Source organism: Sphingobacterium kitahiroshimense, from assembly GCF_025961315.1.
GTDB lineage: Bacteria > Bacteroidota > Bacteroidia > Sphingobacteriales > Sphingobacteriaceae > Sphingobacterium > Sphingobacterium anhuiense.
This window is the reverse complement of record NZ_JAOQNK010000001.1, coordinates 2,191,521-2,422,206: the sequence shown is the minus strand read 5'-3', so window position 1 is coordinate 2,422,206 and position 230,686 is coordinate 2,191,521. Positions and strand designations below refer to the sequence as shown.

Annotated in this window: 202 protein-coding genes, 11 tRNA genes and 1 riboswitch (2 of these 214 only partly in view); of the genes, 114 read left to right on the top strand and 99 right to left on the bottom strand. The window is 35.0% G+C overall.

Features of this window, described 5'->3' with window-relative positions; translation table 11 throughout:
* Positions 1 to 776 carry the 5' portion of an acyltransferase family protein gene (locus tag M2265_RS10955; protein WP_132772022.1) on the bottom strand. It extends 232 nt beyond the left edge of the window, so 776 of the gene's 1,008 nt are visible here — the first part of the coding sequence; the start codon lies at positions 774 to 776; its stop codon lies beyond the left edge, outside the window.
* A gap of 76 nt (positions 777 to 852) precedes the next feature.
* Positions 853 to 1,227, bottom strand: coding sequence for a hypothetical protein (locus tag M2265_RS10950; protein WP_132772021.1), 375 nt, complete (start codon positions 1,225 to 1,227; stop codon positions 853 to 855).
* Between the two features lie 439 nt (positions 1,228 to 1,666).
* Here M2265_RS10950 and M2265_RS10945 point away from each other — a divergent pair, with 439 nt between their 5' ends.
* Complete coding sequence (locus M2265_RS10945; protein ID WP_132772020.1) at positions 1,667 to 2,164, top strand: hypothetical protein; 498 nt, start codon at positions 1,667 to 1,669, stop codon at positions 2,162 to 2,164.
* Between the two features lie 168 nt (positions 2,165 to 2,332).
* Positions 2,333 to 3,001: a sterol desaturase family protein gene (locus tag M2265_RS10940; RefSeq protein ID WP_237682864.1), complete on the top strand. Its 669-nt coding sequence runs from the start codon at positions 2,333 to 2,335 to the stop codon at positions 2,999 to 3,001.
* A gap of 188 nt (positions 3,002 to 3,189) precedes the next feature.
* Here the strand turns inward: M2265_RS10940 and M2265_RS10935 are convergent.
* Together M2265_RS10935 and M2265_RS10930 are read right to left on the bottom strand one after the other, a co-directional pair.
* A tRNA-Ser gene (locus tag M2265_RS10935) sits at positions 3,190 to 3,277 on the bottom strand.
* A gap of 123 nt (positions 3,278 to 3,400) precedes the next feature.
* Positions 3,401 to 4,285 (bottom strand): bestrophin family protein, encoded by an 885-nt coding sequence (locus tag M2265_RS10930; protein WP_132772019.1) that lies wholly within the window; start codon positions 4,283 to 4,285, stop codon positions 3,401 to 3,403.
* Positions 4,286 to 4,353: 68 nt separating this feature from the next.
* On the opposite strand from M2265_RS10930, the gene M2265_RS10925 reads away from it, so the two are divergent.
* The 3 genes from M2265_RS10925 (at position 4,354) to trxA (ending at position 6,428) form a co-directional block, all read left to right on the top strand.
* Positions 4,354 to 5,208: a glycoside hydrolase family 25 protein gene (locus M2265_RS10925; protein ID WP_132772018.1), complete on the top strand. Its 855-nt coding sequence runs from the start codon at positions 4,354 to 4,356 to the stop codon at positions 5,206 to 5,208.
* Positions 5,209 to 5,388: 180 nt separating this feature from the next.
* Positions 5,389 to 6,132 (top strand): rhodanese-like domain-containing protein, encoded by a 744-nt coding sequence (locus M2265_RS10920; protein ID WP_132772017.1) that lies wholly within the window; start codon positions 5,389 to 5,391, stop codon positions 6,130 to 6,132.
* Positions 6,132 to 6,428, top strand: a complete 297-nt coding sequence (gene trxA, locus M2265_RS10915) for a thioredoxin (RefSeq protein ID WP_132772016.1) — start codon at positions 6,132 to 6,134, stop codon at positions 6,426 to 6,428. The genes M2265_RS10920 and trxA overlap by 1 nt, the downstream gene beginning before the upstream one ends.
* A gap of 12 nt (positions 6,429 to 6,440) precedes the next feature.
* On the opposite strand, the gene M2265_RS10910 is transcribed toward trxA, so the two are convergent.
* Entirely contained in the window at positions 6,441 to 7,739 is a 1,299-nt protein-coding gene (locus M2265_RS10910) for a hemolysin family protein (protein ID WP_132772015.1), read from the bottom strand.
* Positions 7,740 to 7,877: 138 nt separating this feature from the next.
* A complete protein-coding gene (locus M2265_RS10905) occupies positions 7,878 to 9,221 on the bottom strand; it encodes a Gfo/Idh/MocA family protein (RefSeq protein WP_132772014.1) in 1,344 nt (447 codons plus the stop codon).
* A 253-nt stretch (positions 9,222 to 9,474) separates the two neighbouring features.
* On the opposite strand from M2265_RS10905, the gene M2265_RS10900 reads away from it, so the two are divergent.
* Together M2265_RS10900 and M2265_RS10895 are read left to right on the top strand one after the other, a co-directional pair.
* Entirely contained in the window at positions 9,475 to 10,587 is a 1,113-nt protein-coding gene (locus M2265_RS10900; RefSeq protein WP_021189724.1) for a phosphotransferase enzyme family protein, read from the top strand.
* 67 nt (positions 10,588 to 10,654) lie between these two features.
* Entirely contained in the window at positions 10,655 to 11,308 is a 654-nt protein-coding gene (locus M2265_RS10895) for a carbohydrate-binding family 9-like protein (protein WP_165905964.1), read from the top strand.
* Between the two features lie 23 nt (positions 11,309 to 11,331).
* Here the strand turns inward: M2265_RS10895 and M2265_RS10890 are convergent, their stop codons facing one another.
* The gene (locus M2265_RS10890; RefSeq protein WP_021189726.1) at positions 11,332 to 11,670 is read right to left on the bottom strand and encodes a DUF2853 family protein; all 339 of its coding nucleotides are present in this window, start codon (positions 11,668 to 11,670) and stop codon (positions 11,332 to 11,334) included.
* A gap of 239 nt (positions 11,671 to 11,909) precedes the next feature.
* On the opposite strand from M2265_RS10890, the gene M2265_RS10885 reads away from it, so the two are divergent.
* The 6 genes from M2265_RS10885 (at position 11,910) to M2265_RS10860 (ending at position 16,862) form a co-directional block, all read left to right on the top strand.
* The gene (locus tag M2265_RS10885; protein ID WP_021189727.1) at positions 11,910 to 12,158 is read left to right on the top strand and encodes a type B 50S ribosomal protein L31; all 249 of its coding nucleotides are present in this window, start codon (positions 11,910 to 11,912) and stop codon (positions 12,156 to 12,158) included.
* Between the two features lie 79 nt (positions 12,159 to 12,237).
* The gene (locus M2265_RS10880; RefSeq protein WP_132772012.1) at positions 12,238 to 13,458 is read left to right on the top strand and encodes a putative sugar nucleotidyl transferase; all 1,221 of its coding nucleotides are present in this window, start codon (positions 12,238 to 12,240) and stop codon (positions 13,456 to 13,458) included.
* 6 nt (positions 13,459 to 13,464) lie between these two features.
* Positions 13,465 to 14,232, top strand: coding sequence for a triose-phosphate isomerase (tpiA, locus tag M2265_RS10875; protein WP_132772011.1), 768 nt, complete (start codon positions 13,465 to 13,467; stop codon positions 14,230 to 14,232).
* Positions 14,233 to 14,241: 9 nt separating this feature from the next.
* Positions 14,242 to 15,084, top strand: a complete 843-nt coding sequence (gene prmA, locus M2265_RS10870) for a 50S ribosomal protein L11 methyltransferase (RefSeq protein ID WP_132772010.1) — start codon at positions 14,242 to 14,244, stop codon at positions 15,082 to 15,084.
* Between the two features lie 4 nt (positions 15,085 to 15,088).
* Positions 15,089 to 16,459, top strand: coding sequence for a Mur ligase family protein (locus M2265_RS10865; RefSeq protein WP_132772009.1), 1,371 nt, complete (start codon positions 15,089 to 15,091; stop codon positions 16,457 to 16,459).
* Positions 16,460 to 16,532: 73 nt separating this feature from the next.
* The gene (locus tag M2265_RS10860) at positions 16,533 to 16,862 is read left to right on the top strand and encodes a helix-turn-helix domain-containing protein (protein WP_021189733.1); all 330 of its coding nucleotides are present in this window, start codon (positions 16,533 to 16,535) and stop codon (positions 16,860 to 16,862) included.
* Positions 16,863 to 16,981: 119 nt separating this feature from the next.
* On the opposite strand, the gene M2265_RS10855 is transcribed toward M2265_RS10860, so the two are convergent.
* From M2265_RS10855 to M2265_RS10845, 3 genes are all read right to left on the bottom strand, one after another.
* Complete coding sequence (locus M2265_RS10855; RefSeq protein WP_165902458.1) at positions 16,982 to 17,152, bottom strand: hypothetical protein; 171 nt, start codon at positions 17,150 to 17,152, stop codon at positions 16,982 to 16,984.
* Between the two features lie 153 nt (positions 17,153 to 17,305).
* Positions 17,306 to 17,866: an SMC-Scp complex subunit ScpB gene (gene scpB / locus M2265_RS10850; RefSeq protein ID WP_132772008.1), complete on the bottom strand. Its 561-nt coding sequence runs from the start codon at positions 17,864 to 17,866 to the stop codon at positions 17,306 to 17,308.
* 5 nt (positions 17,867 to 17,871) lie between these two features.
* A complete protein-coding gene (locus tag M2265_RS10845; RefSeq protein WP_132772007.1) occupies positions 17,872 to 18,996 on the bottom strand; it encodes a CofH family radical SAM protein in 1,125 nt (374 codons plus the stop codon).
* Positions 18,997 to 19,262: 266 nt separating this feature from the next.
* Here M2265_RS10845 and M2265_RS10840 point away from each other — a divergent pair, with 266 nt between their 5' ends.
* The 8 genes from M2265_RS10840 to M2265_RS10805 all read left to right on the top strand — a co-directional run bounded on the left by M2265_RS10840 (position 19,263) and on the right by M2265_RS10805 (position 30,718).
* Positions 19,263 to 20,579: a D-alanyl-D-alanine carboxypeptidase gene (locus M2265_RS10840; RefSeq protein ID WP_132772006.1), complete on the top strand. Its 1,317-nt coding sequence runs from the start codon at positions 19,263 to 19,265 to the stop codon at positions 20,577 to 20,579.
* A 51-nt stretch (positions 20,580 to 20,630) separates the two neighbouring features.
* Positions 20,631 to 21,929 (top strand): MFS transporter, encoded by a 1,299-nt coding sequence (locus tag M2265_RS10835; RefSeq protein ID WP_132772005.1) that lies wholly within the window; start codon positions 20,631 to 20,633, stop codon positions 21,927 to 21,929.
* Between the two features lie 24 nt (positions 21,930 to 21,953).
* On the top strand, positions 21,954 to 22,682 hold the full coding sequence (locus M2265_RS10830) for a (Fe-S)-binding protein (RefSeq protein ID WP_132772004.1): 729 nt from the start codon (positions 21,954 to 21,956) through the stop codon (positions 22,680 to 22,682).
* A 31-nt stretch (positions 22,683 to 22,713) separates the two neighbouring features.
* Positions 22,714 to 23,601 (top strand): sugar phosphate isomerase/epimerase family protein, encoded by an 888-nt coding sequence (locus M2265_RS10825; protein ID WP_132772003.1) that lies wholly within the window; start codon positions 22,714 to 22,716, stop codon positions 23,599 to 23,601.
* A gap of 345 nt (positions 23,602 to 23,946) precedes the next feature.
* Positions 23,947 to 25,530 (top strand): peptide MFS transporter, encoded by a 1,584-nt coding sequence (locus tag M2265_RS10820; RefSeq protein WP_132772002.1) that lies wholly within the window; start codon positions 23,947 to 23,949, stop codon positions 25,528 to 25,530.
* Between the two features lie 61 nt (positions 25,531 to 25,591).
* Complete coding sequence (locus tag M2265_RS10815; protein WP_132772001.1) at positions 25,592 to 27,184, top strand: peptide MFS transporter; 1,593 nt, start codon at positions 25,592 to 25,594, stop codon at positions 27,182 to 27,184.
* 182 nt (positions 27,185 to 27,366) lie between these two features.
* A complete protein-coding gene (locus tag M2265_RS10810) occupies positions 27,367 to 29,133 on the top strand; it encodes a peptide MFS transporter (protein WP_021189744.1) in 1,767 nt (588 codons plus the stop codon).
* Between the two features lie 52 nt (positions 29,134 to 29,185).
* Entirely contained in the window at positions 29,186 to 30,718 is a 1,533-nt protein-coding gene (locus tag M2265_RS10805) for a peptide MFS transporter (protein ID WP_132772000.1), read from the top strand.
* Between the two features lie 64 nt (positions 30,719 to 30,782).
* Here M2265_RS10805 and M2265_RS10800 read toward each other — a convergent pair whose 3' ends face one another.
* A complete protein-coding gene (locus tag M2265_RS10800; protein ID WP_132771999.1) occupies positions 30,783 to 31,784 on the bottom strand; it encodes an acyl-ACP desaturase in 1,002 nt (333 codons plus the stop codon).
* Between the two features lie 182 nt (positions 31,785 to 31,966).
* Here M2265_RS10800 and M2265_RS10795 point away from each other — a divergent pair, with 182 nt between their 5' ends.
* Together M2265_RS10795 and M2265_RS10790 are read left to right on the top strand one after the other, a co-directional pair.
* The gene (locus M2265_RS10795; protein ID WP_206368643.1) at positions 31,967 to 33,205 is read left to right on the top strand and encodes a cysteine desulfurase; all 1,239 of its coding nucleotides are present in this window, start codon (positions 31,967 to 31,969) and stop codon (positions 33,203 to 33,205) included.
* A gap of 16 nt (positions 33,206 to 33,221) precedes the next feature.
* Entirely contained in the window at positions 33,222 to 33,641 is a 420-nt protein-coding gene (locus tag M2265_RS10790) for a SufE family protein (RefSeq protein ID WP_132771998.1), read from the top strand.
* A gap of 107 nt (positions 33,642 to 33,748) precedes the next feature.
* Here M2265_RS10790 and odhB read toward each other — a convergent pair whose 3' ends face one another.
* From odhB to M2265_RS10775, 3 genes are all read right to left on the bottom strand, one after another.
* Positions 33,749 to 34,981 carry a 2-oxoglutarate dehydrogenase complex dihydrolipoyllysine-residue succinyltransferase gene (gene odhB, locus M2265_RS10785; protein ID WP_132771997.1) on the bottom strand — a complete coding sequence of 411 codons (1,233 nt, stop codon included), beginning with the start codon at positions 34,979 to 34,981 and terminating at the stop codon, positions 33,749 to 33,751.
* A gap of 65 nt (positions 34,982 to 35,046) precedes the next feature.
* The gene (locus M2265_RS10780) at positions 35,047 to 37,785 is read right to left on the bottom strand and encodes a 2-oxoglutarate dehydrogenase E1 component (protein ID WP_132771996.1); all 2,739 of its coding nucleotides are present in this window, start codon (positions 37,783 to 37,785) and stop codon (positions 35,047 to 35,049) included.
* A 172-nt stretch (positions 37,786 to 37,957) separates the two neighbouring features.
* Positions 37,958 to 39,217 (bottom strand): deoxyribodipyrimidine photo-lyase, encoded by a 1,260-nt coding sequence (locus M2265_RS10775; RefSeq protein WP_132771995.1) that lies wholly within the window; start codon positions 39,215 to 39,217, stop codon positions 37,958 to 37,960.
* A 204-nt stretch (positions 39,218 to 39,421) separates the two neighbouring features.
* Between M2265_RS10775 and M2265_RS10770 the strand changes: the two genes are divergently transcribed.
* From M2265_RS10770 to M2265_RS10760, 3 genes are all read left to right on the top strand, one after another.
* A complete protein-coding gene (locus tag M2265_RS10770) occupies positions 39,422 to 40,291 on the top strand; it encodes a hypothetical protein (protein WP_132771994.1) in 870 nt (289 codons plus the stop codon).
* A gap of 78 nt (positions 40,292 to 40,369) precedes the next feature.
* Complete coding sequence (locus M2265_RS10765; protein ID WP_132771993.1) at positions 40,370 to 42,208, top strand: UbiD family decarboxylase; 1,839 nt, start codon at positions 40,370 to 40,372, stop codon at positions 42,206 to 42,208.
* 796 nt (positions 42,209 to 43,004) lie between these two features.
* Positions 43,005 to 43,229: a CDGSH iron-sulfur domain-containing protein gene (locus tag M2265_RS10760; RefSeq protein WP_021189749.1), complete on the top strand. Its 225-nt coding sequence runs from the start codon at positions 43,005 to 43,007 to the stop codon at positions 43,227 to 43,229.
* A 169-nt stretch (positions 43,230 to 43,398) separates the two neighbouring features.
* Here M2265_RS10760 and M2265_RS10755 read toward each other — a convergent pair.
* Positions 43,399 to 43,483 (bottom strand) — tRNA-Ser (locus M2265_RS10755).
* A 182-nt stretch (positions 43,484 to 43,665) separates the two neighbouring features.
* Between M2265_RS10755 and M2265_RS10750 the strand changes: the two genes are divergently transcribed.
* The 14 genes from M2265_RS10750 to M2265_RS10685 all read left to right on the top strand — a co-directional run bounded on the left by M2265_RS10750 (position 43,666) and on the right by M2265_RS10685 (position 62,361).
* Positions 43,666 to 44,094 (top strand): GreA/GreB family elongation factor, encoded by a 429-nt coding sequence (locus M2265_RS10750; protein WP_037526077.1) that lies wholly within the window; start codon positions 43,666 to 43,668, stop codon positions 44,092 to 44,094.
* 95 nt (positions 44,095 to 44,189) lie between these two features.
* On the top strand, positions 44,190 to 44,684 hold the full coding sequence (locus M2265_RS10745; protein ID WP_021189751.1) for a BON domain-containing protein: 495 nt from the start codon (positions 44,190 to 44,192) through the stop codon (positions 44,682 to 44,684).
* A 21-nt stretch (positions 44,685 to 44,705) separates the two neighbouring features.
* Positions 44,706 to 45,125 carry an SH3 domain-containing protein gene (locus tag M2265_RS10740; RefSeq protein ID WP_021189752.1) on the top strand — a complete coding sequence of 140 codons (420 nt, stop codon included), beginning with the start codon at positions 44,706 to 44,708 and terminating at the stop codon, positions 45,123 to 45,125.
* Positions 45,126 to 45,291: 166 nt separating this feature from the next.
* The gene (locus M2265_RS10735) at positions 45,292 to 46,740 is read left to right on the top strand and encodes a L,D-transpeptidase family protein (RefSeq protein WP_132771992.1); all 1,449 of its coding nucleotides are present in this window, start codon (positions 45,292 to 45,294) and stop codon (positions 46,738 to 46,740) included.
* A gap of 375 nt (positions 46,741 to 47,115) precedes the next feature.
* A complete protein-coding gene (locus tag M2265_RS10730; protein ID WP_021189754.1) occupies positions 47,116 to 47,490 on the top strand; it encodes a YkvA family protein in 375 nt (124 codons plus the stop codon).
* A 268-nt stretch (positions 47,491 to 47,758) separates the two neighbouring features.
* Positions 47,759 to 49,327, top strand: coding sequence for a phosphoenolpyruvate carboxykinase (ATP) (gene pckA / locus M2265_RS10725; protein WP_132771991.1), 1,569 nt, complete (start codon positions 47,759 to 47,761; stop codon positions 49,325 to 49,327).
* A gap of 26 nt (positions 49,328 to 49,353) precedes the next feature.
* Complete coding sequence (fbp, locus tag M2265_RS10720; RefSeq protein ID WP_132771990.1) at positions 49,354 to 50,370, top strand: class 1 fructose-bisphosphatase; 1,017 nt, start codon at positions 49,354 to 49,356, stop codon at positions 50,368 to 50,370.
* 71 nt (positions 50,371 to 50,441) lie between these two features.
* The gene (locus tag M2265_RS10715) at positions 50,442 to 50,939 is read left to right on the top strand and encodes a thioredoxin family protein (RefSeq protein ID WP_132771989.1); all 498 of its coding nucleotides are present in this window, start codon (positions 50,442 to 50,444) and stop codon (positions 50,937 to 50,939) included.
* A gap of 217 nt (positions 50,940 to 51,156) precedes the next feature.
* Complete coding sequence (locus M2265_RS10710; protein ID WP_132771988.1) at positions 51,157 to 52,935, top strand: AMP-dependent synthetase/ligase; 1,779 nt, start codon at positions 51,157 to 51,159, stop codon at positions 52,933 to 52,935.
* Positions 52,936 to 53,241: 306 nt separating this feature from the next.
* Positions 53,242 to 53,318, top strand: a tRNA-His gene (locus tag M2265_RS10705).
* A 101-nt stretch (positions 53,319 to 53,419) separates the two neighbouring features.
* The gene (locus M2265_RS10700; protein ID WP_206368645.1) at positions 53,420 to 54,097 is read left to right on the top strand and encodes a M15 family metallopeptidase; all 678 of its coding nucleotides are present in this window, start codon (positions 53,420 to 53,422) and stop codon (positions 54,095 to 54,097) included.
* A 558-nt stretch (positions 54,098 to 54,655) separates the two neighbouring features.
* The gene (locus M2265_RS10695; RefSeq protein ID WP_132771987.1) at positions 54,656 to 57,049 is read left to right on the top strand and encodes a mechanosensitive ion channel family protein; all 2,394 of its coding nucleotides are present in this window, start codon (positions 54,656 to 54,658) and stop codon (positions 57,047 to 57,049) included.
* Between the two features lie 299 nt (positions 57,050 to 57,348).
* The gene (locus M2265_RS10690; RefSeq protein WP_132771986.1) at positions 57,349 to 61,197 is read left to right on the top strand and encodes a TIM-barrel domain-containing protein; all 3,849 of its coding nucleotides are present in this window, start codon (positions 57,349 to 57,351) and stop codon (positions 61,195 to 61,197) included.
* A 210-nt stretch (positions 61,198 to 61,407) separates the two neighbouring features.
* A complete protein-coding gene (locus M2265_RS10685; RefSeq protein WP_132771985.1) occupies positions 61,408 to 62,361 on the top strand; it encodes an arginase in 954 nt (317 codons plus the stop codon).
* Between the two features lie 139 nt (positions 62,362 to 62,500).
* Here the strand turns inward: M2265_RS10685 and M2265_RS10680 are convergent, their stop codons facing one another.
* The 4 genes from M2265_RS10680 to M2265_RS10665 all read right to left on the bottom strand — a co-directional run bounded on the left by M2265_RS10680 (position 62,501) and on the right by M2265_RS10665 (position 67,521).
* Positions 62,501 to 65,674, bottom strand: a complete 3,174-nt coding sequence (locus M2265_RS10680; RefSeq protein WP_132771984.1) for an AsmA-like C-terminal region-containing protein — start codon at positions 65,672 to 65,674, stop codon at positions 62,501 to 62,503.
* 216 nt (positions 65,675 to 65,890) lie between these two features.
* Positions 65,891 to 66,271, bottom strand: coding sequence for a VOC family protein (locus tag M2265_RS10675; RefSeq protein ID WP_132771983.1), 381 nt, complete (start codon positions 66,269 to 66,271; stop codon positions 65,891 to 65,893).
* Positions 66,271 to 66,714: a VOC family protein gene (locus M2265_RS10670; RefSeq protein WP_021189762.1), complete on the bottom strand. Its 444-nt coding sequence runs from the start codon at positions 66,712 to 66,714 to the stop codon at positions 66,271 to 66,273. Before M2265_RS10670 ends, M2265_RS10675 begins: the two co-directional genes overlap by 1 nt.
* A gap of 243 nt (positions 66,715 to 66,957) precedes the next feature.
* The gene (locus tag M2265_RS10665; RefSeq protein WP_132771982.1) at positions 66,958 to 67,521 is read right to left on the bottom strand and encodes a Crp/Fnr family transcriptional regulator; all 564 of its coding nucleotides are present in this window, start codon (positions 67,519 to 67,521) and stop codon (positions 66,958 to 66,960) included.
* A gap of 294 nt (positions 67,522 to 67,815) precedes the next feature.
* Here M2265_RS10665 and asnB point away from each other — a divergent pair, with 294 nt between their 5' ends.
* Complete coding sequence (gene asnB, locus M2265_RS10660; RefSeq protein WP_021189764.1) at positions 67,816 to 69,504, top strand: asparagine synthase B; 1,689 nt, start codon at positions 67,816 to 67,818, stop codon at positions 69,502 to 69,504.
* Between the two features lie 58 nt (positions 69,505 to 69,562).
* Here asnB and murI read toward each other — a convergent pair whose 3' ends face one another.
* A complete protein-coding gene (gene murI, locus M2265_RS10655) occupies positions 69,563 to 70,393 on the bottom strand; it encodes a glutamate racemase (RefSeq protein ID WP_132771981.1) in 831 nt (276 codons plus the stop codon).
* Between the two features lie 52 nt (positions 70,394 to 70,445).
* Positions 70,446 to 71,870, bottom strand: coding sequence for a glycoside hydrolase family 125 protein (locus tag M2265_RS10650; RefSeq protein WP_132771980.1), 1,425 nt, complete (start codon positions 71,868 to 71,870; stop codon positions 70,446 to 70,448).
* A gap of 199 nt (positions 71,871 to 72,069) precedes the next feature.
* Between M2265_RS10650 and M2265_RS10645 the strand changes: the two genes are divergently transcribed.
* Both M2265_RS10645 and aroQ read left to right on the top strand, forming a co-directional pair.
* Positions 72,070 to 73,716 (top strand): gliding motility protein RemB, encoded by a 1,647-nt coding sequence (locus M2265_RS10645; protein ID WP_132771979.1) that lies wholly within the window; start codon positions 72,070 to 72,072, stop codon positions 73,714 to 73,716.
* 56 nt (positions 73,717 to 73,772) lie between these two features.
* Positions 73,773 to 74,195, top strand: coding sequence for a type II 3-dehydroquinate dehydratase (aroQ, locus tag M2265_RS10640; protein ID WP_021189767.1), 423 nt, complete (start codon positions 73,773 to 73,775; stop codon positions 74,193 to 74,195).
* A gap of 75 nt (positions 74,196 to 74,270) precedes the next feature.
* Here the strand turns inward: aroQ and M2265_RS10635 are convergent, their stop codons facing one another.
* The gene (locus M2265_RS10635; RefSeq protein ID WP_132771978.1) at positions 74,271 to 76,445 is read right to left on the bottom strand and encodes a S9 family peptidase; all 2,175 of its coding nucleotides are present in this window, start codon (positions 76,443 to 76,445) and stop codon (positions 74,271 to 74,273) included.
* Between the two features lie 268 nt (positions 76,446 to 76,713).
* Here M2265_RS10635 and M2265_RS10630 point away from each other — a divergent pair, with 268 nt between their 5' ends.
* The gene (locus tag M2265_RS10630; RefSeq protein ID WP_132771977.1) at positions 76,714 to 78,912 is read left to right on the top strand and encodes an FUSC family membrane protein; all 2,199 of its coding nucleotides are present in this window, start codon (positions 76,714 to 76,716) and stop codon (positions 78,910 to 78,912) included.
* A 61-nt stretch (positions 78,913 to 78,973) separates the two neighbouring features.
* Here the strand turns inward: M2265_RS10630 and M2265_RS10625 are convergent, their stop codons facing one another.
* A complete protein-coding gene (locus tag M2265_RS10625; protein ID WP_021189770.1) occupies positions 78,974 to 79,528 on the bottom strand; it encodes a ferritin in 555 nt (184 codons plus the stop codon).
* A gap of 394 nt (positions 79,529 to 79,922) precedes the next feature.
* Here M2265_RS10625 and M2265_RS10620 point away from each other — a divergent pair, with 394 nt between their 5' ends.
* From M2265_RS10620 to M2265_RS10585, 8 genes are all read left to right on the top strand, one after another.
* The gene (locus tag M2265_RS10620; RefSeq protein WP_132771976.1) at positions 79,923 to 82,502 is read left to right on the top strand and encodes a DUF3857 domain-containing protein; all 2,580 of its coding nucleotides are present in this window, start codon (positions 79,923 to 79,925) and stop codon (positions 82,500 to 82,502) included.
* Positions 82,503 to 82,558: 56 nt separating this feature from the next.
* Positions 82,559 to 83,371 carry an alpha/beta hydrolase gene (locus M2265_RS10615; RefSeq protein WP_243655475.1) on the top strand — a complete coding sequence of 271 codons (813 nt, stop codon included), beginning with the start codon at positions 82,559 to 82,561 and terminating at the stop codon, positions 83,369 to 83,371.
* A gap of 232 nt (positions 83,372 to 83,603) precedes the next feature.
* The gene (locus M2265_RS10610; RefSeq protein WP_132771975.1) at positions 83,604 to 84,098 is read left to right on the top strand and encodes a hypothetical protein; all 495 of its coding nucleotides are present in this window, start codon (positions 83,604 to 83,606) and stop codon (positions 84,096 to 84,098) included.
* Positions 84,099 to 84,305: 207 nt separating this feature from the next.
* Positions 84,306 to 85,028: a response regulator transcription factor gene (locus M2265_RS10605; protein WP_132771974.1), complete on the top strand. Its 723-nt coding sequence runs from the start codon at positions 84,306 to 84,308 to the stop codon at positions 85,026 to 85,028.
* A gap of 6 nt (positions 85,029 to 85,034) precedes the next feature.
* Complete coding sequence (locus tag M2265_RS10600; protein ID WP_132771973.1) at positions 85,035 to 86,393, top strand: sensor histidine kinase; 1,359 nt, start codon at positions 85,035 to 85,037, stop codon at positions 86,391 to 86,393.
* Between the two features lie 130 nt (positions 86,394 to 86,523).
* Positions 86,524 to 87,036, top strand: coding sequence for a hypothetical protein (locus tag M2265_RS10595; RefSeq protein ID WP_021189777.1), 513 nt, complete (start codon positions 86,524 to 86,526; stop codon positions 87,034 to 87,036).
* Positions 87,023 to 87,523, top strand: a complete 501-nt coding sequence (locus M2265_RS10590; protein ID WP_031288155.1) for a hypothetical protein — start codon at positions 87,023 to 87,025, stop codon at positions 87,521 to 87,523. Before M2265_RS10595 ends, M2265_RS10590 begins: the two co-directional genes overlap by 14 nt.
* Positions 87,507 to 88,256 carry a YoaK family protein gene (locus M2265_RS10585; RefSeq protein WP_132771972.1) on the top strand — a complete coding sequence of 250 codons (750 nt, stop codon included), beginning with the start codon at positions 87,507 to 87,509 and terminating at the stop codon, positions 88,254 to 88,256. The genes M2265_RS10590 and M2265_RS10585 overlap by 17 nt, the downstream gene beginning before the upstream one ends.
* 4 nt (positions 88,257 to 88,260) lie before the next feature.
* Here M2265_RS10585 and M2265_RS10580 read toward each other — a convergent pair whose 3' ends face one another.
* Both M2265_RS10580 and M2265_RS10575 read right to left on the bottom strand, forming a co-directional pair.
* Positions 88,261 to 89,103, bottom strand: a complete 843-nt coding sequence (locus M2265_RS10580) for a GNAT family N-acetyltransferase (protein ID WP_021189779.1) — start codon at positions 89,101 to 89,103, stop codon at positions 88,261 to 88,263.
* A 97-nt stretch (positions 89,104 to 89,200) separates the two neighbouring features.
* A complete protein-coding gene (locus M2265_RS10575) occupies positions 89,201 to 90,130 on the bottom strand; it encodes a helix-turn-helix transcriptional regulator (protein WP_132771971.1) in 930 nt (309 codons plus the stop codon).
* A gap of 161 nt (positions 90,131 to 90,291) precedes the next feature.
* On the opposite strand from M2265_RS10575, the gene M2265_RS10570 reads away from it, so the two are divergent.
* On the top strand, positions 90,292 to 91,560 hold the full coding sequence (locus tag M2265_RS10570; protein WP_132771970.1) for an NAD(P)-binding domain-containing protein: 1,269 nt from the start codon (positions 90,292 to 90,294) through the stop codon (positions 91,558 to 91,560).
* A 117-nt stretch (positions 91,561 to 91,677) separates the two neighbouring features.
* On the opposite strand, the gene M2265_RS10565 is transcribed toward M2265_RS10570, so the two are convergent.
* From M2265_RS10565 to M2265_RS10545, 5 genes are all read right to left on the bottom strand, one after another.
* A complete protein-coding gene (locus M2265_RS10565; protein WP_021189784.1) occupies positions 91,678 to 91,956 on the bottom strand; it encodes a hypothetical protein in 279 nt (92 codons plus the stop codon).
* Entirely contained in the window at positions 91,950 to 92,723 is a 774-nt protein-coding gene (locus M2265_RS10560; RefSeq protein ID WP_132771969.1) for a hypothetical protein, read from the bottom strand. The genes M2265_RS10565 and M2265_RS10560 overlap by 7 nt, the downstream gene beginning before the upstream one ends.
* Before the next feature lie 415 nt (positions 92,724 to 93,138).
* Complete coding sequence (locus M2265_RS10555) at positions 93,139 to 94,152, bottom strand: SMP-30/gluconolactonase/LRE family protein (RefSeq protein WP_021189787.1); 1,014 nt, start codon at positions 94,150 to 94,152, stop codon at positions 93,139 to 93,141.
* A gap of 398 nt (positions 94,153 to 94,550) precedes the next feature.
* Positions 94,551 to 95,066 (bottom strand): hypothetical protein, encoded by a 516-nt coding sequence (locus M2265_RS10550; protein WP_021189788.1) that lies wholly within the window; start codon positions 95,064 to 95,066, stop codon positions 94,551 to 94,553.
* A 199-nt stretch (positions 95,067 to 95,265) separates the two neighbouring features.
* Complete coding sequence (locus tag M2265_RS10545) at positions 95,266 to 97,815, bottom strand: prolyl oligopeptidase family serine peptidase (RefSeq protein WP_132771968.1); 2,550 nt, start codon at positions 97,813 to 97,815, stop codon at positions 95,266 to 95,268.
* 304 nt (positions 97,816 to 98,119) lie between these two features.
* On the opposite strand from M2265_RS10545, the gene M2265_RS10540 reads away from it, so the two are divergent.
* On the top strand, positions 98,120 to 99,571 hold the full coding sequence (locus M2265_RS10540) for an FAD-dependent oxidoreductase (protein WP_207902480.1): 1,452 nt from the start codon (positions 98,120 to 98,122) through the stop codon (positions 99,569 to 99,571).
* 110 nt (positions 99,572 to 99,681) lie between these two features.
* Here M2265_RS10540 and M2265_RS10535 read toward each other — a convergent pair whose 3' ends face one another.
* Genes M2265_RS10535 through M2265_RS10520 form a run of 4 tightly spaced genes read right to left on the bottom strand, consistent with a single transcriptional unit; the run spans position 99,682 to position 103,740 of the window.
* Positions 99,682 to 100,974, bottom strand: coding sequence for a TolC family protein (locus tag M2265_RS10535; RefSeq protein WP_132771967.1), 1,293 nt, complete (start codon positions 100,972 to 100,974; stop codon positions 99,682 to 99,684).
* 1 nt (position 100,975) lies between these two features.
* Positions 100,976 to 102,109, bottom strand: a complete 1,134-nt coding sequence (locus M2265_RS10530; protein WP_021189792.1) for an ABC transporter permease — start codon at positions 102,107 to 102,109, stop codon at positions 100,976 to 100,978.
* Position 102,110: 1 nt separating this feature from the next.
* Positions 102,111 to 103,058 (bottom strand): efflux RND transporter periplasmic adaptor subunit, encoded by a 948-nt coding sequence (locus M2265_RS10525; RefSeq protein WP_132771966.1) that lies wholly within the window; start codon positions 103,056 to 103,058, stop codon positions 102,111 to 102,113.
* A complete protein-coding gene (locus M2265_RS10520) occupies positions 103,039 to 103,740 on the bottom strand; it encodes an ABC transporter ATP-binding protein (RefSeq protein ID WP_132771965.1) in 702 nt (233 codons plus the stop codon). The genes M2265_RS10525 and M2265_RS10520 overlap by 20 nt, the downstream gene beginning before the upstream one ends.
* Positions 103,741 to 104,314: 574 nt before the next feature.
* Here M2265_RS10520 and M2265_RS10515 point away from each other — a divergent pair.
* Positions 104,315 to 106,582, top strand: a complete 2,268-nt coding sequence (locus M2265_RS10515) for an alpha/beta hydrolase family protein (RefSeq protein ID WP_206368651.1) — start codon at positions 104,315 to 104,317, stop codon at positions 106,580 to 106,582.
* A 58-nt stretch (positions 106,583 to 106,640) separates the two neighbouring features.
* On the opposite strand, the gene M2265_RS10510 is transcribed toward M2265_RS10515, so the two are convergent.
* The 4 genes from M2265_RS10510 to M2265_RS10495 all read right to left on the bottom strand — a co-directional run bounded on the left by M2265_RS10510 (position 106,641) and on the right by M2265_RS10495 (position 110,609).
* Complete coding sequence (locus M2265_RS10510) at positions 106,641 to 107,507, bottom strand: helix-turn-helix domain-containing protein (RefSeq protein WP_132771964.1); 867 nt, start codon at positions 107,505 to 107,507, stop codon at positions 106,641 to 106,643.
* A gap of 11 nt (positions 107,508 to 107,518) precedes the next feature.
* Positions 107,519 to 108,721, bottom strand: a complete 1,203-nt coding sequence (locus tag M2265_RS10505) for a DUF418 domain-containing protein (protein WP_132771963.1) — start codon at positions 108,719 to 108,721, stop codon at positions 107,519 to 107,521.
* Positions 108,722 to 108,845: 124 nt separating this feature from the next.
* Positions 108,846 to 109,598 carry a LytR/AlgR family response regulator transcription factor gene (locus M2265_RS10500; protein ID WP_132771962.1) on the bottom strand — a complete coding sequence of 251 codons (753 nt, stop codon included), beginning with the start codon at positions 109,596 to 109,598 and terminating at the stop codon, positions 108,846 to 108,848.
* Positions 109,599 to 109,604: 6 nt separating this feature from the next.
* Complete coding sequence (locus M2265_RS10495) at positions 109,605 to 110,609, bottom strand: sensor histidine kinase (protein WP_132771961.1); 1,005 nt, start codon at positions 110,607 to 110,609, stop codon at positions 109,605 to 109,607.
* Between the two features lie 405 nt (positions 110,610 to 111,014).
* Between M2265_RS10495 and M2265_RS10490 the strand changes: the two genes are divergently transcribed.
* The 4 genes from M2265_RS10490 to M2265_RS10475 all read left to right on the top strand — a co-directional run bounded on the left by M2265_RS10490 (position 111,015) and on the right by M2265_RS10475 (position 114,828).
* Positions 111,015 to 111,998 (top strand): aldo/keto reductase, encoded by a 984-nt coding sequence (locus M2265_RS10490; RefSeq protein WP_132771960.1) that lies wholly within the window; start codon positions 111,015 to 111,017, stop codon positions 111,996 to 111,998.
* A gap of 82 nt (positions 111,999 to 112,080) precedes the next feature.
* A complete protein-coding gene (locus tag M2265_RS10485) occupies positions 112,081 to 112,731 on the top strand; it encodes a flavodoxin (protein WP_207898670.1) in 651 nt (216 codons plus the stop codon).
* A 154-nt stretch (positions 112,732 to 112,885) separates the two neighbouring features.
* Entirely contained in the window at positions 112,886 to 113,641 is a 756-nt protein-coding gene (locus tag M2265_RS10480) for a helix-turn-helix domain-containing protein (RefSeq protein ID WP_132771958.1), read from the top strand.
* Between the two features lie 29 nt (positions 113,642 to 113,670).
* Positions 113,671 to 114,828: an FAD-dependent oxidoreductase gene (locus M2265_RS10475; RefSeq protein ID WP_132771957.1), complete on the top strand. Its 1,158-nt coding sequence runs from the start codon at positions 113,671 to 113,673 to the stop codon at positions 114,826 to 114,828.
* A 37-nt stretch (positions 114,829 to 114,865) separates the two neighbouring features.
* Here M2265_RS10475 and M2265_RS10470 read toward each other — a convergent pair whose 3' ends face one another.
* Positions 114,866 to 115,702, bottom strand: coding sequence for a helix-turn-helix domain-containing protein (locus tag M2265_RS10470; protein WP_132771956.1), 837 nt, complete (start codon positions 115,700 to 115,702; stop codon positions 114,866 to 114,868).
* Positions 115,703 to 115,918: 216 nt separating this feature from the next.
* Between M2265_RS10470 and map the strand changes: the two genes are divergently transcribed.
* From map to M2265_RS10450, 4 genes are all read left to right on the top strand, one after another.
* Positions 115,919 to 116,716, top strand: coding sequence for a type I methionyl aminopeptidase (gene map, locus M2265_RS10465; RefSeq protein WP_132771955.1), 798 nt, complete (start codon positions 115,919 to 115,921; stop codon positions 116,714 to 116,716).
* A 348-nt stretch (positions 116,717 to 117,064) separates the two neighbouring features.
* Positions 117,065 to 119,512, top strand: a complete 2,448-nt coding sequence (locus tag M2265_RS10460) for a mechanosensitive ion channel family protein (RefSeq protein ID WP_132771954.1) — start codon at positions 117,065 to 117,067, stop codon at positions 119,510 to 119,512.
* 92 nt (positions 119,513 to 119,604) lie between these two features.
* Entirely contained in the window at positions 119,605 to 120,624 is a 1,020-nt protein-coding gene (locus M2265_RS10455) for a PCMD domain-containing protein (protein WP_165905961.1), read from the top strand.
* A complete protein-coding gene (locus tag M2265_RS10450) occupies positions 120,621 to 121,391 on the top strand; it encodes a porin family protein (RefSeq protein ID WP_132771952.1) in 771 nt (256 codons plus the stop codon). Before M2265_RS10455 ends, M2265_RS10450 begins: the two co-directional genes overlap by 4 nt.
* A 128-nt stretch (positions 121,392 to 121,519) precedes the next feature.
* Here M2265_RS10450 and dxs read toward each other — a convergent pair whose 3' ends face one another.
* A complete protein-coding gene (gene dxs / locus M2265_RS10445; RefSeq protein ID WP_132771951.1) occupies positions 121,520 to 123,421 on the bottom strand; it encodes a 1-deoxy-D-xylulose-5-phosphate synthase in 1,902 nt (633 codons plus the stop codon).
* A 77-nt stretch (positions 123,422 to 123,498) separates the two neighbouring features.
* Here dxs and M2265_RS10440 point away from each other — a divergent pair, with 77 nt between their 5' ends.
* From M2265_RS10440 to M2265_RS10425, 4 genes are all read left to right on the top strand, one after another.
* Positions 123,499 to 124,905 (top strand): PLP-dependent aminotransferase family protein, encoded by a 1,407-nt coding sequence (locus M2265_RS10440; protein ID WP_132771950.1) that lies wholly within the window; start codon positions 123,499 to 123,501, stop codon positions 124,903 to 124,905.
* A gap of 88 nt (positions 124,906 to 124,993) precedes the next feature.
* A complete protein-coding gene (locus M2265_RS10435) occupies positions 124,994 to 125,500 on the top strand; it encodes an N-acetyltransferase (protein ID WP_132771949.1) in 507 nt (168 codons plus the stop codon).
* A gap of 261 nt (positions 125,501 to 125,761) precedes the next feature.
* Positions 125,762 to 126,103 carry a YciI family protein gene (locus M2265_RS10430; RefSeq protein WP_132771948.1) on the top strand — a complete coding sequence of 114 codons (342 nt, stop codon included), beginning with the start codon at positions 125,762 to 125,764 and terminating at the stop codon, positions 126,101 to 126,103.
* Complete coding sequence (locus tag M2265_RS10425) at positions 126,093 to 127,331, top strand: DUF6596 domain-containing protein (RefSeq protein ID WP_132771947.1); 1,239 nt, start codon at positions 126,093 to 126,095, stop codon at positions 127,329 to 127,331. Before M2265_RS10430 ends, M2265_RS10425 begins: the two co-directional genes overlap by 11 nt.
* Before the next feature lie 77 nt (positions 127,332 to 127,408).
* On the opposite strand, the gene pncA is transcribed toward M2265_RS10425, so the two are convergent.
* On the bottom strand, positions 127,409 to 127,999 hold the full coding sequence (pncA, locus tag M2265_RS10420; protein ID WP_132771946.1) for a bifunctional nicotinamidase/pyrazinamidase: 591 nt from the start codon (positions 127,997 to 127,999) through the stop codon (positions 127,409 to 127,411).
* A 383-nt stretch (positions 128,000 to 128,382) separates the two neighbouring features.
* Between pncA and M2265_RS10415 the strand changes: the two genes are divergently transcribed.
* From M2265_RS10415 to M2265_RS10395, 5 genes are all read left to right on the top strand, one after another.
* Complete coding sequence (locus M2265_RS10415) at positions 128,383 to 128,958, top strand: Crp/Fnr family transcriptional regulator (protein WP_021189816.1); 576 nt, start codon at positions 128,383 to 128,385, stop codon at positions 128,956 to 128,958.
* A 117-nt stretch (positions 128,959 to 129,075) separates the two neighbouring features.
* The gene (locus tag M2265_RS10410) at positions 129,076 to 129,750 is read left to right on the top strand and encodes an NADPH-dependent F420 reductase (RefSeq protein ID WP_132771945.1); all 675 of its coding nucleotides are present in this window, start codon (positions 129,076 to 129,078) and stop codon (positions 129,748 to 129,750) included.
* A 6-nt stretch (positions 129,751 to 129,756) separates the two neighbouring features.
* Positions 129,757 to 130,263, top strand: a complete 507-nt coding sequence (locus tag M2265_RS10405; RefSeq protein ID WP_132771944.1) for a YybH family protein — start codon at positions 129,757 to 129,759, stop codon at positions 130,261 to 130,263.
* Positions 130,264 to 130,613: 350 nt separating this feature from the next.
* Positions 130,614 to 132,581: a sensor histidine kinase gene (locus M2265_RS10400; protein ID WP_132771943.1), complete on the top strand. Its 1,968-nt coding sequence runs from the start codon at positions 130,614 to 130,616 to the stop codon at positions 132,579 to 132,581.
* Positions 132,582 to 132,584: 3 nt separating this feature from the next.
* Positions 132,585 to 133,325, top strand: a complete 741-nt coding sequence (locus M2265_RS10395; RefSeq protein ID WP_132771942.1) for a LytR/AlgR family response regulator transcription factor — start codon at positions 132,585 to 132,587, stop codon at positions 133,323 to 133,325.
* 19 nt (positions 133,326 to 133,344) lie between these two features.
* On the opposite strand, the gene M2265_RS10390 is transcribed toward M2265_RS10395, so the two are convergent.
* The 11 genes from M2265_RS10390 to M2265_RS10340 form a co-directional block, all read right to left on the bottom strand.
* The gene (locus M2265_RS10390) at positions 133,345 to 134,622 is read right to left on the bottom strand and encodes a TolC family protein (protein ID WP_165905960.1); all 1,278 of its coding nucleotides are present in this window, start codon (positions 134,620 to 134,622) and stop codon (positions 133,345 to 133,347) included.
* A 62-nt stretch (positions 134,623 to 134,684) separates the two neighbouring features.
* Positions 134,685 to 135,992, bottom strand: coding sequence for an HlyD family efflux transporter periplasmic adaptor subunit (locus tag M2265_RS10385; protein ID WP_132771940.1), 1,308 nt, complete (start codon positions 135,990 to 135,992; stop codon positions 134,685 to 134,687).
* Positions 135,982 to 138,183, bottom strand: a complete 2,202-nt coding sequence (locus tag M2265_RS10380; protein ID WP_132771939.1) for a peptidase domain-containing ABC transporter — start codon at positions 138,181 to 138,183, stop codon at positions 135,982 to 135,984. The genes M2265_RS10385 and M2265_RS10380 overlap by 11 nt, the downstream gene beginning before the upstream one ends.
* A gap of 2 nt (positions 138,184 to 138,185) precedes the next feature.
* Entirely contained in the window at positions 138,186 to 139,274 is a 1,089-nt protein-coding gene (gene gwsS / locus M2265_RS10375; protein WP_243655474.1) for a grasp-with-spasm system SPASM domain peptide maturase, read from the bottom strand.
* On the bottom strand, positions 139,271 to 139,474 hold the full coding sequence (locus M2265_RS10370; RefSeq protein ID WP_165902457.1) for a hypothetical protein: 204 nt from the start codon (positions 139,472 to 139,474) through the stop codon (positions 139,271 to 139,273). The genes gwsS and M2265_RS10370 overlap by 4 nt, the downstream gene beginning before the upstream one ends.
* 1 nt (position 139,475) lies before the next feature.
* Positions 139,476 to 140,378 (bottom strand): grasp-with-spasm system ATP-grasp peptide maturase, encoded by a 903-nt coding sequence (gene gwsG / locus M2265_RS10365; protein ID WP_132771938.1) that lies wholly within the window; start codon positions 140,376 to 140,378, stop codon positions 139,476 to 139,478.
* Between the two features lie 118 nt (positions 140,379 to 140,496).
* Complete coding sequence (locus M2265_RS10360) at positions 140,497 to 140,718, bottom strand: TIGR04139 family peptide modification target (RefSeq protein ID WP_132771937.1); 222 nt, start codon at positions 140,716 to 140,718, stop codon at positions 140,497 to 140,499.
* 18 nt (positions 140,719 to 140,736) lie between these two features.
* Positions 140,737 to 140,943, bottom strand: a complete 207-nt coding sequence (locus M2265_RS10355) for a TIGR04139 family peptide modification target (RefSeq protein WP_132771936.1) — start codon at positions 140,941 to 140,943, stop codon at positions 140,737 to 140,739.
* A 162-nt stretch (positions 140,944 to 141,105) separates the two neighbouring features.
* Positions 141,106 to 141,330: a TIGR04139 family peptide modification target gene (locus M2265_RS10350; RefSeq protein ID WP_132771935.1), complete on the bottom strand. Its 225-nt coding sequence runs from the start codon at positions 141,328 to 141,330 to the stop codon at positions 141,106 to 141,108.
* A 337-nt stretch (positions 141,331 to 141,667) separates the two neighbouring features.
* The gene (locus M2265_RS10345) at positions 141,668 to 141,961 is read right to left on the bottom strand and encodes a barstar family protein (protein WP_132771934.1); all 294 of its coding nucleotides are present in this window, start codon (positions 141,959 to 141,961) and stop codon (positions 141,668 to 141,670) included.
* A gap of 402 nt (positions 141,962 to 142,363) precedes the next feature.
* A tRNA-Ser gene (locus M2265_RS10340) sits at positions 142,364 to 142,448 on the bottom strand.
* A gap of 105 nt (positions 142,449 to 142,553) precedes the next feature.
* Here M2265_RS10340 and M2265_RS10335 point away from each other — a divergent pair.
* The 8 genes from M2265_RS10335 (at position 142,554) to M2265_RS10300 (ending at position 151,337) form a co-directional block, all read left to right on the top strand.
* On the top strand, positions 142,554 to 143,669 hold the full coding sequence (locus M2265_RS10335) for a tyrosine-type recombinase/integrase (RefSeq protein ID WP_132771933.1): 1,116 nt from the start codon (positions 142,554 to 142,556) through the stop codon (positions 143,667 to 143,669).
* 126 nt (positions 143,670 to 143,795) lie between these two features.
* Complete coding sequence (locus M2265_RS10330) at positions 143,796 to 144,521, top strand: hypothetical protein (RefSeq protein WP_132771932.1); 726 nt, start codon at positions 143,796 to 143,798, stop codon at positions 144,519 to 144,521.
* 826 nt (positions 144,522 to 145,347) lie between these two features.
* Positions 145,348 to 145,806: a hypothetical protein gene (locus tag M2265_RS10325; protein WP_132771931.1), complete on the top strand. Its 459-nt coding sequence runs from the start codon at positions 145,348 to 145,350 to the stop codon at positions 145,804 to 145,806.
* 49 nt (positions 145,807 to 145,855) lie between these two features.
* Positions 145,856 to 146,296, top strand: a complete 441-nt coding sequence (locus M2265_RS10320) for a hypothetical protein (protein WP_132771930.1) — start codon at positions 145,856 to 145,858, stop codon at positions 146,294 to 146,296.
* Between the two features lie 38 nt (positions 146,297 to 146,334).
* The gene (locus M2265_RS10315) at positions 146,335 to 148,155 is read left to right on the top strand and encodes a DEAD/DEAH box helicase family protein (RefSeq protein ID WP_132771929.1); all 1,821 of its coding nucleotides are present in this window, start codon (positions 146,335 to 146,337) and stop codon (positions 148,153 to 148,155) included.
* A 1,009-nt stretch (positions 148,156 to 149,164) separates the two neighbouring features.
* Positions 149,165 to 149,896: a hypothetical protein gene (locus M2265_RS10310; RefSeq protein ID WP_132771928.1), complete on the top strand. Its 732-nt coding sequence runs from the start codon at positions 149,165 to 149,167 to the stop codon at positions 149,894 to 149,896.
* Between the two features lie 111 nt (positions 149,897 to 150,007).
* Positions 150,008 to 150,799 carry a DUF4595 domain-containing protein gene (locus M2265_RS10305; RefSeq protein WP_132771927.1) on the top strand — a complete coding sequence of 264 codons (792 nt, stop codon included), beginning with the start codon at positions 150,008 to 150,010 and terminating at the stop codon, positions 150,797 to 150,799.
* 85 nt (positions 150,800 to 150,884) lie between these two features.
* On the top strand, positions 150,885 to 151,337 hold the full coding sequence (locus tag M2265_RS10300) for a JAB domain-containing protein (RefSeq protein ID WP_132771926.1): 453 nt from the start codon (positions 150,885 to 150,887) through the stop codon (positions 151,335 to 151,337).
* 164 nt (positions 151,338 to 151,501) lie between these two features.
* On the opposite strand, the gene M2265_RS10295 is transcribed toward M2265_RS10300, so the two are convergent.
* From M2265_RS10295 to M2265_RS10280, 4 genes are all read right to left on the bottom strand, one after another.
* On the bottom strand, positions 151,502 to 151,975 hold the full coding sequence (locus tag M2265_RS10295) for a hypothetical protein (RefSeq protein ID WP_132771925.1): 474 nt from the start codon (positions 151,973 to 151,975) through the stop codon (positions 151,502 to 151,504).
* 12 nt (positions 151,976 to 151,987) lie between these two features.
* Entirely contained in the window at positions 151,988 to 152,722 is a 735-nt protein-coding gene (locus tag M2265_RS10290; protein ID WP_132771924.1) for a hypothetical protein, read from the bottom strand.
* The gene (locus tag M2265_RS10285) at positions 152,676 to 153,242 is read right to left on the bottom strand and encodes a hypothetical protein (protein WP_132771923.1); all 567 of its coding nucleotides are present in this window, start codon (positions 153,240 to 153,242) and stop codon (positions 152,676 to 152,678) included. The genes M2265_RS10290 and M2265_RS10285 overlap by 47 nt, the downstream gene beginning before the upstream one ends.
* A 753-nt stretch (positions 153,243 to 153,995) precedes the next feature.
* A tRNA-Ser gene (locus tag M2265_RS10280) sits at positions 153,996 to 154,080 on the bottom strand.
* Between the two features lie 121 nt (positions 154,081 to 154,201).
* On the opposite strand from M2265_RS10280, the gene M2265_RS10275 reads away from it, so the two are divergent.
* The 13 genes from M2265_RS10275 to M2265_RS10215 all read left to right on the top strand — a co-directional run bounded on the left by M2265_RS10275 (position 154,202) and on the right by M2265_RS10215 (position 168,164).
* Complete coding sequence (locus M2265_RS10275) at positions 154,202 to 156,244, top strand: M13 family metallopeptidase (RefSeq protein WP_243655472.1); 2,043 nt, start codon at positions 154,202 to 154,204, stop codon at positions 156,242 to 156,244.
* 96 nt (positions 156,245 to 156,340) lie between these two features.
* The gene (rplU, locus tag M2265_RS10270) at positions 156,341 to 156,652 is read left to right on the top strand and encodes a 50S ribosomal protein L21 (protein ID WP_021189835.1); all 312 of its coding nucleotides are present in this window, start codon (positions 156,341 to 156,343) and stop codon (positions 156,650 to 156,652) included.
* 43 nt (positions 156,653 to 156,695) lie between these two features.
* Positions 156,696 to 156,980: a 50S ribosomal protein L27 gene (rpmA, locus tag M2265_RS10265; RefSeq protein WP_021189836.1), complete on the top strand. Its 285-nt coding sequence runs from the start codon at positions 156,696 to 156,698 to the stop codon at positions 156,978 to 156,980.
* Between the two features lie 175 nt (positions 156,981 to 157,155).
* Positions 157,156 to 157,899: a hypothetical protein gene (locus tag M2265_RS10260; protein ID WP_132771921.1), complete on the top strand. Its 744-nt coding sequence runs from the start codon at positions 157,156 to 157,158 to the stop codon at positions 157,897 to 157,899.
* 3 nt (positions 157,900 to 157,902) lie between these two features.
* Entirely contained in the window at positions 157,903 to 158,499 is a 597-nt protein-coding gene (locus M2265_RS10255; RefSeq protein WP_021189837.1) for a hypothetical protein, read from the top strand.
* Positions 158,500 to 158,704: 205 nt separating this feature from the next.
* The gene (locus M2265_RS10250; RefSeq protein WP_021189838.1) at positions 158,705 to 159,667 is read left to right on the top strand and encodes a formylglycine-generating enzyme family protein; all 963 of its coding nucleotides are present in this window, start codon (positions 158,705 to 158,707) and stop codon (positions 159,665 to 159,667) included.
* A gap of 22 nt (positions 159,668 to 159,689) precedes the next feature.
* Positions 159,690 to 161,003, top strand: coding sequence for a Gfo/Idh/MocA family protein (locus tag M2265_RS10245; protein ID WP_132771920.1), 1,314 nt, complete (start codon positions 159,690 to 159,692; stop codon positions 161,001 to 161,003).
* Between the two features lie 15 nt (positions 161,004 to 161,018).
* Positions 161,019 to 162,065, top strand: a complete 1,047-nt coding sequence (locus M2265_RS10240; RefSeq protein WP_132771919.1) for an FAD:protein FMN transferase — start codon at positions 161,019 to 161,021, stop codon at positions 162,063 to 162,065.
* Positions 162,066 to 162,073: 8 nt separating this feature from the next.
* Entirely contained in the window at positions 162,074 to 162,994 is a 921-nt protein-coding gene (locus M2265_RS10235) for a hydroxypyruvate isomerase family protein (RefSeq protein ID WP_132771918.1), read from the top strand.
* A 92-nt stretch (positions 162,995 to 163,086) separates the two neighbouring features.
* The gene (locus M2265_RS10230) at positions 163,087 to 164,337 is read left to right on the top strand and encodes a nucleoside permease (protein ID WP_132771917.1); all 1,251 of its coding nucleotides are present in this window, start codon (positions 163,087 to 163,089) and stop codon (positions 164,335 to 164,337) included.
* Positions 164,338 to 164,373: 36 nt separating this feature from the next.
* The gene (locus M2265_RS10225) at positions 164,374 to 166,062 is read left to right on the top strand and encodes a GMC oxidoreductase (RefSeq protein WP_132771916.1); all 1,689 of its coding nucleotides are present in this window, start codon (positions 164,374 to 164,376) and stop codon (positions 166,060 to 166,062) included.
* 19 nt (positions 166,063 to 166,081) lie between these two features.
* Positions 166,082 to 167,512 carry a Gfo/Idh/MocA family protein gene (locus tag M2265_RS10220; RefSeq protein ID WP_132771915.1) on the top strand — a complete coding sequence of 477 codons (1,431 nt, stop codon included), beginning with the start codon at positions 166,082 to 166,084 and terminating at the stop codon, positions 167,510 to 167,512.
* Between the two features lie 19 nt (positions 167,513 to 167,531).
* Positions 167,532 to 168,164: a gluconate 2-dehydrogenase subunit 3 family protein gene (locus M2265_RS10215; RefSeq protein ID WP_021189842.1), complete on the top strand. Its 633-nt coding sequence runs from the start codon at positions 167,532 to 167,534 to the stop codon at positions 168,162 to 168,164.
* Positions 168,165 to 168,216: 52 nt separating this feature from the next.
* Here the strand turns inward: M2265_RS10215 and M2265_RS10210 are convergent, their stop codons facing one another.
* Positions 168,217 to 168,942 (bottom strand): acyl-[acyl-carrier-protein] thioesterase, encoded by a 726-nt coding sequence (locus M2265_RS10210; protein WP_021189843.1) that lies wholly within the window; start codon positions 168,940 to 168,942, stop codon positions 168,217 to 168,219.
* 205 nt (positions 168,943 to 169,147) lie between these two features.
* Here M2265_RS10210 and M2265_RS10205 point away from each other — a divergent pair, with 205 nt between their 5' ends.
* Complete coding sequence (locus M2265_RS10205; protein WP_021189844.1) at positions 169,148 to 169,414, top strand: hypothetical protein; 267 nt, start codon at positions 169,148 to 169,150, stop codon at positions 169,412 to 169,414.
* A 39-nt stretch (positions 169,415 to 169,453) separates the two neighbouring features.
* Here M2265_RS10205 and M2265_RS10200 read toward each other — a convergent pair whose 3' ends face one another.
* From M2265_RS10200 to M2265_RS10160, 9 genes are all read right to left on the bottom strand, one after another.
* Positions 169,454 to 170,503 carry an endonuclease/exonuclease/phosphatase family protein gene (locus M2265_RS10200; RefSeq protein ID WP_132771914.1) on the bottom strand — a complete coding sequence of 350 codons (1,050 nt, stop codon included), beginning with the start codon at positions 170,501 to 170,503 and terminating at the stop codon, positions 169,454 to 169,456.
* Positions 170,504 to 170,695: 192 nt separating this feature from the next.
* Entirely contained in the window at positions 170,696 to 170,914 is a 219-nt protein-coding gene (locus tag M2265_RS10195; protein WP_132771913.1) for a hypothetical protein, read from the bottom strand.
* 11 nt (positions 170,915 to 170,925) lie between these two features.
* Positions 170,926 to 173,205 (bottom strand): cation:proton antiporter, encoded by a 2,280-nt coding sequence (locus tag M2265_RS10190; RefSeq protein ID WP_132771912.1) that lies wholly within the window; start codon positions 173,203 to 173,205, stop codon positions 170,926 to 170,928.
* A 93-nt stretch (positions 173,206 to 173,298) separates the two neighbouring features.
* The gene (locus M2265_RS10185; protein WP_132771911.1) at positions 173,299 to 174,009 is read right to left on the bottom strand and encodes a LytR/AlgR family response regulator transcription factor; all 711 of its coding nucleotides are present in this window, start codon (positions 174,007 to 174,009) and stop codon (positions 173,299 to 173,301) included.
* A complete protein-coding gene (locus M2265_RS10180) occupies positions 174,002 to 174,718 on the bottom strand; it encodes a sensor histidine kinase (RefSeq protein ID WP_132771910.1) in 717 nt (238 codons plus the stop codon). The genes M2265_RS10185 and M2265_RS10180 overlap by 8 nt, the downstream gene beginning before the upstream one ends.
* 160 nt (positions 174,719 to 174,878) lie before the next feature.
* Positions 174,879 to 175,550 carry a diacylglycerol/polyprenol kinase family protein gene (locus M2265_RS10175; protein WP_132771909.1) on the bottom strand — a complete coding sequence of 224 codons (672 nt, stop codon included), beginning with the start codon at positions 175,548 to 175,550 and terminating at the stop codon, positions 174,879 to 174,881.
* Entirely contained in the window at positions 175,550 to 176,275 is a 726-nt protein-coding gene (locus M2265_RS10170; RefSeq protein ID WP_132771908.1) for a phosphatidate cytidylyltransferase, read from the bottom strand. Before M2265_RS10170 ends, M2265_RS10175 begins: the two co-directional genes overlap by 1 nt.
* 2 nt (positions 176,276 to 176,277) lie before the next feature.
* Positions 176,278 to 176,859, bottom strand: coding sequence for a CDP-alcohol phosphatidyltransferase family protein (locus M2265_RS10165; RefSeq protein WP_132771907.1), 582 nt, complete (start codon positions 176,857 to 176,859; stop codon positions 176,278 to 176,280).
* A gap of 1 nt (position 176,860) precedes the next feature.
* Positions 176,861 to 178,078 (bottom strand): hydroxymethylglutaryl-CoA reductase, encoded by a 1,218-nt coding sequence (locus M2265_RS10160; RefSeq protein ID WP_132771906.1) that lies wholly within the window; start codon positions 178,076 to 178,078, stop codon positions 176,861 to 176,863.
* A gap of 125 nt (positions 178,079 to 178,203) precedes the next feature.
* Here M2265_RS10160 and M2265_RS10155 point away from each other — a divergent pair, with 125 nt between their 5' ends.
* The gene (locus tag M2265_RS10155) at positions 178,204 to 179,157 is read left to right on the top strand and encodes a hypothetical protein (RefSeq protein WP_132771905.1); all 954 of its coding nucleotides are present in this window, start codon (positions 178,204 to 178,206) and stop codon (positions 179,155 to 179,157) included.
* A 144-nt stretch (positions 179,158 to 179,301) separates the two neighbouring features.
* Here the strand turns inward: M2265_RS10155 and M2265_RS10150 are convergent.
* The 17 genes from M2265_RS10150 to M2265_RS10070 form a co-directional block, all read right to left on the bottom strand.
* Positions 179,302 to 179,386, bottom strand: a tRNA-Leu gene (locus tag M2265_RS10150).
* Between the two features lie 14 nt (positions 179,387 to 179,400).
* Positions 179,401 to 179,476: transfer RNA gene (locus M2265_RS10145), tRNA-Gly, on the bottom strand.
* A gap of 310 nt (positions 179,477 to 179,786) precedes the next feature.
* A complete protein-coding gene (fabF, locus tag M2265_RS10140) occupies positions 179,787 to 181,031 on the bottom strand; it encodes a beta-ketoacyl-ACP synthase II (RefSeq protein WP_132772079.1) in 1,245 nt (414 codons plus the stop codon).
* A gap of 3 nt (positions 181,032 to 181,034) precedes the next feature.
* The gene (locus M2265_RS10135; protein WP_132771904.1) at positions 181,035 to 181,592 is read right to left on the bottom strand and encodes a TetR/AcrR family transcriptional regulator; all 558 of its coding nucleotides are present in this window, start codon (positions 181,590 to 181,592) and stop codon (positions 181,035 to 181,037) included.
* Positions 181,593 to 181,898: 306 nt separating this feature from the next.
* Positions 181,899 to 181,983, bottom strand: a tRNA-Leu gene (locus M2265_RS10130).
* Positions 181,984 to 181,996: 13 nt separating this feature from the next.
* Positions 181,997 to 182,072, bottom strand: a tRNA-Gly gene (locus tag M2265_RS10125).
* Between the two features lie 187 nt (positions 182,073 to 182,259).
* Positions 182,260 to 182,970, bottom strand: a complete 711-nt coding sequence (locus tag M2265_RS10120) for a HesA/MoeB/ThiF family protein (RefSeq protein WP_132771903.1) — start codon at positions 182,968 to 182,970, stop codon at positions 182,260 to 182,262.
* A 26-nt stretch (positions 182,971 to 182,996) separates the two neighbouring features.
* Positions 182,997 to 184,118: a 2-iminoacetate synthase ThiH gene (gene thiH, locus M2265_RS10115; RefSeq protein ID WP_132771902.1), complete on the bottom strand. Its 1,122-nt coding sequence runs from the start codon at positions 184,116 to 184,118 to the stop codon at positions 182,997 to 182,999.
* A 9-nt stretch (positions 184,119 to 184,127) separates the two neighbouring features.
* Positions 184,128 to 184,898 carry a thiazole synthase gene (locus M2265_RS10110; protein ID WP_132771901.1) on the bottom strand — a complete coding sequence of 257 codons (771 nt, stop codon included), beginning with the start codon at positions 184,896 to 184,898 and terminating at the stop codon, positions 184,128 to 184,130.
* Positions 184,886 to 185,536, bottom strand: coding sequence for a thiamine phosphate synthase (thiE, locus tag M2265_RS10105; protein ID WP_132771900.1), 651 nt, complete (start codon positions 185,534 to 185,536; stop codon positions 184,886 to 184,888). The genes M2265_RS10110 and thiE overlap by 13 nt, the downstream gene beginning before the upstream one ends.
* Before the next feature lie 107 nt (positions 185,537 to 185,643).
* The gene (locus M2265_RS10100; protein WP_132771899.1) at positions 185,644 to 186,240 is read right to left on the bottom strand and encodes a thiamine phosphate synthase; all 597 of its coding nucleotides are present in this window, start codon (positions 186,238 to 186,240) and stop codon (positions 185,644 to 185,646) included.
* Entirely contained in the window at positions 186,237 to 188,051 is a 1,815-nt protein-coding gene (gene thiC / locus M2265_RS10095) for a phosphomethylpyrimidine synthase ThiC (protein ID WP_132771898.1), read from the bottom strand. The genes M2265_RS10100 and thiC overlap by 4 nt, the downstream gene beginning before the upstream one ends.
* Before the next feature lie 27 nt (positions 188,052 to 188,078).
* The gene (gene thiS / locus M2265_RS10090; RefSeq protein ID WP_207902479.1) at positions 188,079 to 188,327 is read right to left on the bottom strand and encodes a sulfur carrier protein ThiS; all 249 of its coding nucleotides are present in this window, start codon (positions 188,325 to 188,327) and stop codon (positions 188,079 to 188,081) included.
* Between the two features lie 21 nt (positions 188,328 to 188,348).
* Positions 188,349 to 188,447: riboswitch (TPP riboswitch) on the bottom strand.
* 186 nt (positions 188,448 to 188,633) lie between these two features.
* A complete protein-coding gene (gene nudK / locus M2265_RS10085) occupies positions 188,634 to 189,212 on the bottom strand; it encodes a GDP-mannose pyrophosphatase NudK (protein ID WP_132771897.1) in 579 nt (192 codons plus the stop codon).
* Between the two features lie 470 nt (positions 189,213 to 189,682).
* A tRNA-Leu gene (locus tag M2265_RS10080) sits at positions 189,683 to 189,767 on the bottom strand.
* Positions 189,768 to 189,781: 14 nt separating this feature from the next.
* Positions 189,782 to 189,857: transfer RNA gene (locus M2265_RS10075), tRNA-Gly, on the bottom strand.
* 99 nt (positions 189,858 to 189,956) lie between these two features.
* Positions 189,957 to 190,460 carry a regulatory protein RecX gene (locus tag M2265_RS10070; RefSeq protein WP_319801170.1) on the bottom strand — a complete coding sequence of 168 codons (504 nt, stop codon included), beginning with the start codon at positions 190,458 to 190,460 and terminating at the stop codon, positions 189,957 to 189,959.
* 58 nt (positions 190,461 to 190,518) lie between these two features.
* On the opposite strand from M2265_RS10070, the gene M2265_RS10065 reads away from it, so the two are divergent.
* The 4 genes from M2265_RS10065 to M2265_RS10050 all read left to right on the top strand — a co-directional run bounded on the left by M2265_RS10065 (position 190,519) and on the right by M2265_RS10050 (position 194,707).
* Entirely contained in the window at positions 190,519 to 192,960 is a 2,442-nt protein-coding gene (locus M2265_RS10065; protein WP_132771895.1) for a bifunctional UDP-N-acetylmuramoyl-tripeptide:D-alanyl-D-alanine ligase/alanine racemase, read from the top strand.
* Positions 192,961 to 193,008: 48 nt separating this feature from the next.
* On the top strand, positions 193,009 to 193,605 hold the full coding sequence (locus M2265_RS10060) for a DUF502 domain-containing protein (protein ID WP_132771894.1): 597 nt from the start codon (positions 193,009 to 193,011) through the stop codon (positions 193,603 to 193,605).
* Between the two features lie 98 nt (positions 193,606 to 193,703).
* Positions 193,704 to 194,066, top strand: a complete 363-nt coding sequence (locus M2265_RS10055) for an iron chaperone (RefSeq protein WP_132771893.1) — start codon at positions 193,704 to 193,706, stop codon at positions 194,064 to 194,066.
* 29 nt (positions 194,067 to 194,095) lie between these two features.
* Entirely contained in the window at positions 194,096 to 194,707 is a 612-nt protein-coding gene (locus M2265_RS10050; RefSeq protein WP_132771892.1) for a hypothetical protein, read from the top strand.
* Here the strand turns inward: M2265_RS10050 and M2265_RS10045 are convergent.
* The 4 genes from M2265_RS10045 to M2265_RS10030 all read right to left on the bottom strand — a co-directional run bounded on the left by M2265_RS10045 (position 194,704) and on the right by M2265_RS10030 (position 199,937).
* On the bottom strand, positions 194,704 to 195,480 hold the full coding sequence (locus M2265_RS10045; protein ID WP_132771891.1) for a Cof-type HAD-IIB family hydrolase: 777 nt from the start codon (positions 195,478 to 195,480) through the stop codon (positions 194,704 to 194,706). The two genes, M2265_RS10050 and M2265_RS10045, sit on opposite strands and share 4 nt — an antisense overlap.
* Before the next feature lie 166 nt (positions 195,481 to 195,646).
* Positions 195,647 to 196,168, bottom strand: coding sequence for an alpha/beta fold hydrolase (locus M2265_RS10040; RefSeq protein ID WP_165905959.1), 522 nt, complete (start codon positions 196,166 to 196,168; stop codon positions 195,647 to 195,649).
* Complete coding sequence (locus tag M2265_RS10035) at positions 196,113 to 196,499, bottom strand: alpha/beta fold hydrolase (RefSeq protein WP_132771889.1); 387 nt, start codon at positions 196,497 to 196,499, stop codon at positions 196,113 to 196,115. Before M2265_RS10035 ends, M2265_RS10040 begins: the two co-directional genes overlap by 56 nt.
* Positions 196,500 to 196,577: 78 nt before the next feature.
* Positions 196,578 to 199,937: a DEAD/DEAH box helicase gene (locus M2265_RS10030; RefSeq protein WP_132771888.1), complete on the bottom strand. Its 3,360-nt coding sequence runs from the start codon at positions 199,935 to 199,937 to the stop codon at positions 196,578 to 196,580.
* A 251-nt stretch (positions 199,938 to 200,188) separates the two neighbouring features.
* Between M2265_RS10030 and M2265_RS10025 the strand changes: the two genes are divergently transcribed.
* Genes M2265_RS10025 through M2265_RS10015 form a run of 3 tightly spaced genes read left to right on the top strand, consistent with a single transcriptional unit; the run spans position 200,189 to position 201,433 of the window.
* Positions 200,189 to 200,536, top strand: a complete 348-nt coding sequence (locus tag M2265_RS10025; protein WP_132771887.1) for a DUF6249 domain-containing protein — start codon at positions 200,189 to 200,191, stop codon at positions 200,534 to 200,536.
* Entirely contained in the window at positions 200,536 to 201,081 is a 546-nt protein-coding gene (locus M2265_RS10020; protein ID WP_132771886.1) for an RNA polymerase sigma factor, read from the top strand. The genes M2265_RS10025 and M2265_RS10020 overlap by 1 nt, the downstream gene beginning before the upstream one ends.
* Position 201,082: 1 nt before the next feature.
* Positions 201,083 to 201,433 (top strand): hypothetical protein, encoded by a 351-nt coding sequence (locus M2265_RS10015; RefSeq protein ID WP_132771885.1) that lies wholly within the window; start codon positions 201,083 to 201,085, stop codon positions 201,431 to 201,433.
* 41 nt (positions 201,434 to 201,474) lie between these two features.
* Here the strand turns inward: M2265_RS10015 and M2265_RS10010 are convergent, their stop codons facing one another.
* The 4 genes from M2265_RS10010 to M2265_RS09995 form a co-directional block, all read right to left on the bottom strand.
* Positions 201,475 to 202,074: a hypothetical protein gene (locus M2265_RS10010; RefSeq protein WP_132771884.1), complete on the bottom strand. Its 600-nt coding sequence runs from the start codon at positions 202,072 to 202,074 to the stop codon at positions 201,475 to 201,477.
* Between the two features lie 76 nt (positions 202,075 to 202,150).
* Positions 202,151 to 202,636 carry a GNAT family N-acetyltransferase gene (locus tag M2265_RS10005; protein WP_132771883.1) on the bottom strand — a complete coding sequence of 162 codons (486 nt, stop codon included), beginning with the start codon at positions 202,634 to 202,636 and terminating at the stop codon, positions 202,151 to 202,153.
* Positions 202,637 to 204,715, bottom strand: coding sequence for a TonB-dependent receptor (locus tag M2265_RS10000; RefSeq protein ID WP_132771882.1), 2,079 nt, complete (start codon positions 204,713 to 204,715; stop codon positions 202,637 to 202,639). It abuts the gene before it with no gap.
* A gap of 65 nt (positions 204,716 to 204,780) precedes the next feature.
* Complete coding sequence (locus M2265_RS09995; RefSeq protein ID WP_132771881.1) at positions 204,781 to 206,109, bottom strand: BamA/TamA family outer membrane protein; 1,329 nt, start codon at positions 206,107 to 206,109, stop codon at positions 204,781 to 204,783.
* Between the two features lie 278 nt (positions 206,110 to 206,387).
* Between M2265_RS09995 and M2265_RS09990 the strand changes: the two genes are divergently transcribed.
* Positions 206,388 to 208,259, top strand: a complete 1,872-nt coding sequence (locus M2265_RS09990; protein WP_132771880.1) for a M1 family metallopeptidase — start codon at positions 206,388 to 206,390, stop codon at positions 208,257 to 208,259.
* A 192-nt stretch (positions 208,260 to 208,451) separates the two neighbouring features.
* On the opposite strand, the gene M2265_RS09985 is transcribed toward M2265_RS09990, so the two are convergent.
* Both M2265_RS09985 and M2265_RS09980 read right to left on the bottom strand, forming a co-directional pair.
* Positions 208,452 to 208,916 carry a hypothetical protein gene (locus M2265_RS09985; RefSeq protein WP_206368659.1) on the bottom strand — a complete coding sequence of 155 codons (465 nt, stop codon included), beginning with the start codon at positions 208,914 to 208,916 and terminating at the stop codon, positions 208,452 to 208,454.
* Positions 208,916 to 209,485 (bottom strand): hypothetical protein, encoded by a 570-nt coding sequence (locus M2265_RS09980; RefSeq protein WP_206368662.1) that lies wholly within the window; start codon positions 209,483 to 209,485, stop codon positions 208,916 to 208,918. Before M2265_RS09980 ends, M2265_RS09985 begins: the two co-directional genes overlap by 1 nt.
* A gap of 172 nt (positions 209,486 to 209,657) precedes the next feature.
* On the opposite strand from M2265_RS09980, the gene M2265_RS09975 reads away from it, so the two are divergent.
* Both M2265_RS09975 and M2265_RS09970 read left to right on the top strand, forming a co-directional pair.
* A complete protein-coding gene (locus M2265_RS09975; RefSeq protein WP_132771878.1) occupies positions 209,658 to 211,349 on the top strand; it encodes a sodium/sugar symporter in 1,692 nt (563 codons plus the stop codon).
* Positions 211,350 to 211,921: 572 nt separating this feature from the next.
* Positions 211,922 to 212,500: a hypothetical protein gene (locus M2265_RS09970; protein WP_021190910.1), complete on the top strand. Its 579-nt coding sequence runs from the start codon at positions 211,922 to 211,924 to the stop codon at positions 212,498 to 212,500.
* Positions 212,501 to 212,598: 98 nt separating this feature from the next.
* Here the strand turns inward: M2265_RS09970 and M2265_RS09965 are convergent, their stop codons facing one another.
* Both M2265_RS09965 and M2265_RS09960 read right to left on the bottom strand, forming a co-directional pair.
* The gene (locus M2265_RS09965) at positions 212,599 to 213,177 is read right to left on the bottom strand and encodes a hypothetical protein (RefSeq protein WP_021190911.1); all 579 of its coding nucleotides are present in this window, start codon (positions 213,175 to 213,177) and stop codon (positions 212,599 to 212,601) included.
* Between the two features lie 184 nt (positions 213,178 to 213,361).
* A complete protein-coding gene (locus M2265_RS09960; RefSeq protein ID WP_132771877.1) occupies positions 213,362 to 214,114 on the bottom strand; it encodes a DUF1080 domain-containing protein in 753 nt (250 codons plus the stop codon).
* 432 nt (positions 214,115 to 214,546) lie between these two features.
* On the opposite strand from M2265_RS09960, the gene prpB reads away from it, so the two are divergent.
* From prpB to M2265_RS09945, 3 genes are all read left to right on the top strand, one after another.
* Positions 214,547 to 215,443: a methylisocitrate lyase gene (gene prpB, locus M2265_RS09955; RefSeq protein WP_132771876.1), complete on the top strand. Its 897-nt coding sequence runs from the start codon at positions 214,547 to 214,549 to the stop codon at positions 215,441 to 215,443.
* Positions 215,424 to 216,578, top strand: coding sequence for a 2-methylcitrate synthase (gene prpC / locus M2265_RS09950; protein WP_021190915.1), 1,155 nt, complete (start codon positions 215,424 to 215,426; stop codon positions 216,576 to 216,578). Before prpB ends, prpC begins: the two co-directional genes overlap by 20 nt.
* A 67-nt stretch (positions 216,579 to 216,645) precedes the next feature.
* On the top strand, positions 216,646 to 218,097 hold the full coding sequence (locus M2265_RS09945; RefSeq protein ID WP_132771875.1) for a bifunctional 2-methylcitrate dehydratase/aconitate hydratase: 1,452 nt from the start codon (positions 216,646 to 216,648) through the stop codon (positions 218,095 to 218,097).
* Positions 218,098 to 218,224: 127 nt separating this feature from the next.
* On the opposite strand, the gene M2265_RS09940 is transcribed toward M2265_RS09945, so the two are convergent.
* Positions 218,225 to 220,354, bottom strand: a complete 2,130-nt coding sequence (locus tag M2265_RS09940; protein ID WP_132771874.1) for a 3-hydroxyacyl-CoA dehydrogenase NAD-binding domain-containing protein — start codon at positions 220,352 to 220,354, stop codon at positions 218,225 to 218,227.
* 49 nt (positions 220,355 to 220,403) lie between these two features.
* A complete protein-coding gene (locus M2265_RS09935) occupies positions 220,404 to 221,591 on the bottom strand; it encodes an acyl-CoA dehydrogenase family protein (protein ID WP_132771873.1) in 1,188 nt (395 codons plus the stop codon).
* 367 nt (positions 221,592 to 221,958) lie between these two features.
* On the opposite strand from M2265_RS09935, the gene M2265_RS09930 reads away from it, so the two are divergent.
* The 5 genes from M2265_RS09930 (at position 221,959) to M2265_RS09910 (ending at position 226,423) form a co-directional block, all read left to right on the top strand.
* Entirely contained in the window at positions 221,959 to 223,143 is a 1,185-nt protein-coding gene (locus M2265_RS09930) for a thiolase family protein (protein WP_132771872.1), read from the top strand.
* A 390-nt stretch (positions 223,144 to 223,533) separates the two neighbouring features.
* On the top strand, positions 223,534 to 224,385 hold the full coding sequence (locus M2265_RS09925; RefSeq protein ID WP_132771871.1) for an ATP-binding cassette domain-containing protein: 852 nt from the start codon (positions 223,534 to 223,536) through the stop codon (positions 224,383 to 224,385).
* Complete coding sequence (locus M2265_RS09920) at positions 224,369 to 225,181, top strand: hypothetical protein (RefSeq protein ID WP_132771870.1); 813 nt, start codon at positions 224,369 to 224,371, stop codon at positions 225,179 to 225,181. The genes M2265_RS09925 and M2265_RS09920 overlap by 17 nt, the downstream gene beginning before the upstream one ends.
* A gap of 1 nt (position 225,182) precedes the next feature.
* Complete coding sequence (locus tag M2265_RS09915) at positions 225,183 to 225,566, top strand: GntR family transcriptional regulator (RefSeq protein ID WP_132771869.1); 384 nt, start codon at positions 225,183 to 225,185, stop codon at positions 225,564 to 225,566.
* Positions 225,563 to 226,423 carry a hypothetical protein gene (locus tag M2265_RS09910; RefSeq protein WP_132771868.1) on the top strand — a complete coding sequence of 287 codons (861 nt, stop codon included), beginning with the start codon at positions 225,563 to 225,565 and terminating at the stop codon, positions 226,421 to 226,423. The genes M2265_RS09915 and M2265_RS09910 overlap by 4 nt, the downstream gene beginning before the upstream one ends.
* Before the next feature lie 82 nt (positions 226,424 to 226,505).
* Here the strand turns inward: M2265_RS09910 and M2265_RS09905 are convergent, their stop codons facing one another.
* Positions 226,506 to 227,012, bottom strand: coding sequence for an ecotin family protein (locus M2265_RS09905; RefSeq protein ID WP_132771867.1), 507 nt, complete (start codon positions 227,010 to 227,012; stop codon positions 226,506 to 226,508).
* Positions 227,013 to 227,224: 212 nt separating this feature from the next.
* Positions 227,225 to 227,959, bottom strand: a complete 735-nt coding sequence (locus tag M2265_RS09900) for an SIMPL domain-containing protein (RefSeq protein WP_031289417.1) — start codon at positions 227,957 to 227,959, stop codon at positions 227,225 to 227,227.
* A 140-nt stretch (positions 227,960 to 228,099) separates the two neighbouring features.
* Here M2265_RS09900 and M2265_RS09895 point away from each other — a divergent pair, with 140 nt between their 5' ends.
* Positions 228,100 to 230,686, top strand: partial view of a prolyl oligopeptidase family serine peptidase gene (locus M2265_RS09895; RefSeq protein ID WP_132771866.1) — the 5' portion only. Its footprint extends 212 nt past the window's final position; 2,587 of the gene's 2,799 nt are visible here — the first part of the coding sequence; the start codon lies at positions 228,100 to 228,102; the stop codon falls past the right edge of the window.

The window sequence follows — 230,686 nt, the reverse complement described above, 5'->3', positions numbered from 1 at the left end:
AATTTTTGAATAGTTGGTTTTATACAAAATATAAGTGAGAAAATACTTACTGCATAAAAAATATAAAACGAATGTGGTGGATATTTCAATGCTCCAATATCAAATGGTATTCCCAGGTGGAATTTAAAATATATCAAGCCTCCAATACTTATCAAAGCACTTATGATAAATAATAGTGTTTTAGTTCTTACATCATAATTTCGGTATTGTGCTCCTAGCATGAAGAAAATGAGAAAACCTAAGCTATAGGTGCCAAATTGATTGAAGTATTTTTGTACGCCTGGTTGAAATAAATCAGTTGAAAACTGAACGACCATTTCATAAATGGCATAATAAATCAGTAATTGCCATTTATTTTTAATGACTTTACTGAACAATGGCCCTAGGATGGCAATCATTAAAAAGATGCGTATAATCCAAACATAGCCAAAGCCATCTAATAGCAGATAGCTCGAAATCATAATATCTGGAAACTGTGTGTAATTGATCTTAAAGGATAAGGGGAAAAAGTACTGAATGATGTAAAATATCGATAAGAAAATCCATACGGGTACAACAAGACGGAAAAAGCGTTTCCATAGATAGGTTGTAAAATCGGTTATGGATTTAAAGGTTTGATTTTTGTTCCCAAATAAATATCCTGAGATAAATACCATTAAAGGAACATCAAAGTTTCTGATTTGAAAAATTGTAAAGGGTGGGTTTACATGTGCGAGAATAATGCACAATAAACCTACACTACGTATAATATCCAGTGAATTGTCCCTTTCTAGCATCTTTTTTTTGCGAAGATAGTGAATAGGTGAAATTTGCAAAGGACTTATACGTATAATCGAAAAAAAATATTATTTCTTACTCTGGCTTCTTCAGTAGATCTTGAATTGTTGCGGAAATTATTGCAGGATCTTCACCATCTTCTAAAAGTGAAAAAGCAATATAGGTGGCATATATTTCAATACTGAAAGTTTCGTGTTTGTCAGCAATAAACCCGTCAATTTGTTGTTCGTTACAATCAAAACCAATTTGTTGTAATTCATTAAAAAGGTTTGTTGAAATCGTTGCATGATCTTCGCCACATGCGAATGCAACTAAAACATGAAATAGAAATTTATCGATGATTTCACTATCAGTTTCTTTGAATAAAGATAAAATATGTTTGTAATCAAACCTTGTTTTTGCACTGTTAACAATGCTGTCCCAAATTTCATATTCTAAAGTTGCTTCCATACTTCAGCTGTTTTTTATTTATAATCGGTAATCTAAATATACTGAAAAACAGTTAGTAATGAAAGCTTTGTTAGAAAATTTTTATTCGTTATGAAATTCTTTTTTTTGCTTTTTACGTCAACAATTGATAAAAAGAAAAAAGAATCTCCCCAATAAAGCAACCCAGCAGTATTCCTAATATTATCGAACCAGTTACTTTAAACCAAGAGGGAGTTTGTATTAATTGTAATTTCATGATGCAAAACTCGTAATTAGATTGGTTTTCCTAATCAATTTTGGTTTCATTAGTTTTATTTGTAGTCGTTTACTGACGTTGTATTTTCAACCTATTAACCAATGAGAATTATATCTGATAATTTTTTAAGATTTAGCACTTTTTTTGAGTAATTTTAAGAGAGCAAGAATAAACTGACACATTTAATTTTAAAACCTTTTATTTATGACAATTAAGATTCTTTTATTTTTTTTAATGATCGGTTCTCATGCTTCAGCACAAGAATTGAATCTTCTTAAAATTCGTAAAGAGTATTCTTTAGCAGTGAAAGATGAAAGTATTTGTGAAAATAATCTGAATTTACTACGGGCTAAAGCGAAAGAAACGACTGATAGAGGTTATTTAGCTGTTTATGAAATGGTTTTTGCTAAACATATGGGTAATCCATTCCGGAAACTTGGTCAATTTAATAAAGGTAAAAATTTATTAGAGACCTTAATTAGGGAAGAACCTAGTAATGTTGAACTTCGTTTTATCAGGTGGAGTGTTCAAACTCATGCACCTTCTATTTTAAATTACAGCAATGATATCAAAAAAGATAAATCTTATATAATTGACCACCTATATAGTCTTCAGCATCGGGATGTAAAAGAAATTATATATAAATATATCAAAGGTGCAAACTCTTTTAGTGAAGATGAATTGAAAGAATTGATGAAATAATGATTTTTAAATTAGATTTCTTTTATAGATATTTTTATAGGTTTAACTTTTATGTTTAAAAAGTCAGTAATGTGACTTTAACTTGATGAATGGTGTTTTATATATTTTTTTATAATTATTATTTTTGCAAAAGATAATCTGTAGCAATTTTATTAATAAATTAATTGTATGGCAAAGCGTAATTTTGTTTCAAATTCCACTGAATCTTCAAGGATGTTTAAAAGTGATTTTTTAGAATCATTGACAAAAGTCCATTGGAGTGTTCCTTTAATATTTTACTTACCAATAATTGGTTACTTTTCATGGACTGCTTTAGGTCCTGGAGATATGAGTATTCTTTGTTATATCCAGTATTTTGTCTTTGGACTTGCTTTCTGGACTTTATTCGAATATGCATTACACCGTTGGGTTTTTCATTATCATCCAACAACTAAGTGGGGTAAGAGAATAGCATTTATTTTTCACGGTGTACATCATGATTATCCAAAGGATAGATTAAGATTGGTTATGCCATTATCTGCGAGTATACCTTTGGCAGCATTGGTTTATTATTTGTTTACTTTCTTTTTTAGTTCGGATATTATATTGGCGTCTTTCTTTTCGGGTTTTATGATTGGTTATTTAATTTATGACGAATGCCACTACGCAATGCATCATGCTAACTTTAAGAGTGGAATTTTTAAACGAATTAAACAACACCATATGTTGCATCATTATTCTGATCCAGAACACGGATTCGGTGTAAGTTCAGCTTTGTGGGATGAGATCATGCGCTCTGGCTTTCCAAAAGAGGATGAAAAAGTAGAAAAAACAGAACGAATCAGTATGGATAAATAATACTTAAAAAACAACAAAAGCCCAACTTTGCAGTTGGGCTTTTTTATTGGCGGAGAGCGAGGGTTTATCCCATGATTCCAAATGAGGATATACTACAATAAAACATTCGCTTTGCTCATTTCTTTGTTAAGCAAGTATATAAAGTTCTATAAATGACAAAAGCCCAAATTGCTTTGGGCTTTGTTATTTGGCGGAGAGCGAGGGATTCGAACCCCCGGACCTATGACAGTCAACAGTTTTCAAGACTGCCGCATTCGACCACTCTGCCAGCTCTCCGCCACAAAAGTAGAAAAATTCATTTAGTCGCCAAAACTTATTTTTTACTCCATTGAAAATGAGGGAGATTAATTTTTTAAGCTATATTTTAGTTAAAAAAAAGGCTTAAATTACTTTTAAAGGCTATGGAAGTAAGATTTCATAACAGTGTTTTTTGATGTTCTGTGCGATTTTGTCAATCGGTAAATCATCACTATCCGTTCCGAAAGGTTCTTCAATGGATTCTCCAATTAATTCTAATGATGCTAGTACATAAAATATAAATGGTACTGCTGCAATGACAAAATAACCAATTGAAAAGACGTATCCGATGGGGAGTGTTGCTGTATAAAGGATGATGAACTTTTTTATGAATGCGTTATAGGATAGCGGTATTGGTGTGTTTTTAATCCGTTCACATGCTCCACATACATTGGTGAAAGATTCAAGTTCATTGTTGATGATTCGAAATTGATCTCCTGTTATTTTTCCTTCTTTATAGAGGGAATTTGTTTTTTTAAAAATTAATGATGCTACCTGATTGGGACCATGTTTTTGATCATCCAGATTTTCTAATTCCGGATGTGACACTTCATCAAGCATAAATTTGGTGTAGTCCGAACGAAGAAAGGTATAGAGTGTTTCTGCATAAAGCGGAATTGCTTTCCTATAAAAGCTGCGGTTTACCTTATCATCGCTTTCCAGAAATGCATTCATTTTATAGGATAAACTTCTACTGATGTTTGTTAATGAACCCCATTGTTTTCTAGCTTCCCACCAACGGTCGTATGCAGTATTAGTTCTAAATACAAGCAAAAGGGAGAGTACGAATCCAAGTAAGCTATGAACTATTGTGATATTTTTAATCCAACTTTTTTCAGCTAGTTTTAGATATTCCAGTTCTAGGTACGCAATGCCCCAAGAATATAAAGATGCTAAGATAAGATATGGAAATAATTTACGGAAAGTATCCGTTTTATGGAGTTTGAGAGTTGAAGTAAGCCAATCTTTTGGGTTGTAAACAATCATAGACAAAAATACAAAATGTTTATTTTAATTTTGATTCTTTGTAAAAGATAGATTAAATTCATTGCCAAATGAAGAAAAAGAAAGTTCAGCGCAAGAAATCAGGCGAGATCACAGATGACAATGGTAAAAGATGGAAGTATATCGCATTTTCTGGAGCTTTTATTCTTCTTGTTCTTTTAGCGTTTGCATGGCATTATCGTGCGGGAATTAGATATTACCTCAGTACTTTGGGGAAAGCTCGAGGAACTGCTCATAAAGAGGCTAAATATGATATTCGAAATGTGGAGATTATGTCGAGCCATTCAGATAAGATTTTTGGTTTAGATATATCGCAATATCAAGGTGATATTAACTGGATAGAAGTTAATACAATCAATGATCAATTTCCAATAGATTTTATTTTTGTAAGGGCAACGATGGGTGAAAGTAAGGTGGATGATCGATTTGATGATAATTGGAAAGCAGTTGCTACTAGAGCGAATTTAAGAGGGGCTTATCACTATTTTAGACCAAATGAAAATTCCGTTAAGCAGGCTAAAAATTTTATTAGGACTGTTAAACTTGAATCAGGAGATCTACCGCCTGTATTAGATATTGAGGAATTGCCTAAACATCAATCCATGGACAGTCTGAAAGTTGGTTTAAAACGGTGGCTGGACGAAGTTGAATCACATTATAGGGTAAAGCCTATTTTGTATTCAGGAGATAAATATTATACAGATTTTCTTCAAAAAGAATTTAGTAATTATATTTTATGGATTGCCAATTATAATTTTTGGGTCGAAGATCTTAAAGATCATTGGAATTTTTGGCAGTTTTCCGAGAAGGGGACTGTTAGAGGGATTAACGGGAATGTGGATCTAAATATCTTTAATGGTACTATTGAAGAACTTGAAGAAATTACTATTCCTTTTAAAAATTGAAATTACATAATCTTGAGACAATAAATACAGAGGATGTTTAAGGGGGTATATTCCTCTTTGAAATTTATAAACATACATCATTATTTTCTGGTGGAAGCGATCAGCATCGCACATCAATTCACAAAAGAAGTTGAAAGTATCGGTTTTAATTGCTTTATCTTCTTTTAAAAATTAATACAGATGAAAAAAGAATATTTAACTTATATAGTTGGCGCGTGTGCAACAGTATTTTTTATTTTAACATTTACACAGATCGGTTTTGGAAAAGCAATATCGGAAAGTGAAAAGAGATCTCCTTCTATTTCGCTTATCCCTCCTGTTTCAGCTTTGAATTTAACGCAATTTATGTCATTGGAAGCAACAGGAGCATTGGTGTTAGATACCAGGTCGGTAAAAGATTTTGCAGCAGGTTATATTCCTAAGTCGGTGTTTATCGGTTGGAACGGCCCATTTAAAGCTTGGGTTCCAAAAATATTAGCCAACAAAGACCAACCGATTATACTCCTTTCAGATCAGGAAACAGTAGCACAGGTATGCTTAACATTGGAAGAATTAGGCTATACGCATATATTAGGGTATCTTGAGGGAGGTGTGGGTAGTTATAAAAAGCAGTACCTTTTAGATTCTATACCAGAGGTCGATGCTTCGACTTATTTAGATTTATCAAACGAAGGTCAAATAATAGATGTCCGGTCGGAAAAAGAGTTTGCCACAGGGCATATTGACAATGCTATGAATTTTCCATTAAAAGATTTAGGTAACTTTAATCTAGATTTACCAGACAATAAGAATTATTATGTCCAATGTCTTTCTGGATATCGTAGTATGATTGCTATGTCTATTTTGAAGAAGAAGGGCTTTGAGCATGTAATAAATATTAGAGGTGGATATCAGGCATTGAAACAATTAAAAGAGGAGAAATAATGGCTACATTCGATGAGATTATTAAATCAAATAATGTTGTACTGGTAGACTTCTTTGCAACTTGGTGTGGACCGTGTCAGACCATGGCACCCATATTACAAGATGTAAAAGAGTTTTATGATGAAAGTTTGTCAATTATAAAAATTGATGTGGATAAAAATCCTAAGATAGCATCCATTTATAAAGTAAGTGGAGTTCCTACTTTTGTATTATTTAAAAATGGTACTCAAGTATGGAGGCAAAGTGGAATGATTACTAAAACAGATCTACATAAGCTTATTGATGCTCACAAATAAAAAAGGAGATGATTAATCATCTCCTTTTTTTCTGAATGAAATTTTATCAATTCGATTACCATCCATATCCAAGACTTCAAATTTTATATTTTTGTACTGGACCTGTTCTCCTTCTTCAGGAACGTGGTCAAGGAGCAAAAATACAAGTCCACCTAAAGTGGTAATATTATTTATTTCATCTTCGTCTTCTTCAGAGAGACCAATTTCAAACTCTTCCATAAACTTATCCAGTTGGTATTGCCCATCTGCAATATAGGATCCGTCCTCACGTTTACGGATTCGAGGTCTGTCGATTGATTGATCTTCAGGTAAATTACCTACCAGGTCAGATAGAATATCCCGAAGGGTAATAACGCCTTGTGTAGAGCCATATTCATCAATTACGATAGCCTGGTGTATATGCGATGCTCTCAGGCTTGTTAAAATACTGTAAGCGGAGCTATGCTCGTTAACAAATTTAATAGGTTCTATCAAACTGTTTAAATCTATCGGTTTTTCTTTTAAATATTGTGAAAGTAATTTTTTTACATGTACGACTCCTTTTATGTTATCAAGATTACCTTCGCAAATTGGGTACATGGTATGCTCCGTGTTCATAATGATATGTCGATGTTCTTCGAAACTATCTTCTAGGTCTAAAAAAGCAATATTACTTCTATGGGTCATTAGATTTATTGCTTTTTTATCGCCTAAGCTTAATAATCGGTCTACAATATCGTGTTCTATCCCCTCAATAGCTCCACTATCCACTCCTTCATCGACCAATGCTTTTATTTCTTCTTCTGTTACTGAATTGTGTGTGCTTTTGATATTAAATAGTTTGACAATACAATCTGTTGAAATACTGAGTAGCCAGACAAAGGGACGAACTATTTTACTCAGTAGATTCATTGGGTAAGCGATGACCATGGCATACTTTTCTGGAATAGCCATACCGATTCTTTTTGGCACTAGTTCTCCAAGTACCAAAGAAAAAAAAGTGATGATAAAAACAACGATTACTACAGACAACTGTTCACTGTATGGTGCTAAAAATGAGATTTGAACAAATATCTGCTTCAGGTAGACTGCAATACTTCCGCCGCTAAAAAAACCTGTTAGAATCCCTATTAAAGTAATTCCTATTTGAACAGTGGATAAAAAATTGTTTGGAGATTCTTTTAAAGCTAAGGCTATTTTAGCTGCAGGGTTATTTTTGTCAGATGCTGCTTGCAGTCGGGCTTTTCTACTGGAGACGATTGCAATTTCTGATGCAGATAATACTCCATTTAGAATAATTAGAGCTAATATAATAAGGACTTCTGTGAGCATGTTTTTTTTATACTTAGGCTAAATGTAGTAAATTTTTAGAAATTTATATGTAAAAAAGATTGAGAGATCTCTTTTGTCAGGGCATTAGCCTTCGTCTATAACGTAAAAAGGCTTCTATTTAGAAGCCTTTTTGTTATTTTACAATCCGCTATCATCTAGCATGAATGTGTTTTTCTTCGTTTTCCATTTTCCGGAAGTAAAATCAGGAAATTCAACAGTTTTATTACCTTGTTTAATTGATTCTGTTGATAATGGGAATACTGCACTCATTGTAACAGAGTCGTAAACATCGAAAGGAGTTTGTTTTCCTTGTTTGGTAGCTTGGATAAAAGAGTTGAAGACAAACCAGTCCATTCCACCGTGACCTGAGCCTGTTGCTAATGTTTCATACTTTTTCCAAATTGGGTGATCGTATTTATCTACCCATTCCTTTGCAGGGTCCCAAGTATGAGGTTTTGATTTCCCTTCAATATGGATACCTTGTGCAACGTCCATCCAGATTCCCTCTGTACCTTGAACACGGAAACCGATTGAGTATGGTCTTGGCAAGTGCGTATCATGTGTTAACATGATAGTCTCTCCATTTTGACACTGAATCATTGTTTGGGTGATATCACCATTTTTATAATTCAATTTTGCATTTGGATGACCTGGAGATTGTTTTTCAACATATGCAGCCAAGCCTCTCGCTTTACTCGAATAAGACGTAAGGTGTGTAAAACGATTTCCAGCATTAATATTAACGAAAGGAAGAATTGGACCTAAACCGTGCGTCGGATATAAATCACCATCTTGTTCTACGTTATATTTTGTGCGCCATTGTGCCTCAGAAATTGCTTTAGGGCCAAATTCTACACCTTTACCGTAGTAGCTTTTTCCATCATTAAAAAGAACTTCACGTAAATCATGTTGGTACCCACCTTCTAAATGAAGTAATTCTCCAAATAATCCTTGGCGGTGCATGTTAAGAACAGCCAATACATCACGACGATATGCCACATTTTCTAAAGTCATGTAAGGTTTCCCTGTTTGTTCAGATGCTTTTACTACATCCCAGTGATCTTGTACTGTTAGTCCTGCAATAACTTCGCAACCTACATATAGGCCTGCCTTCATGGAGTCAATTGCTTGATCTTTGTGGAATTCCCAAGGAGTTGCAATGATTACAGCATCTAACTTTTCTTTACTTAACATTTTCTTGTAAGCATCGATACCGCCTGTGTATTCTTTCGGAAGTTTAATTCCTTTTTTATCAAATTGCTTACGACATTGTGATAAAGATTCTTCTTGTGTATCACAAATTGCAACAACTTCAACATCGTCGCGGTTTAATGCGATAGCAACATGGTTACGGCCTCTAAGTCCTACTCCAATAAATGCTAACCTAACTTTACCATCTTTTGCAAATAAATCTGTACTAGAAAGGATACCCAGTCCAGCAGTTGTAAGTGCTGTAGATTTTATGAAATTTCTTCTGTCCATAATTTTTGTTCTTTTATAATCAGGATATTAAATATCCCTTTTAAGTTATATTGTGAGTTTAGTGTGATATAACTTAATTCGCTATCAAACAAATATATAAAATTGGAAATACAAACTTAATGTGCAAACGTTTGTCTAAAATGAAAAAAAAGAACAAACGTTTGTGTTGATATTTTATTAGCACTTTTCACAACTATTTGGGATATTGCAGTCCAGTTAAAAACTTAATTATTTATAGTTAGTATAATTTTTAATGTCAAATTCGAATCAAATGAATGGTCTGAAAGCAGCAGCAGCGTTTTCTTTAAGTGAAGATATCATAAGTGTGGAAGCTTTTGGTTCAGGACATATCAACGATACATATCGTGTAACAACAAGAAATACCATTGGTAAAACCTTTTTATTACAAAGGATAAATCATCATATTTTTCAAAATGTTGATGGTCTCATGTTAAACATTAAACATGTCACCGATCATTTAAAAACTAAAATTGCGCATTTACCAATTGAAATTCAAGAGTCAAGGGTACTCACTATAATTCCGACTAAATCAAATGATTTATATCATCTTGATGAAGATGGAGATTATTGGCGGATGTTTATTCTTATTGATGGTACCAAAAGCTACGATGTTGTGGAGACGACAACGCAAGCTTCAGAGGGAGGGAAAGCTTTTGGTCAATTTCAATTACAGTTGGCAGATTTAGATGCTACTCAAATTGTTGAAGTATTGCCAAATTTCCATAACATCCAGTTTAGGTTGGATAATTTAAGGAAGGCAATTGCGGCTGATTCACAAGGACGTGTTGAGGGCGTAAAAGATATTTTAGAATTTATCTTCTCTAGAGAGGACCGTATGCGAACAATTCTTGATCTAGCTTCTAAAGGAGATCTTCCTTTACGCATTACTCATAATGATACAAAATTTAATAATGTATTATTGGATCAAAATGATCAGGCGCAATGTGTGATTGATTTAGATACGGTCATGCCTGGATATGTAGCATATGATTTTGGAGATGCAATTCGTACGATTATTAATCCAGTGGAGGAAGATGAGAAAGACTTGTCTAAGATTGTTTTAAATATTCCTCTTTATGCAGCATACGCAGAAGGATATTTAAATGAAGCTAAAGAGTTTTTAACTGATATTGAGGTGCACTCTTTGTTAGAAGGCGTATTTTTACTGCCATATATGCAAGGTGTACGATTTTTAACAGATTATCTTGAAGGAGATCATTATTTTAAAACAAAGTATGATGATCATAATCTCGTTAGAACCAAAACGCAATTGAAATTGGTTGAAGAGATGGAAAGACAAGAAGAGGAGTTAAAAACTGCCATTAGTTCAGTTTTGCAAGATTAGTAATCAAATAGTAGAGAGCATTGATATTTCAATGCTCTCTTTTTGCTTTAATTTAGTATTATTGTATATGACAAATTCAATCATTATATCATCAATTAATCTGGAAAATAGTGATTTAAAGGGGTATCAATCTTTAAATGAATTATTACGTTCTACATCTTGGAATCATATAAATGTCGCGAACTGGAATGAAGATTACCCATATATTCCTCAAGCTAAGTTTAGGGTAGCGTATGATCAAAAGGCGATAATTATTCAGTATGAGATCGAGGAAGAAGTTATCAAGGCACAATATCATGTACACAATGATAATATCTGGGAAGATAGCTGTGTTGAATTCTTCATTTCATTTGATAACAAAGAGCACTATTACAATTTTGAGTTTAATCCTATTGGAGCAGGGTTGATTGGGTATGGCACTAATGTGAAGACTGAGCGCTCGCGATTAACAGAAGAGCAAATTGATCAAGTTGATGTATTTAGTACTATTGAGCGTACTCAAACAGGCTCTAAATGGAGCTTGATTCAGTACATTCCATTTACAGCTTTTACACATAATCAAATTACAAATTCCTTTTTAAAGGAAAATAAGATTTTTGCTAATTTTTATAAATGTGGAGATCATTTACCTCGACCTCACTTTTTATCTTGGAATAAAATAGATCATCCAACTCCTAATTTTCATTTACCTGAATTCTTTGGTGAATTGATTTTTGTATAAGAGTTGGATGACTCTTATTCAAATTATTTGTATAAACTTTCTTTCTTGAATTTCTTAACAAGCAGTGCATATACTAATGCACGGTATTTGTTGCGGTTTGATTTGCCAATTTGAGTAAAAACTTCTTCAATAGCCGCATCTAATTTTGCATCATCTGTAAGACCTAATTTTTTGATTAAAAAATTGTTTTTTAATCTTTTAATTTCTTCAGGATCAGAAGATGCGATTGTTTCAGCATCTGCTTTGTAAATAGAAGGACCTAACCCTTTTGTAACAGATTCGATAAGAGAGTCTTCTAAGGATAGTTTTAATTTTTTTGCCTCTGCAATATATGCTGAGATTTTTTCATCTAATTTGCTCATAATGTGGTCTTGTTAAATTAAGTAGTTTCTAATTTATGTTTAAATTAAACAATATTCCTTAAATAAGGAATAAATATTATCTTTTTTTATGCTAAAATTGACTATATTTGCAGTAGGAGTAAAGGGTAAAAAATAAATACCTTATTTGGAATATTTGTTACGGAATATTCTTGCAAATAAGGTTTTAATAAATTATCTTTGCACCTCAATTATTGAATATACGTAATCATAAGATAAAAATGAAAAAAGATTTGCATCCTTCAAATTACAGATTAGTTGTGTTTAAAGATATGTCAAATGACTATTCTTTCATCACAAAATCATGTGTTGATACAAAAGAGACAATCACTTGGGAAGATGGTAATGAATATCCAGTTGTAAAATTGGAGATTTCTCATACTTCTCACCCTTTCTATACTGGTAAAATGAAATTGGTTGATACGGCTGGTCGTATTGATAAATTCCGTAGCCGTTATAACAAAAAGTAATTTTTGTTATCCTAAGGGTAGCACAATATTAAAACTCGATAATATCCATTATCGAGTTTTTTTTTGTTATTTTTATAGGGTGATAGTTATCTTATTTGATCAGTCAACAGAGTCAAGGTACTTACAATGTTTTAATGGATTAGGGGATCTATTTAACTCTGATTCTTTGTGGCCCTTTACAGAAGTTAAACCTACCGCTTCGTTACGTATTGGAATACTTCCCTTGTTTGAAAAGTGGAAACATGCTTTAGATGCTGTTGTTTTATATGATTGCTTAGACAATTCTTTATCTATCGATGAACAGATTGCATTATCATCTTATGAAGCAGAGGAACTCTACTTTGTGTCTGTAAATGTTATTCCCAATGAATCCTTTCTTGAAAAATTAATTTCGTTGTCGAAGGGCCAGTATCTTAAGTCTGGTAATGATCTACTTGCATTAAGGGCTGATTTTGACGAGCCTTCTAAAGTGAGGGTGGCCCATATACCTTTTGATGAGACCCTCATTCGTGTCCGATTTATAGAAGATCTGTATTTACATGTTGGTACGGAGATTATACGTGATTTTGAGATCTTGACAAAACATTTTTCAGGTGCACTTTATTCTGAGAGCAATACGGTGATTGGTGATCAATTGTATATCGGTAATTTCGTTGAGATGGAATGTGTGACTCTGAATACAAAGACAGGTCCAATTTATATAGAAGAGGGTGCTGTCGTTATGGAAGGGGCTAATTTAAGAGGACCATTGTATATTGGAAAGCATGCTGTTGTTAAGATGGGGACAACGATTTACGGAAATGTTTCAATTGGTGAATGCGCAGTAGTAGGAGGGGAGATCGCGAACTCAAGTATCGGGAATTTTAGTGCAAAAGGGCATTACGGATATTTGGGTTGTTCGGTGATTGGTGATTGGTGTAACCTTGGTGCGGGCACAACAAATTCAAACTTGAAGAATAATTTATCTCCTGTTGAGCTTTATGATTATTTATCGAAAGGATTGCGTGATACAGGATTGATGAAGTGTGGTTTATATATGGGAGACTTCAGTCGATCTGGAATACAGTCAGCTTTTAACACCGGAACTGTTATTGGTACAGGATGTATGTTAGCATTGACGGATTTTTATCCTAAATTTGTTCCGTCATTTACTTGGCTATACGGGGACATAAAGGAAGCTTATCAACTTCAAAAGTTTATTTCTGATTTAGAAGTTGTATTTTTATCAAAAAATAAAAGATTAGACAAGAGACTAATTGAAAGAATTATAGAAATTAATCAATCAACATTTAAAAACTAAAGTATTATGCGTAAGAAAATTGTAGCAGGAAACTGGAAAATGAATTTGGATTATCAGGATGGAGTTAGCTTGTTCTCTGAAGTTGTGAATATGGCTAAAGATGAAATTGTTGGTGACCAACAAGTCGTTGTTTGTAGCCCATTTATTCATTTACATAGTATTGCGCAATTGGCAAAGACGGCTTCTCATGTTGCTGTAGGTGCACAAAATATCCACCAGGCTGAATCTGGAGCTTATACAGGAGAAATTTCTGCAAGTCAAGTTAAATCTGTAGGTGCTGATTATGTTATATTGGGACATTCGGAGCGTAGAGCTTATTTTGGAGAAACAAATGCCTTATTAAGTGAGAAGGTTGATGCTGCGTTAAAGCATGGTTTGTTACCAATTTTCTGTATTGGTGAAACTAAAGAGGAAAGAGAGTCTGGAAAGTTTTTTGATATTATAAAAACACAATTGGCAGAAGGGGTGTTTCATCTATCCAAAGAGGAGTTTGCGAAAGTTGTGTTGGCTTATGAGCCAGTTTGGGCTATCGGTACTGGTTTAACAGCTTCTCCAGAGCAAGCTCAAGAAGTTCATGCTTTTATTCGTGCTACTGTAGCGGCTCATTATGATCAATCTGTTGCGGATGAGACTAGTATTTTATATGGAGGAAGCTGTAACCCTAAAAATGCAGGTGAATTGTTTGCACAACCTGATATTGATGGTGGATTGATCGGTGGAGCTTCTTTAAAATCAAGAGACTTCTTAGATATCGTTAAAGTTTTTAATAAGTAAAAATCTATTATGAAATATAGTGAGGTAATATTTACGCGAATAGTAGGGGAAGAGTGGCAACAGGATTTGTTTATTGCCGAGCTAGCTGATATAGGTTTTGATACTTTTGAAGATACTGAGACAGGGTTTGCAGCTTTTATTCCAACTGCAAACCTTGATCTTCAGGCATTGGAAACAGTTATTCTTCAACAAGAAGACGGTTTCGAGGTTCGTTATGAAGTGGTGGATATACAAGATCAAAATTGGAATAAGTTATGGGAAAGTAACTTTAGCCCGATTTTAATTGATAATGATTGTTATGTCAGAGCTAATTTTCATCCGGCTAAACCGGAAATTCGTTATGAAATAATAATAGATCCTAAGATGTCGTTTGGTACGGGGCATCACCAGACCACAACTATGATACTTCGTTATATCCTGGAAAATAACATTCAGGATAAAGAAGTTTTGGATATGGGTTGCGGTACAGGTATATTGGCTATTTTAGCATCACAAAAAGAAGCAAGACATGTATTTGCTGTAGATTTTGATGATGTTTGTATCGCTAGTGTTGAGGAAAATAAATTACTGAATAACGTTAGTAATATAGAATCAAAATTAGGTTCATATGAAACATTAATAGGTCGGGAATTTGACATCATTTTAGCTAATATAAACCGTAATATATTGTTAGAACAATTTCCGCAGTATAGCAAGTCTCTTCGATTAAACGGAGAGTTGTATATTAGTGGTTTTTTTGATGGGGAAGATTTATCAATTTTGAGAACGAGTGCAGAAGCTATAGGTTTTGAGTTTGTTTCCAATAAAGTAATGGACAACTGGTGCTCGGCTAAGTTCGTGAAAGTAAAATAATAATATGCGCATACATTTTATTGCGATAGGAGGAAGTATCATGCATAACCTTGCTATTTCTTTGGAAAGGCAGGGGCATCAGGTCTCTGGGTCTGATGATCAGATTGTGGAACCTTCCCGTAGTCATCTCATTGATGCAGGTTTATTGCCTGAGCAACTAGGGTGGTTTGACGAAAAAATTACCGATGATATTGATGCTGTAATTTTAGGAGCTCATGCACTTATCAATAACCCTGAGCTTATAAAAGCGCAGGAGTTAGGGTTAAAGATTTATTCATTTCCCGAATTTATTCAAGAACTTTCTCAAGATAAAACGAGGGTGATCATAGCAGGTAGTTATGGTAAGACTACGATCATGAGTATGATCATGCATGTTTTAAAAACTCTTGAAAGACCTTTTGATTATTTAGTTGGAGCGCAACTTGAAGGTTTTGATAATTTGATCGAAATTACAAAAACAAACAAAATTATATTAATCGAGGGTGATGAAAATGTAGCTTCTAGCTTGAGTAATAAGTCAAAGTTTATGTTTTATAAACCAAATATTGCCTTGATTAGCGGTATAAATTGGAACGAATATAGCACGACAATAACTTTCGATAACTATTTAAAACAGTTTGAAGACTTTATTAATACGATAGAGTCTAAGGGAACTCTGATTTATAACAAAGAAGATAAATATCTGCAAAAGATTATAACAGATACTAAATCTTGTAAAATTAATCGGCATGGATATCAGATTCCTGAATATGCTATTAATAAAGGTACCACATATATTAAGTCCGTAAAAGGTGATATTCCTTTGCAGGTATTTGGGAAGCATAACCTTTCAAACATTGCTGGGGCATATACGGTTTGTGAGTGGCTTGGTATTAAGAAGGAGGATTTCTTTGACGCCATAAAAACTTTTAAGAGTTCAATTCGTTATCTGGAATTTGTAGCAAGTTTCGAGGGATCTGTTGTTTATCAGGATTTTGCTCATACTCCTAAGAAACTGAAAGCAAGTATTCATGCTATTAAAGAGCAATTTCCAAGTCAAAAGTTGGTTGCAATAATTGAATTAAACGCTTATGACAGTTTGGATGAGAAATTTGTCAGTCAATATAAAGATACGATGAATGAAGCGGATCTTCCGGTTGTTTTTATAAATATGGAATCAATTAAGGAGGTAAATAAGTGTACTACACATCTATTGGAAGACATCCGAAACGCGTTCAATCGATCAGACGTGGACATTGTGACGAATTTAGGTGATCTCTACGATTTCCTTGAGAATTTTAAATCAAAAGGCAATAATTTATTGCTGATGAGTTCTGGCAATTACAGTGGGGTTAATTTGACCGAGCTGGCGGATCATTTTTTTAAGAATTATTAATAAAATTGCCTTAACACTTTGAATAAAAGATTTTTTATTTTATATTTGTTTTGTAAATAAAAAAATCTACCAAATGAATGCACTAGGAAAAAAAATTAGACTACTGAGACACCAAAAAGGGTGGAGCCAAGAGGATGTTGCAAAGAGATTAGATATCTCAATTCCAGCTTTTTCAAAAATTGAAACAGGAATTACAGATGTTAACCTTTCACGCTTAAATCAAATTTCGAAATTATTTAATTTGTCAGTAGTTCAGCTTTTATCAACTTCCGATATGGAAGAGGATAAAGAAGCTATCAATGAATTGGCAGAATTAACTAAAAAATTGCAATCCCGTGAAACTGAAGTTATCGAGTTGCAAAAGAAAGTTATTGATCTTTACGAGCAATTGCATAAGAAATAGGTTTTATTCAATTTTGGGAATGAATAAAATAAAGGCTTGCAGATATTAATCTGCAAGCCTTCTTACTTTTTGACTGACAACGTAAGTTGTTTTCTATAGATCTTTGTGATTGATTTGGATTAAAATTCGTCTTCGTCTCCGAAATCGTCAAATTCTCCAATAGAGTCAATGTCTTCTAAATTAAAGTCATCTTCTAAGATATCATCAGAATCATCATCAGGTCCATTAAATGAACCAAATTTATCATCTTCTACATTCATAGATTCACTTTTCATCATTGCCGTGTTCATAAAATTATATTTTTTTTTGCTTATTTAATAATGTAAAATTATATAACAAAATTCGAACTTTAAACTTTTTTTGAAAAAAAATAATCAATCTAAAGGGCTGATTATTAGTGTTATTCGTTGATTTGTAAATGCGGAGCAAAATTACTAATGTCGTTATTCGACGACCTCACCAATTTCATTGTCTACAGAAACGATATCTTTAAGTTGTGGTAGGTCTCTTACACCATTAATGCCGAAGTGGTTCATAAATTGAGCACTTGTGCTGTACAGCAGAGGTTTTCCTATTGAATCTGACTTCCCAGCAATCTGAATTAGTTTTTTTTCTAAAAGTCGTTGAACGGAGTAGTCACAGCTCACACCTCTTATCTGTTCGATTTCTAGCTTTGTAATAGGTTGTCTATATGCAATGATTGCTAAAGTTTCCAATGCCGCCTGACTTAACTTTTTCTTGTCCCGATGCAACTGTAATTGATTGATCGTTTCATGGTAAGTTGATTTTGTCAAAAATTGGTAGCTGTTATTAATCACTTTTAATTCCAACACTTCATCTTCGCTTTGATGCTTAATGATGATCTTATCTATTAAATTTTGCAATTCATCTTTTGAAATTTCGATCGCTAAAGCTTCTTGCAATACATGTTTGATATCTTGCGACGTAATGCCGTCTTCCGAAGCATATATAATTGCTTCTATGTTACGAATAATATCCTTCACTGATTTTAGTAATTGATGACTTGTTCTACCATATGTTCAGGAAGCTCGCGGAACTCATAACGCTGCGTTCTCAGTTGGGGTTCAAATCCAGCTTCTTTGATCGCTTGTTGAATAGATTTTGCTGTAAATCTATGCGGAGCTCCAGCAGCAGATACTACATTTTCCTCGATCATGATGGAACCAAAATCATTAGCACCGGCATGTAGGCATAATTGAGCTGTTCGTTTACCTACGGTCAACCAAGAAGCTTGAATGTTTTTAATATTTGGAAGCATGATTCTGCTTAAAGCAATCATACGGATATATTCTTCCCCAGTTACGTCATTTGTAATGCCTCTGAGCCTTTTTAGTAAAGTACCATCATCTTGAAATGGCCAAGGAATAAATGCTACAAAACCGAAGTGGTTTTCAGGCTTTTCAGTTTGCACTTCTCTAATCCAGACCAGATGCTCGAAACGTTCTTCAATTGTTTCGATATGACCAAACATCATTGTTGCTGAGGTTGGGAGATCAATTTGATGTGCTGCACGCATTACATCTAACCATTCTTTTCCGCCACATTTCCCTTTTGATATAAGGCGTCGTACACGATCATTTAAGATTTCTGCACCAGCTCCTGGTAATGAATCTAATCCGGATTCCTTTAGGGCTTTTAATACTTCAATATGAGATAGATTCTCTAGTTTAGCAACATGGGCAATTTCTGGAGGACCTAAAGCATGGAGTTTCAATGTTGGATAGAGCTCCTTTAATTGTTTAAAAATAGTCGCATAAAATTCTAAACCAAGATCCGGGTGATGTCCCCCCTGTAACAATAATTGATCTCCTCCGTACATAAAGGTTTCCTCAATCTTCTGTTTGTATGTTTCAAGATCTGTGATGTAACTATCTTCATGGCCAGGTCTGCGAAAGAAATTACAGAATTTGCAGTTTGCAATACAAACATTTGTGGTATTTACATTACGATCGATTTGCCAAGTTACCTTTCCATGAGGTACTTGTATTTTACGTAATTCATTTGCAACATAGCTTAGATCAGCTGTGGCTGCATTATGATATAAATATATGCCTTCTTCTTTGGTTAAGAACTCAAATTTTAAGGCTTTTTCTAATAAATTGCTTACATTCATTAAGAACAAATATAAGGACCTTTTACTTTATATTTATTGATTGTCTGTAAGTTTTCATTAATACTCATACGAAATGTTTGAAGTAGCTGATCATTAATTAAGCAATGTTTTTTAGTGTAATAGCTTTCTGCTTGTTTTTATATTGAAAGCGAATGTTTACTTAGGTTAAATAATAATTGTTTGGCTGTTTCCCTCATGCTCATTTATGGCCATGAGGGAAACAAGTTAAATCCGTATTATGTCTCAATTTTCGTAGTTTTACAGGGATGGAATTTTTTAAGAGAATATTTATTGTTTTAATTTTAGTTATTAATATTTATAATGTTAATGCCCAGGTGTTTAGTGAAGTTTACGCTAAATTGCAGCAATCTCAAATACTTAATGATCATTTTTTTGGATTTTCCTTATACGATTTAGACAGTAATCGTTATGTAGTTGATATTAATGGTCACAAGCATTTTACACCGGCTTCTAATACTAAGGTTTTTACGCTTTATACAGCTCTAGAAATGCTTGGTGATTCAATTCCTGGGTTACAGTATGTTGAAAAAGGTGATTCGCTCTTATTTTGGGGAACAGGTGATCCGACTTTTTTACACAGTAAAATGGATTCACATGTTGTCTACAACTTTTTAAAGAAGACAGAAAAAAAGCTGTTCTTTATTCCAACTCCTATGCAGAATCGTTTTTTTGCTGCAGGTTGGACAATGGATGATTTTGATTCTTATTATCAACCCGAAATTGCAACATTTCCAATTTATGGAAATGTCGTTACTTTTAGAGAGAATTCGAACAATGGTCTGAAGCTTGTTCCAGACTTCTTCCAAGATAAGTTAACGATTGATCATTCTTTAGATAAAGGTAAGTTTACATTAAGTAGATCATTTATTGGAAATCAATTCTTACAATCTCGGGAAAAGGTACCTTCCAACTATGTTAACGAAATTCCTTTTAAATATTCGGATACTTTAGCCATTAGATTATTATCAGACACTTTAAATAAATCTATTCAGATCATTGAATATAGTAAACCAACTGAGGTAAAAACTCTTTACTCTAATGCTACCCGTTATGTTTTACGTGAAATGATGTTACCTAGTGATAATTACCTCGCTGAGCAAATTCTCATGATGATATCACTACAGAAATTTAAGATGTTTGATACTTATTTAGTCCGCAACTGGATGAAGGAGCATTATTTTAAATATTACTCGGATGAAATTGTATTACATGATGGATCTGGGCTCTCTTCTTATAATAAGATAACGCCACAAAACATGATTGATGTTTTAGTGGCTATAAAAAATAAGCTTCCAGATGAATCTCAACGATTTAAACTTTTTTCTACAGGTGGCGTTGATGGTACATTAAGACGTTCATACAGTACTGACCGTGGTGTTCCATTTGTGTTTGCTAAAACAGGAACCATTACATCAGTTTACTGTCAAAGTGGATACTTAATAACCCGATCTGGAAAAAAACTTGCTTTTTCTTTTTTAAATAATAATTTTATTGATGAAAGAAGCGCGATTATTAGAAAGGAAATGGTTAATATCATGACTTATATCAGGCAGAATTATTAATATTTCAGTTTATACTGCTTAATTATTATTTTTATCGACTAAACCTTCAGTATGTCTGTTATTAAAAAAGATAATAAAAAATTAATTCGTTCTTGGGCCATGTTTGATTGGGCTAATTCGGCCTACAATCTGGTTATTACATCAACGATTTTTCCTGTTTACTATACAACAATCACCAATACAAAAGAACATGGTGATGTGGTTAAGTTCTTTGGGTTTGAATTTGTTAATACGGCATTATCAAATTTTGCTTTAGCATTTGCTTATTTGGTCATGGCATTGACTTTACCTTTTATTTCTTCGTACGCAGATGCAAATGGCAAGAAGAAACAAATTATGAAGTTTTTTACTACTGCTGGAGCAGTCGCATGTATGGGACTCTTTTTCTTTAAGCTGGAAACTTTGGAAGTTGGTATTATCTGTTTTGTGATTGCCGCGATGGGGTATATAGGCGGTGTTCTATTTAACAATTCTTATCTTCCTCTTATCGCTTCTGTGGAACAGCAAGATAAGGTGAGTGCACAAGGTTTTTCCTATGGTTATGTGGGCTGTGTTACCTTACAGATTTTATGTTTTATCATTGTATTGAAACCTGATTGGTTTGGTATTACTGATCCTTCTTTACCGGCAAGGGTTTCCTTTTTAATGGTTGGAATTTGGTGGTTGGGATTTTCTCTTATTCCTTTCAAATATCTTCCTAACATTCCGGCTACCCGAAAAGGTGAGGGTTCGTCATTAATTAACAAGGTAAAAGCAGAAATTTCTTCAGTTTGGGGGCATATTCAGCAGATAGAGGAGATCAAAAAATTTCTTCCCGCATTTTTCTTTTACAGTATAGGGGTACAGACATTAATGATTGTCGCATCGGCATTTGGAGAGAAGGTATTGCATTTGGGCGCGACTAAATTAATTGGTACTATTTTATTGATTCAACTTGTTGCAATTGCAGGTGCATTTATTATGTCGGCTATTTCAGCTCGTATTGGAAATGTTCGAGTGTTGATGTTAGTTGTGGTTATTTGGATCAGTATCTGCATTTCTGCTTATTTTTTAACAACCGAAATTCAATTTTATATATTGGCAGCTTTGGTTGGACTGGTAATGGGAGGAATTCAATCGCTTTCAAGATCGACATTCTCTAAATTAGTTCCTGAAGGTATACAGGATACAACGGCTTTTTTCTCTTTTTATGATGTTACAGAGAAATTAGCAATTGTGGTGGGTTTGTTTTCGTTTGCGCTGATTGAACAAATGACACATAATATTAGATATTCGGCATTATCCTTATCTTTATTTTTTGTAATTGGATTGTTACTGCTCGCTCGTCTGTTGCGGTTCAATAAATCCTAAATTTAAATTTTAGAATATTAACATATGAAAGTTGAACTTTTTGTTCCTTGCTTTATAGATCAGTTGTATCCGGAAACGGCTTTTAATACTATTCGACTGTTAGAGAAAGCAGGATGTGAAGTTACTTATAACGCAGAACAAACATGTTGTGGTCAACCTGCTTATAATGCCGGTTTTTGGGATGAGGCAACAGTTGTTGGGCAAAAATTTTTAAAAGATTTTAGTGCAGATCATTATATAGTTTCGCCATCTGCATCATGTACCGGAATGGTGAAGCATAGTTACAATGATTTATTCACGGGCTCTATTGAGCAGTCACACTGTCGTTCGATACAGAAAAATATATTTGAAATTTCTGATTTTTTAGTAAATGTCGTTAAGAAGGATTATTTTGGTGCTGAGTTAGAGGGGATTGCTGTTTATCATGATGCATGTTCAGCATTACGAGAGTGTAAAATCAAAGATGAACCGCGGCATTTATTAAGTAAAGTCCTTGGTCTAGAAATGGTGGAAGTAAAGGATAGTGAAGTTTGCTGTGGTTTTGGTGGGACATTTTCAGTAAAATTTGAAGGAATCTCTTCTGCTATGGCAGAGCAAAAAGTAAAAAATGCCATGGATATGCATGCTGATTACATTATTTCGACAGATGCCTCATGCTTACTTCAGTTACAAGCATATATCGATCAATATCGATTGCCAATAAAAACTATTCACCTGGTTGATGTTTTAACAGCTGGTTGGGGTAATATTTAAAAATAAAGAACTTAAACTAAATACTATAATTATGAATTCAAGAAGAGATTTTCTCAAAAATTTGGGTTTAACGGCTGCCGGAGTAGCCTTAATGCCGAGCTTAGATTTGCTGGCAGCACCTAAAAACTGGTTCGATATTTCATTAGCTGAGTGGTCATTGCACAAAACATTATTTAAGGGAGATCTTAAAAATATCGATTTTCCTGAATTAGCGGCAAAAAAATTCGGAATTTATGGAGTTGAATACGTGAATGCTTTTTTTAAGGATAAAGCACAAGATATGACGTATTTGAAAGATCTTAATAATCGCGCTAAAGACAATGGTGTTCGTAACGTTTTAATTATGATCGATGGCGAGGGTAATTTAGGTGATGAAGATGCTACTAAACGTAAACAAGCTGTTGAAAATCACTATAAATGGATTGATGCGGCAAACTTTTTGGGATGTCACGCAGTACGAGTAAATGCCGCTGGTAAAGGTACTCCAGAAGAAGTTAAAAAAGCTGTAGTAGAAAGTTTATCTACTTTGGCTGATTATGGTAAAAAATCGAAAATAAGTGTTATCGTTGAAAATCATGGTGGTATTTCATCACATGGCGATTGGTTAGCAGATACTTTAAAAACTGTAGGTAAAAAGAATTGTGGAAGTTTACCTGATTTGGGTAATTTTTATGAGTATGATCGTTATCAAGGTGTTCAGGATCTAATGCCGTATGCCAAAGGAGTGAGTGCTAAAACACATGATTTTGATGCAAATGGTAATGAAACTCAAATTGATTACGCACGCATGCTTAAAATAGTAAAAGATGCTAAATTTAAAGGTTATATCGGTATCGAATACGAAGGAAGCAATATCAGTGAAGAAGCAGGTATTTTTGCTTCAAAAAAATTATTGGAGCGTTTACGTCCAACAATTTAATAGTTAAGTATAATAGCGTACAAAACTTTTAGATAGCTGAAACCCTTTATTTATGCATTTGCATAAATAAAGGGTTTTTTTTGTTGAATTTAAATCTCTATTAGACTTATCTGTGGGATTGATTATTTTTCTAAGCTGTGAAGAAACTGCGTGTCATTGTATTACTTTAAGACCATTTAGTACCTGTCTCATGTCGCTAGCGTGTTGAAGTATGACTTTTAAATGCTTAAGATAAGGCAAAAACAGTTTTATGAAAAATTCGATTGTTCATACGGCAACTGAATTAAATTAGTATTTTGCAACTCCTTATTTAAAGAAAAACAAATATTAAAACAAACCAAAAATATGAATCAGGTAAAAGATGATGCTCTTGCCAAGCATTTGCATCAGCTGCAAGTAGAAAACATTTTAGTAAAAGGTCATCCAGCGGGTTTATTTGTTTTATTTTTTACTGAAATGTGGGAACGTTTCAGTTATTACGGTATGCGCGCTTTGCTGACAATTTTCTTAATTAGTGAAATTTCAAGTGGGGGATGGGGATGGACGAATGCTGAAGCGATGAAGCTGTATGGTCTTTATACTGGTTTTGTGTTTTTAACTCCGCTCATCGGAGGAGTAATTGCTGATCGCCTGCTTGGATATAAAAATGCAATTTTAATTGGTGCCTTAACGATGACCATAGGTCACGCTTCCATGGCGTTGGAAGGAATAAATTCTAATTTTTTCTTTCTAGGATTAGTACTTATGATTTTAGGTAATGGAATGTTTAAACCCAATATTGCTTCGATGGTTGGAAAATTATATCCCGATTCTAGTAGTAAGAAAGATGCCGGTTACACTATTTTTTATATGGGTATCAACGGTGGTGCATTTTTGGGTATGATGTTATGCGGTTATATCGGGGAGAAAGTTGGTTGGCACTTTGGTTTTGGCTTAGCAGGTGTTTTCATGTTCTTGGGTATGTTGCAATTTTATTTTGCTCAAAAGATATTTGGAATTATAGGCGATTCGCCCCAATTGCAACAAGTTGATCAGGTAAAAGAAATAGATGATCCTAATGAGTTAAAAACACCTGCACATGTAACCCGTGACCGATTAATTGTTATCGGTATTTTTATGTTTGCGAGTATTATTTTTCATTTAGCTTTCGAGCAAGCTGGAGGATCAATGACAATTTTTGCAAAGAATTACACTCAACGTGTTCTCGAGGGAAATACTGCGATTATTTTTAAATGGGTCGATGCGGCTTTGACGGTATTTCCAATACTCGTCGTTTCCGCCGTTTTATTTGCTTTAGCAAAAAAGATCTGGTCCAAGTATCCACTTATTGTCATATGTTCGGCACTTTCATTTTTAATTATCTGGATACTTTGCGGTTGGAAATTATTTAGGGAATTCAATTCGTTGAGTTCTGAAGTTACTGTCTCTTGGTTTCCAATGCTAAACTCGTTTTTTATCATTACTTTAGCGACCTCTTTTAGTCGTATCTGGGAAAGAGTTTGGAATCCTTCGGGGCCTATAAAGCTTGCTTTAGGTTTAGCAATTGTTGGTTTAAGTTTTGCAGCGTTGGCCTATGGCAGTTTAGCTATCCCTCAAGGGGCTAAAACAGCTTCAGTGAGTATGATCTGGTTGGTATTGGCTTATTTTCTTCAGACAGTTGGAGAGCTCTGTTTATCACCAGTTGGTCTTTCTTATGTAAGTAAATTATCGCCTCAGAAAGTCATTGGTCTTCTATTTGGTATCTGGTATTGCGGAAATGCGATTGCCAATTTTATAGGAGGTTTTATAGGTTCTTACATAGATGATATTACGGCAACACACTCTATGTCTTATTTCTTTGGTATGTTTACCGTTGTTTCTTTTATATTTGCCTTAATATTGGTTTTGTGTAGTTCGGGGATTAAGAAAATGATGCACGGTATTCATTAATCCATAACTTTTTGTTAATTTGCTAAAATTTTAAACTTAGATAACCCTATTAATATATTATATGTATCAAGAAAGAGATGAAGCTCTTGTTATCCATTTGAAAAAACAAGGTGTGGACGATAAGATGGTAATTGGACATCCTGCGGGATTATTTGTCCTATTTTTTACCGAAATGTGGGAACGTTTTAGTTATTATGGCATGCGTGCTTTACTGACATTATTCTTAATCAGTTCTCTTGCTGATGAAGGATGGGGATGGAGTAATGAGGAAGCCATGAAGCTTTATGGACTTTATACTGGTTTGGTTTATTTGACACCATTAATTGGTGGAATGATAGCTGATAAGTTGACTGGATTTAAAAAAGCAATTTTAATTGGTGCATTGATTATGACCATGGGCCATTTATCTATGGCTTTTGAAGGGATAAACCAAAATTTCTTTTACGTTGGCCTTGGTTTAATGATTCTTGGTAATGGTATGTTCAAACCAAATATTTCCTCCATGGTTGGAAATCTTTATCCAGATGCTAGTGCTAAGAAAGATGCGGGATACACGATATTCTATATGGGTATTAATGCGGGATCTTTTCTTGGTATGTTACTTTGTGGTTATATTGGAGAGAAGGTTGGCTGGCACTACGGATTTGGTTTAGCTGGTGTTTTTATGTTTTTTGGAATGTTGCAATTCTACTTTGCCCAGAAGATTTTTGGTGTCATTGGTGAGTCTCCAAAAGCTACCAAAGCTTTTCATGATGAAAAGATAAAAAATCACGAAGAAGAACCTGAGGAAGTGATTCCTCCAAATGTGGTAAGGGACCGTTTGATTGTGATTGCGGTATTAATGATTGCAAGTATCGTTTTCTTCTTAGCATTTGAGCAGGCAGGAGGATCAATGTCTATTTTTGCTAAAGATTATACACAACGTGTTCTTTCGGGAAACACAGCTACTACTTTTAAATGGATAGATACCATTTTAACCATTGCACCAATGGTTATTGTTAGTGTTGTCTTGTTTGCATTAGCAAAACGTATCTATAAGCAATACCCATTAACTATTATATTTACAGGAATTTCATTTGCAGTTATCTGGTGTTTAGGTTTATGGAAAGTTTTTAGAGAATTTGGCGCTACAGAAACAGAAGTAGCTGCTTCATGGTTCCAAATCTTAAATGCTTTTTTTATCATTTCATTAGCAAATTCATTTAGTAAGTTTTGGGAAAAGGTCTGGAATCCATCAGGTCCAGTGAAATTTGCTTTAGGACTTGCTTTGGTAGGTGTCGGTTTTGCCGCTTTAGCTTACGGCGCAAGTGAAATACCTCAAGGAGCTAAGACTGCAACTGTGAGTATGATCTGGTTGATTATTGCTTATTTCTTTCACTCTACAGGAGAATTATGCTTATCGCCAGTTGGTCTATCTTATGTAAGTAAGTTATCTCCTAAGAAATTATTAGGTCTATTGTTTGGATTTTGGTTCTGTGCATCTGCAATCGCTAATTTTATAGGTGGTTACTTAGGATCATATATTGATAAAATTACTGCTGAACATTCTATGTCATACTTCTTTATGATTTTTGCCATTGTTCCAGCAGCTACAGCTTTAATTTTATTAATTCTAAACCCAGTGTTAAAGAAAATGATGCACGGTATCAATTAATCTGTGCTCATTATATAATATTTAGAAGAGGCGTTTCGGTAGAGACGTCTCTTTTTGTTTTTAAATGATGCCTTATAATAGAGATAATACAATTATTCAGTAAAAAATGCGATTGTTTTTTGTTTCTTTGTAGACTGTTAATACATTTTTTTAATACGCATAAATAGATTTAAATTATTGATATGAGTCAAGCATCTAAGGCTTCATTTTCAGGAGGGACGACTTCTGATTTTTATAAATCAAATGTTTTAGGACAACGATCGGGATTATTTGTCCTATTCTTTACCGAAATGTGGGAACGATTTTCGTTCTACGGTATGCGGGTATTGTTGATCCAGTTTTTGACTGCTGCAGTTCTAAAAGGAGGCTGGGCATGGAGTGCAGAACAAGCCGGAGCATTATACGGTACATATGCGATGATGCTGTATTTAACTCCAATTTTGGGTGGTATTATTGCCGACAAATATATTGGATCACGTAAAGCTGTAATTATTGGATCTATCATCATGACAATCGGTCATGCTTCAATGGCATTTGATACACAGATGATGTTTTTTATTGGTTTAGCATGTTTAGTGATCGGTACAGGTTTCTTTAAGCCTAATATGCCATCTATATTAGGTGAAATGTATAAAGATCTACCTGAAAAGAAAGATGGCGCTTACACGATCTTTTATATGGGGGTCAATGCAGGGGCATTTTTTGGTATGATGCTTTGTGGTTATATTGCTGAAACACAAGGATGGCACTGGGGATTTGGTTTAGCCGGAATTTTTATGCTTTTAGGGACATTACAATTTGTGTTTGCTAAACCTTTAATGGGTAATCTAGGGATATTAGGTAAAGCGAAAGACTTAAGTGCTGAAGATAAATTGTTAGAAGATGCTGACAAAAGAAATCCTTTTACTTCTCTTGATTACATCTTAATAGCTATTATCTCGATCATAGGATTTTTATATGCTTTTAATGATCCATTGTCTAAAAATGGTATTATAGATATGTTTAGTGCATTGGACTTACCATTCCTGAGAGGTCAATACCTGATGATCTTTATTGCTTTAGTTCTTTTCATCTATTTAATTGCATCTCGTATAGGACGATATGATAAAGTTGTAAGGGATAGAATGATAGCTGTGGTATTTCTAGCATTCTTTTTAATATTCTTCTTTATGAGTTTTGAGCAGGGAGCTACTTCATTGGTTATAGTTGCTCGGGATTATATCGATAGAAGTTTAACTGGTGCTGCTTTGACTACTTTTAATATTGTAAATGCGTTATTAACGATTGTTCCTTTGGGACTTATATCTTGGGTATTAATCAAGTTAGCAAAAGCGACATGGAATAAAATTGCTTTATCTAATATCATTTTGATTATTTGTTTTGTACTTATTTGGGGTGCAGCAATCTGGATGTTGAAAAATGAGTTTTCTAAAGAAGCTTCGGAGATTACTGTTTCTTGGTTCTCAACATTAAATTCCTTTTTTATTATTGCTTTAGCTTCAACGGTTTCTAAACTATGGGAGTCTAAGTATAATCCTTCTGCCGCGATGAAATATGGTTACGGTTTAATTTTAGTAGCGATTGGATTTTTGGTCATTGGTTTAGGCTCATGGGGAATTGGTGAGGGTGTTAAAATTTCCATGATTTTTCTAATTCTTACTTATTTATTCCACACTTTGGGTGAGTTATTTATCTCTCCGGTAGGTCTTTCTTATGTTTCGAAACTTGTACCAGGCCGTATGCTGGCTTTTATGTTTGGTATCTGGTATTTAGCTATTGCGATTGCGCAAAAAGTTGCCGCCGTATTAGGTGGACAAGTTGAGACTATTCAGCAGGAATACTCCTTAAGTCACTTCTTCTTTTTGTTTACTGCTATTCCAGCAGCAGCAGGTTTGTTAGTAATGGTATTTAATCCTATTATTAAAAAATTGATGCACGGCGTTAAATAATGAAATCTGATAGAGCTTCCTAAAAAGGAAGCTCTTTTTAATAATAATCGAAATGTCAAAACAAGGACAACAAACATTAGAACAGGTTCAACATTTTGAAGGAAAATATCCAAAGCAGATTTGGAGTTTATTTTTCTCGGAAATGTGGGAACGCTTTTGCTTTTACGGTATGCGGGGTATGCTGGTTTTCTTTATGATCACGCAGCTTAATTTTGCAGAAAAGGAAGCAAATTTGCAATACGGAGCGACTCAGGCTTTTGTATATGCTTTTACTTTTATCGGTGGTTTATTTGCTGATAAAATATTAGGATTTAGAAAATCCCTTTTTTGGGGTGGTACTTTGATGATTGTAGGTAGTGCATTATTAGCAACAGATCCACATCAATTTTTCTTCTTCGGATTAGCATTTATCATTATCGGGACGGGTTTTTTTAAGCCAAATATTTCAACAATGGTGGGTGAATTATATCGCTCGGATGATAATCGAAGAGATGCGGGATTTTCATTATTCTATGCTGGGATTAACTTAGGTGCATTCCTAGGTGGGTACATTTGTGTTGCAATTGGAAAGGGGTATATGCTAGCTTCAGTAATTGATGAAGCACATCGGTGGAATGTTGCTTTTGGTCTAGCTGCTATCGGTATGCTGATCAGTCTCATTAATTTTCATTTTACCAAGTTTCACTTAGGACCTATCGGTTTAAAGCCAGGACATCCAGATGCTATTGTTAAAGTTAAGGCATTACCTAAGTGGGCAGAATATGCTGTTTATCTAGCGACTTTATTATTAATACCGTTAGTGCAGGTGATGGTTTCTAAAACGGAGTATACGGATATTTTTATGTACCTAATCGGTCCATTGACATTGATATACTTGTTCTATGAAATGACAAAACTGAATAAGGTCGAAAGAAATAAATTGATTGCTGCTTTGGTCTTTATTTTATTTTCTATCATTTTTTGGGGAATTTACGAACAGAGTGGTGGTTCATTGAGCATTTTTGCAGCGAAGAATTTGAATGACTCCATGTTAGGTGGATTATTTCATTTAGATCCTAATGGCGTTAATAATTCGGGAGGAGCATTTTTCATTATTATTTTGGCTCCAATTTTTGGACTATTATGGATTTGGCTGTCAAAAAGAAAGATGGAACCGAATACCATTATTAAATTTGGTTTAGGATTTATTTTTCTAGGTTTAGGTTATTACGTATTATTTGGAACTAAATTTTTTGCGCAGGATGGAATCGCATCTTTAGATATCTTTACTTTAGCGCTTTTAGTGATCACTGTTGGTGAATTATGTTTATCGCCTATTGGTTTGTCTATTATGACTAAACTGTCGCCAGGGAAGCTGCAGGGCATTATGATGGGGATGTGGTTTTTAGCAAGTGCTTATGGTCAATATGTAGCGGGTTTAATAGGAGCTAGTATGGCTGAAGCTCGAGAAGGTGATTCTTTGGCGGATAAATTAATCACTTATACGGATAGTTATAAGCAACTGGGTGTTTATTCTTTAATAGCCGGGGTGGTTTTAATTGCTTTATCACCATTGGTGAAGAAATTAATGGGGGGAGTGAAATAATCCACTTCTCCATAATTTTGTGAAATAATAAAAAAGCTCGATAATTAATTATCGAGCTTTTTTATTATTTCTGATCGTAGATCCATTTAAACTTATATTCCGTTTCTGGAACCTTCATTCTGTCTGCTAATCTAAGTAAGCGATCTGGTAGTCTCATTAGATAATCTCTCGCTTTTTCTCCTTTTTCATTTAAACCGGTCACTTGATCGATTTTCCAATCAGCATTTAATTCTTTTAATATATCAACATAATCAATTGCTGTATAGATATTGAGACGTTGTGCTGCATCAGAAAAGTGCGCAAATGCTTCCCCTTGTGGTTCTCCAGACTCTCTTAAGAATTGAGCAGGCATAACAATTTTCTTACGCATCATATCTTCAAAAGCAATCATTACTTCACTAGGGTCAACGACTAATGCATGTGATATAAATGACATATATGCTTTTGCATGACGTGCTTCATCTGAAGCAATAACACCGCACATTTTTGCTAATAATTTATCACCGCTCTTTTTGGAGAGACCTGCGACGCGGCGGTGAGAAACATTGGTTGCTAATTCTTGGAAAGATGTGTAAATAAAGTTACGGTAAGGGTCTGCCCCGGTACCAATATCAAAACCATCTTTTATTAAATATTGTGTTGAGATCTCGAATTGACGCATATCAATTCTTCCTGATAAATATAGATACTTGTTCAGAAGGTCACCATGACGATTTTCTTCAGCAGTCCAAGCACGTACCCATCTCATCCAGCCACCTTGTTCATTTTTCTCTACATCCTCAACCATGGTTAACCACGATTCGTATGTAGGTAACGCTTCTTCTGTAATCGTATCACCAACTAATACAGCAACTAAATCATATGGAAGTTCTCTTGCACTCTCTTGTAAATCTCTAATTTCTTCAAAAAATGTATCTCTAGAAGCATCTGGTAGAAAATCTGCAGGTTGCCACATTTCGTCTACAGGCTTTAAATAATCGCTCATCTCGTTAAGCATGAACGGTTCCAAATAGCTCATAACTTCTTTTCGTGAGCCTTCGGGTAAATTTAGAGGTAATTCTTGCATATCAATACAAAGATAATTAAATAGGTTCAATATTGATTGTATTAGAAAAAAGATTATACGTTTATGTGATAAAAATCAAGTATAGAGGTGGATTAAAAAATTGGGACAAATGTATCGCTATATTTAAAAAGTAGATAGCGAAGACATTTTTTCGCTAAAATACTGTTAACTTTGCTCATATCATGGAGCAAAACAAATTGAAAGATTTCGATGTAAGTAAGATAAGAGCAGACTTTCCAATACTTAAAAGGGAAGTCAATGGAAAGCCTTTAGTTTATTTAGATAATGGAGCGACGACTCAAAAGCCGCAGTCTGTTATTGATGCAATAACTCATTATTATTCAGATATGAATAGTAATGTTCACCGAGGAGTTCATTATTTAAGTCAAATTTCCACGGACGCTTTTGAAGTGACTAGAAGGAATATTCAGTCTTTTATAAATGCTAAGCATGAGCATGAAATCATTATCACTACAGGTACTACCCATAGTATTAATATAATTGCGACTTGTTTTGGTAAAGCGAATATTGGTTCTGGTGATGAGATCATTATTTCTGCAATGGAGCATCATTCGAACATAGTTCCTTGGCAGATGATCTGTGAAGAGAAAGGTGCTATTTTAAAAGTTATTCCTATGAATGAGCAGGGGGAACTGGATATCGAAGCTTATAAAGGGTTGTTCTCTGAAAAAACTAAGATTGCTTCTTTTACTTATGTTTCAAATTCATTAGGTACGATCAATCCTATTAAAGAGATGATTGCTATAGCACATGAACATCATGTTCCTGTTTTATTAGATGCAGCTCAAGCTATTCAACATATAAAAATTGATGTACAAGATCTAGATGTCGATTTTCTTGCTTTTTCTGGACATAAAATGTATGGCCCTACGGGTATTGGAGTTTTATATGGAAAAGAGGATGCTTTGAATGCTATCCCTCCTTACCAGGGTGGGGGAGATATGATTAAAGAAGTGACTTTTGAGAAGACAACGTATAATGAATTACCATTTAAGTTTGAGGCGGGGACACCAAATATTGAAGCAGGTATTTGTTTAAATGCTGCTATCGAGTACATTAATGCTATCGGTATTGATGAGATTGCTTCTTATGAGGAAGAATTATTGACTTACGCACAAGAGCAATTGGAAACTGTACCAGGAATCCGTTTTATTGGTACAGCGGCTCACAAGAGTTCGGTAATCTCTTTTCTGATTGATGGTACTCACCCTTATGATGTTGGGGTTATTTTAGATAAGTTAGGAATTGCAGTTCGTACAGGGCATCATTGTGCACAGCCGGTTATGGACAAATTCGGTATTCCAGGTACAATAAGGGCTTCATTTGCCTTGTACAATACGAAACAAGAGGTGGATACTTTAGTTGCAGGTCTAAAGAGGGCTGCAAATATGTTAGTTTAAAAAAATATAAATAGTAATGACTATTAACGAAATACAAGATGAGTTAATTGAGGATTTTTCTTTTTTTACAGATTGGATGGAAAAATATGAATATATCATTCAATTAGGAAAGGAAGTTCCATTAATAAGTGAAGAACATAAAAAAGATGATTACATCATTAAAGGATGCCAATCGAAAGTTTGGTTATTTCCTGAAGTGAAAGATGGAAAAGTGTATTTCACTGCTGATAGTGATGCAATCATTACAAAAGGCTTGGTGAGTTTGATGGTAAAGGTTTTGTCTGGTCATACAGCAAAAGAAATTGTGGATGCTGATTTATATTTTATTAATCAGATCGGTCTTCATGAACATCTTTCGCCGACTCGTGCCAATGGATTGCTATCCATGGTGAAACAAATGAAATTGTACGCCTTGGCTTTGCGGGCGAGAGCATAAATAAATTAGAACACTATTAAGTTAAGGGTTTAAGTTTTATTAAATAAAAAAATCCCGAGGAGAATAATTCTCATCGGGATTTTCTATTTAATAGCTTTTATTTGTTATTAAACTTCTAATAACAAACGAGCAGGATCTTCTAATAACTGTTTTACACGTACTAAGAAGCTTACAGACTCACGACCATCAATCACGCGGTGATCATATGAAAGTGCGATATACATCATTGGACGGATAACGACTTGACCATTCTCTGCAACTGGACGTTGGATGATGTTGTGCATACCTAGGATAGCAGATTGTGGAGCATTGATAATCGGAGTTGACATCATTGAACCAAATACACCACCGTTCGTAATTGTAAATGTACCACCAGTCATTTCGTCGATCGTTAATTTGTTGTCACGTGCTTTTACAGCTAATGCGCCAATTCCTTTTTCGATTTCATGTAATGACATTGACTCTGCGTTTCTAAGAACAGGAACTACTAATCCTTTCGGAGCAGAAACTGCGATTGAAATATCTGCAAAATCGGAATATACTAATTCATTTTCTTCAATTCTAGCGTTTACTGCAGGCCATTCTTTTAATGCTGTTGTAACAGCCTTAGTGAAGAATGACATGAAGCCTAGACCTACACCATGCTTTTCTTTGAAGGTATCTTTGTATTTAGCACGTAGATCCATGATCGGTTGCATGTTAACTTCATTGAAAGTTGTTAACATTGCTGTTTCATTTTTAACAGAAACTAAGCGTTTCGCAATTGTTTTACGCAATGAAGTCATTTTCTCACGACGTTCGTTACGTGAACCAGCTACAGCAACTGGAGCAGTAGCCTTTGGTGCTTCTTTAGCAGGAGCAGCTGCTTTAGGAGCTACTTGTGCTTTTTCAGCATCTTCTTTTGTAATACGGCCTTCTTTACCTGTACCCTTAATAGTAGCAGGATCAATTCCTTTTTCTCTTAAAATTTTAGCGGCAGCAGGAGAAGCAGTTCCAGCAGCATAAGAATCAGGATTCTCATCAGCAACATTAGCTGTTGCAGCAGGAGTGCTAGCTTTTTCTTCAGAAACAGCAGCTGCAGGTTTTGCATCACCAGCAGGAGAACCACCTTCTTCGATAGTACATACTACAGCACCAATTTCTAAAGTATCACCTTCTTGAGCAATGATTCTTAAAATACCTGCTTTTTCTGCTGGTAATTCAAAAGTTGCTTTATCAGATTCCAATTCAGCGATGTTTTCGTCCATTTCGACGTAATCGCCATCTTGTTTCAACCATTGTGACAAGGTTACCTCAGTAATGGATTCACCTACGGTTGGTACTTTAATTTCTAAGCTCATATATAATGTTCTTTACAGACAATTGCGTCTTTTTGATAAAAGACGCAATTGGATAAAAATTGTTTTTATTCGAATGATTTATTTAAAATGCTAGCTTGTTGTGCTACGTGCTGTTTCATATAACCAGTAGCAGTACTACCGCTTTCCTTACGTGCTACAAATCCAGTGAATGCAATTTCAGTATTCATTAGTTTACGACAGTAGTAAGACCAAGCTCCCATGTTTTCGTTTTCTTCTTGAACCCAAATAAATTCTTTTGCTTTGTTGTATTTTTTACGGATAGCTTTCAATTGTTCCTCAGGAATAGGGAATAATTGTTCTAACCTCACAATTGCAATATCTTTACGTTTATCAGCTTCTTGTTTTTCTAATAAATCGAAGTATACTTTACCAGAGCAGAACAACACACGTTTTACATCTTTTGCATTTACATTTGCATCGTCAATTACCTCTTGGAAAGTGCTGGTCGTGAAATCTTTCAATGAAGAAACAACTTTGGGATGGCGCAACAACGATTTTGGAGTAAACGCTACTAATGGTTTGCGGAATTCACGAACTTGTTGACGGCGTAATAAATGGAAGTAGTTTGCAGGTGTTGTACAGTTTGCTAAGATCAAGTTTTCGTCCGCACAAAGCTCTAAGAATCTTTCGATACGAGCCGAAGAGTGCTCAGGACCTTGCCCTTCCATACCGTGAGGTAATAACATTACTAAACCATTAGAACGTTTCCATTTCGTTTCTGCAGATGATAAATACTGATCCACAATAATCTGTGCACCATTGTAGAAATCTCCAAATTGTGCTTCCCAAATTGTTAATGCATGTGGGTTTGCTGAAGCATAACCATATTCGAAACCTAATACTGCATACTCAGAAAGTAGGGAGTTGTAAATTGAGAATTTATCTCCACCATTGATATTTGCTAATGGTGTGTAAGTTTCTTCTGAATTTTCTAATGTTAATACAGCATGTCTGTGAGAGAATGTACCACGCTGTACATCTTGACCAGAAATACGTACGCGGCTTCCTTCATTTAATAATGTAGCATAAGCCATTAATTCGCCCATTGCCCAATCGTAAGAATCTTTTTCAATCATCTTTGCACGATCTTCGAATAAGCGAGAGATTTTACGGAAGAAGCTTTTATCTTTAGGAAGTGTTGTAATTTCTTTTGCTAACTGTAAGAATGTTTTATCCGATACATTGGTTTTTACAGGTTTGAAAGATTCACCTTTTTTAGCAGGACGAAGACCTTTCCAAGCGCCTGAGAACATTGGAGTTTCTTCTGTTAAGTTAACAACTTCTTTTGATTCTTCTAATTTCTCTTGTAGAATTGCTTTGAAGTCTTTTTCTATTTTTTTAGAATAAGCTTCATCTATACTACCTTCTTCGATTAATTTTTTAGCATAAACTTCCTTTGGATTCGGATGTTTTTCGATCAATTTGTACAGTAATGGTTGCGTAAACTTAGGTTCATCAGCCTCATTATGACCAAATCTTCTGTAACATAATAAATCAATGAAAACGTCAGTTTTATATTTTTGACGGTATTCCACTGCCAATTTAATGGCATATACTAAAGCTTCAGCATCATCACCATTCACGTGGAACACAGGTGAAGAAGTAATTTTTGCAACATCTGTACAGTATGTACCAGAACGGGCGTCTTTATAATTTGTTGTGAAACCAATTTGGTTGTTAATGACAATGTGGATTGTACCACCTGTTTTATAACCATCCAATTTGGACATCTGTGTTACTTCATATACAACACCTTGACCAGCGATAGCAGCATCCCCATGAATAGCAATAGGAGCGATTTTAGATGAATCGCCTTCATATTTCATGTCAATTTTTGAACGAACTAAACCTTCAACAATTGGATCTACGGTTTCTAAGTGAGAAGGGTTTGGAGCTAAACTCAAATGGATTGTTTTACCATCATCTGTTTTAACATCTGTTGAATAGCCTAAGTGATATTTTACGTCACCACCAAAGTTAATTTCAGGGTCTTCGGCATAAGTTTTACCTTCAAATTCTGAAAAAACAGTTTTGTAAGGTTTACCCATGATATTTGTTAATACATTTAAACGGCCACGGTGAGCCATTCCGATTACAAATTCTTGGATACCTAATTCAGATCCTTTTTCGATAACAGCATCTAAAGCTGGAATTAAGCTTTCTGCACCTTCTAAAGAGAAACGTTTTTGACCTAAGAATTTTGTTCCTAAGAAACTTTCAAAAGCAACTGCATGGTTTAATTTGTCTAAGATTCTTTTTTTGATGTCTAAAGAATAGGTAGGCTTGTTACGATCAGCCTCCATACGATCTTGTAACCATTTAATTTTTTCCGGGTTACGGATGTATTTGAATTCTGCACCAATTGAGCGACAATAAGTATCTTCAATTAATTGTCTAATATCTTTTAATTTGGCAGGACCTAAGCCAACTTCTACACCAGCATTAAAGATTGTGCTCATGTCAGCTTCAGAAAGACCAAATGTCTCTAATTCTTTTCCAGGATAATATTTGCGACGTTCACGTACCGGATTTGTTTGCGTAAATAAATGACCACGGTCTCTGTAGCCATTAATCATGTTCAAGACATTAATCTCTTTTAAAACATGATCTGGTGTTGCATCTCCAGAAACACCAACACTTTCGCCAGCATTTTGACCAAAGTCAAAACCTTCAAAAAATTTTTGCCATCCAAAATCTACGGATTCTGGATCTTGTTTGTACGCTTGATATAAGCCGTCGATATAGCTCGAATCAGCGTTACTCAAATATGTAAGTTTGTCCATCTATTTGAAAAAATATGAATGTGTCAAAGTTAGGAATAAAAATAGAGTTTTAGGTACTGTGATTGATTATTTTAGTAACGAATTTCATTTTTAATCTTGTTTTTATCGTGAATAAAAATTTGACTCTATATGATGATTTGCGATTTAATTATTCAAATAAGCCATTTTGTTATTAACCCCAATAATCCTCTGGTTCTTGAATTCCTTTTGGATAATGTGTATTAATTAACTTTTGCCAATCTATTGGTGTATTATCTTTTTCACTTGTGCCGACCCCTGCTATATGCGACCAATTGCCATAGTTGGTTGCGGGACTGTAGTCGAATATATTTTGTTCAAACCAATATGCGCCTTTTAGCCAATTGATATTATATTCTTGCACAAGAAAGCTCGATACAATAATTCTCGCAAAGTAAGGGAGGTATCCTGTTTTTTGGAGTAAGATCATGCTTTGATTAACAAAATCATTTTCTGTTTCTCCAAATCTCCATTTATCAAAGAGTAATTGATCATTTTTACTCATTATTTGCTCTTTTTTAAATCCTTTCTCCTTAAAGAAAACATTTGGATATTTTTTTAACATGAATCTGAAATAGTCTCTCCAGAGTAACATATCTATAATTTTGTCAAAACGTTTATTTTTCTTACCGTTTTCCCTTTTCTTAATTTCATGATACAGGTTTATCGGCGATAATGAGCCCAGTGCTATAAAAGGAGATAGTAATGTATAGTCATGTTCTGACCCTCTAGGATCATCCAGTACAGCCTGCATCATTTCAAGTGCTAGATCTTCTCCACCTTCAATGAATTTGTTTTTAACAAGTCGTATTTCTTCTTTGCTATAACCTAACTCTTCCAAAGTAGGTAGAGCTGTTTTCTCGAGATGAGGGGCTGTTACAAAATTAGTAGGGTAATCTGCTGATCTTCTTACAAAACTTTCCCGCTCTATTTTCTTTTTGAATGTTGCAAATGAATTTGGAATATCACGGATTGGAAAAGGTAAATCTTCTTTATGGTAGAGGGTGTGACCGATGATATGCTTTAAATTAATTTTACTTTTCCAGAGTTCTTCTTCTACTTTTTCGGATATTGTAGTTTCTCTGTTAGCAACTTCACGATGATGATATACTTCATCGACCTCATATTTTTGTGCAATGCGAGGAATAATATCTTCAGGATAGCCGACAAAAGTAATCAGATCACTTCCTAAGGATTGTAATTTTTCTTTCAGGGCTTTAACTGTTTCTAGTTGGAAAGCAGCTCTTATAACATTTGTATTTAAGAAGTCGTATTGGTTTTTAGCATAATATCTGGGATCAAAACAAAAGATAGGGATGATAAAGGAACTTTTTGAGGATGCTTCTAAAAACACTTCATTGTCATGAAGCCTCAAATCATTTCTAAACCAGATCAACGCGGCCCTTTTTTCCATACAGATATAATTTTTTTGTATTATTTTCCTCGAAAAAGCTTATAGGAAGTACAAATATATAAGGTTATTGTTTGTTTTATGGACATTATTTACATATTGACAATAAAAGGACAATAATTGTAAGTGTAAAAAAATGGTGGTGATTAAACCTTAGTGTTTTTTATTTGTTTAATCTCTAATTAAAGAAATTTGAATGGTTCATTCATGGAAGTATTAATTACAGGTTTAAACACGTATTTGGGTAGAAGGGCTGTCAGTCATCTAAATTCTGAGGAATTTAAAGTCACTGGATTGGTTCGTAATTTGGAACTTTTTAATAAACGATTAAATGAACCTGTAACAGCAGATTTAATTGAAATTGATTTATTTAAAACAAATACTTTGAGTAAAAATTTCTCTTTAGGAAATTTGCAGTTAGGGATTTATTTTACTCAGGTTCCGGGTTTGAATGACCAATTAAATATGCAAATGGAGCTTATTTCACTTCGAAATTTTATTCAAGTTTGCAAGGAAAACATGTGCAATAGAATTGTGTATGTTGCACAGTTGATGGATTCGTTCTATATTGATGCCATTCAGAGTTTATTTGAGGAACATCGAGTTAAGTATACGGTTGTCCTTAAATGTAGTGCAGTAGGGAAGGGCACTATTATTAGTGATATTTTCGGTCGCTTGGCCAAGAGTAAATTTATTCCTTACTGGAAACTTATCGGCGATTTAAAATTTAAGCCTATCCCACTATTGGATGTTTATCGTTGGATTAGGACAATTCCCTGGGAAGATAATTTTATTGGTGAGGTAATTTATTTGGGCGGGGAGGAGTCTTTAAACTATAAACAGCTTTTTAATCAATACATGGAAGTTTACCATCCTGATCGTGAGTATAAAACATTTTCCATCAAGAAATGGTTGGTAAAATTGGTTTACACTCGTTTTTATCGAATTCATGAAGAGAATTTTGATGAATTTAGGAGAGTGATGAAATATGAAGCTGAAGTTGATAATACCAGCTGGTCTAGAAAAGTGCACTTCACTTTTACCACAATTAATCGTTGCTTTTTGCTTGATCAATAAATCAAGGTAAGTATTTTTAAAACTTTTTCCTCCCAATTATTCTGTTAATTTTGTAATAGAACAATAGAATGGAGCTATATGGGATATAGAAGTTTAGCGGAGTGTGTTAGCGATTTAGAGCAACATGGACATTTGATCCGAATTAAGGAAGAGGTAGATCCTTATTTAGAAATGGCAGCCATTCACATGCGTGTTTTCGACGCAGAGGGACCGGCTTTGTATTTTGAAAATATAAAAGGCACAGATTTTCCAGCAGTTTCTAATTTATTTGGGACTTTAGACCGTTCTAAATTTATGTTTAGGGATACATTAGATCATATTAAAAAGCTGGTTGATGTCAAGATGGACCCTACCGCAGTTTTAAAAAATCCGTTTAAATATTTAAGCTCTTCGGCTGTCGCATTAGGAGCTCTTCCTTGGAAAAAGAAATCCAATGCCTCTATTTTGTATGGTAAAACTGAAATTAGCAAGTTGCCTCAAGTAGTAAATTGGCCTATGGACGGTGGTGCATTTGTAACCATGCCTCAAGTTTATACCGAGGATATTACTAAGCCGGGTATCATGCAGGCAAATCTAGGGATGTATCGTATACAACTCTCTGGTAATGATTATATTCAAGATAAAGAAATAGGACTTCATTATCAATTACATAGAGGTATTGGTATTCATCAACAAAAAGCAAATCAATTAGGGAAACCTTTGAAAGTTAGTATTTTTATCGGAGGGCCACCTTCACATCCTCTCTCAGCAGTAATGCCCTTACCTGAAGGGTTGTCAGAAATGATTTTTGCCGGGGCTCTAGGAAATCGTCGATTTCGTTATTTTTATGATCATGAGGGATTTTGTATTTCAGCAGATGCTGATTTTGTGATAACAGGAACTGTGTATCCTAATGAAAATAAGCCTGAAGGTCCTTTTGGTGATCATATCGGTTATTATAGTTTAACCCATCCTTTTCCTTTAATGAAAGTTCATAATGTGTATCATAAAAAAGATCCGATTTGGTCTTTTACCGTTGTTGGTCGCCCTCCACAGGAAGATACAAGTTTTGGTAATTTGATTCACGAAATTACAGGTGCCGCAATTCCTAAGGAAATTAATGGTCTGCAGGCTGTTCATGCTGTTGATGCCGCTGGTGTGCATCCTTTATTGTTTGCTATAGGAAGAGAAAGCTACACGCCGTATCAAAAAGTGGATAGACCGCAGGAGATCTTGACGATAGCCAGCCAGGCATTGGGTAAAAATCAACTGAGTTTAGCGAAGTACTTATTTATTGCAGCGATTGAAGATGATCCTGATCTTAATATTTATGATGTTGCAGGTTTTTTGCGTCATATGTTAGAAAGAATCGATCTTTCAAGAGATTTACATTTTCATACTAATACGACTATAGATACTCTCGATTATTCTGGTGATGGACTTAATGCCGGCTCTAAAGTTATTTTTGCAGCCGCAGGTTCAAAGAAAAGAATATTGAGTAATGAAATTCCTTTGGGATTATCGGTTCCTCGTCCTTTCAATCATGTTAAGATGGCGATGCCGGGTATCCTTGTTGTCGATGGTGCTGCATTTACATCTTATGAGCAAGAGGAAGTGATTTTGAAGGATTGGTGTGATGGAATGAAAGACGTTGATTTTACGGGGATACAGATGGTTGTTTTAGCTGATGACGCATCTTTTACTGCTGCAAATGAAAACAATTTTGTATGGGTAACCTTTACAAGATCGAATCCAGCATATGATATTTATGGTGTCAATAGCTTTACAAAATATAAACATTGGGGTTGTTATGGACCGGTTATTATCGATGCAAGACGTAAGCCGCACCATGCTCCTGACTTAATTAAAGATCCTGCTGTTGAAAAAAGAGTAGACGCAATGGGAGCAAAGGGGGGATCATTACACGGTATTATTTAGTGATCAAATATAACTTTTAATAGTTTTCGTCAAGGAGAGGGTTTAAATATGATTATTTATGCCCTCTTTTTTATTGCGTATATAAATAATATTCAATTACAATTTTCAGTAGTTTTACTACCACCACTTGAAACTATGTTTCAATAAACAAATAATTGTTACGATGATGATCTCAAAGTCCGTACTAGTCCGTGAAACTCCGTACTTGTCCGTGAAAGTGCAGACACCATTTGACATTGACTCGTTAAAGATAGTATATTCCTAGGGCAGTGTTTTGGAAATAATTTGTTATTTCTTCGCTGTATATTCAACTTTGTTTAGGTAGGGAGCTAAACTATAGTCAAAAGCATCTCGAGCAAATGTTGAATCATATACGTTCAAGTCCCGAAAGTTTTACGAACAATGCTCAAATAGAATTCATAGACCTATTTCCCTTTTAAAAAATCAGTTATACCGTTATTTAATTCTTTACCTACTGTTTATTGTTTTTTATGCGCTCTTTTTGTACCCTCAGTAAGCTTTGTTTACAAAGTTTACAAATTTGCTGCCAATCCATTACGAGGATCAAGATTTTTATTTGAGATTGGGAGTTTTAAGAGATTATATTTTAGGAATATTTTTTTCACCTAAAAGGGGGATGATATTCTAGTAATCTGTTTTTATTAGCTTGCTTGTATTTGTTGTTTTTTAGAGAATTCAATTTCGTTAAACGGAACGCTTCTAAATAGAAGTGAGATTGCGTAAAGTTAGTTCATTATCTCTAGTTTTGTATAGAAAACACATTAATAAAATAGATATGTCGAAGACGAAACTTACAATTAATAATAACGGATCAGTAAAAATTGAAGGCGATTTTGAAATCGTTGATAGAAATGGTGACACTTATGGTTTGCAGGGAAGAACAGTACTTTCGATTTGTCGTTGTGGATTATCCAAAAATAAACCTTTTTGCGATGGTGCTCACAATGGTCATTTTGAACATGAGGCTATTGCCTTTGATCTTCCTCCAAAGAAAGCATAGCCACTTCTGTAAGCAAATTTGATTACGAAATTAAAATAAATAATACCCATTTTGATGTCATTATGATGTCTAAATGGGTTTTTTGTTTTAATCTGAAATTGCTATTTTATGCATTTAAAATGAAAAGTCATTGCATAAAAAAACCTTCATCAAATGATGAAGGTTTTAGCGGAGAGCGAGGGATTCGAACCCCCGGACCTATGACAGTCAACAGTTTTCAAGACTGCCGCATTCGACCACTCTGCCAGCTCTCCGTCACAAAAGTACAAATTTTAAGCTCAATACCAAATTTATTTTGGCATTTAAAGCTGTTTTAATGTATTGTGAGCTGTATCATCCTGTTTTTTAGTTACTTTTATTTTGATTTTTTTCTTTAAATCTTTATCCCTAGTTTGCAATCATGGAGAAGGATTATACTTTATTACGATCGTCGTTAATGTCATCATGTAAATTACATGTTGAGGATCGCATTGCAAACTTAGAACTGGCATTGAAATCGGCTCACGAGGCAAGTACTGATGATACTAAAAGTAGTGCGGGTGATAAATATGAAACTACGCGCGAAATGATGCAACAGGATATCGCGAGATGTCAAATGCAGTTGGCAGAAGCAAAAAAGGATGAATTAATATTAACGGGGCTTCTTGAACCTAATCATTTGGATTTTGTACAGAATGGAAGTATAGTGGAAACAAATTTGGGTATTTATTTTATTGCAATTAGCATTGGTGTTGTGAAAATCGATCATGATAAGGTGTTTGTAATATCTAATCAATCGCCAATCGGAAAGTTGCTTTTACGAAAGAAAGTTGGGGAATCATTTGTCTTCAATAATGTAGAACAACGTCTACTTTCTATTAATTAGTTTGGGGATCGAAACTATTTACTCTGATAATTGTTTAGATTTAAGTGTCTATATTGGATGATTTAGGCTTTAAAAAAAAATAAAAAACTGTGATTATGGAGTTAAAAAGAGTATTCCCAATGTTAATGATGGCGGGCACTTTAGCTGTTGCAATGCCTTCCTGTAAATCTAAAGTTTCTGATGCTGATTTAAAAGCTAAAGTAGAAACGGTGATTACTAGCCATCAAGGTATAACGACATCGGTTAAGGATGGTGTCGTTACTTTGGAAGGTTTCGCATCTTCAGATGCAGAGAAGGCTCAGATTGAAACTGACGTCAAAGCTGCTGATAAGTCTATCAAGTCTGTTGTGAATAATATTATCGTGCAAGCTGTTCCTCCGGCAGAGATTTCTGTTAATACTGTGGATGAATCATTAGCTAAAGGTATTGTTGATGCTACAAAAGATTTTCCAACTGTGCAGGCTACTGTTAAAGATGGAGTTATTTCAGTAACTGGAACTATTGAAAAAGCAAAGTTAGTAACACTAAAACAAGCTTTGGATAATTTACATCCCAAAAAAGTTGATCTGAGTGCGGTTGTCACTAAATAACTAATTCAAAAAACGAATATCATGGCTTTAGAAGAAAAATATAAAGTATTATTGGATACTGCGAGATCATCTGGTATTAATGATTTAAATTATGCCGAGCAGGATGGCGTATTGCAAATTAGGGGTACTGCCCCTTCTGCAGATGTTAAGAATAAATTATGGGAAATATATGGAAATATAGACCCAAATTTTGCAACAGGAGATGTGGTTATGGATGTAGAAGTAGCTACTGAGGTTCCAGGAAGTGAGGTCAGGGTTATTACTGATAGTTCAAATCTGAACATTCGTAAAGGACCTGGTACTGATCAGCCAATCGTTGGAAAAGCTGCAAAGGATGAAATCATCACATTGATTAGTAAAGCTAATGACCAGTGGTGGTTAGTTCGGACAAAAGATAATGAAGAGGGGTATTGTTTTGCACAGTATCTACAGACAGTTTAAGTCTTTCTTAACCTTTAATAGAGCCTAAAATTATATTATTTTAGGCTCTGTTCGTTTTATAAGGTTGTAGCGGGACCTTGACAATTAGGGTAGTTGTAATAACAAATTTCAATATCATTTGAAACATTGTTATCTTTGAGCTTTTGAGCAATTTCTTAATTATATTATGCGAAATTTAGTGCTTGTATATTTTTTGTTTATACTTTCTTTTTCATCTTGTCAAACAGATCCGCCCACATTTGGTGATATTTTAGCAAAGTCATTTGATCAAGAGATATTTAAAGATTTTGATAGTACGGCATATTTCTCTGCTATTGAGAAAGAATTAAAAGGTGATAACTCTCGTTTGTTTAACCCGAAATGGATGCGTGTATTAGCAGATTCCTCTCGTGGTTTTACCTGGATACCTAATCAGTTGTTTACGGGTGGTACAGATACTTTATTGTACTATCTAGAAAGATCTGAAGAACATGGTATTGATCCCTCAATTTTTCATACTGTAGAAATTAGCCGTGCTTTGAATCGGCTAAAAAGTAAGCAAATAACGGATTTAAATGAGGCTTACCAATTGTTGGCAAAAGTGGAAGTTCTTTCTTCAGATGCTTTGGTTGCCTATTTGAACGTATTGGAAAACGGTATTGTAAATCCTAAAAAACTTTACGGAAGGTATTTTGTCGGGCATAAACGATATTCGTTAGATAAGGCAAAGCACTTGTTGGATAGTGCTTTAAATGTTTCGGAGGTTGTGAACCATGCTCAACCTACAAATTCGATTTATAGAAAATTTCAGCATCTGTTGCTTGAAGGAGATCTTAATAAGGAAGAACGTGTCAAAGTTTTGATGACCATGGAACGGTTGCGGTGGATGGGGGAAGATTTTCCTGATAAATATGTCTTCGTGAATATTCCGGAAATGAAACTTCAGATGATCACAGCAGGGGCTGTTGAACAAACGATGAATGTTTGTGTGGGAGAGACTGAAAACAAAGCTTTTGCTAAAACAGGGGAAAATCACGAAACTCCTATGATGCGCGGTGTACTGGATAGAATGCAAGTTAATCCTGTATGGAATATACCTAAAAGTATTGTGAAAAAGGAACTGTTAAATAGTGTAAGAGCTAATCCAGGTTATCTTGAGAGTCGGAATATGGTGGTTTATAATCTAAAGGGGCAAATCGTTGATCCTTATACAATAAATTGGCAGGCAGATTCGGTAGAGAATTTTAAATTTAAGCAAAACCCTGGATTTGATAATTCATTAGGGAATATAAAGTTCATCTTTGCAAATCCTTATGCTATTTATCTTCACGATACTCCTGCTAAACAGAAATTTAAGGTGAGTAACCGTGCTTTGAGTCATGGATGTGTACGTGTAGAAGATCCTACCAGTTTAGCTGCTTTTTTAGTTAATAATGAGAAAGAGGCGGAAAAAATTGCAACAGAAATCAAAGATTCAGTTAATAATTCCAGATGGGTGAAAATGAAAGAGGGCATCCCTGTTTACCTATCTTATTACACGACTTGGTTAGATGAGGATAATAAAATTCAACAATTTCCTGATATCTATGGTTATGACGAACGATTGAAGGTGGCAATGAAGAAATATCTCAATTAATTTTTAGTATCCGAATAAAATAAAATCCCCTTTACAAAAGTAAAGGGGATTTTATTTTATTCGGATTTGCTTTTACTAGCTTTCTTTGTTTTTTTCTCAGCTCTTTTTTCTTTTAGCGTCTTTTCAGCTTTCTTTTTATCATTCTTTACCGCATTTTGTTCCTTTGCCATAACAGTTATGTTTAAGTGAATAATAATTCTTACTAAAGCTACTGATAATAAATAAGATTATTTCTGTCTTAACGTATTTAATTGTTTTTGAGATATAATAGTTTATTGGAATAGATATTGAAGTAAATATACATTGCACCATTGTTGAGATTAAACTTTGATCTTATATTTTAGTCTTAACGGGTGGTTTTTATAATTTAAGGACATGAAGAAACAATTTCTAGGTAAGGCTCTGGCTCTATTTGAAAGATTTAAAACACATAAAATTACGTCGGCGGATTTAGAGGAAGCTGAACAAAAGGCGAAAAATTTGGATGTTCGAAAGGAAGATTTTCAATTGTTGATAGCAATGTGTAAGGATACATTTTCGGGAAAATACAAAATGAATAAGTGGAATTTATCCGTTATCGTTGCGACTATAATATATGTGATATCGCCATTAGATGCTATTCCAGACGTTATTCCGGTGTTGGGATGGATAGATGATGTGACTATTATTGGATATGCTATCTCAAAACTCTCCGAAGAAATATTAAAATACAAGTTGTTTAGTAAACAATCTATTGTAGTCAAATCTTAGGTCTAAAATATATTCATTTTTACAAAGCCCTTGTTATTCTAAATTTCAAGGGCTTTATTTTTGAATTGCGATTTGTTTTTTTTTAGCAAAAATATGTTTAAATCTATATCTTAATTTTAGCTGTTTAAATAATATTTAAATTAATTTGTGGTTATAATGTTCTTATTTTCAAAGCATTGTAAATGTGTAGTTTCAACAATAAGCTAAATTTTGTTTGTATCTATGTGTTATATTTAGCTAGATTTGAACAATATTTTAAAACAAAAGTATGACTTTATCAAAGATTAAACAGTTAGCTGCTTTGGGTATTCACCAGCCCAAGGAAGTATTTTGTCAATTGGATAGAAATGCTCTTATTGGACATGCTATTCAAAAAGGAGAAGCTTCATTGGCTGAAAATGGGGCTTTGAATATTTTGACCGGTAAATTTACGGGCAGATCTCCTAAGGATCGTTATCTCGTAAAGGATGAGATAACTGAAAACAGAGTTTTTTGGAATGAAGTTAACCAAGCAATTACTCCAGATGCATTTAATAAATTGTATGATTTGACTACTGAGTATCTATCGGCTAAGGAACTTTTTGTAAGAGATTGTCAGGTTGTATCGAGTGATGATTTATCGAAACATCTTTTAGTTGTCTCCACAAAAGCTACTCAGGATCTGTTTGCTTCCAATATGTTTATTGAAACAAACGGTATTGAATATACTGAGGTCAATTGGACTGTTCTTGTAGCTTCGGATCTTCAAGTTCCTAATTTTCAGGAGTTGGGTCTTAATGCTCCAAATTGTGTTGTTATTGATTTTAGTCGTTGTGTTGTCTTGGTCATTGGGACTGGTTATACTGGAGAAATTAAAAAAAGTATTTTTTCGATTTTGAATTTTATATTGCCCGTTGAGGATGGAGTTTTGTCCATGCATTGTTCTGCAAATGTTGGTAAAGATGGAGATACCGCTTTATTTTTTGGATTATCGGGTACGGGTAAAACGACACTTTCTGCGGATGTGAATCGTAATTTGGTTGGTGATGATGAACACGGCTGGTCTGACAATGGTGTGTTTAATTTTGAGGGTGGGTGCTACGCAAAGTGTTTAGGGTTAAATCCGCAACAAGAACCGGAGATCTGCGGAGCTATAAAATCGGGATCACTTTTGGAAAATATTAAATTTCACGAGGGTACAGCTGTTCCTAATTTTGAGGATGCAAGTATTACTGAGAATATGCGTGTTTCTTATCCTTTATCCTATATTTCTTCCTATAAAGATGTTAAATTGGTTGATGCACCTAATAATATATTTTTCTTGTCAGCGGATGCTTTTGGAGTTTTGCCTCCAATATCAAAGTTAACTATAGAACAGGCCATGTATTATTTTATCAATGGCTATACTGCAAAGGTTGCTGGTACTGAGATGGGTGTTTCAAAACCAACGGCTACATTTTCAGCTTGCTTCGGGCAGGCATTTATGCCATTACATCCTATGGAGTATGCTGAGTTATTAAGAGATCGATTAAAAAAGAATCCAGATACTAAGGTTTGGTTAGTCAATACTGGCTGGATCGGAGGACCTTTTGGTGTGGGTAGACGCATCAAGCTCGCTTATACGCGTAGTTTAATTCAGGCCGCATTATCAGGAGAACTGGAGGAATATCCTATGGAAGTGCATCCGATCTTTAATTTAAAGTATCCCACATTTTGTCAAGAAGTTCCAGAGCAGATTCTAGGAGCCAAGCAATTGTGGGGCAATGATGATGCCTATGATGAGCAGGCCATGGCTCTAAAATCACTTTTTGAGAATAACTTCAAAAAATATCAAGATACCTATTTTACTACCGTCTAATGTAAAGGCTAAATCATTGTGTATATATGAAAACGTTGGGTCAATTTATTATTGAAAAACAGGCTGATTTCCCTTTTGCAAAAGGAGAGTTATCCCGATTGTTAAGAGATATTGCTATCGCCGCAAAAGTGGTAAATCGTGAAGTTAATAAAGCGGGGTTAGCTGATCTTCTGGGTGCATGCGGGGATATGAATATACAGGGCGAGGTGCAACAGAAACTGGATGTCTATGCTGACGTTCAATTTACTTCCGCACTACAGCGGGGAGGAGAATGTTGTTATTTAGCTTCGGAGGAACATGAATTGGGCATTGATTTGTCGCATGATGTTGTTTCCAAGAATGCTAAGTACATGGTTTGTATTGATCCTCTAGATGGTTCTTCTAATATCGATGTGAATGTTTCAGTAGGAACAATTTTTTCAATATACAGAAGGGCGAACAATGAACCTGTTTCGATGGCTGATGAACTATTGCAACAGGGGCGGAAGCAGGTTGCGGCAGGATATATTATCTATGGTTCGTCAACTATGCTTGTATATACTACCGGAAATGGTGTGAATGGGTTTACTTTAGATCCTTCTATAGGAGAGTTCTGTTTATCTCATCCTAATATGAGAATTCCTGAAAGTGGGCAGATTTATTCTATCAATGAAGGAAATTATATTAAATTTCCACAAGCGGTCAAGAACTATATTAAATATTGCCAAATTGAAGATTCGGCTTCAAAACGTCCTTATACTTCCCGCTACATCGGGTCAATGGTTGCTGATATACATCGTAATTTGATTCGTGGAGGTGTTTTTATATACCCTGAAACATTATCTTTTCCTACAGGAAAGTTGCGTTTGATGTATGAATGTAACCCTATGGCTTTTATTGTTGAGCAGGCAGGAGGCAAAGCTACTACTGGCAGTGAACGGATTTTGGATATTCAGCCTACTGAATTACATCAGCGTGTTCCTGTAGTTATAGGAAGTAAACTCATGGTTGAACAGGTGGAGTATTTTTATAGTATGGAGCTTGAATCGTCGTTGAATGTATAAAAACTCATGAATGCAGGTTTGTTTTAAGCTTTACTTTCCTTAAATTTGATTTTACATTTGAATAGAATTGTATGCGCAAGATTATAAGAGTTTTCACGTTATGCTTTGTTTTTTTTACTTTTCAGCAGATTATTGCACAAACGAAGCCTGTAGGAGAAAAAGATACTTTATCATATCCTTATCATCCTGAAGCTAATGCACAAGAGGATTTAGATAAACTAATAGCTCAGGCTAATAAAGAGGATAAAAATATTATTATTCAAGCGGGAGGTAATTGGTGTATTTGGTGTTTGAGATTTAATGATTATATTCATAAAACTGCTGAGATTAATGATTATCTCCGTCATAACTATCTATACTACCATCTTAATTATTCCAAAGAGAATAAAAATGAGGCCATATTTAAAAAGTATGTACCTGATTCGTTAAAATTAGGATATCCTTTTTTTATTGTCATGAATAGTACAGGTGAAGTCCTTAAAATTCAGGAAAGTGGTAGTTTAGAATCTGGTAAAGGCTATGACAAAAATAAGGTCATGCAGTTTTTTAAAAGTTGGTCTAAAAAATAAATATTTATAACCTTCAAAAAGGGCTTTGGGAAATAACTCAAGGCCTTTTTTGTTTACAGAATAAATTCAATTGATCTTAAATATTTGGATTCTTTTATTGGGACTCATATTTTGAATTATTTTCTATTGACAATTGGTTAGTTTTGTAAACTTATTCTCTTAGCATTTTGTTTAAGAGATGACCTTACTCTCAAGGTGGATTTTTTTAAGGATTGAAATGGAAGAAAAATTAAGAATATTTGATTTAGCTGAACGGCAGTTAGGATTATATCCCGGTCTAGCCATGTTCTCCAGTAAAATAAATGGAGACTGGACTGATCTAAAGACTGATGAGTTTATTGGTCAGGTTAATGCGCTATCAAAAGGATTAATAGAATTGGGGGTCAAGCCTAATGAAAAAGTTGGTTTAATCGCCGAAAGTAGTGTGCAGTGGCATATTGTTGATTTTGCAATTCAACAAATTGGAGCTGTAGTTGTTGCTATTTATCCAAATATTACGGATGCTGATTATCAATATATTTTTAATGATGCCGAGATTCGGGTTGCTATAGTTAGTACAAGGAGTCTTTATCAAAGAATTGTTAATATTAAAAATTCCATCTATACGCTCAAGTATATTTTCTGTATGAGTTCGCATGATGAGGTACGGAATTGGAAAGAGATTGTTCAAATAGGAAGTCATATTGAGGATGGGCATCTTCAAAAACTGAAAAATGCAGTAAAATCTGATGATCTTGCAACTTTGATTTATACTTCAGGAACTACAGGAAAGCCTAAAGGTGTGATGTTGTCACATGATAATATCATAGCAAATGTTCGATCGGCCCGAGAGATTACCCCATGTAAGGCTTATGATCGCGGACTAACATTTTTACCTCCTTGTCATGCTTATGAAAGGATGGTTATATACACTTATTTTTATATCGGTATAACCGTTTACATTGCAGAGTCTTTTGATAAGATCGGTCAAAATCTAATAGAGGTAAAACCTAACATAATGACTGCTGTCCCTCGCATTTTGGAAAAAGTATATGAAAAGATCATTAAGAAGGGACATGACCTGCATGGTCTTAAACGTAAAATATTTGATTGGGCTGTATCGGTAGGGGAAAATTATGATCCCGATCCTCAAAAAAGAAGTTTTGCATATGATGTTAAATTAAACCTAGCTAGGAAACTGGTATTAAATAAATGGTATGAGGGACTTGGAGGTTCTTTACAGACAGTTGCTTCTGGCAGTGCTTCTTTGCAAAGTAAGTTGACACGTGTTTTTTTAGCTGCAGGTATTCCTATTTATGAGGGATATGGGATGACTGAAGCATCTCCACTTATATCTGTTAATCATTATTTAAGAGGCACTCGTGTAGGTACTGTTGGACTTGCGGTAAAGGATGTTCAGATAAAATTGGCCAGTGATGGTGAGGTTTTAGTGAAGGGGCCAAATATCATGATGGGATACTATAAAAATTCGGAAGAAACGAGTAAGACGATTATTGATGGGTGGTTGCATACAGGTGATATCGGAGTTTGGGAGGACGGTCTATTTTTAAAAATTATTGATCGAAAAAAAGAATTATTTAAGATCTCAGGAGGCAAATATGTGACTCCTCAGCCTATTGAAAAAAAATTAGTAGAGTCTAAGTTTATTGAACAGGCGATGGTGGTTGGTGATGGGATGAAATTTGCTTCTGCTTTTATAGTTCCTGATTATGGACATTTAATTGACTGGGCCAAATCTGAAAATCCTAATCTTCTAAAATTATCTAAGGCAGATTTTCTGAAGCAAGATCAGGTTATTAAAAAAATAAATCAAGAAGTGCGTATGGCTAACCAACATTTTGGTAATTGGGAGCAGATCAAAAAACCTATAATCATTGCAGATGAATTTACAATTGAAGGGGGAGAACTTACTCCTACATTAAAGCTGAAACGTAAAGTGATTTTGCAGAAGTACAAGACAGAGTACGATCATCTTTATCAAAGTGCCATTGATTGAATTTGATAAAAGTCAAATATAGGAAATGGTGATTACAAAAAATATGTTTTAGCAAAGAGTAGATATTTTTGCGTTACGTTTTTTTGTCCACACGTAATTTCTAAAGCGAATTTGTTTGTTTTTTATTTAACAAGTGCGGTTTTATATTTTGTATTTATTGCCGATATGCTTGATGAATAGGGCTGAAGTCGATATTTGTGAAAATTAAATTCTTAATTATGAACGAAGTAAAAATTTATTGTAAAAAAAGATTAAAAACAGTTTCTAAATACCAATAATTGTTCTACTTTTGTAGCAACAAACACGGTAGATGTAGCTCAGTTGGTTAGAGCATCGGTTTGTGGTACCGAGGGTCGTGGGTTCGAGCCCCATCATTTACCCCAAGCCAGTACATAAGTACTGGCTTTTTTTATTCTCTTTTATTTCGACAGGTTGTTCAAGTAGTATCCTATATTTTTATTAACTTCAAGCATACAACTTATCAATGAAAATGCATCGCTATCTTTTCTTTATCTTTATTTTTAGTCAAACCACCATTTTTGCTCAGCAAAAATTACCGAAAGGTTTTAGTTATGTTAAAGATATCATACCTGGAATAAATGTTGATCTACGTTATTATAGTTCACATAATTTTGTTGGTAAGAAAATCGACGGTTATAAATCGCCTGTCCTTATATGGAGTACTGCAGCGACAAATGCTTTGAAAAAAGTGGAGAAGGAGTTAAATGCACAGGGAATGTCATTGAAAGTTTTTGATGCTTATCGCCCACAAAAAGCGGTTCAGCATTTTAAAAGATGGGCTCTACAAATTAATGACACTTTATCAAAAAGAGAATTCTATCCGAATCTAGATAAAAGAAATTTATTTAAATTAGGTTATATCGCAAGTAAATCGGGGCATAGTCGAGGTAGTACGATCGATCTAACGATAGTCACTCTTATTGATCATAAGGAATTGGATATGGGAAGTCCTTTTGATTTTTTTGGACCAATATCCCATTTTGATACTGAGGAAATTAATGCGACGCAGAAAAAGAATAGAATAATGTTGAAAAGCATCATGATGAAACATGGTTTTAAAGGCTATGCTAAAGAATGGTGGCATTTTACTCTAATTCATGAACCTTACCAAAAAACATACTTTGATTTTGATGTTTATTAAGTTGGTGCTGTTTTTTTGAAATTCAAGAAATTGAAAAACTAACTTTGTTATGTTAATTTTTTAGATCTATCAAAGCGGTAAGAAATGCCTTATTCATTCCTGTTATATGGTTTAAGTATATCGATAGACATGCGATAATGAAAAATTAACTATTCGTTTATGGAAAGCATTCTTTAAAAGCATATACATTCTATCTACGCTGGGTTCAACAGTTAAATCTTATTTTCTGGCTTCTTTTTAGTTTTTTATGGTCGCAAGTTTTAGGAAAAGCCTGTGACCAATTTGTGTAATACACCTATTACTAGATACAATTGTCAGATCTGTTCTGGAAATGCCTTTATTTTAATTTGATAAAGTAATCTACATAACATGAATTTAGGAATTTATTTCGATTCGAGCTCTAAATAAAAATGTTGGAACTTTTATTTCAGATTAAGGATGTCTGAAGGTTCTGCTAGTTCCTTATAATCGTAGATATTTAGTTATTTTTGTTGAACTTGAATTTGATTGCACACATTCATCTTGAGTATCCTTTGTTTTTAATTTAAAGAATATTAAATGAAACCATCTAATTATATATTGATTTTGTTTTTATTGCTCTGCTTTAGTGATAAAAGTTTCGCTCAGATCGCTGTTGATACGATTAGCGCAAGGAAGAGCGAATACATTGTTAAAGCTTCTCGTAATAAGGAAAATCGTAGAGAAAATAGGATGCGACGCAATTTTGTAGATACTGTCGCTAGTTTGCAGTCGAATAGTACTGTTGATAGTCTGCGGGCTGATCTATCAAAGATCAATGTAAAATACATTGCAAATATTCGTGCATACGCATTGGAAAGTGAGGCTATACATAAGCGTGATATACGGACTGAATTTATTGAGAAGGTGAATAATTTTTCTGGAACGCTTCCTCCAGATTCTGTGACTTCATGGACGCATTATGTTCGCACTCAAATCGCTGATTTAAATGCATTTCACAGTAGTTTAGAAAGTTACAACCGTAGTCTTAATTTGACTTTAAGTCAACTAAAAGGGTTTCGATCAAAGTATAGTCAAAGTGAAACTAATGAGCGGTTAAGCACTTATTTGACTACATCAGAACAAGATGTGCAACGTAAAATTGATTCTTTACAAGTGTCTGTAAGTATTACCAATGATAATTTGAAGGCTTATTATGGTTTATCCCATCATGTGAAGGAAACTGTCTCTAAGCAAACTAATGCAGGGAAGTCGGATACCTCAGCTGTAAAAAGTTCATTATGGAAAGCTGGAGGTGCCGCAGTTACAAAAGAGAAAATTTTAAATAATTTAAAAGATAATTACAGAAAGAGTAAATCGCTAGATACTTATGTGAATAAGACTGAGTGGACGAGTCGGGTGTTATTGATTATTTTGGTATTTGCTTATCTCTATTGGATTGTTTCGACAGCTTATGTATTAAATAAGCATAACAATAGCCTATCTGCTACGAAATCATCTTTTAATTATTGGGTTCCTGTTGGAAAAGCATTTGTTCTATTTCTGACGTTATTACCTATTGTTTCCATTGTTACTCCAACTTTGGTTATTCAAGGGATGCAATTGCTAATTATGGCCATATTTGGTCTTTTGTTAAGAAAGAAATTTACTGTAAAACATGGTAAAATTGTAGGATTTTTACTTCTTTTTTATATATGCGATGTCTTTGTCAATTCTGTTGTGAGCGAAGACCTTATTATGCGGATTGTTTGTATTTTATTTAATATAGTGGCTTTAGGAATAGGGTTTTATCTAAAAAAGAATATTAACGATCCTACTGCCGCGGGCTATATTCAACTTCCAGTTTTTATCATATTTGCCGTTTTAAATATTGGTGCAATTATTCTGAATATTTTAGGCTATGTTGATCACTCTCGTAGTTTTAGTATTGCTGGTGCGGTTGGTCTTGCACAATCTTTTACCTTGACTTTTTTCACGCAGATGATAAAAGAGGATGTTAGAAATCAGTTTTCAAGAAATCGTGTGAAGAGAGGATTTTGGTTGCGATTTAATGAAGAACGTGCTTTGAAGGCTACAGGGGATGCTTTGAAATTTGTTTGTCTTCTACTAGCCATTATTGTGCTGGCGAATAACCTTCAGTTTGCTGCTTCTTTAGCATCTTCGGTGTCTAAATTTTTGAGCAGTAATCATCAGCTCGGTGGAATTAATTTTAATTTTGGTAATTTATTGTTAGCGGTAATTATATTGGCTGCTGCTAATTGGTTTCAAAAGAATTTGAATTTATTGTTGATCGGTGGTGAAAATGGAACGTTGAGTACTGATTACGATCAGAAAATGACCCTTTTTCCCTTATTTAGGTTGATTATAATTGTTATAGGTTTTTTTATAGCTATTTCTGCTTTAGGTGTTAGTCTTGATAAGTTGACGGTAATCGTTGGAGCCTTAAGTGTTGGTATAGGTTTAGGAATGCAGAATATCATTAATAATTTTGTTTCGGGTATTATTTTAGCTTTTGATAAACCTTTTCGCGTTGGAGATCGCATTGAGTTGGCTGATAAAAAGGGTAGGGTAAAAGAGATTGGTATTCGCGCGAGCATCTTAAATACTGGAGATGGGGCCGAGGTTATTATCCCAAATGGTGATTTATTATCTGGACGTGTGGTCAATTGGACTTTATCTAATGATGATGCAAAAACAAGTTTTGTTATTCAGGTGGATCGTACAGCTGAACTTGATACTTTAAAATCGTGGATTACAGAGGCTGTTGAGCATAGTACTTTTAGTAAACCTGAATTGGGTATTGGCATTAGCGTTCAAGATATAAGTGAAGAAATGATTTACCTTAGTATTAGTTGCTGGATTGATAATTCGGGTAATAGTGGTGGTTTTAAAAATGATGTCTTGATTGAATTGAATAATCGGTTCAAAAAAGAGGAACTGAAGTTTTACAGTATTGCCCCTTCAAATAAATAGTTGAACTTATATAATAATAGCAAAAGGTCAGAATTATAACTTAGTTCTGACCTTTTGTTATTTCATCTAAATGCTAATGCTATATAGCTGTTTCTGATAAGTAGAATTTGATTGAAGGAGTTACAAATTGATATGCACTTTAATTTAAATTGAAGAATAATGTATTTTAATAGATACAATCTTTTATTTTCAAATCTCTTTCCTACATTTACGGACCTATAAATACAGTTTTAAAACAAATTATTATTTAACGTCTAAACAGCTATAAATAAAATAAGAAAACACAAAATTGTAACATAATGTATAAACAACACAGAAAGGTGATGTTTGCTTTGGCATTTCCTTTAATGGTTAGTATTGCTCCTACGCAGGCCAATTTCAAGGGAGAGGTTTTGCAGAAGCAAATTAATCCAACGTTAACTATTGTGAGCGCAAAAAAAATAAATGCGACGACAATAGAGGTTTTATTTTTCGATAATCAACGATTAACATTTGATTTTTACGGAGGACATATTTTTCGTTTGTTTCAGGATAATACCGGAGGTATCATTCGTGATCCAGAAGCCAAACCTGCAGCTTCGATATTAGTTTCAAATCCCAGAAAGCCTGTTCATCTTTTAAATCTTAACGATTCAAATAATCAGATAACTATTGCTACAGATGAAATTTCTGTTGTTATTGATAAGTCAACTAATTTATTGACTGTTGTTAATCAAAAAAATAAAGACAAGTCTATTGTTTTTACAAAACCTATTCAATTTGAAAAGGGAAAGGTAACTTTAAGTCTTCAGGAAAAACCGGAGGAGTATTTTTATGGGGGAGGTGTTCAGAATGGTCGTTTTTCTCATAAAGGAAAAGTAATCTCTATTGAAAATCAAAATAGCTGGACCGACGGTGGTGTTGCTTCGCCTACTCCTTATTACTGGTCATCCGGAGGATATGGTTTTATGTGGTATACTTTCAAGCCCGGTAAGTATGATTTTGGTTCAAAAGAAAAAGGACAAGTTCAATTGACACATGACAGCGACTATCTTGATGTCTTCTTCATGGTAAATGATGGCGCAGTTCCTTTGTTGAATGATTTCTATCAATTAACAGGAAATCCTATTTTACTTCCGAAGTTTGGTTTTTATCAAGGTCATCTGAATGCTTACAACCGAGATTTTTGGAAAGAGGATGAAAAGGGCATCTTGTTTGAAGATGGGAAGCGCTATAAGGAAGGTCAAAAAGATAATGGCGGTATAAAGGAGTCTTTAAATGGAGAATTGAATAATTACCAATTCTCGGCGCGTGCTGTTATTGATAGTTATAGGAAGCATGATATGCCTTTTGGCTGGTTGTTGCCTAATGATGGTTATGGAGCGGGTTACGGACAGACAGAAACTTTAGATGGTAATATTGCTAATTTAAAAAGTCTTGGTGATTACGCACGTAAGAATGGGGTTGAAATTGGATTGTGGACACAGTCTGATTTACATCCAAAACCTGAGATCAGTGCATTATTGCAACGTGATATCGTAAAAGAAGTGAGAGATGCTGGAGTTCGTGTTCTGAAAACGGATGTTGCCTGGGTAGGTGCTGGTTATTCTTTTGGATTGAATGGTGTGGCGGATGTTGGTCATATTATTCCTTATTATGGAAATGAAGCTCGACCGTTCACTATTTCATTAGACGGATGGGCAGGTACGCAACGTTATGCCGGCATTTGGTCTGGCGATCAAACTGGTGGTGTCTGGGAATATATCAGATTCCATATTCCGACATATTTAGGTTCAGGTTTATCTGGCCAGCCTAATATTACATCCGATATGGATGGTATTTTTGGAGGTAAAAATAATGCGGTCAATATTCGTGATTTTCAATGGAAAACTTTTACTCCAATGGAGTTGAATATGGACGGGTGGGGTTCGAATGAAAAATATCCACATGCACTGGGTGAGCCTGTTACCTCAATTAATCGTAATTATCTGAAATTAAAATCAGAGCTTATTCCTTATGCTTATAGTATTGCTAAAGAAGCAGTAGATGGTTTACCGATGATCAGAGCACTGTTCTTAGAGTACCCAAATGCTTATACACAAGGAACATCTACACAGTATCAATATTTATACGGTCCTTCCTTTTTAGTAGCTCCTATTTATCAGGCTACGAAATCTGATGATAAAGGTAATGATGTGCGTAATGGCATTTATTTACCAGAGGGTACTTGGGTAGATTATTTTACAGGTGATAAATTTACTGGAAATGTTATTCTCAATAATTTTGATTCGCCGATCTGGAAATTGCCCGTATTTGTAAAAAATGGTTCCATTATTCCCATGGCAAATCCAAACAATAACGTTCATGAAATAAATAAAGGACTTCGTATTTATGAAATCTATCCAGAAGGAAAAACGTCTTTTACGGAGTATGATGATGATGGGGTTTCTGAAGCTTATAAATTAGGTAAAGGATCTTCTACCTTAATTGAATCATCTTTAGACGGAAAAAATCGGTTAGCTGTTACGGTGAATTCTACAATTGGTGATTTTGATGGTTTCGTGAAAAATAAGCAAACAGAATTTAGAATAAACGTTACTTCAAAACCTAAAAAACTGACTGGACTGATTGGAAAACGCAAGGTTAAATTGGTTGAAGTAAATTCTTTAGGAGAATTGGCTAATCAAGAAAATGTTTATTTTTATGATGCTGCGCCTAACATGAATAAGTTTGCAACTAAAGGTAGTGAATTTGAGAAGCAGATTATTACTAAAAATCCTGTTGTACATATTAAATTGGCCTCTACAGATATTACAGCAAATAATGTAAGCTTACTGTTGGAGGGATTTGAATTTAATCCACAGGATCGTTTCCGCATTTCTTCGGGTGCATTGATTGCGCCTCAAAATGCTATTGTTAGTGAAGATAATAAAGCTGCATATACATTGAAGCCGACATGGAGCAAGGTAGACCATGCTGATTATTATGAGATCGAATTTAAAGATATGCTTTATTCGACGATCAAGGAGAATGAATTGCTCTTTGATGGGTTAAGTCCAGAAACGGCGTATACTTTTAAGTTAAGAGCTGTCAATAAGAATGGTTTTTCTGATTGGGTTGAAGTTAAGTCCGTGACGAAGTCAAATCCACTGGAGTTTGCTATTCATGATATTAAAGGCGAAACAACAGCTGAGAATCAAGATGGATCAGGAGTTGATAAATTTTTTGACTTTGACGAAGGTAATATGTGGCATACTGCATGGGGTAAAAATGCATTACCATTTGATATGATTTTAGATCTAAAGTCTGTTAATCAATTGGATAAGATTCACTATTTACCTCGTACAGGTCGTGGTAACGGTATTGTGCTGAAAGGTAAAGTTTATTATAGCGCAGATAAAGATAGCTGGACAGAAGCAGGTGCATTTAACTGGGCTAATAATGATGAACTGAAGATCTTCAATTTTGCTAATCAGCCTACAGCTCGTTATGTTAAGTTAGCAATTACTGAAGGAATCGGCGGATTTGGTTCAGGTCGTGAAATGTATGTTTTTAAAGTTCCTGGTACAGAGAGTTACATTCCTGGTGATATCAACAACGATCGTTTGATAGATCGAAATGATTTGACTTCTTATACAAATTATACTGGTTTGAAAAGGGGTGATGCTGATTTTGAAGGCTATGTTAGTAACGGTGATATTAATAAAAATGATTTAATTGATGCTTATGATATTTCAGTTGTAGCTACTCAATTAGATGGTGGTATCAAAGATCCTAAAGTCGAAAAAGTTGCAGGTGAAATCAGCTTATCGATTCCGAAAGCAAGTTATAAGAAGGATGAGATCATTGAAATTATGGTTAAAGGTAAGGATCTTAAATCTGTTAATGCCATCAGTTTTGGATTACCATATCAGTCGCAAGATTACGAATTTATTTCAGTTCAGGCGTTAGCTGTTAAAGGGATGGATAACCTGACCAATGACCGACTTCATACTAGTGGTGAAAAAGTATTATACCCTACTTTTGTAAATATTGGCGATCAAAAAGCTTTAAATGGAAATGAAGATCTATTTGTTTTGAAACTTAGAGCAAAAAAAGATTTAAAATATACATTGAAAGCTGTTCAAGGGTTTTTAGTTAATAAAAATCTGAATACATTAAGATTTTAAATTCCTTTTATTTTTTATAAAAAACGGGCTTAGAGAAATATTTCTAAGCCCGTTTTGTTTTTGATTCTTATCCTAGTATTAGACGGTATTATTAATTTGAAATAATTATCTTTATATAAACAATTATAACCCAATGAGTGAATATTAAGTATTCATATTATGTTTCGTGGTTTTTATTTTTAATTGTATGCCTAGTTTTAGATTTGATGTATGAAAAGATCCATAAAAATTATCAAAAATAGATCTGATATAGGGGCTGGAACAAGAGGTTCCGATTTAGGAATTGATGCTATTGAGGTTGCTGCGATTAATAAGGGAAGCCAATACTTTCATAATTATCCTCATATTGATGTGGAAACTCGCAATGATGCAGTTTACGACCCGTCCTTCCATCCCTATGCTAAAAGAATTAAAGAAGTCTACGAGCAATGCCGTGAGGTTGCACTTGTCGTTGAAAGGACATTAAGAGAAGGTTTCTTTCCTTTAGTTTTTTCAGGGGACCATTCATCTGCTATTGGAACTATTTCTGGAATAAAATCTGTTTACCCCGATCAATCATTAGGGGTAATTTGGATTGATGCTCATGCCGATATCCATTCTCCTTACACCACTCCTTCTGGTAATTTACATGGTATGCCTTTGGCAGCTACATTAGGCGTAGATAATTTATTGTGCACAGTTAATCGGCCTGATGAGGAGACGAAAAAATATTGGCAGAAGTTAAAGGGTATTGGTGGACATTTAGGGAAATTTCAGGCTCAGGATTTGATTTATTTTGGTGTACGTGATACTGAACCTCCTGAGGATATATTAATCAATGATTTAGAAATTAAGAATTATATTGTCGACGAGGTTCGTCAGTTATCTGTAAAGGGCTGTATACGTGAGGTGATGAAGAAACTCGCCGGTTGTGATCTGATTTATGTTTCTTTTGATGTTGATAGCATGGATAGCGAGTTAATTTCTGATGGAACTGGTACGCCTGTACCTAAAGGTTTTTATGCTTCTGAAGTTATAGAATTGCTTGAAGGTATATTAAGCTCTAAGAAGGTTGTTTGCTTTGAGGTGGTAGAAGTAAATCCGTTATTGGATCACCAAGGGAATAAAATGGCTGAAGTGGCTTTTGAAATATTGGAAAAAGTAACTAAATCCATCGAAAGATAATCTATTATTCATGACTTTTAAAATTTGAATGGATTAAAAAGGCGAAGGATTATTTGATAAAAACAATCCTTCGCCTTTTTAATTTTAATATTCTTTAAGTATCTATTGTGATTTTGGATACCTTTTTTTATTTTATCGTCTATTTGTTGGATATTGTGATTGAATCTTGCATCAATGATTCTCGATATAATTTTTTATCATCATTGTCCATATCTGTATCCAGATCATCTTCTTTATATTTCCCTAATTTTATTATTGGGTTTTGTGCACTACCAGTTATTCGCATTGGAACTCCAAAAATACCAAAAGGAGGGAGCCCTAATCGGAATCCAAGATTCATCTTACCATCCAGTGTGACCTGTCCTTCAAAACGAGGTCTGAAAAATCCCATTTTCATTTTAGTACGTGCAATAGTCATTACATTATTGGCTATGGATGTATTGATCTTTACTTTTTTGACCGATCCATCAGCTAGACTTTCTTTTGAAGTTTCTTTTGAAATGTTGTTCAATAGTTTAAACCCCATGAATTGGATCTGTTCAAGGGTCAAGGAACCACTTCCTTTTATTGAAGGCATTATTGGATTCATGTTGTTATCTAGAAGTCCTGATAATTGATACTCAAGCGATACCAGTCCATGGGCATTTTTCGCAGAAGAAACCATTTCTTTAAACATAGGGATTTCATGATAAGCACGCTGGATGTCAAAACTATCAGCTTTTACGAGGTAATCAAATCGAGCTTTATTGCTGTTCAATGCTTTATATTGACCATTCATAGCCACTTTTAATCCTGAAAGTTCAAATCTTGTATTTGAGAATGAAAGGTTTCCATTTTGAATTGATACTTTGCTCGTTAGTTGATTTAATGTAAGCTGATCATATTTCATTTTATTTACGATGCCATTAACTGAGATATCTAGATTTTTTGGTAGTAAAATTACGCCTGAATTAGTACTTGTTGGGCTACTGTTTTCAGTTTCAGCAAAAAATGTAAAATCATTTACATTAATAATGGGGCTGCTTAATTGAAAATTACCTTTTAATGTCTGTGTTGTGTTTGTGAAGTATTGGATAAGATTATCTAAGTATCCTGTAATATTTAATTTGTTATGTCCATATGAAGATGCGACATCGCTAAAAACTAACTTCTCTTTGGCAAAAGTGAAATGTCCTTTTTTAATATTAAAGGGTTTAGGAAATAATTCAGATTGTACTTGTATTTGCCCGATGTCTAATGTTCCATGGTTCTTTAATTTATGGTATTGCCCACTTGTAGCATCGCTTTGTAATCCGGCGAGATCCAGATCGGTTCTAATATAACCATTGACGTTTATCCCCTCTATGGCAAATATTTTATATAGGGGTTCTAAATTAAGCTTCCCTTGAGACTTAATTGCATAGCGGATATTTTTAAAGTTTTGCAAATCTGCTTGCAAAAAGAAAGGTTCGCCAGCTAAATTGAAAGATATCGGTAAAACTTTAAATTTTAAATCTTTTAAAGAACCTTTTTCACTGGATATAAAGGTTTCAATATTTATCTCCTCAATTGGAAGGGGATAATTTAGTGTTTTTAGAAATCCGTTTTTTAAAGTAACTGTTGTATTTGTTTGTGGAAAAGTACCTTTTTTTAGATCCATTTTACCATCAGCTACCATATTGACAAAGATTTTTCCCGATATTTCAAGGCTATCGACTGGATATACTTTTTTAATATCGGCCAATTGAATATCAGCCTGCATATTTGATTTGACATCTAATTTTAGCAAATCGTTGATATGTATAAATCCTTTTATGTAATTGTTCAGTGCTTTAATGTCAATATGATCTAATGCAATTTGAGCATTGGTGATTTTTGCATCATTACATGTTGCTTTTAAATCATACTCAATTTTTTCGATAGCTGCAGGTAAATTTGCGAGTTTGAAATACCCTTTGCGTAACGTATTGTGAATATCAAAATTAGGTATAGATGCAATGGTAGTATCTATTTTATTTCTTAATCCTGAGGTTTTAATAGCCGTTGCGTAGGTTCCATTAATAAAACCAGCTAACATCCAATTTCCTCTAAAGCTTAAGGTGGGCAAAGCTAGTGCATTACTGACAGCACTTAAGTCTAGATTACTTTTAAATTCAGTATTTACATATAAAGGATTTAGTCCTTTAACTATTCCTTTGCTGTAGAAATATCCGGAAGCAACCTTAAATTCAAATTGTTTTAATTCAATTAAAAGAGAATCTGGGTTTAATTGAGGAAGGTTAATCTTAAGTTTTGTCTGTAGATCTTCTATTGGGATTTTAGCCGTCTTATTGGAAAAGTATCCATCTGTAATATTTAAACCCACGGTAAGATCTGGCATTTTATGTTCTTCCACAATGTATTCCCCTACGAGATCTATGAATAGTTCTGAGTTACCTTTTATTTTTGTTTCGGCCAACCATTTCGAGTAGGAGGTCGGAACTAAAGATAGTAATTCAGATAAAGTGCTTTTACTGGATTTTAATTTAAAATCCAGATGATAGCCATTTGTTAAGAAACCAAATTCACCTTTAAATTTAACAGGAAGTTTATTGATCCGAATGTCATTCCTTTCAAATATAAAAGCCAATGTATTGGTGTTTACTTTAGTCATGAGACTGGCATGTATCATTTTATCATCTACATATTTTTCTCCGTCGAAAGTTAGGCTTAATGATTGTATGTCTGCTTTGCTATCTAAATCAAAAAGTGAAGACATGAGATCACCATGACCTTCATAATCCATTTTTTTAGCTTCTAGGATGATTGGAACTGATAAATCCTCGTAATACACATCTACTTTTTGAAGTAAAATGCTTTTAAAGGCTAAGTCAATTGCGGTACTTGTTTCATCAGTATTTGTTATTTTATCATTCTTTTTTTTAACGATATTATAATTAGACTCACCATCTTTATTTACTTTAACATGGATTTTGCCATGATCGATATAGAATTGTTCAACGACAATTTTTGACTTTAAAAGGCTTAGAATATCGACTCCAAGACTTACTTGTTTTGCTTTTAATAGTTCAACATCTTTAAATGGAGCAGATCCTTTTAGGGAAAGGTCATGAAGGGAAGCTGTTAATGCAGGGAAGTGGTCGAAGAAAGATAAATGAATTTTACTGTAATTTAACTCGCCATCAATCTGATCATTAATAACCTCTTTAATTTTTGTATTTACTTGTTCCTGAAATAATAAAGGAATAGTAAAAATGAGTGCAATAAATAAAATACAAGCTGTAAAGATTATTTTACCAGTGAGTAAAAAGTAGGGTAGATATTTTTTTAACACAAATTCTTTTTTTGAATTTGCAAAGAACGTATAAATCTTTGTAAAACAATATTGAAAAATTACAATTTTCAATATTCCTATACAAAGTGATGGTAAAGAAATTCGGAGCCTTTATAAACTTGATCTTATGAAACGGATAGCAAATAGGGGGAAGATATTTTTATAAAATATACTAAAGGGATTAATAAATAAGTTATTAATCCCTTTAGTATACGTTTAATGAGCGTTGATGTCCACTTCAAATATCCCAAAGATATTGTTGTCCGGATCAGTAAAATATCCTTGATAACATTTTCCTATTACTGCAAACTTATGTAAGGCAATCTTTCCGCCATTATGTAAAATGTTTGCTGATGTCTGATCAAAATCGTCAACTTCCATTGAACATGTAAATGCATTAGTACCACAATTTGACGGAGGAACTTCTGCTGGACGTTTTAATAATCCACCCATTATACCTGCTGTTTCTATTCGATAGTATTCAATTGGAAGGTTTTCTTCTTTAATAAATGTCCAACCAAAAAGTTGTTGATAGAATGAAGCAAGGTTTTTAGGATCAGTTGCTTGAATCTCAAAGTATACAACTGCATTTTTCATTATTGCATTTTTTTATTCCCTTCAAAATGAATCATCCACGAAATACCATATTTATCTTGGAATGATGAATATAGCTCAGCCCAGAATTGTTCTCCTAATGGCATTTCGATATTTTGTGCTTCTGCAGTGAGTTTTGCATATAAGTCTTTTGCTTCATCAGCTGTTTTTGTATCCAACATTAAATAAGCATTTGTTCCAGAAGTTGCTTTATGGCCGAAACCTTCGATACAATCGGATCCCATTAGCATGACAGAATCATTGATTTTAATTGCTGTATGCATTATTTTATCTCCTGCATCAGCAGGTAGTGGATAATTTGGATCGGCTGGCATATCCTTGAAGCGGTATATACCTAGTGATTCTGTATTAAAAACAGATTGGTAAAATTTGAAAGCTTCTTCGCAATTACCGTTAAAGTTTAAGTAAGCATGTAAAATAGCCATAATTTTCTTTTTTATATTTAAGTTATATCAAAGTTAGTTGTTGATTTGACAACTGTATGTCAGTAAATAAATTGGTAAAAAATATTTTTATTATTTAAGTTTTGTTTCTATTCATAAACCAGAATATAAAAGAACTGTTTTAAAGTCTTGACGATCTGTTGCTTTATTTATCTTACTCAAAAGTAAAGTAAACCCTAATCAATCGACTTCGCATAGGACAAGTAATTTTACTGCTCGGATAAATTATATTTCTTTTCGGATTCGACTTAACGATGTGTCTGTTATGCCTAGGTATGAAGCTATATATTTTAAAGCTGCTTGCTTAATTATTTGGGGTTTGGTACTGATTAAATTATGATAGCGTTCGGTAGCAGAAAGTGAAACCATATCTATAAAACGTTTTTTGTTAATGTGTAAAGCATAGGTCATCCATGATCGTCCCCATTCATTAAAAGCTGGAATGGTATGATACAAAGATTGAAAGGTATTAAAATCAATTTTCCAAACGCTACAGTCAGTTAAACATTGAAGATTTTCGGGAGAAGGAAATTGAAGAAAAAGTGAAGTGACTTCGATAACTACATCATGATCACCAAAGAAATCAGTTGTAATTTCATTTCCATTATAATCATGAATAAATGACCTTATCAGGCCACTTTCCAAAATATAGTATTCATGTGCCTTTTCGTCTTTGCGGAGTAAAAAATCATTTTTAGAAAAATGAAGAAGCTCATGTCCGGTCATTATTTTATTTAGGTCACTTTGTTTAATTGCTAGATTTTCATAATGATGAAGTAAAGCTTTCATAATGGGTGATTTATATTTTTTTTCTAGTATGAATTTATGCAAAAAATGCCAAATCTGGTTAGAAAATGAAACAAGTATATTTAGTAATGCATGTTTTATTGTTGATTATTAGAGGGTTCTTTATTTTTTATTTGGTACTGATTGAGTCATTTTAATGTATAAATGGTAAAGAATTTAGTTGTTTAATGTTAAATTTTTAATAAAATTTAAAAAACATTATGAATTTAATTATTTATTGCTTTAATTTGTGTCAATAATTCAATCAAAAGAAAGAAACAATAAAAAAACAATAATATGTGTGGTATCATCGGAGCATTTGATTTAAAGGAATCTGTCACATTAATCAGACCTCAAGTTTTAGAAATGTCTAAGCGTATACGTCATCGTGGACCAGATTGGTCAGGTATTTATAGTTCAGATCTGGCTATACTTGCGCATGAGCGACTAGCTATTGTAGATCCAAAATCGGGTAGTCAACCTTTATATAGTCCAGACGGGCAAGTTGTCTTAGCTGTTAATGGCGAAATTTACAATCATCAGGAATTGCGCGATAGTCTGCCAAATTATGATTTTGCTACACAATCTGACTCTGAGGTTGTACTCGCTTTATATTTAGAGAAAGGACCTCAATTTATAGAAGATTTAAACGGAATTTTTGGTTTTGCTCTTTATGACGCTCGCAATGATTCATTTTTTGTCGCTCGTGACCATATGGGTATTATACCTTTATACTATGGTACGGATGATAAGGGACAATTTTTTGTTGCTTCGGAATTGAAGTCCTTAGAAGGATTTTGCACTACTATGGATCAATTTCCTCCGGGACATTATATTTATAGCATTGAAAGTAAAGAGCCTAAGCGTTGGTATTCAAGACAATGGGAATCATATGACGCAGTTAAGGATGCTGAAACAGATATAGCTAAATTGCGTGAAGCTTTAGAAGCTGCTGTTCACCGTCAATTGATGTCTGATGTCCCTTATGGTGTCTTATTATCCGGAGGTTTAGATTCATCAGTAATTGCTGCTGTAACAAAAAAATTTGCTTCCAAACGTATAGAATCTGGTGATGAAGAAGAGGCGTGGTATCCACAATTGCATTCTTTTGCTGTTGGATTAAAAGGTGCTCCAGATTTAATTGCTGCACAAAAAGCTGCCGACCATATTGGCACTATCCATCACGAGATTAACTTTACTATTCAGGAAGGGCTCGATGCTATCCGCGATGTTATTTACCATTTAGAAACTTATGATGTTACTACGATAAGAGCTTCTACACCGATGTATTTATTATCACGTGTGATCAAATCTATGGGGATAAAAATGGTTCTTTCAGGAGAAGGTTCTGATGAGTTATTTGGAGGATATTTGTACTTTCATAAAGCACCGAATGCTAAAGAATTTCATGAAGAGACAGTTCGTAAATTGAAGAAATTGTATTTATATGACTGTTTGCGTGCTAATAAATCTTTAGCGGCATGGGGTGTGGAGGGACGTGTTCCATTTTTAGATAAGGAATTCATGGATGTTGCCATGACGATCAACCCAAAGGATAAAATGATTAAGGATGGTAAAATGGAAAAGTGGGTGTTACGTAAAGCATTTGAAGATTATTTACCAGAAAGTATTGCCTGGAGACAAAAAGAGCAATTTTCTGATGGTGTAGGTTATAGTTGGATCGATACTTTAAAAGAACAGGCTGAAAGTAAAGTAAGTGATGCCGTATTTGCAGGTGCGGCGGAAAGATTTCCTATCAATCCTCCTAAAAATAAGGAAGAGTTTTTATACCGTACGATCTTTGAATCACATTTCCCTTCAGAAGCGGCTGCTAAAACAGTGCCCTCTGTTAAGTCTGTTGCTTGCAGTACTCCTGAAGCTTTATTATGGGATGCGTCATTTCAAAACTTAAATGATCCATCGGGCAGAGCTGTTGCTGCGGTTCATAATGATAGTTATGTTAAAAAAGAGGTATTGGCTGATTAAGATCTAAATTACATCGATAAAATGGAAAGGCCTCATCTTTTAGTAGATGAGGCCTTTTTTATGTGACTTTAATGTGTGTAGCTTTAATTTTTTGACCGAAAAATATTTCTGCTTTTGATTCAAAATCAAGTGGATCATCGGTTGTATAAAATTGCATGCTTCCATTTTTAGAACTTTTGTATTCAATATCATGGTGCAGGTCCAAATATTTTTCTAAGCTTTTAGCGACGAGTGGTCCCTGTGAAATGATATTGATATGGCTGGGTACAAATTGCTTAATTACGGGTAGTAATAAGGGATAATGTGTACAGGCCAATATGATGGTATCAATATCAGGCGATTGTTTTAAAAGTTTTTCAATATCTTTTTCAACGAAATATTTTGCTCCTTCTGTATTGATTTCATTATTTTCAACTAAAGGTACCCAAAAAGGACAATCGTGTTGAAATACTTTTATTTCGGGATAAAATTTGTTGATTTCAATTTTGTAGGATTCCGATTTCACTGTCCCTGTTGTTGCTAGTATGCCCACCTGATTTGTTTTTGTGAATTCTTTTACAATTTCAGTTGTTGGACGAATGACACCCAGTACTTTTTTTCCAGGAGGAAGGTCATTTTGTTGGATTGAACGTAATGCTTTGGCAGAGGCTGTGTTACAAGCTAGAATAACAAGATTACATCCTAAATCAAATAACTTAAATACACATTGTTTTGTAAATTCATAGACGGTTTCGAATGAACGGGTTCCATAAGGAATGCGAGCATTATCGCCTAGGTAGATGTAATCGTATTGAGGCAATTGTTTTTTGATCTCTTTAAATACGGATAAACCACCATATCCAGAATCAAATATCCCTATTGGACCAATTTGTTTTTTTTCTTGCTCCATAAAAAAGTGCTATAAGTATTACCTTATAGCACTTTTATTACTATAGGGTAAACTATATTTGTTTAAGCAAAGATGGTTTTTCTTTATAAATTTTCCATATTAATTCTCCAAATAAAGTATTTTGCCATGCAAACCATTTTCTGGTAAAGTTTTTTGGATCGTCTTTATGAAAGGATTCGTGCATAAAACCTGTATCTCCATGTGTAGCAATCAACATTTTAACACATTCGATTACCTCTTTATCATTATTTGATGTAAAGGCACGCATCATGATAGACATTGGCCAAATGAAATCGCGACCAATATGTGGTCCACCGATACCTTCTCCAGCAGTACCTTTAAAGAAAAACGGATTGTTTTCTGATAGGATATATTGACGTGTACGTTGATATACGGGGTCTTCTACTTTTACAGCATCCAAATATGGTAATGAAAGTAAACTTGGAACGTTTGCATCATCCATCATTAAGAATGAGCCGAAGCCATCAACTTCAAAAGCATATACTTTTCCAAATTGTGGGTGATCTATTATTCCATGTTTTTGAACAGCTGCTTCCACTTCATTGGCTAGTGCTTCCATTTTAGTGGCTAAAGTATTGTTATTTTTGACTTTTCTTAAGATTTCTGCAGATTGTCTAAGGCTGACTACTGCAAAAAGATTAGAAGGAATCAAGAAAGAAAAAACAGTTGAATCATCTGAAGGTCTAAAGCTGGAGCAAATCAAACCAACAGGTTTAACGGGATATCCATAACCATCAACCTGCAGGGTGTCTGATCCTCTTGGCGTGGTACGCATAAATTTATATGGACCTAGATTTTCTTTACGTTGTTGCTCAATAAATGTCTGATAGATTTTTTCCTGTGCAGCTTCCCATTCTTCATTAAAAGGGCCTGCATCATTTGTTTCTTTCCAGTAGTGATAGGCGAGTCTGATGGGGTAACATAGCGAATCGATTTCCCATTTACGTTCGTGAATCCCTGGTTTCATGTCTGTATGGTCACTGAACCATTCACCTTTTTTTGTAGGATCATTGTAGAATGCATTAGCATAAGGATCTATGTTGATGCATTTACTCTGTTTATGTATTAATCCAGAAATCAGATTTTTCAAACTTTTATCATCTTTCATAAATGCGAGGTATGGCCATACCTGAGCGCTACTATCTCTTAACCACATCGCATCAATATCACCCGTAATTACATAGGTATAATTGCGATTATTTTCAACATATGGGAATACTGTTGTGTCTAAGGTATTTGGAAGACAGTTGCCAAATAACCAAGCCAATTCTTTATTACTTGTTGCTTTACCAAATGTTACAATTGCATTTTCAATAGCTTTACTTGAAAATAGACGTTTATCTGCAGGAATACGCACTGTTGGGAATGAAGTCTGATTCGAAGCAAAAGATACTTTGCTTGCAAATAATCCAGCACCCAATACGGCTGAATTTTGAATGAATGTTCTGCGTTTCATTGTTAAATTTCAAAAAGGTTATTTATTATCATACTGGTTTTCTCTGTATTGCAAGGTAATAAAAAATCGTTAAAATGGAAAGCAAATACGTTTTAGCATGTTTTTTTTGTAAATAGTAATCTTTATAAGTTTAAAAAAGCGTTATTTTGTTTTTTAGGAATAGATTTTGCTGTCCTACTTTACTGTATAAAAAAATCTCATGAAAGAAAAAGTGTCATTAAAATTTTTAGCATTTGCTGGAGTGCTTGCACTTGGTATGCTAAATCAGAACGAATTAAGCGCACAAATTAAAAATCAACCCTATTCCTATCAACTTTCTCAAAAAATGAACGATGTACTGTATTCGCCACATACGCGTTTACATACATCATCTAAACCATTTCTATTTACCGATGAATTATTGGCGAAGTTTGATTCTATAAAAACGAATCAGCCGGTAGCTTCGGATAATTGGTTTATGCGTAAGATATTTAATGAACATCTTATTGAGGTAGAGAAAGATGATTATACTTTTTATGCTGATTTATTGCCCGATATGATAATTGGGAAGGATATGATGGGCGATAAACGCCGTACTTGGATGAACTCTAGAGGTTTTCAAGCGGGAGTCACAGTGGGAGATAAATTTACATTTTACACCAGTGCAACGGAAAATCAGGCCGTTTTTCCAGAATATTTGTCGGATTATATCGATGATAGAAAAGTTATACCAGGAGAGGGGAATACAAAACATCAGTCTAATAATAAGAAAGACTGGATGAATGCAACTGCTAGTTTAACTTATGATTTTAGTAAGCATTTTCAGGCTACTGTAGCTTATGATAAGAATTTTATCGGTGATGGATACCGTTCGCTTTTATTGTCGGATTTTTCTTCTAATTATACACATTTAAAATTTACAGGTACGATTGGTAATGTTCAGTATACTTCAGTCTGGGCGTATATGAATGATCCAACCAATAAACGTTCTAATGCCTTAGGTGAGACTGAGCGATATGGTGACGGTAAGAAGTGGGGTGTTTTTCAGTATGTGGATTACAATGCTACGAATAGATTTTCGATTGGATTTTTCCAGGCCATCACCTGGGCAAATCGTGATGCCGCAGGTACTCGAGGTTTTGACTTTACTTATATTAACCCTGTAATGTTTTTACGTCCGGTCGAATCTAATAATTCAACATCTCCGGATAAGATGTTTTTAGGTTTGAATACAAAGTATAAAGTTCTTAAGAACATAACAGCTTATGGCCAGTTCCTATTAGGTGAATTTACGGCAAAGGAGTTTTTTGCGGGTAAAGGTTATGTGCATAATAAATGGGGAGCTCAGTTTGGTGTACGGGGATATGACATATTTGATGTAAAAAACTTAAACTTTTTAGTTGAATACAACACAGCCAGACCTTATACCTATGCCCACTTTGATTCTGGTTCAAACTACAGTAATAATGCTGAGCCATTGGCGCATCCTTTGGGAGCTAATTTTAGAGAGGTTGTTGGTATTGCTAACTATGCATGGAAAAGATTTGATTTTTCTGCGCAGCTGAATTATAATGAAAAGGGGTTAGATCTTGAGGATGGTTCAAATATGGGAGGTGATATTTTTCAGTCTTACCGTACTTTTGCTAACATGTATGGTAATCATATTGGGCAAGGGATAAAAAGTCAAGTCGTTTATGCAGATGCTAAAGCTGCTTATGTTCTGAATCCTAAGTATAATCTTAGATTCGAATTAGGTTATTCGCAACGTTATCAAAAGATACAATATGAGACCCCGCTAACGCATAAATCGGGTGTATTTAGTATTGGTCTTCGTTCAAGTTTTAGATCATTATATAGTGATTTTTAGTCTGTAAATTGTTTAAAAGAAACCGAGCTTGGTTGCTCAAGAAGCTATTTATTTTAATGAAAAACATATTAATTCTCAATGGACCTAATCTTAATTTATTAGGAGTCAGAGAAAAATCAATTTATGGAGCACAAGATTTTGATAGTTATTTTTCAACTTTAAAAAATAACTATGAATCTGTTGAGTTGAGTTATTTTCAAAGTAATACTGAAGGATTTATTATAGATAAATTGCATGAGGTAGGTTTTGAATACGACGGTATTGTACTCAATGCAGGGGCTTATACGCATACTTCTGTTGCAATTGCTGATGCTATTGCGGCTATTAATACTCCGGTTGTAGAGGTCCATATTTCAAATGTTCATACACGGGAGGAATTTAGGCATCATTCGTATTTGTCAAAGAATTGTGTAGGAGTCATTTGTGGCTTTGGTTTAGATAGCTATCGATTAGGAGTTGAAGCACTTCTTGCCCGCTAGTATTGATATTATATAATAAAAAATCCCCTTGAGCGATCAAGGGGATTTTTTATTGTTTTTAATTATTCAAATCATTTATTTCTTTAAATGCAGGTCAAAGTATCTGGCAATTTTTTCATACATATGAATGCGATCTTTCCCAGAAACATTATGTTCATGAGTAGGGTATAGGAAATAATCAACCTGTTTTCCTGCTTTGATACATGCTTCTACAAACTCCATACTGTGCTGTTGTACCACTACAGGGTCTTGAGCTCCGTGAATGATTAATAAGTCGCCCTTCAGCTGATCTGCTTTATCAATTAGTGTAGTCATTTTATAGCCTTCTGGATTTTCTTGAGGCATATCCATATAACGTTCTCCGTACATGACTTCATAGTATTTCCAATCCATTACTGGACCACCTGCTACTGCTGCTTTAAAGATGTCGTTATGGTGTATCATAAATGATGTTGTCATAAATCCACCGAAACTCCAGCCGAATATACCCATCTTGTTTTGATCAACAAACGATTTGGATTTCAAAAACTCGATACCTTTCATTTGATCAGCCATCTCTGCTTGTCCTAATTGACGGTGTGTTGCTGTTGCAAATGCTCTTCCACGAGCGTCTGTTCCTCTATTGTCCATTGTGAATACAATGTAACCTTGTTGCGCCATGTACATATCAAAATAACCCGCACCGCCTAACCATTTATTGGTTACTAATTGTGAATGAGATCCTCCATAAAGGTAATACATCACGGGATATTTTTTATTTGCGTCAAAATCACTTGGATAAATGATACGGCCAGTTAAAGGTGTTGCTCCATCTGCAGATGTCAACGTGATAAATTCTATTTTAGGAGGATTGATCTTTCCTAAAAACGGATTTGTTGATTCCACTATCTTTTCTGTTTTACCGGATTTTGTAGCTTTTATCTGAACAATATTTGGAGTTGTCAGATTACTGAATTGGTCTAAAATATAAGAGCCATCACTGTTTAATTTGGCATTGTGCGTTCCTGTACCCTGTGTTAATTGTATTGTTTTACCGGTTTTAAGGTCTACTGAAAATAGCTGACGATCTAAGCCATCATTAGTGACACCTGTATAATAAATTAAATCTCCTTTTGGCGAAAAGTCGCCTAGCTGCTGTACAATAAGATTTTGATGTCCTAATTTTTTGATCAATTTACCATCAGTATTATACAGGTAAAGTTGATTGAAACCTTCTCTGTCTGATTGATATAGAAATTGTTTTGGGTTATTTGGTAAAAACAATAAATCATTTTGAGGTTCTACCCATGTCGAAGCTGTTTCTTCAAATAATGTTTTGATTAGACGACCATCTTGTGCATTATATTGGTTAAGTTTTAGATGATTTTGTTCACGATTTAATACCCCAACATAAATTGATTGTCCAGAAGGATCCCATGTTACCGCTGTTAAAAACTGTTCTTTTGGTTCTCCCGTCGCAAGGGTAATTTTTTGTTTTGTTTTCGTATCATAAATGACCAAGGTAACTTCTTCACTTTTCATACCCGCCATCGGGTAGCGAATATCTTTGACTGAAGCTACACGCGTGTCCCATTGGATAAGCGGATACTTAGTAACCATCGTCTCGTCTTTGCGGTAGTACAATAATTTGTCATTTTGCGGGTTCCACCACATACCTTTTTTGATACCAAATTCTTGTCTATGCGTATAGTCACTTCCACTAAGAATACCGTCTACTGTATCTGCAGTAACAACAGTTAATTGCCCAGTATTGTCTTTAATTTGTATATTATTACCAATTAAAAAAGCTACTTTACTGTAATCTGTTGCATATTCTTGATTTGTTGCCTCCAACTTTGTTTCCAACAGATGAACTATTTCTTTATTCTTTACGTTAACAGCGATATGATAATGAGCTTGTTTCGTATAGAGTATAAAGCTGATCGTATTTGCATCCTCCCATTTATAATCACTAGGAAAGATCTGCAAATTAATCTGCTCATTTGGAATCCTTGTTTTTAAAGCATTTTGTAAGTCATTTTTGCTCAGTATTATTTCCTCAGACCCTGTGTTCGTAGCACTTTTCTGAACTAAATTTTGATATCCCTTATCCAAATAACTAATGTTATTGCTGTTGGGTATCCAATTGCTGCTAATAAGGGCAGTCGGGGCATATGTACGAGGTCCAAAGACTGTTTCTTCTATATTCAAGTTGCGCTGACCATAAGCCATTGAACTTGCTAATAACAAAAGTAGCGTGAGTTTTTTCATGCATTTAAAGATTTTTAGTGCCTAAAATTATTGTTTTCTTTTGACTATTTCTCATTTGTGTTGCTAAAGAAGGTCTTTTTTTGAAAATAAAATATTGATTTTTGATGTAAAACAATATTTTATGAATGTTTTATGGTTATATGTGAACTTTATAGGAGATGAAAATTTCTTTTTGTAGTATTTAATTTGGTACTTTTGCAAAAGTTAAATGATTAGCATATGCATAGTCTTTTATCGACATATTTCCACATTAATAATATAACCTACATTGCGTGATCATTTAGAAATAGTATGGCAAAAGGCACGGTTCTTTATCAATAGTCAACCGTTTCATGAAGGATTAAAAATTACGGTGGCAGTGCTAATTCCGGTTGTAATATTTGCTTGTTTCGGCCATTTGCACAATGGTGTAACCTTAGGCATAGGTTGCATTATTGCAAGTACTCCAGATCTGGTTGGTCCTTACCGGGAACGCCGTCAGTCCTTGTTTATCAATGTTGCTGTTATTTTCGCAATGAGTATGCTTACGCGTATACTTCCTTTTTCAGATGTGTTCCTTGGTTTGTTTATTGCTTTTTTCTCTTTTGCAGCTTGCATGCTCACTGTTTTTGGTATCAGAGCTATGGGAATCGGAGCTTCTTGTTTATTGGCTCTATTTTTTAGTTTGACATTGACACATGAAAGCAGTCATCCTATAACAGAGGCTTTATTGATGACTGGAGGTGCATTCTGGTATATGATTTTTGTGTTAGCAGTACGCTACATGAGACCTTATCGGGTCAGTCAACAGGTTCTGGCGGAGTGTGCCTATAAGATCGGTACTTTATTGCGTATCAAAGCTTGCTTCTTTGATGTTCATACTGCGATTGCAAAGACTCATAAACGTGTTATTCAGATCAATGTAATATTGAATCAACGACAGGAAAATGTACGTGAAGTTTTATTTTCTGCGGCTACTGAGAAGCAAGTTGCAAGTTACCAATATAAACAGCTTACTTTTATTTTCGCGACCTTGATGGAACTGTTTGAAAGAATAAATGCTTCTCATCATGATTATTATCAGATTCGTGAAAAATATGGACATACAAAGGTTTATCAGGTCATACCTGAATTGTTAATTAGCTGTGCTCAAGAATTGGAGCGACTGACGACTCCAATCAGTTTATTGAAGCCACCGAAGACAGCTATTCAATTTACAGGACAGTGGGATAAAGCCTATGCTGAGGTTATCGCTTTAGAGAGCCAAGAGCAAGGAGCAACAATCGTATTGAAGAAAATCCTTGTTAATATCCGTTATGTCATGCAGAAAATAAGAGAGGTTCATCGTATTTTATCTAAATCTGAGGAAGTTCATGATCACTCTGAGTTACTTGCACACAAAGAACGTTTCTTTAAACAAAGAACCTTTTCGTGGCCAGCATTACAGGCACATTTAAATTTAAAGTCACCAATTTTTAGACATTCACTTCGTGTCGCTATTGTTATGTTGGTTGCTTTTGTTATTACTAAAACACTTCCTGTTTTTTTTCCAGAATACATTGCTTTGACAAAACATAGTTTTTGGATTTACATTACCATAATTGTTATTCTGCGTCCTGGTTTCAGTTTAAGCAAACAACGAAGTATTGATCGATTGAAAGGATCATTTCTGGGGGGCATGTTGGGATTATCAAGTATTTTCTTGATCACAAATATTTATGTACTCCTAGGTCTCATGTTAGTTTATATGCTATTGACTTTTACTTTTTTAAGAAGTAAATATGTTTATGGTTCGTTTTTTCTAACTGCCTTTTTTCTAATTGCTTATTATTTCTTTACAGGAGTAGATGATTTTGGCGTTCTTTTATTGAAGGAACGTCTATTGGATACTGTAATTGGCTGTGTGCTTTCATTTTTATCTTTTCATTTCATATTTCCTACTTGGGAAAGTGATTCAGTAAAGACGTATTTGAAAAATGTGATACAGGCGAATGTACATTTCTTATCTGTTAGTTTTCGTAAGTTATCGGGTGATAAAGTCGATATTGCGGATTATAAATTGGCTAGGAAAGAAATTTATCTCAGTTTAGCGGAATTGAATGCACTAAATGAACGTATATTGAATGAACCTATATTTCAACGCCCGTTCACAAAGGAATTAAATGACTTTTCTATTTTTACGCATCAATTGATTTCCTATGCTATGGCCTTTACAAATATGCTGGACCATAGTTCCGGTTTAGCCTTTCATGAGGAGCATGAACGGCTGATGAACAAGATTCTTTCGAAATTAAAAAAGACCTATACTTTGTTTGCCACTGATTCATTAGAAATTCTTGCCTTGAAAACAGCTGTTTCAAAAGCGCATATTAGTGATCAGAGTGACGAGCTATTAATTAGAGAGCAATTAGAATTAATGGATGGTCTTGTGGATAAATTGTATCATAATTCTTTAGATATTTCCTTACTGGCTAAGCGGTCGCTATAGGTAATTTCAGAAAAATAAAAAAGGTAGCTTTTGATTTAAGCTACCTTTTTTTATATGTATTTTATGCCAGCGGGTTTACTTGATCTGCAACTGGAAACTCTTGCCCAGTATTTCCGATTAGTTTGTTGAGTTCAAATCGGGCATTATCTGTCATATCTTCACCTCCAGCCAATTTAGCTTTGTCTAATAAGTCTAAGGCAAGTTTCTCTTCCTCACGTTGTTCATTAACAAGCCATTGAAGGAAATTCCATGTTGCCCAATCACCTTCTTGCATACTTAAATTTACTATTTTATAGATAGATTCTGTATTTTCTATTTCTTGTTGCAGTACCATTTCAAAGCATTCTAGAATGTTTTTAGGTTCTGGTTCTGGTTTCTTTATTGCATCAATTTTTACAGATCCACCTCTTTCTTGAATATATTCTATTATTTTGGCCATATGTACGCGCTCTTCTTGGGAATGCTTCATAAGAAACGAATTGACACCATCTAACATATTCTGATCAGCCCAACAAGCTAACATTAAATATACTTGAGCAGAATATGCTTCTAATGTAATTTGATCATTCAAAGCTTTACTAAGAGTCTGTGATAATCTATTGGTTGTTATTGCCATTTTTTTGAGATTTATACACCACGAATTCGTATAGGTTTATTCGGGTGTCTGTTAAAAAATTGTATACCTGTGTCACATATGTTAATGTGTACTTTATTAGAATCAACAGCCAGGAGACGAAAATGTTTGCAGATATTCTTTTTAGGGATGAGTAAAATGAGCCAATTCTTTTTATTATAAATAGTTGAAAATGGATTATTCGGTGATTTTTGTGATGTTGTTTCTATTGATCACCTTGTTTATCTTCAGATTAGAACTGTATGTATATATTATATATTAGTTGTCTATATTATATCTTATCATCTTGATCTTTATGTCTATAACAAAGCAAAATTTTGCTTGTCATATCGATAATAATTTAATTTTTATATCTTTAACATAAGATTATTAACCAATGAAATTTAATTCATATTTATTTTTTTTATTCTTTATAGCGGTTTTGTTTAATAGCCATGTTCTGGCTAATAACAAACTTAATAAAGCTCCTGTTCCAACTTGGGTTAGAGCGAATAAACTTTCACCTTCAAAAATTGATATTAAAGATATAGGACAAGGGTATTATTATGATTTGATTGAATATCAGGTTAATATAGGGGAGCAAATTAAGTTTTTTAGAGATGTTAAAGTTTTATTTGATAGTAACGGTGCTGAAAATGCAGGTCAAATTTCAATAAACTTTGATCCAAAGTATCAGCAGGTTACTCTTCATGAATTGAAAGTAATTAGGGATGGGAAAACTATTGATAAGCTTGATGTCGGTAAATTTACCTTAGTTGCTACTGAGACCGATTTATCTCGATTTATCTATAATGGAACTTATTCTGCTTATTATATATTGGATGATTTAAGAAAAGACGATAAGATCATTGTTTCATATAGTTTGAAGGGATTTAATCCTGTTTTTGAAAATAAATTTTTTGACAAATATTATCTGCAATCTTATGAACCTATCGGTTTGGCAGTAGTTAATTATATTGTTCCGAAAAATAGGAAGTTAAATTTTAAATCGCATAACAATGCTAGTAAACCGCTTATAGAAGAAGGTAGTAATCACGTTTCTTATAGCTGGGAAGAGCAGTCGTTTCCTGCCGTTGAATTTGATGAATATGCGCCTGCATGGTATACAAATCTACAATGGATAGAGTGTACAGAATTTAATTCTTGGTCAGAAGTAGGGGGCTGGATGGCGCGGACTAATCCAACTGTAGATTTTAAAGACGGTTCTCCGCTAGCACTTCTACTTGATAGATATTGGGATGATTCTCAGGGAGATTCGATGAAATTTCTGAAAAAGGTAACACACTTTGTGCAGAATGATATTCGTTATATGGGAGTTGAGCTGGGTGAATTTTCTCATCGTGCTAACACACCAGAAAAAATTTTTAATCAGCGATACGGTGATTGTAAAGATAAATCGTTGCTGATGATTTCCATGTTAAAACGGAAAGGAATAAAAGGATCTTTGGTTTTAGCGAATTCGTACCTTACATATGGTATGGAAGATTATCTACCATCGCCAGGTGCTTTTAATCATGTTGTGGCTGCTATTGAGATTGGAGACAGACAACAGTATATTGACCCTACCATCACTAATCAAGGTGGCGGGATTACAGATTTATATTTCCCTTACTACGGTAGAGTTTTAAAAATCGATGATTCGAAGCATTTGACATCTGTTGATAAAAATGTCAATGGATTAACAAAAATTTCAGAAACTTATTTGCTAGATAGTAAGGGTGGAGCAATTTTAGAGGTTAAAACGAGCTATAGCGCCTCTAGTGCAGACTTTATAAGAACTTCATTTAAAGAAAGTGCAAAAAATCAGATACAAAAGAGTTATTTGGATTACTACAAAAAAATGTATCCCAAAATTTCCATTAAAGAGTCACTAAAATTTGAAGATGAGTTTGATAAAAATATTATTCATGTAACAGAGAGGTATTATATTGAGAAAATTGGTGAAAAAGATGAGGCGTCAAATAAAAATATCTTTGGCATATATGCGAGTCAAATTAATAATAATTTACCTGAACTTAATTCATCAGAAGGTTTAGCGCCTCTTGGTTTGTATTTTCCGTATTGCTTAGAATATGATATTCGCATCGTAAATCATGGCGGGGTTGAATTTAATCCAGAAAGAGAGAGCTCTTTCATTGATCGTGATTCTTATTATTTTGGTAAAACTGTTAAAACGTCAAAAGACACGCTTATTATCAGCTACAATTTTGGATTCCACAATCCTTTCGTAGCATCGAGTGATAAAAAACAATATGTTGATGATTTTAAAAACAGAGATATTTTATTGTACAATGCATATTACATCGAGGATAATGGAATAATCGTCGGCTCTAACATTTCAGGTAAAATCAGTATGCTTACAATTTTTGGATGTGTTTGCATTATTTTAATCTGTGTTATTTTTATACTTCGCTATAATAAAACAGCATCATCTTCAATGATTCAATTATACGAGGAGCCCGAATACCATTCAGTTGGGGGATGGTTGATTTTATTAATTATTTCGATGGTAATTACTACTCTAAGAGTTGCGTATAATTTTTTTGAGTCTGGGTATCTAACTCAGGAGATCTGGGAGAGTTATAGGTATACTAGTTATTTTCCGGACTATGTTCATAAAATATTTGTTGCGAGTGAAATTTTATTAAATATCATTCTCTTAATGGGTTTTATATACTGCATCTATTTATTTAGTAAAAAAAGAGATCTTTTCCCACAAACTATGATTGTTGTGCTCGCTGTGATGTTTCTTTCAAATGTTGTTTTTACTTTTTTTAATTATTTTTATATGAGTAATATTTTAGCTCCCGATGTAATTTCTACAAATGTGAAGAATATCATCTACAGTGTGCTATGGGGGATGTATCTTTATAATTCAGAGCGTGTGAAAGGAACTTTTGTAAACGCTTATAATCAAGAATTAGCGATTGATAAAGATACTGCACTGTCGGAATAGATATGACTACTATATTTTTATTTGCCAGTTTTATGTATGCGTTTTTAAATTAGATCATGATGTTGTATAAAATTTTTGTATTCTTTTGTTTAATCTTAACTAATTTCACTTCTTCAGCGCAGGGTTATAAATTGTTGCAAGATATTTCTTATGTAGAAAAGTCTGAAAAAGATATGTATAAACAAGAGCGCTGTAAGTTAGATTTGTATTTTCCGGAGGACAAATCGAGTTTTGCTACAGTCGTATGGTTTCATGGCGGAGGATTAGAGGAAGGAGAAAAATATGTACCATTGGAGCTTAAGGAAAAGGGGATTGCTGTAATTGCTGTTAATTATAGATTGAGTCCCAAAGTAAAGGGGCCAGATTATATTGATGATGCTGCTGCTGCTGTTGCCTGGGCGTTCAATAACATCGCAAAGTATGGTGGTGATCCTACTAAAATATATGTATCTGGGCATTCGGCTGGAGGTTATCTAGCATTGATGGTCGGATTGGATGTGAGCTATCTGAAGAAATACCATATAGATGCTAACCAGATCAAAGGTTTAGCTCCTATCAGCGGACAAACAAATACCCATTACACTATCAAGAAGGAACGTAAACAGTCAATGGAAATACCCATTATTGATCAGTATGCACCTATTCATTTTGCTAGAAAGGATGCTCCTCCGACTTTGTTGATTACAGGTGATGCTAGATTAGAATTACCTGCCAGATATGAGGAGAATGCACATCTGGCCAAAGTGCTCGAAAACTTAAAACATTCTAAAACGGAGTTATTCCAATTACAGGGTTTTGATCACGGTGCTGTGTATGCCCCAGGTTGTTTGTTGTTATTAAGATGGATGGAGAAACTAGACCGAAATTAATAATGAAAATTTAGGAATAGATTAAGATACCTTGATCTTGTTGATTTTTAATCTATTCTGATTTTTACGGTTTATAATCTTCTTTCAGATTTTGAATTGAATTCATCGTCATATTATTTTTTGTGGTTTATAGTAAATGAGTGAGAATGTTGCTTAAAGTGTTAGGAAATTAGCAATTGTACGAACTATTTAGGTAATTTAATGTTATTGATTATACTAAACTATGCCAATTATGAAAAACGAAAAGATCAATATGGATGCACGTATTTTACAATATAATCTGCATTATGGTTTTATGGAAAATCCTATGATGTTCAATTTTGAATATAATCCTCACAGACTTATTGTAAGAAATTATGCGCTTAGGAATAATCACATAGAGGTATATAAAGGTTATCTGCTTAACTTTTTTCCAGATAGGGCCACTAAAGAATTGGAGCAGTTTGGTGTAGATATCTTACATTTAAAATACTTTAATAAAGACGAAGCATCAAAGTGGCTAATGACTCAAGATGTTAAAGTTTTACAATCTGATATTAATGCAGATGATCAAGATGCTGTGTTTAATATTGTTTATTTATCAGATCAAGATGATATTAACCCTTATCTGAATGAGGACAATGATGATTTCATCTTGCGTCATTCTTGTCCAAATCAAGTACTTAAATCAAGAGAAAAAATATGGTTAGATACGAGAGTTGATGGAATTGGTTTGCAATTCTTATAATTTAATTGATCCGTTTCTGACCTTCTTCTATTTTATTTATTTCTTGCTGAAAACACCAAAGTATAATAAGGTATTTTACTTTTTATTTTCTAGCATGGTCTCTGGTTTCATATTCTTTGCTCCGATATGTCTTCAAATTTGTGTGTGAGTTACCAAAAGCTTATTTTTATCTTTTGAAGGAATTAAAAGGTAATCAGATATCATGTCATGAATATAGAGCAACAAAAAATTATCTTGGTAGAGGACGAACAAGATGTAGCTGATCTGATTGTTCAGGGCTTGGAAGAGGACGGTTATCAGGTAATTCATTTAAATAAAGCAAATTTATTACAGGAGCTGCTTAGCAATCATGATATATCTCTCGTACTGTTGGATATATTGTTACCAGGTACCAATGGGCTGGAGATTTGTAGACAAATCCGGTTTTGGGGTTATACTGATTTACCTGTGATGATGCTAACTGCCTTGGGAACTCCCGAAAATGTTGTTCTGGGTTTGGACAACGGGGCTGATGACTATCTTTCTAAACCTTTTAAACTGATTGAACTTAAAGCAAGAATTCGTTCTTTGATTCGACGCAAGCATTCCATACTTCAGGCTACACAGCGGGATCAGGAACCAGTCCATGAGATATATAAATACGGTTTTTTTGAAATCGATGATTATAAAAAAATAGCTTATTGTGAAAAACAAGAATTAACGCTTACGAGTACAGAATATCGATTGCTTTTATTGTTTATCCAAAATCCCAAAAAAGTATTTGAGCGTAGCGAACTGCTTGATCGGGTATGGGGAATAAACTTTGATATTGGTTCTAATGTAGTGGATGTTTATGTTAACTATCTCCGCAAGAAAATAGAAAAAGTATCATCCAAAAAAGCTATACATACAGTGATCGGTATGGGATATGTTTTAAAAGTCGAAGATTAAGATTTTATGCATAATTATAATAAAAAGCTTATTTACCTCATTACCATCCTGGTTATCTATGTCTGTTGTTTTGTTGGTTTTATTTTTTATTCTATTTCCAATTTTGCGTTTCGCGATTTTTATAAACGGTTAGATCTGAGACGGAATATAGCAGCTGAGAAGTTTTTAAATAATGGTAGCGCAGATCAAAATAACCAATGGAGCTTAGAATTTATTGAGAATCTTGATAATCAGCACGAATTTCTTGTCGAGTTCGATGCCGCTGGGAATATTGTGAAGAGTCGCGGTTTTAATCGAAAGCTATGGAGTAAGATCGATAAAAAAGGTGTTTCTAATTTTAAATCCGATAGTCAGTTTTATTCGACCAAATTTTTTGAAAAGGATGGACGAAGGTATATAATTGGAGCTTCTGCTGAGAACTACTTTTATACGCATCATCTTGCATATCTTCGAAATCTGCTGATAATTAGTTTAATCTTGGGTATACTTTTTATTTTGGTAGTTTCCGTTTTTATGAAACGTTCTTTTTTGAAGCCTATCTTAACAATGATGAAGGAGGTGCAACAAATAGGTTCTGAAAATTTACATAAAAGATTGGATGAAGTTAAATATAAAGGGGAACTTAAGGATCTTGCCAGCACTTTTAATAATATGTTAACAAGATTAGAGACATCATTTGAAACTCAGAAAAATTTTATCAGTAATGCTTCACATGAATTGAATACTCCTTTGACTTCCATAATAGGGCAGGCAGATCTGGCGCTATCAAAAGAGCGAAGGAAAGAAGATTATCAAAAAACTCTTTTGAAAATTATTTCATCTGCTGAGCATTTAGAAAAAAAAACAAAGGCACTTTTGTTGTTGGCACGTACTGGTTTTGTCAGTAATTCATCTTCTTTTAGTCCTGTTCGTATTGATCAAATTATAATGGATGCAGAGTTGACAATCAAAGCTATTAATGATAAGTTTCGTATTGTTACTGATTTTGACTTATTGCCAGATGACAGTATGCGTCTTAAAATTAATGGAAATGCTATTTTACTTCAATTGGCTTTGTCCAATATTATTAGTAATGCCTGTAAGTACTCATCTAATAGGACTGCCTATATTGCTTTAGGTGCTTTGGATAATAAGGTGTTTATTTTGATCAAAGATGAGGGCATAGGTATCCCTTCAGAAGATTTGGAACATATTTATGATCCTTATTTTAGGGCTTCAAATACCGATGGTATTGACGGTTATGGTATTGGCTTGCCTTTGGCTCGCAATATCATTAAATTACACGAGGGGACGTTAAAAGTTAAATCTTCTGTAGGAAAAGGAACAACAGTTGAAATAGAGCTCCCTACTTATCTTAAATTTTAATCCTATTCTAATCTTTTCATTTGTTTTAATCTCATTTTAATTTCAGCTTTGAAATTCTAATAGAAAGCTAATTTCAGCTTCATTCCATTGCAATCTCTCGGTGTTAACTTTGTATCAAAAGTAATTTGATATGAAGAAACGTATATTGATTCCTAGTGATTTTACAATAGATTCCCTTTTATTTGTGATCCAAAGTCTCGAACATTCGAAGGCGAAAGAAGTGGAAGTCGTATTGGTATATGGCAACCGCAGTAGTACGTCTATCAGTGAATTGCTAGGTATTAAACTGGAGGATCAACTGTCAGATCTTCATTCGGAAGATTTTATTAAAGCTTGCCAGATGATCTGTAATCGCTATGAAGATCGGAAGTTGGTCATATATACGGATATCATCGGTACCGACAATTCAAATTACTTACATAATTATTTATTAGGCGCAAAGATTGATGAAATCAGAGTGCCATCAAATTATGCATTTGAAAAAAGAACTAAGCATTTTTTTGATGTAGGAAAGGTTTTACTGCGGTTGAACGCGCGTAAACTGGGGCAAGTCGGAATTATACAGAAACCCGGTACTGAGAAATTTGAGTGTAATGTTTTATCTGATTTATTCTTTAAAAAAAAATGGGATGTCAATTATTAAAATAAATCTGCTGGTTAAATTCAACTTTATCTTACTTGCTTTGCTTCTTTTTTTAGCAACAACTATGGTGATGTTTTATGAAAGTCCAGAGCGTATGTTGGAAGGAGAATGGGTCGAACAAGGATGGTATTTTGAAAAAGTGGATAATATGCCATCTTTTCAAAAGCAATCGACGATTCATGAAGAAATTAAAAATACTCTGATTGCACATTTACCGCCTCTTCAAGACGGTTTGTGGCACTTTGAAAGAAAAGGAAGCCGCAGTTATATTGCCCATCATCATGATAATAGATATAATTGGTTTTTAAAGGGAAGAGGTCATATTTTGGAGCTACGGAAAGACGATAAACTTGTGGAAAGTTTTGTGATACATGAACTTAGTGATACCAGATTAATACTACATCTTAATTTAGATCTACAGGCTAAGGGAATTGCACGAATTGTGTTGGAGAAAGGAGAAAAAATAAATTATGCTAAGAAAATATAGTAATCATCGCACGATACAAGACAATATTAAATTGGGATCCTTGACTGCTTTTTCAGCAGGTATGGTCAATGTCGCATCGGTCATCGTTTTTTTTTCATTTACCTCAAATGTAACGGGGTATTATGCCATTTTTGCTCAAGAGATTGCTAAGGGTAACTGGTATCAGGGGGCTGTAGTTTTATTCTGGATATTATTATTTTTAATCGGCAGTATGCTTTCGAATATGATTATTATTCATGGAAAGGGGCGTTTTAGTGCTTTTCTTACTCATTCTATACCTTTAGTTCTTGAAATATTAAGCATATTATTTGTCGGCATTTATCTGGATTTTTTTTATAAAGATTCTTTACAGGAAACAGAAATCTTGGTGGGGGCGTTGTTATTCGCTATGGGGCTACAAAATGGATTGACTGCCAGTATTTCAAACTCAGTAGTAAAAACGACTCATTTGACTGGGCTTACAACAGATCTGGCTATTCTGATTTCTATGTTTACAAAGGAATCTAACAGACATAATAAAGCACTTGTTGATAAGTTTAATTTATTGTTGAGTATAGTAATGGCTTATGTTGCGGGCGGGCTGTTAAGTGGTTTATCATTTGCTTTTTTGACCAATAAGACATTTTACGTAGTATGTTTTGTGCTATTGATCATAGGCTCTTATGATTACTATAAACTATATATTATCAAAAAACAATATGTGCAGCGACACCGCCAATCATTAGTTTCCTAGCTTTTTATATATTTTTTATCATTTCAAGTTGAGACACATTATTTTCAAGACTTAAACTTTTAAAAAATCCGGTGCTTTCTGAAGAACTATTGTCGATATTAAAGGCATACAGTTCTTTTGATCCGGTTGATTGTGTCATCGCATTTATCAATTGTGTTGCTATGCCTTTCCGTCTATGGATTGTAGGAACTGCAATTTGTTGTATTCTTTTTGTCTGAGCATTATAGATTATATATCCGGCCAATTCGTCTTCTAAATACGCGCAGAGGATAGTAATCTTATCTTTGCTTTTTTCTAAAGTTGTTATGGAATTTTGCCAAGATGGTTTAATTGACCAAAAAGATATAAAATCATCCCATTTAAAATTTTCTACTTGTTTAATAGATAAAAAACTGGATTTCTTATCTGATTCAAAAGATCCTTTAAAACAATCTAGCGTTCTATTAACCCGATAATTCATTTTCTCATAGGCGCGTATTGCACGTTGGTTACCGACAATAACTTCCAGTACCATATGATCTACATCAAGATCTCTTAGTTTTGGGATTAAGTAATTATACATTTTACCTACCAAACCTTGTCCTCGAAAATCAGGAATGACTCCAGTAGCAGCATTATAAGCGACCAATTTTTCACCATTATGATTTAAGGCATGAAGCATAAAACCAACTAATTTACCTGAATAAAAAACTCCTAAAGATAAATCAAGCCGGATGTTTTCGGTGAAAATTTTATATTCCAACTGCTGAGAAGTAAGTTGAAATGGAACGATATAATCAGAAAATGATTGGTTCAAAATTTCTGTAATGTAATCAATTCTGATATTTTCTAAAGTTGTAATTTCCATTTTTTATTACAGAATGCTTTCTTATTATTTTTGAGTAAGATGAGTGAACTATTCTATTCACTTTACTAAGGTATAACTTTCTTAAGTGCTAGAAGTTTTACTGTTTTAGTGTACCTGGAGAAATGCCAAATTTCTTTTTAAATGCTGTTATAAAATGTTGGGGATTCTGATAACCGATGTGGTCTGCCACTTCATTTACATATTTTTCCTCTTCTAACAACAGCCTTTTTGCTTCTTCCATTTTCAGATCTTTGATGTAGCTGTATACTGTCATTCCAAAAAGCTCTTTAAAGCTTAGCATAAGTTTCCGTTTGTTCATGCCAATAAGTTGAGCCAGTTGTGTGATGGTTAGGAATTGGTCCATGTGCTGCTCGATTAGTTGCTTCGCATGAAAGAGTTTATCTCTATCCATTTTTCCAAAAGAGGGAGATTTTTGGTGGGGATGATTATTGGATTTTTGTAATTGCAGTAGGAAAAGTTCTGTCATTTTTGCTTCCATATATAGCCCGCGCATCTTTTGATTGTAAGGGTTAATTTGAATCTGAGCAATTGTATTACGCATTGCTGGAGTAGTGGTCATCACAGTTCCTGAGAATAGATTTGATGTGTCAGAAACAAAATCACTTAATAATTTTTCAAAATGAGATTGGCCTATCCTAATTTCCAAAAAACTTCCTGTTTCAGTTGGAGACATCACAATATCTTGTCTATAATCTTCTAAATATGTTATAGTATTGCTTCCTTTTATAAGATTCAATGGTTGTCCGGAACGATAAGCTCCACTAGATCCATCTAATCTGAAGTGCATTTCAAGAGCTTCTTTTTCAATATTAATCTGGAGTTGCTCTTCTTTAATTAATGTGTAATTGCACTGGATAAATTGTAACGAATCAAAGGTCGTTTCGTGAAAAAAAAACGCACCACCTGATTTTGTTTTTATATTATGTTTCTTTTCCGAATAAGCAGAAAACTTTTCGCTTTTTAGACTATTGCGTTGGATAATAGTTAATTCCTGATTTTGCATCATTGCGTAGGTTTTAATCTCTATTGCGTTATCTTCTCTCGATATGTAATGATAATATTTGTACAAAGGTAAGCAAATAAGTTTTTATGTATTGTTTTGGAATGAACTCGATATACAATTTGCTTTATTCCTTCATAAGTTGAATTTTTTTAAGACAGTTTAAAATGAAAGTTGAAAAAATACAGGATGTTATTGTTGTCGGAGCTGGGCAAGCTGGACTGGCCATAGGCTATTATCTTAAAAACCATAGAATAAAACATATCGTATTGGAGCAGCATTTTATTGGTTATTCGTGGAAAGAGCATCGCTGGGATTCATTCAAAATGAATACACCGAACTGGATGACCACTCTTCCTGGTATGGATATTCCGATTAATAAAAGGGAATACTTTATGACTAAAGAAGAATTTGTAATGTATTTGAAAAAGTATGTTCGAACATTTAACCTACCTATATTAGAAAACCATAAAGTAATCGGAATTGAAAAAACTGACATAGGTTTTGCTGTTAATATAGAGAAGGAGGGTGTATTTTATACATTTTTATCAAAAGCAGTTGTAATCGCTTCGGGTATTATGAATAAGATTTCATTGCCCAAGCTATGGAAAAACGTACCTGCTCATGTAAAACAATTTCACGCTTCCGAATATAAGAATGTGAAACAAATGCCTACTGGAAATATATTGGTTGTGGGAGGTGGGCAATCAGGTTGTCAGATTGCTGAAGAACTGGCTCTGGCAAAGAGAAAAGTATATTTAGCTGGAAGTAAAGTCGCAAGAGCACCACGCCGCTATAAAGGGAAAGATATCATGGAATGGATGGATCGGATGGGGATGATGGATATGTCCAGTAAGTTGTTAAAAGAAAAATCTCATTTACTTGCTGTGCAACCTCAAGTTTCAGGTCTAGGTTTGTTAGGACATACGGTAAGTTATCAATCATTGTATAGTATAGGGGTCACAATTCTTGGTGGTTTAAAAGGCGTAGATGATGAAAATCTATATTTTGATGATAATGCTAAAAGTAATATCCATTATGCAGATGAAACCTCGGTTTTTATTAAGAGTCAAGTAGATGCTTACCTTGAAAAGCATTCTGCATTTATTTCAGAAGAAGAGGAGGATCTTTCAGATTGTCCTGATAATAACTATGTTTCAGCTTCCGATTTACGTATACTTTGTTTAAGAGACTTTGATATAGCTACAATAATTTGGGCTACAGGGTTTGGATATGACTTTAGTTATCTAAATGCATCTTTAGTTGATGATAAGGGAAGACCTGAGCATGTAGATGGTGAAATGCTAACGGAGGGTCTTTATTGCATAGGCTTTCCCTGGTTACGGAAGAAAAAATCAGGACTTGTTTTTGGAGTAAGTGATGATGCAAAAGCAATTGTAGAAAAAATTATGCAAAATTTGAATAAGAACCAATGAATTGAAGTGTAATTTTTATCCCTTTTGAGCAAGAAGCTATTGTGAATAAAATGTCTATTTCGACATAAAAGACTGCTATCTGCATAAAAAGATAGCAATCTTTAATGGTCTGATCTATTATGAGTTGTTTAGTGACTCATAAATACTATTGATTAATGTCCGTATTTGAGAAATATTTTGATTAGAAAATGAAAATTCATCTGAGAATCTATTTGCCCCTTTCAAAAATTCTCTCAATTCCTGACCGTGCTGAATGTTATCTTCGTTTATGAATCTGTCTTTGTAGTTATTGAGATAGTTTAGATATGCTTGAATAGTGGTTTCATTTGCGGCTTCTTTTTCTATTAGTTGCAATAACTTTAGATAATCATTTTTTATTTTCTCTGAACTTACCATGATAATGGAATTTGTATTACTAATTTTTTAAAAGCATCGTCTCTAACTGCTGGAGGGATGAATAACTGTAGTTCTCCTCCAGGTAGGTGTGGATTAATTACACCTGCTGCAATAGGTTGTTTTGCGGTAATTCCCTGCCAAACTTTTAAAGTCTGCTTTTGTGGAACTTCATATTCGTAGCATTTACTAAAATCGTTCCAAGCGGGCTGAACGGCAGTACCACCAATAACAGCTCCAACAGATTTTGGTTTTTCCTTTGTCCAGTATCCTCCTGCAGGATTACCTCCGGTTACCCGGTAAATTTTTGTTCCGGAAGGTAGAACCGTTGCTGTTGCATCAACAAAGTTGGCGGCCTCAATAGCTGGTAGATCTAAAGCTGGATCATTCCAATCCGGATGGTTAATACCTGCCAATAAACCATTTGATTTATAATCAGATTTTGCGATTCCTGGAATATTGTTCCAATCTTCTATATGAACTCTTTGGTGATAAATGCTGATTGCAGTTTCAAGTTTAGTCATTAAACAAGCTTTATCACTCGTTTTAGAGAAAGCTTCTTTTAGCTTCGTATTATCTAATCCTTTTTCTACCCAATTATTTAATTTGGCCTTAGTACCTGTACCAAGTGATCTCTCCAGATCATCCATCCATCCGGTTGGGTTTTCAATTTCTTCATTAATTGGATCATTGTCTGAAGAACAGTTAATAACAAGTTGACTTGTGAAAATCAACAGAATTAACATCATTTTTTGTGTAAATCTAGTCATAAGAATCTTACGGTGTTTAGGTTTTTGATAAAAATATATTTAATAAAAATTAATGAGTTTAGATCTGAATGGTATTTTTTAAAACTAATTTTGTTCTATTAGGGAATTAAATTCATTTTTTATTTTATTTATTATTTATCAATTTTAATCATAATTAATTAACCCTGCAATAGGAAAATTAAAATAACTTTAGATAATTAGGATGTGATTCTATTTTTATGGAATTTGCGGTGTAGCATTTTTATTATAAGCAGGTAAAAATTTAATTTTTACGAGCGATTCTGCTATAACAACATTTTTTTGTATTCTTTTGGTTGTCAGCTGAAACAAAAACATCATTGCTAAAGGGGGGATAGCAAGTGCTGGAAATCAAGATTTATGTGATACGTAAATCGAATGTTCTGAAATTTGGATATTATAATTTCAGAAGGGGAACGCGTAAGAGTTTATCAGAGGCAGTTATATATAGATATCCATCTCCACCGAAATTACAGTTTGCCGTTGCAATTCCGAGTTTAATTCTACCTATTACATCTCCTTTATCGTTCAGTATGATAATTCCGCTTCCAGCAGCGGCAAAAACATATCCGTCAGGATGTACTTTAATACCATCGGCAGCCATTGGTTCTGATGGAAACTTTAATTTGAAATCAACAAAAACCTCTGGTTTTCCCACTTCTAATTTATTATTTAAAGAATATTCCATAATAAATGGGTGCTTGTGATCACTAATGGAGACATACAGTTTATCTTGTTTTGTTGAAAGTGCTATACCATTAGGTCTTGTTAAATTAGAGATTATTTGGATCGCGTTTCCAAAGGAATCTAGTCGATATACACCATTACTAATGATCTCTCTATTTATAGTATCCACTTCCCGGTTAGGGAGTCCGTAAGGAGGGTCAGTGAAAAAGTAATCTCCATGATCATGTTGACAGATATCATTAGGGGAATTAAATCTGAGCTGTTTCCAGTGTGTACTTAATGGTGTAAATTTTCGTTTATTGAGATCGATCTGAACAATTTGTCTATTCCCATGATCACATGCAACGAGATATCCTTCTTTGTTGATCACGAGCCCATTAGTACCTGGTTCTTCACTGTAGATCTCAGTTCCTTGGTATCCTGCAGGTTGTATAAATTTCTCTACTCCATTTTTTGAGGACCACTTATATATGGTGTTCAGCCTTGTGTCGCTAAACAAGAGATAGTTACCTTTTTGAACCCATACCGGTCCCTCTGTCCACTGGAAACCTTCTGCTAGTAACTCAATTTTTATAAGAGGGTCAATTATTTTTTTAAAATCGGGGTGAAATACCTCTATTTTAGCTTGATCATAGAATTTTGAAGGAGTTTGTCCGAATACAGGTGATGAAAATATTATAGTCAATATAGCTACTGTCAATTTTATGTTTCTATGAATAGTCATTATTAAAATTTTGATTGTGGTTTAAATTGAGTATGGTTTTGAATAGATCAGCATTTCTATAAAGTTTTATCCTTTTATAAAACACAAAAATTTAAAAACTATTGGTACTCAGTTATTAATAAAGATAGTAATATTTATCGTTTACTAAAAATAATCAATTCTTCTTATCCAGAAACTTAACTATATGTATGTTTAGGGTTATTTCATGGTTGTATATATTAACCTTTGTTTAGGTTAGATGGCAGAGGAGAAGATCAAAATAGCAGTAGCTCCCGTTTATTATTTCAGATTGGAAGATGAATTTTTATCGGTTAGGGTAATTGAAGTTTTATGATAAAAAAACTCCTGCAAACTTTATGTTGTGCAGGAGTTCCTTTTTTTGTTAGCTATAATTTCGTTTATTTTAAAACGAATTTGAATCCCAATGAGAAACTTGATGGATCAAAGTTAACATCATGAGAAATATTCCACCAAGGTTTCCAATCAAAATGCATCGCCAATGGAGCGGAAGGAATTCTAAATTCTAAACCGAGCGCTGGTCTTATTGCAAAATCTACATGCGTATCATCACCATCTTTCCAATGATACTTTTTGTACCCTTTATCATAATCGATAAACGATACTTGCGGACCAACACCAATATACCAGGAAAGACCACGAGCTCCTGGAATTCTTTTGTTATAGGAATAGTCAACGCCTAGCACTGTGATATTATCCCCAAATAATACCTGTGCATTTACAGCGTCATTTCCGCCAAAGTTATGTTTTATTTGTGGACCAAATAAAGTTTCGCCATCACCTAAATCTATCCCTAAACCAATGGCCGTACGATAAGGTGTTTGTGCATTTGCCTTCTGATGAGCGGCAAATAATAAAGTAAAAAGAGTAAGAAAAGGTAGAATTACTTTTTTCATGATAATTATAAAAAATATTAGTTTAAGTTTTCAAAAGGAAAACTTTCGCTGTTATAACAAATAGTTTGCCAATCCCCTCTAATTTAAATGTTGAAAAAGTCATCATTTTGCTAATGAGGTAGTTATTTTGTTGTTTAATATTTTTTAAAGCTAGATCACTTTACAATTTAATTTTCTGATTCTATTTGCCTTATTTTTTTTATTTTGCTTCTATCTTCCATTCATTCGAGTAAAATCCTGCATCTATTATATTCTCTGGACCATTTTTTAACATATCTAAATTGAAGAACATATAATCTGGAAAACCACTAGCTCCTGCAAAATATTGATTTGCTCCTGTGGCCTGCATTCCTTTAAGTCCAGTTCCTGTAATCACGCCAACACCTCTGGTTTCGGTTCCTGGTTTTTTCCAGTAAAAGTAACCGCCTAAATTATTGCCTTTATAAGTTTGTTTATCTATTTTAATTTGATCAGACGTTACCGTAATTGGGCAGTCACTAAGCAGTTTGTTCCAAGCACTATTTGTTTTTGCATTACCAATTAATATAATATTGCGATCAATGTATTTTTCTGCATCAAAGTCGCGGTCAGCTATCATATCAAATGTTCCATTACCTCTGTAATACCATGCTTCAGCATCATGGAGTACTTTTTCTAAAGCCCATTTATTTTCGTCTTTAGTTCCGGTTGTACCATAAACATACACCATACTGTGGTTAAAGGCCTCTTTAAAAGAACCGTTCCGGTGAGGGCCTTTTTGATCTAGCTTTGGTCTTTCAACAACTAACCAACCTTGGGTTTCTCTTTTGAGGTACACTACAGATTGTTCAATTGTATTCCACTGATAGGTAATTGTATTGGAGCTGTCGATATCAATCGTGATGGGTTCATTTTTCTGAAAACCTTCCAAATTTAATTTCAATATCTGTACATTATCTGTTTTACCGATTAGGGTTCTTTTCTCCAGATTTCTAGTAAGTACAATTTGTGAATAATCAAGTGGCTTAATCTGTTGATAGATCGTACTCCAGTAGTATGTCGCTGAGATACCAGGATTTGATGTTTTGAAATCAATATGATCGACTTCGTTTGTTGTTTTTCTTTGATGTATTTTAAAGTAATCAAATAAAGGTTTCCAGTCGACACTTTCATTACTGTACCAATGTGATCCACCTGGATATTCGTAATAGCTAAAATCCGGATGAAAAGTTCCGAGTAATTTACGCATTTGACGTGCATATTCAACAGATACTGTTCGATCAGCATCACCATGGAGCACATATATTCCTAAAGGTTTGTAGTTGCTTGCATATGCAATTACATCACTTTGATTTCCTGACTTTAATAATATGTCTTCATACATATTTCGGCCTTTTTCTGGTATCAGCCCATCAGCAGATCCGTAGCCTTTTAAAGTTGGATATCCTGCACAAGGTGCTATTGCTGCCCACTTTTCTGGATAAGTAGCGCCTAGGAACCAGGTGCCGTGTCCGCCCATGGAATGACCAGTTAAGTAAATTTTTTGGCTGTCTGGCTTTAACGTTTGTTGGGCAAGGTCGAGTACTTCTAAAGCGTCCATTCTGCCCCAATCCTCCCAGTTGAACCCGCGGGGGCGACGATTGGTCGGTGCGACAAGTGTTCCCCAATCCTTTGCTTGATAAGCCTGTGCTTGCCCTAAGGCTTCTACACCGGCACCATGTACTGAAAAGAAAAGTGCATCTCCTGCTTTTTCTCCTCCTAAGGCTGGATTTACGGCATAATATTGTAAACTATTATCTATTTTGCTGATGAATGTGATTCGATAGGGAGTATTTCCCGATACACTTCTCAGCGGTATTTTTTTCGTCTCGATCAACTTTTCTTTATCCCAGATAGCGATATCAGTTTGTACTTCACCTAAACTATTTATTGCAGATGCATCAACAGGAACGATAATTTTCCGTGTACTATTGGCCATAAGAACAGGTGCTGTTGAAATTACTTTTCTCCCTCCAGTATTGCTCTGAATTTTTATATTATGAATATTTTTATTACTTGTATTAATCAGAACTAGGCCGATAAGGAGATTCTGATTTTGTTTACCCTGTACGATATCTGGAAGTGTCAGGTCTTCGGTTGCTATCTGTATTTTGTTTTTTGGAAAACTGAGTGTCGCAGCTATGAAAGAACCTCTTACATAAAATTCGTTTAAGCCTTTCTTCAACTGGACGGGAATATATAGCCAGCCCATACGATAGGGGTCGCCAGTATGCATTTCACCATTAATAAGAACTGCGCTATTCCCTCTGATATTGAGTAGAGCGGCCTGTTCTTTATTTGAATGGTAAGTAAGATAAAGATAGCTCGGGCGCGGCCCTCTATATGTTGATGCGGCAGATGTTGTGTTTTGACTTTGCTGTGCAATACGACCTGGTCCTGGTGGATTATTGGGTTGCTGTAGGTTGGTCGCTCTATTTTGTTGACGTCTAAAGAAGCCACTAGTATCGGCTTTTACAATAGTCCATAAAGCTTTATCATCTTTGCCATCTAAAGTTGTTCCTGCCACAGGGGTGGATAATTTATGCTGGTAAAAATACCAGAGTAGTTCGTCTGTATATATGGCTTCCCTTCCATAGGTAAAGGATGCTTCTATGCTAAGCCCTTCTGTAAAGCGATGTATGTTTTGTGCCGAAGAAGGTATGATTATTAAACTTAAAAACAAGATTATGAAAATCGATTTTATATTTAAGAGTGATTGCTGGTATTGCATGTTGAAAAAGGTTTAGTAAATCTAATATACATATCTTTATTGAGCTCCTCTTCATTCTTGATGTGAATTCAATGTTTTTGCGTCTGAGTGGATCAATGTCGTCTTATAAATAAATATTATTCGGGTTATTTTTTGCAATGGCGAAACCTATTATTTGTCGTAAATTTGTATCATTACTTTGTTGCAATCTATTGATAAAGTAATGTTTTATACTATTTATTAGTAGTATCATAGACGTAGGTCACTTAGCTTTACTGTACTCGTAAATTGCTAATTTATCTGAATATGTTAAATTAAAGTTGAAGTGAAGGGAGTAGAAAATAAAGGAACTTATTGGGTGATGTGCCGGGAATGCTTGGGACGCGGAAAAAAAAGACGTAAGCTTAGTAAGAAAGTACGGTTAAATTACCAGCTTGCATGCGATCAATTTGAAACAATGAAAGGTGAGGGCAATGTACCTGTTCGCCCTAAAGGTCATCAATATACTTGTTTGCACTGTAATGGTTCGGGCTTGATTCTGTCTAACGAACCAGTTATACCTGACGAAGAGCATTATCCACATGTTGCTATTATTGGTGCGGGTATTGGTGGTATTGCGCTAGCGGTGGCGTGTATGCACCGTGGTATTCCTTTTACGCTTTATGAACGCGATCGTGACTTTAGCACTAGGTCTCAGGGTTATGGACTTACTTTGCAACAGGCTAGTAAAGCTATTTCTTCATTAGGTATTTTAACTTTGGACGAAGGTGTGGTTTCCACAAAGCATGTGGTTCATACAACTGCAGGTGAAGTGATAGGTGAGTGGGGGATGAGGAAATGGTTGTCTTCGGATGTTGAGATGGTTGCGAAACGTTCGAATGTACATATAGCCCGTCAATCACTACGGCAGGCACTTTTACAGCAGCTTGGTGGAAATGATAGAATTAAGTGGGCACATCAATTGGTGAATTTTAAGCAAGATGAGAACGGGAGGGCTGTCTTAGATTTCCAAGTGAACGGTGAAATCATAACTTCGAAAGCCGATTTAGTAGTTGGTGCAGATGGTATTCGAAGTTCTGTCCGCAAGTTATTGCTTGGTGATGATGTGAATCCTTTACGTTATCTTGATTGTATGGTGATATTGGGTATTTGTTCTTTGAGTGCGCTCAATAATATCACAAGCACTTTATTGGACGGTGCGACGGTTTTTCAAACAGCTAATGGAAATGATCGTATTTATATCATGCCCTATACTTCAGATTCTGTTATGTGGCAACTTAGTTTTCCTGTCTCTGAAAATGAAGCAAAAGCTTTAAGTTTACAGGGACCGCAGGCCCTTAAAGAGGAGGCATGCCGCAGGACGCCATGGCACGATCCTATTCCTCAGATTCTAGCTGCTACCGAGGTTGATCTTATTTCAGGTTATCCTGTGTATGATCGAGCGTTACTTGAAGCGGGGCTTATGGATAATGGGAAGCAGGTAACATTAATCGGAGATGCGGCCCATCCTATGAGTCCCTTTAAAGGACAAGGGGCAAATCAAGCCTTACTGGACGCATTGGCATTAGCGCGGGGTATTTCAAAAGGATGTGGATCATCTCATTGGAAAAAAACTGGAATAAGGGAATCCGTGTTGATGGAGTATGAGTCAGAAATGATAACACGGAGTGCTGTCAAAGTGAAGGATTCTGCAGATGCTGCGAAATTTCTGCATTCAGAAATGGTACTTTTTGAAAGTGATGCGCCTAGAGGGAGCTGTGTAAAGAAAATTGAATAGGATTTAATTTAGTTTTCTTTAATATGAGTTTTCTGTGATTTAATGAACGTTTTCCTATCTCAACATTAGAAAAAAACAATTCTCAAGGTTATAATCAATATGCTTTTCAATCAATTTGATTGATTAACTCCTATTTTATCTAAGAGTAATTTGATCAGATCAAATTCTGCTTGCCATACATTCTGTTTGGCTTTATGATAGGAGAGAATTGATTGATTGTAATCTGATAACATGGAGCGTCCTTCTCGATATCGTGATTCTTGTTCTTTTTTTTCTTGTGCTGCCAATTGTTCAATATTATGAAAGCGGAAGAGTTTTTGTTGTGCAGTCTTAATTTTAACAATTTGCTGTTGCGTATTGATCTGGTCGATTTGCTGTTCCTGTTGTAATTGTAATTCCAATACACCTGAATTTAATATTTCTTTTTTCAAGGTTGGCTGTGCGGTAAAATAAGCGGATAAGGGTATGCGAAGCACTAGATTAATGTAACTATTTCCATACCACGAATGGCCTCTATCCAAGCGGAATTCATTACTAAAATACTGTTTCCCTAGGTAGGCGTTTGTTGATAGGGACGGCAACAGCTGTTTTTTGACACCTTGCATCTGTAATTTGTTGATCTGTTGATCTAATTCTAATGACTTAATGGTATAATTTTCCTGTTGCAAATTTTTGACGAAAGAACAGATTTCCTCGATATTTGAATTTAAGGATTGTGTTTGAGCGAGATCGGTATACTTTCTTAACTCTAAGTCAGCATCTTCTAGAACCGACCAAGCATCGTATAGTCCGATCAGATGCTGTTCATATTCTTGTTGCGCATTTAAATACTGACTAGATGGGAGACGTCCAGCTTCATAACGAGCTTTGCTAATTTTCAAAATTTCATTATAAGAAGCAGAATCCTGTACTGCGAGCTCATACTGTTGTGTTGCAAGTACAACAGAAGCATAAGCTAGTGTAGCATTTTTTTTCCACTCTTGTATATGTTGCTCTTTGTTGATATCTTCTTTTTGTATTTCAAATGATTTTTGTTTCTCATCGAGCTGTCGTTTTGGATCAAATAAATTCCATTCCATCTGTATTCCCGCTTTGGAAGACCATTTTGTGGCAAATTTTAAAGGAAGTATAGCACCTTCCAATGCATTCGGATCAAATGCAATTGCCGGGACTGGCGTGGTCGGGATAATAAGATTCCGTTGCAGGTTAGCATCTATGTAAAATACCGGAATACGAGTATTTCTTAATTCTTTTAATTCCTGTATTTTAATTCCTCTTTTTAAAAGATCTTGTTGGTATATGAGGTTTTTATCAACCTCTTTCCATAGTTGTGCAATGCTCAATTTTTGTGCTTGAACGAAGATTGGAAAAATTGTTAGTATAGTAAATAGGATCTTCTTCATGTTAAAAAACAGATGCCGGTTCTAATTTGGTTATTTTTCTAACTGCAAATAATGAACCGCCAATTGAAATAAGCAATGTAATGAATAGTAGAAACAAGGCAAAAAGTGGGGAAATATCAATTACTAATCCAGCACCGGCAACACCGAATTTAAATCCTGCCAATAAAAACATGGCAATAAGATAGCCAATGACAGCATATAAAAATGCTTGAGCAATAATAAGTTTATTTACATAGCTTTTTTTTGCTCCGATCGCTTTTAGCGTCCCATAATCTTTAATTCTATCTAAAGCAGATGAATATAAGGTAAGTCCGATAATGAAAAAGCCACTAATCATAGCGAAAAGGACAAGAGTTCCAAAGCTCATTCCCATATTGGAGGTAATCAAGATTTCTTTGATTGTTGACTGTTGCAATTTCTTGGCATCCCAAGCACGGAGCTGTGGAAATAATTGCTGAATATCGTTGCGTACCTTTTCCTTATCTGTTCCGGGCTTTAATCTTGCAATAATGATGTTGACTTTAAAAGGAGATACATTTCCCAGAAATATGGCATTTTCCATAGAGGTATACATTAAACTTGCTCCGAAAGCTTGCGCTTGCTTTGTTATTACACTAATTTTGGCACTTTGACCATTGATTTCGATGGCTTTATCGACAAATAAATTTGTATTCCATGTTTTTGAACTGAAAAACTCGGCCGACACTGTACTTGGAGTTGTTAATGAAGATAAATTTCCTTCCTTTATCCTTTCGGTCTTAGGGCCCATAACAAAGTCTGGAGCATCGGCACCAATTAGCGTTACTGAAGCCGTTTTTCCATCTAAAAAAGTTGCTCGTGCTGGTGCTAATATTACAGGATAGGTATGCTCAATATCGTTTAAGCTCCCTATTTGCTGAACCAGTCGCTTATCGATACTATTTACAGCATTTATATTGTTACTCTGTGCTTCAATAATCCATAGATCATTTTCTTGAACAGGAGCATTGCCCACTAGATTTCCCATTAGCCCCATCAGAAAAAAAAGGAGCCCGAGCTGTTGTCCGATTAGAAAGATACTGATGACAATTGCCGTAATGATTCCTACACTTTTTGCGCGATCATATTTGATGAATTTAAAAGCTAATGCTAACATGCTATTTCATCTTTATTGTACAGTCTACCTTGGCATTGATAGGTAGTTGATTATTGTTATTTACCTGTATTTTTATTTTTCGAACACGGCGGTCTTCTCCTTCATTTGCGGTTTCATATAGAATCGATTTGTTCGATAAGATGGGGCTTATGTAGAAGATCTGTCCCGTAGTAGGATTATCTTTTCTGCCTACCGGCAGGATAGTTACCGATTGACCAATTTTAACATCCTGAGCAAATAATTCATCGACTTCGGCTTCAATAATTGGGTTTGAAACATTCACTATTTTTCCAAGCTCATTTGCATTGCCGACACTTTGCCCAACTTTGGCAGTTAGATCCATAATAATTCCTGATTTACGTGCATTTATGTTGAAATCATTCTCCTGATTCTGTATTTTTTGAATCTGTAAATATTGTTCATGTTCTTTTATCTGCTGCGCTCTGCGTTTTTCTTGAAGACCTTTTAACGTTAATTCTTGTTGTCGCCAACTGGTAAGATCCGTTTCCATTACCTCTTTTGACTCTGCATTTTGGGCAAACAGACGTTTAGAAGTTTCATATTTAGCTTGCAATTCTTTTAGATTTAAGTTTGCTTTTTCAATATCCTCAACTGTAGTTCTGTTTTCGGTGACTGCCGCATTTAACTTTGTTTGCTCTTGCTCGATATCTAATGTAATATTGCCTTTATCAAGTAGTACAAGAAGCTCTCCTGCCTGAACTGTATCTCCCTCTTTAATCAGTACCTGTTTAATAATTGCAGCGGTTGTGCTAGCAATAATGGCCCAATCTTCTGAAGGAATTATCTTACCAATCGCTTTTATTTCGGTTATATCTTGTAAGATTTGTTTATTAGTATGTGATGTTTTCGGCTTCTTATCCGAAGTGCAGGCCATTGTCATCATTACAATAGCTATAGTTATCGCGATTCTATTTGTAATCTTGTTCATTATTAATCACATCTGAAACTTTTCCTTCTTCTACATATATTACTTTATCTGCATATTTGCGCAGACGTAAATCATGGGTAACAATAATGACTGCCTTGTTTTTGGAAGCTAGTGTTTTTAGTTCTTGCATAATGCTTGTGGCACTTTTAGCATCAAGCGATGCGGTTGGTTCGTCACATAGGATCATTGCAGGATTAGTCACCAAAGCACGCGCAATTGCTACCCGTTGTTTCTGTCCCCCACTTAATCTTTTTGGAAGTGTCTTCATTTTAGTTGATAATCCTACTTCATCCAAAGCTCTGCTTGCACGGACGATAGCTTCCTTTTTTGTAATGCCTTGCAAAATGAGTGGTTGGATTACATTTTCTAAAGCATTTAATGGTTCTATAAGATTAAACTGTTGAAATACAAAACCGATTTCATGTAACCGTAATTGTGCTAAATCGGATTCCTTTAAGTTGTTAACATGTGTTTCTTTATAAAAAACATCACCAGCGGTAGGATAGATCACAAAGCCTAAAATTGATAATAGTGTTGTCTTTCCACTACCCGAAGGCCCCATTATTAAAGTCAATTTATTTGTCTCAAAACTAACATTGGTAGTATCTAATGCAGTTATAACAGAATCGCCTGTCTTGTAAATTTTTTTAACGTTTTTTAGTGTGACGATTCCTTGTTGCATGTCGAATTTTTATTAAAACAAGTGGTAAGAGGCAATGTTTGCACCGACTTACACGAATATCGATAAAATTTTATAGAAAGTGATAGATAAACGATCATTTAACTGAGGTACTTCCCTAACTGTTTTTGAACGTGCGATATGGTATGTAGGTTTGCACAAATATCAAAAAGCTTAATAAGGTAATATAACTGGCTGTGCTGAATAGTAAAATGCTTTATTGGACGGCCTTATTGAGCAGGAATTATGTGATCGAAAGTGCTCAATGGATGAAAAGAGCTGCGGTAAGTAATCCGGCATTTGCATTTACTTTTTGAGAAGAAAAGAAAATGGTATTTGCATGGGTGCAGATAAATTAGGAGGGAGTAACAGTTTTAAACACTGGTCTGTTAGAAAGAGAACTTAAGATATAACAGCAGATTCGAGAAGGGCGATTGGAGAGGTACTGGCCAGAGCTCATACGTGCGGTGTATTTTTCATTAGATGATAGGATGTTTTAGTATTATTGATTCTGCCATAAAAAAAGTGTAACAAAATTGATAAAGATGCGACTAATACAAAAATAACTTTATTAATTATGAAGCAGATTCTTTATGCAATTGTATTTGTAATTTTGGGTATGTCAAATACGCAAGCACAGATCAAAGGCGATTGGACCGGTACATTGGATTACCAAGGTACTGCAATTGCCATTATTTTTCACTTAACCGAGACTGACGGTAAAGTTCAGGGTACTATGGATGTTCCACTTCAGGGGGCTGTTGGAATTCCCCTGTCTGTTGTCACTTTCGAAAACAAGCAACTTGTTTTGAGTATTGAGCAAGCAGGAATTAAGTATAGTGGTAAATTGGAAAATGGAAAAATCACAGGTACATATACACAAGGTGACGCCAAGCTACCTTTAATTTTGGAAAATAAAGTAATCACTAAGCCTGGCGATACTACATTGGTATCTACCAAAGAACAGTTAGCAACACTTATTGCATTGGACAAAGGTAATTTTAAATATCAGGTTGAAGATTATTTTGCGAAACCAAAGCTATCCGGTTTTCAGTTATCTCCAAATGGTAAATATATCTCATATCGCGAGAAGGATGATAAGAATAAACGCCATGTAATGGTAAAAGAAGTCGCTACTGGTAAAGTTATTCGGGCTATTGAAGAAAAAAATGAGCTGATCCGCGGTATGGGTTGGATTAATGATGATCGTTTAGTGTACGTCATGGATCAGGGTGGTAACGAGAATTACCATCTTTATGCAATAAATATTGATGGAACTAATAATATTGACTTGACACCTTTTGAAAATATTCAAGCATCGATTTTGAATATGTTGAAGGAACAAAAGGATTTTATTATTATCCAGATGAATAAAGATAATAAACAGGTATTCGAACCTTATAAAGTTAATATTCAAACTGGGGTAATGGAAAAACTATTTACGAATGAAGATCCTGCAAATGCAATAGTTGGTTATGAATTTGATAAGGATGGTAACCTTCGTGGATATGCAAAGATGCAGAATGGTATAAATAGTCAATTTTTTTATAAGCCTCAAGGTGCCACAAATTTTGAACTTTTCCATACGACTAAGTGGGATGAAACATTTAGTGTTGTATCGTTTAACTATGCTTCTAAGAATTCCGATGAAGCTTATGTCTTAACTAATTTGGATTCCGACAAATCTCGAATTGTTTTGTACGATCTTAAAAATAAAAAGATATTAAGAGAAATCTACGCCAATGAAGAATATGATGCGAATCTAATTTCTCTTTCCAGAAAGCGCAATTGGGAAATTGACTTTGTGGGATATGAAGGAGAAAAGGTAATTATAAAACCGGTCAGCGAGACTTTTAAGAAAATTTATAAAAATCTGGAAAGCCAATTTAAAGGTTATGAGTTCTCGATTGCTGGTAAAACAGACAATGAAGATCAATTGTTAGTTGTTGTTCAAAGCGACAAACTTTATGGTCGTTATTATCATTATGATACCAAAAGTGGTAAAGCGACTCTATTAGTGGATTTGATGCCACAATTGAAAGAAGAGGATATGGCAGTGATGCGTCCAATTACTTTTAAATCCCGTGATGGAATGACTATTCATGGATATATCACATTGCCTAAAGTAGCTCTTGATGGTAAAAAAGTTCCTTTGATCGTAAACCCACATGGTGGTCCTCAGGGAATACGCGATAGCTGGGGCTTTAATCCCGAAACACAATTGTTCGCAAGCCGAGGATATGCAACCCTTCAAGTGAATTTCCGTATATCTGGTGGATATGGAAAAGAATTTCTTCGTGCCGGTTTTAAGCAAATAGGTCGTAAAGCGATGGATGATGTTGAAGATGGTGTACAATATGCTATTGAGCAAGGTTGGGTTGATAAAAGTAATGTCGCGATCTATGGAGCTAGCCATGGTGGATACGCTGTACTAAGAGGTTTAGAAAAGACACCTGATCTGTATAAAGCGGGAGTTGATTATGTTGGTGTTTCTAATATTTTTACACTTATGAGTTCGATTCCTGAGTATTGGAAACCTTATAAAGAAATGTTATATGAAATATGGTATGATCTGGATAAAGAAGATGAAGCTGCAATCGCGAAAGAAGTATCACCAATTTTTCATATTGATGCAATCAAATCACCTTTATTTGTCGTACAAGGAGCAAATGACCCACGCGTTAAAATTGCTGAAGCTGATCAGATTGTAAAAGCTTTGCGGGATAAGGGTGTTGATGTACCCTATATGGTTAAATATGATGAAGGACATGGTTTTGGTAAAGAAGAAAATCAGATCGAGTTTTATAAAGCGATGATGGGATTCTTTAGTAAACATCTTCACTAATCAGGATCAAGATTATTTTATTAGAAAGCTGTCTTCTTTTATAAGGAAGACAGCTTTTTTATGTTAAAGCCGAGAGCCGATATTCGTTTGGACTAAGGCCTACATTCTTCTTGAAAAACCTTGAAAAATGTTGAGGATATTTAAATCCTAATTCATATGCAATTTCATTGATGGATTTACTTCGGTTGTAAATTTTATTTTTAGCTTCATCAATGATCTTATCCTTTATATATTCCTGTGCTGATTTGCCAGCTTCTTTTTTGATTAGGTCTCCAAAATAATTGGGCGATATGTTTAGTTTATCTGCAAAATACGCCACGGAAGGAATACCGTTTTCAATTAAATTATCACACTTGAAATAATGATTTAATAGCTGTTTAAAATTCTTTACCATCCCCTGATTAATATGATCTGGAACGCTGAATTGACGATCATAGAATCTTTCACAATAATTTAAAAACAACTCGACATTCGAGATTAATAGTTTTTTGCTGTGCTTGTCTATGGGTTGACTTAATTCATATTCGATTTTTGCGAAACAGTCAGATACAATCTTACATTCATTTGGAGTTAATAGCAATACTTGATGACTGTTATTTTGAAAAAAATGATAAACATTTAAATGTTCAGTAAGTGCTGTTCCTGCAATCAGATCCGGATGAAATACTAAGGCATGCCCTTTTCTAAAAACCTGATCGGCCGTATTTTCGATTCCGATCGTGTTGCCCGGAGCAATAAAAGAAAGCTTGCCTTCATGATTATCAAGTATAGATAGTGCAATACAATATAAATCCAAATGGACATTGCAATCTGGACGTAAGGTTGCTTTAGACCAGTCAACGATATTAACTAACGGATGGCGCACTTCAAAATGATTGAAAATGTTGAATGCATAAACGCTATTTAGATGAGTGATTTTTTTCATATTACTTACATTTATGATTTGATCAATTTTTGCCATTTAAGATAGGTTCCTGATCTCCATAACCATTCGATCGGACCGTAACGAAATTTCTGTAGCCACATATGACTTAACTGAATCTGGAGCATAGTATAGCCTAAACAGATCATAACGCTTAGAAATATACCAAGATCATATAGACCAAAGCCATATCCATAGAATATAAATACACCTAAGATCGACTGTACCATATAATTGGTCAGCCCCATTCGACCATAGCTTTCAAGTTTTGAAAGTTTCTTTTGCATCGTTTCTTTACTGTAAATAACTATGATGACAGCTAACCATAAATATGCTGCTAATAGGTTAATGAGATTATCTAAGGGAATTACTAGCCATTCAGCAATTGGATTACCATGTTGTGCCGGTAAGATCGGTTTTATAATATAAAGTAATATAACGGCACCTAAGGCCATCCAAGCTAAGCGATAAATCTGATTTTTGTATTTTTCAAGTTTTTCAAATAAACGTAAACGACCTGCCAATAATCCAAGAATAAAAAAGCCCATTGTCATATAGCCTCGTCCATATTCCTCAAATTGGAAGTTGAATTTAAAATGTAACTGTTCACTAAGGTTGTGCTGTATGTTTGTTAAAATCGATCCATTGAAAAATATTTCTTGCCAACGGCCTCTTCTTTCAGTCATCGTTTCAGTAATAGTTGATAGAATCTCTGGAGCAATTGATTTGTAAACAATGTTAGATAGCTGTGCACCGCCCAATAAAAAGAAAATCGAGATCGCAATCAACCATTTGTTGGATAATTTATACATAAAGATCAGCGGTACACCCAATAGCGCATAGATGATCAAGATATCATTTCGAAAAAGAGCGCTATGTATAAGACCGATGATAAATAGGATAATAAGACGCCAGAAAAATCGACCACGAAAATCAATACCTTTCTTAGCAGCATTATCCATTTGTATAAAGAAACTCAAGCCGAATAAAAAAGAAAAGATAATAAAGAATTTCCCCATGATGAAATACTGCAATATCCAGCTTAAGATCGAGTCCATTGTACCGATCCAGGGCAATGGTGGTGGGGCAGTACTAGTGAATGCACCGAAATGCTGTAAGGCATGTGTCATACAAATACCGATTAGAGTAATACCCCTAATAGCATCTATGACAGTTATTCTATTGTTTGTAATTGCTTGTTTTGCTACTGGTTCCATAAACTATCTTGTAATAGGTAGTCGCAAAAATGTGGAAATTTATTAATGCCTATATGTAGGGATGGAACAAAGCGAAATATTGATTACTGAATACGAAAAATCTGAGAAATAAACGACGATGGTTTTACATATTTACCATCCATTCTTTAAAATCTGAAGCTTTATTTTTACTGACATAAATGCGTTCAGGGGTTTCTGTATCAAGTGTAATAAGTAAGCGGTTATCAAACCAGATGGTGATGCTCTCGACTGAATTTCTTGCAATAATGAACTGTTTGTTAGCACGATAAAAGTTCTTAGGATTTAAAGTAATATAGAGTTGCTCGAGTGTTCTTGAATAAGGATATTTACTGCCATCTTTGAGATAGATATGGGTACTTTTATCTGTTGTGTAAAAAAAAGAAACAGTCTGTAGGTCAATTGGAATTAATCTGTCTTGAACAGGAATTAAGATTTTATCTTTATACTGTTTGGCAGGAGCTAATTGCGTAATCTTTGAGATATAGGCTACTAGATCTGATTGTGTAAAACGTTGAAATTTTTGCAACGCGCGGTCAAGATCATTTTTCTTTATTGGTTTTAGCAAATAATCAATACTGTTGACCTTGAAGGCTTCAATAGCATATTCATCATAAGCAGTAGTAAAGATTATAGGAATTTCGACCTCAACATGATTGAAGATAAGAAATGCCGCACCATCAGAAAGATGAATATCCATTAAAATGAGATCCGGCGGTGGATTTGTAGTTAACCAGTTAATGGTCTGGCTGACACTTTCTGTATTACCTAATACCTGAATAGTGGGATCAATTTCTTTTAATATCTCAACCAAGCTTTCATAAGCTGCAGTTTCGTCTTCAACAATTAATACCTGCATCAATAATTACTTTAAGGGTAAATAAACTGTAAATGTTTTGCCATTATCTTCAATATGTATCGGTTTTTCCAGTAATAATATAAATCTACTTTCTAGATTTTTAAGACCTGTTCCGTTACTGACGGGTGCGACCAATTTAGGGTAAATAGGATTTGAAACAACAAGTTCATTGCGGTCATTGAAGTAAATATCAATGATCATTTTATGATCGCTGTCAATGATATTATGTACAACAATGTTATCCAATAAAGGGAGGATAGATAACACTGGTAATTTATAGTCCAATACTTCATCACTTATATCAACGTTATAGGTCAATTTATTGGCAAAGCGAACTTCCATCATATATTTAAAAGCATCTACGAAAGCAAGCTCTTCTCTCAAAGTAACCAGACCTTTTTTGTCACTCTGCAGAATGTATCGGAATACATCAGATAATTTGTTAACATAAGTTAAAGTGACTTCATCATTCTTTTTTCGAATTAAAGAAGTTAGACCATTTAGGGAATTAAAAAAGAAATGTGGGTTGATCTGATTGGTAAGTGCATCATAGCGGCTCTGTAGATTTTTCATGGTTAGCTCCTCAATCTGCTGTTCTTTTTTTCTCTTATCGCGATAGAGCTGTATAATGTACCCCACGAGCGAACTCAGGATAGAAACAACAAAGAATTGAAAGAGTACAAGACTTCCAAAATGCCTTACTTTGGTAAATAGTAAAAATGAAATACCGCCATATACAACGTAGCCGCTAGCTGATATCAAAAGATTGTAAGCGATCCGTTTTTTTAAGGTTGAAGATCGAAGATAAGTCAGATTGCTTTTAATCAAAATAAAAACCAATGAGACAAAGAACAGGTAGCGAAATAAGAAAAAGATGATATGCTGCATTTTTCTTGTTTCTTCTAATCCTCTTAATTCAAAAGGTAACCAGGTGATATCCGGGTATATAATAAATGTTGCGGCAGCGATACTGATTAATAAGACCTGCCATGAACTGTATTTTGCTAACAATATTTTTTTGATTTTGTACAACAATAAATAGTACTATTTATAAAGATACAACCTTCTGTTTCGAAAATAAATACCTGACCCGACTAAAACGAAAAATAAAGGATGAAGACGAAAGTATATTTTGTAATACACCATTCCCTTAAGCATGTAAATAGAGTTATGCTGTTTATTTTTATAAATATCCATCAGTCCTTACATGATTTTTATAAACAAAATCATGTACAATGATGTCTGTTTAATAGAGAATGAATAAGCATCGGTAATAATGGTAAGTGAAACCGTAATCTGTATACACGACTATTCAATACCATAGCTGAACTTTGCATTGTAATACCTGTTTAAGATCTTAAAAGAAAAAGTAGCGATTGTAAAAAATACTTATTGTCAGTATAAAAATATTAAATCATGGAAAAAAGGAATTTAGGAAATAATAAACTTGAAGTATCAGCTTTGGGTTTGGGTTGCATGGGGTTAAGTTTTGGTTATGGACCTGCTACAGATAAGCAAGAGGCTATTAGCTTAATTCATGAAGCGTATGAAGCAGGGGTAACATTTTTTGATACCGCAGAATGTTATGGTCCCTTTATTAATGAAGAGCTACTAGGTGAAGCCTTGGTCCCTTTTCGCGACCAAGTAGTAATTGCAACCAAATTTGGGTTTCAGGAAGGTGATTCAAAAAAAGGATTGGATAGTAGTCCATCACGCATAAGAGCGGTAGCGGAAGCATCCATGAAAAGGCTTAAAACAGATTATATTGATTTATTTTATCAGCATAGAGTGGATCCGAATGTTCCGATTGAAGACGTTGCAGGAACTATTCGTGATCTGATAAATGAAGGAAAAATTAGACATTGGGGGCTTTCAGAAGCGGGTGCGGAGACGATTCGTAAAGCACATGCAGAGCAACCAGTAACTGCATTACAAAGTGAGTATTCGTTATTCTATCGGGATCCTGAAAAGGAAATTATACCTACTCTTGAAGAATTGGGTATAGGTTTTGTTCCTTTCAGCCCATTAGGAAAAGGATTTTTAACAGGTGCTATCAATGAATTAACACAGTTTGATCCCGCAGATTTCAGAAATATAGTGCCTCGGTTTTCACAAGAGAATAGAAAAGCTAATGAAGCCTTGGTTGATTTGTTGAAAGTAATCGCTATTGATAAGGAGGCTACTCCGGCACAAATAGCATTAGCTTGGTTATTGGGACAAAAGTCATGGATAGTACCTATTCCAGGGACAACAAAAATCCATCGATTACAGGAGAATATCAGCGCATCTTATATCAGATTATCGGCTGCAGATATGGAACAGATTGAACAAGCTACTTCAAAAATTACGATCCAAGGAGCGCGGTATCCAGAAGCTTTACAAAATCGAGTAGGGAAATAAGTAATAAGGGTAGTTTTTTCCGTAATCCGTATACTAAAATAAAAACTGACGGTTTGATATTTGTCTAATAAATTGATTAATAATGAAAGCATTAACAAAATACGGATTACTATTAAGTGTAGCTTTATTATTGCTATTATCCTGTTCTCAGGCTCAAGAACCGATAAAAGAGCAGTCTAGCTCTGCTCCAATAACAGACAAACCGCTTCATGATAAAAAGATATTAATCGTGTACTTATCGCGTACAAACAATACAAAGGCAGTTGCTCAGATCATCCACAAAGAAATAGGAGGTGATCTGGTGCCGATCGAATTAATGACAGCTTATCCACTGGATTATCAAAGTGCAGTAGATCAGGTTGCTCGTGAAAATCAAGGAGGCTATTTGCCTCCTTTAAAAACGCAAATTGAGAATATAAAACAATATGATGTAATTTTTGTCGGGTTTCCTACTTGGGGAATGCAACTTCCTCCTCCAATCAAAAGCTTTTTGTCCCAAAATGATTTAAGTGGGAAAACGATTGTTCCTTTTAACACGAATGGCGGGTATGGTATTGGTAGCAGTTTTGAAACTTTAAGGCAATTATGTGCTAATAGTACCGTTTTAACAGGCTATTCTACTACAGGCGGAAAGGAAAAAGAAGGACTTTTTTTGGTGATGAAAGGTGCAAAAGAAGAGCAGGTTAAAGCGGATATAAAGAAATGGCTAGCAACGATTAAGATAGATAATTAAAGATTAGGGGAGCTGGTCTAAGTATATGCTATTTATAATTATTAAATAGGAGAAGTATTTATCTGTAAGAATATAATCTGTAAATTAGTTTTGATATTTCAATAAATTATGAATTTTCAGCTGTCAGATCACAGTTAAATATGGTTGTAAGGTGATGGATAAGAGCATAGACTATGGCGTTTTTTTACCGAATAAATCCCTTTGGGATTATGTAGAAAGCTTTTGGTTTTTGCATAATCAATCTGATCAGGAAAAAGAAACAGTTGGTTTACCAGATGGACGAATTGATCTGATATTTTCTAAATCACCGGAAAATCCTTTTCAAATCATATTATTGGGACTTGGTACACAACATAAACCGGCGACTATTCCCGCACGTATAAAGATGTTTGTGGTAAGTTTTAAATTACTTGCTGTCGACTATATTTTGAAACAACCTATTTCCGATCTAGTGGATTCAGGCAAAGTGCTTACAAGTGATTTTTGGGATTTTTCTGAAGATGATCTGCAAGATTTTAATTGTTTTATGAATAAAGCAACACTGACAATGGAGTCCTTAATTCCCCATCAAATCGATAAACGGAAACAACACTTATTTGATTTAATTTATGCCTCGAAGGGATCCGTGACTGTAAAAGAATTAGCAGAAAAAGTGATATGGAGCAGCCGTCAGATCAATAGGTATTTCAATCAGCAATTTGGCCTATCCCTGAAGGTATACTGCAATGTCTTACGCTTTCGAGCATCTCTGGATCATGTTGCACAGGGGAAATTGTTTCCTGAAGAGAATTTTTTTGATCAGACCCATTTTATAAAAGATATAAAAAAATTTTCTGGCGTAGTACCGAAAGAATTATTGAAGAATAAAAACGACCGATTTATACTATTATCTTCTCTTAACTCTGAATAATTTTACCACATCGTGTTAAAAGAAAAAGAATGTTAGTAGAAAATAAGAAAATTGCTATCGTCGGAGGTGGCGTTGGCGGGTTAACTTTAGCTCGTCTTTTACAGATGCAAAATGTGGAAGTAAATGTTTACGAAAGGGATATTAATCGTGAAGTGCGCGTGCAAGGATCTACGTTGGATCTTCATGAAGGTACTGGATTAGAAGCGATGAAGCGTGCAGGTCTTCTTCAAGAGTTTTATAAACATCACCGACCCACTGCAAGTAAATTGTTGCTTGTCGATCAGGATCTTAACATTCACATGGATGATCATGATCGTGAAATTGGAAAAGGAGAAGACCGACCTGAAATAGACCGCGGACCATTGCGTGATATTCTGTTAAATTCATTAAAACCCGATACTGTCATTTGGGACAGCCAATTTGTGTCCATGGAATCACATCAAGATGGATGGTATTTAAATTTTAAAAATGGCACAACTACATATGCAGATTTGGTAATTGCTGCCGATGGAGCTAATTCAAAAATTCGTCCGCTCATTAGTACTATTAAGCCTATATATTCTGGTATCACCTTGATTGAAGGTAATATCTATGATGCCGCTATTCATGCTCCAAAACTTGTTGAATTTGCGAAAGATGGAAAGGTGATGGCTTTTGGGCAGGGGCAATTTGTGGGATACGGATCTAAAGGTGATGGTTCGATTATGTTTGTTGCGAGCTTTAAATGTCCAGAACATTGGTTCAAAGAAAATGGAATAGATTTGAAAGACAAGCAGCAAGCGGATCAATGGTTCAGACAGGTGTTTGTGGAATGGAGTACAGCATGGTCTGAATTTTTTAGAAATGAGCATGTTCAGTTAATTTTACGTCCACAATACTACTTTCCGCTTGATCAATCTTGGGAAGCAAATCATAACCTGACTATGATTGGAGATGCGGCTCATCGGATGCCACCCTTTGCTGGTGAAGGTGCCAATGTTGCGATGCAAGATGCATTTGAATTGGCATCATGTCTTACCAGTGATAAATTTAGTGATTTAAAGAGTGCTATAGCATTTTTTGAAGCAGATATGATCAAGAGAGGTGCAGAGGCTACAGCAGATACTTTAAAGAATAGTGAAATTATGCATGCCAATAATGCATTAGAGCAAATGCTTACATTTTTTAATCTTACACATGAAGATTAGTAATATTGTATTTAAATGAGCAGGAAATAGTTTCTGCTTATTTAAATTTCGTGGGTGAGACGCCTATATATAGTTTGAAATCTTTTAAAAAATGGTTGTAATCATAATAACCAGATAAGAAAGAGTTCGATATGAAATCCTTTTGATAGTTGCTCTGCCACTCGCCATATATATAAATGAAGCGTTGTAAAGAAATGTATTTTTTAGGAGAAATTCCCATGTATTTTACAAAACTTCTCTGTAGCCATTTACGATTTATTTTTCCTCCCAAACCATGGATTACATCTGCTACAGATATATTTCCTTTTTTCTGTTCAATTTTATTTAAAGCTTCTTGAAGCAGAGAAGGTAGGTTTTCTGCTGGAGTATATGTGCGCATGGTGTTTTCCAGTAATTGCATACGATCTGCAACAGTTTTATTTTGATACAGTTTATCGATTAGCAATTTTGATTTTTCACTTATGATGTCAGTTAAGCTACAGACGGGATGTGAAAGAAAGAATTCTGGTGCTACATCAAAAATTTGATAAAAGGATGAAGGATGAAAACGTAATACAATAATATATTCAAGATCTTGAGGTAGTTGCCAGTAAGTATTCTGTATTGTCCCACAACATACCCATGCCGCATTTAATTTGATTGTTTGATCAGCCTTTTTAATATGAACGATATCCGTTTTATTAGGCATAAAAATTAAAGTAGGAAGACCGTCATTGAATAGTGCCTGGTTGCCTTCTAAGTCTTTGCATGAAAATACATATGCACCTAAGATGCATTCTGATTTAAAAAATAAATTAGAATCCCTCCAGTATCTTGTTGATTCTCCTATTATGGAATCAGATGGTTTAATATCTCCAAAAAAATTAATGGGCATAGTTTTACAAAAGTACTTAAAATATATTCAGTGCTATGTCGAATTATTGTCCAATTTTTACTTTTCTAGTTGTATTATGGTCATTAAATTTGTTTCAAACTATTACTTAATCAGTAGATTAGATGGATGTGTGCTCATTTAGAATCTTGATCCTGGTGAAGTGATATTTATTGGCTAAAAGCCTGATTGTAACAGATTGTAATAAAAATAAATGATATGATTTATAAGACAGAAGAAGAAGTAGCATTAATGCAAATAAGTGCAAAATTGACAAGTCAAACATTGGCTGCTATTGCATCGATTATTAGACCAGGTATCACAACACTTGATATCGATCGTTTTGCAAATGAATTTATTCGTGATCATGGTGCAATTCCTTCGTTTCATAATTTTGGTGGATTTCCATTCCATATCTGTGCTTCAGTAAATGATGCTATCGTACATGGATTTCCAAATCATAATCCTTTGAAAGAGGGTGATTTAGTTTCCATAGATGTTGGAGCATTTAAAAACGGATTTCACGGAGATCAGGCATATACATTTATCATTGGTGAAGTTGCTCAAGAAGTAATTCAATTAGTCAAAATCACAAAGGAATCATTGATTAAAGGTATCGAGCAAGCTGTGCATGGTAATCGTATTGGCGATATAGGTTATGCAATAGCCTCTCATATTTCACCATATGGATATGGTTTAGTACGCGACTTGGTCGGTCATGGATTAGGACGTGATTTGCACGAAGGACCAGATATTCCTAACTATGGACAACGTGGTAAAGGTAAGGTCTTGAAAGAAAACTTAGTGATAGCAATTGAACCGATGATTAATTTAGGAACGGATGATAATTATACAGAGGAGGACGGTTGGACTATTCGGACTGCAGATGGTAAACCTTCAGTCCATTTTGAACAGGATGTATGTATTAAGAAAAACTTTCCTCTAATTCTGACAGATATCAAAATTATTGAAAAAGCGGAAAAAGAAAACAATAACTTAAACTCTTCTTACTACTAATTTGAGGAGTCTTACCGTGCTATTATCATGAGAAAGTGATCGATTTAAGATCATTTTCTCATGATTATTATAACAACCAAACCGCCCGTCTCCTTATTTTCAGGATCAGTGTAAATTAAGGTGTGATGCTAAGATATATAGGAGAGTACGATTATCTTCCATTTACGTGTTAATATGGTTTTTAAAATCAATTGTAGATGAGTACTCATGTTTTTAGAATTGATATTGCCTATCGATTATTTAGCTTAAAAACATAAAATACTTCAATATTAATCATTAAATTTGATGAGTGCTCTGACATATAATCTTTTGTGTAGGATAAACTTATTAACCTAATTATTAAAGAGAATGCGCTTTTTGAATATATCTATACTGCTGACCATATTTCTTTTTGTTTCTGACGCATATTCAAAAGTGTTGGCACAAGATAGTGCAAAGCAAGATTTCGTTTCACGTACCGAAATTTTTTTTAAAGAATCGGCGAAAAAAAGTCTTCAAGATATAGAGACAGATAAAGCGGCCATACGACAAAATCAAGTCATTGAAGAAATCGAAGTGCTGTCGAGGCAAGCCCGCTCTTTTTTGAAAAAAGGTTTTGATACTGTAGCCCTTATTCGTGATCTGAATCAAGTTTCCCAATGGCATAATATTTCTAAAGATGGTGTCTTTGAAAATAAGGGTACAACTCAAACCTCGCGCAACCTGACCACAACTTATCATATTCTTGATGCTCTTCATGCAGAGGTTTCTATCTATAAGAAACGGGTTGATCGTTATTTAGACCAGCTGGTTCGTTATAGATTTCAGATTGATTCGTTATGTAATGATAAATCACTATTTATATTATCTAAAGACTCAACGGAACTCAATCAATATATTCACAAACTGAAAGTTGTAGCTGTGGAAATAACTCCTGTCACAACTTTATTAAAAGATAATATTAATACTATACAGACCATACAGAATCAAGTTAATTTTGAGTTGCTTCAACTTCAAACTGGAATGGAAGAAATTGAATACGATCAACAGCAAATTTCAGATAAAACATTTCAACAAGAATTTTTAAATCTTTGGGAAGAAAGTAATTTTGATCGGCCGATCCACGAAGTGCTTTACTTTTCCGCACTAAAAGCAAAGCTGGTATTCTTTTATTACCTAAAGGGGCATTGGGGAAAGATTATTCTTTCTGTTTTATTGTTACTTCTCGTAACGACCTATCTTTATTCTTTACGATCTGGAATTAGAAATATAAATAATAAAGAAGAAGTGAAAAGTATGCTACTAAGCTCTCCATTTCTATCAGGAATAGTGATTACGCTCAGTGTAGTTCAGTTTTTATTTCCTAATCCACCATTTGTTTTTACTGCGGGAATTGTATTGGTATCTGCTTTGATGATCACTATTATATTTAGAAAAGAAATTTCTAAATATTGGTTGGGTATTTGGGTTATTTTTGTCGTTTTGTTTGCCTTTGTAGCCGTAGATAATCTTGTATTGCAGGCTTCTAGGCCAGAAAGATGGTTAATGGTTATTCTTGCCATGATAAGTTTTGTTACTGGTATCTTTATTCTTTTTAATAAAGAGCGTCATCAAGAATTGCGTGAGCGTTGGATTCTTATACCAATCTTTCTTATGACCATAATGGAACTTTTTTCGATTTTGTTTAATGTATTGGGGCGCTTCAATATTGCTAAAATTTTGATGGTTGCAGGTTTGATGAATGTCGTTGTTGCGATTGTTTTTCTTTGGGTGATTAGGCTGGTTAATGAGGGATTGACTTATGCCTCTAATCTTTATAAAAAGCAGGAAAGAAGACTTTTTTACATTAATTATAATCGAGTTGGTAAGCGGGCCCCATTCTTTTTTTACGCTATTTTAATTGTTGGCTGGTTCGTATTATTTGGACGAAATTTTTATGAGTTTAGGCTTTTGTCAGAACCATTAAAAAGTTTTTTTCAGGAAGAACATCAGTTAGGAAGTTATACCTTTTCGATATATAACTTGCTTATTTTTATGCTTATTATGATCGGAGCCACCGTACTTTCCAAAATAGTATCTTTTTTTGCATCAGACTCCCAATGGAATTCCAACGATGATAAGCAGGAGAAAAAGTTCCGTTTGGGAAGCTGGATTCTGCTCATTCGTATCAGTATTATCTCAATCGGTTTTTTCCTAGCCTTCGCTGCTGCCGGAATTCCCGTGGATCAAATCATGTTAGTGATTGGTGCTTTGGGTGTAGGAATTGGTTTTGGCTTACAATCACTAGTCAATAATCTAGTCAGTGGATTGATTATAGCTTTTGAAAAACCGGTTAACGTAGATGATCTAATCGAAATTGACGGACATGCCGGTAAGGTTAAATCTATTGGTTTTCGTAGCAGTGTAATTGCTACACTAGATGGTGCTGATCTCATTATGCCTAATGGTGATCTTTTGAATTCCAATGTATTAAATTGGACTGTCGGTGGTTTTAAAAAACGAATACATATTCAGATAGAGGTAAAATATGGGTCAGATCTGGATAAAGTAAAAATGTTAATCGTAGATGTTTTACATAAGAATGATCAGATATTCGTTACTCCTGCTGTATCCGTGCAATTTGGAAGTCTGTCAGCACAATCTATAATGATAGAAATTTACTTCTGGGTGAAAACTTTAAAAGACACGGGTCAGGTAAGAAGCGATGTGATTAAAACCATCCAATCTGTATTTCAGGAGAATGGAGTTGATCTGGCCTTACCGAAACAAGAGCTACTGTGGAAAAATGAACCTGAGTCAAATAATACGAATGACTAATCATATGAGAATGGTTTACGCAATTAATAAATACTAATCAAGGAACGATGAGAAAACGGCTTTTTGCCACGCTGTTCATATGCATAGTGCTTATGCAAGGCTGTATTAAGGATGCACCGCAAAATCCTGAGGCAGATATTGAATCTGTTACTGTTGATCCACATTTACTAACTGGTAATGTGTTTATAGATCAGATAAATCGGACAATAACATTCAACCTTACAAATGAAGCCTATGAGTCAGGAATCTCTCCGGTGTTGACCTTATCTAGGGGCGCTTCCGTAAAACCAGCAAGTGGGACACTGATCAAGTTTGACGGTGATCAAGATATTGTATATGATGTCACTTCAGAATCAGGAGAAAATACCAAACGATATACGGTTAAAGTTGTGAATATTGGTCATTGGGATTTTGCTTTTCAAAATTGGGCTAGTCATCCTACCGATAAATATGAGTATCCGGTAGAGGATGATGGATTACAGCTCTGGTCCTCCGGCAATCCGGGAGTTGCGCTATCGGGTGTTCCTGCGCGCAGTGACGCATACCCGACGCGATCCACTACAGATGGTTACCTTGGAACGAAGGCTGCAGAACTGGTTACGATTAAAGGTACACCTTTTTCAGAACTTATTGGTATTCGACTGTATGCAGGTTCTTTGTTTTTAGGAAATTTTAATGCTTCTCAGGCTATGCTTAATCCGTTGGCGGCGACAGAATTTGGAGAACCTTATAAGGGGCTTCCTAAATCTTTCACAGGTTATTATAAATATAGTGCAGGACCTGATTTTATAAATAAGGTAGGTCAGGTTCAGCCAGGAGTGAAAGACAAATGTAGTATCTATGCCGTTTTGTTTAACGGTCCGGATAGACTTAATGCGACTAATATTATGAATTCGGACCGGATAATTGCGCGTGCGGATCTTCAGTATGGCTCTGATAAAACCAATTTTACACGTTTTGATATTCCTTTTGTATATAAACAGGATGCTAGTATTGGTAAAAATTTGATGATGGCCATTGTTACCTCGTCCAGTGCTGAAGGGGATCAATATAGAGGAGCGATAGGATCGCGATTGGTGGTAGATAGTTTAAGAATCGTACCTTTATTATGAAGAAATATATAACGTTATCCCTTTATTGTTGTCTATTGGTGGGATCAGGTATCCTGTACGCACAAGATAAACAGCGAAAGTTTTTATTTGATCAGATTAAGCATTCAATTACATTAGGTTATAATATTGGTGCTACGGCTCCTTTTTCTTTTCCTAATACCATTCGTCAGATCAATAGTTATGCACCGATATTTTCACCTTCTTTTGGCTATCAGGCTACATATGATCTTTCATCAAAGTGGTTTGTAGGTACTGGATTAAGCGTAGATGTTAAAGGAATGAAAGTAACTGACAGTGTCCAGTACTTTCATACTATTATTTCTGTGGATAATGGTAATGGTGAAAAAGGCTCTTTTGAAGGAGATTTTACAGGAACAAACGCCACGACATCCCGAAATGTGTATTTAACGCTACCTGTTTTTGCAGGTTACCGTCAGGGAGAATGGGATTTTAAATTAGGGATGTATTTCGCTTGTTTATTATCGGCTGAATTCAAAGGAACTGTGTCAGATGGTTATATTAGAAAAGGTAATTCATTAGGTGAAAAAGTATTGATTGAAAGTGCTGATTTTGACTTTTCAAGAGAGGTGAGATCCTTTGATATTGGAGCTCATTTAGGAGTTTCAAGGCATTTTGGTCAACGTTGGGTGGCAGATCTGACAGGACAATTAGGCTTAAATCCGGTTTTCCCTTCATCTTTCCGTGGAGTAGGATATAATTTGCATAATATTTATCTAACACTTGGTGTAGCATACAAACTTTGGTAATATAAACTTGAATAGGTTGGCTATTTTTGATAGTTCTGATATTTAAAAACAAGCTCTATTTCAGAGCTTGTTTTATTTGCTTAAATCAAGATACAAGCGCAGCATATTTATATAACTAATTGTTTTTTTTAAGAGATGTTCTCTTTATTTGGTTCATGGTGTAGTGATCTAATCAAAGAAATTATAGCTTTCTTATCATATCCGTATAATGCATGAAGTTGATTTTGGGTTCCCTGTGTCGCAAATGTATCAGGTAACCCCAGACGTTTTAAAATGGAATGATATCCATTATCTACCATAAATTCCATTACTGCACTACCTATCCCGCCTATGATACTACCATCTTCTATAGTAATCACGACTGAAAATTGACTAAAGACATCGTGCAGTAATGTTTCATCAATAGGTTTAAAGAACCGGAGGTCGTAATGGGCTACATCAATGTGATCATCCAAAAGTTCTTGACAGGCTTCTACTGCAAATTGACCTATCGGACCGAGCGATAATATGGCTATTCTTTTTCCAGATTTGATTTTTCGTCCCTTTCCGAGAGGTATTTTGCAAAACTTACTTTTGAGCTCACCAGAGCCTACGCTTTTTGGATAGCGTATCGCGAAAGGACCATTTAACGTATCGCATTGTGCTGTGAAAAGCAGATTTTTAAAATCATCCAAATCCATGGGAGATGCACCTGTTATGTTGGGTATACATCTAAGAAAGGAAATGTCAAATGCGCCGTGATGTGTTGGCCCATCTGTGCCAACAACACCTGCACGATCTATGCAGAATACAACAGGTAACTTTTGCAAAGCGACATCATGTATGAGCTGATCGTAGGCGCGCTGTAGGAATGTTGAATATATTGCGCAAAATGGCAACAGGCCGTCAGCGGCAAGTCCAGCACAAAAAGTAACGGAATGTTGTTCGGCAATACCGACATCAAAAACTCGGTCAGGCATTTCTGATTTCATCTTCGATAACGAGCTACCCGATAACATGGCTGGACTGACTGCTATGATGCGGTCATTGGTTTTTGCTAGTGTAAGTAGCGTATTTCCAAAAACCTCCTGAAAAGTGGGACTGCGATTAACTGTACTCAACTTCGATCCCGTTGATTTATTAAAAGTTCCTGGAGCATGCCATTTTTTAGGATCGGCCAGAGCGGGAGCAAATCCCTTTCCTTTGATAGTAACACAATGAAGTAATTTTGGTCCTGGTATGTGCTTTAGTTTTTCGAACAAACCAATCATTTTTTTTAGATCATGTCCATCTACAGGACCAAAATATCGTATGTTTAATGCTTCGAAAAGATTACTATACTGCATAAATCCTCCCTTAATGATTTTATCAAATTTTCGCAGCGTATCTGAAGCCCATTTTGTGGATGAATTTTCTGATGAAAGGAGATTTTTGAGATGTAACTTTAACGTATTGTAATATTTAGCGGTAGTGAGATCTGTCAAATAATTTTGTAGTGCACCGGTATTGCTATCGATAGACATATTATTATCATTGAGTATAATAAGCATGTTTGGTTGTTCATATCCCGCATTGTTCATTGCTTCAAAGGCTTGTCCTGCTGTCATCGCCCCATCTCCAATAACAGCAATATGCTGCCGGTTGAGTTCTCCGCGATATTTGGCTGCGATAGCCATACCTAGGATGGCCGAAATGGAGGTAGAAGAATGACCAGTTCCAAATGCATCAAATTCGCTTTCGTCCCTACAGGGGAAACCGCTTATACCTCCTAGTACTCGGTTAGAGTAAAAAGATTTTCTTCTTCCTGTGAGTAATTTATGAGGATAAGCTTGATGTCCTACATCCCAGATCAGTTTGTCTATAGGCGTATTAAAAACATAATGTAAGGCCACAGTAAGTTCAACAACACCTAAACTAGAACTGAAATGACCTCCGTTTACGGCAACATGATCGATAATAAACGATCGTAAGTCTTCGCATACAACTTGTAAAGAGGAAAAGGATAAATTGCGTAGATCTACTGGACTACTTATGAAATTATTAGGGGACATAGTATTTTTTTTCTCAAAGGTAAATTACTTAGATTTGCGATATAGGTGTAGATTTTGTAAAACTTACCAGTACAGATATGAAGGCGTATAAATTCGAACTATTTACCAGTACTATAGAAAAAAATATCAAAGATGGTATTTTCAAGCCAGGTCATAAACTGCCTTCCGTTCGTGAGTTGAAAGAACAGTTTAAGATCAGTGTCAGTACAATACAAAATGGGTACGAATATCTGATGATTCATGGTTTAGTGGAAAGTATTCCTAAATCGGGTTATTATGTAAGTTATCAAACAAAAGAAAATGTAGAAGAGTTAAAAAGTGACCGTATTCCAGTCATTAGGGATGCTATATTTAAGGATCATCTTGGACTTACAACTTCTGCGGGAGCAGGAAAGACATTTTCTGAGTTTAATGTAGCTGCTCCTGGAGATTTGCTTGTGCCACAAAAGTTAGTGTTGCGGACAATGCAACAGGTGATCCGGGAGCAGGGGGCAGGTCTACTTCGGTATTATCCTTCAAATGGTTCTGTTGAGTTAAAAGAACATATTATCACACGTGCGGCAGCTTATCGTACTGTTATTCATATGGATGAGCTAATTATTACAGATGGTGCATTGCAGGCTTTATATATTGCTCTGGCTACAGTTTGTTCTTCGGGCGATGTTGTAGCAGTGGAAAGTCCCTGTGTATTTTCGGTACTTGAAGTAATAAGGGTATTGAACCTGAAAGTTATCGAGATTTCTGTAGATCCGGTTTTGGGATTTGATATTAATTTTTTCAGAGAGGCATGCCTTCACAATCCGGTTAAAGCGGCGATTGTAACTTCAAATTTTCATAACCCGACAGGGATATTAATGTCAGATGAACAAAAGCTAGCCTTAGTTACTGTAGCACAATACTATAATGTTGCGCTTATTGAAAATGATATGTATGGTGATCTGAATTTTCATGGACAGCGACCGACTACTTTGAGAAGTTTTGATGTAAGTGGTCTAGTTCTTACTTATTCGTCCTATTCGAAAACTTTGGCTCCCGGTATAAGACTAGGTTGGTTGGCGGCTGGAAAATTTATGCAACGGGCAGAGCAGATTAAATTTTCATTGGGAAGTACCGTTTCTCCTTTATATCAGGAGACGCTAAATAAACTGATGACAGGAAGTAGTTACGATCGTCATATACGTTCCTTTAGAATGCAATTGGCTAAGAATGCCTATAGTACTGTACACTTGCTTTCTGCTAATTTTCCGGACAGTACTTCTATTTTAATGCCAGCAGGAGGCTATAATATTTGGGTAAAGATGCCTGACGGGACAGACATGCTTAAATTTTATAGACAATGTGAGCAAATAGGAGTGAGATTTACTCCTGGGTATACTTTTTCATTTTCGGGGGCGTTCGCAAATTACTTTCGAGTAGTATTTGCAGACAAATTTTCTGTTAAGAAGATAGAAGCGATTATGCTTGCTGGTCAACTAATGCGATAACAACTGTACTGCTTCATGTTGCATAAGCTGTTCTCTTTATTCTTTTGAAAGACTTATACATTTGTGCACACACATTTATGATATCAGTATGAAAATAATAATCAAATTTACTATAGCTACAGAAGAAGGATTGGCAGCTCTTTTAACATTAACGCATGCGATAGCGATAGAAAAGTTTTCAAAACATCTAGAGCTTTCGTTCGTAGAGAAATATATACATGAAAATTTTAGTGATAGCAATTTGGTTGAAGAATTAAATAGCATGTCAAATCAATGGCTCATCGCATACGTCGATAATATACCGGCAGGATTCGTCCAAATTACGTCAAAGGGCGTTAGACCTTCGAGTTTAGACCGTAAACGGGCTATCCGTATTGCCAATTTTGGGATCTTAAAAAAATATTTTAATCTGGGTGTAGAAGAAGCATTACTGGAAAAAAGTTTATCCGTCTGCAGGCCATATGAAGCGGTATGGATCCACGAGTATATTCAAAATCCCTTTATCGGACTTTTTGAAAGTAAGGGATTTGTTAAACAGTCGGAGATAAATCAACTTGATGAATTGCCTTTGAATGCAGTATATTTAATTGCATAATTTATTTAAGAGAATGTTCTTGAAATCTTAAAGGCAGACGTTAAGTTTTGTCTTCTGATTTTATTGACAAGGAAAAAGTATATATCTAATCGCGATCATATACATTAATCACTATTTTTTAGTACCTTATATTACGTTAAATTGCATCTATTCATGTGATTATAAATTTCTTGAATACGATTTGAAAAAAAATGTCCCGAATTACGATCCTCATTTGTCATTAAAATAAATAGTATATTTATTAACCTTAATTAAGAAAAGATGAAAGAGTTTTTATTGTTGATTCGTGAGTCTTCGACTTATGGCAACCTATCGGTAGAAGATATGCAGGCTGATATTCAGGAACATATCAATTGGGTAGAGGAACTGGTTGCAAATGGACATTTTCTAGAAGGAAATCCACTAGAAGCTAATGGAGTTACATTAAAGAAGGATATGATTTCAGATGGTCCATACATCGAGACAAAAGAATGTGTTAGCGGTTACTACAAATTAAGTGTGAAAAGTTTGGAAGAAGCAACACAGCTTGCTAAAAGTTGTCCTGATTTAAAGAATGGTGCAACTTTAGAAATACGGGAGATTATCATTACCGATGAGCAATAAGGACATTGACAAATTAACAGATCATCTTTTCAGGGAATACCATGGAAAGATGATTTCGTTTTTGTCTGCAAAATTTGGATATCAGCAGATCGATAATATTGTTGATGCAGTTCAGGAAGCATTTGAAATTGCCCTAAGTGAATGGAGATATAAAGGAACTCCCAAAAATTGTTTCGGATGGTTAATTTATGTTTCTCAAAATAAATTAATCAATAAAATCAATCGAGATTCGGTTGGAAGCAAGATTCTTAATCGAATTTCGTACGAGGAAGAAGAATCAATTGCGTCACATGAAGCCGAAGATAGTTTACTTCAATTGTTGATCTTCTTTTCTAAAATCAATGTCTCTGACAGAAATAAGTTGATTATATCTTTGTTTTATTTATGTGGATTTGGCTATTCTGAAATATCAAGAGCCATGATGTTACCCGTTGAAACTATTAAAAAGATCATCTTACGAAGTCAGGTTTTAATAAAAAAAATTGCTATTCAATATGAGAAATGTGAATTCGAAAGCTTGCATAATGAGATGCCCCATCTGCTTCATGTATTGTATTTGATGTTTAATGAAGGCTTCAAATCTGCTCAAAAACGAGAATCAATAAAAAAGGATTTATGTTTTGAAGCGATTCGTCTAAGTGTTTTAGTCAAAAAATATCAGGAGGATCATTGTGAATTAAATGCTCTTTTAGCTTTATTTTTCTTTCATGTTTCTCGATTTCCTGCAAGGATTCAAGAAAATGGATGGATATCTATTCAATTTCAAAATCGGACGCTTTGGGATAAAAATTTGATAAGCGAGGGATATGCTTATCTTAATAAAATAGATTTAAGTAAAAATAGGCTGAATAAATATCATTTAGAGGCTTTAATTGCTTCAGTGCATTGTTCTTCACCTAATTATGAAAAAACAGATTGGAGATTGATATCTACCTTGTATTCTCAATTAGAATTTTTAGAGCCTAATGCTATAGCAGTAAAAATAAATAGGGTTATTGCTGAGAGTAATTACTTGCCAATAACTCCATTGATTAAGAAAATGTTTGATTTGGAACCTATGTTAAATGACTTTCTTAAATTTCCATTTTATAGCTCTTTAGCATTTCTTTATGAAAAGGGGGAAAAGAAGGAAATGGCCTGCCATTACTATTGGTGTTCTTTATCATATACCAACAATCAATTTGATAACGAATACATAAACCTGAAATTAAGCCTTCTACATTCGTGATCATAAAAAAAGCCCAACTTCGCTATTGGGCCTAATTTATAATTACTGTAAATATTATGTTTAGAGTTGTCAGCTGGTCATATGATTGTACCGCCCTTCGAGATAAAGTATTTTTTCACACGATCGTATCTTTCCAGATCTATTGGTTTAGATGCACCCGCTATAATACTCGATTTAAAACCTAAATCTAAAGCATCGTTTGCAGTGTAATATACGCAGTAATCAGCAGCCACTCCACAGACAGCTACTTCTGTAACACCTCTACCTTTAAGATAATCACCCATTCCTGTAGATTTTTTTCTACCATTATCAAAAAAACCACTATAGCTATCAATTTCTTTATCCATTCCTTTTCTAAAAATAGCTTCAATTGCATTTGTTGAAAGTCCAGAGACGAATTCAGCGCCTTTAGTTCCTTGTATGCAATGCTCTGGCCAAAGTACCTGATCTAATCCATTTAACATTATTTCTTCAAATGGCTCTTTGCCAGGATGCGAGGTATAAAAACTTTTATGCCCCCTTGGATGCCAATCTTGTGTGGCTACCACAAGATCATACTGTGTCTGTAGCTCGTTAATTTTGTGCACGATTTCATCACCATGATTAACAGCTAAAGCACCTCCTGGTAAAAAATCATACTGTACATCGATTATAATTAAAGCTTTCATAAAGAAAAGTTAAATGTTAGTAAGGATACCTTGATATGTACTATTTTCCCTAATATAAGAAAAATGTTAGTAATTGCTGTTGTTGCTTTATTAAAAGGAAAAAATAATTATTTCGGATTGTTTTATATGGTAAAGCATTCGTTTATGACTCTTTTTCACATCATCACTCCATGTACTCAGATCTTAAAGTTGTTAACTTTATTAGTATATTCCTTGTTTAAAAATTAGGATGAATGTTATAGCATATGTGTTTTAATTTTGAAAATATAGCGTATTTATCAAAACTATAAACGCGACATTATTTAGAAATATTAAATCCATCATTATATTCATGGCATTCTCATTTTGTATCTTTAGAAGATTGTTTAGAAAAAAGAATTGATATGGATCATATTATAAACCACTTTAACCAGTATCTGCCCCTTGATAGCGAGGAGATCGCGGTTTTAACAAACCATATTACGAAGAGAACTATAAAAAGAAGACAGTTTCTTTTACACCAAGGGGATGTATGTAAGTCTTTTACCTACATACAGAGTGGTTGTTTTAAAATGTACGGTATAGATGATAAGGGGGCTGAACATAATCTTGTCTTCGCAGCTGAAGACGATTGGATTTCGGACATAGGTAGTTTACATCGTGAAACTCCTTCGCAGTTATATATAGAAGCAATAGAACCTTCAGTAGTATTACAGATTTCCAAAGGTGATTTATGGTATTTATACACTAATTATCCAAAGTTTGACCGTAATTTCCGTGTGATTATTGAAAATAAATATATTGAACTTCAAAATCGATTATTACAAATGTTTAGTTCTACCGCTATTGATAGGTACGAAAGTTTTATTAATCAATATCCCAATTTAGCAAATAGGCTACCTAATACACAAATCGCCTCTTATTTAGGTATAACTGCAGAATTTTTGAGTAAAATAAAGAACGATAGATTTAGAAAATAACTATACTCTTAAACTAGATTAAGGGTATTTCTTATTATAGCTTATAGGTGTAGGTTGACTATTCATCGCAATTTTGTATTGTCAATAATGACAAACAAATTTTTAACATATAAAACGATGAATACAGTAGATCAACAAGTAAAAGTAGCCGTTATTGGTTTGGGTAATATTGGTAAAGCCATAGCCACTAATCTTGTAAAAGGAAATCACCCGGTTATCCTTTCCTCTAGAGCATTTGAGAAGGCAAGCAATCTGGCGGACAAATTTGGAAATCTTGCCACTGCAGAGGAGATATCCGATGCGATTCATAAAGCTGATGTAATCATTCCTGCGATTTACTTTGATAATATTAAAGAATTTTTGGTGCAGTATGCGACGGAGCTAAAAGGAAAAATTATTGTAGATGTTTCAAATCCAATTGCTCCAGATGGCAATGGAGGTTTTAGAAAAATTATTGATCAACATGATTCTGCAGGTCAGACTCTATTAGCTTTGGTACCTAAAGAAACCAGTTTTGTTAAAGCATTTGGAACTCTAGGTGTACATTCATTATCAGAAGAGGCTTTCGTTACCCCTCAAAATAAAGTGTTATTTTATGCATCGGATAATACTAATAGTAATCAATTTGTTGAAGAATTAATCAAAGCCAGTGGTTTTGAACCTCTTCATATTGGAGGTATCAATCAATCTATTCGCTTAGAAGTATTTGGCGATCTTCATGAGTTCGGAGCACTGGGAAAAACAGTGGTACTTGATGAAGCAAAGGATATTATTGGTCAACATAAAATCTAAAATCATATGATAAAGGCCATGGTGGCGGCAGTGTTTTTTTTTATGTTATTAGCCTGCCAAAATGAAACAAATCAGCGGAATGATTATGCACATATTTCTAAACTTGAAAATTCAACAGTAATGAATAAACAAACAATAAAAGCGGAAATCGAAGATGCTTTGACTATTTATTTTGAAGCCCTGAATAAATCAAATGTCGAGCAGGCCGTCGGTCAATACATGGCTGACGGTATATTTATGCCAACAGGGTTGCCCACAGCAACAGGAACACATGAACTTACAATAGCTTATCAAAATGTTTTTAAAGCAATCCTGCTTAATGTATCCTTTAAAATGGAGGAAGCAGTTATACTTGAAGATAGTGTAGTATTTGTTCGAACTCAATCAAATGGAAGTCAATTGATCCGTGCTAGTGGACAAAAATCTAACGAGTTAAATCGAGAGTTTTTTTTAATGAAAAAAGAAAATAACAAATGGAAGATCGCTCGGTACATGTTTAACCAACCAAAATAGGTACTAGATAGAAAATCGTAATTTAAAATAAAAATCAAAACCCTATAAATTTTCTGATTTATAGGGTTTTGATTTTATGTAATATGGTAAACCGGCGGATTTTTTTTAAAATAATTTTAGCATTTTTATTTGACTATTTATATAATTGAATTGAGAGCCCCTGACTAGTTCCATTTTTTAAATATATTTGAAACAAACTAATTGAAGTCGGCACTTCTGTAACCTTATTTATTTTTACATATAGTATAAGTTTCGGACAATCTTGTTCTTTAAATATCGACAAGATCGTTTCGAATATTGGTTGAACTATAGCGAATATTGAAAATGGTTTATATTAGTTGTTTTAAAAAATGATTTTTATAGGGATGAAAGAATATTGTCTAAAAATTGGTCGCTTGCTGAAATTGAATAGAATTTGGAGCATAATTTTCTGCATTTATTTTTTAACCATATTTGTAAGCTGTGACTCCAGTCAGAAGCCAACAATTTCTAAACATGCAGGTTTGACTTTGGACAGTGTTGCAAAGCATCATTTGTTAAGTTCGATTATAAATTCAACACAGGATAATAATCGGATCAGAGATAGTCTATTTGTCGAGTATGAAAAATCACCCAATTTTAAGCAGAATATTTATTATTGGGCACTCAAAGCACTTAATTTACCCTTTGGTTTCAAAGATGATTCACTGATAAATAGTGTGAATAACATATATATATTACCTAAACAGGTGGATGAGTGGGCTTTAAAGAAATATTTGCTCTTAAAAAGTAAAGCCGACCATACAGATATTAATAGCTCAGAAGTGACTAAGGAGCTTATGAATACGAGAAGTCAGGTGGAGAAATCTAAGTCTGTATTCTTATTTTTATATGACAACATGTTGGCGATGATTTTTTATACTAATCAGGACTCCGAGAATTCTTTACGGTATATTAAATTGTTCAGACAAAATCATCCCTATGCAACATCTGCACGCTTCCTTCAAATGTACTATGATATTCGTTTTATGATCTCCTTAGATCTTGATGGAACTCCTGGGGCTGAGACATATCTGGATAGCTGTCAAGCATTGGCTAGAGAATTGGATGATACATTGGCCTTAATGCGTTCGATTGACTTTGAATCACAATGGCTGAAAAAACAGGGGAAGACAAAAGAAGCTGTTGATCGACATAGGATATATTTTAACTATCTCACCAAAACGAAAGAGAATACGGCGTTAAAACAGTACAATAATTTTGCCGACCTATTCCTTGCTAACAATCAACCTGATTCGGCTATTCTATATGTAAAGAGGGGGATGGAAATCGCTCGTAAAAACAAAAAGGAAACCAAAGATATGACTTCGGTATTGGATATCTTAAGCAAATCTTATGAAAAAAAGGGTGATTATAAACAGGCTTACCTGTATGGTAGAAAACAATATGAAGCATATCTACAGGCCACTGAGGTGATGCAAAAGACAGCGATAGCTGACATTACTGCACGTTATGATGCTCAGAAGAAAGATGAAGCAATTCGATCTCTTCAGGAAAATAATGATTTAAAGAGTAAATTTATTACCCAACAGCGATGGACCTTTATAATTTTCATCATATTGACGATTTTTATTGTCTTTTTTGTTTTCAGCTCCTACAAACAAAAACTCTTCAAGGCTGAACATGATAAATTGTTATTACAACATAAACAACTTGTCTTAGAACAAAAAAATAGACAAAATCAGCTAAATCCTCATTTTATATATAATTCTATTGCCAACTTGCAGGGCTTGATCAGTACCGATAAAAAATTGGAAGCAAATAAGTATTTGGTTACACTAACAAAAGTTATCCGCGATATGTTAGAGTTAAATAGAAAAGATTTTATACCGTTAGAAAAAGAAATAGATAGTCTTAATAACTACGTCAATCTTCAACAAATGCGTTTTAATCACTCTTTTGAATATCATGTCGAAACAGGCGATTTAGACTTAGATAATACACTTATTCCTCCGATGTTAGTCCAGCCCTTTTTAGAAAATGCGATAGAACATGGTCTTATGAGCCTGGAGGATAAAGGTTGTCTACAAGTTAGGTTTTACCAAACTAAAGGTACGCTACATATTGAGATTACTGATAATGGAGTGGGAGTGGCGGAAAACTCACAGATAAATAAAAAGAAAGAATCTTTATCTCAGGTAATAACCGAGGAGCGTATTGAACTGCTATTTGGAAAGGATAAGCATGTTGCAGGTATGCGGAAACATCCGAATTTTAAACAGGACGGAACAGGTTATCAAGTTGAAATATATTTCCCATTAACTCTGAATTTTGATTAGATTATGTTAAAGATTTATGTACTCGAAGACGAGGCGAATATACTTCGTTATATCCAATCCATTTTGGATGAAATACCCTATGTGCGGATGGTTGGAAGCTCGTCTAATATCAAAAAGGCCGAGATCGAAATTCCGAGAGAATTACCGGACCTTATCTTATCAGATATACAGTTAAAAGATGGTCTCAGCTTAGCATTATTAGCCAATCTTAATTTAGATGCTAATATTATATTTATAACTGCTTTTAACCAATATGCTATTGAAGCGCTTAATCTTGGCGCTATTGGTTATCTGACAAAACCGATCGATCCAAGTTTACTCATGGAGAAGATTGAACAATGCTATAAAAAGACGACAGAATTTACGCTAAACCAATTACAGCTCAAGATTGCAGAAAGTCATCTTAAACATCCGGCTACTCCAAAAAAAATAGCACTTCGAACCTTTGAATTTACACAGATTGTTGATGTAGAGGATATTTTATACTGTTTTAGTGATAAAGGATATACTACTTTTCATTTAAAAGATGGGGTCAATTTAATGGTTTCTAAAGTAATAAAGCATTTTGAAGCGATGTTGCCTCAAGAACAGTTTATACGTTGTCACCAATCTTATCTTATTAATTCCCATTATATCCATAAGTATTTTAAAGACGGGCAACTGGAAATGAAAGATGGCAGGATGATTCCTATTTCAAATCGAAAGCGAGAAATGATTATGCAGTTTATCGAAGGATTGGGATAATTTTATTTTTTGAACAGGTTTAAAATTTAATGTCACCTGTACTTAGATAATGGATTAAAATTTGTGTAAATAGCATATTGTATTTAGTTTGAATCAGCTCACTCTCTGTCGTGAGCAGGTTCGAACGCGATGTATTTAAGTCGTATATACTGATTCTACCTGCCTCGTAACTTTTTAAACTTAAATCAAAAGCCTTTTTAGTGACTTCCAGAACATTAGTTGCTAGTTTATATTGTTTTTGATAATTATCCAGATCAAGTAATTGTTTTGTTAGCTCCTGCTTGATAGTAAGCTGTTCTAATTGTATTTGTTTTGCATTTTCAGCCTGTTGAATCTTATTCTTTTGAACAGCTGTCTTAACCGTATTTTTGTTGAATATTGGTACATTGATGGTCAGACCTATCTGTTGAGAAAAATTATTTTGAAGCTGATTAAATAAAGGAAGTCTTCCAAAACCTGTAGTTAAATTGTTGAAATAAAAACTACCCAATGTCAGACTCGCATCAATCGTGGGGTAAAGCTGGGCTTTTATAGCTTTTTGATCAAATTGAAGTGCCTCACTTAACAATGCATATTTTTTTAATCCAGGGTGTTGTTTTAAATAGGAACTGTATAAATCCGAAGATTCAGAACTTGATTGATGTAACGGTGAAAAAGCCTTAGTTTCCGTATTAATTTCAAAATTTTGATCTGGTTCAATAGCCATTATTTGTTTAAGTTCCAATATAGCTTTATCTATAGTGTAGTGCGCCTGTCTATTTTTTTCGTTCTCACGTTCATAATTAGCCTTTGCTTCGTATAATATAGTAAGCGAAGTGGCTCCGAGGTCAGTTGACTTTTGTACTTTTAAAAGTTGGCTCTCTGCAAAAAATAGAGCTGTATCTACTGATTTGCAGATCTCTTTTTGCAACAATACGTTTAGGTAAGCCTGGATAGTTTTTAGTGTTATTTCTCTTTTGAGTAAAGCTAAGTCTTGTCCGCTTGCTTCCATTTCTCTCTCTGATTTCTTAATGAAATTTTTCAGTTTGCCATTGTTTAAGATCGAATAGGAAGAAGACAAACCTAATGTACTGTTGAAGTTGTCATTTCGTGCATTGTTACCAAAAATATCTTGAGATTGTCCAAAATTGTTGTATAAATTTGTAAATCCATTTAGATTAGGTAGACGTTCATTTTTGTAATTTTTTATATCTAGATTTTTGTCTTCAAGAACTAATTTCGCTTTGTCTAAAGTGATATTCTTTTCAAGTGCAACGGCAATGCATTGGTGTAAGTCAAAAGTCTGTTGTGCGAACAAAACTTTGCCTGTAATGCATGTGATGCCAAGCGTTAGTAATATATATCGAAATAACACAATCATTAATTATCTTGATATCTAAGTAAACTCCTTAATTGACTCAATATTCTTTCAGCAAGTGTTAATTCTTCTGTAACAATATCAGCCGTTCCGCTCAATTCCTTGTCAAATACAATTGTTTTATGATAAGAAGTCTGTAATCCATTGGGCAGTGCTACTTCTATATAGTATTTACTGTCTTTATCTTGAACTAAAGCAATGGATTTGATTTTCCCTTGTACTATACCATATTCCTGGTACTTATAATTATCAAGCTTGATCAATACCTTTTGATTTATTTTTATTTTACCTTGATTCTGCGCTCCTATATGCATTTGTCCTATTGTTATCTGTCTATTGTTTGGCAGTATACTGAGCAGGGTACTGCCCGCTTTCACAAATTGTTTCTCTCCTAAAAATTGGAGATAACTTAATGTTCCATCTATAGAAGCATAGACGAGATAAGTTTTTTCCCATTGTCGTAGTGCTTTTTTGAGCTTTTCAAGTAATAAGATAGAAGCAGATGAATAGGAAGTTTTTTCTTTAACAATATTTACATCTGCACCTGATTTTATTTTTTTAAAGTTTAAAATAGTTTCTTCCAATTGCGCAATTGATATTTCTGTATTTTTGAAATTCCTTTGCGCTTCCAATAATTTTACTTTTTCATTTTCAAGTTCTAGAGCAGCTATCACACCTTCACGATGTAATGATTCGGAACGCTTGTAGTTTTTTTCGGTCAATTGTAACTTACTTGATTCTAATATATGTTGTTGCCTAAGATTTGCAACACGTTCTTTATAATCTGTAATACCTTTAAGGGCCGTTACCTCTTCTGCAGCATAAGGCTGTAGATTGGTAAATAATATCTCTTCCTCCAGCGCCTTGGCAAAGGCATTGTAATCTTCCTGTACTTCACCCAATCTAAAGCTGGAAACAAGTTGTAATGGAAATTTACTAAGTTGTTTCGTCGATAGAGAATCGAGAATCTTCTTTAATTGATATATATCTTGATCATCGGCTGACGACTCCAAAACCATCAGTAAGTCTCCTTTTTTTACTGTTTTTTGATCTTTTGCGATCAACTTTTCAATCCGTGAATCGATCCTAACCTCAATTTTCTCTGGTGGATTTTGAGATGATATAATAATAGTAGATGAAATGAATTCTGGATATTTAATAATGCATGCCAGTAAAAAAAATAAAAGTATTATACCTAACATCACTAGACTTCCCCAACGGATAAGCCAATTTGGCGGTGTTTCTAAAACCTCCTGTACCTGCTCTGAACGCAGATTGATATTGTCCAATATGTTGTCTTTAGTTGCCAAGTTCTAATTGATTTTTTACTAATCGATAATATTCTCCTTTTAAGGATACAAGCTGTTCATGGGTGCCTTCCTCGACCACTTTACCTTTATCTAGTACGATTATTTTGTTTGCATTTTTTACAGTAGATAAGCGATGTGCGATAATCACTGCCGTTCGCCCTTTTAGGAACTGATTCAAATTATCTGTTATAACTTTTTCTGTATTTGCGTCAAGGGCAGAAGTTGCTTCGTCGAAAAATACATATTGTGGAGATTTATAGACTGCACGCGCTATTAACATCCGTTGGCGTTGCCCCCCGCTGATACCTAATCCTTCATAGCCAATTTTTGTATTGTAACTTACTGGCAATGATTCAATAAAATCTTTTATATGTGCGATTTCTACCGCGTGCTTTAATTTTTGCTTATCTACACTAATATTACCCATTGCAATATTATTTGCTATACTTTCATTGAAAATGTAACCATCCTGCATAACAACGCCACAGGATGCACGCCACATACTGGGGGCGATATGGCGTATGTCGGTCTTCCCAATCTTAATTTCGCCTTCATCTGCATCGTAAAACTTTGTTAAAAGTTTCATTAAAGTCGTTTTCCCAGATCCACTGGCGCCTACAATAGCGGTCGTTTTTTCATAGGGAATCAATAGATTCAAATTTTCAAATACAGCATGAGTTGATCCTTTATAGCGAAATGTTAAGTTCGTTACTGAAATATTTTGTTCTGGAATTTCAGACGCATAGTTATTATCCAGACTTTCCTCATCGTCCTTTCCGTGGATTTCATTCAATCGCTCCAGTGCAATTTTAGCATCCTGCGTTTGTCTGATGAAGTTCATAAATTGGATTAATGGACTATTTAGCTGTCCTATGATGTATTGCACAGAAAGCATCATTCCTAATGTCAATTGACCTTCTACCACCAGGCTTGCCGCGATAAAACTGATGAATACATCTTTAAGTTGATTGATAATATTTCCACCTATAGTCTGTATCTGTTCAAGCTTAAGTGCTCTAATTTTAATTCTGAAAACTTTAATCTGAATACCTTCCCATTGCCAACGTTTATTGGTTTCGGCATTATTCATTTTGATTTCTTGCATACCATTGATCAATTCCATGACCTGGCCTTGTTCTTCTGCTAGCTGGGAGAACTGTTTGTAATCTAATTCTCTTCTCTTCTTTAAAAAAAATGCGATCCAAAAGAAATAAAGAACAGCACCTACCAGATAAATAATAAAAAGCTTATAGCTGTAAAATAGAAGAACAACACCAAAAACCAAAAAATTGATCAATGAAAAGAGTGTCTGTAGAGAGTTGTTGGTAAGTAATTGTTCGATTCGACCATGATCAGCGATTCGTTGCATGATATCGGCCGTTACCCTTGAATCAAAAAAGCTAATAGGCAAACGCATCAATTTAATGAAGAAATCAGATACAATAGATATATTGATGCGTGATGATAGGTGCAGTAAAATCCATCCTCGGATCACTTCTATGCCCATTTGTCCAATATAAAGCATAATTTGGGCAAATAACACTAAATAGATAAAATTTAAATCTTGATTCTGAATCCCTATATCAACGATACTTTGTGTCAGAAACGGAAAAACCAAGGACAGTAAACTTCCTCCTATCAACCCTAAAGCCAATTGAATAATAAAGGATTTATATTTAAAAAAATAATGTTTCAGATAGTTTTTGATAGAAAAGGATCTGTCTGAAATGTCTTCTTGTTGATCAAAACGTGCTGTTGTTTCTAGAACCAGTACAATACCTTCTTCTGTTGTATCGGTAGCACCTTTTCCTATCCAGTTCTGTAGAAATTCTTCTTCTGAATAGCTAATTAAGCCGTAACTTGGATCTGAAATATAGATTCGGTAACCCTGACGTTTTTTTTGAATTTTATAGACAACAACGTAATGTTGTTTCATCCAAAACACTACACAGGGAAGTGGTGCGTCTTCAACAAGTGTCTTGAAATCTATTTTTACAGAAAGTGTTTTAAATCCTATAGATTCGGCAGCTTTACTTAATCCCAAAAGACTTGATCCTTCGCGTGTTGTCTCGGACAAATCACGGAGCATCTGGAGGGGTAATATTTTTCCGTAATATTTACTGATAATGCGGAGACAGGTAGGTCCACAGTCTTTGGAATCCGGTTGTTTATAGAATGGAAATTTTGCCATATTTAATTTTTCGGAGCCAATTGTTCAAAACCATAGTACGTTATCGCTTGTTGTTTTAGCGGATTCATAGACCATTCCGACCATTCATTGCTATAGGGGTCATAGCCACATTTTAAGGGTTTGGAAATATCCAAACCTTTTTTATTGTATTGGGAACGTTCTGTAAAAGCCCTGCAATCGGTGCATACATTTCTAAATTCACAATCTTTACAAACCATTATTTCTTCTTTTGTCAGATGCCAATATTCCTGAACCGAATTTTGCTGTAATACTTCTTCTAAAGTCATCTCTTTTATGTTACCAAAAGATTGTGGCATTGCTGGACAGTTCTTGATATTACCATTTATATCGATTCCAATCTTTTTGTGAAGGCAAGAATTATGATTTATAGCCTCTAGAACTTTGGGCATATTTGTATTGAAATAATCTGTGTTTACTTTTCCGCAGGAATTAATAGATAGTGCATCTTCAGTAAAATCAACCATAAATCTGAAACTGGAATTCGATAGCACAGGGACTTTTTCACATTGATAAAATACAAGATGATAAATCCGCTGACTTCGATCATGAACAGCTTGAAGAAAAGCTTCGTTAAGAGCAGTAGAATAGGCTGTAAATATTTCTAAACCTTCTAAAGGTGTATTTTCAAAAGCACGGTCAAAATCGATGATCTCTTGTGAAGATGCTGAACTTCTGCAAAAAACAACCACATGTTTAATATTTAAATTGGTTATAGATTTTATTAATGTTTCTGGTACGGATAGTTTTTCAATTTCTATGAATAAATTGGAAACCAATTGATAGTCATGGTACTCGTAAGATAGTGGGGGAAAATTTCTATCCCAATCGTTTTCCGTAATAAAACCATATTCCTTTTCCAATAAATAATCGAGATATTCTTGGACAATCATTTTGGATTCTGGATCATAATTGTCAAGTACCGATTCAATGGAACTCGATTTTAATTCTTCAATAAGCTCATACAATTCTAACGGATATAATTTGGAAACATTTCTCCCTAAATCGGATATTAGTATACGATTATATCCCTTTGTTATAAAGATGTCAGTATACAAATTAAAAAATCTCATATCAGTCTTGTCAATCGTTTAAATGGTTTTGTCCGTAACAAATAATCTGTTTGATACGTTGAACATTTTAGATAAAGCGATGAACCTGAACTGGAATCTAAATTATTCGAACTTTTACCATCATACAATTCCATGTATTCAAATGTCAGAGGAAGCTTATTCTCTTCTTTTATAATCAGGTCTTTTACTTTTTCTTCCATATTATAGATATGTTGCTATTTCTCTTTCTAATCCATAGTTGCAGGCATTGGACATTCCTAAAAATTGACCAATGGCATTAATTTCTAAAAAATAAAACTTATCGCCAGATTTAATAAAATCTAAAGACCCTGAATTTAGATCTAATGCCTGCATCAATACCGTAATTTTTTGCTCTACTTCCAGAGGTAGGTTATACCGGACATTTCTATTGGGAATTTTGCTGTTGTATCTTCTATGATCAATCTTTGTTCTTTCATCATTTTGTGATATAATGGCTGTAGAATAAATTTTTCCATTTAAGTAGAAACTTCGTATCTCGAAATCTTTTTCGATCTTATCTTGAAAAAAAGAAATAAAGAAATTGGATTCTTTCTTTTGCTCGATGACCGATGTGTACATAATGCCATTCTGATTTTCATGAACCATATCTATTATCGGCGTACCAGAAATGGGTTTCACAATGGTTTGATTGATGATAACATCCTTCATATCTTCAGCCAAAAAATAAGGAGGTACATCCAATCCTACTTCTTTTGCTTTTTCTAAAACCAATAGTTTGTTAACATGACTATTACTTTCCTTATTGATGTGTTTTTTTCCTTCCAAAGATTTGATTACATAATCTGTTAACCAGTGCTGCACTTCAAACATATAGCGATTTATAGCTTGATTCTCGTACTTTAATGTATCAAATGCGATATTTCCTCGTCGATACCATACAGCAGTTATTTCATCAAGAAAAAATTGATTTCGCGTGCTTTTTAAAAGAATTCTTTTTTCTGCAGTTTTGATTTCAAATACCTCGTTTTCATGAATACGGATAAATTCCTTCTTCATAGCAATAAGCCACTTTATGACCGTTGTGGTCGTGATTTCATTGTTTTTAGAGATGATTAAAATCATAAATTTGAGTAGTGTATTATTTTTAAGTATAACAGTCTTTTTAAAAACATAAGCTGCTTTTGCAAACAAAAGCAGCTTATGTTTTAGAAATATATTTCGATTAAAACTGAAATTTAGTTTAATCTAGGTGAGGAAATCGGCCATCTTTGATCCATACTCTTGACAGGTATGTACCGCCATTTCCATCATAAACATCTACATCAGAGCAACCATGTGCATCGACGAAGTTTGAACGTATTTCATAAACACCACCAGACATGGCTAATCCGCCTACAGTATTTATATCGATTTTCTTCTTTTCCAAAGCAGAAAAATCCTTCATTCCAGTTAATTTCTTCATAACCTTAAAATTGAAATATTAACAACCTGAACAATCATAAAATCTAGCACGCCATTTACCTCCATGATAGTAATCTACATCCTGACATCCATTTTCATCTAAGAAATTAGATCTGATATACTGAGGCCCACCAGCCAAACTACCTAACACAGCTTTAGAATTATCTAAGTCTAGTTTTTTGTTTTCTAAAGAAGAGAAACTCTTCATTCCATTTAATTTTTTCATTTTTTTAAAATTTATAATTAACAAATTCAATGTACAATTGCTTGTGTTCTTTAAAATCAATCAGTAAGTCAATGGGACTCGGGCAACATACATATTCGCCAGGTAATCAATGTTCTTTTGAATAATGTTAGATGTACACGATGTGATGAATCGATTCAGTTCTTACCAAGAAACGTCACAATCTGACATATCCCATCCTCTTCCAACAAATCTACTACCGATGTACATATCATAATCTTGAGCACCGTCTGCATTTAAAAAGTTAGAAGAAACTTGGGTGAAACGTTCCTGAGATATACGACCTCCAGTAACACCTTCCACATTTTCTAAGTCTAATTTTTTGTTTTCTAAAGAAGAGAAACTCTTCATTCCATTTAATTTTTTCATTTTTTTAAATTTTATAATTAACAAAGGCCATGCACCATGTATGTATTCTTTAAAAATAATCAATTTAAAAGAGGTCTTTTTAGGCAATAAATATTCGGTTGGTATTTATGTATTTTCGAATGCTTTGGGTAAATATTCGGTTGATTAATAATTTTCTACGGTACGTTTTACATCATTAAATTTCAAAAAAAATACATGTAAAAAATGAGAAAGCCCAGCTTTGTAGCTGGGCTTTTTAGTAGTTTAGGGAGGGAGTGTTATCGTTAGTCACCTATGTAGAAGCTTTAAGCGATAGATAATCACGCCCATCATTTATTCTTTATACTACAATTATTTCTTAGTCTTTTGTCTCAAATTCAATATGATCGTGGTATGCGATTATCGCACATAAAGTATCTGTAAGTTTCTCTCCTAATTCGCTTCTGCTTTTAGAAAATTTTGTCCAAACAATTTTTACAGATGTCGCATAATCGTAAACACCAAAACCGCCACAAAGTAGGTCATTAAACGCGTCTAAATTATGCCCCGTTTGCCAATCAAGATCTTTCGTCAAGACTTGGTCGACTTCATGATAGAAACTTTCTAAATCAGAAAAATTGTCTCCGTTTATTATGATTGTCAGTTTGTCCATTTTAATCTTACATTATTATGTTCGCTCCTAATGGTTCAGCAAAACCAATCTACAAAAAAAGTAGGAATGATACCTATGCTACAGGAAGACTTTATCTAAAAATAAAACCATTCGCTATGCTTATTCACCTTGTCGTGTAAGCGTGTGTTGTTTTATTTCAAAATTCAATTTACTCTTTTGAGTATAAACTGTCAAGATATTCAACGACTGGTCACGTAATGACCTTGTTTGTTTTATATCTAAGAGTTCATTTCAGCGAGACCCTAGATAACCATCTTTTAGAGTCTCGCTAGGGTCTCGTTGAAAATGAGAAGTATTGAAAAAAACGATATGGCGTATAAAAGAAAAACCCTACAAATTGTACAATTTGTAGGGTTTTAATACATTTTCCTTGTTAGGATGCGGAGAGGGCGGGATTCGAACCCGCGGTACCGTTAAGTACACACGCTTTCCAAGCGTGCTCGATCGACCACTCTGACACCTCTCCGGAGTCTGTTGGCTTTAAACGCAGTTTTTATTTAAAAACTGGTTGCTTGTTTTCTAACAAATACTATATGCTTTAAGTCACGTTTTGCAAAACTGTGCCAAAACTGTGACGAAAAACTACACAACACCCGTAATCTTACAAGGTAAGGTTAGGAGTACAAAAGCTTTACAAGCAAATGAAAAATGGTTTATTGAGTTCTATTTCGAAGGAAAAAGACATCGTAAATCTGATGGATTAAATCGTATTAAGGATTATCAAAACAAAATTAAAGGTTTTTCAGAATTGCGTATCTATTATGAAAATCAATTGCGATCAGGTCAATTCAATACAATTGAAGCAATCAAATTAGAGATTCCTATTGTCTCAAAAGCAATTGAAACTTTTATTCAGTTCCAGATTGATAAAGGTTCAAGAATTAAAACAATACAGAGCTATTCTAGCAAACTCAAACTTTTAAATGAAACCTTTGGAGCGGTAAAAGTTGATTCATTACAATTCAGTCACATCAACAAACTTCTTGTTTCACTAGGTAAAAAATGGATGCCAAAGACATTTAATAACTGTAAAGGCATCTATTACGGATTTTTTGAATTCTGTATTTCAGAGGGCTTTATTGATGTAAACCCCGTATCAAAGATTAAGAATAGATACGTTTCTAAAACGGAGAAACATAAGGTATTCACGGACGAAGATTTTAAGACTATTATGACTGCTGTTGATAAAGACAAGATGCTATCATTGTTTGTAAAATCTATTTATTACACCTGTATTCGTCCAAAAGAATTGATGCAACTGCAACGCAAGCATTATGATTTCGAAAGAAATCTGATTTTCATTCCCTCACATATCAGTAAGAATAGAAAAGATGGTCATTCAACCATTTCTTTGAATTTTAAAAAGCTTTTAGAACCCTTTAGACATATAGATGACGAATTGTATCTATTCTGTAATGATGATTGTTTATATGGTACCATTCCATATCATCCAAATAGACCATACAAACGTTTTATTTCGATTCTTAAAAAACTCAATTTACATACTAAAGGATATACAATGTACAGCTTTAAGCATTTTAGTAATGTAAAGAAATTTCTCGCAGGATGGAGTTTAGCTGAAATTATGAAAGCTAATCGACACGCATCTATTGAAGAAACGGAAAACTATTTGAAGGATTTACTTGATTTTGTTGATATATCAGAAAAAGAAGTGCCAAGTATTTAAGCCTTTGCTATATATAATACCCCCTTAAGGGTGTGTAAATAACTGCAATCAAAAAATAAAATTAGCCCATTTCTCTTTGTGAGGATGGGCTTTTTTCTTTATAATTGGTATTTAAACAGTTATTTTATGGATTATCAGCTTAAATGTCAAGAATATGATTTCAATATTGTTTTTGATGAATTTCTTCTTAAATATTTTGACCCTTCTGAATTAAAAGTAAAAGATATGGGTGTTAAGTCACTGGTAAAAGGAAAATCAGATGAAGAACTGGCTTTAGAATTGTCAAAAATTCGACTGACCTCTAGATGGTGTCGTCATGATTTCTATACCTACAGCTACATTGATGAAACAGGAACTGAAATATTTCATCCTGATTATGATGTATCTACATATGCTAGTAAAGTTTTATTTAAGATGGAACAATCTGATTTAAATGAAGATGACTTAAAAGATGTTGAGGTCTTTGTTTTTTTGATGAAAGAACTAATCATGCTTTATACGACTGACCAATGGCATGAAGTTTACTCGAAAATGAACTCAGCAAACACTGAAACAATTGTATATTATGATGCCCAAGATATTAAAGCTCTTCGACTGTTACTTGATAAATTGGAAAATATTGAAACAGCTGAGGTTTTTTTTAGGAGAAAGGATAAATATGGGGTTGTTATAACTGCTGAAACTCAAAAGTTAAATGATAAAGAACTTAAAATGGCATTATCATTATACACTAAGCAAAAATATTACGAGTTTATATATGGATTTAATGCATTCACTCACCTTCCAACCGATGAAAGATCCGAAATTAAGTCAAATATCCTAAACATTCCTACATACATCAGAAGTCTGTAAAATGATGATGTTGCCTTTACAATTGATATACTCTCCACCATACATGGCGTTAAACCAAGCTTTACGTCTGCATACTTTAAAATATTAGAGGACCATGTAAGCTCTTTGTTAGTCAACAATAAGATTGACCCTTTATATGAGTACTTAAAACTACTTGTTCCTAGATTAAATAAGGCAATTGAGGAAAATGCTGATACTACATATCGTAAGAAAGATAAACACCTTTTATTATTCTCTTTATTGCGTTCTGCAAACTTATTACCAGACAAAGAGAACTTAGGTCTTGATGGAAATATCGATGTCAAAGAAGATTTCATAAAACAGCTCTTGCGTTAGAATACTCTAAATAGCTCAATCACCTAAAGGGGAGATAGAAAATTAATCATTTTTTATCCTCCTTTTTTTATGTCTTTATTTTGGCAATGTCAACAGCAAGGAACGGCAAAATTTATAAAGCTAGCAGTTGATGAATGTTCTTTGACTTATTGGTTATATCATAACAACGACCTGATCAATAGCTTATTAATATTGGTTCAGAGAAAAGGGGGAGACGGAAAATGAAGTAAAATTTAACCCTCTTTTTATTTTTAAAATCTTTGCATCATCAACAAGAAAGAGATTTAAAATAATCAAAAATGTTGATGAGTTCTTTGACATCATGGTAATACAAAAATTGAATACGGGATGGTAAACTCCATCCACAGTTAACTCAAAAGGGGGCGATCTAAAATCAATTATTTTAGTGCACCACAGGAATTACTGCTTATTTGCCGGCAACGAATCAGTAACTATCAAGCTCGAGATTGGTGGTTAACAAAAAATAAAAATGGAAAATTCACAAAGTGCTGATATCCCTAACCAGGTTGCGGAGTCAGAAAATAATCAAACGCAGTTAATCAATAATATTAAAATAAATAAACCTAAAAATATGGTAAAGAATAAAATAACAGCAGAGAGTTTAATAATCGAAAAGTCAACAAATGGTGTGGCCTCTAAAGAGGTGCTTAATAACTACAGTGCGTCTTTAACAGAAGCAGAAAGAGCGAATCTTACCAAATTATTAAGACATATTAAAAGTGGTTCACCAATAAATTTCAATCAACGAAAGATGCGCGATAAGGGTGGAAAAGACTATCATTTTATTCATCAATCTCTTGGCGGAGACGCTAGAACTGGATATAAGGTCATAATATTTGAAGGATTTGACCTTCTACTTGAACGGATGATGGTTGAAGATTTTGACAACACATTATTTGATGATTTAGCAACAGAATTAGCAAAATAAATTTTAAACCCGAGAGGTTGAAAGACACCTCTCACAAATTGTAAAGATAATGGCACAAATAGATTTTGAAGCTTTAAAAGCGAAATACTTTGGTTCAGCAGTTAAGGGAATCGAAAAGAAAGTCATCAATAAAGACAATGTGTTTTTAGATGATAATGAAGAAGGAATCTTTGATTCTTTACAACTTTTAGGAGACCTATCTTCATTAGGTAAAGATGTAAATGGTCTGAATGGAATTAAAGAATTCTTGCCTGCACTTACTAATAATAGAATTCTTCTCCTCAGTCCCCTTAAAACGGACAGAGCAGGAAAACCATATTATTGGGTAACTGATAGATATGGACGTGTTAAGCGAGAATTTAAACTCCCTGCCTTTGAATGGGTCGATAAATTACTTGAGGTTTCAGGTCGTGTTAAAATCGACCTAAAATTGGAAGAATTGATTCCTTTAGCTATCCAAAAAGTACAAGAAAAATCACAAAAAGTTTAAACAATGGGGGCTTTAATGCCCCCTTAATATATAAAAATATGAAAAAAAGATACTTAACCCTAAATAAAGGCGAGTTTTTAATTGATATAATGCCTAAAATTGAATCAAATACAGTCATAAAGAAGAATGTTACAAGTATTGGTGCTACGACCCTTGAAATTGAAACTTTAAGGAATTCAATTATTATTTTACCGAACCTTCCAGTTATTTTATTAAAAGAAAAAGCACATCAAAATAGGGATGTACTTGCTGTCTATGCTGAACGTACGATATTAGATATTATTGATTATATCAGTGACACAACAATACCTTTCAAAAAGATTCTCACTACACCAGAATCATTTCATAAGATTTTGGAGGCAATGAGAAATCAAAAAATTGATTATAGAAAGGATTACTTTCTCTTATTTGATGAATGTGATAAAATCTGTAAGGATATTGATTTCAGAAAATCAATCAGCTTGCCAATAGATGAGTTCTTTAAATTCGAAAATAAAGCTTTTATTTCTGCTACGGCATTAATACCAAGGGATCCAAGGTTTGACGAACAGGGTTTTGAAATGATTCATATACGACCTACATATAAAGTTGCACAGGATATTAAACTCTTTAAGACAAACAGCGCTTTAGATGCATTTGGGTATTTGATAAATCAGGATATTACCGAGAAGCATTATTTTATTTTCTGCAACTCCTTAAGCATAATAACTCACCTTATAAATTCGAATAATTTAAAGGACCAAAGTTCAGTTTTTTGTTCAGAATCAAGTGCAGAAAGGCTTAAAAGCGCTAAATTTAATCATATTGGGCATAAGTTAGATGAAACAAAATTCTCTAAGTATAATTTTTTGACTAGTCGTTTCTTTTCTGCTCTTGACATCTATTTTGATAAAGATGTGGAAATTTATATTATCTCAGATTTAGGAGTTGCAGACCACACTATAATTGACCCTGCAACAGATGCTATTCAAATCATTGGTCGATTTAGAAATAAAGACATCAAGAAAAATGTTACTATCTTTTTTACAGAAGATAAAGACTTGATTTCATTAAGTGAGTCCGTTTGTCTTGGTATTATTGATGGCTATAAATTAACCTATGATACTATAAAAAATATAGGTAAAACACTTAGTGATAAGGAAAAAGCTAGTTTGATGAAAGAGATAACTTCGTTATTGGAGTATAATCAGTTCCTGAATAGGGATGGTACCAAAGATTATTTTAAAGTTGATAATTATATCTACAAGCATTCGCTTAATAAATTATATCAGGCATATGATAACCTCATTAACGCTTATAAAGATTTAAAAATCGAAGACACAGATAAAACTTATTTTAATGTGACGTATGTTGGGCAAAGTGTGAGTGTCATTCCGAGCTCTTCCCAAAAGCTATTTAATACTGCTGGTCAAAAGTTTAAAACAACAGTTCGAGAAGTTGTGGCTTTACTTGAAGGTATGGAGGATAAGCAAATGTTTGAAATATCAAACAATGATGTTCTCAGGGCAAAATTGAAGTCATTGTACCCTGAAATTGTTGATGGATATGATTTAATTGACAGAGAAACACTAAAGTTAATTGAGAAGCCAAGAGAGTTAGAACGAGAAATTAAAAGAGCTATCAATGCAAAAATTTCTACAAGTTTTCATTTTTTAAATGATTTAAAAGTGGAGTTTTTAATTGGCGAAAAGCTTAGTACGAGTGACATTAATGCAAGATTTGCAACGTTAATTAAAAAGCATGGGTTAAAGATGAAGGCAACTACAACGCAACTTGAAAATTTCATTCTTTTAAGAAGATGCAAATTATATGATAGTACTTGGGGTCTTCGAATCGACGGATATAAAGATATTTCATAAATATAATTTGCATTGATTTTTACACCCTTAAGGGGTATTAAAACATTGCAATAATTATAAATCTGATCGATAATGTTTTCACAACCTTTTAGAGGCTAAACAATTTGAGACAGTAATTTCTCCACTTGAAACAAGGTGGAAAAGTTACTGTCTTTTTTTGCATCGTCACAACCGTACCATTAATAATATTAATGAAATCAAGTAAGCTCAAAAAATGCTACTCATTTAGTTGCAATGTATATATGCCACAAGTTGTTAAATGATATAATTCACTACTGATCAATGAATTACAGGTTTTAATTCTTGAACCAACGGTTTTAGCCTCTAAAAGTCAGGGCAATACACCAATCCCCTCGTAAATATCAACAACCATTTCCTTTCATTTTCAAGAAAAAAAAACACAAAATTTAAAAAAAATGCGTGTTTTTTGCACACCCCGGGTATACATGAAACAACCCCAACCTTTGTTCTACGGGGAAGGGAATCAGCATATTTACTTTCTACTATCCTTAAACTGAATGAATTTATTGTAAAGTAATCTAAAAATTAACATACCTTTGTATTTAAATCAAACAACGAAATATAGAAACAAAAAATATATAAAATATCAAGTTAAGCGTTAACTAAAAGTTCTTGTGATAGGAAACCTGAGAAATTTCAAAGCACAACAAGGACAGTTAGAGTAACGTTCTACGCATAAAAGCGTGGGGCGTAACCTTCCTGTTTGTGCATGGCCTTCTCAGGTGCCACTATCAGCAGTTCTAGGTTATAGTCCCACGCTTTTGTATTTACTAACCTATCGTAAAGGGATTCATCGGTACCTATTATTTTAATCATTATGCCAGCTATAGTTCTTTTTGCAATCTTATTTGCATTTTTTCGCTTGCGTTATTTGTCTGACCCAGTCAAATATAAAGGTTCAGGAGATGGTTCAACCATGTGCTTAATAGCACTTCTTTTTAGCATTTTCGCTAAAGTTGTTAGTTGATTTATTTAAAACGCTTTAATTATGACCGCTCAATCAAGTGAAGTATTTATTTATCAAGGCAGAATTTATTCTGATGCCTACAACGAACCATTAAGCAAATATCTATGCGATAACAATCTAAGTGAGGAGTTCATGGGCATTTCTTCCGCTTGTTGGCGTGGTTATACAGGTACATGGGAAATCATTAATAGTAAACTGTATTTAACAAATTTCTCGGGTTCAATGCAAATACCTAAAGTAAAAGGTTCGGACAAGACAGCACCTTGTGAATTTACTAAAACCGATCCACTAGAACCTTTTGGAATTAAGGGTGTTGGATTAGATTATTTATTTCCCGATCAAAAAGAAGTATTTGCCGAGTGGTATTCAGGTGAAATCAAATTAGGAAAGGGCTTTGTAAAATCAGATCATGACAATTTTGAAACACTTTACCGTAAAGAGACTTTTTTGAAATTTAAAGAGGGTATCCTAATTGAATTAAGAGTCGTGCGCAATGATATAAGTTTTCGTGACCGTATTCCTAACTATATAAAGCATATATATGAATCTGATGGTGATGATGATTTTCCATCTTTTCAAAATGATGATCTTTTAGTAAATAAAAAACCTCGCAAACTATTTAAAGAGAGACTTTATTCAATATTGGGAACGACTCTTTACACATTACTCATTTTTCCCTTTGCTGTTGTACAGTTAGGTGTAATTTTTTTTGAATATATCTGTGACAAAATATTTTTAAAGATTAAGAATTAACCAACTAAGATTGTAATACCTGTATGGTTTCCCGTATCGGCTGCCCATATGCCTAACGTATTTTTGAAGTGAAATTTAAGCCAATCACTTCTTGTATTTTAAACTGTTGTAATGGCTAACGACATTAAGCTTATTATTAATTTTATGAAAAAAGTATTTTTACTATTGATGACAGTGACAGCTATGCTGAGTTGTTCAAAGGATAATAGTCAAACTGTTGATGAAAAAAAAGATTGTTTAATCACAACTGTTGATATGGGGCTAAAGGATGAAGGTATTTTACATCTCAAATATGATTCACAAAATCGTGTTTCTCAAGTGAAGTTCGAGATGGACGAAACTGATTGGGGTGGCAAACATAGGATGCTCGAATATAATATTTCCTACACATCAAATAATGTAACAATTATTGGTGATGAATCTGCATTATTTACTTTGGATAGTAAAGGGCGTATCATTAAATCTGTTGAAAGTGATTCGGGAGAACACACATATATCTATAATTCTGAAGGCTTTTTAGAAAAAATTATTTCGAAAGGTAACACTGATCATGTTTTCACCTATTTGAATGGGAATCTTAAAAGTTATGTAAATGATCCATATAATATTTTTACAGAATATGATTTAAATAATCCTTATGTTCCCTATTCATATGATATTACCCAACAAAGTGGGATAATACAGTATGCTTATGGTATAGTTCTTTATGAGCAAGGATATTATGGTAAAAAATCACAAAATCGTGTTAGACAAATTTCCGGAAGTGGTATTGGTGGAGGTAAACACGATTATTCATATATACAGGATGAAAAAACTGGTAAAATGAAATCTGTTTTTATAAATCAAAAATACGATTCTTCTACTGATTTAGAGCGTATAAATTTCACTTATTCCTGTGACTAAATATTCGTAAGTTTTTAAATCTACCTCAATGTTAGCCTCTCCACATCGGAGGGGTTTTTTTATGCCTTTTAATTTACAACACAATATGAAAAATTTATCAAATGTGGCGGAAATCACCGTCCAATTTAAGCCTAATTTTAATGTTTCTGAATGTCCTCAAATTTCTGATTCATCTACAGCTCATACAATATTAAAAGAGTTCTGGGACGAAGGATTGATGCAATTTTTGGAAGAGTTTAAGGTCATCTATCTCAATAATGCAAATCATGTTCTTGGCATATCAGATATTGCAATGGGAGGGAGAGCTTCCGTAAGTGTGGATATGAAAACCATTTTTTCTATTGCTCTAAAATGCTGTGCATCAAAAATTATCTTATCCCATAATCACCCATCAGGGAAACTAATTCCTAGTTCTCACGACCATGCTATTACGAAGAAAGCTATTGAGGCTGGTAAGGTTTTAGATATACAGGTGTCTGACCATTTGATAATAGGTGTTAATGGTTACTACAGCTTTAGAGATGAAGGAGATTTTTGATACTTGGAATTTAGTTTTTTATACCCCTTAATAATTTTGTTGTCTCACCTGTAATCATCACCACTCACTTGAAACCTTTGTGGGTTTCTGTGAGGGTGATTTATCATTTTATAACCTTATTTTGTCAAATAAATAAAAATATCTGATCACGATTTGTTAAAACATTAAAACACAATAAATGTATAGGTTTCTGAACCTGTTTTTTGAAATCCCAAAAAGGAGCAAATTCTATTTCCTCTTATTAAAAGATATTGCTGGATAGTATTTTTAGGATTTAGCCTATAAATATTATTTCGATCTACTTCATTCAAATCATGAAATTTAGCTTTCTCCTTGCTATCAAATAATCTGTACGATGTCAGGTTGAAATCTTTATTTGTAATATCCTTCTTAAGTAAGGAAAAATGTTCCCCTAAATTATTTGGATCGCGTAAGCTCTCTATAGCGCCTATTGCATTATTATAACCTGCTGAGTCATTGTAAACAACATAATTTAATACTATCTCCTTTGGGCTAACATTTGAATTATATACCTTCTCATAAAATACTTGTATCAAATAATTTTGATCATTAATTTGTGCTTTACACAAAGATGAAAATATAATAATCATTAGAAATAATAAGATCTGATTTTTCATATCATTTTTTTGTTAAGGACAGCTTCCCTTTTTCGAGGGGGCATTGGACTTTTTTGTATTTTTAGTTGTATTCGGGAAATTCCCTGATTTAATGTCTTCTCCTAAATTTCCCGGAGATGTTCCATTAAAGACCATATTTGTCGCTTTAGTTGACGGAAGATTAATTCCTCCCAATTTCCCAACAGCTATTCCAAAATCGGTGCAATCATAAATATTAACATTATAAGTTTGAGGAGGATTATTGGCATATGATACTATGGAATTTAGCTGATTAGCAGTTATATTTTTTGTTATACTCACATGATGCATCTCTCCACTATTATCCCTAAGTTCTGAGTTATAATTTTTACCTACAGCAACCATGGCGCTATTTGATCCACTTTCTGGATAGAAGCCGTAATAACGTTCAATACCGCCTTGTTTTATACCAACAAAAACATGGCCAACTTCATTTGGTCCTACTAGATCTCTACTTCCTTCTTTTGCTTGTTGAACGTATATTGTTAACTCAGCGGGCTGACTAGTATTAAAACAGTTGTTTTCTTTCTTCGGATCAATTTTCGGACCTGACGCTAAAATATTAAAGGAAGTTATTGCTCCACTTCCCCCACCGCTTCCACTACCGCTTCCCCCACTTGAACAACCGTCACAGCCGATATCATCGAACGGTGGAAAGTCTGGTAAATTTGGATCGATCACTTCATCTGTACATATTTCTTTCATTACTGTTACGCAATGTCCTTCCATGCATACTGTTTGTTGTGTAAGTTTTACGGCAGGTTTTCGTATTTAGCTTTGCAAGCTTATTATTCGAAGAAGCGTAAATCTCTATCAGCTCATTTTTTGAAATATATTTATTGTCTAAATAATTTATATAAGATGATTTCGCTGTTAATAAGTCTTCAAAAATAATAAGACCACCGCTTTTAAGATCTTTAATATCATCTGGAAATACTGTTAATACTTTAAATTTCCAAACCTCATCGATTTGAGATGCTAATAACCAAGTTTTATCAGCCAATGAATACTCAGTGCCATCCAATGTTTTTGAGAATCGAGTACTTTTTGATGTTAATGGAATGTAATATCCTCCTTTTACATTTTGTTTTTTATTCCAATCCGGGACGTAATCATAATTTTTAATTTTGATCTCCCCCTTAGATTTATCATATGAAGATATCAAATTATTGTCAATCTGAGGAAGTTCATAATGTCTACACCCTAAAAAGAATAGTATAAAGGCTAAACAGATGTAAGTAAATTTCATTTTTATAAGGTTTATTTCCTTTAAAGATACTATCTTTTATTATTTAAAGCGTTAATAAGAAGAAAAGAATTTGTTAATTAATTTTAATTGGTGGAAATAAGGCATTCCGTTTTGGAATTACCGCCATGAAGATACGCCAAACCAAGTTAAAAAAGAAACAGGATTACATCCCAATTCTTTTTTAATGCTCCGCAGTTTGTCATACTTCCTGTTTTGGAAACTCCTTCACTTCATAAAAACTCCTTTGTGTTTCATAATAAGCATTACATGCCTATTAGAAACTCAACCGTTTTTCGAATTTGGCTCGCCTGCTTAGTCGCTCAGGCTACGATGTTGTCACTATTTTTGATATCCCCCTCACACAATCCCTTTTCAAAAATACCGCCAACAGTCTCCGTGTACTTCGTACATATCGTTGAATCATGCTACGCATTTTTTTTCAACGACCTTCGCTCAACTCGCAGGACGGCGAGTGTATTAACTGGATTGTGTTACTAATTGTTGCAGAAAAATAATACCCCTTAGGGGGATGAGAAATTGTGCAATTTGATACAAAGTATTTGGATTTAGACGAAGGAATTTAGCAGGGGATACATATGTAAAGAATGAAGTCCAAAATAAGTGTGCCAAAAGTGTGACAAGAAAGTATAATAAAATAGGGTTTCAGATACGTTATGATTTGCGTATATTTGATGTAAATGTGCCTTAAATGCATAAAAAAAGCCCTATCGTAAGATAGAGCTAGTATTTGAGCGGAGAGGGCGGGATTCGAACCCGCGGTACCGTTAAGTACACACGCTTTCCAAGCGTGCTCGATCGACCACTCTGACACCTCTCCGGAGTCTGTTGGCAAAAATAGAAGTATAATTCTATTTTCCAAAACAAATTTTATTAAAATGTGTTATTTCCGCATTAATAAAAAAACTACCTTTACTCAAGGTGTTTGAAATAAGAAAATTATGGTCAATAAAAAATTATGGGCAATATTACCGATTGCAGCTCTAGCATTTGGTTGCCAATCCAATAAAAGTTCGGATCAGAAACAAGCAGATCGAACTGTATTTTTAGATGTATCCGGTATGGATACGACAGTTCATCCAGGAGATAACTTCTTTATGTATGCCAATGGACAATGGTTGAAGAAAACAGTTATTCCTCCATCAGAGTCTGGCTGGGGATCATTTTATACCTTGAATGATGAGAACTTACAAAAGCTTCATGGTATTTTAGATAAGGCCGCTCAGTCCAATAGTAAAAAAGGTACGGATCAACAAAAGGTTGGCGATTTCTATTCCAGTGGAATGGATACCCTGACGATAGAAAAGCTTGGAATTTCACCTATTCAGGCTCAGCTGAAGAAAATTGATGATTTAAAATCCATCGAAGAACTGATTGCTTATAGTGCCGACGGTTTTAAAGAGGGGGAGGGAGATCTTTTCTCATTTTATATCGCTGCCGATGAACGTATGAGTAATAAAAATGCCGCTACTTTTGTACAGGGGGGACTTAATCTTCCTGAAGCAAGTTATTATTTGGATCAGGATGAAAAGGCAAAGAAAATACGTGAAGCTTATACGAATTATCTCAGTAAGCTGTTTACCCTTGCCGGTCAACAGGCTACAGCTAAAGCGGATGCCGAATCTGTCCTTAAGATTGAAACTGCAATTGCGAAATCTCATCTTAATCCAGTTGAATTACGTGATCCGATTAAAAACTATAATAAAGTTGCGGTAGCAGCTTTTCAAAAGGAGACACCTAATCTGAACTGGAATGATATCTTGGGCAGATTAGCAATTAAAACAGATACTTTATTGGTACAGCAACCGAAGTTTTATGTTGCTCTAAATAATTTGTTAAAATCTGAACCGCTACCAGTATGGAAACTAAAATTGAAGGCGGATCTGTTGAATTCATCAGCAACAGCATTGACAAAAGACTTCCGTAATGCACAGTTTGAACTGTATGGTAAAACTTTGCAGGGGCAGAAAGAGCAAAAGGAACGCTGGAAACTTATGGTCAGTACGGTCGATGATAACTTAGGAGAAGTACTTGGAAAATTGTTTACCGAAGAATACTTTAAACCTGAGGCTAAGAAAAGAATGTTGGAGTTAGTTAATAATTTAGAAATCTCATATCGTGACCGTATTGAAAAGTTAGATTGGATGACTCCTGAAACCAAGAAAAAAGCGATCGAAAAACTGCAAGCTTTTACTAAAAAGATCGGATATCCAGATAAATGGAAAGATTATTCTGATGTAGAAATCAATAAGGATACTTATTATGCCAATTTACAAGCTGCATCACGTCATGCTTATAAGGAAATGATCGAAAAAATGGGCAAACCAGTTGACAAGACTGAGTGGTTGATGACAACACCTACTGTCAATGCATACTACAACCCACCTTATAATGAAATTGTATTTCCTGCAGGAATACTACAGTTTCCATTTTTTGATGCAAATGCCGACGATGCAATCAACTATGGTGCTATAGGAGCTGTAATCGGACATGAAATGACGCATGGTTTTGATGATCAAGGTCGTCAATATGATAAAGAAGGAAATCTAAAAGATTGGTGGACTCCAGAAGATGCAACTAAGTTTACGACAAAAGCTAATCAGGTAGCCTCCTTATACGACGGTTTTACTTTACTGGATAAACAACATGTGAATGGAAAATTGACATTAGGAGAAAATTTAGCGGATATCGGAGGTCTTAATATTGCATTCGATGCTTTCAAAAAAACAAAGCAAGGACAAGATGCAACCAAAATAGATGGATTTACACCAGACCAACGTTTCTTTTTAAGTTTTGCTCAAGTTTGGCGTATTAAAAATAGTGATGAGCGAATGAGCATGCGTTTGAAAGTCGATCCGCATAGCCCTGAAGAATTCCGTGTCAATGGTCCAGTCTATAATATGGAAGCTTTTTATCAAGCATTCCAGGTTCCAAAAACTGCGAAGATGTATGTAGCACCAGAGAAACGTGTTGCTGTTTGGTAGTGGTAAATAAAAAGTGTAATATATTTTTAGAATTGAATAATAATTGCTAATTTTGCCGTTCATTAACAATAAACACATTTAATTAATTTATTAACAATGTACGCAATAGTAAATATAGCAGGACAGCAATTCAAGGTTGCAAAAGACCAATTTCTTTTTGTGCACCGCTTACAAGGAGAAGAAGGCGCTAGTATTGAATTTGACAATGTATTGTTAGCAGAAGATGGTGGTAAATTCACAATCGGTACTCCGAACGTGGCAGGTGCTAAAATTTCGGCTAAAATTTTGTCTCATTTAAAAGGTGATAAAGTTATCGTTTTCAAGAAAAAACGTCGTAAAGGCTACAAAAAGAAAAACGGTCACCGTCAACAATTCACTAAAATCCAGATCACTGGTATTACATTATAATTGAATTTTTAATCAGACATTAGTCTTAAATTGAGATAAAGAAATGGCACATAAAAAAGGTGCGGGTAGTTCTAAGAACGGCCGTGAGTCACATTCGAAACGTTTAGGTATCAAAATCTTCGGTGGTCAAGCTGCTATCGCTGGTAACATCATCGTTCGCCAACGTGGTACTAAACACAATCCTGACTTAAATGTTGGTATTGGTAAAGATCATACATTGTTTGCTTTAGTTGATGGAAAAGTACTTTTCCGCAAAAAAGCTAACAATAAATCTTATGTTTCTATTATTCCTGCAGAAGTTTCTGTAGTTCCTGTAGAGAAGGCATAAGTTTTTTTGCTACACAATATTTGTAAAAGGCGTTAAGTTTACTTAACGCCTTTTTTATGTTTTAAAGCTTAAGTAAGAGCTTCTTAATAAAATTGTATACATTTATTTCTTCAAGAATCTAAGTTTGGTACAATTTTATACAGGAATTGCAGTTTATAGATAATATTAAACGTTCATGATTTATAAAAGTCTACCTTACAGTATTCCAGCAGTTGTGTTATTGTTGTTGTCATCTTGTAGTTCGATGTATATGCCCAATGTGCCAGCCGCGCCAATGTTTAAAGATGCTGGTGAAGTATATGTTTCCGGAAATATTAATTTAAAGGGAAATATTTCTGCCAGTGGAGGAGTCGCCGTTTCAGATCATATCGGAGTGATTGCAAATGGTTCTTATGTGGACCGAAAAGATAGTCCTACAGATTTTGCTCAAAAAATGGGTGAGTTGGGTATTGGCTATTTTACGACTTTTGGTCAACGGCGCAATCGTATTCTCGAAGTATATGCAGGTTATGGGATGGGTGTTGTAAATGAACTAGATACAAGGACATCAACGGCGGGGCCGGCAGTGGTAGAAAGCCGAGATATGGATTTTAATAAAATATTTGTCCAAGTCAATTACTCTTCCACAAAACGTGAAAAAATTCGTTTGTTTGGTGGAGATCGCGCCTTGAACTATGGTACAATTTTACGATTGTCACATGTAAATATGACAGATTTTAAAATAAACCAGCTTAATGCAAATAAAGAACAGAATGTTTTGATAGAACCTGTATTCTATACCCGTATGGAAGTAGGGCGTGGCTGGCAGATACAATATATGACTGGCATGAATTTCGGTTTGATGAGCAATGATTATTTGAAAGCAGGGCATCCGATAAATAGTTTGGGAATTCTTTATAAATTTGGAGGGAAAAATTAAATTATGATAAAAGTATTGAAAAAGAACTGGCTATTGATGTTAATGAGCGTGGCATTTTTGAGTAGCTGCGGGATCAGTAGGCAAAAAGCCCAGATTGAAAATCTTGGTAAGTGTAAGTTTGATATACAGTCCGTTGATAGCATTCGTGTAGCGGGAACTTCCATTCAAAAAATAGTGAAAGCAGATGGTATTGATCTATCGGCACTACCGAGTGTAGCTTTGGGAATGTTGCGTAAAAATATTCCATTGGATGCCGTAATTCGCTTGAAAATTGAAAATCCGACTTTAAAGAAAGCTGCAATTAATCAGTTTCAATATATTATTCTGTTTGAAAAAAAGCAATTAGCAGAGGGAATTGTTAATCAGTCGATTTCTTTGGACCCTGGACAATCTACGGTGGCCTCGGTAAGATTAAATACAAATATTTATGAGTTGATCAATAATGGTGATCTCGCTGGGTTTATCGGATCTAATTCAAACACTAAAAAGGGTTTGTTTACAATAAAGATTAAACCTTCGATAAATGTCGCCGGTAAATCAATTTTTTATCCCGGATATATAACGATTGATCGTGAAGTTAGCCGTAATATTTTATTATAAAGGATACTTGTAATTTTCAAATAGGGTCTGTAAAACATTGTTTTACAGACCCTATTTTTTTTATTCAATTGTCATTTTTTATCTGTGTAATAAAAAAGTTATGATACTTATTGTTTAAATTACACAATGAAATTAATATCTTAGACAAATAATATATCTGGATTAGTGGTGGGTGATGACCAATTATTTATAGAAAAAAATAGAAATGCGTAAAAGTTTACTTGCTCTTATCTTGTCAGGAATGTCCAGCTCGTTGTTTGCACAGCAAAAGGTGGAAAGCTACGTACAAGAAATAAAAGGGACAAAATTGAAGTTTGACATGGTTGCGATTCCAGCTGGCGTATATAAACAAGGTGGGAATGTTAAAGCAGATGAAAAGCCTATTCATGAAGTGAAAATAGCTCCCTTCTGGATAGGGAAATACGAGGTAACCTGGAACTTGTTTGAACCTTTCTTGTATAAAGATTATGAGTTGACTCAAAGTATAGATGGCAAGATCACTCCCGAAGTGGATGCAGTAACACGTCCTACAAAACCATATTTAGATATGACCTTTGGTATGGGTAAAGAAGGTCACCCAGCTTTGGCCATGACCCATTATAATGCAATTCAGTTCTGCAAGTGGCTGTACGTACGTACAGGAGTTTTTTATAGATTGCCAACAGAAGCGGAATGGGAGTATGCTTGTCGCGCCGGAAGTGATAAAGCGTATAGTTTTGGAGATGATGCCGCTCTATTGGATCAATATGCTTGGCATAAAGGCAATAGTGACGGTTCAACACATCTTGTTGGAACTAAGAAGCCAAATGCTTGGGGTTTATTTGATATGCATGGAAATGTTTCAGAATGGACTTTTGACCAATATATCGAAGATTATTACCAGCAGTTTGACGGTAAAGTAGCTGATAACCCCGTTGCAATACCTACTAAATTATATCCCAATAGTGTAAGAGGCGGTGCCTTTGATAGTGAAGCTGTAGATTTAAGAAGTGCATCTCGGGTAGCTTCAGATCCATTCTGGAAACAACTAGATCCACAAATTCCTAAAAGTAACTGGTGGTTCCCTGAAGCTCCATTTGTAGGAATGCGCTTAGTAAGACCTGTGACACCTCCTTCGCATGAAGAAATAATGGCCTATTATGATAAGGCTCCAATTAAAGATTATTAATTATAACCAAAAAACCTAAAATATGGAAAATTTTGAACGTCGTGATTTTTTAAAAACGACAGCAGCTATCGCAGGCGGGACAGTTTTAAGTTCAGTGCCATTGGTAGGAGCATTTGCCGCAGGAAGCGATGTAATTAAAGTTGCATTGATCGGTTGTGGTGGACGCGGTACAGGTGCAACTTTTGACGCCCTAAGCTCAGGATTTAATATTAAAGTCGTTGCATTAGCTGATGCTTTCAAAGATAATTTGGACAGCACATATAAAACATTAAAAGATAAATGGCAGGATAAAATTGATGTTCCTGAAAAAAATAAATTCGTTGGATTTGATGCCTATAAAGAAGCTATTAAATTAGCCGATGTGGTGATCTTAACAACTCCTCCTGGATTTCGTCCGATTCATTTTGAAGAAGCTGTGCGCCAAGGTAAACATGTATTTATGGAAAAACCTGTTGCCACAGATATCCCAGGGATCCGTAAAGTTTTGGCAGCTGCTGAAATTGCTAAGAAGAAAAAACTGAATGTAGTGGTGGGTCTTCAACGTAGGTATCAAACAAACTATAGAGAAGCGATTAAAAGAATTCACGAGGGTGCAATCGGTGATGTTGTTTCTGGACAGGTATACTGGAATAGTGGTGGTGTTTGGGTAAGACCACGTAAGCCGGGACAGACAGAAATGGATTATCAGATGCGCAACTGGTATTATTTTAACTGGTTATGTGGTGATCATATCGTAGAGCAGCACGTTCACAATATTGATATTGCCAATTGGGTCAAAGGTGCATACCCGGTACGTATTCAAGGTACTGGTAGCCGCGCGCATAGAACAGGTAAAGAATATGGTGAGATCTATGACAACTTTGCATTGGAGTTAACTTATCCTGATAACTCAGTTGTATACAGTCAGTGTGCGCACTTCGAAGGGGTTACAAATCGTGTCGACGAACAGTTTCAAGCAACAAAAGGTAGAGCTTACCTGTCAGCAAATGGACAAGCAGTACTCTGGGATGCTAAAGGAAATGAAATCTATCGTCATGAACCAAAAGGAAATCCAAATCCTTATCAACAAGAACATAAAGAATTGTTTGAAGCAATTTCAAAAGGTGAATATAAATTTGATAATGCAGAATATGGTGCATATAGTACTTTAACAGGTATTATTGGTCGTATTGCATGTTATACAGGAAAAGTAATTAAATGGGATGCCGCCTTAAAGTCGGAAATCGATATTATGCCTACAAATTATGCATGGGATGCTTTACCTAAGATATTACCAAAAGAAGATGGTTCGTACCCGGTAGCTATACCAGGTCAGAATACAAATTTATACATTTAATAAGAGGATGCATTCATGTATTTTAAATCATGGATACTGCTCTCAATTAGTTTTTTTGGCTTGTGCAGCATAACAGCTGCACGAGCTGAACAAGCTTCTTATTCTTTAAAATCTCTCCGAAAAACTGTTTTATCTGGCCCTGCGCAGGGTACTTCTTATCATATTACGTATTTTGATACACAGGAGTTGGTTTCAAAAAATGATATCGATAGTGTTTTGAAAGTCATTGATTTGTCAATGTCGATTTATAACCCATCCTCTACAATAAGTCTATTTAATAAAGAGGAGAGAAGTGCTGTCAAGTTAGATCGTCATTTTCAAAAGGTTGTTGATGCATCATTCCGCTATAATCGCATCACGAAAGGTATTTTTGATATTACGGTAGCACCACTTGTCCAATTGTGGGGGTTTGGACCTAAACAGATTAAACATTTTCCAGACTCAAATGAAATCAATGCAACCCTAGCGTCTGTGGGAATGGATAAGTTAATTTGGAAAGCTCCTTATCTTAAAAAAAGCAAACCTAACGTCAGTATTGATGTCAATGGTATTGCACAGGGGTATTCAGTAGATGTCTTGGCTAAATTTCTTGAAAGTAAGCATATCAAAAATTATATTGTGGAGTTAGGTGGGGAAATGCGTGTTAAGGGAAGAAATCAGGCAGGTGAATTTTTTAAAATTGGTGTTGAAAGACCAGCCTCCAGCCACAATCAATTACTGAAAACCGAAGTTGTACATATCAAATCTGGAGCATTGACGACTGCTGGAAATTTTGAAAAGTACATGATGAATGGAAAACAGAAGATTAGTCATCATGTCAATCCTTTGACGGGATATATGTTTTCTAGTCCAGTAGTCAGTGTTACGGTATATGCAAAAACTGCAATGGAAGCAGATGCCTTGGACAATTATTTTATGGCCCTTACACCAGATGAGATACTTGATTTTGTGAAGAAGAGAAAGAATTTAGAAGTTTATATTATATTTAACAATGAAAAGGGAGAAATAGAAGAAAAGTACTCGAAAGGGTTTTCCAACTTTTTTCTAAAAAAAACAATATAAATGAAATTATGAAAAGATCTGAATTTTTAAAAAACACCTTATTGGTTGCAGGTTCCGCTGTGAGCTTGAATACTTTAGCGGGTGAACAACAACAGAAAAAAAATAAGGCAGGAGCAGTATTTAACTTAGATTATGCACCGCATCAGGGCATGTTCAGTGCAACTGCTGGTAAAAATTTTGTTGATGAAATAAAATATATGCATGAACTGGGATTCAGAAGTATCGAAGATAACGGTATGACAGGACGCAGTATCGATGAACAAAAGAAAATAGGTGAAACGTTGGCATCTCTTGGGATGCGTATGGGCGTTTTTGTTGTTCCAAAGGGCGGGAACGGTGCCAATACTTTAGCGGCAGGTAAACAAGAATACATTGATATCTTTCTGAAAGGCTGTAAAGAGTCTGTGGAAGTTGCAAAACGTGTCAATGCAAAATGGGTAACGGTTGTTCCTGGCGATTACGAACGTAATCTATCTATCGGGGTACAAACTGGTAATGTGATTGAGGCATTGAAGAGAGGGGCAGAAATTTTTGAACCACATGGCATAACGATGGTACTGGAGCCTTTAAGTGACAGTCCTGATTTATTTCTTAGATATTCAGATCAGACCTATGAAATATGCAAAGGTGTGGGAAGTCCTTCATGTAAATTATTATATGATGCGTATCATATGCAAAAAAATGAAGGTAATCTCATTCATAAAATGAATGAGTGCTGGAATGAGATCGCTTATATTCAAGTAGGAGATAATCCAGGAAGAAGGGAACCTACTACAGGTGAAGTTAACTACAAAAATGTGTTTAAATGGCTTCACGAGAAGGGATTTAAAGGCGTGGTCGGTATGGAGCATGGTATGTCCAAAAGTGGCAAGATCGGCGAAGAAACTTTGGTCAACGCTTACAGAGAAGTAGATAATTTCTTAGTGTAACTTGTACAATTGTTTTTTTTATGCTAGATTGTCATTTTAAAAACCAAATTCTTGATAGAAATCTCTTATTTTAAAATAAACTAAAACATATAATGTCCACATCTATTAGATTTAAATTATCCTTCATGATGTTCCTGGAATTCTTTATCTGGGGCGCATGGTTCGTTACATTGGGTACATACCTGAGTAAAAATTTACAAGCACAGCCGCTTGAAATTGCGAATGTTTTTTCAACCCAATCATTAGGTGCTATTATTGCTCCTTTTATTATCGGTATGATTGCCGATCGTTACTTTAACGCGGAACGTATATTAGGCGTATTGCATATCATCGGTGCGGTATTGATGTATCAAATGTATAATGCAACTGAAATTTCTTCTTTTTACCCTTATGTATTGGCTTATATGGTTTTATATATGCCGACACTATCATTGGTAAATTCGGTATCATTCAGACAGTTGACCAATCCTGAGAAACAGTTCTCTAATATCCGTATTTGGGGAACTATCGGTTGGATCATTGCTGGTCTTTCAATCAGTTATTTGTTTAAATGGGATGCTGCAGAAGCTTCATCTGCTGGAGCTTTGAAAAATACCTTTTTAATGGGGGCTATTGCTTCTTTGGTGTTAGGTTTATTCTCATTTACATTGCCTAAAACGCCACCTGTTAAAATTGAGTCAGATCAGAAACCATCATTCTCATCGATCATCGGATTGGATGCAATCAAATTATTGAAAGACCGTAATTTCTTGATTTTCTTCGTTTCATCGATTTTAATCTGTATTCCTTTAGCATTTTACTATCAAAATGCCAATCCATTTTTAGATCAAATAGGAATGGAAAATCCTACTGGAAAAATGACAATTGGTCAGATTTCAGAAGTATTATTCTTATTGGCATTACCTGTTTTCTTTTCTAAATTCGGCTTCAAGAAAACGATTTTGGTTGGTATGCTTGCTTGGGCATTAAGATATATCTTATTTGCATATGGTAATGCGGGCGATCTTTCTTTCATGTTGATATTAGGTATTGCTTTACACGGTATCTGTTACGATTTCTTCTTCGTTTCTGGACAAATTTATACCGATAGTAAAGCTGGAATCAAATATAAAAGTGCTGCACAGGGTTTGATTACATTAGCGACTTATGGGGTAGGTCAGCTTATTGGATTCTGGGTTGCGGGTTTTATCGGTGAGAAATATGCATACTTGCAACAAGCTAATGTTGCTGATTTTTGGAAACAAACATGGATTATTCCAGCAGGAATAGCATTCGTAGTCTTTGTTATCTTTTTAGTTGCTTTTAAAGATGAGAAGGTCGAGAATAAAGCGGTTGCTGAGTAAAATTAATAAAAGACTAAAACTAAACAATAAAATAAAATGGCTGAAAATAACACTTATGATGCTATTGTCATTGGTTCAGGAATCAGTGGTGGATGGGCAGCAAAAGAATTAACAGAAAAGGGTTTAAAAACCCTTATGTTAGAACGTGGTCGTAATATCGAGCACGTAAAAGATTATCCGTCGCCGAATAAGAATCCTTGGGATTTCCCACATGCCGGAGGACGTACGCAAGAGATGATCAAAGAACGTCCAGTTTTGAGCAGGGATTATCCGTTAAATGAAAAAAACTTAGATTATTGGGTAAATGAACAAGAAAGTCCCTATACCGAAACTAAACGTTTTGACTGGTATAGAGGTTATCACGTAGGTGGTCGTTCATTGATGTGGGGAAGACAATCTTACCGACTTGGCGATTTAGATTTTGAAGCAAATTTAAAAGATGGACACGGTGTAGATTGGCCGATCCGTTATAAAGATATTGCTCCTTGGTACAGCTATGCAGAGAAATTTGCTGGTATCAGCGGTAACCGTGATGGTTTGGATGTATTGCCTGATGGTGATTTTATGCCTGCTATGGCGATGAATATCGTGGAAAAGGATCTTGCAGCACGTTTGAAAAAAGAATACGGTGGTAACCGCCATTTTATTATGGGAAGAACAGCAAACATTACTGTTCCTCATCATAACCGTATCAACTGTCAATATCAAAACCAATGTTGGTTAGGTTGTAATTTTGGTGCTTATTTTAGTACACAATCGGCAACATTACCAGCAGCAGTAGCAACTGGCAATTTGACATTACGTCCATTCTCAATTGTTACGAAAATCATTTACGATAAAAATACCAAGAAAGCAAAAGGTGTTGAAATTGTAGATGCGGAAACAAATCAAACGTATGAGTTTTTCGCTAAAGTGATCTTCGTTAATGCATCTGCATTTAACTCAACTTGGGTACTGATGAACTCAGCTACAGATGTTTGGGAAGGTGGACTTGGAAGTAGCAGTGGAGAATTGGGACATAACGTAATGGATCACCATTTCCGTTGTGGAGCAGGAGGTAATGTAGAAGGATATTTAGATAGCTATGTATTTGGTCGTAGACCAACAGGATTATATGTGCCACGTTTTGTTAACGTTGCTGGAGATGACAAGAAACGTGATTATGTCCGTGGTTTTGGTTATCAAGGAGCTGCAGGCCGTGGTCGCTGGTCTGGAGAGGTCGCAGAAATGAGTGTAGGTGGAGCATGGAAAGATGCACTTACCGAAGCGGGTGATTGGAACGTAGGTTTTACTGCTTTCGGTGAGATTTTGCCATACCATGAAAACAAAATTAGCTTAGACAAAACTAAAAAAGATAAATGGGGTCTTCCTGTATTATCAATGGACGTTGAAATCAAGGATAATGAGTTGAAGATGCGTGGTGATATGCAAAACGAGATGAAAGAGATGTTGGAGAAAATTGGTGTTAAGGACACATATACTTATGATAACGTGTATGGTTTTGGTCAAGGTATCCATGAAATGGGAACTGCTCGTATGGGTAGAGATCCTAAAACATCTGTTTTAAATGGAAACAACCAGGTTTGGGATGCACTTAACGTTTTTGTAACTGATGGTGCAGCGATGACATCTGCAGGCTGTGTCAATCCTTCATTAACGTATATGGCATTAACAGCAAGAGCGGTTGATTTTGCTGTAAGTGAGTTGAAAAAAGGTAACCTTTAATCAGTTATAAATCTAAATTATGGAAAAGAATAATTCATCAAGAAGAGACTTTCTGAAAAAAGCTGCCTTATTTGGCGCTGGAGTGACTATACTGCCCCGCCATGTATTTGGTGGAGTAGGTTTTACAGCACCGAGTGATATGTTGAATGTTGCATCTGTAGGTGTCGGTGGTATGGGGGGATCAGACGTATCGCGATTTGCAACAAGTGGAAAAGCAAATATTGCTTACCTATGTGATGTAGATACGCGTCGTGCGGCAGATTCTGTGAAAAAGTTTCCGAAGGCAAAATTTTATAAGGATTTCCGTGATATGCTCGATAAAGAGCATAAACATATTGATGCAGTTTCAGTATCAACACCAGATCATCAGCATGCTATTGTAGCTTTGGCAGCAATGCAATTGGGTAAGCACGTTTATGTGCAAAAACCATTAGCTCATGATGTTTGGGAAGCACGTGTTTTGACACAAGCAGCCAAGAAATATAAAGTTGTGACGCAAATGGGTAATCAAGGAGCATCAGGTGATGGTGTGAGACAGATGCGCGAATGGGTTGACGCAGGGATGATTGGAGATCTGAAAGAGATCTTCTGTTGGACCGATCGCCCTGTATGGCCTCAAGGTATCCAATGGCCTACACAACAAGCTCCAGTTCCACAAGAATTGGATTGGGATCTTTGGTTAGGTACTGCTCCAAAAAAAGATTATGTTGAAAAATTGATTCCTTTCAACTGGAGAGGATGGTGGGATTATGGAACAGGTGCATTAGGTGATATGGGATGCCATAACATGGAAGCGCCTTTTAGTATCTATGGTCTTCAATATGTAAAAGATGTACAGGCAACTGTTGGATCTGTATATGTTGACGAATTTAAAAGAGGATATTTCCCAGAAAGCTGTCCGCCGTCAAGCTATGCCGTAATGACATTCCCGAAAACGGATAAAACAGCAGGAGATGTTAAGCTACATTGGATGGATGGTGGAATTCAACCACCAAGACCAGATGAACTAGGTCCTAATGAGGCTTTTGGCGACGGTGGAAATGGTATTTTATTTATCGGTACGAAAGGTAAAATATTGGCCGATACTTACGCTGCAAATCCGAGATTATTGCCTACAACTGTTTCTTATACGACTCCAAAACAAAAGTATGCACGTGTTAAAGGTGGTGCTGATGGTCACTGGGCGCAATGGGTTGAAGGTTGTATTGCTGGTTATGGTAATATGCAGATGTCTTCTCCTTTTGAAATTGCTGGACCATTGACAGAAGCTTTACTGATGGCAAACTTGGCTATTCGTGGATCGGATTTGAAAGTTGATAATAAATATCCAGGAAGAAACTTACGCTTATTATGGGATAATAATAATATGCGTGTGACGAATTTTGATGAAGTAAACCAGTTCGTGAAGCGTAACTACCGTCCAGGCTGGGAAGTTAATTATACAATTTAAGTATTAAAAGAGATTGATTATGAATAGAAGAGAAGCAATTCAACGTGTCGCAATGTTGATGGGAGGCGTGGTCATTGGTTCAAGCCTTTTTCTTGAAGGTTGTTCACGCTCTGCTACTAAACAGGTAGAAGTTTTATTCGAACCTAAGACAACCGATTTATTGGGAGACTTAGCCGAAGCAATATTACCGAAAACCTCTACTCCTGGAGCTAAAGAAGCAGGCGTGGGAAGCTTTATCCCAGTGATGGTAAGAGATTGTTATACCGATGAACAACAAACTGTTTTCATGGATGGAATTAACAACCTAGATAAAAAAGCACAAGAGTTAATGAAGAAAAATTTCTTAGATCTTTCTGCTGAAGAACGTACAAGTTTTGTAAACTTACTAGACAAAGAAGCTGGTGAGTTTAATAAAAAACAAGATGAGGCGACAAAAGAAGAACGTGAGAAAAATGCTGTAAAACAAAATGAATTATATAGAGAAGTGGAAAACAAACCACCTCATTGGTTTACAATGTTTAAGCAGTTAACCTTAACAGGATACTTTAATTCGGAACTGGGATTAACTAAAGCATTGCGCTATGTGAAGATTCCAGGAAAATTCGATGGAAATTACCCTTATAAAAAAGGTGATAAAGCTTTTGCAGGTTAATGTAAAAACATAAAGAATAAAAAGGGGGTACTTCAAGCGAAGTACTCCCTTTTTATTTAGTTTCGATTTCTAAGGCGAATGAAACACGTTCTTGCTTTGTGACCGTCATGAAATAGCCCTTATCTGTTGAGTTACCACTAATTTCTACACGGTCATTATAGCGGAGTTCTCGTAGGTAATTCATTTCTATGGATACAATTTGATTTGTTAGCACTAATTCCATCGGTAATCTATCCATACACCAATCTAAATATTTGACATTATTAGCATGATTGACAATATCCAGATCCGATATTTTAACCGTATAGTTTTCGATTGGTTTTACTGTCTGTGCTAGATTTAGTTTTGAAAAAGGCTTTTGCGTACTGTGACGCTCTGGAAATGTTTTAAAATCGCCAAGTGCTATTGCCAGTTCCTCAGGTCCTCTTTTTACAGTATTGATAACCGCCCAATAACTTGTAGCAGTCACATAAAGTTGGTTATTGACATACACCTCAAAATTACGGGTTGATTTAGCCCCTTCTAAGTGCTGAATCCAGGTTTTTATGGTCACTATATCCATCCATTTTGGCAAGCGGTTTATTTCAAACCGGATACGGCTTAACACCCAGGTCTGATTATTTTTGGCCATTTCCCTAAAACCAAAACCTGCAATAGTCGCATGTTCACCAGCTGTGAGTTGCAGTAAATTGGAAAGATCAGAATAACGGATTCTGGCATTTGAATAGCATTGTGTAAAATTGATTTCCCAGTTTTTTTCAAATGTTGAATTGTCCATTTTTGATAAATTTCAACAAATTTAGGCATTATTATGCTGTAGAATAAGGCATTTTGTAAAATAAATGTTAAAATCGAAATAGTATTGGTATTTTATCGAGGATTCCTTACATTTAAATAAGGTTAAGTATATGTTATAACAATTAGGAGCGTTATAAATGAAATGTCTTACTTAATCAAAGTGTCAATTATAAATTATTAGTAGTATGATCGGAGAATTGATAGAAAAAGAACAAATCTCTTCATTCAAAATAGTCGCGGCGAATGAAGATAAAAGTCAAACATTTTTAGAAACTTTAAAAGGAGCTTTGCGATTGGGGAATGAATTTAAGTCGAAGACTACAATAGCCTTTCAAACAGAAGTAGGTCCTAAAAGAATAGAAACAACGGTTTGGTCGTTAACGGATAAGTATCTCCAAATAAAAAGCGGTGTATTGATTCCTCTGAGATCAATTTTAGCAATAGAATATTAAACAAAAATAATTACTCAAAAAAAGAAAAGTGCTGTTGTATCAGCACTTTTCTTTTTTTTCCTCAGCTAATTCCCGATCTTCCTGATCTAAATCTAATGTATTGTCTTCTTGTTCTGCATCCGCGGATTTTTCGTATTGTAATACGGTCAGAATTGGGAAGTGATCTGAATCAAAATTATTCAGTCTTTTCATTTTCTTTAATTTGAAGTCTGTACTACAGAAAATATGATCTAAAGGAAAGCGCATAAAAAAATGATGTGCATGAAAAGTATTCAGAAAGAAACGGCCTCTTCTCGGATCAAGTAATTGACTTGTCTTTAAAAATAATTCAGTGGTATAGCTCCAGGCGACGTCATTCAGGTCACCGCAAACTATCACTGGTATTTTTGATGCTAAAGCTTTATCTGCAATCAGAAGGAGTTCCTTATCACGTTCTGTTGACCTTGGGTTTTCACCTGGTACAGGAGGAGTCGGATGTACCGCATATAATTGAATGACCTGCCCATTTCGTAAAATTACTTTTGTATGAATGGAAGGGATATCATCCTCCACAAGAAATTTGACTTCACTTTCCTTCAATTCCAATTTAGAGTACAGCAACATACCATAAGTGTTATCTATCGGTTTCTCTATACGATAAGGATAGGCATCTGTAGCTTCCTTAAGCTGTTCCATCCATTCATGACTGGTTTCCAGTAGTAGTACCAGGTCAGCATCAGTCTTTTTAATTTCCGCAATGCAGCCTTTGTAATTGGTATTATCTTCAAACACATTTGATATCATAATACTGATGGTTTGATCGGGTATTTCCTGTCTTACTCTTAAAATCTGCTTTTTTCCAAGAGGAGTAAAGGGAATGATCTGTTTTAATAGGTATAAAATAGTCCCTGAAAGTAAGGTTACATAAATATAGAAGGTTAACGTTCTGTTAGAGAATATTAAAAGGAGCGCCAGTGACAGGGCTGTTAATACAAGCTTTTGTAGTCTTGGATACTCAAAAATTCGGAACGTCCAATAATCATTTCTTATTAATGGAATAAAACTTATAATGATTAGGATGGAAGAAAAAATATATAGAGCTGTGTGCATATGTAATCTATTTGTGCGATAAAAATAGAAAAATAATCAAGAAAAGATGATTCGGGCACAATAAAATGAGAATTGGAAGATAGCAGAAGCAGGCTATAAGGGCATCATGTATGGGGAATCGTTAAAAATGCATACACCATTATGTAAACTTTCTGCTGGAGTTTACATAATGGTGTAACAATGGATCAGCTATTATTCTTCGTATAAGCGCTCAACGGCAAAACCATTTTGTTTCAGACGTAGTGCTATTTCAAACGCTTGAATATTTAGAGCTTCCAATTTTAATATTAATCCGTTACTGAATCTGTTAATATTAATGGTGATGATGTTGGGAATCTTCTTTAAAGTTTCCTCTAATTGATGAATTTTGTCTTCATTAATTAGCATGGTTTCAAAAATGTATTTTTCCATAACAATAAATATTAAGGTTTTAAAATCAATGTACTCGGTAATTTTTTCGTCCATTGCTCTTTCTCAAAAGAAATCTGTTTCCAAGCAATGAAACTTATCAGTATAATATCGAATGAAGAATAATCAATATCTTTAGTCTTGGGTTCCTCTATAATATTGATTTGATTAGGTGCCGCATAATCTAACGAACGAATAGCCTCTTTGAGCTCTACAGAGGTTTTAATGACCTCATCTTCGTCTAAGAAACTTATTTTTACATCGTTGTTCTGTACAAGTTTGTGCACATATATTAATAAGAAACTATCACTAAGTGTTTTGATAGGAACCAATATGTTTTTCACCTCTTCAGGAAGACCCCTATCGACTAAAATTCCACAAGGAATATGAACAGCTTTTAAAAGCGCTGTCGTTTTATCTTCAAATCCGCTATGATTAAATAAACTTTCTTTACCTGTTAATGAACCTAACAATCTTTCCGGATTAACGACTTTACTTGTAAACCCGATGATACTTCCTAAAACAGATCCTTCATAGACAGATTGACCGATACCTGTCAACAGTAAGTCGAAATCTTCTTCATTGGCCATTTTTGCAATGTCGTCGTTGATATTGTCGGTACCTCTAAAAATACCAGTGTACGGTTGCTCTATTTTTTCACTTTCATCATTTAATACTGAAAAATTATCTCTTTCGTATTCGATCGAATTATAAGTATTGAGTTCATTCCCGATCGAAAGATGTAATGCCGTTACCGTACTATTTTCTTTTGATTTTTTAATCAGCATATTGGCAATACGGAGTAAAATTTTTCCAGAATTTGGGTTGCCAAATGAAATCAGAATATTGTATTTATTTTTCTTCGAAATGAGATCGCCATTATTTTCGATTTCAGGCTTAAAAAATTTATTAATTAAATCTAATGCAGGCCCCGTCATAAATGTTGTGATCAAAGCCATAAGAACCAGTATTGCGAACATTTCATCAGTAAGGACTCCTAAATCATAACCTATGTTTAGAGCGACTAGTTCCATCAAACCTCTAGTATTCATCAAAGCTCCTATGGTAAGGCTACTGTGCCAGTTTTGCCCCACAAATCTTGCCGATAAAGCACTTCCAATAAATTTACCCACTACAGCAATTGTAACCACCCAGAAACAGGTTTGCCAATGTTCGGCCTCATTGAGTAATCCAATCTGTGTTCTTAGGCCTGTAAAGACAAAAAATAGCGGTAAAAGAAGTACTTGCGCTACATCTTCTACTTTTTCAATAAAGATACTTCGAAAACTTGTGTTGGTTGGCATGATTACACCAGCCATAAAAGCTCCAAATAGGGCGTGGATACCGATAACTTCGGTGGTCCATGAAGAAATCAGCAATGTTAGAAAAAAGATACCTACAATCGATTTGCCTAACCGTTCTTTAGTGGAGTGAAGGTCACCGATACGTTGGAGAAATGGTTTTACGAACCGGACCATCAATAAGACATAGCCGGCCGCGAAAGCGATCGTGTAAACTGCACTGACTACAGATCCTGCTTTTACAACCGCAATAACAGCTGCCAAAAGACACCAAGCAGTGATATCATCTGCCGCTGCACAGGTGATGGCAATCGAACCTAGTCGTGTTTTGCTCATACCCCTTTCCTGTACGATCCTTGCCAAAACAGGAAATGCAGTAATACTCATGGATATTCCAATAAAGAGCGCATATGATAAAAATGAAATACCTTCAGGTGCTGTTGTCTGGAAGATCACATAGGCGAGCCCCATTCCTAGAAGAAAAGGAAAGATAATGCTTACATGACTGATAACTATGGCATCTTGAGCTTTGTTTTTCAATATTTTCAAATCTAGCTCCATGCCGACGACAAACATAAATAGCACTAAACCTATTTGACTCAATACCCCCAGATTTCCCAAAGAACTGAATGGAAATAAAAATGTGGATATTTCTGGAAAGTAATTCCCTAGTAGGGAGGGCCCTAGTGCAATACCCGCTACGATTTCTCCAATAACAGAGGGTTGACCAATTTTTCTGAATAATATACCAAAGATTCGCGCTACAAATATGATTGTTATGATCTGCAACATGAGTATTGCTAGCGGGTAGGAAAGATTTTCATGCAAATGATCTAAGAAATGTGACCATGCTGAGTTGAGTGGTACATCTGCAGTTGTATGTGGTTGATTTTCAAATTGGGAGCCCTGATGGATAATAAAATAGCCTAAAGCTATCCCAATAATTAAAATGGCTAGATAAAAAAAGGTGGAGCGGTACTTACTTTTAAACATATTTCGTCGGATTGTAAAGAGCAAGTATAATAGCTAAAGTTTTTTCTACAAAACGAATTCGTGTTTTTTGTACCAGACCAGAAAAAAAATGTACTAAACATTTAAGCTGTTTACAAAATGATCTTTGTAGGGTGCCGATAAGGTAAGTTGTTTCAGGTCATGCATATCTTTTATTTTACACGCGACATACTGTGCTGTGTAAGACGAGACCACAGCTAATGCAACAACATTTCGTCTGTTGATCCTACAGAATTTTCCAGAAGGTAGGATCGCCAAAATTTCATCTAAACTGATGTTTTTCGCAAGAATATTTTGACCGTCTTTCATATAGATGTATTTATCCCGCCTATCATGATCGGCCACCTCAATATAGGCAATTTGATCTATTCTTATCCTTGTTTTTCCTTGATTACTGTTTAACTCTATAACCTCTAAACCCGTTTCCTTTGTTGAGTTAAGCCACTTCAAGGCTTTATCAAAAGCAGTCTGTAATCGATCAGCCTGATAAGGTTTTCGTATATAATCCACAGCATTGAGATCAAATGCATCAGCAGCATATTCCTTATGAGCTGTTGAAAAGATAATTGCTTTGTCAGAAAGTATCCGGGCGACCTCTAGTCCGTTCATACCTGGCATATGAATATCTAGAATACAGGTGTTAAAATCAAGTCTGTCAATCTGTGCTAAAAACTTTTGGGGATTATTGAAACTTTTCACGATTTCTACGTCCTTAAAATTTTCACATAAAGCTTGAATGTAACTTAGTGAAGGAAGTTCATCATCCAATAAAATACATTTAATCATTTTGATAAAGTTTTATTTTTACGGTTACCGTGTATATATTTTCTTTTTGCTCAGTATTCAAGCTGTATTCAGTACCGTAAATATTTTTCAACCGTTTTGAAAAAGTTTTATTGCCCAATCCACCTAGGCTTGAGTCTATTTTTTGTTTTTGCATGACCCGATTAGAAACGGTGAGGTGAAAATAATCGTCGATAACCTCAAACACCACAGAGATAAAACTGTTTTCATTTTGAACATCAGCATGTTTGAAAGCATTTTCAATTGGGTTGATGGTCATAAATGGAGCAATAAGCATTTCTCCAGCTTCGGCACTAATTTTTTTTCGTATATGTAGATCAAATAAAGGACTTATTTTAAGTTTATTGATCTCTATTAGATTTTGCGCAAAAGCGATCTCATCTTTTAACTTTACGAACGTGCCATCTGTTTCATAAAGAATATAATCTAGTACATTGGATAATTTATCAAGTGCATGATAACTTTGGTAGGCATGAGACTGAATAGCGTTTAATGCATTTTTTAGTAAGTGTGGGTCCAACTTATAATAATTCGTTTCATCAGGAAGAGAAATGCTATTTAAATCTCGATTTTGTCGAATTAATAGTTTATTTTGACGTTTTAATATACGAATCTTCAAGTAGAGGAAGACCGCTAATAAAACAAGAATAAAGAACACAAGAAATAATAAACTATAATAAAAAGTAGACATACTGACTTTGTTTTACTTCGAATATAGCAATTTTCTAAAAAGGCAATGGAATTTTAAGATTTCAATAGGAAATGGGAATCTATAGATCGACTATAATAAAATACAAAAACTGATCCCAAAGCTAAATTTTTTCTATTTCTAAAGATGATCATTTTTTTCATCAAGGAAAATATATATACAAACAGACTAATATACTTACCGGAATTGTTAAGTTATCATAGCCATCTTTGCTAAATGCCTCTGCTAATGTAGCAGTAAGAGCAATTGTGGCTATTACTATAAATTCCTCCGAATCTAAATTAGAATTATAAACGGATCTCCATGTTAAAAACATAACGATCATAGCACATATAAAGAAAACAGTAGATCCCATTAAAGTTTTTTTTACACCAAAGATCTTATATTGCGCTAAAGGCCATTTCTTGCCGGATAGTGCGGCCATAGGATCGCAAATAGCTAAGGTAACTAAAGGTAAATAATAATATATATAGCATTCATCCAAAGACGTCTGGATTAAGAAGCACAGATAAACTGCCACTGGATATACAATACTACCTACGGATTTTCTGTCAACTGCATTGATGGATTTTAATAAATTAAATTTTAAGGATAGGAGTAAAATCACAGCAAATAATCCACAAAGAAATAGGACTGACCAATGATTTTTCAATAATATTGGAAAGAGCAAACAAATTAATCCCGTACCAATATGTACAAGTTTTCTTGTCAATTCTACCTTAATCTTGTATTGATGGTATAAAAATTCAGAAAGAGCAAATAAAAGCAAGAATGTCAATGCCAGTAAAAGCAGGTTTAACAAATCGTTTTTCATTATAATATTTCTTTAAATAAATCAGCTAACCAATACATAGCTCCAGAAAATATAAAGCTGTCAAAGCGATCTAGTATCCCACCATGACCTGGAATTAGCTTACTATAATCTTTAATTTGATATTTACGTTTCAGCAATGAAGCTAATAAATCTCCAGTGAGTGCTGTAAAACAAATAGAAATTGCTGTCGCTATGGTTTGGCCAATTGAAAAATCGATGTATTGGAAAAAGAAAAAGCTGGTCGATGTTGTTAGTATTAAACCTCCAAGTAAACCTTCAAAAGTTTTATTGGGACTAATCTGAGGCAGAAGTTTTCTTTTACCAAATAATTGACCAGTAAGTTGGCTGAATCCATCAAAAGTGACCACAGTAAAGTATACAAAGCATACGTTTTCTGTTAAAGTATTGTCACTGAATTTGATAAATGCAAATAGGATCGTAAGGTAAATAAATACAGAAAAAAAGAAAAATATAATCCGTTTATTGGAAAATATATGAGCTTTTGAAATTTCAAAAAGACCTATTATTCCAATGCAAATAGCTAGAGATACTGTTAATTCAAAATAGATACACGAAAATACCATGATCAGAATTACAAAGTACAACACGAGTTTTAACCAACGTTCATTAGCTTGTCGCAGCTTACTCTGTTTATTGATATACTGTGTAACTAAACTGCCTATTCCAAAAAACAGGAACAATATAGAACCAATAATTAAGTACATGATTAATTTCTTTTTTGTTGCTGTATAAGAAATATGCTCTTTAAATTAGAGTGTAGTTTTGGTAGCGTAATAACCAAGATTAATTCCTCTAGGTACGCTAGACAACTAACAACTAACATCAAGTGAAAGTAGAATGCACTAAAGCCAAATACGAAGTAGCTGAAAATAAATATGCCCTGTAAGTAGCCAGTTATTTTATAAGACCATAAATGAAAGCTAGGGAATCTTTGAAATCTGATAAGCGCGCATAACTGTGGAATTAACCACATCGCAATTAAGATTATAAATTCTATTTTGTATGTTGCTACGAATACTTTTTCTAAACTAATCATTCCCATGAACGCCATAATATAAGTCCCGATGTCTGCAATCGAATCTAGTTTTGCACCAAACTCTGTTTGAAGATTAAACAGTCTTGCGATTAATCCGTCAAGTATATCAGTTACTAGGTTTATGGACAGCAACAATATAAAGGACTCTCTATTTGCTGTAATTATAGTATAAATGATAAAAGGTAATGCCAATAAACGGTATAGTGAAAGTGCATTTGGCACATTCCATCTGTTTTCTTTTTTAGTTTCCATATTACAGTGATTTTTTTCTACCGAACTTTTGATGAGCCTGCGTAAATTGACCTGCTGACAGCGCCGCGGCGATCGATAACTCGCCGGCAAGAACAAGAGCAGCAGCTATCTCGGCATATTTTATTGAATTTCCTTCTCCATAACAGTCCATCATATCCAGACATTCTCTTTGAGTAGGTAGATTGGTTCCTCCACCTACCGTTCCTACGATCAGATTTGGCAATGTAACACAGGCGTAGAGAGATCCATCACTATTTAATTCCATTCTTGTAATTCCTGTTGCCGCTTCTGCGACGCAGGCCACATCTTGACCGGTAGCTATAAATAATGCTGTAAGCCCATTAGCATAATGACCCTGTGCGCCTATTGCACCGCTCTGGATCACTCCCATTGTAGAAGTACGCCAATACCTATCCATGAGTGCAGATGACGTTTTAAGTACCTCTGATACAATTTTAGCGGATAATTCAATTTCCGCTGTGACTTTCTTACCCCTAACGTTATTAAAGGAATATGCTGTTGCTTTTTTGTCTCCTGAACTATTTCCTTCTATAAACCAATGGCTAGGTTTAACGGGACATTGATCAATCATAAATCGACAGATCGCATCTGTACATATCGTGACCATATTTTGTCCCGATGCATCTGCTGTAAAGTATTCAAAAGATATGGTGAGATGGTTTCCTTCAATCTGAATCTTTGTATCTGTTAGCTTAGCAAATCTGCTTGTATTTTTAACAATATCGTGGAGACTTTCTTTTTTAGCAAGAAACCAAGAGATAAAAAGGCTTAAATCATTTAAATTTTCAAATTTGAATACAGGACTTCTCTGGATACCTTCCTTTAGACATATCGAAGTAATTCCTCCAGCTAGTAAGCATGCTCTCGCTCCACGATGATATGAAGCCACCAGCGCGCCTTCACTGGTAGCTAATGGAACATAGTAAGCTCCATTTGCTGCTGTACCATGAACTTTTAGCGGGCCAATGACCCCCGTAGGAATTTGACTTATCCCAATAAAATTTTCAATATTTCCATTTAATAGCGATAAGTTGATGTTACTGTCAGTAAGTATTGGAAATTGTTTATTCGTTTTTTTGCTGAGATAATCACACAGTTTCGCTATCTCTGTTTGGCTGATTTCTGAAGAAAATGGTAAAGCGCATGCGTCTTCAGTATGAACGTCATATGCTTCTGTTTTTTTTAATAATGTTTTCATAATGAGCTTTTAATAAATGGACTGTTTGTTTCGTATTCCAAAGTTATTGTGATAATTGCATTTAAAATTGTGACAAACAATAAAAAATATTTTTAATTTTGTGATTATCGCAAATAATTAAACCAATGTATCAAGAAAAGCTAATCCAAGAAATATATGAAAAAATCGACGCTACTAAGTCTATTATAGAAGCCATTGCAAATGCGCTTGATATTAGTTATGATGCGGCACATCGAAGAATTTCGATGAAAAGTAAATTTTCGATAGAGGAGACAGTTCAGCTGGCTAATCACTTTGCAATTTCTTTAGATAAGATGTTTCAAAAGAGTGATCATGTTTTAGTAAAAAAAACGACAGAAATCCGGACACCACATGACCTTTCAACTTATCTGGAAAATTCCTTTAAGTCTTTAACAGAATTCAATCCTGATCTTGGTACGTCCCTCTACTATTCCGCTAAGGATATTCCAATTTTCTATACCATAAATACAGGATTACTGTCAAGCTTTAAAAGATACGTCTGGCTCAACTTATTGAGTTTTGAGGGGCTGGAAGTATCATTCGAATCTTTTTTATCGAAAAACCCCTTAGACAATGGCGGAAAAAAATTGAACGATTATTATTCCTCCATCAGAGTAAAAGAAATTTGGAATGATACAACTATCAATAGTACGTTACAGCAGATCATGTATTTTTCACAAACTGGTTTATTGACCGCAGCGCACGGGACGATTCTCTGCGATCAGGTCAAAGAGCTTTTGTTTTCGCTGGAGAAGAAATGTGTTCCGAATAATGACCAATACCAACTGTATTATCATGAACTGTTGATATTAAACAATAATGTTCTTGTTTCGAACAAAGATAGAAGGGCTTTATTTGTCCCCCATACCATGTTGGGATATTTTATCACACACGATACTGACACCTGTCAACACGTTTCAAATTTTTATCAGCACCAGCTTAAGAATTCCAGGTTGTTAAACACAGCAGGAACAAGGGATAAGAAAATGTTTTTTAATAAGGCTTATCAAAAAATTGATCTGTATAAGGCAAGAGTAAGCGCGATGGATGAAATTTGATTTAATGCTAATGGGTCGTTTATATAACTGCAGTTTACAGTTTCGATCAGGTGTTGCTTTTAGTATGAAAATCTAGTATTTAATAAAAATATTTTAGACGGCATAGAAAACAAGAAAAGCTCATCTTTTGGATGAGCTTTCTTGTACCTAGGGCGGGAATCGAACCCGCACTTCCTTAACGGAAACAGGATTTTAAGTCCTGCGTGTCTACCAGTTCCACCACCTAGGCAGGTGATATTAATGTGGAGCGAAAAACGAGATTCGAACTCGCGACCCCAACCTTGGCAAGGTTGTGCTCTACCAGCTGAGCTATTTTCGCATTGCTAACAGTTAACAAGTTGTTTTCTGTTTTGGTGATGCAAATATACGGCGATTTTTATAAAATCAAAATTTGAAACCATCATTTTTTTAATATTTAATGTAATGACCTCAAATATTGGCTCTTATTTTTTAGATTGAAATGAATAACAGAAAAACACATTGATCTGAAACTGGAGTATAGATGTTTTTTCAAAATTTTGCACCTATTATACGATGCACTATTTGTACATGTTTCAAGTAAAATGACAGCCTTTCTAAGCCGTCATTTTAAAATGTTCATTTATAAATTTTCTAAAAGTAGCCGAGATCTAGTGCTCTATTTTTTTGAAAATGGAACAAGCGATATGACCACCAAAACCAAAAGTATTGCTCATGGCTATATTTACTTTTTTATGCTTTGCTTTTCCGAGAGTTAAATCCAATTTATCAGCAAATTCTGGTTCTATTTCTTTAGAGTTTATCGTAGGCGGAACAATATCATCTTGAACCGCCTTAATACAAGCAATAGCTTCGATAGCTCCAGCAGCTCCCAGTAAGTGCCCTGTCATTGATTTTGTAGCGCTAATAGATACCTCGTTGTTAAAACCAAACATTCTTCCCATAGCTTTCAGTTCACTTTGATCGCCCATAGGAGTAGAAGTTGCGTGCGCATTGACATATTCTATATCTTTTGCAGCGATATTCGCATCCTCCAAAGCAAGTTTCATTCCCAGAAATGCCCCGTCTCCTTCAGGATGTGTGCCCGTAATATGATAAGCATCCGCCGCTAAACTTCCTCCAATTATTTCAGCAATAATCGGGGCATTTCTTTTAATCGCACTTTCATAGCTTTCCAATACGATAGCCCCAGCACCTTCTCCTAATACAAAACCGTTACGATGAATATCAAAAGGGCGGGAGGCACCCAAATAATCTTCATTACTTGTTGATAAGGCTTTAGATGCATTAAATCCACCGATGGAACTTTCGGTTATAGACGCTTCAGAACCTCCGGTAATAATCATATCTGCTTTGCCCCAGCGGATATAATTAAAGGCATCAACAATCGCAGTATTACTTGCAGAACAAGCAGAGGCGGTCGTATAATTTACTCCTCTAAGTCCATATTTAATGGAGATAACACCTGAAGCAATGTTTAAAATACGCTTAGAAATAAAGAACGGACTGAAGCGTGGTATTCCATTTCCTTGCTTAAACTCCGCTATTTGTTGCTCAAATGTTGAAACCCCGCCATCTCCTGAAGCCCAGATAACACCTATCCGATCTTTGTCCAGTAGATTGAAATCAATCTCAGCGTGGTGAATAGCCTCATGAACGCTAGCTAATGCATATTGCGTAAAAAGATCTAATTTTCGTAATTCTGATTTTTCCATGAATTGTAAAGGATCGAAATCTCTTACTTCACATGCGAATTTTGTTTTAAAGTTTGTCGCATCAAATTTAGTAATCATTTTTGCGCCACTTTGTCCCATAATCAGTGCATTCCAAAATTTATCTACGGTATTTCCTAAAGGCGTAATCGCTCCAATACCTGTTATAACAACTCTTTTCATCATTTAATCGTTTTTAATTAAATCTTCTTTAATAATTTTTTGTATGAGAGTGAAATCTTCATCACCGGTCAGTCTAGTAATTTGTACACTTGCAATCATCGTGGAAATAAGTAAGACGGCTTTTGTTCTAGGCTCACCTTTAAAATGAAAAGTACCCTGTTCTTGACCATATTTAAGCCATGCAATCACCCAATTTAACACCTGTTCGGAAAAAACCTTTAGATGTTCAATTATACCTATATCTAAAGTATTGTAATCAGTAGATAGCGATCCAACGATACATATTTTATTGTCATTTTTAATATTCCTGTATATAGAGAGGAACTTGTCTAGTTTTTGTAGTGGAGACTTATCTTCAAAATCCTTTTTCATTTTGTGAAAGTTTTCAATATGATAATCTATAACTGCAATTCCCAAATCTATCTTTTGTGGAAAATGATAATGAATAGAAGCTTTTTTTATTCCAACGGCATTAGATATATCAAAAAAGCTAAAGGCATTGTAACCCTTATCCCGAATCAGGCTATCAGCAACTCGTATGATTTGTTCTTTTGTTGACATCAATTATTTTTTTGTAAATATACAAACCTACCAGTTGGTAGGCAAGGGTTGCTGATATTTATTTGAGATCAGTGGTGTGGTTGGATTTTTCCGCATGATCAGGCCTACCTGATTATGCAAGAACTTTTTTGAAGGGAGCGGATGTATTATCGCTGGGGTTATTGTATTTTGAAATACATGATGATCAGGATTTAAAATCCGAAATTTAAGTTTTAAGGGATATCTTGGTCAATTACATGTAAAGGGAGGCAATTCGAAATATTTAAAATAAACAAGAAAAGCTCATCTTTTGGATGAGCTTTCTTGTACCTAGGGCGGGAATCGAACCCGCACTTCCTTAACGGAAACAGGATTTTAAGTCCTGCGTGTCTACCAGTTCCACCACCTAGGCAGGTGATTTAATGTGGAGCGAAAAACGAGATTCGAACTCGCGACCCCAACCTTGGCAAGGTTGTGCTCTACCAGCTGAGCTATTTTCGCTTTTGATACTGCAAATATAGGGAGATTATAGATACTACAAAATGTTTTTTTATAGCTTAAGCGTAATTCCCTCAAATGAAGCGAGATAATTTTTATCCCGCTTCAAAATACGATGTGTTTAAATTTGAATTCACCACCTTGCTAGATATGTAGGGGAACTAATACAAGCTTTCATAGTAGTCAAAACTTAAAATGAGAGCGTAGTGAATCTCCAGTGGTAAGTATCAACTAGCGTCAGTTTGTCGGAATCAACAGGTAGATCTGTTATAATTTTTAATACCTGCATGGCCATCATACTTCCCATGATTCCAGGCAGAGGGCCTAATACCCCATATTGATCACAGCTAGGAACATCTTTTGGATGGGGAGGCTCTGGAAATAAATCACGCAATTGTTTACTGCCCATGTAATTGAAAACAGCCATTTGACCTTCGAAAGCAAGAATACTTCCATACACCAAAACTTTGTTGGAACGTACACAAGCATCGTTGACCAGATAGCGTGTAGTAAAGTTATCAGAACCATCTACAACAATGTCATATCCCGCTAGGGTAACATCAACATTCTCCGAAGTGATTTTTGTCGCAATGCTGTCGACTTGGATGGATGAATTGAGTTCGCGGATATATACTGCCGCACTTTTTACTTTTTGTAGATGTACACTTTTTTCATTGTGTATAATTTGTCTGTTGAGATTATGAATTTCTACATGATCAAAATCAACAATCCCTAAATGACCTACTCCAGCAGCAGCGAGATATTGAAGAACAGGCGAACCTAGTCCACCTGCTCCAATTACAAGGACTTTTGCCGCCATAATTTTCTGTTGCCCTTCAACACCAATTTCATTAATAAAAACTTGGCGGGAGTATCGATCAAAAGCACTGTGCTGTTGCATAAATACGATAATTTGTGTTATAATTATTATTGCCTACCAGAGTAGCTTATGTCCCAGTCTTTCATAATGGGATCGTATCCAGCCTTTCTGATGATACCTTGGATAGTTTCCATACTGCGCTCATCACTGATCTCAAATTGTTCAAGCGACTGTGGATCGACCACATAGCCTCCTGGATTTGTCTTCGAAGCGGCGCTCATGGTCGTGACACCGATAGGAATGATATGGTCTCTAAATTTCTCGCGTTCACGAGTTGATATGGATATTTCTAGATTTTCATTCCATAAACGATAAGCGCAGATCAATTGCAGTAAATCACGATCTTCCATAATAAAATTCGGTGTGGATACACCTTCCGCAGGTCGTAATCGAGGAAATGAAACTGAATATTTTGTACGCCAATAATGCTTCTCAAGATAATCAATATGTAACGCATTGAAAAAGCTATCGACACGCCAGTCTTCTAGACCTAAAAGAACACCAAGACCAATTTTATGAATTCCGGCTTGACCTATACGGTCTGGTGTATTCAGCCGATACTCAAAATTTGACTTTTTGCCTTTTGGATGATATGTTTTATAAACCTCTTGATGATAGGTTTCCTGATAGACAAGCACAGTATTAACCCCTTCTTCCTGCAGAATACGGTATTCTTCTAAAAGCAGAGGTTGTACTTCAATGGATATCTGCGCGAAGTGGGGCTTCAGCAATGCAATCGCATTTTTAAAGTAATTGATCTCAACTGTTTTATTGGCTTCTCCGCTTACCAATAATACATGACTGATACCCATAGATTTTAGCGCCATGGCTTCTAGCAGTAATTCTGTATTTGAAAGTGTTTTGCGCTTGATCTTATTGTCCATACTAAAACCGCAATAGGTGCAGATATTCTGACATTCATTGCTTAGATATAAAGGAGCATATAACTGGATTGTCTTACCAAATCGACGTTGTGTGATCTGTTGCGTTAATTGGGCCATTTCTTCTATTTCAGTAATGGCCGCAGGAGAAAGGAAGGTTAGAAAATCAGTTAAATTTCTTTTTTCTTTACGGAGACTTCTTCTGACATCCTCAACTGTGGTATTATATATCTTTTCCTTGATTTCCTGCCAGCTGTATAGTGTAAATAGTTTCTGAAAAGTTTGCATAAAACGTTCTTAATCGATTAAAAATGAAGTTAGCGGACTAGAAGCGATAGCACGATTTTCTGATATACCTAATCCTGCCTGATAAGCTTTGCGACCTGCTATTACAGCTTCTTTAAATGCCGTCGCCATCTGTATCGGATATTTTGCGGATGCAATAGCTGTATTGACTAAAACAGCATCAGCACCGATTTCCATTGCCTTTGCAGCATCGGAAGGAGCACCAATTCCAGCATCAATAATAACAGGAACTTGGCTTTGGGCGATGATCATTTCTAAAAAGTCCAATGTTCGAAGTCCTTTATTACTTCCTATGGGTGCAGCTAAAGGCATTACTGCCGACGTTCCAGCTTCTTCTAGTCTTTTACAGAGCACTGGATCTGCATGCATATAAGGGAGCACAATAAAACCGAGTTTTGCAAGTTGCTCTGTAGCCAACAATGTTTCGATCGGATCGGGCATCAGGTAGCGTGAATCTGGATGAATTTCGAGTTTTACCCAGTTCGTTTCCAGGGCTTCACGAGCAAGTTGTGCGGCCAAGACTGCTTCTTTTGCATTACGTGCTCCAGAGGTATTGGGGAGTAAATTTACGTCAGGGATCTGTAAAGACTCGAGAAATGTGTCTGAGGAAGACTGATGGTCCAAACGCTTTAAAGCCATCGTGACCAATTCAGAACCCGATGCGACGATAGATTCCTTCATTTGTTGCAGACTTCCGAACTTTCCTGTTCCTAAGAATAGTCTCGATTGAAATATCTGATCTGCTATTTTTAATGTATCCATTGTAGTTTATTTTTAAGTTCTTGAATGTAGTGAGGGTGTACGGTGATTAAACTTGACAGTGCTATCCCATAAATGCCAATATCTTGTAGGGGAACGATATCATCAAGTGTTATACCGCCAATAGCGTAAATCGGCGGATAGTTTTGACCGTTGTTTTTTAAATGATAAACGATGTCTTGATATCCTGTTAAGCCTAATATTGGACTTAAATTGTTTTTAGTTGCGGTGAACCGTAAAGGGCCAAGACCGATGTAATCGCAGTTTTCTGTGATGCGTTGCTGTACGTCAGAAATATTATTTGCTGTACCACCAATTATTTTGTGCGGTCCTAATACATGTCGGGCCTCTTGTATGTCAGTATCTGTTAATCCCAGATGAACTCCAGCAGCATCAATGGTTTTGGCTATGTGCAGATAATCATTGATAATAAGCGTAGCACTATGTTGCAAGCAATGCTGTTTAATACGACGTGCTAATGCGAGCACTTCATCTTTAGTGCCTTGTTTCCAGCGTAGCTGAATCCAATCTGCACCCGCTTGTAGTGCATTATTAATGTTAGTCTCCTGTTCAATAGCCGTATCTCCCTGCGAGATATACTGTATCTTACTGAACGTGATATTTTTGGGGTATGCTGTCATTGCTATTTCAATTTTTTTACTATCGCATTTTTCTGCTCAGTATAATCCGGTTTGGGCATTTCCTTCTAATCATCTGTAAAGGAATGAATTACCTGTAAGAGCAATTGTTACAGGCAATACGCATGATCTTTTATAAGACAATTTTTAAAACTTTTTACAGGTTGTGCACTCTTCCATATTGTTCCTAATAAAGCTACACCATCGACGCCGGCGTCATATGCAAGGCCTAGGTTTTCGGAATGGATACCAGCAAGCCCAATTAATTGAACTTGCTGATTATTCCGAAGTTTTAGCTGATCTTTGATAGTATGCTCCTTACCATAACCTGGTTTTGAAATACTTGAAAACATCGGACTAAACAGTGCATATGACCATTGGTTATCCAGTTGATTAAAATCTATCATACTGTGTACAGATGTTGATCGGATTACGGTATGACTATACTGATTTTGTTTTTTTGATTTTCGATCATATTCATTAAAATGTAACCGGTTTAAGTTTAACTTTTCGGCTAGATGATGATGGCTATGCATGACAAGACGATTTCGATATTGCGGATCTATTCCATAAATAAATTGACACATATCATCATCCGAAAAATTATATTTTCGAATATGCAATAGTTCCAATCCTGCATCCAGTACACTGTTGATGGTCTGGAGTTCGTTATCAATATCATGCTCGGCTGTCAAGACGATGATCATAAGTATAATTCTTTACCTTGTTCGATAAACTCTTTTGACATATCGATCATGCCTTGTTCTGCAGAATCCCGGATTTCCTGTGTGATCTTCATCGAGCAGAATTTAGGGCCGCACATCGAACAGAAGTGAGCAACTTTAGCGCCGTCTGCAGGTAAAGTTTCATCATGAAATTCTCGGGCTGTGTCAGGATCTAAGGAAAGGTTAAACTGATCTTCCCAACGGAACTCAAACCTCGCTTTACTTAGAGCATTGTCTCGGTATTGTGCACCAGGATGTCCTTTAGCCAAATCTGCCGCATGTGCAGCCAGTTTGTAGGTGATCACGCCATCCTTTACATCTTTTCGGTTAGGTAAACCGAGGTGTTCTTTTGGGGTAACATAACAAAGCATGGCACAGCCGAACCAGCCAATCATTGCCGCGCCAATTGCTGAGGTGATGTGATCATAACCCGGAGCAATATCTGTTGTCAATGGGCCTAAAGTGTAAAATGGTGCTTCTTCACAAACCTCAAGCTGTTTGTCCATGTTTTCTTTGATCATGTGCATAGGTACATGACCTGGACCTTCGATCATAACCTGTACATCATGTTTCCATGCTATTTTGGTCAACTCACCCAAGGTTTCTAATTCAGCAAATTGTGCAGCATCGTTAGCATCAGCTATAGAACCTGGTCGCAGTCCATCCCCTAGTGAAAAAGCAACATCATATTCCTTCATAATCTGACAGATCTCTTCAAAATGCGTGTAGAGGAAGTTTTCTTTATGATGGAACAGACACCATTTTGCCATAATCGAGCCACCTCGGGAAACAATACCTGTTACACGTTGTGCTGTTAAATGGATATAACGTAAAAGTACTCCTGCATGGATGGTGAAATAAGAAACCCCTTGTTCGGCTTGTTCAATTAGTGTATCTCTGAATATTTCCCATGTCAGATCTTCTGCAACGCCTTTTACTTTTTCCAAAGCTTGATATATAGGAACTGTACCAATTGGCACCGGAGAATTACGGATGATCCATTCGCGTGTTTCATGAATATTTTTACCTGTTGAAAGATCCATAATTGTATCAGCACCCCATCGGCATGCCCAGACAGCTTTATCAACTTCTTCTTCAATGCTTGAGGTAACGGCACTATTACCAATATTAGCGTTGATCTTTACCAAAAAGTTGCGGCCGATGATCATCGGTTCGCTTTCTGGATGATTAATGTTGTTTGGAATAATTGCTCTTCCGGCGGCAATTTCTTCTCTTACAAATTCAGGGGTAATTAATTTCTTTGGGGTACGGGCACCAAAACTGTGACCGGTGTGCTGATGATCCATACCTTTAGTTGCTGCTTCGATTTGCTCAATACGCTGATTTTCGCGAATGGCTACATACTCCATCTCTGGAGTTATGATTCCTTTTCTTGCATAGTGCAGTTGACTTACATTTTTACCCGCTAATGCTTTTTTAGGTCTATGGCTGTATTCAAAACGGAGTTCATCCAGGTTCGAGTCTGCCAATCTTTCTTTTCCATAATCTGAACTGATTTGTGATAAAACTTGAACATCTTTTCTGTCCAATATCCAATTTTCACGAGTTCTAGGAAGACCTTTGCGTATATCAATCTGTGCTTGTTCATCCGTATACGGACCAGAAGTGTCATAAATAGTGACTGGAGGATTGATTTCTATTCCACCCTTGCTAAGTTTGGTCGGACTTAATGTAATTTCACGCATGGCAACCTGAATAGGATAGAGCTGACCTGAAATATAGACTTTTTTTGAATTTGGAAATGGGGTCTGGGTAATGTTTTGTTCTAACATGATGGTATAGTAATAGGTATAAGAGATTTATCCGCCCTGTGTTGCAGCGATAATTAGAATTGAGTCCTGATGCTGTAGTTTGGTTGTTGCCCAAGCCGTTTTGGGTATAACCTGGTTATTAATAGCGACAGCAATGCCCTTGCTTTTTGCTGGGAATTCCAAAAGCATCAAACCTTCCAAAGAGGAGGGGGGCTGTTCAAAAAAACGTAATTGGTGATTAATTGTGAGTTCCATTCCTTTTAAAATTTTTAAATAAAAAACTTTAGGAATGGCCACAGTTGTGCCGGTATATGCACAATGAAGACATCTACTTTTCCCTACGCCAGTATGATCCGGATCAGGTTCTAAGGGTAAAATCTCAGCCTGCAAATTTTGCAGACACCCCTAAAGTTTCCACTAAACTAGGTAAAAAATCTCAATAAACGAAAATAGGTAGATTTATTTTAGTCTGTCCATCTTTTTGTGACAGAACCATATACTTTAAGAAGTGAAGTGTTTTATTGATGGGGACTGCTGGTATAGCGAATAATGATTCTCCCTGGCAGAGGTGGAGTTATGGGCAGGGAGAATCAATGGCAAATACTATAAAATATGCTGGAGTTTAATATATTGAAGCAGCATAATGGTTTTGGCATCTTTGATTTCGCCATTATCAACCATTTGCATCGCTTCTTTTATAGGCAATTCCAAAACTTCAATATTTTCTTCCTCCTGTTCTAGCCCACCACCTTCACTGACTTTCATTTCTTTAGCATATTCGGCTATAAAGAAATACAGAATTTCTGTGACAGATCCAGGGGACATATAAGCTTCAAATATTTTACGTACATCTGTAATTTTATAACCCGTTTCTTCTTCAGTTTCTCTTCTGATGCAATCCTCGGCATTATCTTTATCCAACAAACCTGCACAAGCTTCAATCATCATACCGCTCTCATTTCCATTGACAAATGTAGGTAGACGAAATTGACGGGTAAGGATAACTGTTTTCTGTTCTTTGTTGTACAGTAAAATAGTGGCACCGTTTCCTCTGTCGTATGCTTCCCTGCTTTGACTCATAATGGTGCCGTCCTTTTTCAAATATTCGTAAGTGATCTTTCGCAAGACGTACCAATTGTCTGATAAGACCTTGGTTTCTGTGATTTTGATGTTATCTATCATGATTGAGGTATTTCAAATTCGCATTATTAATAATTGTCATATGCATATTTTTCAGTTCTTTTATACTTTTTTTCTAAAATACGGTGGACTTTTAAAAGTAAGTTGTCGATGGCTAAAGGTATATAAATTTATAAACTCCTAAAATTGTTTATATGGGAAAAATCGATCGTGTTGAAGGAAATTTTATTCAGTAGCGATTGCCTTATGAGCTGATATAAAATGATGAAGATCATGTAGAGGACAGGTTAAAAAGTACTTGAGATCTTAGATACATTTTATTGTGTATTTATAGAGGGTTTATAGAGATATACCTCTATGAACCCTCTATAAAACCTCTATAATATCACTATCACCTATCTAGAAATATACAAGATGGAAACAATAAAATGCAATGGTAAATCTATTGATATCAATAAAAAAATCAAAGGTCTATAAACAAGAAAAGCTCATCTTTTGGATGAGCTTTCTTGTACCTAGGGCGGGAATCGAACCCGCACTTCCTTAACGGAAACAGGATTTTAAGTCCTGCGTGTCTACCAGTTCCACCACCTAGGCAGGTGATATTAATGTGGAGCGAAAAACGAGATTCGAACTCGCGACCCCAACCTTGGCAAGGTTGTGCTCTACCAGCTGAGCTATTTTCGCATTGCTAACAGTTAACAAGTTGTTTTCTGTTTTGGTGATGCAAATATAGAGCTAATAATTAAAAAAACAAATTTTAATATAAGCTTTATTGTCTTTTTTTTATAAGCCCTTTTCTTTCAGGAGAGAAGAAATGAGATCACTTTCGAAACCTCTTGATAAAGCATATTGAAATAACTTGTTTTTTAGAATATAGACATCTTTATCTTTCAATGATAGTTGCTTTTTATCTAAAAGATCATGGAGTTTATCTTCATACTCATCTAAATCAATTTTTGAAAATGCAATTTTGATTAAAGGGTCGGATACCCTTTTGAGTTTTAAGGACTGCTTAATCTTAATCTTTCCCCAACTTTTTATTCTAAGCTTACCTAGAGTATAGGCTATAGCAAAGCGTTCTTCATTTAGAAAATTGTCCGATATCAATTGTGAAATGATTTCCTCTACATCTTCTTGATGCAAGCCCCATTCGTATAATTTATCCCGGACTTCTTGTTGTGCCCGTTCTTGATAAGCACAATAACTGGCAGCCTTAAGCAATGCTTGCTTAGGTGTGTATATTTTTTTTCTCGTTTTCTCTTCGTCAAACATCTTTACAAATTTCAAAAATATATTGAACTTATTGAAAAATTGTGGAGCTTTGATTGAATAAATATTTTAAAAAATGTATACCATATCGGATATTTCAGAGATTGTTGTTCCTAAAAGATCAATTATTGTTCATCATAAATCTATCATTCAAAATCTGATTTATGATACACGTAAGATCGTAAATGCTGAAACAGGATTATTCTTTGCCTTGATCAATCGTCGTGATGGACATGAGTTTATCATGGATGCCTATAGTAAAGGGATTAGAAATTTTGTGTTACAAAATGACTTTCAGCAAGAACTGATATTGCCAGATGCTAATGTTTTATGGGTCGCAGATACTTTTTTAGCATTACAGGCAGTAGCAGAAACTCAGCGCATGAAATTTAAATCTCCTGTATTGGGTATTACAGGGAGCAACGGTAAGACTATCGTCAAAGAATGGTTGTTTCAACTGCTATCTCCAGAATATAAAATCTATCGCAGTCCTAAAAGCTATAATTCACAGCTGGGTGTTGCTTTATCACTATGGGAACTAAATGAACAATATAATTTCGCCATCATAGAAGCTGGAATAAGTGAGGTCGGTGAAATGGAGAAACTCCAAAAAATGATTAAACCTACGCATGGTGTATTAACCAATATCGGGGTAGCCCATAAAGAAGGGTTTCAATCGAAAGAGGAAAAAATTGCGCAGAAGCTGAAACTTTTTACAGATGCTGAGGTATTGGTCTATCCTAAAAAGTATCTTGAACAGATCTATATGCCTTCTCAGATTTATAAATTTGCCTGGGGAGAGGATGAATCGTGTCAATTAGAGGTTTATTCGCTTAAGAAGGAAGGTGATCAATCTACATTGGTAAGTTTATGTTTTTCCCGCCAGTTTTTTACGGTTAAAATTCCTTTTGTTGATCAAGCATCAATTGAGAATGCGATTTCATGTATTGCAGTGATGATTACTTTTGGTTATGATTTTAATACTATAGCCGATCGTATTGCCACGTTGCAACCGATGGAGATGCGTCTTGAATTGAAAAAAGGAAAACATAATACTTCCATTATTGATGATTCATATAGTAATGATCTGGTAGCGCTACAGATTGCATTGGATTTTTTAAAGCAACAAAAGCAAAATTCTCGTAAGGTCCTAATCTTATCCGATATTCCTGGAGTACAGTTGCATGATGAGAAGAGTATCAGTAAACTAAAGCGTTTGGTCGCAGCTAGTGGATTAACTGATTTGATTTTTATCGGACCTATTTTGAGTCAGTTGGAAGCACAGTTTTCATTACCCACGGCCAGCTACTCGGATACAAAATCATTTATAGATGGTTTTAAGCATATTGATTATAGCAATTCAACGATCTTGATAAAGGGTGCACGTGATTATCATTTTGAACAGATCAGTAAACGATTGGTTGCTAAATCACATGATACGATATTAGAGATTAATTTAAATGCATTGGAACATAACCTCAATGTATATCGGGGTCTGTTGCCTGCAGGTGTTAAATTGATGGCTATGGTGAAAGCTTTTTCTTATGGAAGTGGAAGTTTTGAAATTGCTAATTTACTACAGTTTAATCATGTGGATTATTTGACGGTTGCTTTTGCTGATGAAGGTGTTGATCTGAGAAATGGAGGCATCACACTTCCAATAGTGGTAATGAGTCCTGATGAAAATGCCTTTGATGCTATTGTACATCATAAGTTGGAACCAGAGATCTATAGTTTTAGAGTTTTAAATTCATTTCTCCGCTATCTCTTACAGCAAGGACTAAAAGATTTTCCAGTCCATATTAAAGTTGATACCGGGATGCATCGTCTTGGTTTTATGCCAGAGGAAGTTGATGAACTGCTAGCGATATTGAAAAATCAGGATGCGATGAAAGTGCAGTCTGTTTTTTCACATTTAGCTTCGGCAGGAAATGCTGTTGATAATGATTTTACTGAGAGTCAGATTCATCTTTTAGATGTTTTCACTACAAAACTTAAGGAGGAATTAGGGTATTCTTTTATCAGACATATTGCTGCGACATCGGGTATTGATCTGTGGCCAAGTGCTTATTTCGATATGGTACGCTTAGGGATTGGTCTTTATGGAATTGATATGGATCGAGATGATCTGCCGGTGAGAGAAGTTAGTGTTCTGAAGACCAATGTTACCCAGATAAAAGAGCTTGCGGCTAATGAAACAGTAGGATACAATCGCGCTGGTATGTTGCAACGTGCGAGCAGAACCGCAACCATCAAGATCGGTTATGCAGACGGTTATGATCGAAGGTTCGGTAATGGAGTAGGTAAAATGTCGATCAACGGGCAACTGGTTTCTACCATTGGAAATATATGTATGGATATGTGTATGTTAGATGTGACAGATATTAATGTTAATGAAGAAGACGAAGTCATTGTTTATCCTGATATTAAGGAAGCGGCATTGGCTATAGGAACCATCCCGTATGAATTGTTGGTCAATATCTCACAACGGGTGAAAAGAGTTTATTTTTACGAGTAATTCGAGGCTTATTTCGCATCTTTGTAGGGTCTTTTAGGTACAAGTAATATGTTATCAAAATTAATTAGAGCTTTTTTAAATTATCTTATCAAAGGAACTTTGGTCGTTGTTCCTTTAGCTGGTGCGGTTTTTTTAATTGTTTGGATTGTTGCTTCAGTCGATTCGGCGCTTAACCTTACAGGGTTATTCCTAGAGGATGAGACAGGACATCCTTTATATATTCCCGGAATCGGTATTTTAACAGTCATTTTATTTTTGGTTGTAGCAGGGATTGTTTTTACCAATTTTGTGACAGATCCAATTAAACACTGGCTGAATAATCAGATTAACCGTATTCCTTTGTTGAATACGCTATATTCATCCATTAAAGATTTTACTGAAGCCTTTGTAGGTGATGCCAAAAAATTTAATGTTCCTGTCCTAGTTAAAGTGAATGAAATAGGGGTTAGTAAAATTGGTTTTCTGACACAATCAGATCTATCAAAAATTAAGCTTACAGATGAAGTGGTGGTTTATTTTCCCTATTCATATTCATTTGCAGGTCAGGTGGTCGTTGTAAAATCATCCTTGGTAACCAAATTAGATATGTCTGCTACAGACGCGATGAAGCTCGTTGTTTCAGGTGGTGTCAGTGGTTTAGAATAAGATACAAATACATACGTTTATATAAAACAAAAGGGAATCATTGGTAAAATGGTTCCCTTTTGTTTACATTTATCTTGAACTTTAAATCATAATTAGTGATGAATGTTAAATTTAAAACAGTAGAAGAGTATATTGCTTGTTTTCCAAAAGAAGTGCAGGAGATCTTGTTGCAGGTCCGTAATACAATTCTGCAGCATGCTCCTCAAGCTACTGAAGGAATAGCTTATGGCATGCCAGCTTATAAATTAAAAGGAAAACCGCTTGTTTATTTCGGTGGTTATCAAAAGCATATCGGATTTTATGCAACGCCGACCGGTCACTCAAAATTCGAAATAGAACTTGCTTCTTATAAGCAAGGTAAAGGTTCGGTGCAGTTTCCGTTACGGGAGCCGATCCCATATGACCTCATCGCAAGAATTGTTGAATTTAGGGTTTCAGAGACATTAGATAAGTTTAAATAGGTTATTAGGATTTTAAATTAAAGGTGGTGATGGATCGATTATGGAATCGTTTATGGAGCAGTAAAGTTCCTGAAAACTTACACGAACAATGGAAAGATAAGGCAAAACTTTCTTTTGTAAACAGTCAGTTTGATGTAGAACTTATACGAGGTTGCTTGGATAAAATTAAGGATGATCCAAAAAATACTTTATTTTTACAAGCTTTTCTAGCTTATCAGGATATTGCTTCGCAATTGGAAACTCAGAATAGTGCTGAAGCAGAAATTGATTTTATGGAAAGATATGTTTCTTTATTCAGTCAGATTTCTGCTGTAGACCTTTCCGTTGTGTGGACTAAAAAGATCGAATATCCCACTTTGTCTGTACCGAGGTTTATCTTGTTGCCATTGGTTCAGAATGCTTTGTGGCAAGGATATCATGCAGCAGCAAAATATCCAATGAAAATCAAGATTTCAGTATTTGAAAAAATCATTTCATTGGATATTACAAATCATGTTAATCACCATATTGTTGATCAAAAAGGTAATGACTCTGTAGAGAATTATCAGGCTCGTCTACAGTATGAATTTGGTGATCAACATACACTTATTATGAATAGCAATGCACATACATTTCGCGCAAATCTAACTTTGAGGTTTTAGATAACCTCAAAATGTGCTAGAGCATTGTATATACCGTCATTGTCTACATCATCGGTAATATAGTCTGCAATAGCTTTTACCTCAGGATTGGCATTACCCATAGCAATTCCGTAGGCCGTATGTTTCAACATGGTGATATCGTTTCCACCGTCACCAAAAGACATGGTTTCCTTGATGTCGATATTAAAGTGTTTGATGAAAATATCGATACCAATTTGTTTGCTTTGACCTAAAGGATTCACATCTGCAAATAGCGGGGTCCAACGGCTGGCCACAGAATTGGGCATTACATTGTTCATAAATTCTTCCTGTTCCTCCGGTTGAATGAAGATATTGGTTTGAAGTACAGATCCCATATCAAAGTCTGCGTACGATCTTTGAGGCGGGACAGGTAAATTCAAGAGTGCATACATGGAAGCGATCTCTGGTGTTACTTGAAAAATGCTGATTTCTTCTTCAGACATCAGCGAGAAGCTTACTTCATTTTTTGCAGCATGGTCAATCAAAGATTGAATATCAGTGGCGTGAATACCTTTTCTGAAAAGTACATCACCCTCTTTCGTGATGCAATAACCACCGTTGAATGTGATAAATCCGTCAAAGTCAAGGTATTTGATATGATCTAAACTATTGATAGACCTTCCCGTAGAAACAATTACTTTTATACCTTTTGATTTTAATTCTTGAATGGCTTTTTCGGTTGAAGCGGGTACTTTGTGGGTGTCGAAACTAAGAAGAGTACCGTCGATGTCAAAAAAAACTGCTTTAATCATGCTACTTTATAAATGTTTGTGATACAAAGGTAAACATTAGAAGATTGCTTTTTGCCCCTTTGATGTCATAATGAAGATGTATTATGGGTATTTTGCTATATTTTATCCATCAAAAAGTATTGAATTTAAAATAAGATTATTTGATTTGCAATTCATAGAACAGCTTCTATGTTAAGTAAATCTTTTCAAGAACGCAGGAGATTGCTTCCGGTGATTTTAAGATGCGTTCATGACCGACACCATTCAAGTCTATCGCCTCTGTCGGGGGATGAACTTTAAAAAATGATTGCAGATAGGTATAGGGCGCAATTTTGTCCTGGTGATCATAGAGTACAAGATGCTGCTGGCTATTATCAAAATCGTATAAACTGTTTAAATGAAAGTAAGCGGTTTTCATATTGAATTTTTCTTCAAAATTCAGAAAAAAGTGTTCTTGAACATCTTTTGGTACAGCTACGAAATCCATACTAGCTGCGAAATTTGCTTTTAAATCTATTAGTGGAGTAAGGCTAATGATCCAGTTCGGAGTATGTCTAATTTTTGCTAATGCTGCGATATTAGCCATGGCACCGAGAGAATGACCGATGACTATTGCAGGTAAACCATAGGTATTAATAATAGTTTGAACAGCTTCAATGTATAAAATTAAATAATTCTCCTTCAGCTCCTCCATTTCCAGGTGCGTCAAATGCGATTATCGTTAAATCTGGATTTTCCAATAGTTTATCAATAAGCATCGAAAAATCTGCGGCTTTTGATCCCCAACCATGCGTCAACAAAACTAAATCTTTGCCCGATCCCCAACGGTAGGCAGGAAAAGATAATAGGTGACCACTGAAAAATTCATCCTTTACTGCTAATTCATCTTTTGAAGCTAACTGTATTAGTAGCTCTTGATGATGTCGCAATGGCATTTTAGGGGAATAGCAGATATACGACCAAATATCATCTAAATTAGCCGTTATAGAAATATGTTCTAAAGATTTCAGATATTCAATGCTTTGCTTTAGTTTTTTCATCAGGATAATTATTTAAAAATGTATGTTTTAAGGGCATAGATGAGCTCTTTACATTCGCTTTGTATGTAGCAATTCCATTTATTGAAATAAGCTCAGTAGGCGTTCTTTATTCATAAAGTCTGCAATCGGATTATAAGTACTGGAAATGATGTTATCTGCTATTGCTGTTTTATTGGCTTGCAGTTTCATGATTTTATCCTCCACAGTATCCGGGCAGATTAAGCGTATCGCGGTGACATCTTTTGCTTGACCTATTCGAAAGGCGCGGTCGATAGCTTGCGCTTCAACTGCAGGATTCCACCAAGGATCAACCAAATATACTAAGCTCGCCGCTGTAAGATTTAAGCCCGTTCCACCTGCTTTTAAACTTATCAGTATGACTCGCTGTGCTTCATTTTCTTGAAATTGCGTTACAATATGTTGTCTATCTCTTGTCTGTCCTGTTAATTTTAGCACTTTGATATCGTGTTTGGCTAAAGCTGTTTCGATTAGATTTAGCATGCTCACAAATTGGGAAAAGATGATGATTTTCTGATATGGACTTTTGTCGAGTACTTGTTCGATAAGCATTTCAATCTTGCAGGCATCTTGTTCTACACTTAGATCATCTGTTTTTAGCAATTTTGTTGAATTGCAGATCTGGCGTAGTTTGGTCAATCCTTTTAAGACATGCATAGGGCTTTTACGGATTTCATCCCCATCTTTGACCGAGATAAATTCTCTAAACTCCTTTTCATAAGTCTCGTAGATATGCCTTTGCGCCGGTTTCATTTCGCAGTAAAGTACGATTTCATTTTTTGCAGGTAACTCTTTGGCAACCTCCGTTTTTGTACGTCGCAAAATAAAAGGTTTTACTTTGTGTTGCAATTCTTCCAATCTTTTTTTATTGCTGAATCCATCAATAGGCGTAGTATAGACATCTTTAAAATATTTTTTCGAACCTAATAATCCGGGATTGGCGAACGACAGTTGGGCAAACAAATCCATGGTGCTGTTCTCGATCGGTGTACCTGTAATTACAATACGATTACGAGAACTGAGTTTGGTAACAGCTTGGTAACGTTGTGATTCGGGGTTTTTAATCTGCTGTGACTCATCTAAAAAAATATAATTAAAAGTGTGTTTTTTTAAGTGATTGATGTCTGATAATAAATTGTGATAAGAAATCAATATCAGTTCATATTGTTCAAATCCTAGGGTACTTTTTTGACGATCAGCACCCTGTAAGACAAGTGTCTTAATCGATGGCGCAAATTTCTCCAATTCGTTTTTCCAATTGAAAATTAGCGTAGTTGGAAGTACCAGTAAATTGCAATTGTTTTTTACTTTTTTACGTTGATCTAAAATAAAAGCAATGACCTGAATGGTTTTTCCAAGTCCCATATCGTCCGCTAAGCAACCACCAAAATTGAATTCATCTAAAAAATTAAGCCAATTCAATCCATCATGTTGGTAACTACGGAGGCTACCGATAAAATCTTTGGATAGTACGACCGGTTTGACTTGATCGATATTCCTGATTTTACTTTTGATTTCTTCCAAACGTTCTTTTGCTATTTGGGATAACCATTGTTCCTCAAAATATTGATCAATGGCTGTATAATTTGTTTCTGCAATCTGTAAGTGGCTGTCATCAATGATTTCGCCTGCTAAAAAGAACTGTTCAAATTTATTCAACCATTCTTCGGGCAATATACCTTGCGTACCATCATCTAGTGTAATGAATTTTGATTTATTACGAATAGCTTTTTGAAGGTTTTTAAGCGAACCTTTACTTTTACCAAACTGCAGATCCACATTTACATTAAACCAATTCTGTCCACTGAGCACATGAATTGCTATTTTACCTTTAAATGAGTTTAATTTATTAGCTTTTATTTCGTTAAATCCGATGATGGAAATATGATGATTGCGCCAATCTTCAAACACATTTAAGAACCAGTCCAGTTCAAGAAAATGTTTACGATGCAGATAGAAGTGCTGAAAATCTTCATCAAGTTGCTCCTGGAAATAGGGATGTTGCTTAATGATCAAGCTGATGATCTTGAGTTCTGCTTCGAGATCCCGTTTCACTAAAAATTTTTGTCCATTTTTATCAAATCCGAAGATAGATCTTCTGCTTCGAACAGGAACTTCTACATCCGCATATCGCATGGTCGGAATGAGATTGATATAATCACCAGATTCTTCAAGATAGATAATCGATTCGGTGTCGTTATAAAACTGTTGTTCTTTGATTTGTTTACTATTTGCTTTGGGAATATGTAGATAGTTGACTTCTACAATCTCCTCCATTGCTACTAAGAAATCCTTGTTAAAACCTTCGAATTTGGACTGATGTACGATAAGGTGATCTGCTGTCGTGTTGAAAAGTTTGAACAGGGCAAGGATTTGTGCATGCTCTATAAAATAGAAATGTTGCTGTAATTGAATGAAATAATCAAAGACTACAGGAAGCTGCTGTAAAGCGTGATCTTGTCCAGCGATTTGAATTGAGCTTCTAACAGTGAAAAATCTCCCGATGCGATCGATGTCAATTCGGATTGTTTTGGGTAGTTCTCTTAATGTGATCTGCGTCAGACTATTTGCCCCGATAGTTTGCGATAAGGATTTATCATGTTGATAGATTTCCAGTCCTAGTGGATTTTTAATCAGCTTTTTAAAGGCGGTGATCTGTTGTTTGCTTTCTTCTATTGTGTTCTGCCCTAAAAAATGAAGTGCGGTAAAAAATTGACTTTCTGTAATATCTTTACTTTTCCAGATCATTTCCTCACATGAAAGTTGCTGTACTGGGTTTTTTAGCGAACCATTTTTAGCGCGGGCTGCACGATAGAGTAACACCTGAGGGTGTTTATAGTATTTATGCTCTTTAAGTACTAGAATGTTGCTTAGCTGTTCTAATTCCTTATTGTTGCGTTTTAAATCAGGATTTGTTGCGGTGTTAAGAATATCTTGAGATAAATCTAGTAAATTATCCTGTTTTTTGATGGTTTTTACAACACCGTCTATGCATTGAATTTCGAAATAATCCTCGAGTTGCTGTTCATCTTCTATCCCATATTTAACTGCTATTTTAGTTAGATAATTCTGATAAGCATGATCGGAGAAAAATAAATATACCTGATCATTTTTAAAGATTTCATTCAGAACTAGCTTTTGATGGATACAGAATTCTTCGCTTTCAGAGCAATTGCACAGTAATGAGAGTACGGGAGTGTCATAAACGACAATGATATCGTAGGGAATACCTAGGGAGAGGATAGAGAAATGGCCTTCATTTTTCTTTAGTGTCAATATGCGGATTGGAGCGTTGCTATCGGATAAGTTTGACATCCAAGAATAAAAGCTGTATCGATTTTCATTGTTAAAATGAATATCTGAGAATCGAAACTGGTGAAAATCATCTGAACCCTGTGGCAAAACGTCTTTTGTATACATGCTACTCAAACTTAGATAAATTTGTTTTATTTACAATTTTAATTCCGTCATATAAAACCAATTTTATTCTTCAATATTTATGGTCAGAGTCTTTAAAACTGTTATATCAGTATGAATATAAGCGCAACGATGTAAATTCGTTTTCCAAAAATATTTTTTGCTAAAAGACTAAAAAAGCATTTTTTAAAATTTATAGTGCTAAGTTGTAACATTTGATGATCGGTCTGCATCTAATGAGAAAAATATAAATTATGGAAAAGGAAACAATGGGTGCGATTATGTTCGTATCATTTTTTAGTACAATTTTCTTCACGCTTTATTACTATTTTCAAGCAAGAAATAAAGAGCGTATGGCCTTGATCGAAGCAGGGCTGGACTTATCTCAATTTTATAAAAAACAAGTTCGAATTTCACACTGGTTACGTTTAGGTGTATTTATAGTAGGAATTGGCATCGGGCTGTTGATAGTTGGTTTAATTTCGCAATATCAGACCGAAAATATTGTCGGTGTACTTAAAGTTTCGATTATTGTACTTTGTGGCGGTATTGCCATGATTGTTGCTAATTATGTAGATAAACCTAAGCAGGATAGGGATTGATGGATCAACAGTATATTGATAAAGTTTTAGCGGGAGATCGCGATTCCTTTCGATATTTTTTGCAAAAATATCAGGATATGGTCTTTTCTGTTGCAATGAGTATTGTGAAAAACGAATCGCTTGCAGAAGAAGTCGCGCAGGATGCTTTTGTCAAATGTTACCATAAACTCGACACGTTTAATCAGCAGTCCAAATTTAGCAGTTGGTTATATCGAATTGTCGTCAATACAGCCTTTATGCAATTGCGAAAGATTAAGATTGAAGTCTTAGATTTTCAGTCTGATTATGATAAAGAGGTGATCGATGAAAGTGACCTGACTTTATTGGAGGAAGAAGAACGGAGTCAGATGATCAATGAAGCACTTTGTCTATTACCGGCAAATGAAAGTTTGGCTTTACGGTTATTTTATCTGGAGGAAGAAAGTATCAAAGAGGTTTCGATAATAACGGGCCGGACTGATGCAAATACAAGAGTCATCTTGCACCGGGGCCGTAAACGAATGTACGCCATATTGAAGGAATTAATGAATAAAGCAAATGTGTAGCATGGAAAATAATGATGAATTAATGAAGACATTAATGCAGAGCAGTAAACTTAAAATGCCTTTTTCTGATTTTGAAAGTCGCGTAATGCAAACAATCGAACAGGATGAAAAAAAAGCGGTTGCTGTTTTAGAGGATCGTAAGAGAGGAATTTATTTTTTCTTAGCAGGAATGATATTTGGGCTTGGACTGAACTATCTACTCAGCAAGTCATGGAAAGACCTCCAATTCAATTTACCGCAGCAGGAAAATGCCTTGTTAGTTTCTCAGATCATCTATGCGATATTGATCCTGTTTTTTATAGAAAGGCTTGTTAAGCTATATCACTTGAACCGTCAGATTAAAGGTTTATAAAATAGAAAAGGAGAATACAAGATGTATTCTCCTTTTCTATTTTATCCTCTTTCGCGCTCTAGTAAGATCATCATCATAAAACAAAGAATAAGTCTTGTTTCATCCTTTGGGTTGATATCCGCGAGTTTGTCCAATGTAAATTTTCGGCCGAAAAAAGAAGGTTTTTTCTTGAGCTGTAATATTTTATTTCCTTCTTTATCATACATGGTGTATGAGGGGTTGAATACATATCCGGTGAGAATATTGAGTATCGGTATTTCTCCTAAAAAGCTGTCGCCAACTTTTACCCAGCCATTGTCTTCTTTGATGGTATAATCTTCAAGACCATCTATGTCTAAAGCATTGTAATTAGCTTTCCATATCGATCTCATTCCTTTTCGGCCTACTTTACCAATCGTTTCAGTAGTTCTGGTATCTGTAAAAGTATAATTTGCATTGAAATCTAACCAACGGTCTGCTTTTATACCATACTGCTGTTCTGATCTACTTTCGTCTGAAAAGATCATAATTTCATCTTTAAGCTTGAATAGTTTTTGACGAACATAAAAGAGTGTACGATCCTCACTATCCTTAATGGTGAAGTCATTATGAAAAGTCGAAATTTTAAACAGAAAGTTTAATGGATAATTGAAATTGCTCATGGTATCTAAATGCTCTTTTTGTAAAGCTATTATTTTTAAAGGTATGTATAATTATTTATATTGTGTTGCAGGTAGTTTAATCTGTATTCGTATTTAAACGGTATGCAAAGACAAGCATGTGCTTCATCTGCAGTCCGTTCTCTATAATAGGGTCAGCATAATTTTCCATAAAGAAGTTATGACGGATGTGATTCATTTCAAAACCATTGCGCATATAGAATCGATGCTGTTGAAAGCCTACATCCGCAGTACCAACCCAGATATGCAGTAAATTTTCTTCCTGTGCATGGGATTTTAAGAAAGACAGCATGTCGCTGCCCAGACCTTGCGCTTGGTACTGTGCTGTGATCGCAATATTTTTTAGTTCAACCGTATCTGAATTTATTTGTTTTACTGCCATGACTCCAACAATCTCGTTAGTTATTCGATGTACTAATGTAAAGATGGTACAGGTCGAAATATACTTGTCGATAGCTTCTTTCGTCTCATCTGCCAATAACAGTAAATCGTAAGGTATAGCTTCATCAGTTGAATGTTTTCTGATGATATAGTCCCGTTTCATTTAATAACTTAGTTTTAGTCCAGCGAAAAAATTTCGTGTTGGTGCGGCATTGTAATATCTATTCCCAAATGCATTAATGTCATTTCCTAAACTGTATTTTTCATTCAGTAGGTTATCCACTCCGAGGTATACATTTGCCATGAATTTAGTTGAAAATTTGAATCCCCATTGGATCTTTGCCTGAACCAGATGATAGGAATCTGCAAATGCTGTATTTGCATCATTTAGCGGAATTTTTGACGTATAATTATGTTGCACATGGAGACCAAGTTGATGGGCAAAATCTAGGTTTAAAGCATGAACAATAATCCAGTCCGGTACTGCAGTAAGTTTATTATCATCATAATTGTTATTCCCTATCTCATAATCTTTAAATCGGTAATGATTGTAGGTCACGCTCGAATTGATGTACAGCGCCTGCACCAACTTTTCTGAAGAAGGCTTTATAATGTACCCCATAATGGAACTCTCAATTCCACTTTGGTTTACCTTTCCAGCATTTTGGTAATATTCTACCGCATTTGCATTTAACTGGCGAATAATTGCATTATTCATTTTGTACTGATAGTAGGATATATCGGTAATAAAACGACGGTTCATCCATTCCCATCGTAATCCGATCTCTTTGTTGTAACCAGATTCAGGTTTCAGAGCTGTGTTGATGATATTGTCCGATGATCGGACTTCAGCAATTGTAGGAGCTGAGAATCCAGAGGAAATGGAACCTCGGATGGCTAGTTTTGGTGTAAGCAGATAGGATGCCGCAAACTTCGGCATCCACGTTGTTCCAAAAGAGATTCGTTCTTTTTGTTGCGAGGTTTGAGGATATACTTGTCTATAAGCAATTTGATTTTGGTTCAACCCAAGAGCACCCTCCACGGTCAATTTTTCTGCAAGAATAATTTTACCTCTTACAAAATAGAAATTCTGCCAATTTTCCAATTTATCTTCTGCTTGAGGATCTGTGGAAACTCCGTTTTTATTATCATAATTAGCAATATCATACCAACCTTTTTGACCTTCTGTACCAATTTGCAATTGCCAATTCAATTGATCCTGCGATTCGTAAGAAAAATAGCTTCGGTACCCTAAGTTTTGTTCATCTCGATATTCATAATTACTGATAAATGGATTTTCTATTTTTGATGATGAGCCAAAAATAGTGGTCGTATTGGATAGTTTATTACTTATGTTGATTTTATGGGATATTCCTCCGAAAAAGGTTTTATTATCAATCGCCGCTTTTTGTTGTTTAGCCGATGGTGTGGCTGGAGTAGCGGGACGTGCCATACGTGGGTTTTCCTGATATTGTTCTAGCGTAAGTCCTCCTGGTGTTTGATAATTCAAATCACTATAAAGGGCAAAGACTTTAAGACTTGCTTGTGGATGATAGTTCCATAGGTGTGCTGTTTGAATAGTTTTTTTATTTAAAGCCGAATTTTCTCGATAACCATCGGATCTTGTAAAACTTTGATCAAGGGAAAATTGATATTTTTGGTTGATCTGCTGTAGTATCGAAAGTTGTTGTTGTGCGAATCCAAAAGATCCACCAGCAAGGTTAAGTGAGGTTTTCGATAACGGACTATGTTGAAAGCCATTAGGTTTAATCATGAGTACACCTCCCGAGTTCGGTCCGAAAATAGATCCATCAGGACCTTTTAGAACTTCAATTTGCGAAATGGAAGCCGGATCAATAAGATTGAGGTAAGTATTCCCACCTGCGTCTGTTATTGGAAATTCATCGACATATATTTTCACATTACGGATACCAAAAGGAGAACGGATTAAACTACCACGAAGGGCCAAACGGTAGCTTCCTGGTGAGCGTTCTTCCATCCGTAAGCCCGGAACGGTATTCAAGCTCGGTAATAAAGTAGCTCCATTTTGACTAAGAATTGCTTTCTGCCCGACTATAGAAACAGATCCTGGTGTTGTTAATAGGGGCTGTTCTGTAAAATAGCCAGACACTTTTGCTGTTTCTAATTGATAGGATGTAATGGTATCTTTACTAACCTCCTGTGCATATAGAGAAGGTGAAAATAGTATTAATGCGTAGAAAGCAGATTTAAAAACAGACATATGATATTGGGGCTCAAAAACAATTTGCCCCTAAAATAATGAAAAACTTCAATTAAGCCTGCTTTTTAAAAGGTTTCATTTAATCCAAGGAATAGACCTCTTTGATGATACCCACCAAAAGCATAATCAATACATAAATTAGTGCGTGTGGCTTTATTAAACAGAATACGTAATCCTGCTCCTCCAGCAGCTCTCCAAGATTGAAATAATTTGCTGTCCATATCGTTATTGGTCGATTGGATATTAAAAAAGGTTGCTCCACTGATAAATTTATTACGAAGTATCGGGAACCGGTATTCTGCCTCATTATAGAAGTAAGATAAGCCTTTGAAAAACCCAAGCGTATAACCGCGCCCTGACCGTGCATAACTATCTTTGGCAGTTCCTGGTAGATCAAGATAAGGTAGTCTTCCTGCTATACGGTAAGATCCATAATTCCATAATGCAAGTACATGTTCAGGGTTTTCCTCAGAAAGACTAATGTATTTTCTAAAATCTGTGGTAAGCTGAATTGCATTCTTACTACTGCCCATCCACTCCTGGTTCATACGAATTCCAATATCCGAATAAATTCCTTTATACGCACGATTTGGATTATCACGTGTCATATACTGAACATTAAACAGAAGACCATTTGAATTGAATTTTTCAGGATCAAAACCATAACGTTTACTATAGACGTAATTTGGATTGTCATTGTTTTCGGTTGATGCTTTGATATTTCTGCGAATGTCAAATGCAAAACCAGCACCCAGAAAAAGATTATCTGAAACCCGTTTATAGAGCTTTTCATTGATGCTAAAGGATGTATACTTGTAGACAAACATGTTTTTGTCTGGGTTAGCAAGAATATCATCATCATTTTGTCCAGAAAAAGTTTTAGTCATTCCTAAGCCGGCATCTGGATTGACCATTTTTACAATAGCCCATCCTCCCTGGATATTCCATTTATTCTCTCTGGTATAGATGTTATGGCTTACGTAAAAAACCATAATACCTTTTGTTGTTACTGAAGCTGTTGATGCTGCTGTAGACATTGTGGTATTCGATTTATCTCCCAGTACAATGCCTGCAACTCCCTTTATTCCGATTTGAGCTCCAATAGTGGGATTTAAGGCCACACCAGGCATCAGGGTAATTCCAGAACGTTTTTTATTTGGGTTTCGCTCTCTTTTTGGATGAAGAATGTTGCGAAATAAATCGGATATATCATATTGATAAGAAGCGTTAGAATCAATTTTATGCTGCATATAGGTGGATTTTGATTCTAATCTAGAAGAGTCCGATACAATAGTGACCTGAGCAAGAACTGGGGTGATATGAGTTGCGAACAAAAGTAATAAGGAAACTAAAGTTATGTTAACAGCTTTAAAATGAGGTAAAGATCTTTTCATGTATCAAGTTTATATTGCAACATATGAGTATAAAATTTAACGTTTTAGTCATATAGATAGTATGCAAACTTAGATAAATTTGTTTGTATTTTTTTTATTTGGCACTCATGATTCTTATACAATTATCGATATCTCTTTGGTATCAAGAATTATTTTATTGAGGAAATACGGTTAAAAGTAAGACTTGCGATATTTTTTAGCCAGTAATTTTTAATATACGACACATCTCCTTGTTGTACGACGTTTAGGAACTGCTTATCTTTAGCAAAAAAAAGTACATGAAAATAAAGATTCTCTTCAGTCTGGTTTACATTGTCGTCTGTAACATATTCCTGCACGCTCAGGAATTATATACTCCTCGTCATATTAAGCAGGCTTATAAAAATGAAACGCGAAGTTTAACCGGTGCACCAGGTGCAAAATATTGGCAAAACAGAGCGCAATATCACATACAGGTAACGGTAAACCCAGAAACAAAAATTGTTTCTGGAAAAGAACGTATTCAATATGAGAACAATAGTCCTAATGCATTAAAAGATCTTGTTATTCATTTTGCTAATAATGTACATAAACCTACAGCCGCAAGAGCTGCGGACGTCAGTACAGATTTTCTCACTTCGGGACTGAAGTTGAAGTCGTTTAAAATAGATAATAAAGTGTATGTTATCGATAGTAAGGACTGGACTTCCGCCAATCGCATTAAGTTGAATAAACCTGTTGATCCCAAATCTTCTGTCACAGTCGAAATGGAATGGGAATATCCATTGTCATTATCCAGTGACCGTGAGGGGCAGATTGATCCTGGTACCTATTTCTGTGCGTATGCATACCCGCGTATAGCAGTTTATGATGATTATAATGGATGGGATGTCTTGGAACATAACGGCCGTCAGGAATTTTATAATGATTTCAATGATTATAAAGTTGAAATCCGCGTTCCAAAAAATTATGTAGTATGGGCTACAGGAAGTTTTCTAAACCCTGAAGAGGTACTGCAAACTGAAACATTAGACCGTTTTAAAAAATCTTTGATTTCGGACCAAGTGATTACGGTTGCAAATTTAAAAGAAATGGAGACACAAAAGGTGACAAAACAGCATGACTGGAACATCTGGAAGTTTGAAGCAGATCATATCGTTGATTTTTGTTTTGCTTTGAGTGATCATTATGTGTGGGATGCTTCTAGTGTTCAATTGAAAAGTAAAAGAGTAAGTGTTCAGGCGGCTTATCTGAATGGGACTAAGGATTTCGAGCAATATGTAGGTTGGGAGCGTTACTGTATTGACTGGTTCTCTAAAAATTGGCCAGGAGTAGAATATCCATTTCCAACGATGACTGCAATTCAAGGATTTGCGGATATGGAATACCCGATGATGGTCAATGATAGCAGTGTGCCGGATAACTTGATGGATGCTAGACAAACTGTAGACCATGAAATTGCCCATACTTATTTTCCTTTTTATATGGGAACTAATGAAACCCGTTATGCTTTTATGGATGAAGGTTGGGCTACAGCTTTGGAATTGCTTATTGGAATGGATGAAAATGGAGAGGAAGCTGCTAAGCAATTGTTTAAAGAATTTCGGGTAAAAGGATGGATTCAGGATCCTGCTACTGAACAAGATCAGCCATTGATTTCTTTGTCTTCACAATTGAGCGGTAAGGGTTATGGTAATAATGCCTATATCAAATCGGCATTATCTTATTTGGCACTGAAAGATTATCTAGGGGACGAAGCATTCAGAAAAGCTTTACATCATTATATGGATAATTGGAACGGGAAGCATCCGACTCCTTGGGATTATTTTTATTCTTTCAATACAGGATCTGGAAAAAATCTCAATTGGTTCTGGAATAACTGGTATTTTAGTAATCATTATATCGATCTGAAGGTGTCTAAGGTCAGTCAAAAAAATAAAACCATTAGTTTAGAGATTGAAAATAATGGTGGATTTGCAATTCCATTTGATGTGATATTGACTTATGTGGACGGTGAAAAAGAAAAAATTCATTTTACACCACAAGTTTGGGAGAGTAATCAGGCTGTTACTACATTAAAACTGAAAACTAAAGCAAAGGTGAAAGAAGTTGAGCTTGATAATGATATATTTATGGATTATACCAGTGAGGATAATCGAGTAACACTTTAATATTACTGTTTTGTAATCTCTGAGAAGATTTTGCATCTTACGGTTTGGGGCTGTTATTTCTCTTAAAAGCGGGAATAATAGTACTCAAACCGTTTTTTTGTGCTCTTATTTTCGATAAGGTTCTGAGATTTTTAGGGAAGAGAGCTGCTGCCTTTTATTGAAAAAGTAGACTATTTAGGTATTTGTAGATGACTAGGTATTTTTTTTCGATTTTCTTCTGGTGTTCTTAAATATCATACGGCGTAACTGAAAGAAACCCAGTGTCATTTTATGATTTGACCGAAGATAAGGTATGCTCATAATTACCAGTAATGATATGCACGCTGAAGTACCTAATGCACCGCCAAAACCATCAAAAAATTTACTGGTGTTGATATAGATTAGGCTGTATACAAGACCTGAAAGTGAAACTCCGATAAATGTAGACAATTGATTGCTCGAAACCATACCAACAAAAGAAGAACCTATAAAAATCAGTGGAATATGATTGACTAATTCTTTTGGAATATAAGAAGGAAAAAAGTGGACAAATCCAGCAACAATGCTGGTCAATAGGGATGAGGATAATACACCTCCAAGTTTCAGCTTATTATTAAAATAATAAGTGAGTAAACTTCCGAAAATTCCTGTAAATATGAGAATCGCTGTAAATATCATTATCTAGAAAATAAAAATAGAATCAAGTAGGTAATGGTAACTCCGGCAAAAGCCAATGTTCCAAGTTTTCCGCCAATTCCGTTCAACAAACTTTTTGATATGATCAGCAGAATAGCCGTACAGATACTGGCTGCGAGAATGAAATAAATATCATGAGCTACTTTGGTATTGGACATACCTACGAATGCACCGCAATAAATAGCAGGAGGTAGATGGGGCAGATAACTTGACTTTTTGTTTAGGTACGGAATTAAGGCGCCGGTGAGCCCTACTAAACTTGCTGAAAATACCGAACCTAATCCAAATGCGTGATTTAAAAAATAACAACTTATTGCACCAATTGGAACCCATACGGCAATATAAACTTTTTCAAACGCTAATTTATTATGATGAACTGGTGACTTAAAAAAGGAGAAAAGTAATAAGAATGAAATTAGAATGATGAAGAATGATAGGGCAATAGTTGAGTTATTTTCCTTAAAGATTGCTAATAAAAATAATAATTGTATTACGAAAAGTAATAATAAAGAGGTATAACGAATAACTCTATTTGATGAGATTTTTGACATTATTGTGCAAAATTACAAAGAAAATTGGGAAAAAAACATAAAAATTGAACTATTTTGAGATGAGTGAAATTGATTATATAAGTTTTCTGTCGGTTTTTTTATGTGATTGTGCAATAAATATTTCTATATTTAGCCTCACATTTTTATATCAAAATCTAATTAATCTTAACTAATGAATACTATTTTAAGTACGAAGGATTATATTGTATTTTTTGTATACTTTATAATTGTTGCTTCATATGGTTTGTGGATCTACTACAAAAAGAAGTCAGCGTCAGAAGGAGCAAAGGATTATTTCTTGGCTGAAGGATCATTGACATGGTGGGCTATTGGTGCCTCCTTGATCGCTTCAAATATTTCTGCCGAACAATTCATTGGAATGAGCGGTTCGGGCTTTAAAATGGGACTTGCAATCGCAGCATATGAATGGATGGCCTCCATAACCCTGATTGTTGTAGCCATATTCTTTATGCCGGTCTATCTTAAGAATAAGATTTTTACCATGCCTCAGTTTTTAAACCAACGCTATAATAGTACTGTAGCGATGATCATGGCTGTATTTTGGTTAATGCTTTATATCGTGGTCAACTTAATGTCGATCTTATATCTTGGAGCTGTCGCTATCAGTGGTATTTCTGGTTTAGATTTGACTTTATGTATTATGTTATTGGCTGTTTTTGCTATCATCATCACATTAGGTGGTATGAAAGTTATTGGGTATACAGACGTTATTCAGGTATTTTTCTTAGTATTAGGAGGTTTGGTAGCTACCTACTTAGCACTTAATATCATTTCAGATGGTAATGGTGTTTTAGCTGGTTTTACCACTTTGCATAATGATGCTCCTGAGCATTTCCATATGATATTCAAAACCGACAACCCTAATTATATGGACTTACCTGGTATCAGTGTTCTGATCGGGGGTATGTGGATAGCCAATTTAAGCTACTGGGGATGTAATCAGTATATTACACAGCGTGCATTGGGAGCTTCTTTGCCAACAGCAAGAAATGGTCTATTGTTTGCCGCATTTTTAAAACTCTTGATGCCAGTGATTGTTGTGATCCCAGGTATTGCTGTTTACTATATTGTAAATAAAAATTTAGGTGCTATTGATGCATCAAGCTTATTGACCTCAACTGGAGCACAGGATCCAAATAAAGCATATCCAGCGCTCTTAACTCTTTTGCCTGCAGGCTTAAAAGGTCTTTCATTTGCCGCATTGACTGCTGCAATCGTCGCTTCTTTAGCGGGGAAAGCAAACAGTATTGCGACCATTTTTACGTTAGATATTTACCAAAAAGCAATTAATAAAACTGCTTCTGAAAAGAATTTGGTTAATGTTGGAAAAATAGCTGTTATTGTTTCCATGATTTTAGGAACAGGATTGGCACTTATTTTAGGTGAATCGCTAATGGGAGAAGGAAAACAGGGATTCCAATACATTCAAGAGTATACAGGATTCGTTTCTCCGGGTATTTTTGCGATGTTTATTCTCGGGTTCTTTTGGAAAAAAACAACATCAAATGCAGCGATGTTCGCAACGATTGGAGGCTTTATTTTATCTGTACTATTCAAAAAGTTGCCAGATATGATGGACCTTTCTTTCTTATCAAGCACCGGATTCTCTGTGCTGAATCCAACAACAGGTATTTATGAAATTCCATTTATAGACAGGATGAGTTTTGTATTTATCATCTGTGTGATCTTCATGGTAATCATTAGTTTGATTGATAACAAACGTGGTATTGTCCCTAAAGGATTAGAAATTGATGCAAAAATGTTTAAATCTCACAATGGTTTTGTTATTGGATCATTATTAGTACTCATGATTGTGGTTGCCCTATATTCAATTTATTGGTAAGAACTACGTGTGCACTATAATACAAGAAAAGGCACCCAATAGGGTGCCTTTTCTTGTATGCATTATTTTTTATTAATTTATAGCAATCGAGAAATCTTAATAGTAGTGGGATTGAAGCCATGTAGACATTTGATTTGATCGCATTTTTTTACATGCACTATTTATATAAAATGCATGCTATATTAAAATTTGTTAGATAATGACATTTTAAAAAAAAATATAAGTCTAGTCGTCAACTTTCACAACATGTTGTCAACTTCATGTTGTCTGTTTTTCATATTTGTAACGGCTTATGTAAAGATGGTGAACGGCTAGTATCTTATGATTTTTCCGACCTACTTGTCTGGCAAGTAGAACTGATAGAGAAATCTTCATGACTTATTTATTCTTGATACAATAAATTTAAGTGAGTTTTTTTGCTCTATGATAGATGCATGTTCTTGTTTATTTGTGAATGTAGTAGGTCGGTTTTTTATTTTCAATTTTTTATAGGGAAGTCAAGTGATTTGGGAACATACTTAGTATAGCTAAAGCTTTTAATTACACGAAAAACTTATAAACATATAATAAGAATGAAAACATTAAGGCAAGATCGTTTTAAAACTCGTGTCATGAAGGAGTTTCAAACTCATAATCGGGAACAACCTTTAAAAAGCATTTTAAAAGTAAAACCTCCGGAACAATACTATGCACAGTTTACATCTCCTTTAAAAGGACTTGATTCTTACAGTGCTGTTGTGCGCGATGAAAAAGCCGATATACTTCGAATCTCATTAGTCAATATGGCGATTTATGAATTTTACTTGTTTGCGTTTGGTTTATCGGCAAATTTTCCTGTCTCACGTATTTTTATCTATGATGATAATCGGTGTCAGTATTTACATACTCAGGATTGTGGAGACTCCGCATTATGGAGGGAGAAGTATTTGTATTGCTATGAAATTACTTTACCTGCGGCAACTGAAAGAGAGGAGTATCAGCAGCGTATTTTAAATGATTTGGACAGTATGTTTCAGCTGGAGGTGAAAATCGAAAAAGAGCATGTTGTATCTGATATTTATTATAATGAAAAACTGGGTTGTCCAGTAGCAACAAGCTGGCATGAACAGACTGTGATGACAATAAAACCTAAGAACGTATTATGTTCATGATTCTTTAATGAAGTCTGTTTTATGATGAAAAAATTACGTGAATAAAAAAAGCACATAGATGAATATGTGCTTTTTTTATACGGTGTATAAATCTGTTTTTATCTCTGACCAGGTAAATAGATTTGGAATCCAAGTCCTACTCCTAAACCAGAAGACTTCTCACCTAAGTTAACGTTCGATTTGGTATAGTTATAACCGACAGTAGCCTCAAGTGCAACTGTTCTTGTAATAAAGTGTGCATAACCAAGATTTGCTCCTAAAGCTAAGGAAGCACCTTTTCCAACTGAACTACCTGCGATACCAATATCACCTTGTCCGAAGAAACGTCCTGACGAAGATGAACCTTCTGGGAAATAATATCTGACAAAAGGTGCAATACCATAATTCCATTCGTTATCATGATCTTTTACAGCAATAAATCCTAAGTTAGCTTGAGCTCCGATCGCGATACCATCAGAAACAAAATAACCAGCTCGAGGTTGTACGTTGATATTAAATGCTTTTCCTTCAAAACTATAACCAAGATTTGCTAAGGAACCACCAACCATCCAGTTACCTTTTTTTATTGGGGCAGTTCCAACATCTGCTGAACTTTGTGGAACAGTTTCGATTTTTTGTGCATTTGCGCCGAAAGCTATTCCCCCCATAATTGTAAGTAGTAATGCTAATTTCTTCATGATTCGTAAGTTTTCTATATAATTAACGATTGTTGTTTATTATATAACAGTAAACGAAATCAAAAGTTTTCTTTTTTTTGCTTGTAACTTACAATTAAGATCAGAAATTAATTATTTTTAATTTTTAGCTGTTAAATTTTCTGTTTTAAATTGCTTTTAAAAGAGCAGCAACGAATTTAAGTGGTTATTGTATTATTGTTTTTACGATTTGAGAAATGTGGGTAAAACTTGGAGGAAGTTCAATTAATTGAAAATTTCTAAAATGTATTTCCGAACCTTCAGATTCAAGACATAGGTACCCTTTCTTGATAGTCGAATTGCGAATACCATTGACAAATTTTCCGTTCACAGCTAGTTTAATTGTACCGTCCACGCAGATGATCGTATATTTATTCCATTCCCCTTTCCCTTTAGCCCGATTCTCTATCGCTTTACTTCTTGTACCGCGTGGATTATCTGGTATTGTTTCCACACCGCCCACACCAAATAATTCGCCATGAACGTAAGCGATTGGCGGAACAACACCGTCTTTGGTATTCTGTTTTACCCAATCCAATTCCAGCATCTGCACTTCAACTCCTCCTGGAAGTCTTCCTATGGAATCGGGCTCTGCATCCGACCATACAAAGATACCCGAGTTACCTCCTGCATAGATATGCTTCCATTCGACATGGATAATAAAGTTTTCATATAGTTTTTCAGACCGCATGACACCAATAGGAAGCCCTGTACATATTAGTGATTTTCTATTTAAACGCCAAGTATCTTTGGCTGTGTTTACATTTAGCCAGTTGATTGAATTTTTCGTGGGCTTTTTTGATAAAAGTAGATCCTCAAGTTGTACTTCTTCGCCAAAAGATAAGGTTATTTTTTGAGCGTAGTTATGCTGGCATAAAGCGAGCAAAAGAAAAAATAAACCGATAGTTTTAAGGTTCATATTGATGTAGTGAAACGGTTTGAAAAAGGTTAAATAAGGGTTATGATTAAAATACTGCGTACAAGCAAACTTAAATAAATTTGTAGTACTAAGCAATATAATTATAGCCGATTCTATTGCTCATCATCTGACCCAGTGGATATGCAGGTTGTCTCAGTATTTAGCCTTTTTAATTATTTTATCGATGTTTTTTTTATTATAAAACTTTTGATAATCAATATTTTGGAGGGTGTTGTTGAGAGTGTGTATTTTGAACATTTACATGAAAAATGATCATTAAAGATGGTGATCAAGACCATTATTTTTCTTATCTTTAGCAATAAGGGAACTTTTTTCAGTACGATAATATAGGAGAAAATTTCTTGGACATTAAACAATAAAAAGTTTAATGCATCTGCTCGGCTATCGGGCTCATTTATAATATCCAATTATATGATAAAAACTCCAGGGCTTCTTTTCAGAGAAGCGATGCAACAGGAAAAACCATTACAGGTGGTTGGAACTATCAACGCGAACCATGCTCTGCTAGCTCAGCAAGCAGGTTTTCAGGCCATTTATTTATCGGGAGGAGGAGTTGCCGCGGGTTCTTTGGGAATTCCTGATCTTGGTATTACCACGCTTGAAGATGTACTGGTTGATGTGCAGCGTATTACGAACGTTTGTCCAGTCCCTTTATTGGTCGATATCGATACCGGATTCGGACCCTCGGCATTTAATATAGCACGTACGATTCAGTCTTTGATCAAGGCTGGTGCCGCAGCTGTTCACATGGAGGACCAGGTGGGAGCAAAACGTTGTGGACATCGACCAGGAAAAGAATTGGTATCTAAGACAGAGATGGTGGACCGTATTAAAGCAGCTGTGGATGCACGTACGGATAATACATTTGTAGTCGGCGCCCGTACAGATGCTTTAGCATCCGAAGGTTTAGAGGCGGCTTTAGATCGAGCTATCGCTTATAAAGAGGCTGGAGCTGATTTTATTTTTGCAGAGGCTGTTCATGAACTGGACCAATATAGACGATTTCGTGATGCAACCCAATTGCCTGTTTTAGCAAATATTACAGAGTTTGGTCAAACGCCAATGTTTACTCGAGATGAATTACATCAAGTAGGAGTTTCAATAATTTTATATCCGCTCTCTGCTTTTCGAGCAGCTAATAAAGCGGCTGAAAATGTATATCAGCATATTCGAAAAGATGGTACGCAAGCTGGCGTTCTGGTAGGTATGCAAACCCGTGAAGAACTTTATCGTAGCATTAATTATTATGCATATGAAAATAAACTAGATCAATTGTTCAATACTAAGCATGATGACAGAAACAAATGAAATGGGTTTTAAACCCAAGAAAAGCGTCGCATTATCTGGTGTTGCCGCAGGCAATACAGCATTAAGCACCGTCGGAAAAAGTGGTAATGACTTACATTATCGAGGTTATGATATTTTGGAACTTGCAGATCAGGCTAGTTTTGAAGAAGTAGCCTATTTATTGATCTATGGAAATTTACCGACTAAATCGCAATTGACCACTTATCAGGCACAATTAATAAGTCAACGTGGATTACCGATCGCGATACAGAAAGTTTTAAAACAATTGCCGACAACTGCTCATGCAATGGATGTTCTTCGAACTTATGTTTCAGTATTTGGGAGTATTCAACCTGAAAAGGAAAGTCATCCAAGTGCTGGTGCGCGCGATATTGCCAACCGTTTAATGGCCTCTATGGCTTCTGCTTTATTGTATTGGTATCATTTTAGCCAACATGGCCGAGAAATTGATGTCGAAACTACCGATGGAACTTTGGGTGCGCATTTTTTGCACTTGTTGCATGGCACGCCGCCATCTGCATCTTGGATAAGAGCCATGCAGGTGTCTCTTAATCTGTATGCTGAACATGAGTTTAACGCATCTACTTTTGCCGCCCGTGTTATTGCAGGTACTGGATCGGATCTTTATTCTTGTATTGCAGGAGCTATTGGTGCCCTGCGGGGACCAAAACATGGTGGTGCTAATGAAGTAGCCTTTGAAATACAGAGTCGTTATGCCAATGCTGATGAAGCGGAGGCTGATATTCGTAAGCGGTTAGCGAATAAAGAGGTTATTATTGGATTTGGTCATCCTGTTTATACCATTTCAGATCCGCGTAACCAGGTTATTAAGCGTATTGCTAGGGAGCTATCGGAGGAAGCGGGCGATATGACACTATATTCCATTGCCGAGCGTTTGGAATCTGTGATGTGGGAAGAAAAGAAAATGTTTCCCAATTTAGACTGGTATTCGGCCGTTTCATATCATATAATGGGTATCCCGACAGAAATGTTTACCCCTTTATTTGTACTGTCACGGATAACAGGATGGTCGGCACATGTATTTGAACAGCGTCAGGACGGGAAGATCATTCGACCTAGTGCTCACTATATCGGACCAGAAAATAGACCTTATATTCCTATTTCTGAAAGGTAATGTGAGAAAATATACAAATGAACACAACAATTGAAATTTAATATTTACGAATAGTTTTTTAGAAAAAATGGCATCACAAATTTCGAATGAACGACCACCGGTTGATCAGGTCTTGGCTGATATTGCAGATTATGTACTTCAATATAAGATTGAAAGCAAAGTTGCATGGAGAACTGCATTTTACTGTTTTTTGGATACATTAGGATGCGGTTTTGAAGCGCTCACTTACCCTGCCTGTACAAAATTGTTAGGTCCGGTGGTATCTGGTACCATTGTGCCAAACGGTGCGAAAGTTCCTGGAACAAACTACCAATTAGATCCGATACAGGCTGCTTTTAATATCGGTACAATTGTGCGCTGGTTGGATTTTAATGATACTTGGCTTGCGGCAGAATGGGGACATCCTTCGGATAACTTAGGAGGCATTTTAGCAACGGCTGATTGGTTGAGTAGAACCCGTATTGCTATGGGTGAAAAACCTTTAAAAGCAAGGGAAGTCTTGGAAGCAATGATCATGGCACATGAGATTCAGGGTGTTCTTGCTTTGGAAAATTCTTTTAATAAAGTGGGCTTAGATCACGTCATTCTTGTTAAAGTAGCTTCCACAGCTGTGGTTGGTAAATTGTTGGGATTAAGTCGTGATGAATTGATCAATGCTGTTTCACTGGCATTTGTTGATGGGCAGGCACTGCGAACATATCGTCATGCACCCAATACAGGTAGCCGTAAATCTTGGGCAGCAGGCGATGCAACATCACGTGCTGTAAAGTTAGCATTGATAGCCAAGACAGGGGAAATGGGATATCCTTCAGTATTAACGGCTCCAGTGTGGGGATTTTATGATGTTTCGTTCAAAGGAAAGGAATTCCAATTTCAGCGAGCTTATGGTTCTTATGTGATGGAAAATGTTTTATTTAAGATTTCTTTTCCTGCTGAATTCCATTCTCAGACAGCCGTTGAGGCCGCCATGTTGCTGCATGATCAACTTAAAGCAATAGGGAAAACTGTTGAGTCTATTAAGCATATAGAAATTAGGACCCATGAAGCTGCTATTCGCATTATTGATAAAAAGGGGCCACTTCATAATCCTGCTGATCGAGATCATTGTATACAATATATGATTGCGGTACCTTTGATCTATGGCCGATTGACAGCAGAAGATTATGAAGATCGGATAGCTATGGATCCTCGAATTGATGTTTTGCGTGATAAAATGAATTGTATCGAAGATTCTAAATTAACAGAAGATTATCATGATCCTGAAAAAAGGGCAATTGCAAATGGATTGACGATTACATTAAATGATGGAACAAAGCTCTCTGAAATTTTGGTTGAATATCCAATAGGGCATCCACGCCGCCGCGATGAAGGTATTCCTAAACTGATTGAAAAATACAGGATTAATTTGGCCCGCATATTTGCAGATAAACAACAGAAACAAATCTTAAATGCAACATTGGATTACGATACTTTTATCGATATGGATGTTAATCAGTTAGTTGATTTGATGGTGAAATAAAGTTAGTTAGTTAGTTAGTTAGTTAGTTAGTTAGTTAGTTAGTTAGTTAGTTAGTTAGTTAGTTAGTTAGTTAGAGAAGGTTTTCATAAAAGTTTTTTTAAAACCTTTATGAAAACCTTTTTTGAATTTATAAATTTTGTTTTTGGATAGGCCAGTTGGATTGAAGGCCTAAATAAAAGGTGAAATTTTCTGCGGCGAGCTGATGTAATGAGGTTGGAATCATCCATTGTTCACCTAGTCGCTCAAAACGCTGACAGTCTTTTACAAATTTTTGGAGTCCAACTTGGTCTATATGACCAAAGACACCGCCAGTATGAATGGGATAGCCAATCCCTAAGGTAGCGCCGATATCGCCATCGATCGGCCTGTCGAGTATCCCTTCTATTAAGCATCGGTAACTATCCAATGCCATAACATGTAATAATCGATCCTGAATGTTGATGGTTTCGGGCAATGTAGTTAAGGTCGGTAAATTCGAATCTTGCCAAATTGTTTTTTTTCCAGATGCAATTTCATAGTCATAAAAACCTCGATTGGATTTTCGTCCATTTCGTCCACTATCCACAAGTTTTTTTAAGTAATCATAACATCGCCTCTGGCTTGGATGTAGATGGGGTAGCTGGTCGTATACATGCAGCATAAGCGATAGCGAAATTTCATCAAGAACTGCCAAAGGACCAACAGCAAAACCAGCATTTATTGCCTGTTCATCAATGAGAGATGCAGGAATACCTTCCAACAGCATCGTCACTGCCTCCAGTAGGTAGTTGAAAAAAATACGGGAAGTAAAGAATGCAGGGCCATCATGTACAACAATTGGAATCTTTCCCAGTTGACGGACTACTTGTAGAGCCTTAGACAGGGTTTGTTTACTTGTCTGATTCCCGCGTATGATTTCTACTAAAGCCATTCGATCTACAGGTGAAAAAAAATGCATTCCAATAAAGTTTTCTGGTTTCGGACTTACTAAAGCCAATTCACTGATGGGTAATGATGTGGTATTCGAAGCAAAAAAACCATTATTATTTAGGAAAGGAAGTGTTTCAGTACTGACAGCCGCCTTAAGATTTTTGTCTTCAAACACAGCTTCGATAATGAGATCAACTTCTCCAAAATCTTTTGTCTGATCTGTAGGGGAGATTCGGGAGAGGAGAGCCTGTCTTTTTTCTTCATTCATTTTTCCCAGTTCCACCCATTTTGCTGATACTTTTTCTGCATATTTTTTTCCTTGCTCTGCTTGTTGTAAAGTCACATCTTTCAAGATAATATCAATTCCTGATCGGGCAGCTTCGAATGCAATTCCAGATCCCATCATTCCAGCGCCTAATATTGCCATCCTTTGTAACTCGAAAGGGGTATGGACTAATGGATCTGTAGCTTTTGTAGCTTCATTTATACCGAAGTACTGGGTCCGGATGATACTGCAGGTAATAGGATCGCGCAGGGTCTGGATAAAATACGCTATTTCAATACGGAGTGCTTCTTGTTTTGAAAGATTGTGTTTTTGATAAATAACTGCCATACAGTTGTCTATATTTGGCTTAATTCCTAGGTTACGTTTTTTGATGGGTACGGTAAGATTATCCCATTGTGCTCCATCCCATGGTGGAGTTGGTTTCCGAGCCTGTTCATGCACATGTTCTAAGATCCATGTTTTGGCAAGAAAGATTGCATGATCTATATTTGAAGAAATGAGATCGATTAAACCTATTTCTTTAGCTTTTTGTGCTGTGATTATTTTAGCCTGTAGCACCAATGGAAGAGCATCTTGTGCATCAAGTATCTCTGTTATTTGTATCGTGGCACCAAACCCTGGAAATAATCCATAGTTGACTTCTGGAAATCCTATTTTTATCTGCTCAAGGGCAATCCGGCAGTGTGCCCATAGTTGTGTCGAAAGCTGTAAACTCATACAATCACTGTCCATTAGACCGACAATTGGTTTCTTTTGTTGGTTAAGCTCATTAAAATTTGACAGGAGTGATTTCAAACGTAGCTTAAATGAATTTTCATCTGATGCTTGTTGAAGTAAAATATCATAGTTAATAGCTTGGCCTATAAGTGGATTTTTGAATATTATTCCTTTTACTTCAGTGAGATCAATCTGATCACGGATGATGGTCACAAATTCTTCTAATCGCTCTAAATCATTTCCATGGATAGTTTCTGTAGAAATTAAGGGGCTAATCAATACGACTCCCTGTTCATCTCTTTCACTTAAGAAATAAGTAAAATATGTAGGATTAATTTTCTGCATTTTTTTAAGTGTTATATTCCCTTATGGGGAGTTGCAGTATAGAGTTTAATTAATTAGAAGAAATTGTTTTATCGGACTTGGATTGATAATTGACTTTATCAATTGTCATTTTAGCAATAATTTCCAACATGATTTCAGATGTTCCCCCGATAATGGTACCGACTCTTATATCACGGTACAGACGGGCTATTTTGAAATCTTCTGTAAAGGCATAACCACCAAAAAGTTGAAAACATTGGCTTACAATACGAACCGCAAGCTCACTCGCCTGTAGTTTCGCAATCGAACATTCTTTAACCGCATATTTTCCAAGTTGTTGCAAATCGCAACAAGCATATATAAATGCTTTTGTTGTAGCGATATCTGCAACCATTTGTGCGACGCGATGTCTTACTACTTGGAAATCTTGCAGTTTATGCTTAAATACTTCACGTTTGTTAATATATTCTAGGGTATACTGTAAGGCAGAATCTGCTGTAGCAATGCTATGGATTGCTGCGGTCAGGCGTTCCAGCTGTAGTCCGTCCATCAGGTAACTAAAACCTGCACCTTCTTCACCTATTAAATGTGAAATGGGGACTTTTACCTGATCAAAACCCAATTCTGCTGTATCAGAAGCATGCCAGCCCATTTTATTGATTTTGGTTGCAGTTACTCCTGAAGCATGACGGTCGATCAAGAGCAAACTGATACCTTTACTACCTTTGGTCGGATCGGTTTTAACAGCAGTAATAAAAAAATCGCCATAGTAACCATTGGTGATAAAGGTTTTCGAACCGTTAACAATGTAATAATCACCTTCCCGGATAGCAGTTGTTTGGATTTTTTGTACATCAGATCCAGCACCTGGTTCTGTAATAGCTACTGCACTGACCAAATCTCCAGCAATAACACCTTTTAAATATTTTTCTTTTAATTCTTCAGAGGCATACTTGAGTAAGTATGGGGCTGACATATATTGAATGACTAATGCTGTTATCGTGAATCCTCCCGAAAAGCACTGAGAGAGCTCTTCGCACAGAATCATGGAATAATAAAAATCAAGGTCGAGCCCCCCATAAACTTCAGGATAGTTGAGTCCTGTAAAGCCCATGTCACCCATTTTTTTCCAAATGGCACGATCTATTTTACCTTCTTCTTCCCATTGGTCAATATAAGGCAGGATCTCTTTACGGATAAATGCTTTTAAACTTTCGCGAAATACGTGGTGCTCAACTGTCAATTGTGTTGCTTGCATATGCTATCAAGTTTTATTGGTTATATTTTCTCTTTTGGATTTGGTGATCCAAATAAGTTGAAGCTAATTTAAATTAAAAAGCTGACGTTTCCATTTATTTGAAAGTTAATTTTTATGGTAACTTGTTTTTATGGGAGACTGTTCGCTTGTTTTAAGTGTTTTAGGCTCATTTATAAGCTTATTAAAGATTTCTGTTTAACCGATTCATTTACTGTTTACTATTTTTTGTACCTTTAAATATAACTTTATGATAACGCTCTACTGTTTGTTTTCTTCGTAGGTCAATTGGGATTCGCAGTTCGGGGGAAACCGGATCTGACTTCTAGATAAAACAAGGTAGTAGCATAGATAACCAAAATAATAAACGATGACTAAGAAAGTATTTATTGTCGCGGCGCAACGTACCGCAATAGGAAGCTTTGGAGGAGGATTATCCACTTTGAGCGCGACAGAATTGGGTGCTCAAGCTGTTAAAGCAGTTTTGAGTCAAGTTGCTGTTGATGGCAAAGAAGTGGATGAATTATTAATGGGCTGTGTCCTACAAGCTGATTTGGGACAAGCTCCCGCTCGCCAGGTTTTAAAATATGCAGGTTTACCCGATGATATTCCTGCGACTACTATTAATAAGGTTTGTGCAAGTGGAATGAAGGCGGTAGCATTAGGGGCACAGGCTATTTTATTGGGTGATGCTCATGTGGTACTTGTTGGCGGTATGGAAAGTATGAGTCGCGTACCTTATTATGCACCTACAACACGTTGGGGAGCGAAATACGGTCATCAAAGTTTAGTAGACGGAGTACAGAAAGATGGACTGAGTGACGCTTATTCGCAAGACGCAATGGGAGTTTTTGGGGAGCTGTGTGCCATTAAATATGGTATTAACCGAGAAGAGCAGGATGCCTATGCGGTATCGTCCTATACCAGAAGCCGTGATGCCTGGAAAGAGGGAAAGTTTGATAAAGAAGTGGCTCCGATAACAGTTTCTACCCGAAAAGGAGAAGTTGTTGTCAAGCAAGATGAAGAATTTACGCAGGTCAATTTTGAGAAAATTTATACTTTGAAACCAGCTTTTCAAAAAGACGGAACGATTACTGCAGCAAATGCTTCTACTTTAAGTGATGGAGCTGCGGCATTATTACTCATGTCCGGTGAGAAAATGGAAGCATTGGGTTTACAGCCTTTAGCTGAAATCATTGCATATGCTGATGCGGAACAGGAACCGGAATGGTTTACAACGACGCCTAGTCTCGCCGTGAAAAAAGTATTAGCAAAAGCAGATCTAGAATTGTCTGATATTGACTTTTTTGAATTTAATGAAGCTTTTTCTGTTGTAGTATTAGTAAATGCCCGTTTGCTGGATATTTCATTGGAAAGGATGAATGTTTATGGGGGAGCAGTATCTTTAGGTCACCCTCTAGGGTGTTCGGGCGCCAGAATTTTAGTAACCTTAACAAGTGTGCTTGAGCAGGAGAGAGGACAGTATGGGTTATCAGCAATTTGTAATGGTGGCGGTGGTGCTTCTGCAATGATTATTAAAAGATGTAATGTATAGTAGCGATCAGGTTAGATATATTATCATACATACATATGGGCTGAAGGTTATACTACTGAGTTTAGAGAATATTGTTAAGTGACAGTACTCATTTAAATGAAAGGTTCCTATCTTTAACATAAACTTCTTTATCGAAGGTAAAAGACCGTTTTTCTTATATAGAGAAACGGTCTTTTGTTTGCACCTAATTTGTTCGGCATAATTACTTCTTATAACGATCGCTAATCTTTTCAATATAATGTTAGAAATCAAAAGGGTAGGCTTCTTATTTCTAATATTATATTTAAAATTTTTTGCGTTTTCTTTTATTTCTTTAATAAAAAGTACAAAATAATTTGCATTCTTATTTTTCCTTTCTATATTAGTGTATTAATTAAATAATACAGTAGTATGATAACTATTAAAAACCTAAATTTCAGCTACAGCAAATCGCGACCATTATTTAAAAATATGGATATTCATTTACAGGAAGGGCATATTTATGGTCTATTGGGGAAAAATGGTGCAGGCAAGTCGACGTTACTGAAGAATATGGCCGGTTTGGTCTATCCTGTAAGTGGTACGATTGAAGTGTTACAGCATGATCCTTGTAAACGCGAACCTGCTCTGCTTCAGGAAATCAGTTTTATTCCTGAGGAATTTCACTTACCAGCAGTGAAATCCGCAACTTTTGTAAAAGCGAATGCCGTTTTTTATCCAAAGTTTGATCATGCATATTTTCAAGAACTGATCAGAGAGTTTGAAATTCCGATCGAACAGAAGCTTGCAGATATGAGTTATGGGCAAAAGAAGAAATATATCATATCATTTGGTTTGGCTTCCAATACCAAAATCATGATTATGGATGAACCTACTAATGGTCTAGATATTCCTTCTAAAGTGCAATTTCGCAAAATTATGGCCTCGGCTATTGCCGACGACCGCTGTGTTATTATTTCGACACATCAAGTACGTGATCTCGACAACCTGATCGATGCGGTTATTCTATTGGATGAACATCGGGTGGTATTAAATGCTAATGTTAATCGTATTACGGATCATATCAGCTTTAAAAAAGTACCTGAGTTGAACGATGATGTGCTTTATTCAGAACCTGCATTAGGTGGTTTTAATACCATACAGTTGAATGCGATGGGAGAAGACTCGAAATTAGATCTGGAACTGTTGTTTAATGCTGTTTTACAGAAAAAAGAATTGATTACAAACCTTTTAAATGTTACTGAAGATGTCGAACGTATTTAATGTTAATCGCTTGTGTGCATTGATTCGCCGGCAGTGGATTTCTGTCGGACGCATTTATTTGATGTCACTAATTATTATTGCTGGAGTTTTTATAGCTTTTTATAGTTTCTATTTTTCTAGATATTTTGAAGAGCTAAAATTTGGAAATGCTACTGGAGAATATTTGCTCAATTTTAGAGTTCCTTTATTTTTCATTTTGGGTTTATTCTTTATCACTGTTGTCTCTAGCAGTTATTTCTCTGACCTAGGCCAAAAAACAAAAGCCATCTTTGAATTAATGATGCCAGCTTCTCGTTTAGAAAAATTTCTTGCAGCTATTTTTTATACTGTTATTGTGAGTTTAGGGGCTTACTTTTTACTTTTCTATTTAATTGATCTGGCCTTTGTATCTTATTTAAGAAGTACAGGTTCTTCGATAATAACCAAAACTTATTCTACTGGTGAAACAGTGATAACAGACCATTGGCTTTATTTCTTCAAATTGGAAAAATGGAAGTACTTACATTATTTATATTTCCTACCATTCTTATTGAACGCTTTGTTTTTACTGGGTTCTATTGCCTATAAAAACTTTCAATATATTAAAACTGCTATTACCATGATTATATATATAGCGATCTGGATGATTTCATTTATTTATGTGATGAAATTAACTACTAAAGATACCATTCAAGTTGGAGGAAATGCTTTTCAAGATGAAATCCATGTATTTCAGCTCATTATGGCGATAGGAATTATTTTAACATTAGTTTTTTGGGGGGTAGCATTCTTGAGATTAAAAGAAAAGGAGGTTTAGTATGGATTTTAATGCTAATAAAGCCATTTATCTTCAGATAGCAGCTTATGTATGTGATCATATTCTGTTGGGGACGTGGAAAGTGGATGATAAACTTCCTTCGGTACGGGAGTTGGCGGTACAATTGGAAGTAAATCCAAATACAGTAATGCGGACTTATGACTTGTTACAGCAAAAGGAAATAGTAGTGAACAGACGAGGAGTTGGTTTTTTTGTAACTGATGCTTCTGTAAGTAATGTGAAGGCATATCGAAAAGCGGTGTTTTTAGAAGAAGATCTTTTTCCATTTTTTAGAAATATTTATTTACTAGAAATTAGCTTAGATGAATTAAAACAGCGTTACCACAACTTTATCGAACAAAATTTTAAAAATAACGAATTATGAAACTGAGTACTAAATTATTGATAGGCTTGGGGATAGCGCTACTTATTATTCCTACAGTCACGACCTCCTATATCGTGGGGCATAATAGTATCGATATAAACGTGTATAATAAAATACTGAACCAAGAGGGAAAAGATCCAAATACGAAAGACACGTATCTTAAAACCGTTAAAAGTAATAACTTTAAAAAGGTCAGCATTACTGGAAGTGATAGTTTAAACTATATTATCCCTATCAGATTATATGTGATCAAGAGTGATAAGCGTGCTGTGAAAATAGCAAAAGAGGATGCTGAACGGTTAACAATTAAATCGGATGAGAATGGACAGTTAAGTATTAAGTTCAATTTTTATGGCAATTACTATAATACGCCAATTTATATCTTTACACCCAATCTAGAGCAGATAGATTTAACAAATTTGATGGTCAATGAATTTTCCACTAAACAAGATGAATTAACGATCGTAGGAAACAAACTTTCAGGATTTGTTATGAATAATGGAACGCAAATCAACAAATTGAATTTTATACTGAAGTATTCGCAATTTGCTATTAATAACGGAGAGCAAGATAGCCCAGTTTCATTCAATTTAAATCACTTGAATTTCGATTTAGATAGTTCCAATGTGAATTTTGCAAAGAATAATTATGAAAGCGTTCAAATTAAAGCTAAAGATTCACAGTTGTATTTTGTAGGTGAAAATGAAGGTAGATATTTGAAAAATATGAATTTAGAAACGATTGGAGCGAGTACAATTGGTTTCAATGATTACCAGATTGGTGCATTATCTGGAAAACTTTCAGACGAAACAAAAACAGACTTTACACTTTCTACCTTGCGTAAATTTTTAAAATAATCGTTTACGTCAAAGTTGTTAATTAACAAAAACGCTCTTCAAATTTAATTGAAGAGCGTTTTTTATTTTATATTGCGTTTAACTATTTCGCTTTTTTTAGAGGAACCTCAGCGGCCTGGTAAGTTTCAGGCTCAGCTTTGTAAATTTTGAATTTTACTTCATAACCCTCTGGTGCGTAAATAACGATTGGCATTCTTCCATTGTAATCGGTTATAACAGATTTAGCCTGTACAAAGCTGTTCTTTTTTTCACCCTGGCAAAGCATTTGAGTCGAAGCTACATTTCCATTTGTTTTGAAAACATAGTAATTATATTCCCATCCCTGCAGATCTTTTTTCTCAAAATCACCGGCTAAGAAGTAACTGTTACACGCGTCGGTCTCCATATATTTGCCAGCAAAAAACTCAATCTTTTTATTATTATCACCATCGATTCCTGCATGAGGGACTTCAATGACATATTTTACCATCCCTTTTTCTGGTGCTGGAAATACATTTACGTCTTGTTTAAGTAATGTCTGTGCCATAGCGGATATCGAAATTAATAAAGTAGCAACGATCATACCTGTTTTTAACATTAACTTTTTCATATATATTATTTTTACATGTGTATTATTATCAGGTTAGAGCGATCTGTATACGATAAGTTTAATCCGTTGACGATTTTTTTTATCATGAAAAGTTTTGGAAGTCGTTTTAAATTATGCTATTTTCTTGATAGACAATTTATTGTATAGCGTTTTTCTTGTGAATTTTTCTCTTGATTTAAGACTAAATGGCTTTGAAAATATCATTTTATACTTTATAATGGTAAATAGCTCGCTTTTACAGTAATGTTTGCAGTCTTTTTTCGAGATGTTGTATTGAATGCACCACCATAAGAAAATTCTTCGTTATCATTTTGACCAGTTATCTGAAAAACGCCTAAATCAGCTTTTACCAATTGACCTAAAGTGGAGGCAGATTCGGACGCTATATTCTGTGCACGTTGGTGTGCATTTTTAGAAGCCTGAGAAATGAGTTCTAATTTTAAATCTTCCAGCTTAGAATAATAGTAGTTGGGTGTACTTGAACTTAATTCAAGCCCTTGAGAGATTAACGTTGATATTTCGCGAGATGCATTATCGACTTTGTTAAGATCTTTTGATTCCACTCCAACAGTTTGCGATAAGGTATATCCAGAAAACGTATTATAGCTACTGCCTTTACCATCTGTGTGGTATTCAAATTCTTTATTAATATTAACAGCTTCAAATCTTATCTCTTCAGCTTTTAAACCCTGTGCGATCAAAAAATTGCGAACCAGCTCACGATCCTCAGCTAATTGATCTGATGCGCCTTTTAAATCGAAATTTTTACGACTGTAGCTGGCATTCCATTTTACTAAATCAGATTCAAAATCTTTTTTAGCATTTCCATTAACGGTAATCGTTTGTGAAGATTTGAATTTGTAACGGTATGCATTGCTAAAAAGGCATGCACTTGCAATAATAACAATACCTGCAATAAGTGCTATTATAATTGGATTGTATTTCATAATCATTATTCTAATCAGGTTATTTAACGTTTTATCGACTTACTATGTAGCAATCATGATACCAAAAAAAACTGTTATTTTTGAATTTAAATAGATAATTTGCAGTTTTTGAATCAATTTGTTGATATAAGTAATAAATAATGAATAAAAAAATCATTCTTATAGGGTTGTTAGCAATGCATGGAGCCGTTTTATTCGCTCAAAAGCAACCGCTTAACCATACGGTTTATGATGGATGGCAAAGTTTGAATGCAAGTGAAATAAGTGGTAGTGGAAAATACATCACATTTCAAGTACTGCCACAGGAGGGAGATGGAGCCTTATATGTCAAGGATAATTTAAACAAATCCATACTTGCATTACCAAGGGGATATAATGCCCGTTTGACCAATAATGAAACGCATGTCATTTCATTGATAAAGCCTAAGTTTGCTGATACACGCCAAGCGAAAATTAAGAAAAAGAAACCGGAAGAAATGCCGAAAGATTCACTTGCTATTTTTACGGTAGCGACTGGAAAGCTTTTAAAGTATGCAGAAGTTAAATCTTATAAATTGGCTGAGGAAGCTAATGGTTACTTTGGATTCTTAACGGATGATAAAGGGATAGCTCCTACAGACACCGCGACGTCAAAGACTAAAAAAGCAACTAAAATCAGCACATTGCATGTATATGATCTAGCAACAGGTGATACGGTTAATTTTCAACAGGTAGATCAATACGACTTTAATAAAGCGGGAAACAAGCTGGTTTTTACCAAAAAAACTGAAGCTAAAGATTCTACATCCAATATTGCAGGTGTTTATTTATATGATTTGACCAATAAAACATTAAAAAAGATTACAAATGGTCACGGAACGTATAAAAACTTCACTTTTGACGATCTTGGCAATCAATTGGTCTATTTAGGAGATAAAACTGCTGAAAAATCTTTATTAAAAGAGTTTAATCTTTATTATTATACTGCACAGCTTGATTCAGCGCGCATTGCTGTTCAGAAAAATACTTCAGGAGTACCTGCAAATTGGGCAGTAAGTGGAGATGGAGAGTTAAAATTCAGTAAAAATGGGCAGAAATTATTTTTAGGATTGGCACCTATACCTAGAGTTAAGGATACGACATTAGTGGATTTTGAGCATGCGAAAGTAGACGTTTGGCATTGGCAGGATGATTACTTACAGCCGCAGCAATTAGTCAATCTTAAAAAAGATCTTGCTCAAAGCTATTTGAGTGTATTTTATCCGCAACAGAATAATCGTGTGATTCCTCTAGTTGATGAGAAATTTAATCCAGTACGTACAACAATTGAAGCCGACCAAGAATATGTTTTGGCAACCACTGATTATGGACGTAGAGTATCTACGCAGTGGGATTATAGGAGCAAACAGGATGTATATGTCGTCTCTACCGTTTCTGGTGCTCGTCAGTTGGTAGCTGAAAATTTATCAGGACAAGCTGTTTTATCACCAGATGGTCAGTATGTGCTGTATTTTAATCAGGATAGTGGCAATTGGTATTCGTATCAAATTGCCTCCAAAAAAGTGTCGATATTAAATGATGGTCTTCCTGTATCCTTTGTCGATGAGGATAATGATATGCCGGCAAAACCAGAAGGCTATGGTATGGCCGCTTGGGGAGCCGACAATAAAGGAGTATATGTTTATGATAAATATGATATCTGGTATTTCGCTTTAGATGGATCGGATAAATATTTAGCCACAAATGGATATGGAAGGGTATCCAGTACCGTATTGCGTTATAAGAACTTAACACATCCGCGAAATAGCAAGTGGAAATCCAACACACTTGATGAGCGTCAACGTGTTTTGCTAACTGCTTTTAATGAAAAGACCAAAGAGAATGGTTTTTATGAATTGAGAGGTAAGCGGAAAGATCCAAAAGAGATCTTGATGGCACCAAAGGTTTTTAGAAATTTACAAGCATCCGAAGATCAGAAATATCTGATTTATTCAAAAGAAGATTATGTCAATAGTCCTGATTTATATGTGAATAGCAATACGTTTAAAAAGGAAGAAAAATTGACCGAGTTGAATCTGCAGCAAGCGAATTACAATTGGGGAACCGCGGAGTTGGTACAATGGACTACACCTGCTGGTCATGCTGCAGAAGGTATTCTGTACAAACCGGAAGATTTTGATCCGAATAAGAAATATCCAATTATTGCTTATTTCTATGAAAAATTATCAGAAGGACTATATAGTTACCAAGCGCCGGCGCCCACACCGTCTCGTTTGAATATACCTTATTTTGTAAGTAATGGTTATTTGGTTTTTGCGCCTGATATTTCATATGTTACAGGTGAGCCTGGTAAATCTGCGGAAGAATATATTAATTCAGGAATGAAGCATCTGGCGCAGAATAATTGGGTAGATTCATCTAAAATGGGTATCCAAGGACAAAGCTGGGGAGGCTACCAAGTGGCGCATTTAATAACAGCTACCAATATGTATGCAGCAGCTTGGGCAGGTGCTCCAGTTGTGAATATGACTTCAGCGTATGGGGGTATTCGTTGGCAAACAGGCATGTCCCGTCAGTTTCAGTATGAAAATACACAAAGTAGAATTGGTAAGACCCTATGGGAAGGGCAAGAAGCTTATCTAGCCAATTCACCTTTATTTCATTTGAATAAAGTGACAACACCAGTCGTTATTATGGCAAATGATAATGATGGAGCAGTGCCATGGTACCAAGGCATCGAAATGTTTA

Coding starts and splice junctions, on each gene's coding strand:
- M2265_RS10930 (WP_132772019.1), bottom strand. CDS start 4,285: ATGATTGTTTACAACCCAAAAGATTGGCTTACTTCAACTCTCAAACTC.
- M2265_RS10025 (WP_132771887.1), top strand. CDS start 200,189: ATGGAAAAGGAAACAATGGGTGCGATTATGTTCGTATCATTTTTTAGT.
- M2265_RS10205 (WP_021189844.1), top strand. CDS start 169,148: ATGATCGGAGAATTGATAGAAAAAGAACAAATCTCTTCATTCAAAATA.
- asnB (WP_021189764.1), top strand. CDS start 67,816: ATGTGTGGTATCATCGGAGCATTTGATTTAAAGGAATCTGTCACATTA.
- M2265_RS10910 (WP_132772015.1), bottom strand. CDS start 7,739: ATGCTCACAGAAGTCCTTATTATATTAGCTCTAATTATTCTAAATGGA.
- M2265_RS10855 (WP_165902458.1), bottom strand. CDS start 17,152: ATGAACACGGCAATGATGAAAAGTGAATCTATGAATGTAGAAGATGAT.
- M2265_RS10350 (WP_132771935.1), bottom strand. CDS start 141,330: ATGAAAAAATTAAATGGAATGAAGAGTTTCTCTTCTTTAGAAAACAAA.
- M2265_RS10675 (WP_132771983.1), bottom strand. CDS start 66,271: ATGAAAAATGCAGTTGTATACTTTGAGATTCAAGCAACTGATCCTAAA.
- M2265_RS10030 (WP_132771888.1), bottom strand. CDS start 199,937: ATGTATACAAAAGACGTTTTGCCACAGGGTTCAGATGATTTTCACCAG.
- thiH (WP_132771902.1), bottom strand. CDS start 184,118: ATGCAAACTTTTCAGAAACTATTTACACTATACAGCTGGCAGGAAATC.
- M2265_RS10190 (WP_132771912.1), bottom strand. CDS start 173,205: ATGTTTAAAAGTAAGTACCGCTCCACCTTTTTTTATCTAGCCATTTTA.
- M2265_RS10580 (WP_021189779.1), bottom strand. CDS start 89,103: ATGGAAATTACAACTTTAGAAAATATCAGAATTGATTACATTACAGAA.
- trxA (WP_132772016.1), top strand. CDS start 6,132: ATGGCTACATTCGATGAGATTATTAAATCAAATAATGTTGTACTGGTA.
- M2265_RS10760 (WP_021189749.1), top strand. CDS start 43,005: ATGTCGAAGACGAAACTTACAATTAATAATAACGGATCAGTAAAAATT.
- M2265_RS10490 (WP_132771960.1), top strand. CDS start 111,015: ATGGAAAAAAGGAATTTAGGAAATAATAAACTTGAAGTATCAGCTTTG.
- map (WP_132771955.1), top strand. CDS start 115,919: ATGATTTATAAGACAGAAGAAGAAGTAGCATTAATGCAAATAAGTGCA.
- M2265_RS10635 (WP_132771978.1), bottom strand. CDS start 76,445: ATGAAAAAACTCACGCTACTTTTGTTATTAGCAAGTTCAATGGCTTAT.
- M2265_RS10035 (WP_132771889.1), bottom strand. CDS start 196,499: ATGAAAAAACTAAAGCAAAGCATTGAATATCTGAAATCTTTAGAACAT.
- M2265_RS10015 (WP_132771885.1), top strand. CDS start 201,083: ATGGAAAATAATGATGAATTAATGAAGACATTAATGCAGAGCAGTAAA.
- M2265_RS10455 (WP_165905961.1), top strand. CDS start 119,605: ATGCAAGGCTGTATTAAGGATGCACCGCAAAATCCTGAGGCAGATATT.
- M2265_RS10475 (WP_132771957.1), top strand. CDS start 113,671: ATGTTAGTAGAAAATAAGAAAATTGCTATCGTCGGAGGTGGCGTTGGC.
- M2265_RS10160 (WP_132771906.1), bottom strand. CDS start 178,078: ATGAAAACATTATTAAAAAAAACAGAAGCATATGACGTTCATACTGAA.
- M2265_RS10945 (WP_132772020.1), top strand. CDS start 1,667: ATGACAATTAAGATTCTTTTATTTTTTTTAATGATCGGTTCTCATGCT.
- odhB (WP_132771997.1), bottom strand. CDS start 34,981: ATGAGCTTAGAAATTAAAGTACCAACCGTAGGTGAATCCATTACTGAG.
- M2265_RS10885 (WP_021189727.1), top strand. CDS start 11,910: ATGAAAAAAGATTTGCATCCTTCAAATTACAGATTAGTTGTGTTTAAA.
- M2265_RS10410 (WP_132771945.1), top strand. CDS start 129,076: ATGAATACAGTAGATCAACAAGTAAAAGTAGCCGTTATTGGTTTGGGT.
- M2265_RS10355 (WP_132771936.1), bottom strand. CDS start 140,943: ATGAAAAAATTAAATGGAATGAAGAGTTTCTCTTCTTTAGAAAACAAA.
- murI (WP_132771981.1), bottom strand. CDS start 70,393: ATGGAGCAAGAAAAAAAACAAATTGGTCCAATAGGGATATTTGATTCT.
- M2265_RS10525 (WP_132771966.1), bottom strand. CDS start 103,058: ATGAACAAGATTACAAATAGAATCGCGATAACTATAGCTATTGTAATG.
- dxs (WP_132771951.1), bottom strand. CDS start 123,421: ATGTCCCCTAATAATTTCATAAGTAGTCCAGTAGATCTACGCAATTTA.
- M2265_RS10400 (WP_132771943.1), top strand. CDS start 130,614: ATGATTTTTATAGGGATGAAAGAATATTGTCTAAAAATTGGTCGCTTG.
- M2265_RS10575 (WP_132771971.1), bottom strand. CDS start 90,130: ATGATGCAAAATCAGGAATTAACTATTATCCAACGCAATAGTCTAAAA.
- M2265_RS10650 (WP_132771980.1), bottom strand. CDS start 71,870: ATGAAACGCAGAACATTCATTCAAAATTCAGCCGTATTGGGTGCTGGA.
- M2265_RS10200 (WP_132771914.1), bottom strand. CDS start 170,503: ATGCACACAGCTCTATATATTTTTTCTTCCATCCTAATCATTATAAGT.
- M2265_RS10165 (WP_132771907.1), bottom strand. CDS start 176,859: ATGGAAACTAAAAAAGAAAACAGATGGAATGTGCCAAATGCACTTTCA.
- M2265_RS10440 (WP_132771950.1), top strand. CDS start 123,499: ATGAAGGCGTATAAATTCGAACTATTTACCAGTACTATAGAAAAAAAT.
- M2265_RS10620 (WP_132771976.1), top strand. CDS start 79,923: ATGAAATTTAATTCATATTTATTTTTTTTATTCTTTATAGCGGTTTTG.
- M2265_RS10730 (WP_021189754.1), top strand. CDS start 47,116: ATGAAGAAACAATTTCTAGGTAAGGCTCTGGCTCTATTTGAAAGATTT.
- M2265_RS10180 (WP_132771910.1), bottom strand. CDS start 174,718: ATGTCTACTTTTTATTATAGTTTATTATTTCTTGTGTTCTTTATTCTT.
- M2265_RS10435 (WP_132771949.1), top strand. CDS start 124,994: ATGAAAATAATAATCAAATTTACTATAGCTACAGAAGAAGGATTGGCA.
- M2265_RS10175 (WP_132771909.1), bottom strand. CDS start 175,550: ATGAAAAACGATTTGTTAAACCTGCTTTTACTGGCATTGACATTCTTG.
- M2265_RS10690 (WP_132771986.1), top strand. CDS start 57,349: ATGTATAAACAACACAGAAAGGTGATGTTTGCTTTGGCATTTCCTTTA.
- M2265_RS10600 (WP_132771973.1), top strand. CDS start 85,035: ATGCATAATTATAATAAAAAGCTTATTTACCTCATTACCATCCTGGTT.
- M2265_RS10845 (WP_132772007.1), bottom strand. CDS start 18,996: ATGAATGTAAGCAATTTATTAGAAAAAGCCTTAAAATTTGAGTTCTTA.
- thiE (WP_132771900.1), bottom strand. CDS start 185,536: ATGACAGCATACCCCAAAAATATCACGTTCAGTAAGATACAGTATATC.
- M2265_RS10050 (WP_132771892.1), top strand. CDS start 194,096: ATGGATCGATTATGGAATCGTTTATGGAGCAGTAAAGTTCCTGAAAAC.
- M2265_RS10330 (WP_132771932.1), top strand. CDS start 143,796: ATGGATTATCAGCTTAAATGTCAAGAATATGATTTCAATATTGTTTTT.
- fbp (WP_132771990.1), top strand. CDS start 49,354: ATGAAAACGTTGGGTCAATTTATTATTGAAAAACAGGCTGATTTCCCT.
- M2265_RS09930 (WP_132771872.1), top strand. CDS start 221,959: ATGACTAAGAAAGTATTTATTGTCGCGGCGCAACGTACCGCAATAGGA.
- M2265_RS10240 (WP_132771919.1), top strand. CDS start 161,019: ATGTATTTTAAATCATGGATACTGCTCTCAATTAGTTTTTTTGGCTTG.
- M2265_RS10505 (WP_132771963.1), bottom strand. CDS start 108,721: ATGGAACCAGTAGCAAAACAAGCAATTACAAACAATAGAATAACTGTC.
- prpB (WP_132771876.1), top strand. CDS start 214,547: ATGATAAAAACTCCAGGGCTTCTTTTCAGAGAAGCGATGCAACAGGAA.
- M2265_RS10750 (WP_037526077.1), top strand. CDS start 43,666: ATGTCATCATGTAAATTACATGTTGAGGATCGCATTGCAAACTTAGAA.
- M2265_RS09945 (WP_132771875.1), top strand. CDS start 216,646: ATGGCATCACAAATTTCGAATGAACGACCACCGGTTGATCAGGTCTTG.
- M2265_RS10780 (WP_132771996.1), bottom strand. CDS start 37,785: ATGGACAAACTTACATATTTGAGTAACGCTGATTCGAGCTATATCGAC.
- M2265_RS10260 (WP_132771921.1), top strand. CDS start 157,156: ATGATTTATAAAAGTCTACCTTACAGTATTCCAGCAGTTGTGTTATTG.
- M2265_RS10520 (WP_132771965.1), bottom strand. CDS start 103,740: ATGCAACAAGGAATCGTCACACTAAAAAACGTTAAAAAAATTTACAAG.
- M2265_RS09900 (WP_031289417.1), bottom strand. CDS start 227,959: ATGAAATACAATCCAATTATAATAGCACTTATTGCAGGTATTGTTATT.
- fabF (WP_132772079.1), bottom strand. CDS start 181,031: ATGAAAAGAGTTGTTATAACAGGTATTGGAGCGATTACGCCTTTAGGA.
- M2265_RS09925 (WP_132771871.1), top strand. CDS start 223,534: ATGATAACTATTAAAAACCTAAATTTCAGCTACAGCAAATCGCGACCA.
- M2265_RS10665 (WP_132771982.1), bottom strand. CDS start 67,521: ATGAAAGCTTTACTTCATCATTATGAAAATCTAGCAATTAAACAAAGT.
- M2265_RS10310 (WP_132771928.1), top strand. CDS start 149,165: ATGACCGCTCAATCAAGTGAAGTATTTATTTATCAAGGCAGAATTTAT.
- M2265_RS10415 (WP_021189816.1), top strand. CDS start 128,383: ATGGATCATATTATAAACCACTTTAACCAGTATCTGCCCCTTGATAGC.
- M2265_RS10210 (WP_021189843.1), bottom strand. CDS start 168,942: ATGGACAATTCAACATTTGAAAAAAACTGGGAAATCAATTTTACACAA.
- M2265_RS10765 (WP_132771993.1), top strand. CDS start 40,370: ATGGGATATAGAAGTTTAGCGGAGTGTGTTAGCGATTTAGAGCAACAT.
- M2265_RS10485 (WP_207898670.1), top strand. CDS start 112,081: ATGAAAGCATTAACAAAATACGGATTACTATTAAGTGTAGCTTTATTA.
- M2265_RS10735 (WP_132771992.1), top strand. CDS start 45,292: ATGCGAAATTTAGTGCTTGTATATTTTTTGTTTATACTTTCTTTTTCA.
- M2265_RS10510 (WP_132771964.1), bottom strand. CDS start 107,507: ATGAAAAAAATCACTCATCTAAATAGCGTTTATGCATTCAACATTTTC.
- M2265_RS10060 (WP_132771894.1), top strand. CDS start 193,009: ATGTTATCAAAATTAATTAGAGCTTTTTTAAATTATCTTATCAAAGGA.
- M2265_RS10515 (WP_206368651.1), top strand. CDS start 104,315: ATGAAGCAGATTCTTTATGCAATTGTATTTGTAATTTTGGGTATGTCA.
- M2265_RS10585 (WP_132771972.1), top strand. CDS start 87,507: ATGCTAAGAAAATATAGTAATCATCGCACGATACAAGACAATATTAAA.
- M2265_RS10020 (WP_132771886.1), top strand. CDS start 200,536: ATGGATCAACAGTATATTGATAAAGTTTTAGCGGGAGATCGCGATTCC.
- M2265_RS10950 (WP_132772021.1), bottom strand. CDS start 1,227: ATGGAAGCAACTTTAGAATATGAAATTTGGGACAGCATTGTTAACAGT.
- M2265_RS10865 (WP_132772009.1), top strand. CDS start 15,089: ATGCGCATACATTTTATTGCGATAGGAGGAAGTATCATGCATAACCTT.
- M2265_RS09980 (WP_206368662.1), bottom strand. CDS start 209,485: ATGTCAAAAATCTCATCAAATAGAGTTATTCGTTATACCTCTTTATTA.
- M2265_RS10770 (WP_132771994.1), top strand. CDS start 39,422: ATGGAAGTATTAATTACAGGTTTAAACACGTATTTGGGTAGAAGGGCT.
- M2265_RS10370 (WP_165902457.1), bottom strand. CDS start 139,474: ATGGAAGAAAAAGTAAAAGACCTGATTATAAAAGAAGAGAATAAGCTT.
- M2265_RS10185 (WP_132771911.1), bottom strand. CDS start 174,009: ATGATTAAATGTATTTTATTGGATGATGAACTTCCTTCACTAAGTTAC.
- M2265_RS10100 (WP_132771899.1), bottom strand. CDS start 186,240: ATGATCATCGTCTTGACAGCCGAGCATGATATTGATAACGAACTCCAG.
- M2265_RS10535 (WP_132771967.1), bottom strand. CDS start 100,974: ATGAAGAAGATCCTATTTACTATACTAACAATTTTTCCAATCTTCGTT.
- M2265_RS10920 (WP_132772017.1), top strand. CDS start 5,389: ATGAAAAAAGAATATTTAACTTATATAGTTGGCGCGTGTGCAACAGTA.
- prpC (WP_021190915.1), top strand. CDS start 215,424: ATGATGACAGAAACAAATGAAATGGGTTTTAAACCCAAGAAAAGCGTC.
- M2265_RS10230 (WP_132771917.1), top strand. CDS start 163,087: ATGTCCACATCTATTAGATTTAAATTATCCTTCATGATGTTCCTGGAA.
- M2265_RS10895 (WP_165905964.1), top strand. CDS start 10,655: ATGACAAATTCAATCATTATATCATCAATTAATCTGGAAAATAGTGAT.
- M2265_RS10900 (WP_021189724.1), top strand. CDS start 9,475: ATGTCAAATTCGAATCAAATGAATGGTCTGAAAGCAGCAGCAGCGTTT.
- M2265_RS10395 (WP_132771942.1), top strand. CDS start 132,585: ATGTTAAAGATTTATGTACTCGAAGACGAGGCGAATATACTTCGTTAT.
- M2265_RS10000 (WP_132771882.1), bottom strand. CDS start 204,715: ATGTCTGTTTTTAAATCTGCTTTCTACGCATTAATACTATTTTCACCT.
- gwsS (WP_243655474.1), bottom strand. CDS start 139,274: ATGAGATTTTTTAATTTGTATACTGACATCTTTATAACAAAGGGATAT.
- M2265_RS10320 (WP_132771930.1), top strand. CDS start 145,856: ATGGCACAAATAGATTTTGAAGCTTTAAAAGCGAAATACTTTGGTTCA.
- M2265_RS10740 (WP_021189752.1), top strand. CDS start 44,706: ATGGCTTTAGAAGAAAAATATAAAGTATTATTGGATACTGCGAGATCA.
- M2265_RS10460 (WP_132771954.1), top strand. CDS start 117,065: ATGCGCTTTTTGAATATATCTATACTGCTGACCATATTTCTTTTTGTT.
- M2265_RS10235 (WP_132771918.1), top strand. CDS start 162,074: ATGAAAAGATCTGAATTTTTAAAAAACACCTTATTGGTTGCAGGTTCC.
- tpiA (WP_132772011.1), top strand. CDS start 13,465: ATGCGTAAGAAAATTGTAGCAGGAAACTGGAAAATGAATTTGGATTAT.
- M2265_RS10430 (WP_132771948.1), top strand. CDS start 125,762: ATGAAAGAGTTTTTATTGTTGATTCGTGAGTCTTCGACTTATGGCAAC.
- M2265_RS10800 (WP_132771999.1), bottom strand. CDS start 31,784: ATGCAAGAATTACCTCTAAATTTACCCGAAGGCTCACGAAAAGAAGTT.
- M2265_RS10225 (WP_132771916.1), top strand. CDS start 164,374: ATGGCTGAAAATAACACTTATGATGCTATTGTCATTGGTTCAGGAATC.
- M2265_RS10810 (WP_021189744.1), top strand. CDS start 27,367: ATGAGTCAAGCATCTAAGGCTTCATTTTCAGGAGGGACGACTTCTGAT.
- M2265_RS10820 (WP_132772002.1), top strand. CDS start 23,947: ATGAATCAGGTAAAAGATGATGCTCTTGCCAAGCATTTGCATCAGCTG.
- M2265_RS10605 (WP_132771974.1), top strand. CDS start 84,306: ATGAATATAGAGCAACAAAAAATTATCTTGGTAGAGGACGAACAAGAT.
- M2265_RS10905 (WP_132772014.1), bottom strand. CDS start 9,221: ATGGACAGAAGAAATTTCATAAAATCTACAGCACTTACAACTGCTGGA.
- M2265_RS09920 (WP_132771870.1), top strand. CDS start 224,369: ATGTCGAACGTATTTAATGTTAATCGCTTGTGTGCATTGATTCGCCGG.
- M2265_RS10940 (WP_237682864.1), top strand. CDS start 2,333: ATGGCAAAGCGTAATTTTGTTTCAAATTCCACTGAATCTTCAAGGATG.
- M2265_RS10570 (WP_132771970.1), top strand. CDS start 90,292: ATGAAAGTTGAAAAAATACAGGATGTTATTGTTGTCGGAGCTGGGCAA.
- M2265_RS09910 (WP_132771868.1), top strand. CDS start 225,563: ATGAAACTGAGTACTAAATTATTGATAGGCTTGGGGATAGCGCTACTT.
- M2265_RS10925 (WP_132772018.1), top strand. CDS start 4,354: ATGAAGAAAAAGAAAGTTCAGCGCAAGAAATCAGGCGAGATCACAGAT.
- M2265_RS10560 (WP_132771969.1), bottom strand. CDS start 92,723: ATGACTAGATTTACACAAAAAATGATGTTAATTCTGTTGATTTTCACA.
- M2265_RS10055 (WP_132771893.1), top strand. CDS start 193,704: ATGAATGTTAAATTTAAAACAGTAGAAGAGTATATTGCTTGTTTTCCA.
- M2265_RS10565 (WP_021189784.1), bottom strand. CDS start 91,956: ATGGTAAGTTCAGAGAAAATAAAAAATGATTATCTAAAGTTATTGCAA.
- M2265_RS10715 (WP_132771989.1), top strand. CDS start 50,442: ATGCGCAAGATTATAAGAGTTTTCACGTTATGCTTTGTTTTTTTTACT.
- pncA (WP_132771946.1), bottom strand. CDS start 127,999: ATGAAAGCTTTAATTATAATCGATGTACAGTATGATTTTTTACCAGGA.
- M2265_RS10615 (WP_243655475.1), top strand. CDS start 82,559: ATGATGTTGTATAAAATTTTTGTATTCTTTTGTTTAATCTTAACTAAT.
- M2265_RS09985 (WP_206368659.1), bottom strand. CDS start 208,916: ATGATATTTACAGCGATTCTCATATTTACAGGAATTTTCGGAAGTTTA.
- M2265_RS10790 (WP_132771998.1), top strand. CDS start 33,222: ATGACTATTAACGAAATACAAGATGAGTTAATTGAGGATTTTTCTTTT.
- M2265_RS10360 (WP_132771937.1), bottom strand. CDS start 140,718: ATGAAGAAATTAACTGGAATGAAGGATTTTTCTGCTTTGGAAAAGAAG.
- M2265_RS10625 (WP_021189770.1), bottom strand. CDS start 79,528: ATGGCAATAACAACCAATAGATTATCACAGACTCTTAGTAAAGCTTTG.
- M2265_RS10685 (WP_132771985.1), top strand. CDS start 61,408: ATGAAAAGATCCATAAAAATTATCAAAAATAGATCTGATATAGGGGCT.
- nudK (WP_132771897.1), bottom strand. CDS start 189,212: ATGATAGATAACATCAAAATCACAGAAACCAAGGTCTTATCAGACAAT.
- M2265_RS10195 (WP_132771913.1), bottom strand. CDS start 170,914: ATGGAAAAATACATTTTTGAAACCATGCTAATTAATGAAGACAAAATT.
- M2265_RS10135 (WP_132771904.1), bottom strand. CDS start 181,592: ATGTCAACAAAAGAACAAATCATACGAGTTGCTGATAGCCTGATTCGG.
- aroQ (WP_021189767.1), top strand. CDS start 73,773: ATGAAAAACATATTAATTCTCAATGGACCTAATCTTAATTTATTAGGA.
- M2265_RS10155 (WP_132771905.1), top strand. CDS start 178,204: ATGTATCAAGAAAAGCTAATCCAAGAAATATATGAAAAAATCGACGCT.
- M2265_RS09905 (WP_132771867.1), bottom strand. CDS start 227,012: ATGAAAAAGTTAATGTTAAAAACAGGTATGATCGTTGCTACTTTATTA.
- M2265_RS10065 (WP_132771895.1), top strand. CDS start 190,519: ATGTATACCATATCGGATATTTCAGAGATTGTTGTTCCTAAAAGATCA.
- M2265_RS10805 (WP_132772000.1), top strand. CDS start 29,186: ATGTCAAAACAAGGACAACAAACATTAGAACAGGTTCAACATTTTGAA.
- gwsG (WP_132771938.1), bottom strand. CDS start 140,378: ATGATTTTAATCATCTCTAAAAACAATGAAATCACGACCACAACGGTC.
- M2265_RS09940 (WP_132771874.1), bottom strand. CDS start 220,354: ATGCAGAAAATTAATCCTACATATTTTACTTATTTCTTAAGTGAAAGA.
- M2265_RS10825 (WP_132772003.1), top strand. CDS start 22,714: ATGAATTCAAGAAGAGATTTTCTCAAAAATTTGGGTTTAACGGCTGCC.
- M2265_RS10110 (WP_132771901.1), bottom strand. CDS start 184,898: ATGGATACATTAAAAATAGCAGATCAGATATTTCAATCGAGACTATTC.
- M2265_RS10710 (WP_132771988.1), top strand. CDS start 51,157: ATGGAAGAAAAATTAAGAATATTTGATTTAGCTGAACGGCAGTTAGGA.
- M2265_RS09970 (WP_021190910.1), top strand. CDS start 211,922: ATGAAAACATTAAGGCAAGATCGTTTTAAAACTCGTGTCATGAAGGAG.
- M2265_RS10255 (WP_021189837.1), top strand. CDS start 157,903: ATGATAAAAGTATTGAAAAAGAACTGGCTATTGATGTTAATGAGCGTG.
- M2265_RS10700 (WP_206368645.1), top strand. CDS start 53,420: ATGAAAATGCATCGCTATCTTTTCTTTATCTTTATTTTTAGTCAAACC.
- M2265_RS10645 (WP_132771979.1), top strand. CDS start 72,070: ATGAAAGAAAAAGTGTCATTAAAATTTTTAGCATTTGCTGGAGTGCTT.
- M2265_RS10530 (WP_021189792.1), bottom strand. CDS start 102,109: ATGTTAGCATTAGCTTTTAAATTCATCAAATATGATCGCGCAAAAAGT.
- M2265_RS10695 (WP_132771987.1), top strand. CDS start 54,656: ATGAAACCATCTAATTATATATTGATTTTGTTTTTATTGCTCTGCTTT.
- M2265_RS10860 (WP_021189733.1), top strand. CDS start 16,533: ATGAATGCACTAGGAAAAAAAATTAGACTACTGAGACACCAAAAAGGG.
- M2265_RS10670 (WP_021189762.1), bottom strand. CDS start 66,714: ATGGCTATTTTACATGCTTACTTAAACTTTAACGGTAATTGCGAAGAA.
- M2265_RS10285 (WP_132771923.1), bottom strand. CDS start 153,242: ATGAAATTTACTTACATCTGTTTAGCCTTTATACTATTCTTTTTAGGG.
- pckA (WP_132771991.1), top strand. CDS start 47,759: ATGACTTTATCAAAGATTAAACAGTTAGCTGCTTTGGGTATTCACCAG.
- rplU (WP_021189835.1), top strand. CDS start 156,341: ATGTACGCAATAGTAAATATAGCAGGACAGCAATTCAAGGTTGCAAAA.
- M2265_RS10450 (WP_132771952.1), top strand. CDS start 120,621: ATGAAGAAATATATAACGTTATCCCTTTATTGTTGTCTATTGGTGGGA.
- M2265_RS10480 (WP_132771958.1), top strand. CDS start 112,886: ATGGATAAGAGCATAGACTATGGCGTTTTTTTACCGAATAAATCCCTT.
- M2265_RS10325 (WP_132771931.1), top strand. CDS start 145,348: ATGGAAAATTCACAAAGTGCTGATATCCCTAACCAGGTTGCGGAGTCA.
- M2265_RS09995 (WP_132771881.1), bottom strand. CDS start 206,109: ATGAAAAGATCTTTACCTCATTTTAAAGCTGTTAACATAACTTTAGTT.
- M2265_RS10555 (WP_021189787.1), bottom strand. CDS start 94,152: ATGACTATTCATAGAAACATAAAATTGACAGTAGCTATATTGACTATA.
- M2265_RS10305 (WP_132771927.1), top strand. CDS start 150,008: ATGGCTAACGACATTAAGCTTATTATTAATTTTATGAAAAAAGTATTT.
- M2265_RS10170 (WP_132771908.1), bottom strand. CDS start 176,275: ATGTACTTAATTATTGGTTCTATATTGTTCCTGTTTTTTGGAATAGGC.
- M2265_RS10795 (WP_206368643.1), top strand. CDS start 31,967: ATGGAGCAAAACAAATTGAAAGATTTCGATGTAAGTAAGATAAGAGCA.
- M2265_RS10300 (WP_132771926.1), top strand. CDS start 150,885: ATGAAAAATTTATCAAATGTGGCGGAAATCACCGTCCAATTTAAGCCT.
- M2265_RS10775 (WP_132771995.1), bottom strand. CDS start 39,217: ATGGAAAAAAGGGCCGCGTTGATCTGGTTTAGAAATGATTTGAGGCTT.
- M2265_RS10595 (WP_021189777.1), top strand. CDS start 86,524: ATGAAGAAACGTATATTGATTCCTAGTGATTTTACAATAGATTCCCTT.
- M2265_RS10545 (WP_132771968.1), bottom strand. CDS start 97,815: ATGCAATACCAGCAATCACTCTTAAATATAAAATCGATTTTCATAATC.
- M2265_RS10835 (WP_132772005.1), top strand. CDS start 20,631: ATGTCTGTTATTAAAAAAGATAATAAAAAATTAATTCGTTCTTGGGCC.
- M2265_RS09915 (WP_132771869.1), top strand. CDS start 225,183: ATGGATTTTAATGCTAATAAAGCCATTTATCTTCAGATAGCAGCTTAT.
- M2265_RS10005 (WP_132771883.1), bottom strand. CDS start 202,636: ATGAAACGGGACTATATCATCAGAAAACATTCAACTGATGAAGCTATA.
- M2265_RS10295 (WP_132771925.1), bottom strand. CDS start 151,975: ATGAAAAATCAGATCTTATTATTTCTAATGATTATTATATTTTCATCT.
- M2265_RS10815 (WP_132772001.1), top strand. CDS start 25,592: ATGTATCAAGAAAGAGATGAAGCTCTTGTTATCCATTTGAAAAAACAA.
- M2265_RS10045 (WP_132771891.1), bottom strand. CDS start 195,480: ATGATTAAAGCAGTTTTTTTTGACATCGACGGTACTCTTCTTAGTTTC.
- thiC (WP_132771898.1), bottom strand. CDS start 188,051: ATGTTAGAACAAAACATTACCCAGACCCCATTTCCAAATTCAAAAAAA.
- M2265_RS10245 (WP_132771920.1), top strand. CDS start 159,690: ATGGAAAATTTTGAACGTCGTGATTTTTTAAAAACGACAGCAGCTATC.
- M2265_RS10380 (WP_132771939.1), bottom strand. CDS start 138,183: ATGGCAAAATTTCCATTCTATAAACAACCGGATTCCAAAGACTGTGGA.
- M2265_RS09965 (WP_021190911.1), bottom strand. CDS start 213,177: ATGAAGAAATTAGCATTACTACTTACAATTATGGGGGGAATAGCTTTC.
- M2265_RS10590 (WP_031288155.1), top strand. CDS start 87,023: ATGTCAATTATTAAAATAAATCTGCTGGTTAAATTCAACTTTATCTTA.
- rpmA (WP_021189836.1), top strand. CDS start 156,696: ATGGCACATAAAAAAGGTGCGGGTAGTTCTAAGAACGGCCGTGAGTCA.
- M2265_RS10550 (WP_021189788.1), bottom strand. CDS start 95,066: ATGAAAAAAGTAATTCTACCTTTTCTTACTCTTTTTACTTTATTATTT.
- M2265_RS10315 (WP_132771929.1), top strand. CDS start 146,335: ATGAAAAAAAGATACTTAACCCTAAATAAAGGCGAGTTTTTAATTGAT.
- M2265_RS09935 (WP_132771873.1), bottom strand. CDS start 221,591: ATGCAAGCAACACAATTGACAGTTGAGCACCACGTATTTCGCGAAAGT.
- M2265_RS10290 (WP_132771924.1), bottom strand. CDS start 152,722: ATGGAAGGACATTGCGTAACAGTAATGAAAGAAATATGTACAGATGAA.
- M2265_RS10890 (WP_021189726.1), bottom strand. CDS start 11,670: ATGAGCAAATTAGATGAAAAAATCTCAGCATATATTGCAGAGGCAAAA.
- M2265_RS09990 (WP_132771880.1), top strand. CDS start 206,388: ATGAAAATAAAGATTCTCTTCAGTCTGGTTTACATTGTCGTCTGTAAC.
- M2265_RS10745 (WP_021189751.1), top strand. CDS start 44,190: ATGGAGTTAAAAAGAGTATTCCCAATGTTAATGATGGCGGGCACTTTA.
- prmA (WP_132772010.1), top strand. CDS start 14,242: ATGAAATATAGTGAGGTAATATTTACGCGAATAGTAGGGGAAGAGTGG.
- M2265_RS10120 (WP_132771903.1), bottom strand. CDS start 182,970: ATGCAACAGCACAGTGCTTTTGATCGATACTCCCGCCAAGTTTTTATT.
- M2265_RS10405 (WP_132771944.1), top strand. CDS start 129,757: ATGATAAAGGCCATGGTGGCGGCAGTGTTTTTTTTTATGTTATTAGCC.
- M2265_RS10840 (WP_132772006.1), top strand. CDS start 19,263: ATGGAATTTTTTAAGAGAATATTTATTGTTTTAATTTTAGTTATTAAT.
- M2265_RS10425 (WP_132771947.1), top strand. CDS start 126,093: ATGAGCAATAAGGACATTGACAAATTAACAGATCATCTTTTCAGGGAA.
- M2265_RS09960 (WP_132771877.1), bottom strand. CDS start 214,114: ATGAACCTTAAAACTATCGGTTTATTTTTTCTTTTGCTCGCTTTATGC.
- M2265_RS10500 (WP_132771962.1), bottom strand. CDS start 109,598: ATGCAGGTATTAATTGTTGAAGACGAAACTGCAGCTTATGAAAGCTTG.
- M2265_RS10610 (WP_132771975.1), top strand. CDS start 83,604: ATGAAAAACGAAAAGATCAATATGGATGCACGTATTTTACAATATAAT.
- M2265_RS10010 (WP_132771884.1), bottom strand. CDS start 202,074: ATGAGCAATTTCAATTATCCATTAAACTTTCTGTTTAAAATTTCGACT.
- M2265_RS10275 (WP_243655472.1), top strand. CDS start 154,202: ATGGTCAATAAAAAATTATGGGCAATATTACCGATTGCAGCTCTAGCA.
- M2265_RS10220 (WP_132771915.1), top strand. CDS start 166,082: ATGGAAAAGAATAATTCATCAAGAAGAGACTTTCTGAAAAAAGCTGCC.
- M2265_RS10470 (WP_132771956.1), bottom strand. CDS start 115,702: ATGCCCATTAATTTTTTTGGAGATATTAAACCATCTGATTCCATAATA.
- M2265_RS09975 (WP_132771878.1), top strand. CDS start 209,658: ATGAATACTATTTTAAGTACGAAGGATTATATTGTATTTTTTGTATAC.
- M2265_RS10250 (WP_021189838.1), top strand. CDS start 158,705: ATGCGTAAAAGTTTACTTGCTCTTATCTTGTCAGGAATGTCCAGCTCG.
- M2265_RS10345 (WP_132771934.1), bottom strand. CDS start 141,961: ATGGACAAACTGACAATCATAATAAACGGAGACAATTTTTCTGATTTA.
- M2265_RS10215 (WP_021189842.1), top strand. CDS start 167,532: ATGAATAGAAGAGAAGCAATTCAACGTGTCGCAATGTTGATGGGAGGC.
- M2265_RS10830 (WP_132772004.1), top strand. CDS start 21,954: ATGAAAGTTGAACTTTTTGTTCCTTGCTTTATAGATCAGTTGTATCCG.